Here is a 230,686-nt window from a genome sequence, read left to right on the forward strand (position 1 = left end):
GGGGCGTCAACCTCCTGGTCCTCGACGAGCCGACCAACCACCTCGACCTGCCCGCCATCGAGCAGCTGGAGTCGGCCCTCGACGCCTACGAGGGCACGCTCCTGCTGGTCACGCACGACCGCCGCATGCTGGACGCCGTCCATGTGACGCGCCGCCTGGAGGTCGCGGACGGCAAGGTGACCGAGCGCTGACGGACCGTCGAACGGGCCCTGCATGCCTCTTTTCAGGGGCGCGGGGAACTGCGCGACCAGCCACAACGGCCCCGCAGCTCCCCACGGCCCCCGGCGAAGCCGTCAGCGACGACCGTTCTTCGGGTCGGCCAGGCCCGCGCGGCGCAACGCGTCGGCCATCGCGCTGTTGGCGGGCGGCGGCGCCTGACGCGAACCACCGCCACCGCCACGGCCGCCGCCACCGCCACGGCCGCCCTGCCGCTGCTGCGGCGGACGCCCGCCGCGCTGCCGGCGCTCGCCGGAGTCGCCGCCCTGGCCCTGCGGGGCCGCCTCGTCGTCCAGCCGCAGCGTCAGCGAGATCCGCTTGCGCGGGATGTCGACGTCGAGGACCTTCACCTTGACGATGTCCCCGGGCTTCACCACGTCCCGCGGGTCCTTGACGAACGTCTTCGACATCGCCGAGACGTGCACCAGACCGTCCTGGTGCACACCGACGTCGACGAACGCCCCGAAAGCGGCGACGTTCGTCACGACGCCCTCCAGGACCATCCCGGCCGACAGGTCGGAGATCTTCTCCACACCCTCCTGGAAGGCGGCCGTCTTGAAGCCAGGACGCGGGTCGCGGCCCGGCTTCTCCAGCTCCTTGAGGATGTCGGTGACGGTCGGCAGACCGAACGTCTCGTCCACGAAGTCCTGCGGCTTCAGCGAGCGCAGCGCACCGGTGTTGCCGATGAGCGCGGCGACCTCCTGGCCGCTGGTCTTCACCATGCGCCGTACGACCGGGTAGGCCTCCGGGTGCACGCTGGACGCGTCCAGCGGGTCGTCACCGCCGCGGATCCGCAGGAAGCCCGCACACTGCTCGTACGCCTTGGGGCCGAGCCGCGCCACCTTCTTCAGCCCGCCCCGGGACGTGAACGGCCCGTTGGCGTCCCGGTGCGCCACGATGTTCTCCGCGAGCCCGGAGGTGATGCCCGAGACCCGGGCGAGCAGCGGGGCCGAGGCCGTGTTGACGTCCACACCCACGCCGTTCACACAGTCCTCCACCACCGCGTCCAGCGAACGCGACAGCTTCAGCTCGGACAGGTCGTGCTGGTACTGGCCGACGCCGATCGACTTGGGGTCGATCTTCACCAGCTCGGCCAGCGGGTCCTGCAGCCGGCGCGCGATCGACACGGCGCCGCGCAGCGACACGTCCATGTCGGGCAGCTCCTGCGAGGCGAAGGCGGACGCCGAGTACACGGACGCGCCGGCCTCGGACACCATCACCTTCGTGAGCTTCAGCTCCGGGTGCTTGGTGATCAGTTCCCCGGCGAGCTTGTCGGTCTCGCGGGACGCCGTGCCGTTGCCGATGGCGACCAGCTCGACCGCGTGCTCCTTCGCGAGCCGGGCCAGCTTGGCGACGGCCTCGTCCCACCGGTTGGCCGGGACGTGCGGGTGGATGACGTCCGTGGCGACGACCTTGCCGGTGGCGTCCACCACGGCGACCTTCACACCCGTACGGAAACCGGGGTCCAGGCCGAGCGTCGCGCGCGTGCCCGCCGGGGCCGCGAGCAGCAGGTCGCGCAGATTCGCCGCGAAGACCCGCACGGCCTCGTCCTCGGCGGCCGTGCGCAGCCGCAGCCGCAGGTCGATGCCGAGGTGCACGAGGACGCGGGTGCGCCACGCCCAGCGGACCGTGTCCTTCAGCCACTTGTCCCCGGGGCGGCCCCGGTCGGCGATCCCGAACCGGTTCGCGATGATCCCCTCGTAGGACGACGGGCCGTCCGTGGCCTCCTCGGGCTCCAGTGCCAGTTCGAGGACGTCCTCCTTCTCGCCGCGCAGCATGGCCAGAACGCGGTGCGAGGGGAGCTCGGTGAACGGCTCGGCGAAGTCGAAGTAGTCGGCGAACTTCGCCCCCGCCTCCTCCTTGCCGTCCCGCACCTTGGCGGCCAGCCGCCCGCGCACCCACATGCGCTCGCGCAGCTCGCCGATCAGGTCGGCGTCCTCCGAGAACCGCTCGGTGAGGATCGCCCGGGCGCCGTCGAGGGCGGCCTGCGGATCGGCCACGCCCTTGTCGGCGTCGACGAACGCGGCGGCCGCGGCGAGGGGCTCGACACTCGGATCACCGAGCAGCCCCTCCGCCAGCGGCTCGAGCCCCGCCTCGCGGGCGATCTGCGCCTTGGTGCGCCGCTTGGGCTTGTACGGGAGGTAGATGTCCTCCAGGCGCGCCTTCGTCTCGGCGCCCCGGATCCGTGCCTCCAGCTCCTCGGTGAGCTTGCCCTGCTCGCGCACCGACTCCAGGATCGCCGCCCGCCGCTCCTCCAGCTCCCGCAGATAGCGCAGCCGCTCCTCGAGGGTGCGCAGCTGCGCGTCGTCGAGCATCTCGGTCGCTTCCTTGCGGTAGCGAGCGATGAAAGGCACCGTAGAACCGCCGTCGAGCAGCTCCACGGCGGCCCTGACCTGCCGCTCCCGTACGCCGAGTTCCTCGGCGATCCTGCCTTCGATGGACCCTACGCTGATGGACCCGTTGGACCCGGGTGTCGTCACGATCCCGTACCGCCTTCTCCACTGAGGTTGCGCGGCAATTGTGGCAGGTGACACCGACACTCGGGGTCCAGGGCGGTACCCCCGGCAGGTCGCCGGCGGCCGCCGGTCAGGCCCTGCGGCCGCGGGTGGCGGACGAGGCCCCGCCGAAGAGCCGGGCCAGGGCCCGGAAGGGCAGGGTCACGACGGTGGCGATGGCGCCGCCGATCTGGCGCAGCACGTCTGCGATAGCACGGAACACGGTGATTCCCCTTTCCTCTCCCGACCGCACTGGTCGGGAGAGGCCGGGTACCTCATCGGCGCCTCACCATGCGTCACAGCAGGACACCCATGCAGGGGCAGGGGTGCGGGCAGCCCTCAGCCCTTGCCGATCAGATCCGCCGGAAAGGCCCCGGCCACGAACGCGGCCTGCGCGAAACCGGCGCCCAGCTCGGTCAGCCGGGCCACGCCCTCCGGGCCCAGGTGCTCGTACGGCGCCCGGTCGAGCCGGTCCGTCTCCCGCTCGATCTCCTCGCGCAGGGCGACACCCCGCTCGGAGAGCTCTCCGGCCTCGTCCAGCAGCCCGCGCTCACGCAGCCGGTCCGTCGCCGCGTCCCAGTCCTCCTGGCTCCAGCCCCGGGTGGTGAACACCCACTTCGGCGCCATGCCCTTGCCCGTCGCCGTGTGGGTCACCATCGCCTCGAGGCCGTCCAGCCCTGCGGACATCAGGGCGGCCAGGTGCCCGTCGCCCCGGTGTTCGCGCAGCAGGGTCGCCGCGTGCCAGTACGCGAGGTGCGGCTCCTCGGGGACGGGCAGGTCGGCATGGGCGGCGTACAGCGGCCGCGCGCCGCGCGAACAGGCCTCGGTGGCGCGCAGCGCGAGCCGCGCGGCCTCGGCCATCTCCGCCGACGCCAGGACCTCTTCGCCCAGCAGACGGCGCAGGGTCGCGTCGACCGCACGGAAGCGTGCCGCCAGCACCTGGCCGGGTGTGGCGCTCTCCCACACCGCCGGCACATGGCGGGCCACGAGCTCGTACTTGTAGTTGTAGAAGGCCGCCGTCACCGCACCGGGCCCGACCGGTCCGAGGGCGGCGGCCCGTACGGCGAAGTTCACGGCGTGGGGACGGGTGATCCCGGCAGCACCCACTTCCCGTCCCAGATCCGGCGAGAAGTAGTGCGTCGCGTGCAGGGAGTTGAGCACGTTCTGGCAGCGGCGGCCGGCGAGCGGCTCAAGGGCGGCAGTCGTCATGCCCGGCAGGTTACCAACCGCTTGGTATGCCCTCCATGGCCGTACTTCCCATGGCAGGAAAGGTGGGGAACTCGTCATTGCGGCCACACTCCGGGCCCGCGAAGAATCAAGGCCATGGCCCAGCGCACCGTTCTCGCCGTCCTCTTCGACGGCGTGCAGAGTCTCGACGTCACGGGGCCCGTGGAGGTCTTCGCAGGCGCGGAGCTGCTCTCCCCGGGGACGTACCGGATCCGCACGGCCTCCCCGGACGGCGCGCCCGTGCGGACCACCAGCGGTCTGACCCTCGTGCCCGACGAGTCCCTGGACGGCGTGTCCGACCCGCACACCCTTCTCGTCCCCGGCGGTCCGGGCTCCCTGGACCCCGACCCGCGCCTGGTCGACTGGGTGCGCGAGCACGGGCCGCGTGCCGTGCGTCTGGTCTCCGTGTGCACCGGCGCGGCCGTGCTCGCCGCGGCCGGGCTCCTGGACGGCCGCCGCGCCACGACCCACTGGGCGCACTGCGACCGGCTGGCCCGCGAGCACCCGGCCGTCGAGATCGACCCCGACCCCGTCTACGTACGCGACGGGCACATCGCCACCTCGGCCGGAGTCACCGCGGGCATCGATCTCGCCCTGGCCCTGGTCGAGGAGGACCTGGGCCGGGACGCCGCCCTGGCCATCGCCCGCCACCTGGTGGTCTTCCTGCGCCGCCCGGGGAACCAGGCCCAGTTCAGCGCCCTGCTCGAAGCCCAGATCGCTCACCGCGAGCCCCTCCGGGACGTCCAGCGGTTCATCACCGAACGCCCGGACGCCGACCTCACCGTCGAGGCACTCGCCGCCCGCGCCCGCCTCTCGCCCCGCCACTTCGCCCGCGCCTTCCGGGACGAGACCGGTATGACGCCCGGGCGCTACGTGGACCGGGTCCGCCTCGAACACGCCCGCCGTCTCCTGGAGGACACCACCGACGGCATCGAGGAGATCTCCCGCACCAGCGGCTACGGCACCCCCGAGGCCATGCGCCGGGCCTTCGTCAAAGCCCTCGGGACGCCCCCGGCCGAGTACCGCCGCCGCTTCCGCCCCGCGACCACGCCCTGAGTCCCGTCACATCGACTCGATCGCCTGGAACCGCCGAAAGGAACCCCGTATGCAGATCGCCATCGTCCTCTACGACCGCTTCACCGCCCTCGACGCCGTCGGCCCCTACGAGACCCTCGGCCGCCTCCCGGACGCGGAGACCGTGTTCGTCGCCGAGCGGACCGGCCCCGTACGGAACGAGACGGGGAACCTCGCGCTCACCGCCGACCGGGCCCTGGCCGACGTGCCGAACCCCGACATCGTCGTCGTCCCCGGCGGCCCGGGCCAGGAGTCGCTGATGGCGCACGAGCCGCTCCTGGACTGGCTGCGCGCGGCCGATGCCGGCAGCACCTGGACGACGTCCGTGTGCACCGGCTCCCTGCTGCTGGCCGCCGCCGGACTCCTCCGGGGCCGCCGCGCGACCTCCCACTGGCTGACCCTGGAGGAACTGAAGCGCTTCGGCGCCGAGCCCACGGGGGAGCGGGTCGTCACCGACGGCAAGTACGTCACCGCGGCCGGAGTCTCCTCCGGCATCGACATGGGACTGACCCTCCTCGGCCGGATCGCGGGCGACGACCACGCCCGGATGGTCCAGCTGGCCACCGAGTACGACCCGCAGCCGCCCTACGACGCCGGATCGCCCGACAAGGCCCCCGCGCACGTCGTCGAACTGCTCCGGTCGCACGCCGACGTCATGCTGACGTAGACACGCTCCAGTCGAACCGCGGCTGCCTGCGCTCCAGGAACGCGGCGACGCCCTCCGCGGTGTCGCCGCTCGCGCGCGCCTGCCCGGCCCAGTGCGCGTCGCGGTCCGTACCGCCGTTCGCGAACTCCTTCGCCGCCGCCTGCGTCAGCTGCGAACGGGACACCAGGATCCGGGTGAACTCGGCGACCCGCTTGCCGAGTTCACCCGCGGGCAGCACCTCGTCGGCCAGACCGGTGCGCAGCGCCCGCTCCGTGTCGATCAGCTCACCGGAGAACAGCAGGTACTTGGCGGTGGCCGGACCCACCAGGGACACCAGCCGCCTGGTCGAGGACGCCGGGTACACGATGCCGAGCTTCGCGGGCGTCACGCCGAACAGCGCGCCCTCCTCGGCGAACCGCAGATCACAGGCCGCCGCCAGCTGAGCCCCGCCGCCCACGCAGTGCCCGCGCACCGCGGCCAGCGTCGGCTTCGGAAACGCGGCGAGCGCCTCCTCGGCCCGCACGGCAAGACCCTGTGCCTCCTCCGGCGAGCCCCGGAGCGTCGAGATGTCGGCCCCGGCGCAGAACGTCCCGCCCTCGCCGGTGAGCACCAGCGCGCGCACGGCCGGATCGCCGGCCAGCCCCTCCAGCAGCGGCGGCAGCGAGCGCCACATCGCGGCCGTCATGGCGTTGCGCTTCTCCGGATGGCGGATGACGACCGTCGCGACCGAGTCGGTCACGCTGTACAACAACTGCGGCTCCATGCGCCGGATGCTATCCGGAAGGCAAACCCGTACAACCCGAATAGTTCGCCGAGATGGCACAACAGGGACAGGACCAGTCCCACAACTGACCGTGTCATACGCCAACGGTCAGAAGTGCTCGATACTTGCTGACTTCTGTTCAGCCCTGGGGTGCGGAGCGCATCGTTACCAACACTCGAGATGTGGCGACAATCGAGCGCGAGGGTGGCGACCGGACGATGGACGACGAGGGGCGTGGGTCCGGCCCATGTCCACAGGGCGGCGCGGTGCCTCTCGGGCCCGCGGATCCGCTGCCGTACGAGGGGGTCTGGCGGTTCACCGCGCCGGCGATCGACGCCTCGGTCCCGCAGGCGCGGCACGCCGTACGGGACCTGCTGCTGCGTCAGGGTGTGCCGGTCTCGGACGACCTGGCCCAGGGGCTGCTGCTGATCGTCTCGGAGCTGGTGACGAACGCCGTGAAGCACGCGGCGGTGCTGTCGCCGACGGTCGCCGTCGAGGTGGCCGTCGGGGCGGAGTGGCTGCGCGTGTCCGTCGAGGACAACCACCCGTACCGGCCCACCGCCCTGGAGGCCGACCACGGCCGGACCGGCGGCCGCGGGCTGCTCCTGGTGCGCGAGATCACCCGGGAGGCGGGCGGCAGGTGTGAGGTCGAATACACCGCGAGCGGCGGCAAGGTCATCTGGGCCGCCCTGCCGCTCAAGCCCGCGCGCTTCTCCTAGGTTCTGCCGCCAGGGCCGTCGTCACCAGCCGTGTCCCCTGCCGTCACGGCCTTCGTCACCAGCCGGCCGACGTGCCCGTCAGCTCCCTGATCGCCGGCCGGGCCGCGTCCAGGACGGTCATGAACCAGGACGAGAAGGTGTCCTTGGCATGCCGCTCGGTCAGCTCGGGCGGGGTCACGAACGCCGTCGACGCCACCTCCTCCGGATCCGGCCGCAGCACGGCCTGCACCATGCCGACGAAGAGGTGGTTGTACTCCTGCTCCACCAGCCCGGACTCCGGGTCCGGGTGGTTGTAGCGGACCGTGCCCGCCTCGGCCAGCAGGGACGGGGAGGCGCCGAGTTCCTCGAAGGTCCGCCGCGCCGCCGCCGCGAAGGGCGCCTCGCCGGGGTAGGGGTGGCCGCAGCAGGTGTTGGACCACACACCGGGGGAGTGGTACTTGCCCAGCGCGCGCTGCTGGAGCAGCAGCCGGCCGTACTCGTCGAAGAGGAACACGGAGAACGCGCGGTGCAGCTGTCCGGGTGGCTGGTGGGCGGCGAGCTTCTCCGCGGTGCCGATCGTCACGCCGTCCTCGTCGACCAGTTCCAGCAAAATCGCGTCTGCGGTGCCGTTCGACGGGTTGTGCGTCGCGGTGGCAGGTGTGATCGGCATACCCATCCTTCACATCGGTCTTCGCGCCCCAAGTCTGCCGTACGAATCCGGCACTCCCGGCACTTCGCGGCCTGCCCGCATGTCCCGCGCGGCAGCGCGGAGCGCGGACGGCGCCGCTCGACGCCGGAAGAGGGACCCAGGAGCTGATCGTGCCCGGCGCGATGGGCCGAAAATCGTCCCCGCCGGTGCGGGGAGGGGTGGGGCGTGGGCGTGCGCCGTAGCGCTGCGTCCCCCGGCGCACTCAGATCGGAATGCGCCCCACCAGCCCCGGACACCTCATCAGCCACGCGTCAGTGACAGAGGTGCGCCTCGTGCTCCGCGTGCCCGCTCGGCTCCAGCTGGAAGGTGCAGTGCTCCACGTCGAAGTGGTCGCCGAGGCAGCCCTGCAACTCGTGGAGCATCTTCTCGTGGCCGATCGCGTTCAGGGCCTCCGGGCTGACGACCACGTGCGCCGAGAGCACCGGCATGCCCGAGGTGATCGTCCAGGCGTGCAGGTCGTGAACGTCCTCCACCCCGTCGGTCGCCAGGATGTGGGCCCGTACCTGCGCCATGTCGACGCCCTTCGGTGCCGCCTCCAGCAGCACGTCGAGCGTCTCGCGCAGCAGCTTCCAGGTGCGCGGCGCGATCATCAGGGCGATGACGAGCGAGGCGATCGGGTCGGCGGCCTGCCAGCCGGTGAGCATGATCACAACGGCTGAGACGATCACCGTGACCGAGCCCAGCGCGTCCGCCGCCACCTCCAGGAACGCGCCGCGCACGTTCAGGCTCTCCTTCTGGCCGCGCATCAGCAGCGCCAGCGACACCAGATTCCCGACCAGGCCGATCGCACCGAACACGAGGGCGAGCCGGCCCTCGGTGTCCGCCGGCGTGATGAAGCGCTGCACCGACTCGTACACGACGTAGCCGCCGGCTCCGAACAGCAGCAGACAGTTGGCCAGGGCGGCGAGGATCTCGGCGCGGGCGTAGCCGAAGGTGGCCCGGTCGCTCGGCGGGCGGTTCGCGAAGTGGATCGCGAGCAGCGCCATGCCCAGGCCCAGCGCGTCCGTCGCCATGTGCGCCGAGTCCGCGACGAGCGCGAGCGAGTCGGCGAGGGTGCCACCGACGATCTGGACGACCACGATGCCGAGCGTGATCGCCAGCGCGCCCCGCAGCCTGCCGCGGTACGCCGAGGTCGCCGTACCGCCGACCGCCGCGCCGTGCGCGTGCCCGTGATCGTGCCCAGCCCCCATGAAAGCCGCCTCCTGTGTTCGTTCGATCGTGCCCGGGCACCCCAGTGAACTACGGGGAGGGGGTATGTGCAACGCGGCACTGAACACCGTTGTCATGTGCCCTGACCTGCGGAAACGATGTGCAGGTCAGGGCACCCTCAGCGTGTCAGGAGCCGTGGTGCAGCTGCCAGCCGCGCCACGCCGACTCGGTCATCTCGCGCACCCCGCGCCGCGCGGTCCAGCCGAGCTCCTCGGCCGCCCGGGCCGCCGAGGCCACGGCCCGCGGGGCGTCCCCGGGGCGACGCTCCTCGACCACCGGTGGCCGCCGGTCGCCGGTGACCTCGCCGATGACCGTGATGAGTTCGCGCACGGAGACCCCCTCGCCGCGGCCGATGTTGACCGTCAGATCGCCCGTGACGCCCCCGTCCGCGAGCCGCCGGGCCGCCGCGAGATGCGCCTCGGCCAGGTCGGCGACGTGAATGTAGTCACGGACGCACGTGCCGTCCGGGGTCGGATAGTCGTCGCCGAAGATCCTGGGCGCCTCGTCGCGCGTCAGCCGGTCGAAGACCATCGGGACGATGTTGAAGACACCCGTGTCGGCCAGCTCCGGCGCCGCCGCGCCCGCCACGTTGAAGTAGCGCAGACATACGGTGGAGATCCCGTGTGCCCGGCCCGCGGCCCGCACCAGCCACTCACCGGTGAGCTTGGTCTCGCCGTACGGGTTCACCGGTGCGCAGGGCGCGTCCTCCGTGATGAGGTCCACACCCGGGTCGCCGTACACGGCCGCCGACGAGGAGAACACGAAGCGCTCGATGCCGGCCCCCGCGACCGCGTCCAGCAGGGTCGCCAGGCCCCCGACGTTCTCGCGGTAGTACCGCGTCGGCTGGGCTACGGACTCGCCGACCTGCTTGCGCGCCGCGAGATGCACCACACCCGTCACACCGTGCTCGGCGAACACCCGTTTCAGCAGCTCACCGTCGAGCGACGACCCCTCCACGAGCGGGACGTCGCCAGGGAGCCGTGCGGGCACCCCGGCCGAGAGGTCGTCCAGCGCGAGGACGCGCTCCCCGGCCTCGGTCATGGCCCGCGCCACGTGTGCTCCGATGTAGCCGGCCCCGCCTGTGATCAGCCAAGTCATGGTCGCCCACCCTATGCCGCCCTCACCGGGCCCCACGCAATGTCCCCGATGTCCGGTCTGGGGGGCGCGGTTTGTGGGGCGGGCCCCGGATCCACGATGATGATCGCGGCAAAGGCTTGTGCGAACCACGTTGATCGATCTGCCGAACGGGCGGTGAACGTGGCCTTCCCGGTATCCGATAGCCTCTGCCGACATGCCGCCCGGGAGCCACCGGAGCGGGCGCCCCCACCCAGCACAGCACTGACGCGGACGCGTCGGTACCAGGGAGTGAATTCGGTTGTCGACCGCCATCCTCACCGGTCAGCCGGTCCCCGGATCGTCGATCGAGGCCGACCTGCGGTCCCTCGGTTTCGACGTGCGGAGCGCGGCCGACACCGCCGAGGCCGAGACCCTGCTCGCCGCGGTGCCGGGCGAGGAGCGGGTCGCCCTGGTCGACGCCCGGTTCGTGGGGCATGTGCACGCGCTGCGGCTCGGCCTCACCGACCCCCGTTTCCCGCTCGCCGCGATCCCCGGCGCCGTCACCGCCCAGCCCGCCGGCCGCCAGGCCCTCACCCGGGCGATGGCCCGCGAGAACTCCGCGGGCGGCGGCACCACGCTGGTCGACAGCCTCGCCGACCGCATCCTCACCGCCCTGGACACCGACGGCACCGAGGTGCACCGCCCCGAGCTGGGCAGCCTCGTCGCCGCCGTCCCCGCCGACGCGCAGGCCCGCAACGAGTCACGGCAGGCCCTGACGGCCGTCGACGACGAGGCCGTGCGCCTGAAGTCGGCCGTGAAGTCCCGCGACGGCTTCTTCACCACCTACTGCATCAGCCCGTACTCCCGCTACATCGCCCGCTGGTGCGCCCGCCGCGGCCTGACCCCGAACCAGGTCACCACCGCCTCGCTCATCACCGCCCTCATAGCGGCGGCCTGCGCGGCCACCGGCACCCGCGGCGGCTTCGTGGCGGCCGGCGTCCTGCTGATCGCGTCCTTCGTGCTGGACTGCGTCGACGGCCAGATCGCCCGCTACTCCCTGCAGTACTCCACGCTCGGCGCCTGGCTCGACGCCACCTTCGACCGGGCCAAGGAGTACGCCTACTACGCCGGCCTCGCCCTCGGCGCCGCCCGCGGCGGAGGCCATGACGATGTATGGGCCCTCGCGCTCGGCGCCATGGTCCTGCAGACCTGCCGGCACGTCGTGGACTTCTCCTTCAACGAGGCCAACCACGACGCCACCGCCAACACCAGCCCCACCGCCGCCCTCTCCGGCAAACTCGACAGCGTCGGCTGGACGGTCTGGGTGCGCCGCATGATCGTCCTGCCCATCGGTGAGCGCTGGGCGATGATCGCGGTCCTCACGGCGGCCACGACTCCTCGTATCACCTTCTACGCGCTGCTCATCGGCTGCGCCTTCGCAGCGACCTACACCACGGCGGGCCGGGTGCTGCGCTCCCTGACCCGCAAGGCCCGGCGGACCGACCGGGCGGCCGGGGCGCTGGCCGACCTCGCGGACAGCGGACCGCTCGCCCAGGGCTTCGCCGAGGCGATCAAGAAGCCCGCCCGCGCGCTGCCGGGCTTCACGGCCCCCGTCGTCGCCCTCCTCGGCGGCCTCGCCATCGTCCTCACGGCAGCCCTGACCGGCTTCGGCGGACCGTGGCCGATCGTCGCGGCCGTCGCCTACGTCCTGACCTCGGGCCTCGCCGTCGCCCGCCCCCTCAAGGGCGCTCTCGACTGGCTGGTCCCGCCGCTCTTCCGCGCCGCGGAATACGGCACGGTCCTCGTCCTCGCGGCCAAGGCGGACGTGAACGGAGCCCTTCCTGCGGCTTTCGGGCTGGTGGCCGCGGTCGCCTACCATCACTACGACACGGTGTACCGCATCCGCGGCGACGCCGGAGCGCCCCCGGCCTGGCTGGTGCGTTCCATCGGGGGGCACGAAGGACGGACGCTGCTCGTCACCGTCCTCGCCGCGCTGCTCACCGCCTCGCAGTTCACGGTCGCGCTCACGGCTCTGGCCGTGGCCGTGGCCCTGGTGGTGCTCGTCGAGAGCATCCGCTTCTGGGTGGCTGCCCACAAGGGTGGCGCGCCCGCCGTACACGATGAAGGAGAACCCGCATGATCGGCCTCGTGCTGGCGGCCGGCGCCGGACGGCGTCTGCGCCCCTACACCGACAGCCTTCCCAAGGCTCTGGTGCCGGTGGGTCCCGCGGGCATAGAGGGCGAACCGACGGTTCTCGATCTGACCCTCGCCAACTTCGCCGAGGTCGGCCTCACCGAGGTCGGCATCATCGTCGGCTACCGCAAGGAGGCCGTGTACGCGCGCAAGGAGGCGCTGGAGCAGAAGTACGGCGTCAAGCTCACCCTCATCGACAACGACAAGGCCGAGGAGTGGAACAACGCCTACTCCCTGTGGTGCGGGCGTGACGCCCTCAAGGACGGGGTGATCCTCGCCAACGGCGACACCGTCCACCCGGTCTCCGTCGAGAAGACGCTGCTCGCCGCCCGCGGCGAAGGCAAGAAGATCATCCTCGCCCTGGACACGGTCAAGGACCTGGCCGACGAGGAGATGAAGGTCGTCGTCGACCCCGAGAAGGGCATGACGAAGATCACCAAGCTGATGGACCCCGCCGAGGCCACCGGCGAGTACATCGGCGTCACCCTCATCGAGGGCGACGCGGCCCCCGAGCTGGCCGACGCGCTCAAGACCGTGTGGGAGACCGACCCGCAGCAGTTCTACGAGCACGGCTACCAGGAACTCGTGAACCGCGGCTTCCGTATCGACGTGGCGCCGATCGGCGACGTCAAGTGGGTGGAGATCGACAACCACGACGATCTCGCCCGCGGACGGGAGATCGCGTGCCAGTACTGACCCGGCTCATCCCCTCCCCGCTCGTCGTGGACATCCGCCCGGGTGCCCTCGACGACCTGGCCTGCGTCCTCGCCGACGAGCGCATCTCGCACTCCGGCCGCCTCGCCGTCGCCGTCAGCGGCGGCTCCGGCGCCCGGCTGCGCGAGCGGATCTCACCCGGCATGCCCGGCGCCACCTGGTACGAGGTCGGCGGCGGCACCCTCGACGACGCGGTCCGGCTGGCGAGCGACATAAAGGCCGGCCACTACGACGCGGTCGTGGGGCTCGGCGGCGGCAAGATCATCGACTGTGCCAAGTTCGCCGCGGCGCGCGTCGGCCTGCCGCTGGTCGCCGTCCCGACGAACCTCGCGCACGACGGCCTGTGCTCGCCGGTCGCCACCCTCGACAACGACGCGGGCCGCGGCTCGTACGGCGTACCGAACCCGATCGCGGTCGTCATCGACCTGGACGTCATCCGTGAGGCCCCGGTCCGTTTCGTCCGCGCCGGCATCGGCGACGCCGTCTCCAACATCTCGGCGATCGCCGACTGGGAGCTGGCCAACCGTGTCAAGGGCGAGCGCATCGACGGCCTCGCCGCTGCCATGGCCCGCCAGGCCGGCGAGGCCGTGCTCCGGCACCCCGGCGGCATCGGCGACAACGACTTCCTCCAGGTGCTCGCCGAGGCGCTGGTCCTCAGCGGCATCGCCATGTCGGTGTCGGGCGACTCACGGCCGTCCTCCGGGGCGTGCCACGAGATCAACCACGCCTTCGACCTGCTCTACCCGAAGCGGGCCGCCGCCCACGGCGAGCAGTGCGGACTGGGCGCGGCCTTCGCGATGTGGCTGCGCGGGGCCCACGAGGAATCGGCGTACATGGCCGAGGTGCTGCGCCGGCACGGGCTGCCCGTGCTGCCGGACGAGATCGGCTTCACGACGGACGAGTTCGTCAAGGCCGTCGAGTTCGCCCCGGAGACCCGGCCCGGCCGCTACACCATCCTCGAACACCTCGACCTGAACACCGAACAGATCAAGGACATCTACGCCGACTATGTCAAGGCCATCGGTAGCTGAACTACGCCCCGTCGTTCACCCCGCGGGGGTGAAGGACCGGCGCAGCGGTGAGCACTGGATGGGACGCCTCTACATGCGTGAGGTGTCCCTGCGAGTCGACCGTTACCTGGTCAACACCAGGGTCACGCCCAACCAGCTCACCTACCTGATGACCGTCTTCGGTGTGCTCGCGGCCCCGGCCCTGCTGGTGCCGGGGATCGCGGGCGCGGTGCTCGGCGTCGTCATGGTCCAGATGTATCTCCTGCTGGACTGTGTCGACGGAGAGATCGCGCGCTGGAAGAAGCAGTACTCGCTCAACGGCGTCTACCTCGACCGGGTGGGCGCCTACCTCACCGACGCCGCGGTGCTCGTCGGCTTCGGCCTGCGCGCCGCCGACCTGTGGGGCAGCGGCCGGATCGACTGGCTGTGGGCCTTCCTCGGCACCCTGGCCGCCCTCGGCGCCATCCTGATCAAGGCCGAGACGGACCTCGTCGGCGTCGCCCGGCACCAGGCCGGAAAGCCGCCGGTCCAGGAGACCGCCTCCGAGATGCGCTCCTCCGGCATGGCGCTGGCCCGCAAGGCCGCCGGCGCCCTGAAGTTCCACCGGCTGATCCTCGGCATCGAGGCGTCCCTGCTGATCCTGGTGCTGGCGATCGTCGACCAGGCCCGCGGCGACCTCTTCTTCTCCCGGCTCGGCGTGGCGGTGCTGGCCGGCATCGCGCTGGTGCAGACGCTGCTGCACCTCGTGTCCATCCTCGCTTCGAGCAGGCTGAAGTGAGCGGCATGAAGGTCGGCGCGGTCATCATCACCATGGGCAACCGCCCCGACGAACTGCGCGCCCTCCTCGACTCGGTCGCCAAGCAGGACGGCGACCCGGTCGAGGTGGTCGTCGTCGGCAACGGCTCGCCCGTCCCGGACGTCCCCGAGGGCGTCCGCACCATCGAGCTGCCCGAGAACCTCGGCATCCCCGGCGGCCGCAACGTCGGCATCGAGGCCTTCGGCCCGGCCGGCCGGGACGTCGACATCCTGCTGTTCCTGGACGACGACGGGCTGCTCGCGGGCCACGACACCGCCGCGCTGTGCCGGAAGGCCTTCGAGGCCGACCCGAAGCTCGGCATCGTGAGTTTCCGCATAGCCGACCCGGAGACCGGCGTCACCCAGCGCCGCCACGTGCCCCGGCTGCGCGCCGCCGACCCGATGCGCTCCTCGCGCGTCACCACGTTCCTCGGCGGAGCCAACGCCGTCCGCACCCGGGTCCTCGCCGACGTCGGCGGACTCCCGGACGAGTTCTTCTACGCCCACGAGGAAACCGACCTGGCATGGCGGGCCCTCGACGCGGGCTGGATGATCGACTACCGGTCCGACATGGTGCTCTACCACCCGACGACCGCTCCCTCGCGGCACGCGGTCTACCACCGCATGGTCGCCCGCAACCGTGTCTGGCTGGCCCGCAGAAACCTCCCCGCGCCGCTCGTCCCCGTCTATCTCGGCGTGTGGCTGCTGCTCACCCTCGTACGCCGCCCCTCCCGCCTCGCCCTGCGGGCCTGGTTCGGCGGATTTCGCGAAGGCTGGACGACCCCGTGCGGACCCCGCCGGCCCATGAAGTGGCGTACGGTGTGGCGGCTGACCCGACTGGGCCGGCCCCCCGTCATCTGACAAGCTCGTATCCGGGAGTATCCGGGAGGGGCCGTACCCTGGCCCCCGGCTCATGCAGGCCCGTACAGGCCGCGCATCTCGAAGACGAAAGTTTCCACTAGTGAGTGAGACAACGCACGATGCCCCGGTCGCGGTGAGCGCGTCCGCGGCGCCCGACGAGGGACTCACGGCGAGGGAGCTCGCCGAAAAGCACGGGCTGAGCGTCAGCGGCGCCCGGCCGTCCCTCATCGAGTACGTCCGTCAGCTCTGGGACCGGCGGCACTTCATCCTCGCCTTCTCCCGCGCGAAGCTGACCGCCCAGTACAGCCAGGCCAAGCTCGGCCAGCTGTGGCAGGTGGCCACACCGCTGCTGAACGCGGCCGTGTACTTCTTCATCTTCGGCCTGCTCCTGGAAGCCGACCGGGGCATGTCCCGCGAGGTCTACATCCCGTTCCTGGTGACGGGCGTGTTCGTGTTCACCTTCACGCAGAGCTCGGTGATGGCGGGCGTGCGCGCGATCTCCGGCAACCTCGGCCTGGTCCGCGCCCTGCACTTCCCGCGCGCCTCGCTGCCGATCTCGTTCGCGTTGCAGCAGCTCCAGCAGCTGCTGTTCTCGATGATCGTGCTGTTCGCCATCACGATCGGCTTCGGCCACTACCCCGACCTGTCCTGGCTGCTGATCGTGCCGGTGCTCCTCCTGCAGTTCTGCTTCAACACCGGCCTCGCGCTGATCATGGCCCGGGCGGGTGCCAAGACCCCGGACCTCGCGCAGCTGATGCCGTTCGTGATGCGGACGTGGATGTACGCGTCCGGGGTGATGTTCTCCATCCCGATCTTCCTCGAGTCCAAGCCGGCCTGGATCTCGAACGTCCTGCAGTGGAACCCGGCCGCGATCTACATGGACCTGATGCGCTTCTCCCTGATCGACGACTACAGCTCCAAGTACCTGCCCGACCACGTGTGGGCGGCCGCGGGCGGCTGGGCCGTGCTCTTCGCCCTCGGCGGCTTCGTGTACTTCTGGAAGGCGGAGGAGAGGTACGGCCGTGGCTGAACAGAAGCAGGACGCGCGGATCCCCACCGTCGTCGCGGACGACCTGCACATCGTCTACCGCGTCAACGGCGCCAAGTCCGGAAAGGGCAGCGCCACCGCCGCCCTCAGCCGCATCCTGAAGCGGGGCTCCGACGACGCGGCCCGGGGCGTGCGCAAGGTGCACGCCGTACGCGGCGTCTCCTTCGTGGCGTACCGCGGCGAGGCCATCGGCCTGATCGGCTCCAACGGCTCCGGCAAGTCGACCCTGCTGCGTGCCATCGCCGGTCTGCTGCCCGCCGAGCAGGGCAAGGTCTACACCGACGGCCAGCCCTCGCTGCTCGGAGTCAACGCTGCCCTGATGAACGACCTCACCGGCGAGCGGAACGTCATATTGGGCGGGCTCGCCATGGGCATGTCCCGCGAGGAGATCAAGGACCGCTACCAGCAGATCGTGGACTTCTCCGGCATCAACGAGAAGGGCGACTTCATCACCCTGCCCATGCGCACCTACTCCTCCGGCATGGCGGCCCGGCTCCGCTTCTCCATCGCCGCGGCCAAGGACCACGACGTCCTGATGATCGACGAGGCCCTGGCCACCGGCGACCGCAAGTTCCAGAAGCGCTCCGAGGACCGCATCCGGGAGCTGCGCAAGGAAGCCGGCACCGTGTTTCTGGTCAGCCACAACAACAAGTCGATCCGCGACACCTGCGACCGTGTCCTGTGGCTGGAGCGCGGTGAGCTGCGGATGGACGGCCCGACCGACGAGGTGCTCAAGGAGTACGAGAAGTTCACCGGTAAGTAGCCCGGATCGGCCAGGGCCCCGCCGCAACTGTTCCGGCGGGGCCCCGCGTCTGCAAAGGAAACGTCAACTCCGGTCCATCTCAGGAAGCTTGGGGCCAATCGGTGCGTTCTCGTGATGTGCGGGACACCCTGGCGAACCCCGACACGTTGTACAACGTAAGCTGTACGGGTCCCGAAACACGGCAATCAGGGCGATAATGCGCGACACCGCCCGTAGGGCAGCCGTGCGGGCGGCTGGGCGGCGTGTCCGAAATAGTGTGTATTGGGTCGGCAGTGTAGAACGGGAGATGTGACGGCAATGGCTACGGATACTCCCCAGCTCCACGCAGCACGTGCCGTCCCCGCGCCGGGCAGCCGGCGGTGACGGGAACCGGCACGGCGCGCGCCCTCGACCCGGAGCGCGGCACCCTCGACAAGGCCGCGGGCGAGAACTTCCCGGTGGCCCCGTTCTTCCTGCCCCGGGCCTGGCGCACCGACCTCATGGCCGTCTACGGCTTCGCCCGCCTGGTCGACGACATCGGCGACGGCGACCTGGCCCCCGGTGGTGCCGACGCCCGGCTGCTCGGCGTGTCCCCGCAGGACGCCGAGGACCGGCTGGTCCTGCTGGACGCCTTCGAGGCCGACCTGCGCAGGGTCTTCGACTCGACCCCGCGCCACCCCCTGCTGCGCCGTCTCCAGCCGACCGTCCGCCGTTGCTCGCTGACCCCGGAGCCGTTCCTCGGCCTGATCGCCGCCAACCGCCAGGACCAGCTGGTCGCCCGGTACGAGACGTACGACGATCTCCTCGCCTACTGCGAGCTCTCCGCCAACCCCGTCGGCCGTCTCGTCCTCTCCGTCACCGGCACCTCGACGCCCGAGCGGATCCGCCGCTCCGACATGATCTGCACGGCCCTGCAGATCGTCGAGCACCTCCAGGACGTGGCCGAGGACCTCGGCCGCGACCGCGTCTACCTGCCCGCCGCCGACATGAAGCGATTTCACGTCCAGGAGGCGGATCTCGCCACGAAATCTGCCGGAGCGTCAGTCCGTGCGCTGATTGCGTATGAAGCGCAAAGGGCCCGGGATCTCCTGAATGAAGGCGCCCCCCTGGTGGGTAGCGTCCACGGCAGGTTGAAGCTGCTGCTCGCGGGGTTCGTGGCGGGGGGAAGGGCGGCCGTGCACGCGATCGCCGCCGCCGAATACGACGTACTTCCCGGCCCGCCCAAGCCCGGCAAGGTCCGGTTGCTGCGTGAGGTGGGCGTGACTCTGCGAGGAGAGGGGTGATCCGGACCGTGGAGTCGGAACCACACGCGTCCCCACCGGTACTCGCCGCCTACAGCTACTGCGAGGCCGTCACCGGGCGGCAGGCCCGTAACTTCGCCTACGGCATCCGGCTGCTGCCGACGCCTCAGCGCCGTGCGATGTCGGCGCTGTACGCGTTCTCGCGGCGGGTCGACGACATCGGCGACGGCGCGCTCGCCCACGATGTCAAGGTCGCCAGGATGGAGGAGACCCGGGCGCTGCTCACCCGGATCCGTGAGGGCGAGGTCGACGAGGACGACATCGACCCCGTCGCCGTCGCGCTCACGCACGCCGCCGGGGCCTTCCCGATCCCGCTGGGCGGCCTGGACGAGCTCATCGACGGCGTCCTGATGGACGTCCGCGGCGAGACGTACGAGACCTGGGACGACCTGAAGGTCTACTGCCGCTGTGTCGCGGGCGCCATCGGGCGCCTCTCGCTCGGTGTGTTCGGCACGGAGCCGGGGGCGCGCGGCGTCGACCGCGCGCCCGAGTATGCCGACACGCTCGGGCTCGCGCTTCAGCTCACCAACATCCTCAGAGACGTGCGCGAGGACGCCGTGGGCGGGCGTACCTACCTGCCGGCCGACGACCTCGCCAAGTTCGGCTGCTCGGCCGGCTTCAGCGGGCCGCGGCCACCGGAGGGCTCCGACTTCGCGGGCCTCGTGCACTTCGAAGTGCGACGGGCCCGCGCTCTGTTCGCCGAGGGGTATCGGCTGCTCCCCATGCTCGACCGGCGCAGCGGCGCCTGTGTCGCCGCCATGGCCGGCATCTACCGCCGTCTCCTCGACCGCATCGAGCGCGACCCGGAGGCCGTGCTGCGCGGCCGCGTCTCCCTCCCCGGCCGGGAGAAGGCGTACGTCGCCGTACGCGGCCTGTCCGGCCTGGACGCCCGGCATGTGACGCGACGGGCCGTCAGGAGGCGTGCGTGACGAGGGAACAGGACCAGGAAGAGGCCACCGGCGACGAGGCGCCCGCCCGCCGTGCGGCGTCGACGGGCACGCCCGCGCGTGACCCGCACGCTTGGCGGGAGGCCCGCGAGGGGCTGGACGCCTTCGGCGTCATCGCGGTGCGCGAGCCGCGCGCCTGCCGGGAAGCCCGGCCAGGGTCTTCCGCACTCCACCGTCGGGGACGCGTCACGGTCGCCGGCACCGGGCCGGGCGGTCCCGCCGGTGTGGCCGCGGCCCGACGCGGCCTCAACGTCCCTCTCCGCCACACCGTCGGAGACAAGCGGTGGGCAACCCTCCGTCGCGTCGTCGCGTCCCAGACGGAGACGGCCGGTCCCGCACCGTTCTCGGCGCACGGCCGCCGCTCAGGGGAGGGTGCGCGATGACCCACGGCACGCGGTCCCAGGGACCGGTCGCGGACGGACGGCACACCGTCGTGGTGGGCGGCGGGCTCGCCGGTATCACCACCGCGCTCGCGCTCGCCGACGCCGGAGTGCGCGTCACCCTGCTGGAGGGCAGGCCGAGACTCGGCGGACTGGCCTTCTCCTTCCAGCGCGGCGATCTGACCGTCGACAACGGACAGCACGTGTACCTGCGCTGCTGCACCGCCTACCGCTGGTTCCTCGACCGCATCGAGGGCGCGGCGCTGGCTCCGCTGCAGGACCGCCTCGACGTACCCGTCCTGGACGTCGCGCGGCCCGAGGGGCGCCGGCTCGGCAGGCTGCGGCGCGACGCGCTGCCCGTGCCCCTGCATCTGGGGCGCAGCCTCGCCACCTACCCGCACCTGTCGCTCGCCGACCGCGCCAAGGTGGGCCGGGCCGCGCTCGCACTCAAGGGACTCGACCTCGCCGATCCGGCGCTGGACGCACAGGACTTCGGCAGCTGGCTGGCCGCGCACGGCCAGTCGGCGCGTGCCGTCGAGGCCCTGTGGGACCTGGTCGGGGTCGCCACCCTCAACGCGGTCGCGGGCGACTCCTCCCTGGGGCTCGCCGCGATGGTGTTCAAGACCGGTCTGCTGTCCGAACCGGGCGCGGCCGACATCGGCTGGGCGCACGTCCCGCTCGGCGAGCTGCACGACCGGCTGGCCCGCAAGGCCCTGGACTCCGCGGGCGTCCGCACCGAGGTCCGTACACGAGTCACCTCCGTCGCCGAGAACGCGAACGGCGGGTGGAGCGTTCAGGTTCCCGGCGAGACGCTGGAGGCGGACGCGGTGGTGTTCGCCGTACCGCAGCGCGAGGCCTACGACCTGCTGCCCGAGGGGGCCCTGGACGCCCCCGAGCGGCTCCTGGAGATCGGCACCGCGCCGATCCTCAACGTCCATGTGGTGTACGACCGGAAGGTGCTCGCCCGGCCGTTCTTCACCGCCCTCGGCTCCCCGGTGCAGTGGGTCTTCGACCGGACCGAGGCGTCCGGGCTGCGCGAGGGGCAGTACCTCGCCCTGTCCCAGTCGGCGGCCCAGGACGAGATCGACGAGCCCGTGGCCGTGCTGCGCGAGCGGTACCTGCCCGAGCTGGAGCGGCTGCTGCCCCTGACCCGCGGCGCCGAGGTGAAGGACTTCTTCGTCACCCGGGAGCGCACCGCGACCTTCGCTCCCACCCCCGGCGTCGGGCGCCTCAGGCCCGGTGCCCGCACCAAGGCATCCGGCCTCTACCTGGCCGGAGCGTGGACCGCCACCGGGTGGCCCGCGACCATGGAGAGTGCGGTCCGCAGTGGAGTCGGTGCGGCGGACGCCGTGCTGGGCGCCCTGGGCCGGCCCCGCCCACGCCACCTCTTCGAGTTCGAGGAGGCGGCGTGATGCTCGACCACCAGCACCACACGGCAGGCGGCCCCCGCACCTCTGGTACCGCAACAAGAGGAGAGACTGTGCCCACTGTGCCCCCGGCCTCGAAGGCCGCTCGAGAGACCGCGGTGGACGTGGCCGCGCTCCTGGAGCGCGGTCGGACCCTGGCCATGCCGGTACTGCGGGCGGCCATCGACCGCCTGGCACCTCCCATGGACACTGTTGCCGCCTACCACTTCGGATGGATCGACGCCCAGGGCAGGCCCACGGCGGGGGACGGCGGCAAGGCCGTACGCCCCGCCCTCGCGGTGCTGTCCGCCGAGGTCATGTCCGCCGCCCCCGAGACCGGCATCCCCGGCGCCGTCGCCGTGGAACTCGTCCACAACTTCTCCCTCCTCCACGACGACCTGATGGACGGCGACGAGCAGCGCCGTCACCGCGACACGGTCTGGAAGGTGCACGGCCCCGCCCAGGCCATCCTGGTCGGCGACGCCCTGTTCGCCCTCGCCAACGAGGTGCTCCTCGAGCTCGGCACCGTCGAGGCCGGCCGCGCCACCCGCCGTCTGACCACCGCCAGCCGCGCCCTGATCGACGGTCAGGCCCAGGACATCTCCTACGAGCACCGCGACCGCGTCACCGTCGAGGAGTGCCTGGAGATGGAGGGCAACAAGACCGGTGCCCTGCTCGCCTGCGCCAGCTCCATCGGCGCGGTGCTCGGCGGCGCCGACGACCGCACCGCCGACACGCTGGAGAAGTACGGCTACCACCTGGGCCTCGCCTTCCAGGCCGTCGACGACCTCCTCGGCATCTGGGGCGACCCGGTCTCCACCGGCAAGCAGACCTGGAGCGACCTGCGCCAGCGCAAGAAGTCGCTGCCGGTCGTGGCCGCCCTCGCGGCGGGCGGCTCCGCCTCCGAGCGGCTCGGCGAGATCCTCGCCGCCGACGCCAAGGCGAGCGACTTCGAGAATTTCTCCGAGGAGGAGTTCGCGGCCCGCGCCGCCCTCATCGAGGAGGCGGGCGGCCGCGAGTGGACCGCCGACGAGGCACGCCGTCAGCACACCATCGCCATCGAAGCCCTCGACGCCGTCGACATGCCCGACCGGGTGCGGGACCAGTTCGCGGCGCTCGCCGACTTCGTCGTCGTACGAAAGAGATGATCACTATCGGTCGAATAGCCCTCGCGTAGTCGCCGGCCGGTGCCGCGAGACAGCACGGAGCACCGGCCGACGGCGGACCCACAGCAGCTGCACACCTTGCACCACTGCACGAAGGGGAAGCCATGACAGCGACGACCGACGGAAGCACCGGGGCCCTGCCACCCCGCGCCGCCGCGGCCAGCGAACACGACACCGACATCCCCGCGGCGGCCGGGGTACCAGAAGCCGCCGCACGCGCCGCCCGGCGCGCCACCGACTTCCTGCTCTCCCGCCAGGACGCCGAGGGCTGGTGGAAGGGCGACCTCGAGACCAACGTCACGATGGACGCCGAGGATCTGCTGCTCCGTCAGTTCCTGGGCATCCGCGACGAGAAGACCACCCAGGCCGCGGCCCTCTTCATCCGCGGCGAGCAGCGTGACGACGGCGCCTGGGCCACCTTCTACGGCGGCCCCGGCGAGCTCTCCGCCAGCGTCGAGGCCTACGTCGCCCTCCGTCTGGCGGGCGACGCGCCCGACGCGCCCCACATGGCCAAGGCCTCTGCCTGGATCCGAGAGCGGGGCGGCATCGCCGCCGCCCGGGTCTTCACCCGGATCTGGCTCGCGCTGTTCGGCTGGTGGAAGTGGGAGGACCTGCCCGAACTCCCGCCGGAACTCATCTGGTTCCCGAAGTGGCTGCCGCTCAACATCTACGACTTCGGCTGCTGGGCCCGGCAGACGATCGTGCCGCTGACGATCGTCTCCGCGAAGCGGCCGGTACGCCCCGCGCCCTTCCCGCTCGACGAGCTGCACACCGACCCGGCCGCTCCCAACCCCGCCAAGCCCCTTGCCCCGGTGGCCAGTTGGGACGGCGCCTTCCAGCGGATGGACAAGGGCCTGCACGCCCTGCGGAAGGTCGCCCCGCGCCGGCTGCGCAGAGCCGCCATGAACAGCGCCGCCCGCTGGATCGTCGAGCGGCAGGAGAACGACGGCTGCTGGGGTGGCATCCAGCCGCCCGCCGTGTACTCGATCATCGCCCTGCACCTGCTCGGCTACGACCTCCAGCACCCCGTGATGCGGGAGGGGCTGGCGTCCCTGGACCGGTTCGCCGTGTGGCGCGAGGACGGGGCCCGGATGATCGAGGCCTGCCAGTCGCCGGTCTGGGACACCTGCCTCGCCGCGATCGCGCTCGTCGACGCCGGACTGCCCGCCGACCACCCCCAGTTGGTGAAGGCCGCGGACTGGATGCTGGGCGAGGAGATCGTCAGACCCGGCGACTGGTCCGTCAAGCGGCCCGGACTGCCGCCCGGCGGCTGGGCGTTCGAGTTCCACAACGACAACTACCCCGACATCGACGACACCGCCGAGGTGATCCTCGCGCTGCGCCGGATCACCCACCACGACCCGGGGCGGATCGACAAGGCCATCGGGCGCGGAATGCGCTGGACCCTCGGCATGCAGTCGAAGAACGGCGCGTGGGCCGCCTTCGACGTCGACAACACCAGCCCGTTCCCGAACCGCCTGCCGTTCTGCGACTTCGGCGAGGTCATCGACCCGCCCTCCGCCGATGTCACCGCGCACGTCGTCGAGATGCTCGCGGTGGAAGGACTCGCCCACCACCCGCGCACCCGGCGCGGCATCGAGTGGCTGCTGGCCGAACAGGAGCCGGACGGCTCGTGGTTCGGGCGCTGGGGCGTCAACTACGTCTACGGCACCGGATCCGTCGTACCCGCCCTGGTGGCCGCGGGCATCCCCGCCGCGCACCCGGCGATCCGGCGGGCCGTGGCCTGGCTGGAGACGGTCCAGAACGACGACGGCGGCTGGGGCGAGGACCTGCGCTCCTACCACGACGCCAAGGAGTGGAGCGGCAAGGGCGCCTCGACCGCCTCCCAGACGGCGTGGGCCCTGATGGCCCTGCTCGCTGCGGGGGAGCGGGACTCCAAGGCCGTCGAACGCGGCGTCGAGTGGCTCGCCGCCACCCAGCGGCCGGACGGCTCCTGGGACGAGCCGTACTTCACGGGGACGGGCTTCCCGTGGGACTTCTCGATCAACTACCACCTCTACCGGCAGGTGTTCCCGCTCACCGCGCTCGGCCGGTACGTCCACGGGGAGCCCTTCGCCGACCGGCACAAGGGGAGCTGATGAGCACCCAGCCCGCCTCGGTCCCGCTGCTGATCGCCTGCGCGCTCGGCATCGAGCAGTTCGCCCTGCGCGCGGGCGACCGAGGTGGCGCCGGCGGGCCGGTCACCGTGCTGCGCACGGGCATGGGGCCGGCGGCGGCCGAGCGGTCCGTCACCCGGATGCTCGCCGATCCGGCCCTGCGCGACGCCGCCGTCCTGGCCACCGGCTTCTGCGCGGGCCTCGCGCCCGGCATGCACCCCGGTGACCTGGTCGTCGCCGAGGAGACCCGTGATCCGCGTGGCACGACCGCCTGCGTGGGGACCGAGCTGCTGGTCAAGGAGCTGGCCCGGGCCGTACCCGGGCGGACCGTGCACACCGGGCCGCTCACCGGCTCCGACCACGTCGTACGCGGTCCCGAACGGTCCGATCTCCTCGCCACCGGCGCGATCGCGGTCGACATGGAGTCCGCCGTCACGCTCCTGAGCGCCGTGCGCGCGGGCGAGCGCCCGGTTGCGGCCGTCCGGGTGGTCGTGGACGCTCCAGAACATGAACTCGTCCGGATCGGCACGGTGCGCGGTGGAATATCAGCTTTCCGTGTCCTTCGTTCCGTCCTTCCCGCTTTCTTCGAATGGCACCGTTCCTTGCTGCTCCCCAGGAGGTGAGCCAGATGGCCATGCCGCTTCGACAGTCCATCAAGGTCGCTACATATTTGGCTGAACAGAAGCTCCGCCGACGGGACAAGTTCCCGCTGATCGTCGAGCTGGAGCCGCTGTTCGCCTGCAACCTCAAGTGCGAGGGGTGCGGAAAGATCCAGCACCCGGCCGGGGTGCTCAAGCAGCGGATGCCGGTCGCGCAGGCGGTCGGAGCGGTGCTGGAGTCCGGTGCCCCCATGGTGTCCATCGCCGGTGGCGAGCCCCTGATGCACCCCCAGATCGACGAGATCGTGCGTCAGCTGGTGGCCAGGCGGAAGTACGTCTTCCTGTGCACCAACGCGCTGCTCATGCGCAAGAAGATGGACAACTTCAAGCCCTCCCCCTATTTCGCCTTCGCGGTGCACATCGACGGGCTGCGCGAGCGGCACGACGAGTCGGTGGCGAAGGAGGGCGTCTTCGACGAGGCCGTGGAGGCCATCAAGGAGGCCAAGCGGCGCGGCTTCCGGGTGACCACCAACTCGACCTTCTTCAACACCGACACCCCGCAGACCATCATCGAGGTGCTGAACTTCCTCAACGACGACCTCAAGGTCGACGAGATGATGATCTCGCCCGCCTATGCCTACGAGAAGGCCCCCGACCAGGAGCACTTCCTCGGTGTGGAGCAGACCCGCGAGCTGTTCAAGAAGGCCTTCGCGGGCGGCAACCGGCGGCGCTGGCGGCTCAACCACTCCCCGCTCTTCCTGGACTTCCTGGAGGGCAAGGTCGACTTCCCGTGCACGGCGTGGGCCATCCCGAACTACTCGCTGTTCGGCTGGCAGCGCCCCTGCTATCTGATGAGCGACGGGTACGTGCCGACGTACCGGGAGCTGGTCGAGGACACCGACTGGGACAAGTACGGACGCGGCAAGGACCCGCGCTGTGCCAACTGCATGGCGCACTGCGGCTACGAGCCCACCGCCGTGCTCGCCACCATGGGATCGCTGAAGGAGTCCCTGCGCGCCCTGCGCGAGACGGTCTCCGGGAACCGGGAGTAGATGCCATGACCGCCATTTCGCTGGGTGTCCCCGAGGTGCCGGCCCGGCCGATCGCCGAGCGGCGCGTGTCGCGCCGGATCCAGGTCGGTCCGGTGGCGGTCGGGGGCGGGGCCCCGGTGTCGGTGCAGTCGATGACGACGACCCGTACGTCGGACATCGGCGCCACCCTGCAGCAGATCGCCGAACTCACCGCGTCCGGCTGCCAGATCGTCCGGGTCGCCTGCCCGACCCAGGACGACGCGGACGCGCTCGCGACCATCGCCCGCAAGTCGCAGATCCCGGTCATCGCGGACATCCACTTCCAGCCGAAGTACGTGTTCGCGGCCATCGAGGCGGGTTGCGCGGCCGTCCGCGTCAACCCCGGCAACATCAAGCAGTTCGACGATCGGATCAAGGAGATCGCGCAGGCCGCCAGGGACCACGGCACCCCGATCCGGATCGGCGTCAACGCCGGGTCGCTGGACCGGCGCCTGCTCCAGAAGTACGGCAAGGCGACCCCGGAGGCGCTGGTGGAGAGCGCGCTGTGGGAGGCCTCGCTGTTCGAGGAGCACGGCTTCCGGGACATCAAGATCTCCGTCAAGCACAACGACCCGGTCGTGATGATCGAGGCGTACCAGCAGCTCGCCGAGCAGTGCGACTACCCGCTGCACCTGGGGGTGACGGAGGCGGGCCCGGCCTTCCAGGGCACGATCAAGTCCGCGGTGGCGTTCGGCGCACTGCTGTCGCGGGGCATCGGCGACACGATCCGGGTGTCGCTGTCGGCCCCGCCGGCCGAGGAGGTCAAGGTCGGCATCCAGATCCTGCAGTCCCTCGGGCTCAAGGAGCGCCGGCTGGAGATCGTGTCGTGCCCGTCCTGCGGGCGCGCCCAGGTCGACGTCTACAAGCTGGCCGAGGAGGTCACGGCCGGGCTCGACGGCATGGAGGTGCCGCTGCGGGTCGCCGTCATGGGGTGTGTGGTCAATGGCCCCGGCGAGGCGCGGGAGGCCGATCTGGGGGTGGCCTCCGGCAACGGCAAGGGGCAGATCTTCGTGAAGGGCGAGGTCATCAAGACCGTCCCCGAGTCGAAGATCGTCGAGACGCTGATCGAAGAGGCGATGAAGATCGCCGAGCAGATGGAGCAGGACGGCGCGGGGCCGGGGGAGCCCGCCGTCACCGTGAGCTGAACAGCACGGAACCGAAGGGGGCCCGACGTGACGATTCTGGAGAGCATCCGGGGACCGCGCGATCTGAAGGCGCTGTCCGAGGGGGAACTCGGTGAACTGTCCGAGGAGATCAGGGAGTTCCTGGTGCACGCGGTCGCCAGGACCGGCGGCCATCTGGGACCCAACCTGGGCGTGGTGGAGCTCACCGTGGCCCTGCACCGGGTCTTCGAGTCACCGGTCGACCGCATCCTGTGGGACACCGGCCACCAGAGCTATGTCCACAAGCTTCTGACGGGACGGCAGGACTTCTCCAAACTGCGCGGCAAGGGCGGCCTGTCCGGCTACCCCTCACGCGCGGAGTCCGAGCACGACGTCATCGAGAACAGCCACGCCTCCACGGCCCTCGGCTGGGCCGACGGGCTCGCCAAGGCCCGCCAGGTACAGGGGGAGAAGGGCCATGTCGTCGCGGTCATCGGCGACGGCGCCCTGACCGGCGGCATGGCCTGGGAGGCCCTGAACAACATCGCGGCCGCCAAGAACCGGCCGCTGATCATCGTCGTCAACGACAACGAACGCTCCTACGCCCCCACCATCGGCGGCCTCGCCAACCACCTCGCGACCCTCCGCACGACCGACAGCTACGAACGGGTCCTGGCCTGGGGCAAGGACGTGCTCCAGGGCACGCCCCTGGTCGGCCACACCCTCTACGAGGCCCTGCACGGAGCGAAGAAGGGCTTCAAGGACGCCTTCGCCCCGCAGGGCCTGTTCGAGGACCTCGGCCTGAAGTACGTCGGCCCGATCGACGGGCACGACATCGGGGCCGTGGAGTCCGCCCTGCGGCGCGCGAAACGCTTCCACGGGCCGGTCCTCGTCCACTGCCTCACCGAGAAGGGCCGCGGCTACGAACCCGCCCTCGCCCACGAGGAGGACCACTTCCACACCGTCGGCGTCATGGACCCGCTGACCTGCGCGCCGCTCTCACCGGCGGGCGGCCCCTCCTGGACCTCCGTCTTCGGCGACGAGATCGTCAGGATCGGCGAGGAGCGGGACGACGTCGTCGCGATCACCGCCGCCATGCTGCATCCGGTCGGCCTCGGCGGCTTCGCCGAGCGGTTCCCGGACCGGGTGTGGGACGTCGGCATCGCCGAGCAGCACGCGGCCGTGTCCGCGGCGGGCCTGGCGACGGGCGGCCTGCACCCGGTCGTCGCCGTCTACGCCACCTTCCTCAACCGTGCCTTCGACCAGCTTCTGATGGACGTGGCCCTGCACCGCTGCGGGGTGACCTTCGTCCTGGACCGGGCCGGGGTCACCGGCGTCGACGGGGCCTCCCACAACGGCATGTGGGACATGTCCGTCCTCCAGGTCGTCCCCGGCCTGAGGATCGCTGCGCCGCGCGACGCCGACCAGCTGCGCGCCCAGCTGCGCGAGGCGGTCGCCGTCGACGACGCCCCGACCCTGCTGCGCTTCCCGAAGGAGTCCGTCGGTCCGTCGGTCCCGGCTCTCGACCGGGTGGGCGGACTGGACGTGCTGCACCGTCCTGCGGAGCCGCGGGTTCTCCTGGTGGCCGTGGGCGTGATGGCGCCCGTCTGCCTCCAGGCCGCCGAACTGCTCGAAGCCCGCGGCATCGGCTGCACCGTCGTCGACCCCCGCTGGGTCAAGCCCGTCGACCCGGCGCTCCCGGGCCTCGCCGCCGAACACCGCCTGGTCGCCGTCGTCGAGGACAACAGCCGGGCGGCCGGGGTCGGCTCGGCCGTGGCGCTGGCCCTCGGCGACGCCGACGTCGACGTACCGGTACGGCGCTTCGGCATCCCGGAGCAGTTCCTCGCGCACGCCAAGCGCGGCGAGGTGCTCGCCGACATCGGCCTGACCCCCGTCGAGATCGCCGGACGGATCAGCGCGAGCCTGGCCGTCAAGCAAGAGCTGTCCAAGGAGCCACTGGAATGACAACCGCCGAGTCCGCGTCGGAGTCGTCGCAGGCCGGGGAGTTCGACCTCGGCAAGCTGCTGGCCGAGCGCGCGGCCGAGCGCTACGAGCTGCACAGCAGGTACCTCAACCACCAGCTCCCGCGCATGCTGCACACCATCGGCTTCGACAAGGTCTACGAGCGCGCCGAGGGCGCCTACTTCTACGACGCGGACGGCAACGACTACCTCGACATGCTCGCCGGGTTCGGGGTGATGGGCATCGGCCGCCACCACCCCGTCGTACGCAAGGCCCTGCACGACGTCCTGGACGCCCGGCTCGCCGACCTCACCCGGTTCGACTGCCAGCCGCTGCCCGGCCTGCTGGCCGAGAAGCTGCTCGCGCACAGCCCGCACCTGGACCGGGTGTTCTTCGGCAACAGCGGCACGGAGGCGGTCGAGGGAGCGCTGAAGTTCGCCCGGTTCGTCACCGGCAGACCCAGGATCCTGTACTGCGCACACGCCTTCCACGGCCTGACCACCGGCTCCCTCTCCGTGAACGGCGAGTCCGGCTTCCGCGACGGCTTCGCCCCGCTGCTGCCCGACACGGCCGTACCGCTCGGCGACCTCGACGCGCTGGCACGGGAGCTGAAGAAGGGCGACGTCGCCGCCCTGATCGTCGAGCCGATCCAGGGCAAGGGCGTGCTGGCGGCCCCGCCCGGTTATCTGCTCGCCGCCCAGGAGCTGCTGCACCGGCACAAGGCGCTGCTCATCGCCGACGAGGTGCAGACCGGCCTCGGCCGGACCGGCGACTTCTACGGCTACCAGCACGAGGACGGCGTGGAACCCGACCTGGTGTGCGTGGCCAAGGCGCTCTCCGGCGGCTACGTACCGGTCGGCGCCACGCTCGGCAAGGACTGGATCTTCAAGAAGGTCTACTCGTCCATGGACCGGGTCCTGGTCCACTCGGCGAGCTTCGGGTCCAACGCGCAGGCCATGGCGGCGGGCCTTGCGGTGCTGTCGGTGATGGAGAACGAGCAGGTCGTGGCCAACGTCCGTGCCACCGGAGAACAGCTCAGGTCCCGGCTGGCGGCACTGACGGACCGGTACGAGATGCTCGCCGACGTCCGCGGCCGGGGCCTGATGATCGGCATCGAGTTCGGCCGCCCGAAGTCGCTGAAGCTGCGCAGCCGCTGGGCCATGCTCCAGGCCGCGCGCAAGGGACTGTTCGCGCAGATGGTCGTCGTACCGCTGCTCCAGCGGCACCGGATCCTCACCCAGGTCTCCGGCGACCACATGGAGGTGATCAAGCTGATCCCGCCGCTGATCATCGGCGAGCGGGAGGTGGACCGCTTCGTCGACGCCTTCACCGCCGTGATGGACGACGCGCACAACGGCGGTCTGGTGTGGGACTTCGGGAAGACCCTGGTCAAGCAGGCGGTGGCCAACCGCTAGGCGCGGGTTTGCGGGTTTTGCCTCTGAGGCAAGAAAGTTGCCGCTGAGGCAAGCCTCCGGCTGAATGGAGGCATGAGTTCCTCCGAGACCGAGCGGTCCGGGTCCTCCGGGTCCTCCGGGTCCGACTCGCCGGCCGAACAGTCCGGCGCGCTGCCCGCCGTCGCCCCGCAACTGCGCGCGCTGCGGCGCCAGGCCTCCCTGACCCTGGAGGCCGCGGCCCGCGCCGCCGGGCTGTCGCCCGCCCACCTCTCCCGTCTGGAGACCGGGCAGCGCCAGCCCTCGCTGCCGATGCTGCTCGCGCTCGCCCGCGTCTACGGTACGACCGTCTCCGAACTGCTCGGTGAGACGGTCGCCGGCCGGGACGCCGTCGTTCGCGCGGCCGACATGGAACCGACCACGGCGGGCGGCTGGACGTACTGGCAGGCCGGCGCCTCCGGGCGCGGGATGCAGGCCCTGCGCGTCCATGTGCCGTACGGCTCCCAGGGCGACATCGTGCGCGTCCACCCGGGCGAGGAGTGGCTCCATGTGCTGCGGGGCCGGCTGCGGCTGCGCCTCGGGGACGCCACCCACCGGCTGGCGCCCGGCGACAGCGCCCACTTCGACTCGCTCACCCCGCACCGGATCGCCGCCGAGGACCAGGACGGCGTCGAGCTGCTCTTCGTCCACACCCTGATGCAGAGCCCGACGGCCACCCTGTGCCTGGGCCCCACCCCTGGAGACACGCCGTGAAGGACATGGAGGAGAAGTTCCCCCGCGCCCTGTGGGTGCGCCTGCTCGTCTACCTCGTCGTGGGACACCTCTTCGCGGCCTTCGTGTACCTGCTGTTCGAGCTGGGGGCCAAGTAGCCCGCCGGGGCCGTGCCGTCCGTCAGTCGAGCAGTCGCTCACGCAGGCTCTCGCGGGTCTCCGGAGCTATCTCGAGGCCCTTCTCCAGATAGGCTTCGACGCCGCCCCAGGTCTCCTCGATGGTGTCGAAGGCCGCCGTCAGATACTCGGCGCGCGCGTCGAACAGGGGGCTGAGCAGCTCCATGACCTCGGGGGAGTAGGCCGAGTCGGCGGAGCCGCTGCGCCGCACCTTGTAGCGGCGGTGCTTGGCGTTCGACTTCAGGTAGTCCTCGACGATCGCCTCGCGCTCTACGCCCACCGCGAGCAGCGTCACCGCGACCGACAGGCCCGCGCGGTCCTTGCCCGCCGCGCAGTGCATCAGCGCGGGGACGCTGTCCTCGGCGAGCGCGTGCAGCACCTTCGAGTGCTCGGCGGTGCGGTGCTTGATGATCGTGCGGTAGGAGGCGATCATCCGGCCCGCGCCCTTGCCGTCCGAGAGGATCGCCCGCAGCTGCTCCAGGTCGCCGTCGCGGACCAGCTTCCAGAACTCGGCGCCGTCGGCGGGGTCGCTCAGCGGCAGGTTCACATTGCGCACGCCCGGCAGCTCGACATCCGGCCCCTCGAGCTTCTGGTCGGCCTCGTTGCGGAAGTCGAAGATCGTGTGCAGGCCCAGGCCGGTCAGGAAGGCGGCGTCCTCACCGGTCGCGTGCGCGAGGTGGCCGCTGCGGAACAGCACTCCCTGCCGCACCCGCCGTCCGTCCACGGTCGGCAGTCCGCCCACATCGCGAAAGTTGCGCACTGCGGCCAGCTCGGGTTCGGTCGAGGGGACCTGCTGTGTCACGGGGGCTCCTCCCAATCGGCGCCGCCGGCGCGGCTCGTCGACGGGCACCACCCGACGATACGACATGCCTGCCTGGGGCAATGAGTTGTCCACAGGCGTTGCCGGGAGCCCCCGAAGCCCTTGATGATGTTCGTGCCTGGTCGCACCTGGTCGGGCTTGTTCGAATCTGTGAGGCTTTGATGCTGGAGATCTCCGAAGACGGTCGTACATGGGTGCTCTCGGGGCCGGCCAGCAGTTACGCCGTCCATGTCACCGACCGGGACGAACTGCTGCACCTGCACTGGGGTGCCCGGATCGGCCTCGCCGACGCCGAGGCCCTGGCCGTCCGGCCGCTGCCCGACTACTGGGCCTTCGAGTCCCCGCTCGACGGGCGCGAGGAGTACCCGGTCGAGGGCGGCCCCCGCTTCGCCAGGCCCGCCCTGTCCGTGCGCACCGCCGAGCGGCGCGGCACCGAGTGGACCTACGAGGGCCATGACACCGAGGACGGCGAGCTGCGGCTCCGCTTCCGCGACGGAGACCTGGCCGTCACGCTGCACTACCGGATGCGCTCCTCGGCCGATGTCGTCGAGCGCTGGGTGACCCTGGAGAACCACGGACCGGCCGTCGAGGTGCTGCGCGCCGACTCCGCCACCTGGACCCTGCCCGACCGCGACACCTGGCGGCTGTCCCAGCTGCACGGCCGCTGGGGCGCAGAGTCCCGGCTGGCGCGCTCCGCCCTCACCTACGGCGAGAAGGTCATCGGCAGCCGCCGCGGCCACACCTCCCACCAGCATCTGCCGTGGGTCGCGCTCGACACCGACGCGACCGAGGAGCGCGGGGAGGTCTACGGCTGCGCCCTGGGCTGGTCCGGGTCCTGGCGGATCGCGGTCGCCCAACTCCCGGACGCGCGCGTGCAGATCACCGGCGGGGCCGGGTACGACGACTCGGGCCTGCTGATGCTCGGCACGGGCGAGTCGTACACGACCCCCGTCTTCGCCGGGCTCTGGAGCGACGGCGGCTTCGGCGGGGCGAGCCGCGCCTGGCACGCCTACCAGCGGACCCACATCGTCCCGGACGCGGACCGGGACCGGCCGGTGCTGTTCAACTCCTGGGAGGCCACCGAGTTCGACATCTCGGAGGAGCAGCAGCGGGCGCTCGCCGAGCGGGCCGCCGGGATGGGCGTGGAGCTGTTCGTGGTCGACGACGGCTGGTTCGGGTCCCGGACCAGCGACCGGGCCGGGCTCGGTGACTGGACGCCCAATCCCGACCGCTTCCCGGGCGGGCTGAAGCCGCTCGCCGACCATGTGCGCGGTCTCGGCATGCGGTTCGGGATCTGGGTCGAGCCGGAGATGGTCAACGCGGACAGCGACCTGTACCGCGCGCACCCCGACTGGGTGCAGTACCAACCAGGACGAAAGCGGACGGAATTCCGCAATCAGCTCGTGCTGAACCTCGCCCGCGAGGACGTCCAGGAGTACCTGTGGGAGCAGCTCGACGGGCTGCTCTCCAGCGCGCCGATCGACTACGTCAAGTGGGACTTCAACCGCTGCTTCACCGACGCCGGCTGGCCGGACGACCCCTACCCGCAGCGGCTCTGGGTCGACCACGTCCGCGCTCTGTACGCCCTGCTGGACCGGCTGCGGGCGGCCCACCCCGGGGTGGCCTTCGAGTCCTGCTCGGGCGGCGGCGGCCGGATCGACCTCGGGGTGCTGGGCCGCACGGACCAGGTGTGGACCTCCGACAACACCGACCCGCTCGACCGGCTCGCCATCCAGCACGGCTTCAGCCAGATCCATCCGGCCCGGGTCATGGCCGCCTGGGTCACCGACAGCCCGAACGCCATGCTCAACCAGCGGGCCAGCTCCCTGCGGTTCCGGTTCGTCAGTGCCATGGCCGGGGTGCTCGGGGTGGGCGGCGACCTCACGCGGTGGACGGCGGAGGAGCTCGCCGAGGCGCGGGAGTGGGTGGGGCTCTACAAGGAGATCCGGCCCGTGGTGCAGCGCGGCGACCTGTACCGGCTGCGGCCCCCGGAGGGCGGCCTGAGCGCGGTGCAGTACGTCCTCGGTGACGAGACCGTCGTCCTCGCCTGGCTCCAGGCGCAGCGCTACGGCGAGCCCGTTCCGGCGCTCCGGCTGCGGGACCTCGACCCGACAGCAGCGTACGAATGCCTCGAAACGGGCGAAGTTCACCGAGGGGCCGTACTGGCACATCACGGGCTGCGAGTCGGTCTGCGCGGGGACCTGGATGCCGCGGTCGTCCGCCTTAAGCGCAAGTAGCCGTTCTGTCCGAATAGGGCGAATAAGGCACTTAAGGTGTTTCGGCATAACGTGCCCCGATCGTAAAGGAGATGAGGTCGGGGTGCGTGACCATCGTCATATTCGTGACGATGTGTTGTCGTCATGTTCACGTAATTCTTGCGTTATTCAGGGGCATTGAGGAAAAACAGAGATCGGAAATCCACGCTCGGTGACGGGAAATGTGCCGACGCGTCAAGAAAAACGCCCTCACAGGCAACCGCAAGCTTGTCCCATTGCGTCTCGGTCGCTTACGTTCCACACCAATCCGGACGGACGCCTAATCCTGCCGCCGCCCGGAGCCCGCACACACTGACCCGTGTATGGCAGGAGCGGGGGACCCACAGGTACGACGCCTGTTCCGGTTCCCGGAACGGCTTGGGGTTCAGCCGCACTTCGGCGCGGCCGGGCATCTCCAGCCCGCACCCGACAGCTCACCTCGCAGGCGCCGGAGAGGAATTCGCCATGCCCGCGAAGGGTAAGCATCGCCGCCCGAAGTCCCAGCGGTTCACCCGCTCCATCGCCGTCGCCGGAACCGGCGGGGCCGCCCTCGCCCTTCCGCTCATGGGGGCCGCCGGCGCCCACGCCGCGACCCCGCAGTCGGCTCCGGAAAAGGCCGTCCAGTCCGCTCCGGCCGCCGAGAAGAAGGCCGCCGAAAAGGCCACGGGCGCCCACACGTACACCGTGAAGGCCGGCGACTATCTCGCGAAGATCGCCGACGACCAGAACGTCAGCGGCGGCTGGAAGAAGCTCTACGCCGACAACCGTGACGCGGTCGGTGCCGATCCGTCGCTGATCCACCCGGGCCTGAAGCTCTCGGTCGGCAAGAAGGCGGCGGGCGAGCCCAAGACGCAGTCGTCCGCGCCCAAGGCGGCCGAGAAGCCGAAGGCGTCGGCTGAGAAGTCGTCCGCCTCCGAGTCCTCCTCGAAGGCCGGCACCGCCGCGAAGCCGGCCGCCGCAAAGCCGGCCGCCGAGGCCTCCGGCTTCAGCCTCCCGGTGGACGGCGCCGCCGTCGGCACCCCGTACCACATGTCCGGCAGCATGTGGTCCAGCGGCTACCACACCGGTGTCGACTTCGTCGTCCCGACCGGCACCTCGCTCAAGGCCGTCGGCGCGGGCACGGTCGTCTCCGCCGGCTGGGGCGGCGCGTACGGCAACCAGGTCGTCATTCAGCTCGAGGACGGCAAGTACGCGCAGTACGCCCACCTCTCCTCGCTCTCCGTCTCGGCCGGCCAGACCGTGACCGCCGGGCAGCAGATCGGTCTGTCCGGTGCGACCGGCAACGTGACCGGACCGCACCTGCACTTCGAGATCCGCACCACGCCGGACTACGGCTCGGACGTGGACCCGGTCGCCTACCTGCGCTCGCACGGCGTCTCCGTGGGCTGACCGATCGCACGACCACCTGCCTGACACGCGGCCGAAGGCCGGACCCCGATCCCCGGGTCCGGCCTTCGGTGTGTGCGCGGCCGCCGATCGGCTCAAGGGATCGACAGGATGCGGCAGTTGGGACACAGTGATCCCGTCGTGAGTGCAAGCGCTTTCTGAAGGAGCTGTGTCCCGTGCCGACCACCCGGAGAACGTTCGGAGCCATGACGGCCGGAGCCGCCCTGGCCGCCCTCGCCCCGGCGGCGACCGCGAGCGCCGCGCCCCGTCACCGCCGCCTGATCGCCCACGACGACTTCTGCCACGGTCTCGCCCAGTGGGTGACCGAACTCCAGGGCGGCGGCACGGTCACCGCCTCGCGCGGTGTCCTGGACATCGACGTGCCGAGCGGAGCGACCGTCTGGTTCCGACGGCGCCTCGAAGGGCCGTACGTCCTCGAGTACACGGCCACGCCCGTCTCCGAGGGCGGGGTCAACGACCGGGTCTCGGACCTCAACAACTTCTGGAACGCGACCGACGTCCGCTCCCCGGACGACCTCTTCGCGACGCCGCGTGGCGGGGCGCTGGAGGAGTACGACCACCTGACGACGTACTACGCCGGGTACGGCGCCAACTACAACACCACGACCCGGTTGCGGCGTTACGTCGGCCAGGCCGGTGTGCGTCCCCTGATCTACGACTACACCGAGCCGCTGCTGGTCCCGGGCGAGCCGAACCGGGTCCGGATCGTCTCCGACGGGTCGACGGTGCGCTGGTGGAACAACGGGCGGCTCGTCTTCGACTACACCGACCCACAGCCGTACACCAGCGGGCACTTCGCCTTCCGGACCGTGTGGAGCCACTTCCGGATCACGGGCTTCCGGGTCTGGCGACTGACCCCGCAACATCCCTGAGGGGCGGCCTATTCCGGAGTTGGCGAACACTTTAGGAGTGGCTTATCTCACCGCCCGTCAACCCCTTCCTACGGTCGCGTAGGTCACATTCGAGGGTGAATCATGAGCGGCTGTGGCAGACGATTCGAAGAGTGACAGCAGAGCAGTGATCGGGTCGTACGTGGCGGTGGGGGACAGCTTCACCGAGGGCGTCGGTGATCCCGGCCCCGACGGGGCGTTCGTCGGCTGGGCCGACCGCTTCGCCGTGCTGCTCGCCGACCGCAGGCCCGAAGGCGACTTCCGGTACACCAATCTCGCCGTACGCGGGAAGCTCCTCGACCAGATCGTGGCGAACCAGCTTCCGAGGGCCGTCGACATGGCCCCGGACCTCGTCTCCTTCTGTGCCGGGGGCAACGACATCATCCGGCCCGGCACCGACCCGGACGAGGTGGCCGAGCGGTTCGAACGGGCCATCGCCCAGCTGACCGCGGTGGCCGGCACGGTGATGGTGACGACCGGGTTCGACACCCGTGGCGTACCCGTGCTCAAGCATCTGCGCGGCAAGATCGCCACGTACAACGGGCATGTCCGGGCCATCGCCGACCGGTACGGCTGCCCGGTGCTCGACCTGTGGTCCCTGCGCAGTGTCCAGGACCGTCGGGCCTGGGACGCCGACCGGCTGCACCTGTCGCCCGACGGGCACACACGCGTGGCGCTCCGCGCGGGGCAGGTGCTCGGCCTCGAGGTGCCGGCCGATCCCGAGCAGGAGTGGCCTCCGCAGCCGCCCCGCGGCACCCTCGACGTCCGGCGGGACAATGTCCACTGGGCGCGGGAGTTCCTGGTGCCGTGGATCGGGCGCCGGTTGCGCGGGGAGTCTTCGGGGGACCATGTGACGGCCAAGGGGGCGCTGTCGCCGGAGGACATCAGGATGCGGATCGGGTCGGTGGCGTGAGGGTGCGTGTGGCGCCTTTCGCCGGGTGGTGGGTCGGGGCCGTGTCGGGGGGTGTCCGTCCTCGGAACGGCGCGATGGGGTTGGACGCCGACTGACTGGCGTTGACGCGCCAACCAGCTGCGGGCGGACACCCCCCGACACGTCCCCTTGCGTAGTCCCCCCCCGCCGCTGCGGGCATGCGTGCCGCTGGGGGCGGCACGGGTGGGCGCGGCGGCACCCCGCTACGCCGGGCTGCGGACCCACCCGGCCCCAGCTCCGACGCTGGGCTGCTTATGGCAAGGCCGCTGATTCCAGACCCAGTTCGCGAGACAGGGCCTCCTCCACCCACTCCTGTGCCCGCGCCCGCGGCACCGCGCCCTCGTAGGACGTCAGCTGGACGGCGAGCCCGTCGAGCAGGGCGGTGAGGCGCAGGGCCGTGCCGTGCGGGTCGGGGCAGTGGAACTCGCCGGCGGCCACGCCCTCCGCGATGACCTCGGCGATGGCCGCCTTCCACTGCCGGTCGAGGTCCTGGGCGACCTCCCGCAGCGCGGGCTCGCGCAGTGCCGCCGCCCAGCCCTCGATCCACAGGCGCCAGCCCTTGGCCTGGCCCGTCGGGGCGTACCACCGTACGGCCGACCGCAGCCGGCGCAGCGCCGACGTACGGCGGCCCAGCAGCTTGCGCAGATGCGCGAGGTCGCCCTCCGCCGCATGCCGGAACGCGGCGGCCACGAGCTGTTCCTTCGTCGAGAAGTGATAGAGGACCAGCGCGTTGCTCACACCGAGCACCGAGGCGATGTCGGCGATTCGGACCGCCGTCACGCCCCGGGCCTCGATCTGCTCGACGGTGGCCCGCAGCAGATCACCGCGCCGTTCCGCCACGCTCAACCGGACTCTCGTCACGCCGTCACCCTACACACGCGCGTGCACCCTCTTGACGTGTGGATTCGGCCGGTCCGGGAGGGGTCGCGCGGCTCGTTCGCCGTCCGTCACCGGTACCAGCCGAAGCACTCCGCGATCACCGGCAGCCGGTCCGCCGCGATCGCGTGCGCGGCTGCTCGCGGCGTCGTGCCGTCGGCCTGTGCGCGGGCCAGCATCCGCTCCACCAGGGCTCGCATCGAGGCGCGGGTGTGGGCGAACGCTTCCTCCGCGTCGGCGCCGATGTCCCCGAAGAGCGTCCACCACCACCAGGCGTTCGTCCCGGAGTTGACCACCACGTCCGGCAGCACGGTCACCCCGCGCGCGGCCAGCAGCAGTTCCGCCTCCGGTCGTACGGGCATGTTGGCCGCCTCGACGACCCAGCGGGCGGTGATCCGCTCCTGGTTCCCGGAGTCGATCGCGTACGAGACGGCCGCGGGTACCAGGACATCCGTGTCGGCCGACAGCCACGCGTCGCCGGGCAGGTCGCGGTCGCCGGGCCGCAGCACGGAGCGGTCCACGGTGCCGTGGGCGTCCCGCGCGGCGAGCAGCGCCTCGACGTCCAGGCCCGCCGGGTTGGCGATCGTGCCCTTGAGGTCGGCGACGGCCACGACCGTGAGTCCCGCGCGCGTGAGGAAGCGGGCGGTCGCCCCGCCCATGGTGCCCAGTCCCTGGAGGGCGACCCGCGTCCCCGTGTACGGCACGCCGGCCCGGTCCAGGGCCGTGAGGGCCGCCTCGGCCACACCGCAGCCGCCGGCCAGCTCGTCGAGACCGATGCCGTCCACCTCGACCGCGAACGCGTCCCCGAGCCGCCGCCGCGCCTCGGCCTCGTCGTCCAGCAGCGGATACACGGCCTGTATGGAGGAGACCAGCCCCGCCTCGGCGGCGGCCCGGTCCACCAGGTCCTGGGTGAGTCCGAGGTCCTCGCCCGTCGTCCAGCAGCTCTCGATGTACGGCCGCATCGCGCGCAGGTAGCGCACGAGCAGGGGGTACGCCTCCGGGTCCCGGGGGTCGCAGTCGATGCCGCCCTTCGCGCCACCGAGCGGGACGTAGCGGCTCTCGGGGTCGTAGTGCAGGGCCTCCTTCATGGTCATCCCGCGGGCCAGGCCGGTGACCTCCTCCAGGGTGCAGCCCGCGCGCATCCGCAGACCGCCGCTGGCGACACCGCGCACCAGCCGGTCGACGACCAGAAAGCCCTGGTGACCGGTGAGGTGGTCGGTCCAGGTGAGGGACAGCAGGGGGCTGGCCATGCGGGCTCCTTCGCCGGGTTACTGAATCACCGGTCAGTATCACCCTCGGAGGGACCCCTGTGTCCCGGTGTTGTCGGAGGGGCCGACCATAATGGAAAGCCTGACCGACTCCACTTGGAGGTACCGTGGCCGGTTTCCGTTCCCTGAGCACCGGGCTCCGTGCGCTGCGGCCCGGGGCGTTCGGCGCGGATCCGCGCGGTGAGCGCATGGCGCGCATCCGCAGATCACCCCATTTCAAGGACGGGGTCTTCCAGAACCCCGGCGGCCCCGCGCGGACCCGGCCCTCGGGCTCCACCCTGGACTTCGCGAAGGTCTTCTTCGACAAGGAGACCCGGCCCCGCCGCAGCCCGAAGGGCACGGTGCCGGTGCACTCCACCACCCTCGCCGACATCGCCCGGCCCCCGGCCACAGGGCTGCGGCTGACCTGGATGGGGCACTCCAGCGTGCTCGCGGAGATCGACGGCCACCGGGTCCTGTTCGACCCGGTGTGGGGCGAGCGCTGCTCCCCGTTCCCCTTCGCCGGGCCCAAGCGGCTGCACCCGGTGCCCCTGCCGCTGGCCGCGCTCGGCCCGGTCGACGTGGTGGTCATCTCGCACGACCACTACGACCACCTGGACATGCCCACCATCAAGGCCCTGGCCGGCACGGACACGCTGTTCGCCGTGCCGCTCGGTGTCGGCGCGCACCTGGAGCAGTGGGGCGTGTCCGCCGACCGGCTGCGTGAACTGGACTGGCACGAGACCACGAAGATCGGCGGCCTCGCCCTGACCGCCACCCCGGCCCGGCATTTCTGCGGCCGGGGCCTGCGCAACACGCAGCACACCCTGTGGGCCTCCTGGGTCGTCGCCGGGGAGGAGCACCGGATCTACCACAGCGGCGACACCGGCTACTTCGAGGGCTTCAAGGAGATCGGCGCCGAGCACGGGCCGTTCGACACCACGATGATCCAGATCGGCGCGTACTCCGACTTCTGGCCCGACATCCACATGACCCCCGAGGAGGGCATGCGCGCCCACCTCGACCTCCAGGGCGGGCCGGAGCACGGCCCGATGCTGCCGATCCACTGGGCCACCTTCAACCTGGCGACACATCCGTGGGCGGACCCCGGCGAGGGGACGGTCGCGGCCGCCCGCGCGGTCGGCGCCCGGGTCGCCCTGCCCCGCCCCGGCGAGCCCTTCGAGCCCACGGCCGGAACGGTTCCGTCCGAGCCGTGGTGGCGTGGGGTGGCGCTCGCCCCGGCGGGTGGTTTTCCGGCCGGGGAGGCCCTCGCCGACGCCACGATCAAGACCGCGTCGGACACGGCAGCCGTGGCCCAGACCGATACGGTGAGTGACGGCCGGGGTGGGACGGCCAAGGGCACCGAGGACCCCGAAACGCTCCCGGCGGGCTGACGGGGAGCGGACGGCAGGCAGCCGGCGAGGGCCGGGGAGCGAGAGGCTCCCCGGCCCTCGCCGTTTCCGTGTGACCGCTTCTGACCAGGTCGGATCGAACTGTGTCCCTTCATGGCCGGGCGCGTGACGGGGTTTTCGGTCTGTCGTGCGAGACCTCATACCAGAGCGGGACGCTCAGCGTATGAGTTTGTCAACTGCCCACCGCACATGATGCGCTGGCGACTACTGTCAGTGGCCGTCGGGAAACAGGGCGGATCAGGGAGCGGGGACCGGCACGTGCAGGCGCAAGGCGGACGAGGGAGTCGACGCGACGGGGATCCCCGCCGCCCACGCACCACCGACGCCGGCACGGCTACGGCCGTGGCCTCCGGCCCGGGCCAGGACCCGGATCCCGGTCGCGCTGGAGCCGGGCGGAAGCGGGGAGCGTCCGGGCAGGCGGCCCGGAGGGCGCACAAGCGGCCACGCGAGCCCGATCGCACGCCCGCGAGCCCCCCTGGCACCCCGGACCGACGGACCAGTACGAGGACACCGATGTCTCACCTCCGCGCCCCGGCCACACGCGCAGACCGCCGTGAGGGCGGGCGGCACGGGCGGCCGGCCGCCCGCACCGCACCCGCGCTGCCCGAGACCCACATACGGCCCCAACTGCTGCGTCTCGCCGTGCTGCCGCCCGTCGCCGTCGCCCTCAGCGGCTGTGCCGCCGTCCTGTTCACCGTCCGGTCCACCGGAGCGCGGCCGGGCCTCACGCTGTGGGCCGTGCTCGCCGGGGCGGTCTCGGTGACCCTCGTCGGCATCGTCGTCGCCGCGGTGGCCGCCAACCGGGCCGCCCGGTCCGTGCACGACCGCATCGGCGTCCTGCGCCGCACCACCGCACGGCGCGAGGCCGATCTGCGCGCCCTGGTCGAGACGCTGCGCCGCGGCGACGGCCCGCCGCAGCACGGTCCCGACGAACAGCGCGACGGTCCCGCCGAGGACGCCGACGACTTCGACCTCCTCGCCGCCGACCTGACCCGTGCGCACGACGGCGCCCTCACCGCCGTCGTCGAGGCCGCGCAGCTCTCCAGCCAGGCGGGCAGCGAGCAGAAGCTCGAGGTGTTCGTCAACCTCGCCCGGCGCCTGCAGTCACTGGTGCACCGCGAGATCTCCATCCTCGACGAGCTGGAGAACGAGATGGAGGACCCCGAGCTGCTCAAGGGGCTCTTCCACGTCGACCACCTCGCGACCCGCATCCGCCGGCACGCCGAGAACCTCGCCGTGCTCGGTGGGGCGGTCTCCCGCCGCCAGTGGAGCAATCCGGTCTCCATGACCGAGGTGCTGCGCTCGGCCATCGCCGAGGTCGAGCAGTACTCGCGGGTCAAACTCGTGCCGCCGATCGACGGCACCCTGCGCGGCCACGCCGTCGCCGACGTCATCCACCTGCTGGCCGAACTCGTCGAGAACGCCACGGTGTTCTCCGCCCCCCAGACCCAGGTGCTGCTGCGCGCCAACCTCGTCACCTCCGGGCTCGCCGTCGAGGTCGAGGACCGCGGACTCGGCATGCCCGTCGAGGAGCAGAGGCGGATGAACGCCCTGCTCGCCGACCCCGACCAGGTGAACGTCGCCCGGCTCCTCGCGGACGGCCGCATCGGCCTGTTCGTGGTCTCACAGCTCGCCCGGCGGCACGGCATCAACGTCCGCCTCCAGACCAACATCTACGGCGGAGTGCAGGCGGTGCTCGTCGTGCCGCAGGCGCTGCTGGGGGCGGAGGCGGGTGCGCCGGAGGGCGCTGGGCAGCCCGAGGGCGGGCAGTCCGAGGCCGGGGCGGGAGCGGAGTCCCGGAGGTCGTCCTCGGCCGAGGCGGCGGTGCCCGGCGGGGCCGGCCCCGGCGGCTCGCCCGATTCCGGATCCGCGCCCGCGTCAGGGTCCTCGACGGCATACGGATTCTCCTCCGTGTCGGGTGCCGCGTCCGAGGCACGGCCGCCGGTCCCGCCCTCCGCACCCGCCGCGTTCCGAGCGCACCAGCGGGAAACCGAACCGGACTCGGGCGGAACCCCGAAGAACGGCCACCCCGCGCCCCTGCCCGTGCGCGGCACCCGTCGGGAGCGGCCCACCCCGGCCGAGGCGCGTCCCGGGATCAGCCCGGACGACCGGCGCGTCCTCGCCGGGAACGTGACCGAGCCGCTCACCCCCCGCAACGGCGCGGTGCGCGGCACCATGGGCAAGCCCCAACTGCCCCGCCGCCGCGCCCAGGAGCACATCGCACCCCAGCTGCGCGACGGTCCCACGCCGCGCCAGGACTCCGAGTACCTCGTCGGCCACGACCCCGGCCTGATGGCGGCCTTCCAGCGCGGCATCAGCCTCGCCGAGGCGCAACAGCACATGGAGTCCGGGGACATGGGCCGGGGCGACAGGGAGCAGCCGACGTACATCGCGCCGGCACACCTGGAGCCGGTGCACACCGACCACAGCACCACCACCCGGCAGGACGGGAGCGCACCCGCCGGATGACCACCCCCGTTTCCACCCCCACCTCCAGCGCTCCCGCAGACCTTCGTACCCCAAGGAGTCGATCCACCATGGCGAGTGATGCGCCGACCGCGCAGGTATCCGATCTCGACTGGCTGATGAGCGGCCTCGTGCAGCGCGTACCGCACACGAACGCCGCGGTGCTCCTGTCCTGCGACGGGCTCGTGAAGTCCGTGCACGGCCTCGACCCGGACAGCGCCGACCACATGGCCGCCCTCGCCTCCGGCCTGTACTCCCTCGGCCGCAGCGCCGGCGTCCGCTTCGGCGACGGCGGTGAGGTACGGCAGGTCGTCGTCGAACTCGACTCGACCCTGCTGTTCGTCACCACCGCCGGATCCGGTACCTGCCTGGCCGTGCTCGCCGGCCGCGAGGCCGACGCGGCCGTGCTCGGCTACGAGATGGCGATGCTCGTCAAGAGCGTCCGCCCCTACCTGGTCACCGCTCCCCGGCAGCAGTCCGTCGAATCCCCGGCGATGAGGCCTTGACCGTGACGGCGGCCGGTGACGGGCCCTGGCTCGACGACGCGGCCGGGCGGCTGGTGCGCCCGTTCACCGTCAGCAACGGCCGCACCCGTCCCACCGTCGCGCTCGACCTCATGTCGCAGCTGATGGCCACCGGGGCGACCCCCCTCGGCTATCTCGGCCTCGAGCACACACAGGCGCTCGACCTGTGCCGCGCGCCCGTCGCGGTCGCCGAGGTCGCCGCCCATCTGAAACTGCCGGTGGCCGTCACCAAGGTGCTGCTGGCGGACCTCGTGGACTGCGGGGCGCTGACCACCAAGCCCCCCGCGTTCTACCACAACCCGACGGACCGGGCTCTTCTGGAGGCAGTGCTCGATGGACTACGACGACAGCTCTGACTACGCCGACGGACGCGGCAGCGCCGATCCGTTCCCCACCGCGCTCAAGATCCTGGTCGCGGGCGGGTTCGGCGTGGGCAAGACGACCTTCGTCGGCGCGGTCAGCGAGATCGCGCCGCTCAGCACGGAGGAGCTTCTCACCACCGTCGGTGCCGCCACCGACAACCTCGACGGCATCGAGAACAAGGTCGAGACGACCGTGGCCATGGACTTCGGCCGCATCACCCTCGACCCCGAACACGTGCTGTACCTGTTCGGCACACCCGGCCAGGAGCGGTTCTGGTTCATGTGGGACGAGTTGTGCGAGGGCGCTCTCGGGGCGGTCATCCTCGCCGACACCCGCCGTCTGGAGGAGTGTTTCGCGGCGGTCGACTTCTTCGAACAGCGTGGCCTCGGCTTCATCGTCGCCGTCAACGAGTTCGACGGTTCCCACCGCTACGACCCCGAGGAGGTGCGCGCGGCCCTCGACCTGACCGAGGACGTCCCCGTCGTGTGCTGCGACGCCCGGATCTCCAGCTCCGGGGTCCGGACCCTGCTGACCCTCGTGCGCCACCTCATCGCCCACACCCCGGCCCCCACGACGGGGTACGGCGCCCATATGTGACCCCTCAACACCTGCCACGGAGCCCCTATATGACGCATGCCCACACTTCGCGAGTACGCCCATGAGCTACGACCCGCCGCGCCCGGCCGGTCGTCTGCTGCTCACCCCCGAGGACAGGGAAGCCCCCGCCCGCACCCACCGACTGCGCCGGTTGGGGCTGGGGGAGCGCCCCGAGCCCGCACTCGACGCCTTCGCGCGCCGCCTCGCCGAGTTCACCGGGGCGCCGTACGCCATGGTCAACTTCCCTGACGAGCAGCGGCAGTTCTACGCGGGGCTGTACGTCCCGGCTGTCGCGCCGGTGGTGCGCGGCGACGGCACCAGCCCTCAGGTGGGCCGGGCCCTGCCCCGCGACCATGGCTTCTGCCCCCATGTGGTGGCACGACGCAAGGCCCTGGTCCTGGAGGACGTCCGCGACTATCCGCGGTTCGCGGGCAATCCGGTGGTCGACGAGTTCGGCATCCGCTCCTATCTGGGGGCACCGCTCCTCGACGGCACGGGGCTGGTGCTGGGCACGGTCAGTGTCGCCGACGTCGAGCCGCGGCCCTGGGGGAAGCCGGGCCTGACGGCCATCAAGGAACACGCCGCGCAGCTCGTCCTGCGGCTGGAGGGCCTGGACGGCTCGCTGCCTTACTGAACGCCCGGGTTTCCGCGGTGTCTCCTGAGGGCGTGAAGGAAAGCTGAGGCGGCGCTTAAGAAAGTCTCGATGGACCGGTGCGGCCGCCGTACGGCAGATTGCAGTGCGATCCCACTCCTCTCCCGGCCCAGGGGCTTCTTCGGCATGCCCGGAGCCGGGACTCACCCACAGGAGCCCTAGCGGTGAAGGCGCTGGTCAAAGAGAAGGCGGAGCCCGGGCTGTGGCTCACGGACGTCCCGGAGCCCGTCGTAGGGCCCGGCGACGTACTGATCAAGGTGCTGCGCACCGGTATCTGCGGCACCGACCTGCACATCAGAGCCTGGGACGGCTGGGCGCGGCAGACCATCAGCACCCCGCTCGTGCTCGGGCACGAGTTCGTCGGCGAGGTCGTCGAGACCGGGCGGGACGTCACCGACATCGGCATCGGTGACCGGGTGAGCGGCGAGGGCCATCTGGTGTGCGGCAAGTGCCGCAACTGCCTGGCGGGCCGCCGTCATCTGTGCCGGGCCACCGTGGGGCTGGGGGTGGGCCGGGACGGGGCGTTCGCCGAGTACGTGGCTCTGCCCGCCGCCAACGTCTGGGTGCACCGGGTGCCCGTCGACCTCGACGTGGCCGCGATCTTCGACCCGTTCGGCAACGCCGTGCACACCGCGCTGTCGTTCCCGCTCGTCGGCGAGGACGTCCTGATCACCGGCGCGGGTCCCATCGGTCTGATGGCCGCGGCCGTGGCCCGGCATGCCGGCGCCCGCAACGTCGTGATCACCGATGTCAGCCCGGAGCGGCTGGAACTGGCCCGCAAGGTCGGGGTGAGCCTCGCGCTCGATGTCTCCGGCACCGGCATCGCCGACGGGCAGCGCGCGCTCGGTCTGCGCGAGGGCTTCGACATCGGCCTGGAGATGTCCGGCCGCCCCGAGGCCATGCGCGACATGATCGCCAACATGACGCACGGCGGCCGGATCGCGATGCTCGGCCTGCCCGCCGAGGAGTTCCCCGTCGACTGGGCCCGGATCGTCACCTCGATGATCACCGTCAAGGGCATCTACGGCCGCGAGATGTTCGAGACCTGGTACGCGATGTCCGTGCTGCTCGAAGGCGGCCTCGACCTCTCACCCGTGATCACCGGCCGGTACGGCTTCCGCGACTACGAGGCGGCGTTCGCCGACGCGGCGAGCGGCCGCGGCGGCAAGGTCATCCTCGACTGGACCGCGTAACTTCCCTGTCCCGCAAGCACCTCAGGAGCCCCCTCATGTTCGACTCCGTGCGCGACGACCTGCGCGCCACCCTCGACGAGATCCGCGCCGCCGGCCTGCACAAGCCCGAGCGCGTGATCGGCACCCCGCAGTCCGCCACCGTGAACGTCACCGCGGGCGGCCGCCCCGGCGAGGTCCTCAACTTCTGCGCCAACAACTACCTCGGCCTCGCCGACCACCCCGAGGTCGTCGCGGCCGCCCACGAGGCCCTGGACCGCTGGGGCTACGGCATGGCCTCCGTCCGCTTCATCTGCGGCACGCAGGAGGTGCACAAGGAACTCGAGGCGCGGCTGTCGGCGTTCCTCGGCCAGGAGGACACGATCCTGTACTCCTCCTGCTTCGACGCCAACGGCGGCGTGTTCGAGACGCTGCTCGGCCCGGAGGACGCGGTCATCTCCGACGCGCTGAACCACGCGTCGATCATCGACGGCATCCGCCTGTCCAAGGCCCGCCGCCTGCGCTACGCCAACCGGGATCTGGCCGAGCTTGAGGCCCGGCTGAAGGAGGCGTCCGACGCGCGCCGCCGGCTGATCGTCACCGACGGCGTCTTCTCCATGGACGGCTACGTGGCGCCGCTGCGCGAGATCTGCGACCTGGCCGACCGCTACGACGCGATGGTCATGGTCGACGACTCGCACGCCGTCGGCTTCGTCGGCCCCGGCGGGCGTGGCACGCCCGAACTGCACGGCGTCATGGACCGCGTCGACATCATCACCGGCACCCTCGGCAAGGCCCTCGGCGGCGCCTCCGGCGGTTACGTGGCGGCCCGCGCCGAGATCGTCGCCCTGCTGCGCCAGCGCTCCCGGCCGTACCTGTTCTCCAACACGCTGGCCCCGGTGATCGCGGCGGCCTCCCTGAAGGTCATCGACCTGCTGGAGTCGGCGGACGACCTGCGGGTCAGGCTCGCCGAGAACACGGCCCTCTTCCGCGGCCGGATGACCGAGGAGGGCTTCGACGTCCTCCCCGGCGACCACGCCATCGCGCCGGTGATGATCGGTGACGCGGCGGTCGCCGGCCGTATGGCGGAGCTGCTGCTGGAGCGTGGTGTGTACGTGATCGGCTTCTCCTACCCGGTCGTGCCGCAGGGGCAGGCCAGGATCCGGGTGCAACTGTCGGCCGCGCACTCGACGGAGGATGTCAACCGCGCGGTGGATGCGTTCGTGGCGGCGCGGGCCGAGCTGGACGCCGAGCAGGCCTGAGCGGCGCATTTGAGACAATCGATCGCATGATCGAAGCGCGGCGGCTCCACATCCTCCGTGCGGTGGCGGACCACCGTACGGTGACGGCGGCTGCCGCCGCGCTGTACCTCACCCCGTCGGCCGTGTCCCAGCAGCTCGCCGCGCTGGAGCAGGAGACCGGACACCGGCTCGTCGAACGCGGCGCCAAGGGCGTACGGCTCACCCCCGCCGGTGAGATCCTGCTCAACCACACCAACGCGGTCCTCGCCCAGCTGGAGCGCGCCGAGGCCGAGCTGGCCGCGTACAGCTCGGGAGCGGCGGGCACCGTCACGGTCGCCTCCTTCGCGACCGGCATCGCCCTGGTCGTGGCGCCCGCGGTGGCCCGGCTCGCCGAGTCCGCGCCCGGGATCCACCTCCGCGTCCAGGACGCCGAGGGCGACGCCAGCCTGCCGATGGTGCTGGACCGGCAGGTCGATGTCGCCGTCGCCGTCGAGTACCGCGGTGCCCCGCCCGCCGACGACCCGCGACTGGCCCACGTACCGCTGTACGCCGAGCCCTTCGACGCCGTCGTGCCGGTCACCCACCGTCTCTCCGGCGCGCCGGAGGTCCCGCTCGCCGGACTGGCCAAGGACCCCTGGATCGGCCCGTACCCCGGCAACCCCTGCCACGACGTGGTGGTCCTGGCCTGCGAGAACGCCGGCTTCCAGCCCCGCATGGAGCACTCCTCGGACGACTTCCGCGCGGTCGTCGCCCTCGCCTCCGCCGACGCCGGTGTCGCCCTCGTACCGCGCTCGGCGCTGCGCGGCATGGACCTCACGGGCGTGGTCGTCCGCCCCGTCGACGGCACCGCCCCCACCCGGCGCGTCTTCGCCGCCGTCCGCCGGGGAGCCGAGGAGCATCCCCTGATCCGCCCGGTGCTGGACGCGCTCGGCGCGGCGGCCCAGGCGCAGCCGCTGCCGGTGTGAGGACTGCGAAACCCGGGTGTCTCATATCCGGGATAGCGTCCCGGATATGAGAACCGATGACGATGGTGCCGACCCCGTCGACACCCGGCTGGGGGTCCGTCTGGCGGAGCTGCGGACCGAACACGGCTGGTCCCTCGGCGAGTTGGCCGACCGCAGCGGAGTGAGCCGGTCCACCCTGTCCCGGGCCGAGCGGGCGGAGATCAGCCCCACGGCCTCGCTGCTGAACCGTCTGTGCGCCGTCTACGGGCGGACCATGTCCCAGCTGCTCAGCGAGGTCGAGGCCGAGCCGGCGCCCGTGGTGCGCGCGGCCGACCAGTCCCTGTGGCAGGACCGGGCCTCCGGATTCGTACGGCGGTCCGTGTCCCCTCCGCACTCCGCCCTGCGCGGCGAACTCGTCGAGGCCCGCCTCTCGCCCGGCGCCGACATCGCCTACGACCGTCCGCCCGTCGCCGGTCTGGAGCAGCACCTCTGGGTCCTGGAAGGCGCCCTCGACGTGACCGCGCAGGACACCGAACACCACCTCGGCACCGGCGACTGCCTGCGCATGCGCGTGTGGGGGCCGACCCGGTTCCGGTGTGCCGCTCCCGAGGGCGTGCGGTATCTGCTGGCGGTGGTGCGGCCGTGATCGTCAACCGTCTCGACGAAGCTCGACTCCGCCGGTTGGTGGGGGAGTTGGCGGTTCTGCTGGCCGGCACCGTCAACGCCGGTGCCTCGGTCGGCTTCCTCGCCCCGCTCGACCGCCCGGAGGCCCTCGCCTGGTGGGAGGAGCGGGCCGCCGACGTGGCCGCGGGCCGGCTCGTCGTGTGGGCGGCGTACGGCGGGGACCGGGTGCTGGGCACCGTGAGCCTGGCCTTCCCCGGCAAGGCCAACAGCCGTCACCGCGCCGAACTCGTCAAGCTCATGGTGGACCCGGACGCCCGAGGCCGCGGCCTCGGCCGCAGGCTCCTGGCGACGGCGGAGGACGCCGCCGCGGCGGCCGGGGTCACCCTCCTGCACCTGGACACCGAGACCGGCAGCCCCGCCGAGCAGCTGTACCGGTCCGCCGGCTGGACCGCGATCGGCGCGATCCCCGACTACGCGGCGAGCCCCGACGGAGTGCTCCGGCCGACGACGATCTACTACAAGCACGTACCCGCGGGCGCTCTCACCAGGTGACTGTCAGTGGGAGCGGCTACCGTGCCTGCCATGCCGGATGCCGAAGACGTACGACGTATCGCCCTCTCCTTCCCGGACACGACGGAGAAGATCGCCTGGAGCATGCCCACGTTCCGGGTCGCGGGAAAGATGTTCGCGACGCTGCCTGAGGACGAGACGTCCATCGCCGTGCGCTGTCCCAAAGTGGAGCGGGACGAACTGGTACTCGCCGAGCCGAAGAAATTCTGGATCGCCGACCACGAGGCGTCGTTCGCCTGGGTGCGGGCCCGGCTCGAAGCACTGGAGGACGAGGGCGAACTGCGGATCATCCTCGCCGACTCCTGGCGCCAGGCGGCCCCGAACCGGCTCCTGGAGGCGCATCCCCGGCTGGGACTCCCGACGGAAGAGTGACGTCCCCCGGGGGCCGGCCCCCGGAAACGGATGCGCGATCACCGGCACGAGTGCGGTATTGTTTCCCTGCGCGTTGGGCCGGGGGAACCCCCAGGTCAGACGGGCAACGGGACGTGGCGCAGCTTGGTAGCGCACTTGACTGGGGGTCAAGGGGTCGCAGGTTCAAATCCTGTCGTCCCGACAGAATCGACCAGCGGGTCTGCCGGAAGGCAGGCCCGCTGATTGCGTTGTGAGGTCAGCCGCCGCCGTCGAGGTCGTCGCGTCGGCGCACCACCTCCAGCTCGTGATCGCGCAGCCGCATCTCGTACAGCTTCCCGCGGGCGTTCTCGAAGGGCCGGTGGAGGATCATCATCAGCCGGTCGTCGAAGGTGTGGAACAGCATGCCGTGGCCGCTGTCCTCGCGGACCAGTGGCCGGTGCTGCTCCCACGGGCCCCGGACGTCCCCGGATCTCGACACGGCGTAGGTCTGTACGTAGCCGCCGCTGATGGTGCCGTCCTGCCCGGCCGCGTTCTTCTCGTAGGTCGACCACAGCATGAGCAGGGACCCGTCAGGGGTGCGGTACAGCTGAGGGCCGTCGGTGATGTAGGGCGGGAGCTGGTGGGGTACGCCGGCGGGGATCTGCTCGGCGGTCCAGGGCGCGTCCGAGGCCTTGAAGAGATAGACCGGGTCGCCGGTCGTCCGGGACAGGTCCGGAGCCAGCCGGACCGCCTCCATCGTTCCGTCGATGGTCTGGAGCCACTCGTGCGCGTACACCATCCAGGGCTGCCCGGACGGGTCGACGTACAGCGTGCCGTCGAGGGTCATGAGGTGCTCGGGCGGGACGGGGCGTGAAGGGTCGAGCACGGTGAACGGGCCGAGCAGTGAGTCGGAGACCGCCGTGATCGTGCCGCGCATATGGGTCGGGGTCCGGAACGGGACGCCCCACTGGTTGGGCGCTGGGACCGGGAGGGGCCTGTCCTCGTTGTGCAGCGTGGTGAACAGGTAGTACCTGCCGTCCCACGCGTGCACCTCAGGCGCCCACGCGCCGTCCGTCGCCCAGATTCCCTCCTGCCCGGCGGTCCGGAACACCACTGCGGGGCGTGTCCAGTCGCGCAGGTCGTGGCTGCGGTAGACCATCGTGCCGGTGCCGTCCTCGCCCGACACGGACGGGACGTTGGACGTGTAGAGGTGGTAGGTGCGGGTCTCGGCGTCGGCGACGACGAACGGATCGTGCAGCGGCATGTCGGGAAGCCGCATAGCTCACCCCTTCGTGAGGGCCCGCACCTGTCAGATCACACAGCCCGCATGGGCCAGCGCCTGCTTCAGCAGCACTCCGTGTCCGCCCGGCATCTCGCTCTGCACCGCCTCGGAGACGGCCTCCTGCGGGCTGAACCACACCAGGTCGAGTGCGTCCTGCCGGGGCCGGCAGTCGCCCGTCACCGGCACGATGTAGGCCAGCGACACCGCGTGCTGGCGGGGGTCGTGGTACGCCGTGATGCCCTGCGTCGGGAAGTACTCCGCGACCGTGAAGGGCTGGAGCGACGCCGGGACGCGGGGGAGCGCGACCGGGCCGAGGTCCTTCTCCAGGTGGCGCAGAAGGGCGTCGCGGACGCGTTCGTGGTGCAGCACGCGGCCGGAGACCAGCGTCCGGCTGACCGTTCCGTCGGGCCCGATGCGCAGCAGCACACCGACACTGGTGACTTCGCCGCTGTCGTCGACGCGTACCGGGACGGCCTCGACGTACAGGATCGGCATGCGGGCGCGTGTCATCTCCAGTTCGTCGGAGGACAGCCAGCCGGGCGTGGTTTCGGTCATGTCAGACATTGCTTGATCATACTTTCAGCCGTTCGGACTTCCTGGATAGCCGCTCCAGGGGAACTGTGACCGGACCCACGCCGTCCTAATCCCCTCCCGGCCTGTCGTCCGGCAGCCGGTAGACCCGCCGGGCGTTGTCCCGTCCGGCCCACCGCGCGATGCGCAGCGCGTCCGGCAGGGACAGCTCGTCGGCGTCCACCCGCTCCTGGAGCAGCCCCGCGAGTCCATGCCGGAAGGCGAGCGCCCCGAGGTGGAAGAACTCGGCCACACCGTACGCGTCGGAGCTGTACAGCAGTTTGCGGAACGGTGTGATCTCCAGGGCCTCCGCGAGGACCGCACCGGCCCGGGCGGGGCCGACGTAGTGCAGGGTGAGACCGACGTCGAGGTACACCTGCTCGAAGACCGCCGCGAGGTAGGCGGCCTGGCGCTGGTAGGGCCAGCAGTGCAGCAGCAGTACGGGGATCGTCCCGGCGGTCAGATGCAGCCAGTCCGTGAGGTGGGCGGGGTCGGCCCGGTGCAGCCGGATGTCGTTGTCGCCGAACCCGGTGTGCAACTGGAGCGGCAGGCCGAGGTCGACGGCGGTCCACAGCAGGTGCCGTACGAGGACCGGGTCGGCCAGCCGGCCGCCGCGGGCGGACCAGCGCCGGGCCGCCTCGGTGACCTCCGCGTCCGAGGGGCGGGCCGGGTCCAGGTCGAAGCCGGTGCGGTAGGCCGCCACCGACTTCACGGCCACCACGCCGGGCCGCCGCACGGCGTCGAGCGCGGCCGCGCGGAAGACGTCCGCGTACGCGTCCGGTTCGACCCCGGCGGCCCGCACCGACTCGGCGACCCCCTCCAGCCGTACGACCTCGTACGCGGACCCGCCCGCTGCCTCGGCGAGTTCGGGCGGGGCGGTGAGCCGGTCGGCGGCGAAGCCGGTGTCGACGCAGAGGACGTCCGTGCGCGCTGCGCGCAGGAAGCGCCGCTGCACCTCGTGCCATCCCAGTTCGGAGCGGCGGGCGAGGTACTCCTCGACCGGGGCGTGCCGGGGCAGGTCCAGCAGGGGAGCGCAGTGGCGGCGCACGGCCACGCCCACGGGGCTGTCGAACGGCGAGACGCCCGGCCAGGCGTCGCCCTCCGTGATGAGCGACTCGAAGGCCGCGCGGTCGAGGTCGGCGGTGACGGTGCCGTGGCAGTGGTGGTCGACCAGGTTCAGGGCGTCGAGCGTCTCGCGGACCGCGCTCACGTCAGTACTTCCAGCGGTACGCAGCCGCCACCTGGTCGTCGTCCAGCCCGGCCACGGACGCCAGTTCGCCCCGCCGCACGGCGATCACCGCGTCGGCCAGGACCGGTCCGAGTGCCGCCCGCAGCGGTTCGTCCGCGCGGAACTCCTCGACGGCCTCCTGCAGCGAGACCGGCAGCCGCCGGACGCCCCGGGCCGCCGCCTCCGCCTCCGCCAGCCGTGCCGGGTCCCCGGTGGTCTCCCCGGGCAGGGCGGCGGACGACGTCAGGCCGTCCAGCCCGGCGGCGATCAGGGAGCCGATCGCGAGGTAGGGGTTGGCTGCCAGGTCGACCGGTTTGATCTCCAGGTTGGCCGCCTGGTCACGCAGGCCGGCGGTGCCGGTGATGACACGCAGCGCGGTCTCCCGCGTCTCGCGGCCCCAGGCGGTGAACACACCGGCCCACTGGGAGGGCCTGAGCCGCAGATAGCTCGCCGGGCTCGGGGCGGTCACGGCCGTGAGGCCGGGCAGATGGGCGAGGAGGCCGGCCGTGAACGACTCCGCCTCGGCCGTCATGCCGTACCAGCCCTCGCCCCCGGAGTGCAGATTGACGCCGTCACGCCAGGCGGAGAGGTGGACGTGGCCGCCGTTGCCGACGCCCTGTCCCACGACGGCCGGGGCGAAGGAGACCCGGAGGCCGTGCCGCTGGGCCACCGCGCGGACGGTCTGCCGTACCAGCACGCTGCGGTCGGCCGCCGCCACCGGATCGACGGCACCCACCGAGATCTCGAACTGCCCGGCCGCGTACTCGGGATGGACCTGTTCGACGTCGATGCCCTGCGCCGCGCAGGCCGCCAGCAGGTCGGCGGTGTAGTCGCCGAGCTCGACCTGCCGGGCGGCCCCGTACGCCGGTCCCGTCGCCGCGGGCGTGAACGTGTCGCCGGGAGCGTCGCCCCGGGCCACGGTCCACTCGATCTCGATGGCCGCCCGGAAGGCGAGACCGTGGTGCTCGGCCGCCTCGGTGACGATCCGGCGCAGCAAGGTGCGCGTGCAGCCGGGATGCCGCTCCCCGTCCTGCGTGATCCGGTCGACCGGCGCCCACGCCCAGCCGGGCTGCCCGGCCAGCACCACCAGTTGGTCGAGGTCGGGGTAGAGACGCAGGTCGCCGTCGGGGGAGCCGAGCACGTCGGTGGTGACGATGGAGTCGTTCGCCAGGAACGTGTCGAACACCGGGGACATGCCGACGCCCCAGGCCGCGGCGGAGGCGAGCCGGGCCGTCGGGACGGTCTTCACCCGGCCGATGCCCGCGGTGTCGACATAGGCCAGCACGACGCCGTGCACGCCCCGGCCGGAGAGCTCGCCGCTCAGCGCGGTGGCCCGCTCGACGTCGCCGGGGCGGCCGCCGGGCACCGGATCGGCCAGGGTGGTCATACGTCCTCCTCAGGGCTTCACGGCCACCGCGCCGATCTGCGGTACCAACACGGCCGAGCCGGCTTCGGCATGCCACTGCCCGCACGACACCAGGCCCGGTTCGAGCAGCTCGAGACCCTCGAAGAAGGCGGCGATGTCCGTGCCGCTGCGGGCGGTGATCGGGGGAGTGGCGTTCTCGTTCCAGAACTTCATGGCCGGGATCTGGCCCGCGCCGCCGAACTCGTCGTCGAAGGTGGGGTGGGTGAGGACCAGGAAGCTGCCGGAGGGGACCGCGGCCATCACACGGCGCACGATGTCCCGGGCCTTCTCGGTGTCCAGCACGAAGTTCAGGATGCCCAGCATCATGACGGCGACGGGCCGGTCGAAGTCGAGGGTGTGCCCGGCCCGTTCGAGGATGGCGTCCGGGTCGTGCACATCGGCGTCGATGTAGGCGGTGACGCCGTCCCGGGTGCCGGTCAGCAGGGTGCGGGCGTGCACCAGCACGATCGGGTCGTTGTCGACGTAGACGATCCGTGAGTCGGGCGCGATCCGCTGGGCGATCTCGTGGGTGTTGTCCGCCGTCGGCAGCCCCGTGCCGATGTCGAGGAACTGCCGCACTCCGCGCTCGCCGGCGAGGAACGACACGGCCCGGCCCAGGAACTCCCGGTCCGCCCGGGCGATGTCCCGGATGATCGGGAACATGCCGGCGACGTGCTCGCCGACCTGCTGGTCGACCTCGTAGTTGTCCTTGCCGCCGATCCAGTAGTTCCACACGCGCGCATTGTGCGCCACACCGGTGTTCAGCCGCGCCGAGCCGCTCGGCGGGGTGTGGCTCTCACTCACGTCTCTTCCTCTCCTCGCACGAGCGGCCGGAAGTCCGGCCATCGCCGCCATTGTGCCGTTCCGGTGATCACGTTGTCCCGGGAATCGGCGGAGGCGGGAAGGCGGGAAGGCGGTCGGCGTGGGGGAAGGCGGCGCGTCGTGTTACTCGACCTCGCTGGGGTCCGGAGAGGGCGTCTTGCCGGCCAGCACGTCCTTCAGATTCTGGGTGCCGATCTTCACCGCCTGTTCGACGGAGTCCTGCTCGTCCCCGTCGAGCCCGCCCGCCGTGACGGTGATGGCGTCGTTGCCGACGCGTACGGCGGCGACGTCCACGGTCAGCGTGGCCTCGGTGCCCCCGGTCGTGCCCTGCACCGTCACGCGCAGGCCTTCACGCGCGTCGCCCACCTTGGGCAGCGAGGTCTCGATGACCTGGACGGTGCGCTTCTCGCCGCCGTCGGTCACGGTGAACTGGTCGCACTTGTCCGGCAGGGTCGCCATCCAGTTCATGGCGCCCTGCGGGTCGGTCCGGTCATAGGAGGCGACCTGGTACAGCAGGCGTGAGTTGCCCTCCTCGAAGCCGCGCAGCGCGGATGATCCCGACGGCCTGCCCAGCAGATCGTCGTCGAAGAGGGAGTCGAGGAGCCGCTGGCAGTCGGCGGCCTGGGCCTTGGCGGTGAGGAAGTCGGAGACGTCGACCGTGCCGATGAACAGGCTGTCGTGCCAGTTCTCGGCCTCCGTGTCCTTGACCTGGCTCCAGTCTTCCTCGATGTCCGCCTCGGTGATCAGCGCGGCCCGTGCGCCGTCCGTGGTGAGGGTGGCGGTGGGAGAGGGAGTCTGCTGCTTCCCGGCGACCTGTGTCGCGGTGATGCCCGACGCGCGCGATCCGTCTCGGTCGCCGTCGTCCGAGCAGGCGGCGGTGGTCAGCAAGGTGCCTGCCGCCAGGGCGGAGGAGAGAACGCGGGCGAGCGGGGACGGACGACGGGTCATCGGGAGTGCCTCCTGAGAACGTGACGCGTGTCCTCAGCGCACCACCGGCACCGGCGGGCCACCACCGGCACCGGACTGTTCGGGTGAGCGCCGCCCGGAGCGCGGACGCCTCACGCTCCGGCCTGCGCGTGCCCGTTCTGCCAGGCCCAGGCCGCGATCTCGACGCGGTTCCGGGCGGCCAGTTTGAGCTGGACGCTGGACAGATGCGTCTTGACCGTGGAGAGGGAGACGTACAGTTCGGCCGCGATCTCGGCGTTGGTGCGGCCGAGGGCGACCAGGCGGACCACGTCCAGTTCGCGCTCGGTCAGCGGTTCCTCGAGCTGGGCCGTGGGGGCCGGGGACACCGGCCGCGGCGCGCTGCCGGCGGCCGGCGCGGCGGTGAGGTGCTTGAGCAGACGGACCGTGACCGACGGGGAGACCAGCGAGTCGCCCGCGGCGGCGGCACGGACGGCCTCCGCGAGCAGGGTCGGCCCGGAGTCCTTGAGCAGGAAGCCGCAGGCGCCGCCGCGCAGCGCGCCGTACACGTACTCGTCGAGATCGAAGGTGGTGACCACGACCACCCGCAGCGGGTCGACGACATCCGGTCCGGCCAGCAGCCGGGTCGCCTCCAAGCCGTCCAGCTTCGGCATCCGGATGTCCAGCAGACACACGTCCGGCCGCTCACGGCGGGCCAGCGCGCCGGGTCGCGGTGCAGGACGGACTTCTGGACCGGGCTCGCGAAGCCCGCGACCGCACCTGGCTTCCGGGCTCCTGCGCGCTGTTCAATGAAGCTGTACACCCGCCGAGCGCGAGAGGAGCCGCCCGTGTCCCCCGCCGTCGTGCCGCCCGTCGGCGCGCGCATCCGGCAGGCCCGACTGGAGCGCGGCACGAGCCTGCGCGCGCTGGCCCGGGAGGTCGGTGTGTCGGCGAGTCTCGTGTCGCAGATCGAGACCGGCAAGAGCCAGCCCTCGGTCAGCACGCTGTACGCGATCACGACGGCCCTCGGGATCTCGGTGGAGTCCCTCTTCGACGCACGGGCCTCGTCGCCCGTGGCGGGTGCGGGCACGCCCGGTTCCCTGCCGCACGCCCTCGCGGCCTTCGCCGCCGACCCGGGGCGGCGTATCGGCCCGCTGGTCGGCGCGGGTGAGCGCGAGACGCTGGAGCTGGACTCGGGGGTCGTGTGGGAGCGCCTCGGCCGCGTGCCGGGCGCGGAGGTCGACTTCCTGCTGGTGACCTACCGGCCCGGCGGCTCCTCCGCGGGCTCCGGCGGACTGATGCGGCACGGGGGCACCGAGTACGGCTATCTGACCTCCGGCGAGCTGATCCTCACCCTCGGTTTCGACGAGTACACGGTGCGCCCGGGCGACGCCGTCTGCTTCGAGTCGACGACTCCCCACCGATACCGCAACGATGGAGAGGTACCCGCTGTGGGCGTCTGGTTCGTGTCCGGCGATGTTCAGTGACACTTGACACCCCTGGCACCCGGGCGTTCACTCCGAAGTGGGGGTGGTCGCCATGGCGATCCGCACATATGGACCCAACGCCGTCGACTGGGAAGAACGCATCGACCTGGACCGGCTGCGCGGGCAGCGGCTGGCCCGGCTGCACGAGTCCCTGAACCGGTCCGAGCTGGGCGCGGTGCTCAGCTTCGACTTCGCCAACATCCGCTACATGACGGCCACACACATCGGCACCTGGGCGATGGACAAGCTGATCCGCTTCGCCCTGCTGGTGCGGGACGGCGAACCGGTCGTCTGGGACTTCGGCTCCGCCGCCCGCCACCACCAGCTGTACAACCCGTGGCTCGACTACAGCGACGGCAAGGGCGGTCCGCCCACCGGCGCCCGCGCCGGCATCTCCACCCTGCGCGGCGCCTTCCACCCGGACGCCGGGATCGCCGAGGACGTGGCCGCCAAGATCGCCGCCGAGCTGCGCGACCACGGGCTGGCGAACGAACCGCTCGGCGTCGACGTCGCCGAGATGCCCGTCCTGGCCGCCCTGCGCGCCGAGGGCATCGACGTCGTCGACGGACAGCAGGTCTTCCTTGAGGCCCGCCGGATCAAGACCGGCGACGAGATCGCCCTGCTCACCCAGGCCTGCGCCATGGTCGACGCGGCCTACGAGGAGCTCTACGGCCATCTGCGCCCGGGGGTCCGCGAGAACGAGTGCGTCGGGGTCGTCAGCAAGGTCCTGTACGACCTCGGCAGCGAGTACGTCGAAGGTGTCAACGCCATCTCGGGCGAGCGCTGTTCACCGCACCCGCACGTCTACAGCGACCGGCTGATCCGCCCCGGCGACCCGGCCTTCTTCGACATCCTGCACAGCCACCTCGGCTACCGCACCTGCTACTACCGCACCTTCGCCGTGGGCAGCGCCTCCCGCGCTCAACGGGACGCGTACGTCCGCTGCCGGGAGTACATGGACCAGGCGATCGCCCTGGTCCGGCCCGGGGCCACCACCGCCGACATCGTCCAGGTCTGGCCGCGCGCCGAGGAGTTCGGCTTCGCCGACGAGACCGCCGCCTTCGCCCTGCAGTACGGCCACGGTGTCGGACTGTCGATCTGGGAGAAGCCGATCTTCAGCCGCCTGGTCTCCCTCGACCACCCCGAAGTCCTCGAGGAGGGCATGGTGTTCGCCCTGGAGACCTACTGGCCGGCCGCCGACGGCTGGTCCGCCGCCCGGATCGAGGAGGAACTGGTCGTCACCGCCGACGGCTGCGAGGTCATCACCAAGTTCCCCGCCGAGGAACTGCTGGTGGCCGGGCGCAAGTACTGGACGGTGGGCGGCGAGCTGAACACCCGCCGCGAGGCGCAGTCCCACCTCAACACCTCCCGCGGCGACGGGGCGGGCTGATGGAACCGGCCCGGCTTCTCGCCGCCTACGAGCGGATGGCCGTCATCCGCCGTACGGAGAAGGCCGCCCACGACCTGTTCCTCCAGGGGCTGGTGAAGGGCACCACCCACCTCGCCGCCGGGCAGGAGGCGATCGCCGTGGGGGCGAGTGCCGCCCTGCGCCCCGACGACTATGTGTTCGCCACCTATAGAGGCCACCACCATGCCCTCGCCCGTGGCGCCACGCCCGAGGAGTGTCTGGCCGAGCTGATGAGCCGGGCGACCGGGCTGTGCCGGGCCAAGGGCGGCTCCATGCACCTGACCAAGGCGGCCACCGGCATGCTCGGCTCGTACGCCATCGTCGGATCCCACCTCCCCATGGCGGTCGGCGCGGCCTGGTCGGCCCGGCTGCGGGGGACCGAGCAGCTGGCGGTCGCCTTCTTCGGCGACGGCGCCACCAACATCGGCGCCTTCCACGAGTCGCTCAACCTGGCCGCCGTGTGGAGACTGCCCGTGCTGTTCGTGTGCGAGAACAACCTGTACATGGAGTACACGCCCATCGCGGATGTCACGGCGGTGCCCCGGCCCGCCGCCGACCGGGCGCCCGCGTACGGCATCCCGGGCGTGGTGGTCGACGGCAACGACGTGGTGGCCGTGGCGGAGGCGGTGGGGCGGCTCGCGGGGCGGGCCCGGGCAGGAGACGGGCCCGCCGTGCTGGAGGCGGAGACCTACCGCCACTTCGGGCACAGCCGCACCGACCCGGCTACCTACCGCCCGGCCGAGGAGGTCGAACGGTGGCTCAAGCACGACCCGTTGGACCTCGCGCGGGGACGGCTCGCCGAGCTGGGCATCGGGACGCAGGCCGTCGCGGAGGCCGACGAGCGGGCCCGGGCCGTCGTGGAGCGGGCCGTCGAGGCGGCGAAGGCCGCGCCGCCGCCCGACCCGCGGGAGGCACTGACCGACGTGTGGGCCGACGGAGGTGCCGCATGGCGGACGTGATCACCTACCGGGACGCCGTCGCCGAGGGCATCGCACGCGAGATGCGCCGGGACGCGTCGGTGGTGTGCCTCGGGGAGGACATCGGCGCGGCCGGCGGGGTGTTCAAGACGACCGTGGGGCTGCACAAGGAGTTCGGGCCCGGGCGGGTGTGGGACACGCCCATATCCGAACAGGCCATCGTGGGCGCGGCGATGGGCGCCGCCCTGACCGGGATGCGGCCCGTCGCGGAGATCATGTTCTCCGACTTCCTGGCCTGCTGCTGGGACTACCTCGCCAACGAGATCCCCAAGGTGCGCTACATGACCGGCGGCCAGGTGACCGTGCCCCTGGTCGTGCGCACCGCCAACGGCGGCGGACTCGGCTTCGGCGCCCAGCACTCCCAGGCCACCGAGAACTGGGCGCTGACCGTCCCGGGCCTGAAGATCGCGGCACCGGCGACGCCCGCCGATGTCATCGGCATGCTGGCGGCGGCGATCCGCAGCGACGACCCGGTGGTCTTCTTCGAGCACAAGGCCCTCCTGGCCACCAAGGGCGCCCCGCCACCGCCCGGTCACGTCGTCGAGCTGGGACGGGCCGCCGTCGTGCGCGAGGGCACGGACGTCACGCTCGTCGCGCTGGCCTCCATGGTGCCCTTGGCCCTGCGGGCCGCCGACGTGCTGTCGGGGGAGGGGATCGAGGCGGAGGTGATCGACCTGCGCTCGCTGGTCCCGCTGGACACCACGACCGTCCTCGGCTCTCTCGGCAGAACCTCGCGGCTCGTCACCGTCGAGGAGAACCCGTACCAGGGCGGCTGGGGCGCCACCGTTGTCTCGGTCGTCGCCGACGAGGGCTTCGGCCTGCTGGACGCGCCCGTGCGGCGGGTGACGGGGGAGTGCGTCCCGCTGCCGTTCGCCGACGCGCTGGAGGAGCAGGTCATCCCCACCGCAGAGAAGGTCGTGGCGGCGGTCCGGAGCCTCGCCGCGTACTGAACACCCCATGGAAGGAACCGCGATGACTGATCGGACACTCCTTCGCGCCGGGCATGTCCTATCGATGGACCCCGCGGTCGGGGACCTGCCGAGGGGTGACGTCCTCGTCGAAGACGGGAAGATCGCGGCCGTACGGCCCGAGATCAGCGCCGACGCCGAGGTCCTCGACATGACCGGCCGCATCGTCATCCCCGGCTTCGTCGACACCCACCGCCACACCTGGGAGGCCCCGATCCGGGGCGTCGCACCCGACGCCACCCTCGACGACTACTTCGTCGACGTCCTCGACAGCTTCGCACCCCTCTACACCCCCGAGGACGTCTACGCCGGCAACCTCGCGGGCGCGCTGGAATGCCTCAACGCCGGCATCACCACCCTCGTCGACTGGTCGCACATCAACAACACTCCCGAGCACCCTGGCGCCGCGATCCAGGGCCTGAAGGAATCCGGCATCCGGGCGCAGTACGCCTACGGCAGCGCCAACACCTCCCTCGCCGAGTACTGGTCCGAGAGCAAGATCGCGATCCCGGCGGACGACGTACGGCGGATCCGGTCGACGTACTTCGCCTCCGACGACGGCCTGCTGACCATGGGCCTTGCCACCCGCGGACCCGGCTTCTGCGTCGACGGCGTCGTCGCCGCCGAGTGGGCGCTGGCGCGCGAGCTGGGCATCCCGATCACCGTGCACGTGGCGATGGGGCGCCTCGCCGGCCGCTTCGGCATGGTCAAGCAGCTCCACGGCCTGGGGCTCCTCGGCCCGGACACCACCTACGTCCACTGCTGCTACTTCAGCGAGGAGGAGTGGCGGATGGTCGCCGACAGCGGCGGCACGGTGTCGGTCGCGCCGCAGGTGGAGCTCCAGATGGGGCACGGCTGGCCGCCCGTGATGCTGGCGATCGAGCACGGTCTGCGACCCTCGCTCAGCATCGACGTCGTCACCACCGTGCCCGGCGACATGTTCACCCAGATCCGCGCCGCCTTCGGCGCCGAACGCGCCCGCGTCAACGCCGACTGCTGGCAGGCCAACATGCCGGCGCCCAGCACCATGCTGACAGCGCGCCGGATGCTGGAGATCGCCACTCTCAACGGCGCCCATGTCGCAGGGCTCGAGGACCGCACCGGCTCCCTGACCCCCGGCAAGCGCGCCGACATCGTCGCGATCGACGCCACCGCGCCGAACGTCGCCCCCGTGCACGACGCGACAGCCGCGGTGACCCTGTGCGCGGACGTGTCCAACGTGGACACCGTCCTGGTCGACGGCGTGATCCACAAGCGCGACGGGAGGCTGCTCGCCGACACCGGGCGGGCCCGCCGGCTCGTCGAGGAGTCCCGCGACCGGCTCCTCGCGGCGAAGGAGGCGAAGAGGGAGAGGGCCACCGCATGACGAACCACCTGGTGCGCCGCGCCGCCGGCCGGCCCGATCCGCCGTACGACGGCCACGGCCACCGGCGGCGGACGCTGGTCGGCGAGGACGACGGCAGCGTGCACACCGGCTTCGGCCTCTGTGAACTGCGGCCGGACGGCCGGGTGCCCGCCCATGTGCACTCGTACGAGGAGACCTTCCACGTCCTCGACGGGGCCGTGATCCTCGACGTGCCCGAGGGCTCGTACCTCCTGGAGCAGGGCGACTACGGCCTCCTGCCGACCGGCGTTCCGCACGCCTGGCGTGAGGCAGGGGACACGGGCGGGCGCTGGGCGGACATGCTGGCCCCCGTGCCGCGGGCGCGCTACGGGCACGACACCCAGGCGGTGCCGGAGCTGCCCGCCCGTGACCCGGTCCGGATCGACGTCCGCGACCCGCGCACCAGGACCTTCGGGCATTTCGAGCCCGACCAGATGGATCCCGGCAAGCAGTCCCAGGACCTGCTGGCCGCCACGGCGAGCATGCGGACCGCGCTGCTGGTCTACAGCGGCATCACCGTGAAGATGATGGTCGACGGCGACCTGGGCGCGGTCGCCTCGACGATGTTCATGGTGCGGTACGCGTCCGACGGCGTCATCGGCACGCACGACCACCCCTTCGAGGAGACGTATCTGATCCTCGAGGGCGTGGCGGAGGCCACCCTCGACGGCGAGCGGTACCGGCTGGAACCCGGCGACCTCGCGTGGGCGGGCGCCGGTTGTGTGCATGGGTTCGTCAACGCCGGGCAGGGGCCCCTGAGGTGGCTGGAGACGCAGGCGCCGCAGCCGCCGTCGCGACACTCCTACCGGTTCACGCGGGACTGGGACTACCTGCGCCAGGCGCTTGAGGAGGAGTCATGAGCAGTGTCCTTGTCGTCGGAGGCACGTCGGGGATCGGCCTGGAGTTCGCCCGGGCCCGGGCCGAGTGCGGGGACGACGTGGTCCTGACCGGCCGCGACGCCCACCGAGCCGACACGCTCGCCAAGGAGTTCGGTGCCCGGGGTCTGGCCCTCGACCTGTCGCGACCGCTGGAGGTCGCGGCGGCGCTGGCCGACATGGGGCGCGTCGACCATCTGGTGATCGCGGGTGTTTCCCGGGACGACAACAAGGTGACCGAGTACGACATCGACGCCGCGCTGCGGCTGGTCACCCTCAAGCTCGTCGGCTACACCGAGGTCGTGCACACGCTGCGCACCCGGTTGCACGACGACAGCGCCATCGTGCTGTTCGGCGGCCAGGCCAAGGAACGCCCCTATCCGGGTGCGACGACGGTGGCGACCGTCAACGCGGGCGTGCGCGGCCTGATGAACTCCCTCGCCGTCGAACTCGCTCCCGTCCGGGTCAACGCCGTGCATCCCGGTGTCGTCGGCGACAGTCCGTACTGGCAGGCCAAGCCGGAGAAGGTACTCACCACACTGCGTACCGAGACGCCCACGGGCCGCCTCACCTCGATGGCGGACGTGGTGGACGCGGTCGACTTCCTGCTGCGCAACCGCTCGGTCAACGCGGTCGAACTGACCGTGGACGGAGGGTGGTTGCTGGGCTGAGCAGGCGGCCTCCCGCCACGGCGGAGGCCGCCGCGGATCGCGCGGCCCCGCCTCGTGCGGGGGCACGGGCGGTGGCCGGCGCGATGCGCTACCGGCGGCTCTCCGCTACGCCTTCAGCGGATCGTGGCCGACTGTCATCAGCCGGTGCCGGCGGCGTGTGTCCTCGGCCGTCACCTCGGGCAACGGCTCGTTCTCCAGGTCCACCTGCGAGGTGACCCTGTCCACGACGTTCCGCATCACCCGCAGATCGTCCTCGGTCAGGTCGGTGCGCCGCTTCTGGAGGATCGCCAGGACGTGCTGTCCGGTCTCGCTCCCCGCCTGGTCGGGCAGCGGCTCCGCGTTCTCGTCGGCGTCCCGCATCCGCAACCAGGCCGCGAGCTCCTGCGACGTCATGTTCACCACGCGGTGGAAGTCCTCCCACAGCGCGTCGAGTTCGAGGGCGTCGGTCATCGGGTGCCCCTTCCGTACGTACGTGTGCGCGCCGGTCAGCCCTCGCGGGGGAAGTTCTCGGCGTCGAACATCCACCGCTGCTTCTCCAGCTCCGCGGTGATGCTGATCAGCAGGTCCTGGGTGACCAGGTCCGCCTTCTCGGTCGCGTCGATGCGCTCGCGCAGCCGGCCGACGGCGTCCTGGAGGGACTCCACCAACACCTGCACGGCGTCCGAGTCACGCACCCAGCCCTCCTTGGGGGCGGGCAGCGTGAACGTCTTGGCGATGGTCTCCGGCCGGCCGTCCGGCGGCACACCGAGCGCCGCGGACCGCTCCGCGACCGTGTCGGCGAAGTTCCGCGCGGCCGTCACCACCTCGTCGAGCTGGAGGTGGATGGACCGGAACCGCGGGCCGACGATGTTCCAGTGGGCCTGCTTCCCGATCAGCGAGAGTCCGAGCAGATCGACCAGGGTGTCCTGGAGTGCCTCGCAGGAGACCCGGCGGGCCTCGTCGGGCAGGGTGCTCCTCACGGCCGTCATAGGGTGCTTCTCCTTCTCGCGTCGTTCTTCGTCGTCCGGAGCAGTGCGTCGCGCTCCTCCTCGCAGGTCCCGCCCCACACGCCCGAGGCCTGGCCGCTGCTCAGCGCGAAGCTCAGGCACTGGTCGGTCACCGGGCAGCGCGCGCAGATCCGCTTCGCGGCCGCGACGTCCCGCAGGGCCGGGCCCGCCGTGCCCACGGGAAAGAACAACTCGGGGTCCTCGTCCACGCAGGCGGCGCTCCGCAACCACTCCATGAACGCGCGGGTGCCCCGGGCGCACTGGTGCAAACGCGACCCGTGACGCTCGCGACCAGGCCCCGGAGCGACGTGCCGACCTGCGGCGATGCCCGCCCCGGACCCGTGTGCCCCCGGAATCCTCACAGGCGGCAGGGCGAGGGACTATAGTCCGAAACTAGCAGTGCTAATTAATGTGCGGTGTGAGGAGCCTCTCGTGCGTCCCGTCCACTTCGCGGCCGCCCGCCGCACCCCCATCGGCAAGCTCAGGGGAGCCCTCTCCGCGGTGCGGCCCGACGACCTCGCCGCGACCGTGGTCCGCGCCCTGGTCGGCGACGTGCCCGCGCTGGACCCGGCCCGCGTCGACGACGTCTACTGGGGCGCCGCCAACCAGGCAGGCGAGGACAACCGCAACGTCGCCCGCATGGCCGCCCTGCTCGCCGGCCTTCCCGAGTCCGTCCCCGGGGCCACGGTCAACCGGCTCTGCGCGTCGGGCCTGGAGGCCGTGACCACGGCCGCCCGCACCATCGCCGCCGGCGAGGCCGACATCGTGATCGCGGGCGGCTCCGAGTCGATGAGCCGCGCCCCCTTCGTCCTGCCCCGCCCCGACGAGGCCCTGCCCCACCGCATCGAGACCGTCGACACCCGCCTCGGCTGGCGCCTGGTCAACCCCGCGATGCGGGACCTGCACGGCCTGCTGTCCATGGGCGAGACGGCGGAGGAGGTCGCCGCGCGGTACGGCATCGCGCGCGAACGCCAGGACGACTTCGCCCTGCGCAGCCACCAACGCGCCGCCCTCGCCCGCAAGAATGGCCACTTCGACGACGAACTCCTGCCCGTGGAACGCCCCGACGGCGTGGTCGTCGACACCGACGAGTGCGTCCGCGAGGACACCTCCTACGAGAAGCTGTCCCGGCTGAAGCCGGTCTTCCGGGACGGCGGCACGGTCACCGCGGGCAACGCCTCCCCGATGAACGACGGCGCCGCCGGCCTCCTCCTGGTCAGCGAGGAGGCCTTGAACGAGCTGGGCCTTCAGTCCCTGGGCCGCTACGTCGCCGGTGCCTCCGCCGGTGTCCACCCCGACGTGATGGGCATCGGCCCGGTCCCCGCCACCCGCAAGGCACTCGCCCGCGCCGGCTGGAGCGTCGGCGACCTGGAGGAGGCCGAGTTCAACGAGGCCTTCGCGGCCCAGGCCCTGGCCTGCGTCGACCAGCTCGGCATCGACCCCGACCTGGTCAACCCGAGCGGCGGCGCCATCGCCCTCGGCCACCCCCTGGGCTGCTCGGGCGCCCGCATCCTGACGACGCTGCTCCACCGCATGCGGCGTACGGGGGCGGGGCGGGGGCTGGCGACGATGTGCGTCGGGGTCGGGCAGGGGAGTGCGCTTCTGGTCGAACGGGCGTAGCCCGACGCCCCCGGGCCACCAGGCGAGACGGCACTGCGACGCCCCGTTCGTTGCACATAGCATCAGTGTTCGCATGGACACGATGACGCTCTGGAACATCACCGGCTGGGAGTTCGCCGCACTCGCCTTCGCGGCCTTCCTCGTCGGTTTCTCGAAGACCGCCGTGAGCGGGGCCAACACGGTCAGCCTCGCCATCTTCGCCGCGGTGCTGCCCGCCCGCGCCTCCACCGGCGTCCTGCTGCCGGTCCTGATCGCCGGAGACCTGCTGGCCGTCGCCACCTACCGGCGGCACGCCCACTGGCCCACCCTGTGGCGGCTGTTCCCGGCGGTCGCCGCGGGCGTCGTCGTCGGCACGGTGTTCCTGATGTGGGCCGACGACGCGATCGTACGGACCTCGATCGGCGCGATCCTGCTGCTGATGGCGGCCGTGACCGTGTGGCGTCGGCGTACGGCGGACGCGGAGGAGCAACCGGACTCGGTCACCAGCCGGGCGGGCCGGGCCAAGGCCCGCTCCTACGGCGTCCTCGGCGGCTTCACCACCATGGTCGCCAACGCGGGCGGCCCGGTGATGTCGATGTACCTGCTCTCCGCGGGCTTCCGCAAGCTCGGCTTCCTCGGCACGTCGGCCTTCTTCTTCCTGATCGTCAACGTCTCCAAGCTGCCCTTCAGCGCCGGCCTCGGCCTGATCGACGGCCGCTCCCTGCTCCTCGACCTGGCGCTCGTGGTGTTCGTCGTGCCCGGTGCGCTCTTCGGCAAGTGGGCGGTGCACAAGATCAACCAGCGGCTCTTCGAGCAGCTGGTCATCGCGGCGACGATCGTGGGCGGACTGCAACTCCTGCTCCGCTGACCGGCACCTACCGCTGCGCGGAGCCCCGCAGCAGCGCCGGGAGGTCCGCGAAGGAGTCGATCACGTGGTCGGGCGTGCCGTCGGCGGCCCGGAGCGCCTCCGGCTGGAACTTGCCGGTCCGCACGAGGACCCCGGTGACACCGGCCCGCTGCGCCGCGAGCACGTCGGACTCGACGTCGTCGCCCACCATCACGGCCTCGCCCGCCCCCGCGCCCACCCGGGCGAGCGCCGCCTCGAAGAACGCCCGCGCCGGCTTGCCGGTGATCTCGGCCTCCACCCGGGCGGCCTGCTCGAGACCGGCCAGGAACGCACCGGAGTCCAGCCGCAGCCCCTCGTCCGTACGCCAGTACAGGTTGCGGTGCATCGCCACCAGCCGGGCCCCGCGCTGCAGATGCCCGAAGGCCCGGTCGAGCGCCGCCCAGCCGAACTCGGGACCGGCCCCGCCGACCAGCACGACATCCGGCGCGGTCCCGGTGCCCGCCGCGTCCACGAGGGTCACACCGTCGAGGTCCTCCTCGATGTCGCCGCTGTTCAGCAGGGCGCACCGGGCGCCGGGACAGTGCTCGGCGAGATAGGTGGCGGTGGCCGCGGGGGCGGTCAGGATGTCCTCGGCGGACACCGGGAACCCCGCGTCCGCCAGTGTCCCGGCGATCGAAGCCCGCGTACGGGAGGTCGTGTTGGTGACCAGCAGGACGGCGAGCCCGGCTTCCCGGACCTCCCGCAGCGCCTCCACGGCCCCGGGCAAGGGCCGCCACGAGACGGTGAGCACCCCGTCGATGTCGATCAGTACGGCCCGCACGGACTCCATGTCCGGACGATAGCCCGGTCAGTCGCGGGGGTGCCTGCGCAGCAGATACGTGTCCATGATCCAGCCCTTGCGCTCGCGGGCCTCGGCACGCAACCGCTCGATGCGGGGCGCCGCCTCGGCGATCGGGCCGGAGACGAGGATCTCGTCCGGAGTGCCGATATAGGCGCCCCAGTAGATGTCGGCGTCCTCCTGCGCGTACTGCCGGAAGGTCTGCTGGGCGTCGAGCATCACCACCACGTCGTCCACGCCCTCCGGGAAGCCCTCCGCGAGCCGTCGCCCGGTGGTGATCTGCACGGGCCGGGCGATGCGGTTGAGACCCGTCCGGTGCCGGGCGACGAGCGCCGAGACGCTGCTGATGCCGGGGACGACGTCGTACTCGAACGCCACCGCGCCCCGCCCCAGCACCTCCTCCAGGATCCCCAGCGTGCTGTCGTACAGCGAAGGGTCTCCCCACACCAGGAACGCGCCGGTCTCCTCCTCGCCGAGGTCCTCCGCGATCAGCCGCTCGTAGATGTCGGCGCGGGCGCTGCGCCAGTCCCCGACGGCGGGGGAGTAGGCCGCGCCGTCGGCGGCCCGGTCCCGCTCCGGGTCGCGCGCCTCGACGACGCGGTACGTCCCCTGCGGCAGGTGCGTGTCGAGCATGTCCCGGCGCAGCCGGGTGAGGTCCGCCTTCACCTCGCCCTTGTCCAGGATGAAGAACACGTCCGTGCTCCGCAGCGCCCTGACCGCCTGCAGGGTCAGCTGCTCGGGGTCGCCCGCGCCGATACCGATGACATGAATCTTTCGCACACCCCGAGTCTGCCGCACGCCACCGACAGCCCCCGCACCGCGTCCGGCTGGTCAGCGCGTCTGGTCAGCGCCCCGTGCCCGCCCCCCGAAGCCGAGGCGCCCGAGCCCCCGCGTCCACGGCCCGGCCGTCCCGTTCCACGTCCTGGGCCAGTTCCCTGGCCCAGGCGGCGATGCCCTCGAGGTCGATGCCGTGCGGCAGCGGCTGCCCGGAGCCGGCGGCCCACGCCTCGATCGCGCCCGCTCCGCGTCGCAGCAGCCGTGCCCCGCCCGTGAGGTTGCCGCGGGCGGCGTGGGTGAGGCCCACGGCGAGCTGGGCGAGACCGCGCCACAGCTCCCGCTCCGCGTCGGGGCCCGACTTCCAGGCGTCCTCGAAGACCTCGTGCGCGTGGAACGGCTTCCCCTCGTCCAGCAGCCGCTGCGCCTCGGCGACGGTCTCCTGCGGCGTGCGGACCACGCCCTCGGGCTGCCGGGGCACACCGTCCGTGCCGTACGGCAGGGGCCGCCCGAGACCGTCCCGCGGCCGGGCGTTGCGTGCCCGCCCCTCGCTGTCGCGGTCCCGGGCGTCGCCCGACCGGTCCGCGGAGGTGCTTCCCGTCTGTCCCGTGCTTCCTGTGCTGCCCATACGCCGATTGTCCCGCCCGGGCCGTTTTCGGCGCGGCCAGGGGTGTGGGGTAAAGTGCTGTTCGCGCGATCACGCGGTTCACCGCGAGTGGGCGCGCATCGGGACGTGGCGCAGCTTGGTAGCGCACTTGACTGGGGGTCAAGGGGTCGCAGGTTCAAATCCTGTCGTCCCGACAGAGTGCCTGGGAATTCTCCCCGGGCAGGGCCTTGCTCCACTTCGGTGGGGCGGGGCCCTTCGTCATTTCGGGGCCGTGTCCCGCGCTTCCCGCTCACCCTCACCGGCGGGAAGAGCGGGGCGGCGGTCACTGGCCGCGATCTTCGTGACCATCTCGGCGAGCTGTCCGCACGCCAGCGCGATCTCCCGCTCGGTCTGGGCGCGTTCGTTGACCGCCGCTCCGAGCAGGAGCGCGGTCAGCGAGACGGAGCCGTTGAACGCCTGCAGGGTGATCATGTTGGTGAAGAGGTCGCGACCGGCGAACGGGCCCGTGTTCTGCGCGGCCGCGATGATCGCGAAGGTCGACACGGCGAGGGCACAGGGCGCGGCCCCGGCCAGCCCGAAGCGGAAGGCCGCCCAGACCAGCAGCGGGAAGCCGAGGAACAGAAGCGGCGTGGCGCTGGTCTCCACGAAGCCGACGCAGATCGTGCCCGCCACGAGCAGGATCCCCTCCACCCATCGCGACAGCGGGGCGCCCTGGGGACGGCGCGCCGAGCGGAGAAGCAGCAGGACCGGTGTGACCGCCAGGACGCCCACCGCGTCGCCGGTCCACCAGACCGACCACGTCGCCCAGAACTCGCCCGCGTCCAGCACCCCGGTGAGGACGAGCGTCCCGGTGCCCACCGTGGCGCTGACCAGCATGCCGGTGAACGCGCCGAGAAAGATCAGCGCGAGGGCGTCACGCAGGCGGTTCATCCCGCTGCGGAACCCGGCGCGGCGGAGCAGGGCGTACGAGCAGACAGGCGCGAGCGTGTTGCCCGCCGCGATCGCGAGTACGGCCAGGAACGACGGCCCCAGCGCGATGTTGACCAGGAACGCCCCGAGTGCGATCCCCGGCCAGACCCGCGGCCCGCGCAGCAGCAGGGCGGCCAGCGCGATGCCGCTCGGCGGCCACAGGGGAGTGACCTGGCCACGCACCTGCTGCTGGAGCAGTCCGAGCTCGGCCGAGCCGTAGTAGAGCGCGGCGACGGCGCAGATCTCCAGGGCGAGCGAGCCACCGCGCCGGACCCGGGCACGCCGCGCGACCGCCATCGGGGACCTCCGCTTCGACATCCCCTCGACCATCATCCGTCGGATCCCCAGGACCTTCCACGGCACCGTTGAACTGGGTGTCCGGCCCCGCTACGGGGCGCGGGGGCCTCAGGCGGGCGGGGTGCGCAGCGCGAGGACGGCCATGTCGTCGTGACCGTCGCTCGGGTGGTGATCGGCCAGCGCGCGCACGAACTCCCGCAGGGGGCGATGCGCATGGGCGGTGGCGAGCACGGCGAGCTCGTCCAGGCTCTCGTCGATGGAATGGGCGGGATGTTCGATCAGCCCGTCGGTGAAGAAGACCACGGTGGTGTCCGGAGGGAGGAACCGGGAGTGGTCGGGGCGGGGTTCCTCGAGGTCGACCCCGAGCGGCAGTCCGGGATCGGCGATCAGGTACTCCGCCTGCCCGTCGGGGGTGATCAGCAGGGGCGGGACATGGCCCGCCGAGCTCCAGTGAACGCGCCAGCCCGGTCCCTCCGGTTCGATGCGGGCCAGGGCGGTGGTGGTGACGGGGTTGGTCGTGATGGCCTGGAGTATGCGGTCGAGCCGGGCCAGGAGCGCGCCGGGCGTACTGCCCCGGTCGAACAGCAGGGCCCGCAGCATGTTGCGGGTGGAGGCCATGGCGGCCGCGGCCTTCAGATCGTGGCCGACCACGTCCCCGATGACGACCGCCACGGTGCCGCCGGACAGGGGGACCGCGTCGTACCAGTCCCCTCCGAGCTTGCTGGGCTCGGCGGCCGGCCGGTAGACGGCGGCGGCGGTGAAGGGCCGCAGGTCGGGCAGCGCGGGCAGGAGAAGCCGCTGGAACTGCTCGGCTCCGACCCGCACCTGTTCGAACAGACGGACGTTCTCGATCGCGATCCCGGCGGCGCTGGCCAGGGCCGTGACGACGTTCTCGTCATGGATGTCGAAGGGCTGTCCGTCACGCCGCTCGGCGAGGTACAGATCGCCGTAGATCTCGCCGCGGACGCTGATGGCGACTCCGAGCAGCGTCCGCAGATGCGGATGGCCGGGCGGGAAGCCGACGGCGGACGGATGGGCCGGGATGTCGTCGAGCCGCAGAGGCTCGGGGTGGCTGATCAAGTGGCCCAGGACGCCCAGACCGCGAGGCAGGTCGGTGCCGGCCAGGTCGTCGAGTTCCCGCTCGGACAGCCCGGCGGTGATGAACTCCTCCAGGCGCTCTCCGGAGGCGTTGAGCACGCCCAGCGCGCCGTAGCGGGCGCCGACCAGGTCCATGGCGGTGGTCACGATGCGGTGCAGCACCGCGGTCAGCTCCACCTCCCGGCTGATGGCCACCACCGCGCCCAGCAGGCCCTGCATCCGGTCCATGGCGTCCAGCAGGGCGCGCAACTGCTCGTCGATCCGGCCCAGCTCGGTACGCAGGCGCACGTGCAGGTCGGGCAGCTGCGGCTGCCTGGGATGCTGCCCTCGCCTCTCTCCTGCCATCACGAGCGCCTCGCGGCCTGATGTCGGGTCTCTCCAGCTTAGTGCGGCTTTCCCGCCCGGCTCGGCGCCGTCGCCCGCGACCGTGGGACCGTGGAGGGGAACGGACATCCGGACCTCCCCGAGGAGCACCGGCCATGACCACACGCCCGGCCCACACCGCCGCCCCGTCGATCAGGACCACCCCCGAAGGCCTCATGTGGGAGCCCAGCGAGCGCTGGGTGCGCGGCCGCAAGGGCGACGTCACCGTCGTCGACAGCCGGCACCCCGTGCTCGTCTGGGAGCCGCACCTGCCCGTGCCGCAGTACGTCTTCCCGCACGCGGACGTCCGCACCGACCTCCTCCGCCCGGCGAAGAACCCGCCCACCGGCAAGCACACCGGCTCCCGGATCTTCTACGACCTCGACGCGGAGGGCGAGGTGCGCGACAACGCGGCCTGGACGTTCCCCGCCGACGACCTCGCCGGCCACATCGCCTTCGAGTGGTTCCTGCGCACCGACACGGGCCTCGACCACTGGTACGAGGAGGACGAGGAGATCTTCATCCACCCTCGTGACCCGCACAAACGCGTGGACGCGCTGCCGAGCAGCCGCCATGTCCGGGTCGAGATCGACGGGCAGGTCGTCGCCGACACCCGCGACCCCGTCCTGCTCTTCGAGACCTCCCTGCCGACCCGGTACTACCTCCCCCGCGAGGACGTCCGCCTCGACCTGTTCGACGCCACCGACCACAGCACCGGCTGCCCCTACAAGGGCACCGCCGAGTACTGGTCCTGGCGCGGCGAGGGCGACGTGCCGCCCGACATCGTCTGGAGCTACGCGGCCCCGCTGCCCGCGGTGGCCGCGGTCCAGGGGCGCGTCGCCTTCTTCAACGAGGTCGTGGACATCACGCTGGACGGCGAGCGCCTGGAGCGCCCTGACACACCGTTCAGCCGGATGCTGCGCAGGGGGAGCCGCTCGTAGGACCGTCTCAAGGCCTCACCAGCAACTGGAAGTCGAACGTGTAGCGCGACGCCCGGTAGATGTGCGTCCCGTACTCGACCGGGCGCCCGGTGTCGTCGTACGCCGTCCGCTGCATGGTGAGCAGCGCCGCGCCCTCCTGCTCGTCCAGGCGGGCGGCCTCCTCCGCGGTGGCCGCGCGGGCGCCGACCGTCTGGCGGGCGCTGTGCAGGGTGATGCCCGCCGAGCGCATCATCCGGTACAGGCCCGTCGACTCCAGGCGGGCGCTGTCGAGGTCCAGCAGGGCGGACGGCAGGTAGTTGCACAGCAGGGCGACCGGCTGGCCGTGTGTGCGGCGCAGCCGTTCCAGGGCCGTGACCTCGCTGCCCTCCGCGACGCCGAGCGCGGCCGCTACGTCGCAGGAGGCCGGGACGACCTCGTTGCGCATGACCTCGGTGGTGGGCCCCTGCTTGGCCGCCTCCAGGTCGTCGTAGAGGCTGCTCAGCTCCAGCGGGCGCTTGACCTGGCTGTGCACCACCTGTGTGCCCACCCCGCGCCGCCGGACCAGCAGCCCCTTGTCGACGAGGGACTGGATGGCCTGGCGGACGGTGGGGCGGGACAGGCCGAGGCGCACGGAGAGGTCGACCTCGTTGCCCAGGAGGTTGCCCGGGGTGAGGACCCCGTGCTCGATCGCGGCCTCCAACTGCTGCGCGAGCTGGTGGTACAGCGGCACGGGACTGCCCCGGTCCAGGGCGAAGTCCAGTGAGCTGAGCGCAGGGGCGGCCGTGGTGCGGGCCCGGTCACCGGTCTTCGCCATGGATGAACCCCCCTCCGGGTGTCAGGAGTTGCTCGGGAAACCGAGGTTGATACCGCCGTCGGACGGGTCCGGCCAGCGGGTGGTGATGACCTTGCCCTGGGTGTAGAAGGCGATGCCGTCGTTGCCGTAGATGTGCAGGTCGCCGAAGAGCGAGTCCTTCCAGCCGCCGAAGGAGTGGTAGCCGACCGGGACCGGGATCGGCACGTTGACGCCGACCATGCCCGCCTTGACCTCGAGCTGGAAGCGGCGGGCGGCGCCGCCGTCCCGGGTGAAGATCGCGGTGCCGTTGCCCCAGCGGGAGTCGTTGATCAGCTTGATGGCCTCTTCGTACGTCTCCGCGCGCACCACGGCCAGCACCGGGCCGAAGATCTCGTCCCGGTACGCGTCCGCCGTCAGCGGCACCCGGTCCAGCAGCGAGACGCCGAGGAAGAAGCCGTCCTCGTGGCCGTCGACCGAGAAGCCCGTGCCGTCCACGACGACCTCGGCACCCTGCCCCGCGGCCGAGGAGACGTACGACGCCACCTTGTCGCGGTGCTCGCGGGTGATCAGCGGGCCCATCTCCGACGCCGGGTCGTTGCCCGGGCCGATCTTCAGGCTCTTCGCCCGCTCGGCGATCCGGCCGACCAGCTCGTCACCGATCTCGCCGACCGCGACCACGACCGACACGGCCATGCAGCGCTCGCCCGCCGAACCGTACGCCGCGTTGATCGCCTGGTCGGCGGCGAGGTCCAGGTCCGCGTCGGGCAGGACGAGCATGTGGTTCTTGGCGCCGCCCAGGGCCTGCACCCGCTTGCCGTGCTCGACGGCCTTCAGCTGGATGTACTTGGCGATCGGGGTCGATCCGACGAAGGAGACCGCCTCGATGTCCGGGTGCTCCAGGATGCGGTCCACCGCGACCTTGTCGCCCTGCACGATGTTCAGGACGCCGTCGGGCAGCCCGGCCTCGGAGGCGAGTTCGGCGAGCCTGAAGGAGGCCGACGGGTCCTTCTCGGAGGGCTTCAGCACGAAGGTGTTGCCGCAGGCGATGGCCAGCGGGAACATCCACATCGGCACCATCGCCGGGAAGTTGAACGGCGTGATGCCCGCGACCACACCCAGCGGCTGGCGGATCGAGGCCACGTCGACCCGGGTGGAGACCTGGGTGGACAGCTCGCCCTTGAGCTGGACGGAGATCCCGCACGCGAGCTCGACGATCTCCATGCCGCGCGCGACCTCGCCGAGCGCGTCGGAGTGCACCTTGCCGTGCTCGGCGGTGATCAGCTCGGCGATCTCGTCGCGGTGGGCGTCCAGCAGCTCGCGGTACTTGAACAGGATCGCCGTGCGCTTGGCGAGCGAGGACTCTCCCCAGGACTCGAAGGCGGCCTTGGCGGAGGCGACGGCGGCGTCCACCTCGTCGACGGTCGCGAAGGCGACCTGCTTCTCCTGGGCGCCGGTGGCCGGGTTGTAGACGGGGCCGAAGCGGCCTGAGGTGCCCTCGACGGGCTTGCCGTCGATCCAGTGGGTGATGGTGTTCATCGTGTGCGGGGCCTTTCGTGGAGCCTGATGTCAGCGGGGAGTTCAGAGGTGGCGGCGGCGTCCGGCGACCTGGCGGTCGTAGCGCTCGCGGGCCTCTACGGCGGCCTCGCGGGAGGCGGTCTCGGCCACCGGCACGTCCCACCAGGCCTCGGCCGGGGGAGCGGTCGGAGCCGGGTCGGTCTCGACGTAGACGCACGTCGGCCGGTCGGAGGCGCGGGCCGCGGCCAGTGCCTCGCGCAGCTCGCGCACGGTCTTGGCGCGCAGCACGTCCATGCCGAGGCTGGCGGCGTTGGCCGCCAGGTCGACGGGGAGCGGGGCGCCGGTGAAGGTGCCGTCGGCGGCCCGGAAGCGGTAGGCGGTGCCGAAGCGCTCGCCGCCGGTCTCCTGCGAGAGACCGCCGATGGAGGCGTAGCCGTGGTTCTGGATGAGGACGATGTTGACGGGCAGGCCCTCCTGGACGGCCGTGACGATCTCCGTCGGCATCATCAGGTAGGTGCCGTCGCCGACCAGCGCCCAGACCGGGGTGCCCGGGGCGGCCTGCTGGACGCCGATGCCGGCCGGGATCTCGTAGCCCATGCAGGAGTAGCCGTACTCCAGGTGGTACTGGCGCGGGCTGCGGGAGCGCCACAGCTTGTGCAGGTCGCCGGGGAGCGAGCCGGCGGCGTTGATCACCACGTCGTCGTCGCCGACGGCCGCGTCCAGCGCGCCGAGCACCTGTGTCTGGGTCGGCACGGCGTTCTCGTCGTCGGCGCGGTAGACGGCCTCGACGACCTCGTCCCAGCGGTCCTTGCCGGAGCGGTACTCCGCCTCGTACTCCTGGCCCACCCGGTGGCCTGAGAGCGCCTCCAGCAGCTTCTCCAGGCCGGACCTCGCGTCGCAGACCAGCGTCCGGGCGGCCAGCTTGTGCGCGTCGAAGCCGGTGATGTTGAGGTTGAGGAACCGCACCTCCGGGTGCTGGAAGAGCGTGCCGGAGGCCGTGGTGAAGTCGGTGTAGCGGGTGCCCACGCCGATCACGAGGTCGGCGGTGCGGGCGAGGTCGTCGCTGACCGCCGTGCCGGTGTGGCCGATGCCGCCGAGGTCGGCGGGGTGGTCGTGGCGCAGCGAGCCCTTGCCGGCCTGGGTCGAGGCGACCGGGATGCCCGTGGCCTCCACGAACGCCTTGAGCGCCTCCTCGGCCTCGCTGTGGTGGACGCCGCCGCCCGCGACGATCAGCGGTCGCCCGGCCGAGCGGATCGCCTCGACGGCCGCCGCCAGCTCCACCGGGTCCGGCGCGGGACGCCGTACGTACCAGACGCGCTCGGCGAAGAACTCCTCCGGCCAGTCGTACGCCTCCGCCTGCACGTCCTGGGGCAGGGCGAGGGTGACGGCGCCGGTCTCGGCCGGGTCGGCCAGCACGCGCATGGCCTGGAGCGCCGACGGGATCAGCGCCTCCGGGCGGGTGATCCGGTCGAAGTACCGCGACACCGGGCGCAGCGTGTCGTTGACCGACACATCCGCCTCGACCGGGTGTTCCAGCTGCTGGAGCAGCGGGTCGGGGGCGTGCGAGGCGAAGTAGTCGCCGGGCAGCAGCAGCACCGGCAGCCGGTTGATCGTCGCCAGGGCCGCACCGGTGACCAGGTTCGTGGCGCCCGGGCCGATCGAGGTCGTCACCGCCTGCGCGGACAGGCGGTTCAGCTGCCGGGCGTAGCCGACCGCGGCGTGCACCATGGACTGCTCGTTGCGGCCCTGGTGGAACGGCATGACGTCCTCGCCGGCCTCCAGGAGGGCCTGGCCGACGCCCGCCACGTTGCCGTGGCCGAAGATGCCCCAGGTCCCGGCGATCAGCCGGCGCCGCACGCCGTCCCGCTCGGTGTACTGGGCGGACAGGAACCGCACCAGGGCCTGGGCGGTCGTCAGTCGGCGGGTGCGGGCGTTCATGCGGAGGTCTCCGGGGCGGTGTAGAGGGGGAGCCGGGGGTCGACCGGCTGGTTGGGCCAGGTGTCGCGGACCCAGGCGTGGTCGGGGTGGTCGCAGATCAGCCAGGCGCGATCGGCCTCCGGGCCCGCCATGACGTTGAGGTAGTACATGTGGTGGCCGGGCGTGGCCATCGAGGGCCCGTGCCAGCCGTCCGGGATGAGGACGACGTCGCCGTCGCGGACCTCGGCCAGCACGTCCGTGCCCTGGCCCTGCCCGGACGGCGAGACCCGCTGGTAGCCGAGGCCCGGCGTGCCGTCGTGACCGGCGAACTCGAAGTAGTAGATCTCCTCCAGCACGGACTCCTCGCCCGGCCGGTGCTCGTCGTGCTTGTGCGGCGGGAACGACGACCAGTTGCCGCCCGGCGTGATCACCTCGACCGCGATGAGCTTGTCGCACTCGAACACGCCCGCCGCGCCGAAGTTGTTGACCTGCCGGGAGCAGTTCCCGGTGCCCCGCAGCTCCACGGGCACGTCGGAGGCCGGCCCGTAGCGGGCGGGCAGCCGGCGGGAGCAGCGCGCGCCGGTCAGCGCGAACCGGCCGCCGGCGGCGGAGGTCACGGTCGCCCGGGCGTCGCGCGGCACGTAGGCGAAGTCGCTGACGCCGCTGAAGACGTCCGGGCGGCCCCGGAGTTCGAAGGTGTCCTGGCTGAAGTCGTCCGCCGCGGCGACCGTGCAGCCGCCGCTCAGCGGGACGACGATCCACTCGCTCTCGCCCGTCTCGAACGAGTGCGTGCCGCCCGGCGGCAGCTCGAGGATCCGCAGGCTGGAGTGGCCCCAGCCGGCCTTCTCGGGCGTGATGTCGACGATGTAGGGGCCGCCGAGGGCCTTACCCGCGGGAAGGTGATACGTCATCGTGTGCGTGCCTTTCGGATCACAGCAGGTGCCACTTGAATCACAGCAGGTGCCTCTTGCATCACAGCAGGCCGACGGCCGTGTCCACCGCCTGTTCCACGCTGCCCTCGGCCGGGTAGAGCAGCGAACGCCCGACGACCAGGCCCTGGACGGTGGGCAGGCGCAGGGACTTGCGCCAGCGTTCGTAGGCGCCCTCCTGGTCCTCGCCCACCTCGCCGCCGAGCAGGACGACGGGCAGCGTGGAGGTCTCCAGCACCTCGGCCATGTCGTCCGGGTCGTCGGTGACGGGCAGCTTCAGCCAGGTGTAGGCGGAGGTGCCGCCCAGGCCCGAGGCGATGGCGACGGACCGGGTGACGGCGTCGGCGGACAGGTCGTTGCGGACCCGTCCGTCGACCCGCCGGGAGATGAACGGCTCCACGAACAGGGGGAGCCGGTGTGCCGCCATGGCGTCGACGGCACGGGCCGTGGACTCCAGGGTGGTCAGCGAGCCCGGGTCGTCGTAGTCGATGCGCACCAGGAGCTTGCCCGCGTCGAAGCGCAGCCGGGCGATGTCCTCGGCGCGGTGACCGGTGAAACGGTCGTCCATCTCGAAGGAGGCCCCGGCGAGTCCGCCCCGGTTCATCGACCCCATGACGACCTTGTTCTCCAGCACCCCGAGCAGGAGCAGGTCCTCCAGGATGTCGGCGGTGGCGAGTACCCCGTCCACGCCGGGCCGGGACAGCGCGACACAGAGCCGTTCCAGCAGATCGGCGCGGTTGGCCATGGCCAGGCGCCGGTCGCCGACCCCGAGGGCTCCACGCGCCGGGTGGTCGGCGGCCACGATCATCAGCCGGCCGCTGTCGCCGATCAGCGGGCGGCGCACCCGGCGGGCGGCCGCTTCCGCGACCGCCTCGGGGTTGCGGGCTCTGACCGTGGTGAGGTCGGGGATGCCGATGTTCAATTGCGGGCTCCGTTTCAGAGGCTCGTGCTCGCCGACGACGCCTCGGCGAGGAGGTCCGCGACCTCGGACTCGGTCGGCATCGCGGAGGAGCAGGCGAGGCGGGAGGCGACGAGGGCGCCGGCGGCGTTGGCGTGGCGCATGATCTTCTCCAGGTCCCAGCCGGCGAGCAGACCGTGGCAGAGCGAGCCGCCGAAGGCGTCGCCCGCACCCAGGCCGTTGACCACCTCGACCGGCACCGGCGGCACCTCGGCCCGGGTGCCGTCGCGGTGCACGGCGAGCACGCCCTTGGGGCCCTGCTTGACGACGGCCAGCTCCACGCCCGCCTCCAGCAACGCGTCGGCGCAGGCCTGCGGTTCGCGCACGCCGGTGGCGATCTCGCACTCGTCGAGGTTGCCGACCGCGACGGTGGCGTGGCGCAGCGCCTCGCGGTAGTACGGGCGGGCCTCGTCCGGGTCGCGCCAGAACATCGGCCGCCAGTCGAGGTCGAAGACGGTGATGCCGGACTTGTCGCGGGCCTTGAGGGCGGCGAGCGTGGCGGAGCGGCTCGGCTCCTCGCTCAGGCCGGTGCCGGTGATCCAGAAGATGCGGGCCCCGCGGATCGCGAAGAAGTCCAGCTCGTCGGTGTGGATCTCCAGATCCGGGGCCTTGGGGCGGCGGTAGAAGTACAGCGGGAAGTCGTCCGGCGGGAAGATCTCGCAGAACGTGATCGGGGTGGGGTACGCCTCGACCGGGGTGACCCAGCGGTCGTCGACGCCGAAGGACTTCAGTTCCTCGTGCAGATAGGTGCCGAAGGGGTCGTCGCCGGTGCGGGTGATCACCGCCGTACGGCGTCCCAGGCGGGCCGCCGCGACCGACACATTGGCCGCCGAACCTCCCAGGAATTTCCCGAACGTCTCCACACGGTCCAGGGAGACGCCGGTCTGCAGGGGATAGAGGTCGACTCCGATGCGGCCCATCGTGATCAAGTCGAAATACTGTGCCGGCCCGGCCATGCGCGACCTCCTCGGGAAGCTGGGGATGCGGGTCCCGGGGCGCCCTGACACGGTGGGGGCGTGGACCCATGGGACCTGCCGCCCCTCAGGTGTAGGTCGCGGAGGGCGGCGCTGTCAATAGTTTGTACTTACATTCGGACCTGCTTGTGAAATGATGTCTTAACAAAGTATTGACAGCGGGCGCGGCAGGGACTTGGATCCCGTGGCATCGCCACAGTCTGTTTGCGGCATCATGATCCGGACTCCGTAAGGCTCCGGGACCACGGATCCCTTCGTGATCCCCTCCCCTTTCCCCCGCAGTAGCACAGTGAGGTGCCAGGAAAGATGGACCGCTCTTCTCACCCCCGCTCCCGCAGGATCGCGCCCGTCGTCGCCGTGGCCGCGGCAGCGGCCCTGACTCTCGCCGGCTGCTCCAGCAGTTCCGGGGGCAAGGGTGCCGAGGAAGGCGCAGCGAACGCCTCCGCCGGCAAGGCGACCACGCCGCGCATGACCGTCGCCCTGGTCACCCACCAGGCGCCGGGCGACACCTTCTGGGACACCGTCCGCAAGGGTGCCGAGGCCGCGGCTGCCAAGGACAACATCAAGCTCGTCTACTCCGCCGACCCGAACGCGGGCAACCAGGCCAACCTGGTCCAGAACGCGATCGACCAGAAGGTCGACGGCATCGCCGTCACCCTCGCCAAGCCCGACGCGCTCAAGGGCGTCATAGGCAAGGCCGAGAAGTCCGGCATACCCGTCGTCGGCCTCAACTCCGGCCTGAGCGACTGGAAGAAGCTCAACATGCTGGAGTTCTTCGGCCAGGACGAGTCCGTCGCCGGCGAGGCCTTCGGCAAGAAGCTCAACGAGGTCGGCGCCAAGCACGCCCTCTGTGTCGTCCAGGAGCAGGGCAACGTTGGCCTGACCCAGCGCTGCGACGGCGTGGAGAAGACCTTCGACGGCAAGCTCGACACCCAGAACGTCAACGGCACCGACATGCCGGGCGTGAAGTCGACGATCACCGCCAAGCTCAAGCAGGACCCCTCCATCGACTACGTCGTCACCCTCGGCGCCCCCTTCGCGCTGACCGCGGTGCAGTCGGTCGGCGACGCCGGCAGCAAGGCGAAGGTCGCCACCTTCGACCTCAACAAGGACCTCATCAAGGCCATCAAGGGCGACGACATCCAGTTCGCCGTCGACCAGCAGCCCTACCTCCAGGGCTACTTGGCGGTGGACGGCCTGTGGCTCTACAAGAACAACGGCAACTACAGCGGTGGCGGTGAGCAGCCCGTGCTGACCGGCCCGGCCTTCGTCGACAAGTCGAACGTCGACAAGATCGGGGAGTTCGCCGCGAAGGGCAACCGGTGATGAGCATGACCCAGCAGGCCACGCCGGCGGTGGACACACCGCCGGCCCCCGGCCAGAAGCAGTCCGACGGCCGGACGCGGCAGCGCCCGCTGGCGCTGCGGCTGCTCGCCCGGCCCGAGGTCGGCGTCTTCCTCGGCGCCGTCGCCGTGCTCGTGTTCTTCCTGTTCGCGGCGCCGCCGGTGCGCGACGGCAGCTCGATGGCCAACATCCTGTACCAGTCGTCGACCATCGGGATCATGGCGCTGCCCGTGGCCCTGCTGATGATCGGCGGCGAGTTCGACCTCTCGGCCGGTGTCGCCGTGATCACCTCGGCGCTGACCGCGTCGATGCTCAGCTACCAGCTGACCCTGAACGTCTGGGTGGGCGTGATCGTCGCCCTGCTCGTGTCGCTCGCGATCGGCGCGTTCAACGGCTGGCTGCTGGTCAAGACCGGCCTGCCGAGCTTCCTGGTCACCCTGGGCACCTTCCTGATCCTGCAGGGCGTGAACCTCGCCGTCACCAAGCTGGTCACCGAGAACGTGGCGACCGACGACATCAGCGACATGGACGGCTTCACCCAGGCGCAGAAGCTCTTCGCCTCGACCTTCAACGTCGGCGGGGTCAACGTCAAGATCACCGTGGTGTGGTGGCTGGTCTTCGCCGCCCTGGCCACCTGGGTGCTGCTGCGCACCAAGTACGGCAACTGGATCTTCGCGGTCGGCGGCAACAAGCATTCCGCCCGGGCCGTCGGAGTCCCGGTGACCTTCACCAAGATCTCCCTGTTCATGCTGGTCGGCTTCGGCGCCTGGTTCGTCGGCATGCACCAGCTGTTCTCCTTCAACACCGTGCAGTCCGGCGAGGGCGTGGGCCAGGAGCTCATCTACATCGCCGCAGCCGTCATCGGCGGCTGCCTGCTCACCGGTGGCTACGGCTCCGCGATCGGCCCGGTCTTCGGCGCCTTCATGTTCGGCATGGTGCAGCAGGGCATCGTCTACGCCGGCTGGAACCCCGACTGGTTCAAGGCCTTCCTCGGCGTGATGCTCCTCGGCGCCGTCCTCATCAATCTGTGGGTCCAGCGCACGGCGACCCGGAGGTGACCGCAATGACCAGCGAAGCAACCGCCACCGACGAGGCCGCCACCAAGGACGCCGCTCTCGTCGAACTCAAGGGCGCCGGCAAGTCCTACGGCAACATCCGCGCCCTGCACGGCGTCGACCTCACCGTCCACCCCGGTAAGGTGACCTGCGTCCTCGGCGACAACGGCGCCGGCAAGTCCACCCTCATCAAGATCATCTCCGGGCTGCACCAGCACACCGAGGGCGAGTTCCTCGTCGACGGCGCACCGGTGCGCTTCTCCACCCCGCGCGAGGCCCTCGACAAGGGCATCGCCACGGTGTACCAGGACCTCGCCGTCGTCCCGCTGATGCCGGTGTGGCGCAACTTCTTCCTCGGCTCCGAGATCACCAAGGGCCCCTGGCCGGTCCGCCGTCTCGACATCGAGAAGATGAAGAAGACCGCGGACGAGGAACTGCGCAACATGGGCATCGTCCTGGACGACATGGAGCAGCCCATCGGCACGCTCTCCGGCGGCCAGCGCCAGTGCGTGGCCATCGCCCGCGCCGTCTACTTCGGCGCCCGCGTCCTGATCCTCGACGAGCCGACCGCCGCCCTCGGCGTCAAGCAGTCCGGTGTCGTGCTGAAGTACATCGCCGCCGCCCGCGAGAAGGGCCTGGGCGTCATCTTCATCACCCACAACCCGCACCACGCCTACATGGTCGGCGACCACTTCAGCGTGCTGCGCCTGGGCACCATGGAACTGTCCGCCTCCCGCAGCGAGGTCAGCCTCGAGGAGCTGACCAACCACATGGCCGGCGGTACCGAACTGGCCTCCCTCAAGCACGAGTTGGCGCAGGTACGCGGCGTCGACGTCGAAGAGCTCCCCGAGGCGGGAGACCTCACCGCCCCCGTAGCCTCGTCTTCGGAAGGAAAGTCCTGACATGGCCCTCGCGCTCGACCGCATCCGGGTCGGCTCCGCCCCCGACTCCTGGGGCGTCTGGTTCCCCGACGACCCCCAGCAGGTGCCCTGGGTCCGCTTCCTCGACGAGGTCGCCGAAGCCGGCTACTCGTGGATCGAACTCGGCCCGTACGGCTACCTGCCGACCGACCCGGCCCGGCTCACCGACGAGGTGACCAAGCGGAACCTCAAGGTCTCCGCCGGCACCATCTTCTGCGGTCTGCACCGCGGCCCCTCCGAGTGGGAGTCCACCTGGGAGCAGGTCAGCAACGTGGCCGCGCTCACCCAGGCGATGAACGCCGAGCACCTCGTCGTCATCCCGTCCTTCTGGCGCGACGACAAGACCGCCGAGATCCTGGAGGCCCCAGAGCTCACCACCGAGCAGTGGCGCAACCTCACCACGGGCATGGAGCGCCTCGGCCGTGAGGTGAAGGACAAGTACGGCCTGGACATCGTCGTCCACCCGCACGCCGACACCCACATCGACACCGAGGAGCACGTCGAGCAGTTCCTCGACTCGACCGACTCCGACGTGGTCAACCTCTGCCTGGACACCGGGCACTACGCCTACTGCGGCGGCGACAGCGTCAAGCTGATCGAGACGTACGGCGAGCGCATCGGCTATCTGCACCTCAAGCAGGTCGACCCGGACATCCTCGCCGACGTCGTCAAGAACGAGATCCCGTTCGGCCCCGCCGTGCAGCGCGGTGTGATGTGCGAACCGCCCGCCGGTGTCCCTGAGCTGGGCCCGGTCCTGACGGCCGCGCAGAAGCTCGGCGTGGACCTCTTCGCCATCGTCGAGCAGGACATGTACCCCTGCGAGCCGGACAAGCCGCTGCCGATCGCGGTGCGCACCCGTAAGTTCCTGAGGTCCTGCGGCGCCTGACGACCCGAAAGGACGGCCATGACTGAGCGCGCCACCACCCTTGGAGTCGCGGTCATCGGTACCGGAAGGATGGGCGCCGACCATGTGCGCCGCATCCACGAAGTCACCAGCGGAGCACGGGTCACAGCCGTCGTGGACGTCGACGCGGAGCGCGCGAAAGCCGTCGCCGCCCGCGTCGACGGCTGCACCGCCTACACGGACCCCGCCGCCGCGATGACGGCGGCCGACGTCGACGCCGTCCTGATCGCCTCACCGGGCCCGGCCCACGAGGCCACCCTGCTCGCCGCCTTCGAGCACGACCTGCCCGTCCTGTGCGAGAAGCCGCTCACCCCCGACGCGGCCTCCGCCCTGCGCGTCCTCGAAGCCGAAACGCGCCTCGGCCACCGCCGGGTCCAGGTCGGCTTCATGCGCCGCTACGACCCCGAGTACGCGAAGCTGAAGGCCCTGCTGGCAACCGGCCAGCTGGGCCGCCCGCTGATGGTGCACAACCGGCACCGCAACGCGGCCAGCCCGCCCTTCTTCACCAGCACCATGCTCGTCACCGACTCCGTCGCCCACGAGGCCGACGCGACCCGCTGGCTGCTCGGCCACGAGATCACGGCCGTCACGGTGCTGCGCCCGACCCCGTCCGTCAACGCCCCCGACGGGCTGCGCGATCCGCAGTTCGTCGTCTTCGAGACCGACGGCGGCGCCCTCTCCGACGTGGAGATCTTCGTCAACTGCGGCTTCGGCTACCAGGTCCAGGCCGAGGTGGTCTGCGAACGCGGCACCGCCCGCATCGGCGACGGCCACGCCCTGGTCACCAACATGGCCGGCCGCTGGGGCGGCACCATCGCCCAGGACTTCACCGAACGCTTCGAGACGGCCTACGACCACGAGATCCAGGCCTGGGTCGACGCCACCCGGCGCGGCGAGGTCACCGGCCCGGGCGTCTGGGACGGCTACGCCGCGGCGGCCGTGTGCGAGGCGGGCGTACGGGCGCTGGAGGACGGCGGCCGGGTCGAGGTCGAACTCGTCGAGAAGCCCGCGCTGTACGCGTGAGCGCAAGTGCCGAAGCCGTGCCGCTGTGAGGCGGCACGGCTTCAGTGTTGTCAGACGCCGGTACGCGGCCTGGGCTCGAACCCGGCCGCGCGGTAGCAGTCGTCGATGAGCTCCATCGTGGTCACCGCGTCGTCCGCGTCCAGCGGCAGCGGAGCACCGTCCCGCACCCGGGCGGCGAACGCCTCCAGCTGGTACGTGTACGACGAGCGCGTCCCGAGCCGTTCCGTGCGCTCGCCCTCCCGCGTGCGGACCACGATCCGGTCGTCCCTCTGGGGCAGCACGAAGTTCGGGGCCGTCGCCTCGCCCCGGGAGCCGACGATCCGGATGCTCATGTCCAGCCCGTCGTACGCCATGTGGCAGCGGGCGGAGCCCGTCGCGCCGCCGGGGAACTCCAGATCGGCGTCCAGCCACTCGTCGACGCCGGGCGCGCCCGACCGCTCCCCGCCCCGGGCCCCGGCCAGGCGCGGTGCGCCGCCCGCCCAGGGGGCCAGCATCCGCAGCGCGTGCAGGCCGTAGCAGCCCAGGTCCATCAGGGCGCCGCCGGCCAGCGGCAGCGACCAGCGCGGGTCGGTGTCCGGCGGTGCGGCGATGGCGACCATGGCCTCGACGTGCCGCAGTTCGCCGAGTTCACCCGAGGCCAGCAGCTCGTGCAGGCGGCGGGTCACGGGATGGAAGAGGTAGTGGAAGGCCTCCATGAAGACCGTCCCGGCCTTCTGGGCGGCCTGCCGTACCTCCGCCGCCTCCTGCGTGTTGCTCGCCGACGGCTTCTCCGACAGGACGTGCTTGCCCGCCGCGAGGGCGGCCAGGTTCCACGGGCCGTGCAGGCCGTTGGCGAGCGGGTTGTAGACGACGTCGATCTCGGGATCGGCCACGAGTTCGGCGTACGACCCCGCCACCCGCTCCACGCCGTGCCCGGCGGCGAACGCCTCGGCGCGGGCACGGTCGCGGGCGGCCACCGCGACGAGGCGGTGGCCGGTCGCCCGGGCCGGGTCGATCAGGGAGTGTTCGGTGATCCGCGCGGCTCCCAGCAGTCCTATGCGCAGGGGTTCCCGGCCTGGTTCGCTCATGCCTGCCATTCCTCCTCGTTCGTGACGGGACGGTGCTCGTGCGTCGACAGTGTGCACAAAGATCCTGTTCGCCCCGTGGGCGGCAGCGGCGTAGCGTGATCAGTGCCTTCGAGGGGAGCGGTGATGGGTACAGCACGCGACCTGATGATCGTGGCGATGGACGCGGCCACCGGCCGGCCGGTGACGCAGGGCGACCTGTCGCTCGGGCTGGCCGGTGCCGAGGTGATCGACTTGCTCGGTGCCGAAGCGGTGACGCTGGACGGGGACCGCATCGTGCCCCGCCCGGCGCCGCCCCTCGACGACCCTCTGCTGGAGCGGGCCGCGACGGCGCTCGTGCGCGAGGCGCCGCACGAGCCGATCGAGGACTGGCTGTGGCGCAGGGGCCGTGGACTGGCCGCGGAGTACATGACCGTCCTCCAGGCGGAGGGGCTCGTCGCACGGCCCCGGGCCTCCTGGCTCCCCTTCCGCAGCACCACCTGGCCGACACCGGTCGAGTCCCCTGCCCGGCAGCGCGCCCGGCACCGCCGGGCGACCGACGAGCCGGTGCTCGCCACACTCGCGGCCGCCGTCGGGGTGCGCGACGAGGTGCCCGAGGACCTCCCGGTGCCCGACGACGCGTCCCAGAGCGTGCTCGCCGCGGTGGTCGACGCCGTGACGGAGCTGGACGCCGTCCGCCGTCGGCGGACCATCGAGGACGAGGCGTTCGCCAACGTCTGGCGCGGTGCGTGAGCCGCGGCGACCTCCATGTCAGACCGCCCGTACCTCCTCGATGGTCACGGGACGGTGCACGTGCAGCGACAGGGTGCACGCGTCGGCGATCCAGCCCGCCTCCAGAGCGTCCTCGATCGTGCAGGGGGAGGGGCGGGTGCCCGCGACGACCTCGGTGAACGCGGTCAGTTCGGCGCGATAGGCCTCGGTGAAGCGGTCCATGAAGAAGTCGTGCGGGGTGCCCGCCGGGAAGGTCACGCCCGGCTCGACCGAGCGCAGCGGCAGCTTGTCCTCCAGGCCGACGGCGATGGAGTCCGTGAAGCCGTGGATCTCCATGCGGACGTCGTAACCGCGGGCGTTGTGGCGGGAGTTGGATACCACCGCGATCGTGCCGTCGTCGAGGGTGAGGATCGCGCCGGTGGTGTCGGCGTCGCCGGCCTCCTTGATGAAGTCGGCGCCGCGGTTGCCGCCGACGGCGTACACCTCCGTCACCTCACGGCCCGTCACCCAGCGGATGATGTCGAAGTCGTGCACCGAGCAGTCGCGGAAGATGCCGCCGGAGGCGGCGATGTACGCGGCCGGCGGCGGTGCCGGGTCCAGTGTGGTCGAGCGGACCGTGTGCAGCTTGCCGAGCTCACCGCTCTGCACGGCGGCGCGGGCGTTGACGAACCCGGCGTCGAAGCGGCGGTTGTAGCCGATCTGGATCGGCACGTCCCTGCCCCGGACGGCCTTGAGCACCTCGACGCCCTCGCTCATGGTCTTGGCGACGGGCTTCTCGCAGAAGACGGGGACACCGGCCTCGACCCCGGCCAGGATCAGGGCCGGGTGGGCGTCGGTCGCCGCCGCGACGACGATGCCGTCCACGCCGGCGGCCAGCAGGGCCTCGGGCGAGTCCACGACCTCGGCGCCGAACCGCTCGGCCGCGGCCTTGGCGGCACCCGCGAACGGGTCGGTGACGACGAGCGACTCGACGGCGTCGAGCCCGGACAGGGTCTCGGCGTGAAAGGCGCCGATACGGCCGAGGCCGAGGATTCCGATACGCATGGGGTGTTGCTCCTTGTTGCAGGGTTGGTGCGCCCCCTCAGGGGCGCGGGGAACTGCGCGACCAGCCACCGCGGCGCCGCACACGACCAATCACAGAACGCGGCACATCCTCAGTCGAGCCCACCGAGCACGTTCTGATCCCAATCGATGATCGACCCGGTGACCACCCCGGACCGGTCCGACAGCAGCAGGACCACGAAGTCGGCGATCTCGTCCGGCTGGCCCAGCTTGCCCATCGGCAGCTTCTCCGCGGCCTGCTCACGCCAGTCGTCCCCGGCTCCGTGGAACGCCCGCTGCGTCGCGTCCTCGCCCTCTGTCGCGGTCCAGCCGATGTTCAGCCCGTTGATCCGGACCCGGTCCCACCGGTGCGCGTGCGCGGCGTTGCGGGTCAGCCCGATCAGCCCCGCCTTGGCGGCGACGTACGGCGCCAGGAACGGCTGTCCGCCGTGGGCCGACGACGTGATGATGTTGACGACCGTGCCGGGCGCCTCCCGCGCCACCATGTCCGCGACCGCCGCCTGCATGGCGAAGAACGGTCCCTTGAGATTGATCCCGATGTGCTGGTCGAACAGCTCGGGCGTGGTGTCCAGCAGCGTCCCGCGTGAGGTCAGCCCGGCGGAGTTCACGAGGCAGTCGACACGGCCGTACGCCTGGACGACCTGGGCCACGGAGGCCTTCGCCTGCTCGGCGTCCGACAGGTCGGCCCGTATGTACAGGGCCTTGCCGCCCGCGGCGATCAGCTCCTCCACCAGGGCCTCGCCGGGCTCGGGGCGCCGCCCGGTGACGGCCACGACCGCCCCCTCGCGGACCGCGGCCCGCGCGACGGCGGCACCGACGCCCTGGCTGCCACCGTTGACCAGGACGATCCGGTCGTCCAGAAGTCCCATGAAGTCCCTCAGCTCTCTGAAGCTCTCTGATTCTCTTTCGCCGGCTCTCCAGAGCCGGGGCACTAGCTCTCGCGCCGTTCGGTGCCGGCCCGCAACTCCGCGCGGAGCGCCTCCGGCGTCCACCTCTCGCGCAGCGCCCGCCGCAGCAGATCCGCCTGCGAGGGCGGGGCCAGGCCGTCGACCGGCGGGTCGCTGTCGAGGTTGGTGGGGAAGGGGTAGCCCTCGGCGCTCGCCGCGATCACCCGGTCCAGCCACGCCTGGTCGGCACCCTCGGCCCGGCGCTTGAGCAGCGCCGGGTAGACCGCGTTCGCCACGGCCTCCCGGTCCACCGTCTCCATCGCGCGCCCGAACGCGGACGACACCTGCAGCAGGTTGGCCATGCGCCGGATGTCCGCCGAGCGGTTGGTGCCGGCGGCGTGGAAGAGGGCCGGGTTGAAGAAGACCGCGTCGCCCTTCGCGAGCGGCAGCTGCACCTGGTGCGCCTCGAAGTACGCCCGGAATCGCGGAAGCCGCCAGGCGAGATAGCCCGGTTCGTACTTCTGCGAGTGCGGCAGGTACATCGTCGGCCCGGACTCCACCGGCATGTCGCAGTGCGCGACCGCGCCCTGGAGGGTCAGCACGGGGGAGAGGCGATGCACGTGCGCGGGGTAGGCGGCGGCGACCTCGTTCGGAAGGAAACCCAGGTGGTAGTCGCGGTGCGCGCTCTGCGCGGCGCCGCCCGGGTTGACCACGTTGAGCTGGGAGGTGACCTGGTAGCCGGGGCCCAGCCAGGCCGTGGCGACCAGCGCGAGCACCTCGTTGGCGTAGTAGTCGGCGAAGCACTCCGCGTCGTACAGGGCCGCCTTCTCCAGCGCGTTCCACACCCGGTCGTTGGCACCAGGCTTCGCGAAATGGTCACCGGCCGTCGCACCCGAGGCGCGCTGCTCGGCGATCAGGGCGTCGAACACGGCGGTGGCCCGGTCCACGACCTCCGGGTCGGGAAAGGCGCCGCGGAAGACGACGATGCCGGGGCCGTCGGCGAGCGCCCGCACCAGCTCGGCCTGGACCACCCGGTCGCCCTCGAGCAGACCGGTGTCGTAGACCGGCACGTTCCGCTCCACGGCGGAGGCGTGCGGATAGTCGGCGGGGTCCGTCGCCTGCTCGACCAGGGCGCGGAACGCGTCGAGATCGCAGTCCTGCTCGGACAGCCAGGCACGGTGGTGCACGGAAGTGAAGGACATCGTCGTCCCTTCGGGGGTCACGGAGCGACGCAGCCCTGTCATTCTTGTCAGTACAAACACCTCGAACAACCAGCAGGCAGCCATCAAAAACCCCTCAAGGAGCCGGCGCATGGGCCACCCCTTCCCGATCCGGGAGATCGCGCGTCAGGCGGGACTGAGCGAGGCGACCGTCGACCGGGTGCTCAACGGCCGGGGCGGGGTGCGGGAGAGCACCGAGCAGGAGGTGCGTCGCGCGATAGCCGATCTGGACCGGCAGCGCACGCAGGTCCGGCTCGTCGGCCGGACGTTCATGGTCGACATCGTGATGCAGGCACCCGAGCGCTTCACCACGGCGATCCGCGCCGCCCTGGAGGCCGAGCTGCCGTCCCTGCACCCGGCGGTGCTGCGCTCCCGCTTCCACTTCCGCGAGACCGGCCCGGTCGGGGAACTGGTGCGGACCCTGGACCGGATCGCCCGGCGCGGCTCGCAGGGCGTGATCCTCAAGGCTCCGGACGTTCCCGAGGTCACCGCCGCGGTCGGCCGGCTCGAAGCCGCCGGCATCCCGGTCGTGACCCTGGTGACCGACCTGCCCGCCAGCGCCCGCCGTGCCTATGTCGGCATCGACGACCGGGCGGCGGGGGCGACGGCCGCGTATCTGATGGGACAGTGGCTCGGCGACCGGCCGGGCAACATCCTCACGAGCCTCAGCAGCGGCTTCTTCCGCAACGAGGAGGAGCGCGAGATGGGCTTCCGCGGTGGGATGCGCGCCCGGCACCCCGAGCGCACGCTGGTCGAGATCGCCGAGGGGCAGGGCCTGGACGCCACCCAGTACGACCTCGTCCGCGCCGCGCTGGCACGCGACCCGGACATCCGCGCGGTGTATTCGATCGGCGGCGGCAACATCGCCACGCTCAGGGCGTTCGAGGACCTCGGCCGCGAGTGCGCCGTGTTCGTCGCGCACGACCTCGACCACGACAACACCCGGCTGCTGCGCGAGCACCGCCTGTCCGCCGTGCTCCACCACGACCTGCGCCAGGACGTACGCGAGGCCTGCCACACCGTCATGCGGGCGCACGACGCGCTGCCGCCGGCGGGACCGACCCTGCCGTCGGCGATCCAGGTGGTGACGCCGTACAACATGCCGCCGCAGGCCGCGGGTGTGTGAGGTGGGGTGAGGCCGGTACGTGGCCGGGCGTGGATGCCGAACGTGTCGCGGCGCGGCCCTTACCGTCGTGCCCATGTGGACATCGCGCCCGGACGGCGGGCCCGACCGGTTGCTGACGCTCGCCGACGGTGTGTTCGCCATCGCCATCACGCTGCTCGTCCTGGACCTCTACGTACCGCGGGGACTGGACACGGCCCAGTACGACCAGGCCCTGCGCCGGCTGCTCCCGGACCTCGGGGCCTACGCGCTCAGCGTCACGGTGCTCGGCAGCTTCTGGCACGACCATCGCAGGATCTTCCGTGAGGTGCGGGAGGTCGACGGACAGGTGATCACCCTGTCCATCGCCGGACTGGGTGTCGCGGCCCTGGTGCCCTTCCCGACCAGGCTGCTCGCGGAGTACGGCGACCAGCCCGTCTCGGTCGCCGTCTACGCGGGGGCGGTCGCCGCGCTGGGCGCCGGTCACCTGGCGCTGGCCGCCCTCCTGGCCAAACGCCCCTGGCTCCGTGGCGGCACCCCCTCCGAGGCCGGTACCACGCTCTACCTCGTCGACAGCGCCACGATGGTGGTGGTGTTCGCCGTGACCGCCCCGCTGGCCCTGGTGATGGGGCCCCACGCCATGTGGCTGTGGCTGGTCCTCGTCCCGGTGAGGTTCGTCCTCGGCCGCCGCCTCCAGAAGCAGGCCTGAACGTCATGCCCCCGCGGACACGTCCGCCCAGGCACCGCTGGCCACCGACCGCGCCATCGCGTCCAGCGTGGCCGCACTGTGCACGGCGTCCGTGAGCGTCGCCCCGTGCGGAGTGCCCTCCGCGACCGACCGGAGGAAGCGGTACGCCTCGATGACCTTCAGGTCGTCGTAGCCCATCGAGTTCGCAGCACCGGGCTGGAACGCGGCGAACTCGCCGTGGCCCGGGCCGGCGTACACCGTGGTGACGGACTGGTCCTGGTAGGTCGTGCCGCGGCTGATGCCCAGTTCGTTCATGCGGCGGAAGTCCCAGAACACCGCGCCCTTCGTGCCGTGCACCTCGAAGCCGTAGTTGTTCTGCTCGCCGACCGAGACCCGGCAGGCCTCCAGGACCCCGCGGGCCCCGGAGGCGAAGCGCAGCAGGCAGCTGACGTAGTCCTCGTTCTCGACGGGGCCGAGTTCCCCGCCGGAGGCGCGGCTGTGGCCCGCCGTGGCGCCGGTCGGGCGGGCCCGCTCGGGCAGGAAGATCGCGCTGTCGGCGGTGAGGGACGTGATGTCGCCGAGCAGATGCCGGGCCAGGTCGGTGCCGTGGGAGGCCAGGTCGCCCAGGACCCCGCTGCCGCCCCGATCCCGCTCGTACCGCCAGGTCAGCGCCCCCTCGGGATGGGCCGCGTAGTCGCTGAACAGCCGGATCCGGACATGCGTGACCGTGCCGATCTCCCCGGAGGCGATCAGCTCGCGGGCCGCTTCGACGGCGGGCGCGTTGCGGTAGTTGAAGCCGACGGCGCCCTGCACGCCCGCCTTGGCCACCGCGTCCGCCACGGCGCCGGCGTCCTCGGCGGTCAGACCCACCGGCTTCTCGATCCAGATGTGCTTGCCCGCCTCGGCCATGGCGACGCCGATCTCGCGGTGCAGGAAGTTCGGCGCGGTGATGCTGACCGCCTCCACCCGCGGGTCGGCGGCCACCTCGCGCCAGTCCCGCGTCGTCGAGGCGAACCCGAACTGCGCGGCGGCCTCCTCCGCCCGGCCCGGCACCTCCTCGGCGACCGTCACCAGCTCCGGGACGAGGGGCAGTCGCGGATAGTGGTGCCGCACGCGTGCGTACGCCTGGGTGTGCACCCGCCCCATCCAGCCGAATCCGATGACGGCGACGCCGAGCGTGTCCACCATGAGAGCCCCTCTTTGGACCGTTCCAGAACCTGTCCAGCCCACCCTGAGCGCGGTTTCCCATGGATGTCAAGCCTTTGACAAGCAGCGGACCCACATGGAACGGTCCATCCCATGAGACCGCCGACGATCCGTGACGTGGCCGAACGGGCCGGTGTCTCCAAGTCGCTGGTCTCCCTGGTGCTGCGCGGCTCCGACCAGGTGCGCCCCGAGAAGCGGGAAGCGGTGCTCCGGGCCGCCCGGGAGCTCGGCTACCGGCCCAACGCCGCCGCCCGCAGCCTCAGCGAACAGCGCACCCGCACGGTCGGTGTCCTCCTCAACGACCTGCGCAACCCCTGGTTCGTCGATCTCCTCGACGGCCTGAACTCCCTGCTGCACGCCCACGGTCTGCACATGCTGCTGGCCGACGCGCGCCTGAACCGCCGCACCGGCCAGGACCCGGCCGACCCGCTGCTGGACCTGCGCGTCGACGGGCTGGTCGTGGTCGGCACCCTGCCCGACCCGGCGGCCCTCGGCGCGGTGGCCGCGCGCATGCCGGTCGTCCTGGCGGGCGCCCGTGAGCCGGTGCCGCCCGGGGTGGACCAGGTCGCGGGCGACGACGAGAAGGGCGCCCGGCTGGTCACCGAGCACCTCATCGGCCTCGGCCACCGCCGCATCGCACACCTCGCCGGCTACGGCGCAGTCGGCGAACTGCGCCGCCGCAGCTTCGAGGCGACGATGCGGGAGCACGGCCTGGCGGACCGGGCCGTCGTCGAGACCGGCGACATGACCGAGGAGGGCGGCTACCGCGCGGCCGTCCGCCTCCTCAACCGCCCCGACCGGCCCACGGCCGTCTTCGCCGTCAACGACATCACCTGCGTCGGCGCCCTCTCGGCGGCGGAGGAACTCGGCCTGCGCGTCCCGCACGACGTGTCCCTCGTCGGCTACGACAACACGAGCATCTCCCGGCTGCGCCATCTGTGGCTCACCACCGTCGACAACGCCGGCCACGAGGTCGGCCGCCGCGCCGCCCGCTTCCTCCTCGACCGTTTCGAACGACCCGGGGGAGAGGGGCGCGTGCACCTGGCGACGCCGACGCTGGAAGTCCGCGGGACGACGTTTCGTTTTCAACGAGGCTGATTCCGGCGGGATTTCCCAAGTCGCCGCCCCTGGTACGCGGGACTAGAATTTATCCCGACACCCCCAAATCCGAGAGTGCCAAGGCGGCTTGGCGTTTTCTTCTCTTTCCCTCCACGTTCGCTGGAGGAGGCATCCCATGAATGCGCACCACGCCGAACAGCAGAGGAACATGCCGGGCCCGGAGGCCGACAAGCCGCTGAGAATGGTTCCGGATGTGGGTGAACACACGGACGCCGACGGTGTTCTGCGGGCCTACGCGGATCCCGGGGCGACCCTGACCCGCGCGCCGACGGCTCGCAAGGCCATCGACCGTTTCATGAAGGCGCGCTCCCAGGACCTCAGGACCGAGCGCATCGACCTGCGCGAGGTGAATTCCGCCGAAGGCGCGGCCACCCTGCGCGTCCGCTACCAGCAGTTCCACCACGACCTGCCGATCGTGGGCGCCACCGTTCAGGCCGTGGCCGATGTGCAGCAGGCCGCCGTCATCCAGGTCGATCACACGGCGGAGGTCGATGTCACGGATGCCCCCGACCCCGGCACGGCCCAGCCGCTCGACGCCGTGCGGAAGAACGCCCTCGCGCCGTTCCAGGTCGATTTCGCATCCGCCGGAATCGTCAGGGACGAGCTGGTGTACCTGCGGGACACGGACAGGCCCCCGTTGCCGGAAACCGACTATCCCACCGCGTCGATCGCCCTGCTGAAAAAGGGGCAGAAGCCCGACGGCGCCCTCCATCTCGTCCACGATCTGCTCGTCGAGACCACCGGCCCCTTCGAGCATTTCCGGGTCGTCATGGACGCCGTCTCCGGCAAACTGCTCTGGCTCGCCCTCGCGGGGAAATACGTAACGGCCGGCCTCAGGGTCTTCATGCCCGACCCCGTGACCGCGTCCGACGACGCCACCGTGCACGGCGGTTCCAGCGCGGCCACCCTCGACACCTCCTGCCGGGACGTCCAGGCGGAGGTCGCTCCGGCCGCCGGGGGCAGGTTCCGGCTCGACGGGGACTGGTTCCGGTGCACCGACTGGGACACCCCGGCCTTCCCCCAGCCGGAGGAGACGTCGCCGGACTTCACCTACCGGCCCTACCCCGCCGACCGCGCCTTCCTGAGCGCCAACGCCTACTACTGGCTCGACTCCTTCGCGCGCTATCTGCGCACCCTGGGCAATACGACGCTCAACACCAACATGGCCAAGGTCGAGGTCGACGCCCAGGCCTATGACGGCCAGGACCAGAGCGAATGGCACGGCACGCTGACACCCCCGCGGATCCGCTTCGGCGAGGGCGGCGCACCCGACGCGGGCGACCTCGGCGTCATCGGCCACGAGTACACCCACGGCGTGTTCGACTGGCTCGACGCCCAGCACGGCGGCTCCGGCTCGTACGAGCACAGCGTCTGCGACGCGCTGCCCGCGATCTACCGCGACCGGTTCAACCCCGACGGGCACCGGCGCACCGAGACGTTCCCCTTCGACAACAACGCGACCGACCGGTGGAGCACCGAGCGACGGCTCGATGTCCCCCAGCGCTTCGACGCTCCGGCGTTCAACGGCTTCGGCGTCAACCTGCGCAACTCGATGCTCGGCACGGCACTGTGGCGGTGCTATCTGGGCATGGGAGGCGACTCGCCCGATCCCGCCGTACGGATCGCGGCGGCCGACGCGATCAACAGGACGATGCTGGAGATGCTGCTCATCGTGCCGGACGACACCTCCTCGGCGCGCGGCCATGCCGTGAGCATGGCCAGGGGCTGCATCACCGCCGACTCCTCGCTCACCGGCGGCCTCTACAGCAAGGTGTTGGACGAGGCCTTCGTGAACCAGGGGCTGTGGGCGCCGCGGCCGGTGGACGTCTACATCGGCGACAACCCCGCCGACCTCGGCACCGTGCCGAGCGGTGTCCCGTTCTGGGAGTCGCCGGACATCTGGGTCCGCAACAACGACATCAGTACGGGCGACAATCCCGAGCTCGGCCACGAGCCGCCCGTCAACGACCGGCCCAACTTCCTCTATGTGCGGGTGCACAACCGAGGGACCCAGGAGGCCGCGAGCGGAGCGTTCCAGGTGGAGGCGTTCCGGTGCGATCCGGGCACGGGGATGCTCTGGCCGACGCACTTCCGGTCGCTGGGCACGGTGGTGATCGACCAGCCGATCCCCGCGGGCGGGGCGGTGCGGGTGGGACCCCTCGTGTGGACCCCGCAGATCGCCGACCACGAATGCCTGGTCGCCGTCGTGCACGGCGCCCCCGACCCCGCCATCACCGCCACCCTCAACGGGCCCGTGCCGCACGGGCACCTGGTGCGGTTCGACAACAACGTGGCGCAGCGCAACGTGGCGCCGCAGCTCGTCACACCGGGCGGCAAGACGCACATGTCGATCACGCTGCGCGGCGGCCTCGCCAAGACCGCCGGTTCCTGGCACTTGGACGCGACCGCCCTGCCGGACGACAGCCGGGTCTCGATCCGCACGCTGACCCGCGTCACGCGGGACGCGGAGCTGACCGGCTGCACCGTGACCGAGGCGGGCGCGGTGCGCTCGACGCTGGAGATGCCCGGAGGCGGGACGGCCGTCGTCGACGGGTTCACGCTGGAGCCCGACGACCGGGTGGCGGCCGACATCACGATCGACTTCTCCCAGCACGCGGAGCACCTCCGGCTCTATCCCTTCGTGGCCACCCAGTACCAGGACGGGCAGATCGCGGGGCGGATGACCATCCAGATCACGGCCGTGAAGGAACTGGAGGACTTCTTCTTCGGCAACCCGCGCAGCGGCGAACTGCACGTCTCCACCTGCCCGCACTGGTCCAGGCTCGGCGCCGGCGGCAAGGTGCCCTTCCTGCGCGCCGAGGACGCGCTCGCCCGCGGCTACAGCGGCTGTGCCTACTGCCAGCCCGCCCTCCACACCGGCTGAGGAGGCAGGAGATGGACCGCGACGTGCTCGAGGGCCTGCCGCTCGCGCCACCGCTCAAGGGCCACCCGCCCAGCCCCGCCGAACCCTTCGTGTCGGCGGAACGCGGTGTGACGGGCAAGCGTGCGGACGAGTCGATCGCCCCGCTCGTCGCGTCGGTGTCGGCGGACGAGCTGCGCGACACCGTGGAGGCACTGGCGAACTTCCCGACGCGGCACACCTTCTCACCGTTCATCGGACCGGCCGCCGACGAGGTCGTGGACCGGCTGTCGGCGGCGGGATACCCGGAGGTGACCAGACGCACCTGGACCAACGCCGGTCACAGCGCCGACAACGTGATCTGCACCAAGCCCGGCACGGCGGCCGACGGGCCCGTCATCATCCTGTGCGCCCACTACGACTGCCGCATGCAGGACCCGGACGACGCCGCGGCCCGCGCACCGGGCGCGGACGACAACGCCAGCGGGGTGGCCGCGACCCTCGAGATCGCCCGCCTGCTCGCCCCGGTCGCCCTGGACGGCACGGTTCAATTCGCGGCCTTCTCCGGCGAGGAACAGGGACTGTGGGGCGCCACGGCGTACTCGGCGGCGCTCCAGGCCGCGGGGGCCGCGCCCTGCCGGGTCGTGAACCTGGACATGGTGGGCAGACCTCCGCAGGACGGCACCGTGACGGTGGAGCGCGACCTGGGGAACGCCGTGCCGGGCAACGACGCCGCCTCGCACGCCTTCGGCGCGGTCATGGCGCAGGCGGCGGCGGACCACACGGCGCTGCCGGTGCGCCTCGGCCCCATCTTCGCCAGTGACTACATGCCGTTCGAAGCGCGGGGAGACGTGGCGATCGGTGCGTACGAAGGGGAGGGGAACCCGCACTACCACCGGACCTCCGACGCTCCGGACACGCTCGACTACGGCTATCTCGCCGACATCACGAGGTTCACCCTGGCGACCGTACTCACCGAAGCCCTCCCTGACTGAGCACCTGCGAGCAATCTGGCCGACGAAATTGTTGACAATCTTGTTTGGCTAGATTTAGGTTCGACAGGCACTCACTCAGGGAGGGCAACGCATGCCGACTCAAGCCCGTCCGAGCACCGGAGAGCAGGCCAAGCAGCACGCGCTCGCGCAGCTGCGGCAGGCGATCCTGCACGGCGAGATGGCACCGGCGCAGCGGCTGGTGGAGAACGAACTCGCCGAGCAGTTCGGTGTGACGAGGGCCAGCATCCGGGCGGCACTGATCGATCTGGAGGCCCAGGGACTGGTCGAGCGGATCCGCAACCGCGGTTCGCGGGTGCGGGTGGTGACCGTGGAGGAAGCGGTCGCCATCACCGAGTGCCGCATGGCCCTGGAAGGGCTGTGCGCGGCGAAGGCGGCCGTGGCGGCGAGCGACGAGCAACTGGCCGAACTGACCGCCCTCGGCACGGCGATGACCAAGGCCGTGGCCGACGGCGAACCGGTCACCTACTCGGACCTCAACCACGAACTGCACGCCCGCGTCCGGGAGTTCTCCGGCCAGCGGACGGCCGTGGAACTGCTGGAGCGGCTCAACGCCCAACTGGTGCGCCACCGCTTCCAGTTGGCACTGCGGCCGGGGCGCCCCCAGCAATCCCTGAACGAGCACCTGGCCATGATCGAGACGATCAGGGCCAGGGACCCGCAGGCGGCCGAGGCGGCCGTCCGCGCCCACCTCGGCAGTGTGATCGAGGCGCTGCGCGACTGAGAGACGCGAGGCGGGCGCGCACCTGTCCAGCAAGGAGACGCAGCATGACCCACGGCAACGCGCCCGCCACCTCTCCACCACGGTCCACCCTCGCCGTCACCGCGCACGCGGGCGACTTCGTGTGGCGGGCGGGCGGCGCCATCGCCCTGGCCGCCTCCCGGGGCGAGAAGGTCACCATCGCGTGCTTGACGTTCGGCGAGCGCGGGGAGTCCGCCAAGGCCTGGCGCGAAGGGAAGAAGCTCGAGGAGATCAAGGCGATACGCCGCGAGGAGGCCGAGCGGGCCGCCGCCGCCCTCGGCGCCGAGGTCCGCTTCTTCGACGCCGGCGACTACCCGCTCCTCGTCACCCCCGAGCTGACCGACCGGCTCGTCGCGGTCTACCGGGACGTCCAGCCCGACATCGTGCTCACCCACCCGGCGGACGACCCGTACAACGGCGACCACCCGGCCGCCCACCGCATGGCCCTGGAGGCCCGGATCCTCGCCCAGGCCATCGGCTACCCGGGCGAGGGCGACATCATCGGCGCCCCGCCGGTCTTCTGCTTCGAACCGCACCAGCCCGAGATGAGCGGCTTCCGGCCCGAGGTGCTGCTCGACATCACCGACGTCTGGGAGACCAAGCGCGAGGCCATGGAGTGCCTCGCCGCCCAGCGGCACCTGTGGGACTACTACACCGACCTCGCCGTCCGCCGCGGCGTCCAGCTCAAGCGCAACGCGGGCCCCAACCTCGGCCTGCCGCACCAGACCCTGGCCGAGGCCTACATGCGCCCCTACCCGCAGATCGCGAAGGAGCTGGCATGAGCGGCGTCATCGTCACCGACCCGCCCAAGGCCCACCCCGAGGACGTCGAGGCTCTCGCCGGGTACGGCGTCGCCACCGTGCACGAGGCCATGGGCCGCACCGGACTGCTCGGCCCGGGCCTGCGCCCCGTCCAGCAGGACACCCGGGTCGCGGGCACCGCCGTCACGGTGCTCAGCTGGCCCGGCGACAACCTCATGCTCCACGCCGCCGTGGAGCAGTGCGGCCCGGGCGACGTCCTGGTGGTGACCACCACCTCGCCCTCCACCGACGGCATGTTCGGCGAACTGTTCGCCACAGCTCTGCTCCAGCGGGGCGTGCGCGGCCTGGTCATCAACGCCGGCGTCCGCGACACCGCCGAACTGCGCGCCCTGGGCTTCCCCGCCTGGGCCGCCGCCGTCTGTGCCCAGGGCACCGTCAAGGCCACCGGCGGCTCGGTCAACGTGCCGGTCGTGATCGGCGGCCAGGTGATCCGGCCCGGCGACGTGATCCTCGCCGACGACGACGGCGTCGTGGTCGTCCCCCGCGAGCGGGCCCGGCGCGCGGCCGAGGCCTCCGAGGCCCGCGAGCGCAAGGAGGCCGCCACCCGCGCCGCCTTCCTCGACGGCCAACTGGGCCTGGACCGCTACGGGTTGCGCGAGCAGCTCGCGCGGCTCGGCGTGACGTACACGTCCTACGAGGACCATCTGCGGTCCGGGGAGCGGCCGTGACCGTGCGCTGCATGCTGATGCGCGGCGGCACCTCCAGGGGCGCCTACTTCCTCGCCGAGGACCTGCCTGCCGACCCGGACGCCCGCGACGCGCTCCTGCCGCGCGTCATGGGCGGCCCCGACGAACGGCAGATCGACGGCCTGGGCGGCGGGCACCCGCTCACCAGCAAGGCCGCCGTGGTGTCGCCCTCCACCGACCCGCGCGCCGACGTCGACTACCTGTTCCTCCAAGTGGCCGTCGACCGACCGGAGGTGAGTGACCGCCAGAACTGCGGAAACATCCTGGCCGCTGTCGGCCCGTTCGCCGTCGAACGCGGACTGGTCCCGGCGGGGGAGGAGCGGACCGTCGTCCGGATCCGCATGGTCAACTCGGGCGACCTCGCGACGGCGTCCTTCGCCACCCCGGGCGGCCGGGTGGACTACACGGGGGACACCGAGATCGCCGGCGTCCCCGGCACCGCCGCCCCCGTGACCCTCGAATTCCCGCCCGGCGAAGGCGCGTTGCTCCCCACCGGCAACGCCCGGGACGACATCGACGGCGTCCGCGTCACCTGCGTGGACAACGGCATGCCGACCGTGCTGATGGCGGCCGCCTCCCTCGGCCTCACCGGCTACGAGACACCCGCCGACCTGGAAGAGAACACCGTCCTCACCGACCGGCTGCACGCGATCCGGCTGAAGGCGGGCCGGCTCATGGGGCTCGGCGACGTGGCGGACACGACCGTGCCCAAACTGACCCTGCTGGCCCCGCCCCGCGACGGCGGCGCGGTCACCACCCGCACCTTCATCCCTCTACGCTGCCACCCCTCGATCGGCGTGCTCGGCGCGGCCGGTGTCGCCGCCGGACTGCGCGTCGAGGGCGGCGTCGGCGCGGACCTCGCCCACCTGCCCGCCGGAAGCGACCGGGTGCGCCTCGAACACCCCACCGGCTTCCTGGACATCGAGTGCGCCGTCGGCACCGACACCGCGGGCAGGCCCGTGGCCCGCCGTACGGCCGTGGTGCGCACAGCCCGCAAGATCTTCGACGGCACCGTGTTCCCCGCCCCCGCTCACCCCCTCAAGGACTCCCGATGACCCCGCCCCTGGGCGACATCGCCCACATCGGCCACACCCAGCTCTTCACCCCCGACCTGGACGCCAGCGTCGCCTTCTTCACCGACTACCTGGGCCTCACGGTCAGCGGCCAGGAGGGCGGCACGGTCCATCTGCGGACGTACGACGACTACGAGCACCACAGCCTGGTCCTCACCGCCCGCGACCGGCCGGGCCTCGGCCGGCTCGCCCTGCGCACGTCCAGCGAGGAGGCGCTGCACCGCCGCGTGCGGGCGGTCGAGGAGGCCGGCGGCACCGGCCACTGGACCGAGGACGAACCAGGCCTCGGCAAGCTCTACGTCACCACCGACCCGGACGGCCACGAACACGCCCTGTACTGGGAGAGCGAGTACTACCGGGCTCCCGGCGAGCTGAAACCCGCGCTGAAGAACCAGCCGCAGGCCAAGCCCAACCGCGGAGTCGGCGTACGGCGACTCGACCACGTCAACTTCCTCGCCGCCGACGTCCTCGCGAACGCCGAGTTCCAGCAACACGTCCTCGGCGCCCGGCCGACCGAGCAGATCCGGCTCGACTCCGGCCGCATCGCGGCCCGTTGGCTGACCTTCACCGACAAGTCCTACGACGTCGTCTACACCGAGGACCGGACCGGCACGACGGGGCGCCTGCACCACATCGCCTTCGCCACCGACACCCGCGAGGACATCCTGCGCGCCGCCGATCTCGCCATCGACACCGGCGTGTTCATCGAGACGGGCCCGCACAAGCACGCCATCCAGCAGACGTTCTTCCTGTACGTCTACGAGCCCGGCGGCAACCGCGTCGAACTGTGCAACCCGCTCACCCGCCTCGTGCTGGCCCCCGACTGGCCGCTGATCACCTGGACCGAGGCGGAGCGCGCCAAGGGCCAGGCCTGGGGGCTGAAGACCATCGAGTCCTTCCACACGCACGGGACACCGCCGATCGCCTGAGGGAACACCTTCCACACGAGAGGTAGACCAACGATGCCCTCTTCCCCCTCCCTGACCATGCGCGGCAGCAGACTCGCCCTCCTGGTCGTGGCCCTGTGCTGGCTGGCCGTCCTCTTCGACGGCCTCGACATGTTCATCTACGGCTCGGTACTGCCCCACATGCTGGCGGAGCGGGCCCTCGGCATCACGCCGGACCAGGCCGGAGACCTCGGCAGTTACGCCACCTTCGGCATGCTGGTCGGCGCCCTCACCGCGGGCACGGTCGCCGACCGGATCGGCCGCAAGAAGCTGATGGTCGGCTGCGTCGCCCTCTTCTCACTGGCCTCCGGCCTGTGCGCGACGGCGAACGGCATCGCGGTGTTCGGCCTCGGCCGCACTCTCGCCGGCGTCGGCCTCGGCGGCCTGCTGCCCACCGCGATCAGCATGGTCTCCGACTACGCCCCACGAGGCCGCGGCGCCCTCACCATCGGCCTGCTGATGACGGCCCACCACGCCGGCGGCATCCTCTCCGCCTACGTGGCCCTGTGGGTCGTCGAGCCGCTCGGCTGGCGTGCCGCCTTCTGGGTATGCGTCGCCCCGCTGCTCTTCGTGCCGGTGCTCGCGAAGTCCCTGCCCGAGTCGCTCGGCTTCCTGCTCGCCAAGGGCCGCACCGAGGAGGCGCACGCACTGGCGAGCCGCTACGCCGTCGAACTCCCCCCGGCGAAGGCGGGAGACGGCGCACCCGCCCCCTCCCGCTGGGACTCCCTGGCCCACCTGTTCCGCGGCGGCGAGTGGATCCAGACCCTGCTCTACTGGGTCGCGTCCTTCGGCGGCCTGCTCCTGGTCTACGGCGTCGCCACCTGGCTGCCCACCCTGATGCGCGGCCAGGGCTACGAACTCGGCTCCGCCCTCACCTTCGTCGTCCTGTTCAACTTCGGCGGCATCGTCGGCATGCTGGTGGCGGGCCGCGCCTCCGACTGGTTCGGTGCCCCGCGCATCTCGGCGATCTGGTTCGCGCTGACCGCCGTCGGCGTCTTCCTGCTCAGCATCCGGATGCCGCTCGCGCTGACCTTCACGGTCGTCTTCCTCACCGGCGTCTTCCTCAACAGCGCCCAGACCATGATCTACGCGACCGTCTCCATCCGCTCGGCCCCTCAGAGCCGCGCCACCGCCGTCGGCTGGACCTCCGGCATGGGCCGCTTCGGCGCCGTCTTCGGGCCGTGGCTCGGCGGCCAGCTGCTCGCCGCGAACAAGGGCGACTGGGGCTTCACCGCCTTCGCGCTGGCGGGCCTGTCCTCCATGGTCTTCATCGGCCTGGCCGCGATACGCGGTGCGCGCCGGCCGGCCGGGGACAGCACGGGCCGGGCGCTGATCGGCGCGCACTGACAGGGGATGCGAACCACGGGGCATTGACGGACATCAGGCGATAAGGGGCACATCGACCGGTGTCCGTCTCAACCCGTATGCCCTGGTAGGGAGTTGCCGTCGACTTAGCGTATTGTTCGCGGCATATGCCCGGGAGTTGAGCTCCCCAGGGCGCGCGATCGCGCAGGCGAAGGGGGACCACGACGTGGACGAGACGCGGCACCGACCCGTCCGGCGTGCCGGACTGATCGGGGGTGCCGTCCCGGCAATCCTGGCCGTCGCGGCCTGCGCCGGACACGCGACCAAAGCGGAGATCCCCTGGTGGGCCGTCCTCGCCGTCGCCGTCTCCGCCGCGGGCCTCGCCGGCCGGACCGGCGCCCAGATCGACCGCGGCCGCGGCCCCCGGGACGAGCTCCTGGACCCCGGTGAGGCGCGAGGGCCGCGGGGCTGAGGCTCCTCCCCGGGTGCGGTAGGGTTGACCTGCGTGATCACGCGGTTCACCCGCGCGAGGCGCATCGGGACGTGGCGCAGCTTGGTAGCGCACTTGACTGGGGGTCAAGGGGTCGCAGGTTCAAATCCTGTCGTCCCGACTCATAAGAGTCGCAGATGAGGGCCGGTTTCGGAGGCATCCGAAACCGGCCCTTGATCATTCTTGGGGACCAGCGCTCATGAGGTCGGCCGCTCAGCCGATGCTCACCGTCACTCCGTTGTTCGTCAGGTCCTTGACAGCCTTCTTCGACTTGCTCTTGGCGTCTTCCACACCATGCGGCTGGTAGTAGTGCTTGGCGTGGATGGAGAAGGAGAACTCGTGTCCCTCGTGGACCTGGGTTGCGAATTCGATGAGCCTCTCGGTGCAGCCGTCGCCGAACTCTTTCGAGCAGGTTCCGCGTTTGGTGGAGCACGGACTCGCGGTGAGGTTCACTATGTCGACCTTGTGTTTCGTCGTGCCGACGCTCCTCTGCCGTCCCAAGTACAGAGCGTTGTTGGTGTCGGGGTTACCCGCCGCTACGGACTGGTTGTAGTTCCAGACCAGAACTTCGAGGTAGTCGAGTAATTGATCCTCGGCATGGTCGCCCGGCGACTCCGAGAAGCCCTTGCTGCTGAATGATCCGAGCTGCACGCCATTCATCGAGGCCTCCAGGGTGACGCTGTACCTGGGACTCTCCTCGACATCCTCGCCCGGGAGGTAGTGAGCGGCGGGCACCCGCTGCACGGTCCCGGTCGGAGTGAGTCTCTGACCGTGCCCGCACCCCGGCCCGTGCTGATGAGGCCCGCCGGTCTCCGTCATCCGCTGGACGGTGTCGCCGGCGACGGAGGGGGCCGTGCTCTCGCCGGCGGCCCACGCGGCGCCGTCGATTCCGGCGGAACGTTCGGAACCCTGGCGGGGATCGGTGGTGGAGAGGCCGGCGCCGTTGCTGTGGCCGGTTTCAGGGATGCCGCGGGTGTTCTTGTCGACGTGGCTGAGTTCGTGGCCGATGGTCTCTTCGTTGCCGGCGGCCTCGGCGGACAGGAAAATGTGGTTGTTGATGGTCATGGCCTGGGCGCCCATGGCGGCGGTGGCGCGTTGGGCGATCGCGTCGCGGTGGACGCGGGTGGAGGCGATCTTGTCGTTCTGGAAGAACGGCACGGCCTTGGCCGTGACGGAGGAAGGCAGGGACTCGCTGGGGGAGTTCCAGGCGGCGGCCACCAGGGCCGCCTGCCCCTCGGAGCTGGTGTCCGGCACCGCCTCGTGGGCGTGCCCGTCCTCCTCAGCGGCGCGCGCGACCGTACTGCTCACGGAACGCTGGACCTGCGTACCTTGCGTCTGATGACCGCAGCCGGGGCCATGCTGGTGCTGTGCCCACGCGTGCCCGGCACCGCGCAGCATCTGAACCACGCCCCCGTTGCCGGCGGAGCCCTGCAGATCGAGCATCCGCTGCACAGCCGGATGCGCGGGGTGAGGTGCCGGTCTGACGCGCTCGAGCGCCCCCCTCTTCCGGGCCTCGGCCTTGTTGCTGTCGTCCCGGGTCAAGCCCATCTGCGTTCCTCCGGCGAACAAGGGGTGAGTCAACTGATTCACCCTGCCGTAGGGAGCCCGTACGGCTCCAGGGACGCAAGGGCAGACTCGCGGACCAAGCGGGCAGTCAATGCCCTGCCCGTTGGCCCTGACGTGTGCGGTGCCCCGGCGTATTGGCGTCCACCGGCCCCACTCGCCGGTCACCGGGCTGACGCTTACTGCGGGACCGCACGTGGCCGGAGCGCACCTGTGCGTTCCGGCGACGCCGCCCGTCGAGTCGACCGACCCTCGGCGACCTCTGAGCCGCGACGGCCCCGGGCCCACCATGCGGCAGGCCCGGGGCCGGGTGATCCAGATGCGGCTCAGGGGTTCAGTACTGCTCGGTCTCCACGAAGCCCGCGTCCGCGTCATGGTTCGCGCCAAGGGCGTCGGCGGCGGCGGCCGGGTCGAATCCGGGCGGGCTGTCCTTCAGGCCGAGGCCCATGCCGGCCAGCTTCGCCTTGACCTCGTCGATCGACTTCGCACCGAAGTTGCGAATGTCGAGCAGGTCCGCCTCGGAACGAGCCATGAGCTCACCCACGGAGTGGACGCCTTCACGCTTGAGGCAGTTGTACGACCGGACGGTGAGCTCGAGCTCCTCGATCGGCAGCGCCAGATCAGCGGCGAGGGCGGCGTCCGTCGGGGACGGACCCATGTCGATGCCCTCGGCGTCGATGTTGAGCTCACGGGCCAGACCGAACAGCTCGACCAGGGTCTTGCCGGCCGACGCCATCGCGTCACGCGGACGCATGGCCTGCTTGGTCTCGACGTCGACGATCAGCTTGTCGAAGTCGGTCCGCTGCTCGACACGCGTGGCCTCGACCTTGTACGTGACCTTGAGCACCGGCGAGTAGATCGAGTCGACCGGGATCCGGCCGATCTCCTGGCCGACCTGCTTGTTCTGCACGGCGGAGACATAGCCACGGCCACGCTCGACCGTCAGCTCCATCTCCAGCTTGCCCTTGCCGTTCAGGGTCGCCAGAACCAGGTCGGGGTTGTGCACCTCGACACCGGCCGGGGGCGCGATGTCGGCGGCGGTGACCAGACCCGGGCCCTGCTTGCGCAGGTACATCACGACCGGCTCGTCGTGCTCCGAGGAGACGACCAGCTGCTTGATGTTGAGGATCAGGTCGGTGACATCCTCCTTGACGCCCGGCACGGTGGTGAACTCGTGCAGGACACCGTCGATACGGATGGACGTGACCGCCGCACCCGGGATCGAGGACAGCAGGGTCCGGCGGAGGGAGTTGCCGAGGGTGTAACCGAAGCCCGGCTCCAGCGGCTCGATCACGAACCGGGAACGGAACTCGTCGACGACCTCTTCGGCCAGGGACGGACGCTGAGCAATCAGCACGGGTGTTGCCTCCAGTGGTTTCGCGCCCGCTATGTGACGCCGTAGACACCAAGAAGGGTACGGCCGAAACGGTCTCCGCAGACGCCGAACCGCCCGTCGCCCTCTGGTGGGCCGCGGCCCCCGTTCCGGGCCTACCCTGGTGGTGGCCTCCCGTACGGACGTTACGACAAGCGAGTGTATGTCCTCCTCGGTGCCGTCCCCTTCGTCGCGATCCGGCCATGGCTCCGCTGAGGACCCCGGCCGTCCTCAGCCGTCCAGCAGCGTGGCCACCAGGCGTGTCATGCGGGGTCGTGGGTCAGGTGTGCCCGGCCAGCTCGTCATCAGGAGGTGGTGGGCGGTGCCGACGATGGCGAGGGCCACAGTGCTCGAGTCGAGGGTCTCCGGCACCCGGCCGAGTCGCTGCTCGGCCGCCAGATAGGTGGCGACGGCCTCCTCGATCGCGGTGAGGCCGGACGCCCCGCCCTCCAGGGCCTCGCGGATTCGCCGCGTGGTGGCGGGTCGGCTCATGGCCAGGCCCGAGAGAGCCGGGCCGGCGGAGTCGAACAGGGCGAGGGTGACGGTGTCGAGGTTCCGCGCCACCGTGTCCTGCCCTGTGAGCTGCGACAGTGCCTGTGCCTTCGCCGCCGTCCGCGCGAACCGGTCGAGGCAGAGCTCGGCCACGAACTCGTCGAGCCCCGCGAAGTGCGTATGCAGCAGCCCTTTGGCGCAGCCCGCCTCGGTGGTGATGGCCCGGCTGGTGAGCGCTCCGGGCCCGTCCCTCTCCACGACGCGCTCGGCCGCCGCGAACAGCCGCTCGCGAACGTCCGGCGTCGCCACTCCGCGTGGTGACATGAGCCTCGCTTCCGTTCTGATTCCGCCGCCCGCCAGGGGCGCAACTCCGCGGATGGTACCGGGGATTGCCAGTTTGGGCATGTGCCCATACTGTTTGGGCGCATGCCCATTGTTCATCGATCACCCCAGGAGGCTCTCGTGCCGGACGTCGTCAACACCGAGCAGGCACTGGCGTGGAACGGCCCGGAAGGGTCCCACTGGGCCCGTCACCAGGACCGCTGGAACGCCGTGAACGAGGGCTTCGACGAGCCGCTGCTCGATGCTGCCGGGATCAGCGGGGACCACCGGGTCCTCGACGTTGGTTGCGGCTCTGGGCAGACCACGCGCCTCGCCGCGCTCAGAGTGCCCCGGGGGCATGTGCTCGGCCTCGATCTGTCCGGCCCGATGCTGACCGAGGCGCGGGGCCGCGCGGAGCGGGAGGGCATCACGAACGCGTCCTTCGTGCAAGGCGACTCCCAGGTGTACCCCTTCGAGGAGGGCTCGTTCGACGCGGCGGTCAGCCGCTACGGGGTGATGTTCTTCGCCGATCCGGTAGCGGCCTTCGGCAACGTCGGCCGGGCGCTCCGGCCCGGCGGGCGCCTGGCGTTCGTCTGCCCGGCCGACGCCACGCTCAACGGCTGGGTCGCGGCGATGGCATCGCTGCGCGACCTCCTGCCCGTCGGCGACTTCGGACGGCCGGGGCTGCCCGGCATGTTCTCCCTGGCCGCCCCGGATCGTATCCGCGACGTACTCGCCGCGGCCGGATTCACCGGCATCGGCATCGACCGGAGTCGGGCGTACGGGACATGGGGGCGCGGAGCCGAGGACGCGGCGGCCTTCCTGCTGGGCACCGGCCCCGGCCGCCACCTGATGGAGCAGGCCGACGCGGCCGCGCGATCCCACGCCCGCCGCGTCCTGACGGACCATCTGCGTGCCCAGGAGGTGGCGGACGGCACGGTCCGGCTGCTCAGCACCTCGTGGCTGGTCACGGCGGACCGCCCGACTGACTCATCGGACGGGCCCTGGACGAACTGTTCGCGGTCTCGTTGATCACGGCGCATCCGGTCAAGGGCAAGGCGGCCGATCTGCACATGTCCATATTCGATGCGATATGTCCTTGATGTTGCTTTAAAGGTGGTCTTTAGTGTTCGTCGAGAGGGATGCGCTGCGAGGTCCGAGTCCCGTGCCACCGTCCGGAAGCGAGGTGTGGAGCGCGTGCACGCGAGGGGACGTCCCCGAGGGACGCGATGGCTGCGGGCGTTCGCCGTACTGCCGTTGCTGGCGTCGGTGCTCGCGGCCTGTGGCAGTGACGAGGGCTCCGGTACGCCCACCCTCAACTGGTACAACTTCCCCGACGACTCCGGTGCGCTCCAGAAGGCGGCCGACCGGTGCGGCCAGGCCTCGGGCGGCCGCTACCGGATCAGCTACAACAAGCTCCCGCGCGCCGCGGACGGCCAGCGCCAGCAGATGGTCCGCAGGCTCGCCGCCGAGGACGACTCGCTCGACATCCTGGGTTTGGACGTCACCTGGGCGGCGGAGTTCGCCGAGGCGCGCTGGATCCGGGAATGGACGGGAGCGGCGAAGCGGCAGGCCGTCGAGGGCACCCTGCGCGTACCGCTGCGGACCTCGATCTGGAAGGGCAAGCTGTACGCCGTCCCGTACAACACCAACACCCAGCTCCTGTGGTACCGCAAGGACCTGGTGCCCACCCCGCCCAGAACCTGGGCCGAGATGCTGGACATGGCCGGCGCCCTCGCCCGGCAGGGCAAACCGCACTTCGTCGAGATCCAGGGCGCCCAGTACGAGGGCCTGACCGCCTGGTTCAACACGCTGATCAACAGCGCGGGCGGCTCCATCCTCAACGCGAGCGCGACCGCGCCTTCCCTCGGTCCTCCCGCCGTGCGGGCCGCCGGGATCATGCGTGATCTGGCGAAGTCCCCGGCCGCGGACCCCTCCCTGCCCAACCAGATGGAGGACCAGAACCGCCTCGCCATGGAGTCGGGGGTGGCGGCGTTCGAGCTCAACTACCCGTTCGTCTATCCGTCGATGAAGGCGAACAACCCCGAGCTGTTCAAGAACTTCCGCTGGGCGCCGTATCCCCGGGTCGACGCGAACCGCCCGGCACGGCCCACCATCGGCGGCATCGACCTGGCGGTGAGCGCCTACTCGCGCTACCCCGACCTGGCCTTCGAGGCGGCGCTGTGCCTGCGCAACCGGGAGAACCAGCTCACCGCCGCGCTCGAGGGCGGTCTGCCGCCCACGCTGCGCGCCCTGTACGACGAGCCCGCGTTCATGAAGGAGTACCCCTTCTCCAAGGACGTGCTGACCGCCCTGGAGTCCGCGAGCGTGCGCCCGATCACTCCGGTCTACCAGAACGTGTCGATCGCGGTCTCCCACACGCTGTCTCCGCCGTCCGGGATCAAACCGGAGAGCTCCGTCAACACCATCAGGGAGCAGATCGACGATGCCCTGCGATCCGAGGGTGTGATCCCGTGAACCCTCTCTTCCCGCACCATTCCGTCGTCCGGCGCCGTAGTGCGCGGGCCTCGTCCTCGGGCGGCCCGAGATGAGCACGCGGGCGCAGGCGGCCGGAGCCCCGCCGCCCACCGAGGCGGGGCCGGACCGGGCGGCACTCTCCGCGGGCGCCCGGCAGGAGCGGCGGCTCGGCTGGCTGCTCTGCGCGCCCGCCGTCGTCGTCATGATCGCCGTGACCGCCTACCCCATCGGGTACGCCGTCTATCTGTCCCTCCAGCGGTACGACCTGCGCTTTCCCGGACAGGCGGACTTCGTGGGCCTGAGCAACTACGGGGCGGTGCTGTCCTCCCCGTTCTGGTGGGACGCCTTCTGGGTCACGCTGTTCATCACCGCCGTGTCCGTGGCGATCGAGCTGGTCCTCGGAATGGGGCTCGCCCTGGTGATGCACCGCACGATCTTCTGGCGCGGCGTCGTCCGCACGTCGGTCCTCATTCCGTACGGAATCGTCACCGTGGTCGCGGCCTTCTCCTGGCAGTACGCCTGGACCCCGGATCTCGGATACCTCGCAGAGCTGCTGCCCAGCGGGGAGGCTCCGCTGACCGAGCAGTGGCCCGCCCTCTGGCTGATCATCCTCGCCGAGGTGTGGAAGACGACGCCGTTCATGGCCCTGCTGCTGCTCGCGGGCCTCGCGCTGGTACCAGAGGAGACCCTGAAGGCGGCCATGGTGGACGGTGCCACCGCCTGGCAGCGCTTCACCAAGATCATGCTGCCGCTGATGAAGCCGGCCGTCCTGGTGGCACTGCTCTTCCGCACCCTGGACGCGTTCCGGATCTTCGACAACATCTACATCCTGACCGCGGGCGCCCAGGGGACCGGCTCGCTGTCGATCCTCGGGTACGACAACCTGTTCACCGCGCTGAACCTGGGCATCGGGTCGGCGATCTCGGTCCTGATCTTCATCTGCGTCGGGATCATCGCCTTCACGTTCGTCAAACTGTTCGGCACCGCCGCACCCGGCGCGGAGGTGAAGCGCTGATGGCCGCGGTGGGAAAGACGCATGGCGCCCGATGGGGTGTCCTGAACGTGGTGGTGGTGCTGTACGCCCTGTTCCCTGTGTGGTGGATCGCCGCGCTGTCGTTCAAGGACCCCGGCACCCTCACGGACGGCGACTACATCCCCAGGGACTGGACCTGGGAGAACTACCGGGGCATCTTCGAGACCTCCGAGTTCACCCGTGCGCTGATCAACTCGATCGGTATCGCCCTGATCGCCACGGTGATCGCGGTGGCGCTGGGCACCATGGCCGCCTACGCGGTGGCCCGGCTGCGGTTCCCCGGCAAGCGGGTACTCATCGGCATGTCACTGCTGATCGCCATGTTCCCGCCGATCTCCCTGGTGTCACCGCTGTTCAACATCGAGCGGATCATCGGGATCTTCGACACCTGGATCGGGCTGATCATCCCGTACATGACCTTCTCCCTGCCGCTCGCGATCTACACCCTGTCGGCGTTCTTCCGGGAGATCCCCTGGGACCTGGAGAAGGCCGCCAAGGTCGACGGGGCGACGCCCGCGCAGGCCTTCCGGCTGGTCATCGCGCCGCTGGCCGCGCCGGGCGTGTTCACCACGGCCATTCTCGTCTTCATCTTCTGCTGGAACGACTTCCTGTTCGCGATCTCGCTGACGTCCACCGAGGCCGCGCGCACCGTGCCGGCCGCGATCGCGTTCTTCACCGGGAGCTCCCAGTTCCAGCAGCCCACAGGGTCGATCGCCGCCGCCGCTGTGGTGATCACCATCCCGATCATCGTTTTCGTCCTGCTCTTCCAGCGGCGGATCGTCGCCGGACTGACCTCCGGGGCAGTCAAGGGCTGAACGGGGAAGGCAAGGAGGCACCACCCATGGCCGAGATCATCCTCGAGGGAGTCACCAAGCGCTTTCCCGACGGGTCCCTCGCCGTGAAGGACGTGGACCTCGACATCGCCGACGGCGAGTTCGTGATCCTGGTCGGTCCGTCCGGCTGCGGCAAGTCCACCACCCTGAACATGATCGCCGGACTCGAGGACATCACCGAGGGCACCCTGCGCATCGGAGACCGAGTCGTCAACGACCTCGCTCCCAAGGAACGCGACGTCGCCATGGTGTTCCAGAGCTACGCCCTGTATCCGCACATGAACGTCCGGGAGAACATGGGCTTCCCGCTGCGCCTGGCCAAGGTGGACAAGGACACCATCGACGCCAAGGTGACGAACGCCGCCCGGATCCTCGACCTGACCGAGCACCTGGACCGCAAGCCCGCCAACCTCTCGGGCGGTCAGCGCCAGCGGGTCGCCATGGGGCGGGCGATCGTCCGCGATCCCAAGGCGTTCCTGATGGACGAGCCGCTGTCCAACCTGGACGCCAAGCTCCGGGTACAGATGCGCACCCAGATCTCCCGGCTGCAGCGGAGCCTCGGCACGACCACCGTGTACGTCACCCACGACCAGACCGAGGCGATGACGCTGGGCGACCGTGTCGTGGTCATGAGACAGGGCCTGGTCCAGCAGATCGGCACCCCTGCCGAGCTGTACGACCTGCCGCGCAACATCTTCGTCGCGGGCTTCATCGGCTCCCCGGCGATGAACTTCGTGAACGCCGCCCTGGAGGAAGGTGCCCTGCGCTCGCCCCTGGGCGACCTGACCCTCGACGACCGTACGAGGCAGGCGCTGGAACGCCAGAACGCGCCCCGCGAGGTCATCGTCGGGCTGCGACCGGAGGCATTCGAGGACGTGGCCCTGTCGCACGACCGGGACCGGACGGGCCCGGTCTTCACCGCCACCGTGGAGGTACTGGAGTCGCTGGGCTCCGATGCGTATGTCTACTTCGCCGCGGAGGGCGGGCCCGCGACGACCGCCGAACTGGAGGAGCTCGCCAAGGAGTCCGGCCTGCGCGACACCGGCGCCGACACCAGTCACCTCGTGGCCCGCCTGGACGCCGCCACGCGTGCCCGCGAGGGCGAACCGGTAGAGCTGCTGGTCGACATGGCCAAGGCACACGTGTTCGACCCGGCGACCGGAGCCAACCTCACGCATCCAGTGCGGGCGGACTGACCGGGCACCGCCCACGCACCACCGTGACGTAGGCCACCCATGTGCATGCGCATCGGGTGTGTTTGCCGTAGTCATGGGTGGAAAGGCGCTCTGTGATCACCGGATGCGACAATCCGGTGGATAGTGACCAAGAAGCAAGAAAGAGGAGGTTCGATGTCCTCGAAGCGACGTCGCAAGAAGAAGGCCCGCCGCAAGAACGGCGCGAACCACGGCAGCCGTCCGCAGTCCTGACGAAGTCCCGCGGACGCGCCGACGCATTCGGGTGGGTGGCACATGCCACCCACCCGAATGCGTTCGCAGGCACGGTACGACCAGGTTCCGTCAGGGTCTTCAGCATCGTCCGGGCGAAGTGCTGCCACTGGGCCTCGGCCCGGGCGAGTTCCTCGGGGTCCCGCTCCACGGCCCGGCGGCGGTTCCAGAAGGTCCGTCGACCGTGCGCCCCCGCCCCGGCCGTGAACCAGGACATGGCGTGGTCGAGGACGTCACCCACCCCCATGGGCGACGTCCTCGACCGCTCCCCCGGTGCCGGACTGTGGCTCAGGTGCCCGCGCGGCGCGTAAGTGCTGTCACCAGCACATCACCGCCGTCTCGCCGGAACCCCAGGCGGAGTACAGGCGTACGCGGACGTGGTAGCGGCGGCCCTTGACGAGCCGGGCGCTGATCGTGGCGTTCTGCGCGGTCCCTCCGTCGTCCTGCCCGGCGAGGTAACGGGGCTCCCCGTCCCGCTCCTCGAAGACCACGACGACGGCGTCGCTGTCGCCGAAGGTGCCCAGCGTGTAAGTGCGGGTCTCCGGCGGGTCGATGACGAAGTCGGCCTGTTCGCCCGGGCCGAGACCGAGCGGGGCCGAGTGGAACGGCACCAGTTCGCACGGTCCCGGAGGATCCGCCGGCGGATACCAGCGGAGCACGAACTCCTTGTCGGCGGCGGACAGGGTGCCGGGCGGGTTCAGACCCGCGCGGTACTGCTCCGGCTCCAGGACCAGCCCCGACGAGAACGGGTACTCCATGATCGACTGCGGGTCCCAGACGGAGCCGTTGACCTCGTCCGGGTCGAGCTTGCGCAGAATGTTGTAGTGCGTCCTCTCCCGGCTCCAGTGGTGGGGCGGGCCCGCCAGTTCGGCGTACACCGCCTCGTCGTCCCAGTGGATGCCGGCGAACGGGCTCTGGTGCTCGTGCAGCATGCCGAGCGCGTGCCCGATCTCGTGCAGGGCCGTCCCGCGCTCCCCGGGCGCGGTCAGGTCCCAGCCGAAGTTCATGGTGCGCTCGTGCCGGCCGGCCAGGAGCGCGTCGCGGCCCACGGCCGACCAGGAGCCGTCGCCGAGCTGGAACCCGATGCGCAGTTCGGCCTCCGAGCGGTCGTCGACCTCGGCGAAGGAGATCCCGGCGCCGAGGCCCTGCCACTCCCGGAAGCACGCGCGCACCACGTCCCGCTGCTCCTCGGCGCCGGCCCACGACACGCGTCGCGTCATCCCCCTCCCCGGCACGGGGATGACGGACGCGTCGGTGTCGCCGTCGAAGAACCAGTAGTGCAGAACAGTGCCGTTGACCCACATCCGCCGACCGCTCGCGAGCGCGCTCAGCCGCTCGGCCGCCAGCCCCGGTGCGAAGGCGGGCGCCGGCGCCTGAGCCAGCGAGCAGTAGCGTGCGGTCATGGCCACAGCCTGCCCCGCGGGCCGTCCCGGGCGCCTGAGTCGGGGGCTACTCAAGTCGCCCTGTATCAGAAGTGAGTAGCCGCGCTCATGTCTGTGTGACGACTTACGAGCGGGACGCGACGACGCCCCTGGAGCTGCCCTGGCCGTTCACCGGGCGGGAGGACGAACTCGAGCTGGTCCGCAGGGCCCTGACCGGCGGACGCCGCGGCATCGTGGTGACGGGCCCGGCGGGCTGCGGCAAGACCCGCCTAGTCACCGAGGCGGTCCGCGGCACCGACTGCGCCCGGGCGGCCGGTACGCCCGAGAGCCGCGCCCTTCCCTTCGCCGCGTTCGCCCATCTGCTGCCCGAGACGGTCACCCTGCACCGCGCGGTCCGGCTCCTGGCCGGCGTACGGACATTGGTCGTGGACGACGCGCACCTGCTCGACGACGCCTCCGCCGCCCTGGTCCACCAGCTCGCCGTGCACGGCCGCACCCGTCTGCTGGTCGTCGCCACGGACGGCTCCCCGGTGCCCGGCGCGATCTCCCGGCTGTGGACCGGGGAACTCCTGCCGCGCCTCACCCTGGAACCGCCGGCCGAGGAGGAGAGCGCACAGCTCCTCACGGCCGGCGCCGGCCCTCTCGACCCGCTCACCGCAGGCCGGCTGCGCCGCCTGAGCCAGGGCGATCTACGGCTGCTGCGCGACCTGCTGGGCGCGGTGCGCGGGCGGCTCACCCACGTCCCGGGCACCGACGAACGCGCGTGGCGCGGCCCGGTGCCGCTGACCACGGCCGTGCGGGAGCGCACCGCCTGCGTCCTCGACCGCACCTGCCCCCGCGAACGCGAGACCCTGGACCGCCTCGCCTTCGCCGAACCCCTGCCGCTGCGGCTGGACGACGCGGACATCGGGGCCCTGGAAGTCCTGGAGTCCGACGGCCTGATCCGCGTCGACGACGCGGGCACCGTCCGCCTCGCGCACCCCCTGCACGGCCCGGTGCTCAGGGCCGCGGCCGGCCGGCTGCGGGCGCGCCGGCTGGCCCGGACACCGGACGTGTACGCCGCCGCCCTCGACGCCGAGTCGGCCGCACTGGCGCACGGGATCGAGCAAGCAGACGTACGGGCCGTGCCCACGCCGGTGGGGGAGTGGCTGGTCGCCGAGGGCGGCACGCTGCCGTGCGAATACGCCGCCGTACGCGCCCGGTTCGCCCGGCTGCGCGGGGAGTTGCGGGAAGCGGCGGCCTGGGCGCGAGAGGGGCTGCGCGGCACGCCCTCGGACGCGTCCTGCCAGGACGAACTCGACCGTGCCTCCGCCCAGTCGGGAGAGCCCACCCTGGACGGCCGGGGTGACCTCGACACGGTCCTCGCGGACCTCGCCGACCCCTACGACGCCGTCCGCCTCGGCGCCCCCGAGAAGGTCATCGACCGGCTCACCGGCGTCTTCGCCCGGCACGCCGACGCGCTCACCCGCGCCGACGGCCCGGCCCTGGACGAGGTCGCCGGGGAACTGGAGCGCCGCGGCTTCACGCTGTTCGCCGCCGAGGCGCACGCCCAGGCCGTGGGGGCACACCGCGATCCGCGGGCCGCCCGGCACTCCCGCACCCGGGCCGTGGCCCTGGCCCGGCGCTGCCAGGGCGCCCGCACACCGGCGCTGTCCGGGCTGGTCCTCGGCGAACTCACCGCCCGGCAGCGGCAGATCGTCACCCTCGCGGCGGCGGGCCTGAGCAACCGGCAGATCGCCGAACGCCTCACCCTGTCGATCCGCACCGTCGGCAACCACCTGTACAGCGCCTACGCCCGGCTCGGCGCGAACGACCGCGGCGCCCTGCCTTGGCTCACCGAAGTGCCGGAGGCCCAACCGGCCTGAGTCACCCGGGAGACCGGCGGCCTGACCCGCACAGGGGACGGGTCAGGCCGCCTTTCAGCCCGCCCGCGAGCCCCGCCCTCAGGCCGCCCCGAACGCCGAGAACGCCCACCCCGTGGCCTGGTGCAGCGCGTCACCCGGCAGGGCGGACCGGGCGTCGCGCAGCGCCTCCGCCAGGGACAGCCCGGCGTCGAGGCCCTTGTGCAGCGCCAGCATCAGCGGCACCACCGCGGCGTCGTTGACGGGCGCGCTGCACGCCACCACCCCGGCCGTGCCCAGCGGCAGCAACGCGGTGACCAGGCCGAGCAGTTCGTCGGCGCCGACGGAGGCGAGGCGGGCGGTGTCGCAGCAGGACAGGATGATCCGGTACGGGCTGCGGTCCAGCCGCTCGAAGTCGTGCACGACGATCGGCCCGTCGGCCATCCGCAGGGAGGAGAACAGCGGGCTGTCCGCGCGGAACGTGCCGTGCGCGGCGATATGGGCCAGGGCGGCCCCGTCCAGCTCCTCCAGCACCCGCGGCACGCGCGCCTCGCCGTCCTCCAGGACCGTCGCGCAGCCGTACCGCCCGGCCAGTTCGGGCACCTCGGCGCCGCCCGTCGCCAGGCCCGGGCCGCGTACCAGCACATGGCAGCCGTCCGGCGGCGGCGCGGTCTCCCGGGCACGCAGCCAACTGCCCGCCGACGGCGACACGCTGAGCACCCGCTCCCGCAGCGACGGCAGCAGCGCCCACGGCACCCGGTGCAGCCGCCCCGGCGGCACGACCACCACCGGGCCGCCGCCCAGCTGCGCCGCCGCCGGGCCGAGCAGCAGCTCCTCCAGCCGGCGCCCGGCCGCCTCCACCACCGGAAGGCGCGCCTCGGCCCCGGGATGGGCCAGCCGCCGCAGCCCGGCCTGTACGTGCTCGGCCTCCGTCTCCGCCTCGGCCAGCAGCCCGGCCTCGAACCTGCGCACCCGCCCCTGCCCGCACAGCAGCACCTGCACCCGCCCGTCGAGCACGGCGAGCTCCACCAGCCGTACCTCGTCGCCCAGCCGCTCCAGCAGCCTGCCGACGTCGAAGCGGTCCCCGTCCCCGGGCGCCTCGCCCCGCATGTGCAGGGTCCGGGACCGGATCTCCCGCTCCAGGCGCCGCTGTTCACGCTCCAGCGCCACAACCGGCCGCCCCTCCATCCGGGCGGCCTCCGCACGGGAGGCGATCTCGCGGAACGCGGTCATGCCGCTGAGCAGTTCCGGGTCGGCGGGCGGCCGGGTCGGCGCCGTGGACAGCACGGTGGCCCGCCAGCGCTCGCTCCACACCAGCAGCCGCCGCGGCCCGCCCGAGACCAGACTGGCCCGCTGGGCGAGCGCGGCCAGTTCAGCGCCCTGCTCGGTGGCCCGCGCCCTCAGCTCCGAGGCGCCCAGCGTCATCCGGTGGTCGTCCAGCACGTCCAGACCCCGCCGGCAGGCCTCCAGCACCCCCCGGGCCGACCCGGCGGACCGCGCCCGCAGCGCCTGCGCCGCCCAGCCCGTCATCCGCGCCAGCGGCGGACCGCCGCGCCTGCTGCGGGCGGCGACGGCCAGATGCCGCTCCGCGTCCGCGGTCCAGCCCAGGCCCAGCGCGATCCGGCCCGCCAGCAGCGACGCCTCCGGCGCGGCCGGCGCCCCGAAGGAGGCCAGCTTCTCCGCCACCGCGGCGGCGTCGGCGACCAGCCGGCCCGACCCGCGCCCCGCCGCGTGCCGCGCCTCGATCAGCACCAGCCGGGCGTGCGTCTCCCACCAGGTGCGCCGCTGCCCGGCGAACAGCCGTACCGCGAGAGCGGCACGGGCGATCGCGGTGTGCGGATCCCCGGCCAGCCGGGCGGCCCGCGCGGCGGCCAGCAGCAGCTCCGCCTTGCGCGTGGACTGCCCGCCGATCCCGTCGAGCTTCCTGATCGCCGCGTCCGCCTCGGCCAGTGCCTCGGGCGCCAGTCCGGCCGCCATCAGCACCTCGCAGCGCCGGATGTTCAGCATGAACGTCGGCGTGCCGAGCCGGGCGTACCGCTCCTCCGCCTCGTCGAGCAGCCGCAGCGCCACCGGCACGTCACCGGACCGGAACGCGGCGAGCCCCCGGCTCTCCACCGCGTCCGCCTTGTCGTGCTCCTGGCCGGTGGTGTCCCACAGCGCCTCGGCCGCGGTGAAGTCCGCCTCGGCGCGCTCCACCGACCCCAGCGCCAGATGCACGGTCGCCCGCAGGGTCAGCGCCCGCGCCGTCCAGATCACGTCCTGAGCCTGCCGCAGCACGGGAACCGCCCGGCGTACGTCCTCCAGCGCCTCGCGATGCCGGCCGAGCACCCACCACACGTACGCCCGCCGGTACAGCACCCGCGCCCGCGTGTGCCCGGCGCCCCGCGCGACCCCCCGCTCGAACGCCGCCAGGCCCTCCCGGGTCCGCCCCGCGTGCACCAGCGCCACGCCCAGCGTCGCCAGCACGTCCGCCTCCCGGTCGGCCGAGTCCGCGCGCGCCGCGAAGTCCCGGGCGCGCCGCAGATGGTTCAGCGCGAGCCGCAGATCGCCGAAGTCCCGCTGCCAGATACCGATCACCTGATGGGCGACGGAGGCGTGCAGCGGGTCGGGGTCGGCGTCGAGCAGCGCCCGAGCCCTCGCGAGAGCCTCGCCCGGATCGGCGAACACCATCGGCAGCAGTGCCGCCACCGAGTCGCTTCCCGCTGTCACTCCTCGGATGGTAGTGGCCCCCGACCACACCACACAGGCTCGGCGCTGTATCAAATGACCGCCCGGCGGCTCATGTCGAGGAGGATCGGCGCGTACGGACGACCGCTCCGCCGCACCGACCGACGCCGTCGCCCAGTGGGAGGACCCGCCATGGCACCTCAGCGATTCCACGAGCAGTTCGATCAGATCCAGCGCTCGATGCCGGACGTCCCCCTCGCGATGGGCCCGGACGACTCGGCCGAGTTCATGTACGAGAAGGGCGTCGTCCTCGTCCGCGACGGCGAAGAGGCCGGCATCGTCGAGGACACCGTACGGGCGCACTTCACGGCGGCACCCGATCTCGACCAGGACCAGGTCCGCCGCGCCGGCCCGCGGGCCAACCGCAGCGGCATCACCCGGATCCGGGTCGGCGACCCCGGTGAGGGCGGCCGGGAAGCCGACCGCGCCGTCGCCCAGGCGCTGCGGTCCGTGCGCGAACGGGAGGACCGGGCCGGGCACCGGATGGCCGCCCGCAACCATGTCGTCCACATCGCGGTCAACGCCTGCCCCGGCGACGAACCGGTCCCCGTCCCGCTCAGCGAGCCGCTCAACCCGGCACCCGCCGACACGGCGTACGACCCGGACACCGCCGTCGGCGTCCTCGTCGTCGACACCGGGCTGATGAAGGACTACCGCTCCTGCGGCCTGCTCTCCCACACCGGCGGCGACGCCCAGGTCCAGGAGTGCGACGACCAGGGCATCCTCCAGCAGTACGTCGGCCACGGCACGTTCATCGCCGGGCTCGTCGCCGCCGTCGCGCCCAACACCGACATCACCGTGCGCGGCAGCCTCAACGACGCGGGCGCCATCCTGGAGTCCGAGTTCGGCGAGAAGCTCTTCGAGGCCGTCGACGCCGGCGGCTGGCCCGACGTCCTCAGCCTCTCCGCCGGCACCTCCAACGGCCGCACCGACGGCCTGCTCGGCGTGGAGAACTTCATGCGGGAACTGCGCGAGCAGCGCACCCTGCTGGTCGCCGCCGCGGGCAACAACGGCAGCGCGACGCCCTTCTGGCCCGCTGCCTACGCCGACCTGCCCGGCTGGGAGGACTCCGTACTGTCGGTCGGCGCCCTGCGCAGCGACGGCGAGTTCGGCGCCTGCTTCACCAACCACGGCCCCTGGGTCCGGGTCTACGCCCCCGGCGAGCGCCTCACCAGCCCCCTCACCGGCTTCGAGGCACCCGTCCCGTACGTGTACCAGCACTCCACGTACGACTCCTGCCGCTACGGCTTCCGCTACGGCTGCACCTGCCGGCACCCCCGTCACACCGGCGTGCTGAGCGACGAGAACGCCTCCGCGAAGCCGGACCAGGTGATGTTCGAGGGGTACGCGCAGTGGAGCGGCACCTCCTTCGCCACCCCCGTGACCGCGGGCATGGTCGCCGCCCATATGACGGCGCACAAGGAGACCGACCCGCGCGCGGCCCGGCAGCAACTGCTCGCCGCCAACACCGAGCTCGCCGAAGTGCGCGGGGCGCACGTTCCCGCGCTGCGTCCGCCCACCTGGCGCCCGGTCCCGGTCGTGCGCCTGGTCCCCGGCTCGTGAGGGCCGAAGCCGCCCCCTCCACGGCGTACCATGACCTGCCGTACTCGAGGGGTGGGGCTGCCGTGGACCGTACTGATGCCGGCGCGCTCGTCCAGGCCGCCGCCGACGGCGACGCGGCGGCCTGGAAGGCGCTCGTGGAGGGGCTGAGCCCTCTGGTGTGGTCCGTGGTGCGGGCCCACCGGCTCTCCGACGCGGACGCCCATGAGGTGTACCAGACCGCGTGGTTCCGCTTCGCCCAGCACCTCGGGCGGATCCGCGAACCCGGCAAGGCGGGCGCATGGCTGGCGAGCACGGCGCGCAACGAGTGCCTGAAGGTCATCCGGAGTTCGCAGCGGCTGACCCTGACGGACGATCCGCGGCTCCTGGACCGGGTCAGCGAGGAGGGCACGCCGGAACAGTCGCTGCTCGACTCCGAGGAGGCCGCCGCCCAGAGCGAACGCGTACGGCGGCTGTGGCAGGAGTTCGAGGAACTGGGCGAGCGGTGCCGGCAGTTGCTGCGCGTGCTGATGGCCACGCCGCCGCCCAGCTATCAGGACGTCTCCGCCGCGCTCGGCATCGCGGTGGGCAGCATCGGGCCGCTGCGTCAGCGCTGTCTGCGGCGTCTGCGGGCCCGGCTCGAGGCACGGGGGGCGATATGAGCGACGTGAACGGCGTGAACGACATGAACGATGACGACGCGTTCGACGAGGACGGCTGGGAGGACGACGAGTTCGACGCCGGGCTGCTGGAGGAGGAGCTGCGGCAGGCCGCCGCCGTCCTGGACCCGGTGCCGGCGGAGCTCCAGCAGATAGCCGTCGACGCGTACGCGCTGCACGACCTCGACGCCCGGGTCGCCGAGCTGACCTTCGACTCGCTGGTCGACGCCCTCCCGGTCCGGGGCGTCACCGACGCGCCCCGGATGCTGACCTTCCGGGCGGGCGAGGTGACCGTCGACATCGAGGTGACCACGCACGGACTGCTGGGACAGGTGCTGCCACCGCAGCCGGCCCGGATCGAGGTCCTGGGCGGCCCGCGGCCCGGCTCCCCGCTCACGGCCGACGACCTGGGCCGCTTCACCGGCGACGTACCGCTCTCCGGCCCGTTCGCGCTGCGGCTGCGGACCGGCGGGGACGTGGTGGTGACGGAGTGGCTGCGGGCCTAGGCCCCGGCCTCCCGGCTGCGGGCGCGCCCGGTCACCAGGTGCACGGCAGCGTCCGCGGCCCCCGGATCATCGTCCTGCGCCGCCACTCGACCTGGTCGGCGGGGACCGCGAGCCGCAGGCCCGGCAGCCGGTCCAGCAGGGTCCCGAGCAGCAGTTCGGTCTGGAGGCGGGCCAGGACGGCGCCGGTGCAGTAGTGCGGTCCGTTGCCGAGGGCCAGATGCGGGTTCGGGGCGCGGCCGGGGTCGATCCGGTCCGGCTCGGGGAAGACGTCCGGGTCGCGGTTGGCCGCGAGGTAGGAGACGTAGACCGGGTCGCCCGCGCGGATGCGGTGTCCGTGCAGGTCGACGTCCTCCAGGGCGATCCGCGCCAGGCCCACGGAGCTGCGGTGGGGGATGAAGCGCAGCAGCTCGTCCAGCAGTGCGTCACGGGCTTCGGGCCGCTCGTGCCACCACTGCCGCAACTCGGGCCGGGTGAGCAGCAGACAGAGCATCTGCCCGCAGTTGTGGGTGACGGCCTCGCCGCCGATCTGGAGCGGACCGGCGAGGCCGATCGCCTCCGTCCCGCTGATGTCGCCACGCGCCACGGCGGCGCCCAGCAGGGAGTACACGTCCTCGCCGGTGCTGTCCGCGCGGGAGCGGATCGTCTCCGTGATCCATCCGTACAGACTGTTCTTGGCCCGGTCGGCGGCCTCGGCCCCGCCCGAGGTGGAGATGATCTGCCGGGTCCAGGTGTGCACCCGTTCCCGGTCGGCGTCGGGTACGCCCATCACCTCGCTGACCAGGGCGATCGGGAACGGTTCGAGAACCCGCTCGATCAGCTCGGCCGGCGGCCCCTCCCGTACGACCCCGTCCACCAAGTCGTCGAGCATCTCCTGCGCGCGCGGCCGCAGCCGCTTCATCGCGCTGACGGTGAAGGCCCCGGCGACCGCCTTGCGCAGCCGGTTGTGGTCGGGCTGGTCGGCGAAGGCCAGCGAACCGGGCCGCGGCTTGAAGTGCGGTGCCATCCGCGTCACTTGACGTCCGGTCACCTCAGCGCGGCTGAACCGCGGGTCGTTGGTGATCAGCTTCACGTCGTCGTGGCGGGTGGCCAGCCAAGCCCATCCCTCGCCGAACGGCAGCCGGATCCGGGTCAGCGGCCCCTCGCGCATCAGCTCCGCGAGGACCGGGTCGAACTCCGTTCCGTCCAGGTCGAGGGCGGGCCAGTCCCGCACCGGGGGCGGCGCCTGGCCGGGCAGCGTGGTGGTCTCCTCCGTCATGCACCCACCCTCGCCGTGCCCCCGACGCTTGTCTCGCCGGAGTGCTCCAGCCGGTGACGTCCGGCGCTCAGCGGGACACGGCGTCGACGAGACGGGCCAGCGCGCCGGCCAGCCGCTCCAGTCCGGCCCCGGCGGGACCGCCCGGCTCGGTCATGTAGGTGTCGCGGCGGATCTCCACCATGAGCGCGCTGACCTCGGGCCGCTTCCCGTAGAACTCCAGGGGGACATAGGTCCCGCTGAACGGGCTGTCGAGCCCTGCATCCCCGAACGCCTCCCGGGCGGCGTCCAGCAGGCGGGGCGAGGTGTGGAACGGGTCGGTGCCGAGGCAGACCGCCGGCCGGGGACCGTCCCCGTGCAATTCGTACGGCAGCCTCCGGCTCGGGTAGGAGTGCACGTCGATGATCACGGCCCGCCCGGTGGCCGCCAGCCGGTCCGCGACGGCCCGTGTCATCGCCCGTGCGTACGGCCGGAAGTACCGCTCGACGAGCGGCTCGGGATCGATCCCCTCGGGCCGCAGCACATCGCCGTGCGTGGTCCGCGTGTACACCGCGCCCATACCGACGGCCCGCATCTCCTCCCGCTCGTCCGGAAACCGCTCCGGGTCGACGACCAGCCGCGACAGCCGATTGACGAACCGCCAGGGCGTCACCCCCGCGAGCCCGGCCGCCCTCTCGGCGATCTCCGCCGTGTGCGCGTCGGTGATGTGCCCGAGCTCCCGCTCCAGCTCCTCGTCCCCGAGCACGATCCCCGCGCGCACGTCATCGGGTATCTCCCGTGCGGAGTGCGGGACATGCAGGATCACGGGGGAGCGGCCGGCCCCGGCCAGCAGCTCGAAGGAGTGCGGGGCGTCGGTCATGGGGCGGCTCCGGGGGCGTGGTCGGTGGTGCGCGGAAGGGGCATGGCCTGACCCATCCAGAAACTCCGCCCCGGCCGGGCAGGGTGCCGGTCGGGGCGGAGTCAGTGGATCTGTGTGGGCCTGGGCGTCAGGAAAGGGACGCCAGGGTCTCGTTCCACGTGGTGGACGGGCGCATGGCCTGTGCGGCCTTCGCCGGGTCGGGCTGGTAGTAGCCGCCGATCTCGACCGGCTTGCCCTGGGCGGCGATCAGCTCGTCGACGATCTTCTGCTCGTTGGCCGAGAGCGTCTCGGCGAGCGGGGCGAAGGCCTTCGCCAGGTCCGCGTCGTCGGTCTGCTTGGCCAGCTCCTGCGCCCAGTACAGGGACAGGAAGAAGTGGCTGCCGCGGTTGTCGATGCCGCCGACGCGCCGGGTCGGGGACTTGTCCTCGTTGAGGAACGTCGCCGTGGCGCGGTCGAGCGTGTCGGCCAGGACCTGGGCGCGGGCGTTGCCCGTGACCTTCGCCAGCTGCTCGAAGGACGGCACGAGGGCGAAGAACTCACCCAGGCTGTCCCAGCGCAGGTAGTTCTCCCTGACCAGCTGCTGGACGTGCTTCGGGGCGGAGCCACCGGCGCCCGTCTCGAAGAGGCCGCCGCCCGCCATCAGCGGGACGACCGACAGCATCTTGGCGCTGGTGCCCAGCTCCAGGATCGGGAACAGGTCGGTCAGGTAGTCACGCAGGACGTTGCCCGTCACCGAGATCGTGTTCTCGCCGCGGCGGATGCGCTCCACCGACAGCTTCGTCGCCTCGACGGGGGACAGGATCCGGATGTCCAGGCCCTCGGTGTCGTGCTCCGCGAGGTAGGCGTTGACCTTGGCGATCAGGTTGGCGTCGTGCGCACGGGTCTCGTCCAGCCAGAACACCGCCGGGTCACCGGTGGCGCGGGCGCGCGTGACGGCCAGCTTCACCCAGTCCTTGATCGGCGCGTCCTTGGTCTGGCAGGCGCGGAAGATGTCACCGGCCGAGACGGTCTGCTCGATCAGCGCCGTGCCGTTCTGGTCGACCAGCCGGACCGTGCCCGTGACCGGGACCTCGAAGGTCTTGTCGTGGCTGCCGTACTCCTCGGCCTTCTGCGCCATCAGGCCGACGTTCGGCACCGAGCCCATGGTGGACGGGTCGTAGGCGCCGTTGGCCCGGCAGTCCTCGATCACGGCCTGGTAGACGCCCGCGTAGGAGGAGTCCGGCAGGACCGCGAGGGTGTCGGCCTCCTCGCCGTCCGGGCCCCACATGTGGCCGGAGGTGCGGATCATGGCAGGCATGGAGGCGTCGACGATGACGTCCGACGGGACGTGCAGGTTCGAGATGCCCTTGTCGGAGTCGACCATCGCCAGCTCCGGGCCCTCGGCGAGCTCGGCGTCGAAGGAGGCCTTGATCTCGGCACCCTCGGGCAGGCCCTCCAGGCCCTTGTAGATGCCGCCCAGACCGTCGTTCGGGGTCAGACCGGCCGCGGCGAGTTTGTCGCCGTACTGCGCGAAGGTCTTCGGGAAGAAGGCGCGCACCACGTGGCCGAAGACGATGGGGTCGGAGACCTTCATCATCGTCGCCTTCAGGTGCACCGAGAACAGCACGCCCTGGGCCTTGGCCTCGGCGACCTGCGCGGTCAGGAACTCGCGCAGCGCGGCGACCCGCATCACGGAGGCGTCGACGACCTCACCGGCGAGGACCGGTACGGACTCGCGCAGCACGGTGGTGGAGCCGTCGTCGCCGACGAGCTCGATGCGCAGCGCGCCGTCCTCGGCGATCACCACGGACTTCTCGGTGGAGCGGAAGTCGTTCTGGCCCATCGTCGCCACATTGGTCTTGGACTCGGAGGTCCAGGCGCCCATGCGGTGCGGGTGGGACTTGGCGTAGTTCTTCACCGAGGCGGGGGCGCGCCGGTCGGAGTTGCCCTCACGCAGGACCGGGTTCACGGCGGAACCCTTGATCTTGTCGTAGCGGGCGCCGATCTCGCGCTCCTCGTCGGTCTTCGGGTCGTCCGGGTAGTCCGGCAGCGCGTAGCCCTGGCCCTGCAGCTCGGCGATCGCGGCCTTGAGCTGCGGGATGGACGCCGAGATGTTCGGAAGCTTGATGATGTTGGCGGCGGGCGTCTTGGCCAGCTCGCCGAGCTCCGCGAGGGCGTCCGGGATGCGCTGGTCCTCGGTCAGGTACTCCGGGAACACGGCGATGATGCGCCCGGCCAGCGAGATGTCGCGGGTCTCCACAGCGACACCCGCCTGCGAGGCGTACGCCCGGACCACCGGCAGGAAGGAATACGTCGCCAGTGCGGGGGCCTCGTCAGTGTGCGTATAGATGATGGTCGAGTCAGTCACCGGGTGCTCCGCTCCACGTCTGCAACATTGCTCGACATCAAGATATCTCGTGAGCGACCTCGTCTCGACAGGGGTCCGCCGCCAGTTTCGGGCAACCGATCGGCCCGCTCCTTTGTCAGGGAGAGAGATCACTCACTCCCTGACACGGCCGGACCTGACCATCCGGCCGTCCGAGCGAAAGCGGACCATGAGATATCGCACCAGAGTGACGGCCCCGGCGGCCGCCCTGATCGGCACGGCGGCGGCTCTGACCACGGGGGTCCCGGCCCAGGCGGCCACCTCGAAAGAGTCCGGGCGGACGGACGCCTCCCCGGGCCCCGAGACCCTCGGCGACCCCGTCTTCCCCGCCCTCGGCAACGACGGCTACCGCGTCTCGGCCTACCACCTCGACTTCGCGTACGACGCCACGACCCGGCTCGTCGAGGCCACCGCGACCCTGACGATCCGCACCACCCAGCCCCTGAGCCGCCTCTCCCTCGACGCGCTCGGCCTGGACATACGCTCCGTCCGCGTCGGCGGCCGCACCGCCGGCTTCGAGCAGGTGGCCGAAAAGCTGCGGATCACCCCCGCGCGTCCGCTCCCGGCGAAGGCCCGGGTCACCGTGTGCGTGGCCTACACCGCCGACCCGCGCCGTGCTCTGCCGCACACCGGCTGGGTCGCCACACCGGACGGGTTCGCGGTGTGCTGCCAGCCGGACTCCGCGCACACCGTCTTCCCCTGCAACGACCACCCCTCGGACAAGGCCGATTTCACCTTCCGCCTGACCGTGCCCGGGGGACTGCGGGGCGTCGCGAGCGGCCGGCTCGTGCGCACCGAGCAGCTGACCGGCGACCGGACGGCGTACACGTACCGTTCCCGCTCGCCGATCGCCACCGAGGTGGTGCAGATCACCGTCGGCGACTATGTGATCAAGGACCGCCAGGGCCCGCACGGCCTGCCGCTGCGCGACGTCGTCCCCACCGCCCGCGCCGCCGCCCTGGAACCCGCCCTGGCGCTCACCCCGGCCCTGGTGGAATGGGTCGAGCAGCGGCTCGGGGCCTACCCCTTCGAGACGTACGGTCTGCTCCCGTGCAACTCGGACGACCCCCAGGCCTTCGACTTCACCGGCCTGGAGACGCAGACCCTCACGCTCTACAAGCCGAACTACCTCCTCCAGGAGGAGAGCAAGATCGGCTCGCACATGATGCACGAGCTGGTCCACTCCTACTTCGGCAACAGCGTCAGCCCCGCCACCTGGGCCGACCTGTGGCTGAACGAGGGACACGCCGACTTCTACGGGCTGCTGTACCGCTACGAGCGCGGCTGGGCCGACTCCCTGGGCCTGACCACCATGGAAGCCCGGATGAAGGACACGTACGCCCGCGGCGACCAGTGGCGCCAGACCTCGGGGCCGGTCGCGGCCCCGAACGCGGTCAACCTGTTCGACAGCCAGCGCTACCTCGGCGGCGTGCTCGTCCTGTACGCGCTGCGGCAGCAGATCGGCGAGGCGGCCTTCAGCGCCGTCGAGCGCGCGTTCCTGGAGCGCCACCGCGACGCCACGGCGTCCACGGAGGACTACATCGCGGTCGCCTCCGAGGTCTCCGGGCAGGACCTCACGGGCTTCCTGCGGGACTGGCTGTACGGGACGAAGACGCCCCGGATGCCGGGCCACCCGGACTGGACCGTGACGCCCGTGAAGCCGTCCCTCGCGGCTCCGCGGAACCGGAGGGACAGCGGGCACCACGACAACTCGGCGACCCTGTAGAGGCCGAGCCCTAGTCGAGCCGGGCGGACGTCATGTCGCCCGGCTCGAACGCGCCGGTCCGCTGCTGCGGGATGACGGTCGCGCCCTGCTGGAGCGCCACCGTGCGGGCCGGGGCGGGGATGCGGATGCCCTCCGCGCGGTAGCGCTTGTGCAGGCGCTTGATGAACTCGTGCTTGATCCGGTACTGGTCGCTGAACTCGCCGACGCCCAGGATGACGGTGAAACCGATGCGGGAGTCGCCGAAGGTGTGGAACCGGATGATGGGCTCGTGGTCCGGCACGGCGCCCTCGACCTCGGTCATCGTCTCGGCGATGACCTCGTTGGTCACGCGCTCCACCTGCTCCAGGTCGCTGTCGTAGGCCACCCCGACCTGCACCAGGATGGTCAGCTGCTCCTCGGGGCGCATGAAGTTGGTCATGTTCGCCTGCGCGAGCTGACCGTTGGGGAGCACGATGAGGTTGTTGGACAGGTTGCGGATCGTCGTCTGCCGCCAGTTGATGTCCTCGACGTAGCCCTCCTCGCCGCTGCTGAGCTGGATGTAGTCACCGGGCTGGACGGTCTTGGAGGCGAGGATGTGGATGCCCGCGAAGAGGTTGGCGAGCGTGTCCTGAAGCGCCAGCGCGACCGCCAGACCGCCGACGCCCAGGGCCGTGAGCATCGGGGCTATGGAGATGCCCAGCGTCTGGAGCACCACCAGGAAGCCGATCGCGAGGACCAGGATCCGGGTGATGTTGACGAAGATCGTGGCCGATCCGGCGACACCGGAACGGGACTGGGTGACCGTGCGCACCAGGCCGGTCACCACCCGGGCCGCCGACACCGTCGCGACGAAGATGAGCAGCACGGTCAGCACCTGGTTGGTGTGGTGCTGCACCGTCCGGGTCAGCGGCAGCACCGCCGCCGCGCCCGCCACGCCGCCCACGACCGCGGCCCACGGCACCACGGCCCGCAGCGCGTGCACGATGACGTCGTCCCCGCTCCAGCGGGTGCGGTCGGCGTGCCCGCCCAGCCAGCGCAGCAGGATGCGCAGCGCGAAGGCCGCCAGCAGGCCCGACGCCAGGGCGATGCCGGCGAAGACCAGGTCGTCCACCGTGAGAGCCCGGTTCACCGGTCACCTCCGGGGCGGAGAACCGCGGCGAACGCCTTCGTCGACGGCCGGATGTGAAGTCTCGTCACGTAGTCACCTGCTCGTTTTCGGGGGAAGTCCGATCGCGCCCGACCACCCTGACCCGGGGTCGGCACAATCGTTCATCCTGCCGCATCCCGTACGGGGCTTCGTACCGCAGACGGGGGTGAGCGGGGGGTGAGTTACTGCACATGACGTGCCGTCGCGCGCGCCGGATCCGCCTGGCTCGCGTCCGCCTCGCTCACAGGTCCTTGAACGATCCGTGCCGGCCCGCGCCGGAGGCGAAGCGGGCGGCGCCCTCCATGCTCTCGGCCAGCACACCGCTTCCGTGCCGGAACTCGGTGCCCAGCGCGGCCGGCTCGTCCAGGCCCTCCTGGTCGAGGACCGAGGCGCGGTCGGCGCGCAGACACGCCTGCGGGAACGCGGCGATCGCGGCGGCCAGTTCCTCGGCCTCGGCGCGGGCGCGGCCGGGCGGGACGACACGGTTGACGAGTCCGATGTCGTGGGCCTCGGCGGCCGCGACGGGCCGTCCCGTGAGGATCAGGTCGAGGGCGCGGCCGGTGCCGATCAGCCGGGGGAGCCGTACGGTGCCGCCGTCGATCAGCGGCACGCCCCAGCGGCGGCAGAACACGCCGAACACGGCGTCCTCCTCGGCGACCCGCAGGTCACACCAGAGGGCCAGTTCCAGACCCCCGGCCACGGCGTGCCCGGCGACCGCGGCGATCACCGGCTTGGACAGCCGCATCCGGGTCGGCCCCATCGGGCCGTCGCCGTCCGGCTCGGCCCGGTTGCCGCGGTCGCTGCCCAGCGCCTTGAGGTCGGCGCCCGCGCAGAAGGTGCCCCCCTCGCCCCACAGCACCGCCACCCTGGCCTCCTCTTCCGCATCGAACTCCCGGAAGGCGGTGGCGAGTTCAGCGGCCGTCGGGCCGTCCACGGCGTTGCGCGCCTCCGGGCGGGAGAGGACGACCGTGGTCACGTGTCCCTGACGCTCGATCCGCACCGGCATGGTGAAGTCCCTTCTGCGTGACGGAGTCGGCACGCTACCCGGGTCAGATCACCTTCAGCCGCACCAGCGCCCCCAGCGTCACCGCGCCCGGCAGCAGCGGCAGCCAGACGGTGATGACCCGGAAGGCCAGGACCACGGCCGTGGCCACCGCGGCCGGGCCGCCCGCCGCCACCAGCGCCACGACCAGCGCCGCCTCCACCGAGCCGATCCCGCCCGGGGTGGGCACCAGCGCGACGGCGACCGTGGCCGCCAGGTAGGCCACCGCCATGTGCGCGGGCGGCACGTCCAGCCCGAGCGACTGCCCCACCAGCACCAGCACGGAGGCCTGCAACGCCGGGAAGGCGAAGGACCCGCCCCACAGGGCCAGGGCCCGGGCCGGGCGGGTGTGCACCGAGCGCGCCTCGCCGAGTGCCGTACGCAGGAAGGAGACCAGGGCCGAGCGCACCCGCCGGACGAGCGCGACCACGGCCGCCGCGACCACGAGCACCACGCCGGCACCGGCCAGCAGCGGGCCGAACGCCGTCTCCGGAACCAGGGTGCTCAGCCGCAGCGCGTCGGGGAACACGAGGAACAGGGCGCCCAGCAGGGCCACCCGGCCGATGCTCTCCGCCAGCAGGTACAGCGCGAGGGCGGCCGAGGAGCGGGCGAGCGGCAGCCCGCACACCGTCATGAACCGCAGATTGACCGCGCTCGCGCCGAGCCCGGTCGGCAGCAGGTGGTTGGCCGCGCCCGCCGCGAACTGGGTCGCGAGGAGCCGCCGTTTGGGCAGCGGTTCGACGACCGCGCCCTGCCGGGTGCAGGCGGCGGCGACCCAGGTCAGACAGGTCGCGCCGACCGCGGCCAGCAGCCATGGCCACTCGGCGGTGCCCAGGTGCGCGAAGCCCTCGGCCAGCACCGACCGGTGCCGCACCGCGACCACGGTGACGAGCAGGAGCGGAAGCAGACACAGGATCTGACGCAGGCGGCGGACCGGGACGCGACGGGGGAGTCGTCCCGGGCGGATGTCGGGGAGTTGTACCGCTGTCACATCCGCAGAGGCTTCCCATGCCGTGCCAACGGCGGGTTGCGGAAGCGGGGACTGCGGATTGCGTGCGGGGAGCGGCTGGGAGGAGATCGTCATCGGGGCCTTCGCGCTGGGGACGGGAAGAGGGGGATCGGGCTGATTGTGCGGGATGTCGGGGGCGATACGCGAGCGCCTTGACCTCAAGAATGCTTGAGGTTCTACGTTCTGTGCCATGAGCATGGAGACCACAGCGTGGACACAGCTGCACAGCGTCATGAACGCCGAGCGGGAACGCCGCCCCTTCGCCCTGGCGACCCTGCGCCGCATCGGCGCGTTCGCCCGCCCGCACCGGCGCCGCATCGCCCTCTTCGTCCTGCTCGGCGTGGGGACCGCCCTGCTCGCCGTGGCGACCCCCGTCCTGGCCGGGAGCGTCGTGGACGTGATCGTCTCGTCCGGCGACGAGGGCACCGTCGTACGCCTGGCCCTGCTCATCGCGCTGATCGCGGTGGCGGAGGCGGCGCTCGGCATCCTCGGCCGGAGGCTGTCGGCGACGCTCGGCGAGCACCTCATCCTCGATCTGCGGACCGCCGTCTTCGACCATGTGCAGCGGATGCCGGTGGCGTTCTTCACACGCACCCGTACGGGCGCCCTCGTCTCCCGGCTCAACAACGACGTCATCGGCGCCCAGCGCGCCTTCAGCAACACCCTGTCGGGCGTGGTCAGCAACCTCGTCACGCTCGTGCTCACCCTCGCCGTGATGCTGACCCTGTCCTGGCAGATCACCCTGCTGGCCCTGGTGCTGCTGCCGGTGTTCGTGATCCCGGCCCGGCGCATGGGCAGCCGAATGGCCCGGATGCAGCGGGAGGCGGCGACGCTGAACGCGGCGATGGGCACCCGCATGACCGAGCGCTTCTCCGCACCCGGCGCCACCCTGGTCAAGCTCTTCGGCCGGCCCGAGGAGGAGTCGGAGGAGTTCGCCGAACGCGCCCGCCGGGTCGCGGACATCGGGATCCGCACGGCCACGGCCCAGGCCGCCTTCATCACCGCCCTCACCCTGGTCTCCGCCCTCGCCCTGGCCCTGGTCTACGGCCTCGGCGGCTGGTTCGCCCTGCGCGGCGCCCTGGAGCCGGGCGCGGTCGTCTCGCTGGCGCTGCTCCTGACCCGGCTGTACGCGCCGCTGACCGCGCTGGCCGGGGCCCGCGTCGAGGTGATGAGCGCACTGGTCAGCTTCGAGCGGGTCTTCGAAGTGCTCGACCTCCGGCCGCTCATCGAGGAGAAGCCGGACGCGCGCGGGGTGCCCGACGGGCCCGTGGCGGTCGAGTTCGAGAAGGTCCGCTTCGGCTACCCCGCCGCGGACAAGGTCTCCCTGGCCTCCCTAGAGGAGGTCGCGACCTTGGACCGACGGGGCGGCGACGAGGTTCTGCACGGCATCTCCTTCCGCGCCGAACCGGGGCAGACCGTGGCGCTCGTCGGGTCCTCCGGCGCCGGCAAGTCGACCGTCGCGCAGCTGCTGCCCCGCCTGTACGACGCCGACGAGGGCGCCGTACGCGTCGGCGGCGTCGACGTCCGCGACCTGAGCGCCCGGGCCCTGCGGGAGACCCTCGGCATGGTCACCCAGGACGGGCACCTCTTCCACGACACCGTCCGCGCCAACCTCCTGCTGGCCCGCCCCACGGCGGCGGAGGAGGAGGTGTGGGACGCCCTGCGCCGGGCCCGCCTCGACGACCTCGTACGGTCCCTGCCCGACGGCCTCGACACCGTGGTCGGCGAACGCGGCTACCGGCTCTCCGGCGGCGAACGCCAGCGCATGACCATCGCCCGGCTGCTGCTGGCCCGGCAGCGCGTCGTCATCCTCGACGAGGCCACCGCCCACCTCGACAACACCTCCGAGGCCGCCGTGCAGGAGGCACTCACCGAAGCCCTCGAAGGCAGGACGGCGGTCGTGATCGCCCACCGGCTGTCCACGGTCCGCTCGGCGGACCAGATCCTGGTCGTCGAGGCCGGCCGGATCGTGGAACGGGGCACGCACGAGGAACTGCTGGCGGCGGGCGGACGGTACGCGGAGCTGTACCGCACCCAGTTCAGCGAGACGGAGCGCACGGTCGTCGAAAGCGTGTGAACGGCTCCGGGCGCGCGTCCGTACCTCTTCCGAGTACTCACGCCTGCCCACCAGGGCAGAACAGCGCGCATCCGGAGAGGCGACGTGTCCCAGCATCGACCGCACGCACCATCCAACCGCCGGACCCCGTCCCGCGCCCACCGGCTGCGCGCCGCCGCGGCGGTGGCCGCCCTGGTCGTGCTCCCCCTGGTCACCGCCTGCGGCGGCGGTGACGACAAGAAGCCGGCCGGCAGCGGCAAGGCGGCGACGCCCAGCGGGGCGGCCGCTCCCGCCGCCGGTGTCGTCGCCCCGGCCAAGGTCGAGGTCATCGCCGGGCTGGCCGGCTGCAAGGTGAAGATCCGCACCGAGGCGGACGAGCTGCGCGAGGGCGTGTGCCACACCAAGAAGGGCGACTTCCTCATCACCACCTTCCCCGAGGAGAAGCTCAAGGACACCTGGCTGGAGTCGGCCCGTGTGTACGGGGGCAGGTACCTCGTCGGCATGCGCTGGGTGGTCAGCGCCAAGCCGGGCATGTACGAGTCCCTCCGCGCGAAACTCGGCGGCACCGTCCAGGAGTTGCAGGGCATCGGCCCCTCCGCGAACCCCTCCTGACGTCACTCCGGTACCAGACGGCGGACGAGGCCGGCGACCTGTGCGTCCTGCCGGGCGAGGAAGGTCTCGAAGGCGCGGCCGGTGGCGAACACGTCGGTCCAGCCGTGCCGGCGGAGTTCGGCCCGCCACCGGCGGGAGCCGTGCAGCTCCGTCAGCGCGTCGACCCAGCGCCGCCGCTCGGTGTCGCTGATGCCGGGCGGGGCCACGATGCCCCGCCAGTTGTCGAAGACCAGGTCGATCCCGGAGGACCTCAGGGTCGGGACACCGGGCAGGACACCGACCGGCCGCTCACCGGTGACGGCGAGGACCCGCAGCCGGCCGCCGCGTATCTGGTCAAGGAACTCGCCGAACCCGCTGGTGGCGACGTCGACCCTGCCGTCGAGCAGCGCGGGCAGCAGATCGCCGCCGCCGTCGTACGGGACGTAACCGACCTTCCGCGGGTCGATGCCGACGGCCTGTGCCAGCTCCATCGGCAGCAGATGATCGGGGCCGCCTGCGGAGGAGCCGCCGCCCACCCTGAGGCGCCCGGGGTCCTCGCGCCAGGCGTCCACCAGGGCACCGATCGTGCGGTACGGCGAGTCCTCGCGGACGACGACCGCGCCGGCCTCCTCGATCAGTCGGGCGATCGGGGTGGTGTCGGCGACGGACACCTTCGAGCCCGCCGCGTGTGACGCGCCCACCACTCCGAGACCCATCTGCAGCGCGAGCTCGCCGTTGCCCCTCTCGTCGACGACGCGCTGCAGCCCCACCGTGCCACCGGCACCCGGCAGGTTGAACACCTGTACGTCCGACGCGATCCCGGTCTCCTCCAGCACCCGGGCCGCGGTGCGGGCCGTGGTGTCGTAGCCGCCACCGGGTGTGTTGGGCACCATGAGCCGCAGGTTCGCGGCGTCGCCGCCCGGCCACGCCCCGCACCCGCAGACCACCAGCAGCGCCAGGACGGCGAAGGTGCCGAGAAAGGCGCGCGCCGGGCCTCTCATGGCACCTCCCTTTCGATTTCCACTGGTGGGCGTCATGATTGTCCGACTCGGCACCTGAGCCGCCCCGCTTGTGTCGGCATAGAAGATTGAGTTCGTTGTGGTCGCCACCTTTCGTCGCCATTCGCTCGCGGGCGAGATGCTGGTGCTCCAGCTCGCCATCGTCGTGGTGGTGCTGCTGGCGGTCGCCGCGGTCTCCCTCGCCCAGTCGCAGGCCACCTTCACCCGGGTCGAGGGACGCCGGGTGAGCGCGCTGGCCGAACAGCTGGCCGCCAACCCCCTGGTGCGCAGCCAGCTGGTGCGTCCCGCACCGGGGGAGACGCTCGCCCCGCTGGTGCACTCGACGCAGGCGCAGTCCGGGGTGACCTCGGTGACGGTGGCCGACGCCGCCGGCCGGATCGTCAGTTCCACCAACCCCACGGTCGTCGGCGAGCGGCTGCCGCTCGGGCCGGGCACCACCCGGGAGCGGGGCTGGTCGGGACAGCTGACACTGGACGGCAACCGCCAGCTGGCCGCCCAGGTACCCGTCCTCGGGGCGACCGAGGAGAACCTCGGCCGGATCCTCGGCACGGTGATGGTCGGCGAGGCCGATCCGACGGTGTGGCAGCGGCTCAGCGGCGCCTCCTCCTACCTGCTCGCCTATCTGGGCATCGCCAGCGGGCTCGGTGTGGCCGGCTCCTGGCTGCTCGCGCGGCGCGTGAAACGGCAGACCCTCGGGCTGGAACCACGGGAGATCGCCGGGCTCGCCGAGCACCGGGAGGCGATGCTCTACGGGATCGCCGAGGGCGTGATCGCCCTGGACCCGCAGCACCGGCTCACCCTCGTCAACGACATGGGCCGCCGCCTGCTCGATCTGCCCGAGGAGTGCGTGGGCCAGAGCCTGGACGGTCTGGGCATCGACGGACGGCTGCGCGACGTGCTGGCCGGAACCACCGCCGACAAGCGGGACGAGGTCGTCGTACGCCGTGGCCGGGTCCTGGTGATGAACCGGATGACCGTCACCAAGGACGGCCGGCTCCTCGGCTCCGTCACCACCCTGCGCGACCGCACCGAACTGGCCCGGCTGGAACGGGAGATCGGATCCTTCCGCAGCTCCTCGGAGCTGCTGCGCGCACAGGCGCACGAGTTCGCCAACCAGCTGCACACCATCTCCGGGCTGATCCAGATCGGCGAGCAGGACGAAGTCGTGCGCTACATCCGCGCGTTGAACCAGCGCCGCCAGTCCCTGGACGTCACCCTCAGCCGCCGCGTCCGGGACACGGCGGTGGCCGCGCTGCTGACGGCGAAGGCGTCCCTCGCGGCCGAACGGAAGGTCAGTCTGCGGATCTCCGACGACACCGCACTGGAACGGCTGGCCCCGGAGGACGCGGCCGACGTGGCGACCGTGGTGGGCAACCTGGTCGACAACGCCGTAGACGCCGCCGCGCCCGACGGGCAGCGGTGGGTCGAGGTGGCGCTGCGGCAGGACGCCTCCAGCGTGGAGATCGTGGTACGCGACTCCGGTCCCGGCGTGGCTCCCGAACTGGCCCGCGAGGTGTTCTCCCACGGCTTCACCACCAAGGCCGCGCGCGAGGGCGAGCGCGGCATCGGACTGGCCCTGACCAAGCTGGTCTGCGAACGGCACGGGGGAGAGATCTCGGTGTCCAACACCCCCGACGGCGCGGTGTTCACCGCACGCATGACCGTCGGCCGGCTCACCGGCACGGTGGCGGAAGGAGCGACCCCATGACCCCAGGAACGCGCGGCGGGGCGGGCACGATCGACGTCCTCGTCGTCGACGACGACTTCATGGTGGCCCGGGTCCACCGCACGTTCGTCGAACGCGTCCAGCCGTTCCGCGTCGTCGGCGTGGCCCACACGGGCGAGCAGGCGATCGAGGCCGTGGCGGAGCTGCGCCCCGACCTCGTTCTCCTCGACCTGTACCTTCCCGACCTGTTCGGCCTCGACGTCATCCCCCGGCTGCGGACCGCCGGCCACGACTGCGACGTCATGGTCATCAGCGCCGCGCAGGAGGCCGGCACGGTCCGCGGCGCCGTCCGCCGAGGCGTCGTCGACTACCTCCTCAAACCCTTCGACTTCGAGGACCTGCGCCCCCGCCTGGAGCGCTACGCAGCCCAGCGGGGCCGCCTGCTGACGACGGTCGTACGGGGCCAGGCCGACGTGGACCGCGTCCTGGCCGGCGCGATCGTCCCGGCCCCCGCCCCCACCCTGCCCAAGGGCATGAGCGTGGAGACCGCCGAACTGGTCGAACAGGCCCTGCGCGCGACGGACAACACCCTGTCCGCGACCGAGTGCGCGGCCCTGACCGGCATCTCCCGCGTGAGCGCCCGCCGCTATCTGGAGTACTTCCACAGCACGGGCAGCGCGGAGGTGGCCTTGCGGTACGGCGCCGCGGGACGGCCGGAACGCGGCTACTCCTGGCGGGCGTGACCGGCACACCAGGAGCCGGACTCGGACCGCGTACGGCGCCGGTACGCGATCGCCGCCGCGCGGACCGGAGTCCGTGCGGCGGCGATGTGCGGCCGGCCCCGGGACCGTACCGGGGCCGGCACGTCAGGGGCGGTTGGTGAGGTAGCCGCCCATGGAGGTGAAGTACTCGGCGGCGGGCAACTCCCGGCCGTCCTCGGTGCGTACGCGGGTGATGGCGAGGCCCTGGTTGCGGCCGGTGCGGGCGTCGGCGCCGGCGACGATCACCACGCCGTCGCCCTCGCGGTAGAAGACGCGGCCGGGAGTGCCGCCGTAGCGGCCCTCGGAGACGAAGGCGGCCAGGACGTCGAGCCGCTTGCCGCGGTGGAAGGTGTAGGCGCTGGGGTACGGCTCGGACTGGGCGCGGACCAGGCGCTCCAGGTCCTCGGCCGGCCAGGTCCAGTCGATGCGGCTGTCCTCGTCGGCGCGCTTGTGGAAGAAGGACGCCTGGGAGCGGTCCTGCTTGGTGAACTCGGTCTGCCCGGAGGCGATGAGGCCGAGCGCGCCGATGGTGACCGGGGCGATGAGGTCGACGGTCTTGTGGAAGAGGTCGGTGGCGGTGTCCGTGGGACCGACCGGGACCGCCTCCTGCCGGACGATGTCGCCGGCGTCGAGCTCGTCGTTCATCATGTGCGCCGTGACGCCCACCTCGGGCTCGCCGTTGATGAGGGCCCAGATCAGCGGGGAGAAGCCGGCGTACTTCGGCAGCAGCGAGTCGTGCACGTTCAGCGTGCCGTGGCGCGGCAGGCCGAAGATGCGCGGGGGGATCCACGTCCGCCAGTTGTTGGCGACGATGATGTCCGCGTCCGCCTCCTTGAGGCGCTCGAACAGCTCGTCGTCGTCCGGGCGGTTGCGGATCAGCACGGGTACGCCGTGCTCCTCGGCGAGGTCGGCGACCGAGTCGCTCCAGATCTTCTCGTACGCGTGCTCGCTCTTGGGGTGCGTCACGACCAGCACGACGTCGTGCTCGGACTCCAGGAGGGCTTGCAGGGTGCGATGCCCCCAGGTCTGGTAACCGAACATGACGACCCGCATGGGGTTCCTCCTCAGAGCAAGGGTATGGCCGACGCAAGTAAAGCAAGCCTTACCTTAGTCTGCAACGGGTGCCCATGGTGCCGCAGTTGAGGGAACCCTGTCCGGCGGCAGTCCGTTTTGTCCTGTCGACACCTTCGCGGGTTTAGCTTAGGCTCACCTAAGTTCCGTGGCGTGCCGCTTCGTTGGCATGCCCGCCTCTCGTTCCCTCCACACCTGACACGCGGCTGCCCCGCACGATGGGAGTGACATGTCGCAGGTTCTTCCTGGTGACGCACAACCGGTCCACGACCTCATTGGCATCGGCTTCGGACCGTCCAATGTGGCCATGGCTATCGCGCTCCGCGAGCACAACGCGCGCGTCGGCAGGCAGGAGGCGGTCACCGCTCACTTCTTCGAGCAGCAGCCCCGCTTCGGCTGGCACCGCGGCATGCTCATCGACGACGCCACCATGCAGGTCTCCTTCCTCAAGGACCTGGTGACGCTGCGGAACCCGTCGAGCGAGTACAGCTTCCTCTGCTACCTGCAGAGCAAGGGCCGGCTGATCGACTTCATCAACCACAAGAACCTGTTCCCGCTGCGCGTGGAGTTCCACGACTACTTCGAGTGGGCCGCGTCCCAGGTCGACGACATGGTCTCCTACGGCCACGAGGTCGTCGGTGTCGCGCCCGTGACCCGTGACGGCGTCGTGGAGTACCTCGACGTGACCGTCCGGTCGGGGGAGGGCCTCGAGGTCCACCGGGCCCGCAACCTCGTCATCGGCACCGGGCTGCGCCCCCTCATGCCCGAGGGCGTGGAGCGCGGCGACCGCGTCTGGCACAACTCCGAACTGCTGGCGAAGGTCGACGAGTTGGAGGGCACGTCACCCTCCCGGTTCGTCGTCGTGGGCGCCGGACAGAGCGCCGCCGAGAACGTCGCCTACCTGCACCGGCGCTTCCCCGAGGCCGAGGTCTGCGCGGTCTTCTCCCGCTACGGCTACAGCCCCGCCGACGACAGCGCCTTCGCCAACCGGATCTTCGACCCCCAGGCGGTCGACGAGTACTTCGCGGCACCCGAGGGCGTCAAGCGACGGCTGATGGACTACCACGGCAACACCAACTACTCCGTGGTGGACATCGACCTCATCGACGACCTCTACCGGCAGTCGTACCGGGAGAAGGTCCTGGGCGCCGAGCGCCTGCGCTTCCTCAACGTCTCCAGGCTCACCGGCGTCAAGGAGACGCCGGCCGGCGCCCGGGCCACCGTGACGTCCCTCGTCACCGGCGAGGAGAGCGACCTGGACGCGGACGTCGTGGTCTTCGCCACCGGCTACAGCCAGGCCGACCCCACCGGCCTGCTCGGCGAGGTCGCCGACCGCTGCGCCCGCGACGACGAGGGCCGCGTGCGCGTCGAGCGCGACTACCGCATCGCGACCGACCCCGACCTGCGCTGCGGCATCTACCTGCAGGGCGGCACCGAGCACACGCACGGCATCACGTCGTCCCTGCTCTCCAACACGGCCATCAGGGTGGGCGAGATCCTGGACTCGCTCCTCGGCCGTGGCCCCGCACCTGCCGCCGAGGACGTCCGGACGCTCGCCGACGACACCGGTAGCCCCGCCCGTTAGCGGGCAGGTCTTTTCACCCCCTGCCGTCGCGCGCCGCCCGTGGTTTCGCCCCGGGCGGCGCCCGACGGTCCGGATCAAGTCGCCGACCGCGCAAGGGATAACGTACGTCGACATGGGCACGACTGCTGCAGTGGAGCGCCCCGCGCCCAGGGGCTCTTCGAAGGCCCGTCGGCGGCGGGTCGTGGGTCTGGGCACCCTCGTGGCGCTCCTGGTGATCGCCACGGTGCTGTCGTTGGCCGTCGGCGCACGCGCGTTGAGTCCCACAGACGTGTGGCACGGGCTGTTCGCGGCCCCGGAGTCCGACCAGCGGCTCACCGAGATCCGGCTCATCGTGCAGACCGTGCGGGTGCCCCGGACGGTTCTCGGGGTCGTGGCGGGCATCGCCCTGGGCGTCGGCGGGGCGTTGATCCAGGGATACACACGCAACCCGATCGCCGACACGGGCCTGCTGGGCGTGAACTCCGGAGCCTCGTTCGCGGTCGTGGTGGCGATCTCCGTGTTCGGGTTCGGCAACCCGTTCCAGTACGTCTGGTTCGCCTTCCTCGGGGCGGGGATCGCCGGTGTCGTCGTGTTCGGGCTGGCGAGCATCGGCCGGGGCGCCGGCAACCCGCTGACGCTCGCCCTGGCCGGACAAGGGGTCACGGTGTTCCTGGCGGCGATGACCACGGCGGTCGCGCTCTCGGACCAGCAGGCCCTGAACGCCCTGCGGTTCTGGAACTCGGGCTCCCTGAACGGGGTGGGATACGACGTCATCTGGCCGGTCACCGCCTTCATCGCCGCCGGCCTCGTACTGGCTCTCACCACGCTGCCTTCCCTGAACCTGCTGAACCTGGGTGACGACGTGGCGCGGGGACTGGGCGTGAACATCGCGCTGAGCCGGACCGTCGGCATCGCCGCCATCACCCTGCTGGCGGGCGCCGCGACGGCGGCCTGCGGGCCCATCGCGTTCCTCGGGCTCATGGTGGCCCACGTGGCCCGGTACCTGACCGGGCCGGACTACCGCTGGCTGGTGCCGTACGCCGGTCTGCTCGGGGCCGTCGTCCTGCTGGTCTGCGACATCGTGGGCCGACTGGTGGTGCGGCCGGGCGAGTTGGACGCGGGCGTCCTCGTGGCGCTCCTCGGCGCCCCGTTCTTCGCGGTACTGGTGTGGCGCGGAAAGTTCAGGAAAGCATGAACGTGACAGATGTGAAGCCGTCGGTGATGCCGGGCGTGCGGCTCGGCCGTGTGTCGTTCGTCTGGCGGCCCTGGATCCTCTGCGTGACGCTGCTGCTGGCGACGGCGACCTTCCTGGTGTTCTGTCTGTCCGTCGGCGTCGGGGACTTCCCCATCAGCCTGTCGCGGGTGATCGCGACGATCCTCGGGCGGGGCGAGCGGGTCGACCAGTTCGTGATCATGGACCTGCGGATGCCGCGCGCCCTGGCCGGGCTCGTCGTGGGCATCGCGCTGGGGGTCTCCGGGGCGATCACGCAGTCCATCGCCCGCAATCCCCTGGCCAGCCCGGACGTTCTGGGCATCACCACGGGCGCCAGCGCGGTCGCGGTGTTCCTGGTCACCGTGTCGGGCGGTACCGCCGCCGCGATCGTCAACTCCGTGGGCCTGTCCGCCGCGGCGCTCGCGGGCGGGCTCGGTACGGGCCTGCTGGTGTACTTCCTGGCCTGGCGGCGCGGTATCGACGGCTTCCGGCTCATCCTCATCGGCATCTCCGTGAGCGCCGTGATGGAGGCGATCACGACCTGGCTGCTCGTCACGGCCGACATCAGGGACGTGGCCAAGGCCCAGGCGTGGCTCGTCGGTTCGCTGGAGGACCGCGCGTGGGACGAGGTCTGGGTGGCGCTCTGGTGCTCGCTCGTCCTCCTCGTCGTGGTGTCCTTCGTCGCGTTCCAGTTCAAGCCGATGCACTTCGGCGACGAGGTCGCCGCCGGCCTGGGCGTCCGGTACACGGCGGTACGGGCGGTCCTGCTGCTGTGCGCCGTCCTGCTGGCCGGTGTGGCGGTGAGCGCGGCGGGCCCGGTCCCCTTCGTCGCGCTGGTGGCGCCGCAGGTGGCGATGCGTCTGGCGAGGTGCCCGACACCGCCGATGGTGGCCTCGGGCCTCGTGGGCGCGTTGCTGCTGATCGGCTCGGACCTGGTCGCGCGCACGGCACTGCCGGTCTCGCTCCCGGTCGGTGTGGTCACCGCCGCGATCGGCGGCCCCTTCCTCGTCTATCTGCTGGTGCGGGCGAACCGTAGATAGGTGTACAAGAGTCAGGCATACCTAAGTAAGGGGGGCTTGTGGTCGCACAGTCCATCAACCGGACGAAGGCCGGGATCGATGATTCCTCGCGGCTGGCAGCCAAGGGCGTCACGGTCGGGTACGGCGGCCGGGTCGTCATCGACGAACTCGACGTGGCGATACCGCCCGGGGTGGTCACCACGATCATCGGCCCCAACGGCTGCGGCAAGTCGACCCTGTTGAAGACGCTGTCGCGGCTGCTCAAGCCGACCGGGGGAACCGTCGTCCTGGACGGCGAGGACATCGGCCGGCTCAGGACCCGGGACGTGGCGAAGAAGCTCGGCCTGCTGCCGCAGGCGCCGGTCGCGCCGGAGGGGCTGACGGTGGCCGACCTGGTCGCCAGGGGCCGCCATCCGCACCAGAGCTGGCTGCGGCAATGGTCCTCGGACGACGCCGAGGTGGTGGAACGCGCGCTCGCCATGACGGGCGTGTCCGATCTGGCGGACCGCCCGGTCGACGCGCTGTCCGGCGGGCAGCGCCAGCGCGTCTGGATCTCGATGACGCTGGCTCAGGGCACCGATCTGCTGCTGCTGGACGAGCCGACGACCTATCTGGATCTGGCGCACGCGATCGACGTCCTGGACCTGGTGGACGACCTGCACGAGTCGGGCTGCACCGTCGTCATGGTGCTGCACGATCTCAACCTGGCCACGCGCTACAGCGACAACCTGGTGGTGATGAGGGAGGGTTCGATCCTGGCGCAGGGTCACCCGCGCGATGTGATCACCGCCGAGCTGCTGCACGAGGCGTTCGGGCTGCGCGCCCAGGTCATCGACGATCCGGTGGGGGACCGGCCGCTCATCGTCCCGATCGGTCGCACGCATGTCCAGTTGGACACATCCTGATAAAGGCGGAGAAGTAAGGCTAGGCTAGCCTCACTCGCTCGCGGTAAGGTTTGCCTGCCCTTAGGCGAGGGTGCAGTGAACTAGCGCGAAAGCAAGGGGTTTTGGATGCTCCTCCATCGAACGACGCTCAGAAGGCCCTTGCGGCGCATGGCGGCGATACTGACCGCCGCCACCCTCGGCGTCGGTCTCCTCGCGGGATGCGGTTCCGACTCGGCGGACAAGACGGACCAGCAGAACGACGGCACGCAGGCCGCGGCGGCCGGTGCCTTCCCGGTGACCGTGGAGCACGCCTTCGGATCCACGACAGTCGACCAGGCGCCCAAGCGGGTCGTCTCCGTCGGCTACACCGACGACCAGACCGTCCTGGCCTTCGGCATCAAGCCCGTCGGCATGGTCGACCAGTACCCGAACCCCCCGGGCAAGAGCCCTGACATCAACACCCAGTGGCCCTGGGTGAAGGACAAGTGGGGCGCCACCAAGCCCGAGGTCGTCATGAAGAACGGCGACACCGGCCCCAACTACGAGAAGATCGCCGCCCTGCGCCCGGACCTGATCGTCGCGGTCTACTCCGAGATCGACAAGGCCGCCTACGACAAGCTGTCCAGGATCGCCCCGACGGTGGCGCGCACCAAGGCCGAGAAGGAGCCCTTCAGCGCCCCCTGGCAGGACAACGCGCTCCACATCGCCAAGGCCCTCGGCAAGGCCGAGGAGGGCGAGAAGATGGTCCAGGACATCCAGGGCAAGCTCGACTCGGCCAAGAAGGCGCACCCCGAGCTCGGGAAGGAAACCACCGTCGTGCTGTCCTGGTACAAGGACTCGGTGGCGCCGTTCACCTCCACCGACGTGCGCGGACGACTCGTCACGGGCATCGGCTACAAGTACCAGACCGAGATCGACAAGATCGCGGGCGGCAGCTTCTACACCACGCTCTCGCCGGAGCGCGTCGACCTGGTCGACGTCGACCACATCTTCGTCATCAACGACAAGGCCGACACCGAGGCGCTGAAGAAGTTCAAGCTCTTCGCCAACCTGGACGCCGTGAAGAAGGGCAACGTGTCGTACCTGCTGGACAGTGAAGGGCCCGCGGTCGGCGCGGCCATCTCCCAGGGCACCCTGCTGTCCATGCCCTACGCGATCGACGAGCTCGTCAAGTCGGTCGATCAGTAAGTGAGCACCACCGCAACGCGCCTCGCCCCGGCGACCCTGCGCACGACGACCGGACGCGAAGCCACCCGATGGGTCACGGCGCACTGCCGTGAGATGCCCTGGCTGACGGCCGCCACCGTGCTCACCACGGTCGCGGGGGCGGCGCTCCAGGTGCTCCCGGTGCTCCTGCTCGGCCGGGTGGTCGACGGGGTCGTCGGGGGCGAGGAACGATCGATCCTGGTCACGATCGGGGTGCTGATCGGTGCCGCCGCGCTGCTCGGCGCGGCGGCCACCGCGGTCTCGACCTACCTGATCGGGCGGCTGGGCGCGGATCTGCTCGCCCGGCTGCGCGAAGGCGCCGTCCGGGCGGTGCTCGGAATGCCGAGCGCCCGGATCGAGCAGGTCGGCCGGGGAGACGTGCTCTCCCGCGTCGGTGACGACGTGGCCGTGCTGTCCAAGGGCATCCGCACGGCCGTGCCCACCGTGTTCTCGGCGGGCGTGCTGGTCGTCATCGCCACCCTCGGCATGTTCGGTCTCGACTGGCGGCTCGGCCTGGCGGGCGCCGGCGCGCTGCCCGCGTACGCCCTGGCCCTGCGCTGGTATCTGCCCCGGTCCGCGCCGCTCTACCGGAAGCAGCGGGTGGCCCAGGCCGACCGGGCGCAGGCGTTCATCAGCGGTCTGAACGGCATCGACACGGTCCGGGCGTACCGCCTCGAGGGCGCCTTCCGGGAGAAGGTCACCAGCGAGTCGTGGCGGGTGCGCGACCTCGGCATCGAGGTGTTCCGGTTCTTCGGCCGGTTCGTCGGCCGCGAGAACCGCGCCGAGTTCATCGGTCTCGTCCTGATCCTCGTCGTGGGGTACGCCCTGCTGGAGGCCGACGCCGCCAGCCTGGGCGAGGTGTCGGCGGCTCCGCTGCTGTTCCACCGGCTGTTCACGCCGCTGGGCGCCATCATGTTCACCTTCGACGAGGCGCAGAAGTCGGGCGCGAGCCTGACCCGTCTGGTCGGGGTGCTGGGGGAGGCCGCCGAGGAGCGCCTGGTGGGCGACGAGTCCGTCCCGGCGGCGCAGGCCGGTTCGTACCCGGTGGCGGTGCGGGGGCTGACGTTCCGTTACCCCGGCTCCGAGGATCCGGTGCTGCGGGATGTCGACCTGGACATCCCCGCCGGTGGTTCGCTCGCCCTGGTGGGGGCGACGGGCGCGGGCAAGACGACCCTGGCCGCGCTGATCGCCGGCATAGGGACCCCGGAAGCCGGGTCGGTGCGGGTCGGGCCCACCGATCTCGCCGACCTGGACGAGGCCGGGGCGCGGGCCCTGGTGAGCATCCTGACGCAGGAGACGCATGTGTTCTCCGGTCCGCTCGCCGAGGATCTGCGGCTGGCCGCGCCGGAGGCGACCGACGCCGAACTGACGGCCGCCCTGCGCACGGTCGGCGCCGACGGCTGGGTCGACGCGCTGCCCGAGGGGCTGAACACCCTGGTCGGCGAGGGCGGTGAGCGCCTGGACGTCACCAAGGTCGCCCAGATCGCCCTGGCCCGGCTGGTGCTGGGCCGGGCGCCGGTGGTGGTGCTCGACGAGTCGACCGCGGAGGCCGGCAGCGAGGGCGCCGCCGAGCTGGAGCGGGCCGTACTGGCCGCCTGCGCGGGCCGTACGACGCTGTTCGTGGCGCACCGGCTGACCCAGGCGATGGCCGCCGACCGGATCGCCGTGCTGGACGCGGGACGCGTCGTGGAGCAGGGCACACACGAGGAACTGGTGGCTCTGGGCGGCCGGTACTCACGACTGTGGCGGGCCTGGCGAGAGGGTAGTTAGGCAACCCTTATTTAGGTTAGCCTAACTCCACATTCTGGAAGGGACGCTGAGTCTTCGATGATGGAACCGCGCGCTCGTCTCGCACTGCTTTCTCCCACCCGACTGGCAGAGGTCCGCCGGCGCACCGGTGACTACCCGGACCGGACCATCGCCGAAGCCTGCGCCATCGGTCTGTCGTACTGGGCGACGGGGCAGAGCCCCGACGGTATCGACCTCGCGCCCGGCACGCTCTTCGCCGACGTCCTCGGATGGGTCGACAACGGCGGTACGGCGCCCGGTGGCTGGGACGTGAGCCCGGACGGCCGGAGCATCACCGTCCCGGACGGCGTCACGCCGGCCGACGCGCAGCTCGCGCTGGACGACCTGGCCGACTTCCCGGACCGGCCCCTCGGCACCATCGGCCCGTCCAGTGTGGCCGCCCGGCTGCGGACCCTCGCCGAGTGGAACGACAACGAGGCCGACCGGGTCCGGCCGACCATCGTCGAGATGTTCCGGGAGCAGGCGCTGGCCAGACCGGACGCCGTCGCTGTCGTCGACGAGCACCGGTCGCTGACCTACCGTCAGGCAGCCGAGCTCTCCAGCCAGCTGGCCCACCACCTCATCGCACGCGGACTGGGCCACGAACAGGTCGTCGGTATCTCCCTGGCCCGCTCCGCCGACATGGTGATCGGGCTGCTCGCCGCGCTCCAGGCCGGATGCGCGTTCGTGCCGCTCGACCCGCAGTGGCCCGCCGCGCGCCGGGCCGTTGTCATCGAGGACGCCCGGGTCGTCCTGCAGCTCAACGCCTCGGGCGAGCACGACCCGGCCGAACCGGAGGCCGTGGCCGTCGACCTCGGCGCCTGGGGGTACGCCTCCTACCCCGCCGAGGGCACCGGCGTCACCGTCCTCGGCGACGCCCTGGCCTATGTCATCTTCACGTCCGGTTCCACCGGGCGGCCCAAGGGCGCGATGATCCGGCACGAGGCGATCAGCGAGCGCCTGCTGTGGCAGGTGAACGAGATCCTGGGCTTCGGCCACGACGACGCGTCACTGTTCAAGGCGCCGCTGTCCTTCGACATATCCATCAACGAGATCTTCCTGCCCCTGGTCTCCGGCGGCAGGCTGGTGGTCCTGCGGACCGGCGGCGAACGCGACCCGCACCATCTGCTGAGCGTCATCGCCGAGCAGCGCGTCACCTTCACCTACCTGGTGTCGTCCATGCTGGACGTGCTGCTGGAGATGGCGGGCGACACCGGCCGCCTGGACAGCCTGCGGCACGTGTGGTGCGGCGGCGAGGTGCTCACCCCCGAGCTGTACGAGCGGTTCCGCACCAAGCTCGACATCCCCATGTACCACGGCTACGGCCCCGCCGAGACGACGATCGGCGTCTCGCACGTCATCTACCGGGGCGCCGCGGAACGCCTGTCGACGTCGATCGGCAAGGCCAACCCCAACACCCAGCTGTACGTCCTGGACGAGGAACTGCGCCCGGTCCCGGTCGGGGTCGGCGGCGAACTGTACGTGGGCGGCTTCCTCCTGGGCCGCGGATACGTGGGCGCCCCCGGCCTGACCGCGTCCCGGTTCGTGGCCAACCCCTTCGCGGACGACGGCTCCCGGCTGTACCGCACCGGTGACCTAGCGCGGTTCGCCCCGGACGGATCACTCGACTTCCTCGGCCGGGCCGACAACCAGATCAAGATCCGCGGCATGCGGCTGGAGATAGAAGACGTCGAGGCCGGTCTCGCCGAACACCCCCGGGTCCGGCACACCTGCGTCGTCGCCAAGAAGAACTCGGCGGGCGGCACCTACCTGGTCGGCTACGTCATCCCGGCCGCCGGCGGCGAGGACCTGCGGGCGGACGAGGTCAAGGCGTGGGCCGGCGAGCACATGGTCGAGTACATGGTGCCGACCCACCTCGTCGTGATGGAGGAGTTCCCGCTCACCGCCAACGGCAAGCTCGACCGCAACGCCCTGCCCGAGCCCACGATCGACACCGGCTCGCTCGTGAGGCCCACCACCGACGACGAACGCGCGGTGTGCGCCGCGGTCGCGCAGGTGCTGCGGCTCGACGAGGTCGGTGTCGACCAGGACTTCTTCCAGCTCGGCGGAGACAGCATCCTGGCGATCTCCCTGCTGAGCGCGCTGCGCGACGAGGGCCTCCACGTCACGGCACGGCAGATCTTCACCCACAGCACCGTGGGCGCCCTGGCGGCGGTCGCGAGCCGTGAGGACGTCTCCACCACGGACCACGGCGACGTCGCCACCGGAACCGTCGTGGGATCGCCCATCGTGCAGTGGCTCGGCGAGACCACGGACGCCGTCGACGGCTTCGTCCAGTCCGTCGTGCTCAACACCCCGGCGGACCTGACCGCCGACGCCCTCGACGCGACCCTCTCGGCCCTCGTCCGGCACCACGACATGCTGCGCGCCAGGCTGGTGCGCGGCGACGACTGGAGCTTCGACATCCCGGAGGCGGACGGGGCCTTCGTGACCTGGCAGGAGAGTGATCTGCCGGTCGAGGGGTGCGTCGCGCTCGCCACCGAGGGGCTGGACCCGGACGGCGGCGCGATGCTGCGCGCCGTCTGGCGCCGTGAGGCACGGCAACTGGTCCTGGTCGCCCACCATGTGGTGATCGACGGCGTGTCCTGGCGGGTCCTCATGGAGGACCTGGCCACCGCCTGGCGGCAGTTCACCTCGGGAACGCCAATCGAACTGCCCCCGGTGGGCACGTCGTTCCGGCGCTGGACCCAGCTGCTGGAACGCGCCGCGTTCGACGCGGACTCCTCTTACTACTGGCGCCCCCTGCCAGGGGAGGACCAACCGATCGGCAGGCGCGCCCTGTCCGAGGCCGACACCGTCGCGCACGAGCGGCTGCGGACCGTCTCGGTCGGACCCGAGATCACGGCCGCCCTGCTCGGCGACATCCCGGCGAAGTTCCACGCGGGCGTCAACGACGTCCTGCTGACCGCGCTCTCCGTCGCCCTCGCCCGCTGGCGCCGCGACCTCGGCCAGGACCAGACGTTCGCCCACATCGAACTCGAAGGCCACGGCCGCGAAGGACAGTTCGTGGCGGGCTCCGCCGGCTTCGAGCCGGAACTGGCCCGGACCGTCGGCTGGTTCACCACCCTCTTCCCGGTGACCGTCGACCCCGGCACGGCGGCCGACCTCACCACCCCCGCGTATCTGACCGCCGCCCTCAAGGCGGTCAAGGAAGACCTCGCCCGGGTACCGGACAACGGCGTTTCCTACGGCGCCCTGCGCTACCTCACCGGCAGCGAGTTCGACGCCCCCGCACCGCAGGTCCTCTTCAACTACCTGGGCCGCTTCGCCGCGGGCGCCCCCGGCGACTGGCAGCTCGCGGGCACCACCGGCCAGCTGGGCGAGAAGCGCGACCCGGAGATGCGCCTGCCGCGCGCCCTGGAGTTCAACGCGATCGCCGAACCCGCAGCCTCCACCGGCGACTACGAGTTGGTCACCACCATCTCCTGGCCCGACGGCATGTTCACCGACGCGGACATCACGGCCATCGGCGACTACTTCCGGGTGGCCCTGGCCTCCCTCGCCGCACTCGACGAGGGCGGCCACTCGCCCAGTGACTTCGCCCTGGTGCCGCTCACCCAGACCGACGTCGACGCCCTGGACGGCCCGGCGCTGCGGGACGTCCTGCCGCTGACCCCGCTGCAGGAGGGCCTGTACTTCCACTCGGTCTTCGACGACGACTCGGCGGGCGCCTACGTCGAGCAGCAACTCCTGACCCTGGACGGCGAGGTGGACGCCGACCGGCTCGCGGCGGCCGCCACCCGCCTGCTCACGCTCTTCCCGAACCTGGCCGCCCGGTTCACCGCCCTGGCCGACGGCCGCGTCGTCTCCGTGCTGGAGAGCGGCGTCGAGGCCCCCTTCACCACCCTGGACCGCCCCGGCATCACCGACGAGGAGATACGCGACCTCGCCGAGCGGGACCGCCGCGCCGGCTTCGACCTGGCCACCGGCCCGCTGATGCGGTACACGCTCGTCCGAGCCGCCTCCCGGAACGTCCTGGTGCAGACCGTGCACCACATCATCGCCGACGGCTGGTCGGTGCCACCGATGCTCCGCGCGCTGCTGGCCGAGTACCACGCCCCGGGGACCGTCTACCCGATCGGCGGCTTCGCCGACTACGTGCACTGGCTCGCCGGACGCGACGACGACGAGAGCGACCGCGTCTGGCGCGCCGAACTCGCCGACCTGACCGGCCCCTCGCTGGTAGCCGATGGCCACACCCCGTCCGACCGCTTCGCCGACACCGCCGTGGAACCGGAGGGCGACCTCGACGCCGCCGTCCGCGAGGCCGGCGTGCCGCTGAGCGTGGCCGTGCACAGCGCCTGGGCCGTGACGCTCGGCGGCATCCTGCGCGGCAGCGACGTGGTGTTCGGCTCCACCGTCTCCGGCCGCGACGCCGATGTCCCCGGCATCGGGGACATGGTGGGCCTGTTCATCAACACCATCCCCGTACGGGCCCGTTGGGCCGATGGAACCACTTCCTCCGACCTGCTCGCCTCGGTGCGGGAGCACCAGAGCGCGGTCCTGCCGCACCATCACGTCTCCCTGGCGAGGATCGGCCGCCAGGCCGGCGCCGGCTCCCTCTTCGACACCCTCGTGGTCTTCGACGTGGCGACCGATGTCGCCGCCCTGCGACGGTCCGACGACACGCTGGCCGTCTCCGACCTCGTCAACGAGGGCGCCCCGCACTACCCGCTCACGCTGGTGGTCGAGCGCGCCCTCGACGGACGACCGCGCTTCAACCTGATCTACGACGGTGAACTGCTGCGGGAGACCACAGCGCAGTCGATCCTGCACACGTTCACCCACACCCTCACCGGCCTGCTGACCCGGCCGGACGCCCTGGTCGACGACCTGGCACCCGAGAGCGGGCGACGTCCCGCACCGATCACCCCGACGACGCTGGGCGGCCTGTTCGACGCCGCCGCGCGCCGCGACCCCGCCGCCACCGCCGTCACCCAGTGCGGCCTCGACGGCGGCACCCGGTGCCTGACCTACGGCGAACTGGCCGACACCAAGAACGAACTGGCCTCCGCCCTGCGCGCGGCCGGGGTCGGGCCGGGCAAACGGGTCGCCGTGGCCGTCCCGCGCTCCCTGGAGCAGGTCGTGGCCCTGGTCGCGATCGTCAGCGCGGGCGGCGCCTACGTCCCGCTGGACCTCGCCTACCCGGACGACCGGCTGGAGTACATCCTCGCCGACGCCGCACCCCAGGTCGTCCTGGTGGACCGCGAGCAGCGCGACCGCTTCACGGAGCTGCTGGCCAGGGCGGATGTGCCGGCCCGGGTGCTCGTGCAGGGTGACGAGCTGCCGGTGGGGGACCCCACCGAGCCCGAGGTGAGCTGGCACAACCCCGCGTACGTCATCTACACCTCCGGATCGACCGGCAGGCCCAAGGGCGTCGCCGTCCCGCACTCCAGCGTGGTCACGCTGCTCGCCAACACCCAGCCCGACATGGACTTCGGCCCGCGGGACGTGTGGGTCCAGTTCCACTCCTTCTCCTTCGACTTCGCGGTCTGGGAGCTGTGGGGCGCGCTGGCCTACGGCGGTGAGCTGCTGGTGCCCGAGTACGGGCTGACGCGCTCCCCGGTCGACTTCCACCGGCTGGTCCGCGAGCGCGGAGTGACCGTGCTCAACCAGACCCCGTCGGCGTTCTACCAGTTCATCGAGGCCGACCGGCTCGCCGGCGAGCCGCTGCCCGCACTGCGCCGGATCATCTTCGGCGGCGAGGCGCTGGACCTCGGGCGGCTGCGCGGCTGGGTCGAGCGGCACGGCACGGGCGTGCCCGAGCTGGTCAACATGTACGGCATCACCGAGACGACCGTCCACGTCACCCACCGGGTGCTCACCGACGAGGACTTCGGCCCCGGCGACGACGTCAGCCCCATCGGCGGCCCGATACCCGGCCTGGTCACCTACCTGCTCGACGACCGGCTCCGCCCGGTGCCGCCCGGCAAGGTCGGTGCCATCTACGTCGCCGGTGACCAGGTGTCGCTCGGCTACCTCGGCAGGCCCGGACTCACCGCCGGCCGCTTCGTGGCGAACCCGTTCGCGGACGACGGCTCCCGCATGTACCACACGGGCGACCTCGCTGTCCGCACCCTCGACGGCGAGCTGCGGTTCACCGGCCGCGCCGACGACCAGGTACAGCTCAAGGGCTTCCGCATCGAGCTGGGCGAGGTGGAGTCCGCCGTACGGGAACTCGACGGTGTGGTGGATGTCGCCGTCACGGTGGCGGGCAGCGGCGATCACTTGGTCGCGCATGTGGTGGGCCAGGTGCCGGTTGATTTCATCGAGCTGTTGTCCACGAAGCTGCCGGTGCACATGGTCCCGGGCCGGGTTATGCCGGTCGACGCCCTGCCGCTGACGGTGAACGGCAAGCTGGACCGGAAGATCTTGACCGAGCGTGCGGCTATGCCCTCTGGGGGCGCGGGGAACTGCGCGACCAGCCCCCAAGCACCCGCAGACAAGAACTCAGCAGTCACCACCCTCATCGAGATCTTCATCCAGACGCTGCCCGGCTCGGACATAGACGCCGACACCGACTTCTTCCACGCCGGAGGCGACAGCATCGTCGCCATCACGGTCGTGAACAGGGCCCGGACACTCGGCCTGCCGATCTCGCCCCGGGACGTCTTCCTGCTCAAGACCCCCCGCGCACTGGCCGGCAATCTGGCGACGAGCACACCGCGGGTAGCCGTCCCCGCCCGCCGCGAGGACGGCCCCCTCACCCCGACCCCGATCATCCTGCGCCAGCGCGAACTGGGCGGCTCCCTCACCCGCTTCGCCCAGGCCAGAACCCTCCAGGCCCCAGAAGGCACCGCCTTCACGGACGCCCGGCGCGCCGCGAACGCGGTCGTCGCAGCACACCCGACCCTGCGCCTGCACCTGCGCACCACGCACGGCGTGTGGGCCCTGCGCACCGAACCGGCCCACGAGGTCACCGTCGTACGCCCGGACACCACCGACGCGACGGCAGTGGCGAACGAGGCCGCGGCACAGCTCGACCCCGAGTCCGGGCACGTCATCGCCTTCGCCTGGCTGGAAGCCACCCGCACCCTCGTGGTCACCGTGCACCACCTCGCCGTCGACTCGGTGTCCTGGCTGATCCTGCTGGACGACCTGGCCACAGCCCTCCGTGGGGAGTCCCTGGCCCCGCCGACCACGTCGTACGCCGAGTACGCCGACGCACTCACACTCCACTCCACCCACGCACTCGACGACCTCAGCCACTGGACCACCACGCTCCAGGCGCCCGAACTGCTGCCCACGGTCGGCGGACTGCGCGAGACCACGGTCGTGCTCGCCCCCGACGTGAGCGACCGCCTGACGCGTACCGCCCCCGCCGCACTCGGCGTCGGTCTCACCGAGCTGCTGTGCGGCGCGCTGCGCACCGCGCTGACCCGCGTCCAGCCGTCGCCCACCGATCTCGCGATCGAACTGGAGCGGCACGGCCGGGTCCCGGCCCTCGAACAGCACGACTACACCCGTACGGTCGGCTGGTTCACGTCCATCGCACCCGTACGGCTCACCGCGCACACCGACCCGGTCGCCGCGGCCCGCGAGATCGCCGAACGCCAGCCGGGCGAGGACGCGCACGTCGCCTACGGGCAGCTCAGGTACCTCAACCCGCAGACGGCCCCGCTGCTCACCGCCCGCCCGCAGGTGCTGTTCAACTACCTCGGCCGGGGCAGCGAGTCCCAGGCGCTGCACCTCACCGGCGGCGACCAGGGCAGCCCGTACGCCGTCGAGGTCAACGCCTGGACCGACGAGGCGACCGGCACTCTGCTCGCCGAGTTCACCCTCGCCGAGGGCATACCGGACGAGATCACCGAGCACTGGCGCGGCGCACTGGAGCACATCGCGGACGCCGCCACGACGGCCGAGCGCACCGCACCGGTCACCCCGCTCCAGCGCGGCCTGTTCTTCCAGGCCCAGATGGCGGGCACGGCCGGACACTACGTCGCGCAGAGCTGGTTCACCTTCGACCGGCGCCTGGACACCGACGCGCTGGCCGAGGCGATGGCGTACGTGATCGCACGGCACCCGGTCGTGGGCGCCGGCTTCGGCACGGACGACGACGGGAATCCCGTCCAGGTCCTCAAGGCCGGCCGGCGGGTCGACGTCCGTACGGTCGCCCTGTCGACGGACGCGGAGGTCGACGTCCTGCGCGCCCGGGACCGCGACACGGGATTCGACCCGGGTGAGCCGCCGCTGATCCGGCTGACCGTGGTGCGGCTGTCCGACGACCGCGACGGGCTGCTGCTCAGCTACCACCTGCTGCTGTGGGACGGCTGGTCTCGCGAGATCGTCCTGCGGGACCTGTTCGACGCTTACCGTGCCGTCCTCGCGGGCGAGCCGCTCGACCCGATGCCGGCCACGCCGAGCTTCGAGGAGTACGCCCGGGCGCTCGACGCCAGGGACCCCGCCGTATCGGAACGCTTCTGGGCGGAGCACCTGGCCGGTCTCCCCGGCCCGACCCTGCTCGCCGGACCGGCGCCGGCCCTCTCGGACGACCTGCCGCGCGCCCTCGTGCACACGCTGTCCGCCGAGCGGTCGGAGCTGCTGCGGGAGGCGGCCAGGGTGCACGGCGTCACGCTGAACTCGGTGCTGACCGGAGCGTTCGGCCTGCTGCTCGGCGGGCACACCGGCCGCGGCGACGCCGTGTTCGGCGTGACCGTCTCCGGCCGCGACGGCGAGGGCCTGGACGGCATCGTCGGCGTGCTGCTCAACACCGTGCCCACATGGACGCGGGCCCGGCCGGGCGAGTCGGTCCGGGAGTACCTGTCGGCCGTACAGACCGCACGGGTCGAGGCGATGGAGCACGAGCACCTGGGGCTCGGCGAGATCCAGCGGGCCAGCGGGCACGACACCCTGTTCGACAACCTGTTCGTGCTGCAGAACTTCCTGGACCTGGACGCGTTCGCCGAGATGAACGCCCGGCACGGCATCACGTCGGTGAAGGCCGACGACTCCACGCACTACCCGTTCACCTGGGTCGTCACCCCCGGCGACCGGCTCACGGTCAAGCTGGAGTACCGCGACGGCGACGGCGGCAACGCCCGCCGCCTGCTCGACGACTACCTGAGCGTGCTCGAAGACCTGGCCCGGTCGACCGGGCCGGTGGGCGCGCTGCGGGGGCTGGGGCCCGAGCCCGCTCCGGGCGAGCGTACGGACGTCGGCACGGACACCGTCGTCGACCGGTTCGACCGGGCCGCGGACCGCGACCCGCAGCGGGTGGCGCTCGTCGCCCACGGTGCGACGATGACGTTCGCCGAGCTCCGGGACCGCAGCCGCGCGGTCGCGGGTGTGCTCGCGGGACGCGGCATCGGGCCCGAGACGACCGTGGGTCTCGCGATCCCGCGCTCCCTGGACTGGATCGCGGCGCTGTTCGCCGTCCTGCGGGTCGGCGCCGCGTACGTGCCGCTGGAGCTGGACCACCCGGACGAGCGGATCGCCGCGATCGTCGACGACGCCCGCCCGGACGTGATCCTCACCGTGAGTGCCGTCTCGCCCCGGCTGACCGGCGAACTCATTGAACTGGACCGGCCCCTTCCAGAGGCCGAGCCGTATGTGACGTTCACGCCGGACGACCCGGACCGGCTGCGGCACCCCGCGTACACGATCTACACCTCCGGGTCGACCGGAAAGCCCAAGGGCGTGGTGACCGAGTACGCCGGGCTCACCAACATGCTGATCAACCATCAGCGGCGGATCTTCGAGCCGGTGCTGGCGGAGCACGGCCACCGGACCTTCCGGATCGCGCACACCGTGTCGTTCGCGTTCGACATGTCGTGGGAGGAGCTGCTGTGGCTCGCCGACGGCCATGAAGTGCACATCTGCGACGAGGAGTTGCGCCGTGACGCGCCCGCACTGGTGGAGTACTGCCTGGAGCACGGGATCGACGTCATCAACGTGACCCCGACCTACGCGCAGCAGCTGGTGGCCGAGGGCCTGCTGGACAACCCGGAACGCCGGCCGGCGCTGGTGCTGCTGGGCGGCGAGGCCGTCACCCCGACGCTGTGGCAGCGGCTCGCGGAGACCGAGGGCACGGTCGGCTACAACCTGTACGGACCCACCGAGTACACCATCAACACCCTGGGCGTCGGCACCTTCGAGTGCGAGGACCCGGTGGTGGGCGTCGCGATCGACAACACGGACGTGTACGTCCTGGATCCGTGGCTGCGGCCGCTGCCGGACGGGGTGCCCGGTGAGCTGTACGTGTCGGGCATCGGCATCGCGCGCGGCTATCTCGGGCAGCCCGCCCAGAGTGCGCACCGCTTCGTCGCCTGCCCGTTCGGCCAGCCCGGGGAGCGCATGTACCGCACCGGGGACCTGGTGGTCCGCCGCCCTGACGGCAACCTGATGTACCTGGGCCGCACCGACCAGCAGGTCAAGATCCGGGGCCACCGCGTCGAACTCGGCGAGGTCGAGGCCGTGTTCGCCGCCCACCCGGCGGTCCGGTTCGTCGCCGCCGTCGCCCAGCCCGACCCACAGGTCGACGGCGCCTACCGGCTGGCCGCCTACCTCGTGCTGGACGGCGGGGATCTGGCGGCGGTCGCCGCCGACGTGGGCGCCGGACTGCCGGACTTCCTGCGGCCGACGCACTACGCCCAGGTCGACAGCATCCCGCTGACGGTGAACGGGAAGGCTGACACCAAGGCGCTGCCCGAGGCCAAGCCGCTCGGCGCGCTGACCACGGTGGGGGAGCGGGGCCCGCGGACCGAGACCGAGACCGTGGTGTGCGAGTACTTCGCCGAGGCACTGGACCTGGACGACGACGAGGTGAGCGCGGTGAGCGACTTCGTGTCCCTCGGGGGACACTCCATGCTGGCGGTACGGCTGATCGGCCTGCTCCGCCGCGAGTACGGTCCAGTGATCACCATCCGAGACCTGTTCACCCTGCGAACCCCCGAAGCGATTGCCCGCCACCTCGATGACAACTGACACGCAGCGGCCCCGCCCCGGGGCCGCCATCCTCCGCACCGCCCTGCGCCGCAACCTCGGCGCCATGGCCTGGGGCACCGTCCTCATGGGCCTGTACCAGGCCGGCGAGACGGCCTTCCCCATCGCGCTCGGCCTGATCGTCGAGCACACGATGCGGGACGGCCGGAGCCTCGGCGCGCTCGCCCTGTCGATCGCCGCGCTGGCCGTGATCATCACGACCGTGTCGCTGTCGTGGCGGTTCGGCATGCGGATCCTGCAGAAGGCCAACACGACCGAGGCACACCGCTGGCGGGTGAAGGTCGCGGCCTGCGGCCTGCAACCGGTGGCCAGGGACGTCGACCTCAAGTCCGGCGAGGTCCTGACCATCGCCACCGAGGACGCCGACCAGACCGCCGACATCATCGAGGTGGTGCCGCTGCTGATCAGCTCGCTGGTCGCGGTACTGGTCGCGGCGATCGCGCTGGGCCTGGCCGACATCCGGCTCGGCCTGCTGGTGATCGTGGGCACCGTCGCGATCCTGTCGATCCTGAGCGTGATGTCCCGGCGGATCGGCAGCAGCACCCAGGAACAGCAGGCCCGGGTGGCGCGGGCCGGAGCGAAGGTCGCCGACCTGATCACCGGCTTGCGCCCGCTGCACGGATTCGGCGGCAACCACGCGGCGTTCGGGTCCTACCGAAAGGTCAGCACCGAGGCGAGGCACCAGGCGGTCACCGTAGCCAAGGTGAACGGCGTGTACGCGGGAACCGCGCTGGCCCTCAACGCGGTCCTCGCCGGAGCCGTGACCCTGACGGCGGGCTGGCTGGCGTTCGACGGCCGGATCACCATCGGGGAACTCGTCATGGCCGTGGGCCTGGCGCAGTTCATCATGGAACCGCTGAAGCTGTTCTCGGAGATGCCCAAGTACGTGATGATCGCGCGCGCGTCGGCCGAGCGGATGGCGCTGGTGCTGTCGGCGCCGCCGGTCACGACCCCGGGGTCGGGGCGGCCGGCGCCGGGCGCGGACCTGGAGATCGACTGCGTCCGCCACGGGTCCCTGAACAAGGTGAAGTTCCAGGTGGCGGCCGGCGAGTTCGTCGCCATCGCCGCCTACCAGCCGCGCGCCGCGGCCGACCTGGCGGCCGTCCTGGCCGTGAACGTCCCGCCCGACACCTACGAGGGAGCCGTCCGGATCGGCGGCCAGGAACTGGCGCACCTGTCGGTCGAGGCGGTCCGCGAGCACCTCCTCGTGAACCCGTACGACGGGGAGATCTTCGCGGGCACCCTGCGCACCAACATCGACCCCTCGGGCACCAGCCGTTCGGTCCCCGAGGCCGTCGAGGCGTCCATGCTGACCGACGTCGTCGCCCTGCACCGCGAAGGCCTCGACTACGGCGTCCGCGACCGGGGCGCGAACCTCTCCGGAGGTCAGCGTCAACGCCTGTCCCTGGCCCGCGCGCTGGCGGCCGACAGCGACGTCCTCGTCCTCCACGACCCGACGACGGCGGTCGACGCGGTCACCGAACAACTCGTCGCCCGCAACGTGGCGAAGCTACGCCGAGGCCGCACGACGGTGGTGATCACCAGCAGCCCGGCATTCCTGGACGCCGCCGACCGGGTGCTGGTCCTGGACGAGGGCGTGGTCACGGCGGAGGACACGCACCGGAACCTCCTGGCCAACGACGAGGCGTACTGCCTGGCGGTGGCGCGGTAACGCGCCCCGTCAGGGGCGCGGGGAACTGCGCGACCAGCCCTCACCGGCCCGCAGACACCTACTCACCGAGGGCCCAGCCCACATCCCTGAGCAGCGCATGACGCCACCCCGCCCGGTCGTGCCCGGATGCCGACCGCGAAACCCGCACGGTCGCCCCGGCCTGCTCGGCCAAGGCCTCCACCGACGTGCAGTGCGGCAGCATCCGCGACTCATGCTCCCCGACATCGAACGCCACCCGCAGCCCCGACAGATCAACATCCGCCCGCAGCCGCTCAGCGATCACACCCCCGACCGAACCCCCCAACGGATCAGCCGCCCGCAGGGCACCCGGTGTCCACCAGAACGACCCCGACTGACAGGCGACCCGCGACACCAGCTCCGGAAACTCCAGCGCCGCGTACACCGCGCTCAGTCCACCAAGACTCTGCCCGGCGACCACCAGCCGACCGAGATCGGCGGGCACACCGGACTCCACCACCAACGGCAGCAGTTCATCCCGCACGGCCTCCCACAACCCGGCCCGGCACGTGAACTCCTCGGCCCGGTCCTTGGCCGGCAGGAAGACCAGCGTCACCGGCGGCACCTCACCCGCGGCCACGGCCGAGTCGAACGCGGTCATGGCCGGATGCAGATACAGCCAGTCGTCCCCGTCGAGCAGCAGCACCACCGGCCCACCGCCCCCCACCGGATGGACCCGCACGGTCCGCCGCCCCCCGAGCCGTTCACTGGCCCAGCGGATCCGCGTACGCGGCAGGGGCAGCACCGCGTCGGCGCCGACGACCGGCCAGTGCGGCTGCTCCGGCGCGTCCGGCGTCGCCGCGATGGACCGGTCACCGCCCGCACCGGCCGGGTTGAGCGGGTCGGCGTACGCCGCGTCGCCCACCAGGAACTGATAGGTCACCCGCAGCCGTTCGGGCATGCGCACCTCGGCGTACCAGCAGTCCGAGTCGGCCCAGCGCCGCAGGGGAACCGGCTCCGACCAGCTCTCGAAGCCGACCCTCGCCTCCGACCCGCGCCACAGGAACAGCGTCACCCAACCGCCGTCCCCTGCGGGCTTCGAGGCGGGCGCGCCCGCGGCCGCCCAGAACTCGTCGGTGCCGGGTGCGCCGGGCAGCCCGAACCCGGCGAAGGCGTCGGCGTCCTCCATGTCGGCCGCGACCAGGCGCATGAATGTCTCCTTGTGAGAGGGAAGGGACAAAGGCTAAGCTCCAATCAATTAGGCGAGCCTAACCTAATCTTGGCCCTCCAAGGAGGCATCGAGCATGAGCACCAACCCCTTCGACGACAGCGAAGGCCGTTTCCTGGTCCTGGTGAACGACGAGGGCCAGCACTCACTCTGGCCGTCGTTCGCCGAGGTGCCCGGGGGATGGACGATCGCCTTCGCCGAGAACACCCGGGAAGCGTGCCTGGAGTACGTCGAGACCCACTGGACGGACCTGCGCCCCCGGTCCCTCGCCGCGACGATGGACGTCTGACCTCACCGATGCTGTGCACCAGGCTGACCAACGCCCGTTTCCTCACCATGGATCCGGATCATCCGGTCGCCCATGACGTGGGCATCTGGCAGGGCCGGATCGCGGGCCTCGACGAGGCCGTGACCTCCCTGCCCGCCCGCGAGGTGATCGACCTGCAGGGCGCCACCGTGCTGCCCGGGTTCGTCGACGCCCATGTGCACCTCGCCTGGACCGGGTTCAAGCAGAACACCGCGAGCATCGCCGGCCGCACCCGGATCGACGACGTACTCGCGGTCGTCGCGGAAGCCGTCACCCGCACCCGCGCGCCCGGCGACTGGGTGAGCATCGCCGGCTACGACCAGCGCGCCCTGGGCCGCCATCTGACCGCCGCCGACCTCGACAAGGTCAGCGACGGACGCAAGATCTTCCTGCTGCACGACTCCGGCCACGGCTGCGTCGTCAACACCGCTGTCCTGGACCTGCTGCCTGCCGACATCCCGCACGAGAACGGCTTCCTCGCCGAACAGGCCATGGGCGCCGCCCGCGCCCTACGCCTGCCGCACTCCCAGGAGGACCTGGCCCAGGCGATCGGCCGGGCGGCCCGGACCTGCCTGGCGGAGGGCGTCACCGCCTGCGCCGAAGCGGGCATCGGCGGCACGCTCTTCGGCCACAGCCCCGTCGAACTCGGCGCCTACCAACTCGCCCGGGACAAGGGGCTGCTGCCGCTGCGCGTGCAGCTCATGGTCTCCGGGGACCGGCTGCGCCCGGTCTCGGCACACGAGACCGACGGCATCCCGCGGGCCCTCGACCTCGGCCTGCGCACCGGGTTCGGCGACGACCGGCTCTCCGTGGGCGCGCTGAAGATCTACACCGACGGCGGCATGATGGCCCGTACGGCCGCGCTGAGCAGCCCCTACGAAGGGCTCGGCCACACCGGGCAGTTGCAGGACGACCCGGAGGCGCTCGCGGACCTCATCGTGGACGGCCACCTCGCCGGCTGGCAGCTCGCCGTGCACGCGATCGGAGACCGCGCGGCCGACGTGGCCCTGGACGCCCTCGACCGTGCCCAGCGCCTCCGGCCCCGGCCCGGGGCACGCCACCGCATCGAACACGCCGGGCTGATCCGGCCCGACCAGCTCCCGCGCTTCGCGCGACTCGGCGTCAGCGCGGTCGTACAGCCCAACTTCCTGCGGTACTTCGGCGACGACTACGCGTCGATCATGGGCGTGGAACGCGCACCGTGGCTGTATCGGGGCAGGTCGTTCCTGGACCACGGCATTCCACTGGTGGGCAGCTCCGACCGTCCCGTCGCCGACGGATCGCCCCTGCGGGCCGTCCAGTTCATGGTCGAGCGCGCCTCGGCCTCGGGTCAGGTCATCGGCCCCGACGAGGGCATCACCGTCGACGAGGCCCTGCGCGCGTACACCGTCGCCGGCGCCCACGCCTGCCACTGGGAGGACAGCCTGGGGAGTCTCTCCCCCGGCAAACGCGCCGACCTGGTCGTGCTCGGCGACGATCCCCGGCGCGTCGGCACCTCCCGCATCGGAGACATCGAGGTGGTCGAGACGTACGTCGACGGCCGCCCGAGCCGTCCGCGCGTCTGATCCCGGGTCCGGTACCGAGGAAGGAATCCCTTGACCACGGCTACGCCGCGCCCTGCCGCGCTGCCGCACACTCCTCTCGCGCCGTCGCCCTCGGTGCGCACCGCCCGCCCGGACGATGCCACCGCGCTCGCCGCCCTGTCCCTGCCCTTCGTAGGCTCGGGTGCGCTGCGGGAACGCCCCGTCTCCCTCTACGCCGCCCATGCCGCGGACTTCCTGGTACTGGAGGCACCGGACGGCACCCTGGAAGGTTGCGTGGGCATGCGGGCGTATCCCGACGGGGGAGATGGCGTCGGACCCGCAGGCGTCGTCTACAACTTCTGCGTGGCGGAGCACCAGCAGGGGAGCGGAGCGGGAGCAGGGCTGCTGCGCGCGGTCCTGGCCATGGCGCGCGCCCAATCACTCGACGCCTTGTTCACGGCGACCACCGGCGGTGGCGGACTGTTCCTCCGCTACGGCTTCACGCCCACGACCGCGCGCCTGGCGCCGCGGTCCTGGGCGGAGTCCCTGGACCCGCGGCGCAACGCGCGGATCCTGGTCAGGACGTGGTGACCACGCCGGAAACCGAGCCGGAGACGGAGTCAGACACTGCGTCAGAATCCGTGTCGGGAACCACGGTCGTGCCCGGGCTGGTCTCCGCGAGGACGCCGCGCAGCACCGCGTGCGGCACCCGGCCGTCCAGGACGTGTGCCTTGCGCACGCCGCCGCGGACGGCCCGCAGACAGCCCTCCATCTTCGGCAGCATCCCGCTCGCCAGCCCGGGCAGCAGCCCGTCCAGCGCACCGGCCGTCAGCCGTCCGATCACCTCGGTGCTGCGCGGCCAGTCCGCGTACAGCCCCTCGACATCGGTGAGCATCACCAGCCGCTCGGCGTCGAGGGCGACGGCGAGGGCCGACGCCGCGAGATCGGCGTTGACGTTGTAGACCTGCCCGTCCGCACCGCGTGCCACGGGAGAGACGACCGGGATGTGCCCCTGCTCCAGCAGCGCGCGCACCATCGCCGGGTTCACGTCCACGATGTCGCCGACGAGACCGATGTCCACCGCCTTGCCGTCGACCCGGGCCGGTCGCCGTACGGCGGTCATCGTGTGCGCGTCCTCGCCGGTCAGACCCACCGCGAAGGGCCCATGGGCGTTGATGTGGCCGACCAGCTCCCGCTGGACCCGGCCCGTCAGCACCATGCGCACCACGTCCATGGTCTCCGGGGTGGTGACCCTGAGGCCCGCCTCGAAACGGGTCTCCAGGCCCAGACGGTCCAGCATCGCGCTGATCTGCGGCCCGCCGCCGTGCACGACGACCGGGCGCAGACCCGCGTGCCACAGCTCCACCAGGTCCTGGGCGAAGGTCCGTTGCAGACTCGCGTCCACCATGGCGTTGCCGCCGAACTTGACGACGACCGCGCTGCCCAGGAGTTCTCCCGGCGGCTGGGGAAGGCGGGGAGAGCGGGTCGCGACCGGGTCGGCTTGGGTCACGCTCACGGAGTCACTCCAATTCAAGGGTGTGTCGAGGAAGGCACCGATGCTCCGCGCCGCAGGCGTCACGCGTTCCTCCGCTCCCGGTGCAGGAGCAGGGCGCGCAGCAGACCGTCCGTCGTGCAGACCACTCCGGTGCGCGCGGCCCACCGGAGCGCCAAGGTGTGCTCCTCGGCGGAGAAGTCGGCGACCGCGTCGGCGACGACGAACGGCTGGATGTCGTTCATGAAGGCGTCCGCGGCGGTCAGCAGGACGCCGAGGTGCGCGTGCACCCCGCAGATGATCAGCTGGTCGCGGTTCTGGGAGCGCAGCAGCCTGCCGAGATGGCTGCGCAGGAAGGCGTTGTGGCGCACGTTCGCCAGGAGGTGCTCCCCGGGGCGGGGCGTGAGCGGCGCGACGATCGCCGCGGCATCCGGCTCGTCCCCTATCCCCGGCCCCCACATGTCACCGACCAACCCTCGCTGCGCGGGCGGCTGCCCGGCCGGCTCCGCACTGAACACGACCGGCATGTCCAGGGTGTCGGCGAGTTCCCGGAGCGCGGCGATGTTGTCGACGAGCTCCACCACGGGGGCGCGCCCGGCGGGGAAGGCCCGGACGAAGTGGTTCTGCATGTCGTGGACCAGGAGCGCGGCACGTGCCGGGTCGATCCGCCAGGAGACGTGGGACCGGGGGATCGCGGTGCGATCCGGCATGGGGTAGGAGCCGATGGCCGGCAGACCCATAGGTGACTCTCTCCCCCCGAGCGCCCAACGCGGTCCAGATCCCCTGGAGTTGATTAGCTTAGCCTAACCTAAATTCGGCGCCCGGAGGGGAGTTCGCGCGCTGGCCCGAGCGTGACCGAACCCGACGGGTCTAGATCAAGCAAAGTTCATGGTCATGACACTCGCGGGGTGCGAAGATCCTCTTCACATCAGTGACCGATCGATGGAGCCGGGATGAGGCGTGCCCGCTTCTGGGTGAAGTCGGCCGCCTGCGCCACGTCCTTCGCGGCCTTGGCGACTGTGATGGAGTCCTGTATGAAGGACCACGGCATCGACCTGACGCTGCCGAAGGCGGGCGCCAACCCGCCGCCCAGCGACAACGACGCCAACACCGAACGCCGTTACGGCATTTCCGACCGGGCCGAGGTCGAAAAGTACGGCTACGAGCACGCCCGGCGCTGCGGCAGCACACCGAGCAGACCGTGCGTGATCTGTCCGGTGCCGAGGCCGAGGTCCCGACCGGCCACACCATGCCCGCCCGGGCAGAGTGTCATCGTCGCGCAGCTCGCCGGGGACAGCCTGACGCGGTCGATGAACGAGGACAAGGCCATCAAGGCCACCGCCGCGTGGTCTTCCTGCACGTCGCAGCGGCCGGCGACTCCGAGCGCGGAGCAGAGCAGTCCGCAGGCGCGCCCGTCACCGGTGGCTTCGGTCCACTCCGAAGGCCGCACGCGTGTCCCGGAGTACGGAGACCTGCTCGTGCGCGCCACGCCGGAAAGCGGCGGTGTGCGTACCGAGATCGAGGTGGCCAACACCTACGAGCGGGATACGACGTACTCGGTCCAGATCAGCATCACCGACCGGTAACAGAAGACGAAGGGTTGCTTGCGGCAATGGCTGACGAAATGGTGCTCCAGGCTCAGAAATGGGTCAACGCCACCTACAAGAACGTGTCCGGCTACAACCTTGTCACGGAAGACGGCAAGACCGGCTGGAACACCATGTATTCCCTGACTCGCGCGCTGCAATACGAACTCGGCATCACAGCACTGTCCAATGCGTTCGGGCCGACGACGCTGTCCAAGCTGCAGGCCAAGGGCTCCATCAAGGTCGGCGAGTCCAACGAGAACATCGTCAAGATCATCCAGTGCGGGATGTACTGCAAGGGCTACAGCGCGGGCGCCATCGACGGGCAGATGTCCCAGGCGACTCAGACCGGCATCAACACGATGATGCAGCACATGGGTCTTTCGGCGGTCTATCTCGACGGCACTGTACGCCCCAAGGTGTTCAAGGCTTTGCTGACCATGGACGCCTATATATTTCTGTCCGGCGGACTGGAACAGATTCGCTTCATGCAGCAGTGGCTCAACGGCCGCTACTTCGAGAAGTCCACCTTCTTCATCGGCCCGTGCGACGGATTCTTTTCCCGGGACGCCCAGCAGGCGCTGATGAAGGGGATCCAGTACGAGTCGGGCATCCCCGAGGACCAGGCCACCGGTGTCTTCGGCCCCGGCACCGTCGCCGGCTTGCAGGCCCACACCCTCTCGGAGGGCGACAGCGGCACGTGGGTGCAGCTCTTCACCGGTGCGTGCGTGGCGAACGGCCCCTCCAACACGAGTGGTGACATCGCCACCTTCGGCAACACATTCGACGCGGACCTCACGGACTGGGTCAAGAAGTTCCAGAGCTTTTCCGCGATCAGCCAGACCGGCAAGGCCGACTTCGACACCTGGGCACAGCTGCTCGTCTCCTACGGGAATCCCGATCGCCCGGTCAACGCCTGCGACACCCGGTTCACCATCACCGCCCAACGGGCAGCAGCCCTCTACGACGCGGGATATCGCGCCGTGGGCCGCTACCTGGACGAGCCGGCCGGAAGCACCCTGAACAAGGAGATCCAGCCGGGCGAACTGGACGCCATCTTCTCTGCCGGGCTGAACGTCATCCCCATCTGGCAGTACGACGCAAGCAGTCTCGCGGACTTCAAGTACAGCAATGGCTACCTGCACGGCAGCCTGGCGCACGGTCGGGCCGAGGGGTACGGCTTCAACAGGAGTACGGTCATCTACTTCGCGGTCGACTACGACGCCACCGCGGCGGACATGGACCGGATCATCGACTACTTCTCCGGCGTGAACGACGCGCTCAAGAGCAACGGCAGCAAGTACATAGCCGGTGTCTACGGCTCACGAAACGTGTGCGCCAGCGTCTCCGGGGGCGCTTACGTGCCGTACGCGTACGTCTCCGGTATGTCCTACGGCTTCTCCGGCAATCTCGGCTTCCCGCTGCCCCAGAACTGGACGTTCAACCAGATCAAGGAGTTCGACTTCACCAGCGGTTCGGACACCTTCGGACTGGACCGGGTGGCGCACCGCCCCGGATCCGACTTCGGGCAGAAGTCGGTCAACGACACGGGCACCTCAGCGGTCGAAGAGTTCATCGCCTATGTCCAGAAGGTGTACGACGCCGCAGTCTCCTACGGTACGGGCGATCCGAACGAACTCTCGTTGCAGTTCATGCGCTGGGACAAGTACACCGACTCCCGGTGGAGAGCGCTCTTCGGTGAGGTCGACGACGCGTTCATCAGCTACGCCTCCGGCCGGGGGATCGGCCGGTCGAGAGACTATGCGTACGCAGACCCGTCGATGGGTGTCGTCGTCAATCCGGACCACCTGGTGGCGAGCGCCAGTGGGTACTTCCTCAAGGGAAATGCCGGAGTGGGCAAGGCGAACCGCGCCGAACTGGCGAGCTGGGGCGGAGACCTGCTCACGTTCTACGGCGAATGGAGTCGCTCGGACAACGCGTCACCACTGGACTTCTGCCGCAAGACACTGTGCCGGCCCGATATCGCATCGACGTTCGCGCTGGGCGACCTCATCGAGGACATCGATGGATTCCTGGTCGCTGAGCGCCTGAAGAACAATGGCAGCACGAATATCGTCGACGAACTGAAGAGAATCCTCATCGGAACAGGCCATCTGACACGTTTCAGCGACTTCAAGCTCTACCGGTTCGGCGGTGTCACGGGCAACATCGGAACGACGGCGAAGGCGTTCCTGGAGGACCAGATCGATGACACACTGCTGTCTTCCACCCGTGCGCTCCTCATCCAGCGGAACTGCCCACTGGGCAAGGAGCCATGGAACGAGTCCGACTCCGTCATGAGCGAGTTCTATGCAGGTTTCACCGAGACGCTGCAGAATCTCATCGATCAGCAGGTGGCCCGCCGAGCGAAGTTCCTTGCCGCACAGAAGGCGGAAAAGGGGTAGTTTCACATGATCTTGATGGGCGCGTTGCTTGTGGTAAGCGCGGTCACCGCGGCAGTGGGCGTCGTGGTGATCCTCATACTGCTGAGCCATCCGCCGCTGCCTCTGCCGAAAATCTACGGGCTCATCGCTCTGATCCTGTTTTCCCTGGCGGTGGCGCTGTACTGCTACGGCTGGTTCTCGGTCATCTTGGGAGGACCCTTTCCCGAACTGTGCAAGAGCGAGAACGACGCCGGAGCCGAACTGGCAGCCATCAAGCAACAGTACTGGCCCCTTCGCAGTGCCTGCCTGTACTCCGACGGATCCACCGTGGAGTACGTCTCGATGTCGATCAACGTGGTCGTGTGCCTGTTGGCGGGTTCCGCCCTCGTCTCGGCCGGCACCTCCGTCTTCCTGCGCAAGCGTGTCGGACAATCTCCTGGAGCTACTTCATGAACGCCAAGTTCTCGCGCCGCACCGTGCTCAAACAATTCACCGGTGTCGTGGCCGGAGCAGCACTGCTCACCACCGGGGAAGGCCTTCTCACCCCCCTCACCGCCCAAGCCGCCGACAACTCGTGGAACAAGTCCAGATCGGCGAACGGCTGGGATGTCCTCCCCGGGCCCTCCTCGGGCACGGCCACCTACGACATCCCGGGAACGAATCTCCAAGTCACCCTGCGAGAAGGAGATGTGGGGACCGTCCTGTCCTATGTGGCACAACGCTTCCACTACGACGTCGCCGAACTCGAAGCGGGCCGCGGGCAGATCATCGGATACAGCGATGCTCTGCCTGTGAAGGCGGACTTCGAATCCAACCATCTGTCAGGCACCGCGTTGGCGCTGTACCCGGAAAGTTATCCGCTCGGCGTCAAGGGAAATCTCTTCCCCTACCAGGTCACGGCGATCCGGGACATCCTCGCCGAATTGCAGGGCGTCATCAAGTGGGGCGGCGACATGGAGCCGGCCAAGGAGTCGACCTTCTTCGTCGACGTCTCACCGAGCTCGACGAAGCTCGCTCAGGTCGCTCAGACCCTCAGGCAATGGAGACTCACCCCCGGCAAGGGAGCCGGGACCCAGAACATCGAAGACCCCAAGCGCATCACAGCCGCGAAGAAACTGGCCGGCAAGCAGGCGGCCTGATCACAGGCAGGGAGCCGGGCGATCATGTAAGGGCCCCTGCGGGCGCGGGCGCCGGTGGCCAAACTCCTGTGGAAGCAGACAGGGAGCCAATGTGGTTGAGACGTCAGACATCTCGATCAACAGCCCGGGGGCCTCGCTCGTTGCACTCCGTGGACCGTCACCCGGTCGATGGCCAACTCGAAGAAGCTCAGTGATCGAAGCCCACCGGAAGCTGGAACAGCTCGTGGCCGGGCTGAACGACCAGCCGATCGCAGAGGCGTCCGCGATCATCGAGACGACGGCGGGCCGCAGCGCAACCGAGCACCGCCCGCAACTCGCCGAGCACACGGCCGGGCTGGAGGCGTCCTGGGCGCGCCACCCGACGTGAACTGGAGCCGCCCGGTCACGGTTCCGCAATGCGGACCTTGCCGCCACCGTCTTCGCACGCTGGCGCGAGGCATGGATCCACATGGTCGATCCGGCACTCGGCGTGCAGCCGGACGACTGGCCCGAGGACCTGGCCGCTCATGCCATCGAATTCCTCCTCGTCCGCCTTCCGGCAGGCGCTCTGGTGACCACGCGGTCGGCCCGGGCGGCCGGGTGTCAGACTGCGAGGCGGCGGATCGCGACTACGGCTGCGTCGTCGTCGAGGTGTCCGTGGACGTGGGCAAGCAGGTCGTCCTGGAGATGGCGCAGCAGTTCGTCGGGGTCGTCCTTGGTCCACTTCGGCACCCGTGCGGTGAAGGGGTAGAAGAGTCCGTCGGCGTTGCGGGCTTCGATGACGCCGTCGGTGTAGAGGAGCAGCAAGTCGCCGACCTCGAAGGCGAACGTCTGGACGTCGTAGGAGGTGACGCCGAACGGTCCGCCAAACCCGATCGGGAGGTGGCTCGCCTTGGGCATGAGCGGGGTGAGGCGATTCCCCTGCAGGAGGAGCGCCGGTGGGTGGCCGCAGCTGATGAGGTGGGCGACGGGATCGTGGTCGGGGATGTCGAGCAGGATGGCGGTGGCGAAGTCCTCGGTGGTGTCCTGCTCCGTCTGTGATCGCCACTGGCTGCTGTCCCAGCGGAATGCGGCGTCCAGGTGGATGGCGAGGCGAGGGAGGGTGGCCTGGCGATGTGCGGCCGCGCGGAAGGCACCGAGCAGCAGGGCGGCGTTGTTGATCGCGGCCAGGCCGTTGCCGCGTACATCGCCGATGAGGAGCCGGGTGCTGTGGTGAGCGGTCCGTGCGGCCGCGTACAGGTCTCCGCCCAGGTCGGCTTCTTCCTCGGCGGGCAGGTACAGGCCGGCGATCCGCAGCGGGCCGGTGCGTGTGGGCAGGGGCTGCAACAGGACACTCTGCGCTGCCTCGGCTACCGACCGCACTCGGTGCAACTGTTGCTCACGCCGGTCGCGCACCACGCAGACGGTGACGCAGACGACGGAGACGACGACCAGGGCAATGACCTGGGCCTGGATGTTGGCGGTGGCCAGGACTCCTCTGAGTACGCCGATCAGTACCTGGGCCGCCACCGCGAGAGCTCCCATCAGCGCCGTCACACCGGCGCCGGCGAACGCCACGGTGATCGCGGGGGCCGCCACCAGCAAGGGCCCGAGGTGGATGTGCGGCGGAGAGAGCACATCGACCACACAGACCGTGACGATCAGTCCCAGTGGGATCACGGCCAGCGCGGGTGAGTGACCCGGCCGCCAGGGACGCCGGAAGTCCAGCCATGGTCGAAGGGCCATGCACCAAGCTTTCCACCTACCTCCGCGTACCGGGATGCGCCGCTCCGGGGGTCGGGGCGGGGCGGTGATTCGGGCAGCGGCTCCGGCCGCGCCTTGCGTTCGCCCGGAGCCGAGATCGCGCACTTCCACTCCGGCCGACAGGCCGACCTGCACCTCACCGCCAGGATGATCCGCCATCTCGAGAGCGACCTGCGGCACTCGACCGATCATCTGAGCGCGCTCGCGCCCAAGCATGCCGGTGACGGCTGAGCGGGCCTTCCAGGTCAGGGGAGCACGATGGCGATCGATCAACGCGAGGAAGAGGCCATCCAGGCAGTCACCGAACGCCTCACCGCCTACGGCGCGACCCGGTCCCCGGACGAGATCGAGGCGGCTGTCGCCGCAGCTCACGCATCCTTCGAGGACCGGCCCGTGCGTGACTTTGTTCCCGCCCTTGTCGAACGCAAGGCTCGCGCCGCACTCGGCAGCCTCTCGACCGACCACTAACGCCTGCGACACAACCAACGCTGTAAAGGCAGTCGGGGTACGGATTTGGTGGGCGTGACTCGGAAGGAATCTCGAGCGCGGAACCTGCGCAGCGCAGCTGACGGCGATCAACCCGGAGTGGAAGCGTCCCTTTTGCAGGTGTTAGATGGGAAGCGTCACGAACGTGGAGACGTGCCGTAGTGGCGGGCAGCCACCAGGCCGCGATTGCCCGGTTGTCGGGAGGATCCGGTGCGTGACGAGCTGGCGCCGGTGCTGCGTGGCGCGCTCTTGGCCAAGTCCATGCCTGAGTTCGCGTGGGGAGTTCTGTCATGTCTGCTGCCAGCCCGGTCGTCCTTGAGCCTGCGGCACAGGATGTTGCCGAGGGGTTCTCGACGCCGCCGTTCTTGTACGAGATGGCGCCGGCCGATGCCCGGAAGGTCCTCGCAGACGCGCAGTCTGCCCCAATCAGCAAACTCCCGGTCGACGAAGAGTGGATCACCGTTCCCGCGCAAGTGGGGGACGTCCGGGTACGTCTCATCAAGCCGCAGGGCACTACTGGCCTGCTGCCGGTCATCGTGTACATGCATGGTGGAGGCTGGATCCTCGGCAATGCCGAAACCCACGACCGGCTCGTGCGTGAACTCGCCGTGGGCGCCGGCGCGGCGCTTGCGTTCGTGGAGTACCCGAACTCGCCGGAAGCCCACTATCCGACCGCGATCGAGCAGGGCTACGCCACCGCGCAGTGGATCACCCGAGACGGGGCGTCCAGGGGCCTTGACGCCAGCCGCATGGCGGTGGCCGGGGAATCGGTGGGCGGCAACATGGCGGCCGCGCTGGCGCTGATGGCCAAGGAACGCGGCGACGTCACCTTCGTGCAGCAGTCGATGTACTACCCGGTCACCGACGCGGCGATGGACACCGCGTCGTACGAGCAGTTCGCCACCGGCTACTACCTCACCCGCAAGGCGATGGAGTGGTTCTGGGACGCCTATACCACCGACCCGGCGCAGCGCGCCGAGATCACGGCATCGCCGAATCAGGCCAGCACCGAGCAGGTCGCTGGGCTGCCGCCGGCCTTCGTGTGCGTTGACGAGGCGGACGTGCTGCGCGACGAGGGAGAAGCGTATGCCGCCAAGCTCCGCTCAGCAGGCGTACCAGTGACAACCGTGCGCTACGACGGCACCATCCACGACTTCATGCTGCTCAACGAGCTCAGCGAGACCCGGGCCACGCGAGCCGCCATCGGCCAGGCCACCGCTTTCCTGCGCACCGGGCTCGGAACCGGCTGAGGCACCCGCAGACGGGCACCACTCCAAGCGGGCGTGGTGGTGACCTCGACCGTCAGGCAGCCGGGGACTCCAGACGCCAGATCGCCCACGCGGAGAGCCCGCGCGCGATACCGCCGAGCCGGCGTACCCCGGACGGTGTGCTGAGGACGACGTCGGCCCTGGGTGCAACACAGCGGCGAGCGGCTGGCTCCGTTCACTTCCAACGACAGCGTTTGTCGACCTGTTTCAGCAGCCGTCGGCGGTCGGCGTTGCCATGAGTGTTCACGAGAAATGACGGCTTTGCCAAGCTCGTTGGGTCGGCTCCTCCGTCGGGGCATCCAGAAGCTCCGGCCGGAGCCAGGCCAGCCCCCTGTTCATTCCGGCGTCAGCAGCGAGCAACGGCCAAGCTGACGACGTAGCGCTCCTCGACCGTCCCGTTGGGGAAGATGCCAGTCAGGAGATCCCGCTCCGCATCCAAGAACGCCTTGGTGGCTTTCTCTCCGAGGACCAGGAAGTCGGAGTAGCTGGCGAGGTTCGCAATGTGTCTATCGAGCGGGACGCTCCGGGCCCAGGACACCTGGCGGGTAGTGAAGCCGAGTTCGGGTGGCAGCCCGCGGAATCGGGCCAACGGGTCGGGTTCGCTGTCGTCGGCATCGAAGAGGCGGCGAAGGCGGGCGTCCTGGTCGGCTATCCAGGCGACCGTGCTGTCTGAGTCGTTCCACCAGAGGGCGAGCGCACCACCGGGGCGCAGTACTCGCAGTGCTTCCGGGACGGATTTGCGCCGGTCGGTCCAGTGCCAGGCTTGGGCATAGGTGAGGACGTCCACGGACTCGGAGGCAAGCGGCAGGTTGTTGCCGTCCCCGAGCACGAGAGGGACCTCGGGCAGTCGGAGGCAAAACTGAGAAGCCATTCCGGCACCGGGTTCCACTGCGATGACCTGTGCACCACGATCATGCAGGAGAGCGGTCGCCAGTCCGGTGCCGGCACCGATGTCCGCGACGCGAGCGCCATTCAAGGGGCGGTTGGCGAGTTCTTCGAGTGCGTCGAGCAGAGCAGGCGGATAGGACGGGCGGTTTGCGGCGTAGCTGGCGGCGGCCTTGTCGAAGGAACGGGCCTGAGAAGTAATCGTCATGCAATCATCCTCGTTGGCCGAAGACGCCTGACGCAGTGCTTTTCGTGCTTCTCCCGCCCGGAGGTCAGGCCGCTCGCCTGACCTCCCGGGCTTTCGCCGCCGGCTACTTCGTCTTGCGGTTCGCGGAGAAGGCAGGCTCCGTCCCCAGCGCTTCGAGCGTCTCCTCCATCTCGCGGACCCTACGGCGCAGTTGCACCAGTTCCTCGCGCTCGGCGACGGTCAGCGCGCCCGCCGGCCCTTGGCCTCGCTCCGCCGCCAGCTCCTCCGCAATCGCCGCCGCGAACGCGTCCACGTCGCCCTCGGTGGTGTCGAAGGAGGTCATCCAGCGGACCTCGCCGGCCTGCTCGTCCCAGGTGTAGAAGCGGAATCGCTTCTGGAGACGCTCGGTGACGGCCGGCGGCAGGACGGCGAAGATCTGGTTGGCCTGCACCGGGCGGGCGATCTCCAGACCTGGCAGGTCGCGCACCGCCTCGTACAGCCGCTGGGTCATCGCGTTGGAGCGGGCCGCCGAGCGAAGCCAGAGGTCGCCGCCCAGCAGCGCCTCGAACTGCACCGACATGAAACGCATCTTGGAGCCCAGCTGCATGCTCGTCTTGCGCAGGTGAGCCATGCCGCGCACCGCGTCCTCGTTGAGCACGATCACCGCCTCGCCGAAGAGCAGCCCGTTCTTGGTGCCGCCGAGCGAGAGGACGTCCACGCCGGCGTCGGTGGTCATCTCACGCAGCGGCACGCCGAGGGTGGCGGCGGCGTTGGCGAGCCGGGCGCCGTCCAGGTAGACGAGCATGCCGAGGCCGTGCGCGTGGTCGCAGATCGCACGGATCTCATCCGGCGTGTAGCAGGTGCCGAGCTCGGTGGACTGGGCGATCGAGACGACCTTGGGCCGGGCCCGGTGCTCGTCCTCGAAGCCCCATGCCTGACGGTCGATCAGCTCAGGGGTGAGCTTGCCGTCCCATGCGGGCACCGTCAGGAGTTTGATCCCGGCGACCTTCTCGGGCGCTCCGCCCTCGTCGACGTTGATGTGGGCCGACTCGGCGCAGACCACGGCGTCCCAGCGGTCGAGCATGGTCTGCAGTGCGACCACGTTCGCGCCGGTGCCGTTGAAGACCGGGTATGTGTGCGCGGTGGGGCCGAAGTGGCCGCGCACCACTTCCTGGAGGCGCTCGGTGTAGACGTCGGCGCCGTAGCTGACCTGGTGGCCGCCGTTGGCCAGGGCGATCGCCGCAAGGATCTCGGGGTGCGCACCCGCGTAGTTGTCGCTGGCGAAGCCGCGCTCGTCCGGGTCGTGTCGTCGCTGTACGGTCATGGGCTCGCCTACTTGTTTCGGTCGGACGGGTGTGACACATGTGGTCCGGACGGGCGCCGGCCGGTCCGCTCAGGCCGGCGCGGGCTCCGTCCGCGCGCGGGCCTTCTCCAGGCCGCGCACCAACGGCGGCGCGGCGAGCCCGAGCAGGGCGAAGAGCGCCGCGAGGACCAGCCAGCCGGTCCCCGCCGCACCGACGACCAGGGAGGTCATCAGCCACGGCCCGGCGAACTGCTGGAGCCCGCGTCCCAGGGAGAACACCGCCTGGTACTCCCCCTGCCGGCCCGCCGGGGCGAGCCCGAAGGACAGGCCCCAGCTCGCCGACGCCTGGTACAGCTCGCCGAGGACGAGCACCAGCGCACCGCCCAGCAGAGCCGCGCTGTCCAGGAGCACGCCGTGCCCCCCGCTCATCGCGAAGACCAGGCAGGACGCCCCCAGCGCCCACCCCGCCCAGCGCAGCATACGTGCCGCTCCCGCCGGGGTACGGGCGCCCCTGCTGACCGCGACCTGGAACAGCAGCACCAGGACGGTGTCCAGGATCAGCAGCCCGGACACCAGCAGCGCGGGCGCGTCGGTGCTGGTGACGATCCACAGCGGCAGACCGACCGTCAGCAGCGGGTGGTACAGCTCCAGAGCGCCGCACACCAGCGCGACCGCCACATAGCGCACGTCCCGCAGCGCGGCGCTGCGCAGCACCCCGCCCGGCGCCTCGGCGGCGGCCCGGGGCCCGGCGCCCGCGGGCAGCCGCATCCTGAGCAGCACGGCGACGGAGACAAACTGGAGGGCGGCGTTGGCCAGGACCGTGGCGTACAGGGCGGTCGAGGTGCCGGCCGCGATGGCGGCTCCGGCCAGCGCGGCGCCGCCGAGGAAGCCCAGGTTGAACAGGCTGCGCATCTGCGCGCTCACCCTGACCCGTTCCGCCTCGCCCACCAGCGCGTCGGTGAGCGACGCCTGGAGCGCACCCGCCGAGGTCTCCAGGACCGCGATGGCGCAGGCGACCGCGAGGAACGCGGCGAAGCCGTCCACCAGGCAGTACGCGGTGAAGCCGGCGGCCGCGAGCAGGAAGTTGACGGTGAGCACCCGGCCCGCGCCGAGCCGGTCCGCGAGCCGGCCGATGGGCACGGTGCAGACCAGACCGCAGAGCCCGGCGACCGACAGGGCGAGGCCCACGCGCTGGGCGGGGATGCCGAGGGTCCGGGTGAAGAACACGGCGCTGGAGGTGAGGAACACCCCGAGCCCCAGGGACTGGATGAGCGTGAGGACGCCGAGTCTGCGCGCGTTCCCGGCGGCCGGAAGGGTCTCCCGGAACCACGCGCGCAGCACGGCGCCGTACCGGCGTGCCTCAGCCACGCGGCTCAGCTCCCTCGGCCCGCTCGGTCCGCAGCCCGTACACCTCCATCGCGGTGTGCACGGCGGCGCGCACCGCGGCGGCGCTCCGCCCCCGGAACCGGAAGATCCCGCAGCCCTCGTCGTAACTGCCGGGCCCGGTCATGATCTGGCCGATCGCGGGCAGTTCCTCGTGGTAGACCTCGGGGACGGCCGACCTGGGCGAGGTGCGTGCGACGACCCGTCCGGGCAGCTCGCGCGGAGCGGGGTAGATGAGCCAGCCGCCGGCCCGGGGCCCGACCGGTTCGGACGGCTGCCACAGCGGGGGCAGGCCGAGGGCCGCCCGGAACGCCTCGGCGAACAGGTCGATGCCGTAGAGGTCGACGTGCAGGAACGGCACCTGCGCGCCGCCCGGCCGCAGCCCGACCTCCAGGAACACCAGCTCGCCCCCCGGACGCCGGATCGCCTCCAGGTGGAACGCGCCGTCGCGCAGCCCGAGCGCCCGCAGACAGCGGTCGGCGAACGTGGTGAGCTCGTCGCGCTCGGGGCCCGGGTCGAGCAGGACCGAGCCGAGCGGGCGGCCGTGTGCGTAGTCCAGGCAGGTGTGGACGTACTGGGAAGCGGTGACGAAGTGGAGGCGGCCGGAGCGGCGGACGCCGTCGACGTGGAGGATGTCCCCCTCGACGTACTCCTCGCACTCGTACGCCTCGGGGTCGACGCCCCCCAGCGCGTCGCGCAGTTCGTCGGCGCTGCGGACGACCGTGACTCCCTGGGAGCCCGCCGCGGCGCGCGGCTTGAGGACCAGGGGCAGAGAGCCGAGGGCGTCGACGACCGCCTCCGCCGAGGGCGCGTCGTCGAGGCGCAGGAACCGGGGAACCCGCAGTCCGGCCGCACCTACCGCGCTCTTCATGGCGGGCTTGTCCTTGAACCGCTCGACGAGGTCGAGACCGTAGCCGCCGGGGACGCCGAGTGCGGCCGAGAGCCGGGCGGCCGTCAGGATGTCGTACTCGGACTGGCCGAAGACGGCCTCGGGCGTGCCGTGCCGGTCCGCGATCTCCCGTACGAGGGGCAGCAGGTCGTCGTGGGCGAGGCTGTCGCGCACATGGACCTCGGTCGCCCCGTCCTGGTCGAGCGCGGGCAGCCCGCCGGGCGTGGTGAGGTACACCGTCCGGCAGGGGTGGCCGTCGAGGAAACGGTGGTACTCGCCGAACTCGTCGCCGGAGCGGTTGAGGACGACGTACAGCGGGGTGGTCCGGTCGGTCACGCGTCCGCTCCCGGTCGCAGGGTGTCGGGCAGGCAGGCGTCCAGGTCGACGGCGCTCACCCGGCCGAAGCCGGGCGCGGGCCGGTCCCGGTGGGCCGGGGTCCTGGCGAGGAAGGCCGCCGCGCGAGGCTCTCCGGCGCCGCCGAGGCGCTGCCAGAGGAGCTCGGCGAGGTCCGGCATCACCGGGAACGCCAGCAGGGACAGACCCTTGAGCCACCAGTAGGCGCCGTCCTCGGCCGCGTGGGCGACCGCGTCGTCGGCGCACCAGCGGTCGAGCGCCGCGACCGCGCGCCGGGTCGAGACACGGGCGGCGTCGAGCGCCGCGGACTGCTCGGCGAGCAGGGATTCCAGGAGGTCGGCGGCGGCCGGGGCGGGCGCCTGCGGGGGCCCTTCGGGCAGCCGGCTCCAGGCGGCGTCGATCCGTTTGCCGAGGCCGTCGGCGAGCGTGGCGTTCGCGGTCCGCAGGAAGTCCGCCGTCTCGAAGCTCGCCGCCCCGGACTCCAGATCGGCCCCGGCGAGGTGGTACCGGACGGTGTCCACGCCGATGGCGGGCGACGCGGCGATGTCCGCCGCCCAGATGGCATGCCGGGCGCTGGTGGAGAACTTCCGCCCGGCCAGCCGGTAGAAGTTGTTGATCAGGCACCGGTCGTACGGCTTCATGTCGCCGTGCAGCAGGCTGGTGCCGACGATCGAGACCAGGGTGGGGATCACGTTGTCGACCCCCAGGGTGGTGATGGTGGTGACCCCGGAGTCCGGGTCGAAGGCGTTCACGCCCGTGCCGGAGAGCCGGCCGTGGACGGCGCCGGCGAGGCGGGCGAACATGAAGATCCCGGCGTACGGGAAGAGGGCGCGGGGCACGTCCGGCTCGGCCGCGGGGAGCGGAAGTCCCCACGTCTGCGGGGCGCTCAGCCGCACGGTCAGGCCGTCGCGCTCCAGGAAGCGTGCCACGGTCGCCCGGTAGCGGTCGGCGACGCCCAGGTCCACGAGCGTGGTGTCCAGGAGGTCGCGGTCCGGCAGCCGCAGGAAGAGGCTGGAGATCTCCCTCCAGGTCAGCGGCCCCTCGTCGAGCAGGGGGCGCGGCTCGACGACCGACTCGGGCAGGAAGTGCGCACTGCACTCCTCGCAGAAGTAACTGGCGATGCCCGCACCGCACTCGGGGCAGCGGCCCTGGAGCCAGCCGCCCACCACCCAGCGGTCCGACGCCCCGCAGTGGGGCACGCGCTCGGTGCGCGTCAGCACCGCGCCCCGGGCCGTCAGCCGCTCGATCGAGGCGGCGACCTCCTGCTCGAACTGCTCTCGCCAGGGCTGCTGGTCGGGGACGATGAACGCGTCGACCCCGATGCGCATCGTGGCCAAGTCGTCCTGGATGCGCTGTCCGTAGCGGGCGGCGACCTCGCCGGGCGTGGAGTCCTCGGCGTGCGCCTTGAGCGCCACGTACGACTCGTACACGTCGCTGCCGGTGATCACCAACGGCAGGTCGCCCCGGACCCGCAGATGCCGCGCGATCATGTCCGACCACAGGAAGGGGCCGCCGACGTGGCCGAGGTGCAGGGGGCCGTTGGGCGTGGCCTCGGGCGGCACCAGGAGGTAGTGCCGGGGGGTGTGCGTGTCCCCGGTCAGCAGGCTCATGTTCGCGGTCTCCCGTCGAGCAGGTTCAGTGCGTCCTCGGCCATGGCCGGGGCGAGTCGGTAGCCGGAGCCGGAGCCGCCGATGGCCATGACCACGTCGTCGCCGCCGACCGTGTCCACGACCGGCAGATGGCCGGGGGTGAAGCAGTCGCTGAAGACCCGCCCGCCGAGCAGGTGCGGCAGGAATGCCGGTACGTGCCGGGCGAGCAGGGCCCGGGCGAGTTCCCGGTCGCGGGCGTCGATGGCGAGCGGTTCGTCGGGGCCGCGGTCCCAGTCGGGCGAGGTGATGCTGAAGATCCAGTGGCCGCCGGGGCGGTGGGGGAGCAGGAAGGCGTCGGCGTCCTCCAGGACGAGTGCCGGGGCGCCCGGCGGGGGCGGCGTCATGATGTGGAACGCCACCACCTTCTTGACCCGGGCCCCGTGCTCGCGGGCCGCAGCCGCCACCGGGCCGTCGAGGACCCAGGGGCCCGGCGCGAGGACCGCCCTGGCGGCGGTGATCCGGCTGCCGTCGGCGGCGACCAGTTCGACGCGCCCGCCCGTACGGCGTACTTCGGTGACCCGGAAGCCCTCGAGGAGGGTGTTGTCCGGTCGGCGGAGGACCTCGTCGAGGAGCCGGTCGGTGAGGCGTTGGGGCTGACCGACCGTCATGGAAGCGGTGGCCAGGAGGACTTGGTCGTCGTCGTGGGCGAGGCCGGGGAACGTCCGGTCGAGCAGGGCCCGCTGCTCCCCGGTGACCGGGCGGGTGCGGCCGCCGTCGGCCATGGTCGCGTCGAGCGCGGCCGTGTTCTCGCGCGCCACCAGCCAGCGGACGTCGACCGGCGCGCGTCCGGCGTCGCCGAGTCCGGCGGCGAGCTCGTCGAAGAGCGCGGTGCTGCGGGCGGCCAGGGCGCGCTGGGCCGGGTTGTGCCCCGTGGGCGTGTCGAACCCGGCCGAGAGACGGGTCGCGCCCGTCCCTCGTCCGGCGTGCGTGATCACGGCGACGCGGCGGCCCGGGTCCCGGCGCACGGCGTAGTACGCGGCGAGGGCGCCGACCGCGCCGGCGCCGACGACGGCGAGGTCGTAGTGGGGCGCCTCACCGGTCCCGGTGGTGCGCTCACTCATCGGGCGCCGACCACCAGAAGGAGTAGATCACCAGTTCCTCGCCCTGGTCGGCGAAGATCTCGTGGACGGTCTGCGAGGCGAAGCCCACCAGGGAGCCGGGCCCGACGAGCGACCGTTCGCCGTCCACATCCAGGGTGCCGGATCCGGCGTGGACCACCCAGATCTCCTGGACCGCGTGCTGGTCGGGCGAGCTGGTCCCGCCCGGCGGCACGGTGAAGCGGGCCGCCTCGAACGGCACGTGGGGGAAGACCGAACGGGCGAAGTCTGCCTCGGCGACGGTCACTCCGTCGGGTTCCACCTCGGTCGGAGCGAAGGGGACCAGGGCGCCGACCGCCTCGGCCTGGAACTGCGAGACCTGACGAGCGGTCATACCGAATACCTCGATTCACCAAGGATGCTGTTGAGGATGACCGCGCTGCGCCAGGCGAGCAGGCTGAGATTGGGATCGGCGACGCCCCAGGAGTGCCGGGCGCCGTTCTGGAGGTAGATCCGGTTCTCCGCAGGCCCGTCCCATGCGACCGAGAAGTCGTCGCCGACGACGAGCATCCCGTTGTCCCGCCGCAGCCGAGCGTCCAGCGGAGCCATGAAGTCCGGCAGCGCGTAGGCGTATCCGGTGCTCAGGATCACGATATCGGCGGCGAGCGCAGCGGGTGCGTCGTCCGGGCCCGAGGACTCGACGACGAGCTTCCATTCGTCGGGGCCACCCTCGATCGCGGTGACCGCGCAGTCCGCCAGGAAGCGCAGCCTGCCGGGGTTGTTCTCGATGAACTCGTCGCGGTAGCTCAACCGGTAGATGTCCTGGAGGACTTGGAGGTCGATGCCGTCGCTGGTGAACTTCTGCCGCTCCAGGAGCCGGGCCTTGTGGTCGGAGGGCAGCGCGTGGAAGCGGCGTACGTAGTCGGGCGTGTAGAGGTCGTTGGCGAACGGCGAGTCGTCCATCGGCAGGAACGACGAGCGCCGGCTGACCCAGGTGATGCTCCTGGGGGCCGCGCCGGCCGCCAGGTGGCGCACGATCTCCGCGCCGCTCTGGCCGCCGCCGACCACGACGACCCGCTGTCCGGTCACCTCGGGGGCCCGCAGCAGGAACTCCCCGGAGTGGAAGACGGTGGGGCCGAGCAAGGGACGGAACGGCTCGGGGACGGACGGGGTGAGACCGGTGCCGAGCACGAGATGACGTACCGTCACTTCGTTTGCGCCGGTGCGGAGATGGAAGGCCCCGTCGTGGAAGTCCACGCTGTGCACGTCCGCCCCGAAGGTCAGGCTCGGCAGTCGCCCGGCGACCCACTGGAGGTACTGGTTGAACTCGGCGCGCAGGACGGCCGGGAAGTCCGCGGCCAGGAACCGGTAGAGCCGGCCCTCACTCGCGAGGAACGACAGGAACGAGAAGGGGCTGGTCGGATCGACCAGCGTCACCAGGTCCTTGAGCAGCGAGACCTGGAGGGTGGCCTCGGGCAGCAGCAGTCCGGGGTGCCAGGAGAAACTCTCACGGCGTTCCAGGTGGGCGCCGCGCAGCCCTTCGACCGGATGCGCGAGCGCGGCGAGGCTCATGTTCGCGGGGCCGATGCCGACGGCCGCGTAGTCGAGTATGTGTGCGTTCATGGTGGGAACCGCCGGGTCAGGCCGGGACGACGAGGTCGCCGAGCGCCTGCCAGCGGTCCAGGGCGCCCTGCGGCGAGTCGGCGGTGAACAGGGCGTGGCCGAGGCGCGAGCGGCAGTCCTCGACGCCCGGGATGGTCTCGCCCGGCGCGAAGTACACGGCGGTCTCGGTGACTTCCGGCAGTGCCTCCAGCTCCGGCCACCCGGTGAGCTCCCGGTACGAGGAGCGGCCCGCGGCGGAGAAGAAGCGGATGCCGGCGCTCTCGGCCTGCGGCCGCGCGAAGGCGCCGGCCGCCTCCAGGCCGACGCCGAGCGCGGTGGCGACGGCCACCCTGGGCAGGCTGACGCCGGTCACGAGCCGCAGCAGCTCCACGATCCGGTCGCCCGGCAGCCGGGCGCCGATCTCGATGAGCACCGGACCGTCGGCGCTCAGGCGCAGTTCGCAGTGGAAGGGGCCGCTGGTGATGCCGACGGCGCGGACGACGTCGCCGACGTACGCCTCGACGTTCTTCAGGGTGGCGTCGTCGACGAGCGCCGGGGTGAGGTGGCCCAGCTCCACGAAGTCGGGCTCGGGGCCGAGCAGCGTGCGGCTGAGCGCGACGACGGTGACCTCGCCGCTCTCCAGGACATAGCCGTCGGCGCTGAACTCGGGGCCCTGGACGTACTCTTCCACGAGCACCCGGTGTTCGTGCAGCTTGCCCATGTCGGGCTTCGGGTCGGTCACGAGCCGCTGGAACGCGGCGGTGAGCTGGTCGAGGTCGTCGGCGCGGCTGACGTGGATGCTGCCGGAGCAGGCGACCGGCTTCAGCACGCAGGGGAAGCCGACCCGCTCGGCCGCGGCGCGCAGTTCGGCGTCGGTGGTCGCCTGGGCGAAGCGCGGGGTGCGCAGCCCGGCCTCCGCCACGGCGGCTCGCATGACGCTCTTGTCCCGGACCCGGTCGACGGTCGCCACGGGCAGGCCGGGCAGCTCCAGTGCCGCGGCGACGCGGGCGGTCGCCGTCACATAGATGTCGGAGCCCGGCAGCACCGCCTCGAACGGCTCGGCCCGGTGCAGTTCGAGCACGGCCGCTTCGAGGGCGGCCTGGTCGTTGGTCTCCACCGTCAGTACCGAGTCGGCCGCCGCGCGCACAGCGTCGGAGAGCCGGCGGTCGCCGGAGTCGGCGGTGGCGACGACGACCCGCAGTCCCATCTCGGCCGCGACGCCGATCAGGGTGGCGCCTCCGGAGGAGGCGGGTTCGACCACGAGGACGCGGGCAGGACGAAGTGCATCTGTGTGCGGCAAAGCGAAATCCCCCGGGCAGAGCTGTATGGACCGGACTCGCGATCGCGATCCTGGTCGTGATCTTTCTATCCGGGCGCCTTGGTCCCGGTCAATGCATCACCGCAAGATTAGCTGTGAGAACGAACCTGCGCCGCATATTTTCCGGAACGGAAGCCCCTTCGGCGTTCTTACGCCGCCCGCGTCGCGCAGGATGCCGATCAGCCGCCGCATCTCGGCTGGACAGCCCCGACGCTCCGACTCCATGTTCTGGCTCCGGACAGACCGGTTCCACCGGCGCCGGCCTGCCGCGGGTCTCCCGCACGCGGGCGCTACCCGGGCTCGCCCTCCGGGCGAACACGGAAGTTCGACGACGGGACCCACGGAAACCGCCAATTCCCATGGCCGAAGAAGGCATTGGCACTCCTCGGCCACAGGATTCCCTTGAGCCGATTTCCGCGCAGCGCTCACTCTGATCACTGGCTTCCGCTCACCAGCCGGAAGCGTTGTCAGCGTTCAGGGGAGGACGCCACCCATGCGAAGACTCCACGCCCTCTGGGCAGTGGCAGGAGCGGCAGGACTACTCACGGGCGCGATCACGCCCGCCACGGCCGGTTCCGGACCGCGGGTCACCGCACCGGACGCCCCGCCCGTGCGGAGCAGCGCCGAGACAGCGGCCACGAAGACGCAGACCGTCACCCTCATCACCGGCGACACCGTGTCGCTCAGCGTCGGCCCGGACGGCAAGCACGCCGTCGACGTGCAGCGCGGCAAGGGGCGTGCGGCCGCCACCTTCGTGTCGAGCGAGAAGGACGGCGAGGTCAGTGTCCTGCCGGCGGACGCGATCCCGCTGGTGAACGCGGGCCGTCTCGACCCGGCCCTGTTCAACGTCACCCAGCTCGTGCAGCAGGGGTACGCGGACGCGAAGACCGGCACCACCCCGGTGATCGCGACGTACACGAAGGGCAGCGCGACCCCCGACGGCGCGCGCCGGACGCTCGCGCTGCCCACGATCGACGGCGCCGCGCTGAGCGCGAAGAAGTCGCCCGCCTTCTGGGCCGACATCGCCCCCGCACTCGGCACCGAACCCACGGCGAAGGCCGCGAAGCGGCTCGGCGAGGGCATCGACAAGATCTGGCTCGACGGCAAGGTGGAGGCATCCCTCGATGTCAGCGTGCCGCAGATCGGCGCGCCCGAGGTGTGGAAGTCGGGCTACGACGGCAAGGGCGTCAAGGTCGCCGTCCTGGACACGGGCGTGGACGCCGGTCACCCGGATCTCGCCGGGAAGATCGGCGAGACGAAGAGCTTCGTGCCGGACCAGGCGGTGCGGGACGGTCACGGCCACGGCACCCATGTGGCGTCCACGATCGTCGGCTCGGGCGCTGCCTCGGAGGGCAAGCGCAAGGGCGTGGCGCCGGGCTCGGAGCTGCTGGTCGGCAAGGTGCTGGACAACACCGGTCACGGCCAGGACTCCTGGATCATCGCGGGCATGGAGTGGGCGGCGCGCTCCGGCGCGAAGATCGTGTCGATGTCGTTGGGCGGCACGGCTTCGGGTCCCTCGGACGTGCTGAGTGAGACGGTCGACGAACTGTCAGCGTCCACCGGCACCCTCTTCGTGATCGCGGCGGGCAACTCCGGCCCGTCCGAGCAGACCGTGGGCACCCCGGGCATCGCCGACTCGGCGTTGACGGTGGGCGCCGTCGACAAGTCCGACAAGCTGACCTCGTTCTCCAGCCGCGGCCCACGCCTCGGCGACTCCGCGGTCAAGCCGGAGATCACCGCACCGGGCGCGGCCATCACCGCGGCCCGCGCGGCCGGCACCGCCATGGGCACGCCGGTCGACGAGTACTACACGACGTCGAGCGGTACGTCGATGGCGACCCCACATGTCGCCGGCGCCGCCGCGCTGGTCGCCCAGGCCCACCCCGGCTGGACGGGCCAGCAGATCAAGCAGGCGCTGGCGACCACCGCGAAGACGAACACCGTCAACTCCGTGTTCGAACAGGGCGACGGCCGGGTCGAGGCCGTACGGGCCGTCAACCAGGGTGTCTTCGCGACGCCGACCCTGAGCTTCGGCAGGTACGAGGAGAGCGACACCGAGGCGGACAGCAAGGACATCACGTACACCAACACCACTGACAAGGCAGTGGAGTTGAAGGTCTCCTCCTCTCTCCCCGAGGCCGCGCTGAACGCGGACACCGTGACCGTCCCGGCGAAGGGCACCGCCACCATCGGGGTCACGGTCGATCCGGCCGCGGAGGCGACCGGCCGGTACACGGGCCATATCACCGCGAGCGCCGACGGCGTCCAGATCACCACCGCCCTCGGTTTCGAGAAGCTGGCGAAGACCTACGACCTGAAGGTGTCGCTGGTGGGCCGCGACGGCAAGCCGTCCACCTCGGCGTCGATCTTCATGCTTCAGGAGCTGAACGGCGCGTATCCGGAGACGCACGGGTTCCTCGGCAGCGGCTACACGTTCAAGGTGCCGGCCGGTACGTACAGCATGGCGTCCTGGATCTCGCAGCGGGACGCGGCCGGCCTGGAGGTCGCCACCTCGGTCGTCGGCGATCCGGAGATCAAGGTCGGCAAGAACACCGAGGTCGTCCTCGACGCCCGCACGGCGGTCGAGATCAAGCCGAAGACCAAGGAGGACTCCGAGTTCCAGGGCTTCAGCACCAACTGGCACCGGGAGGGCCCGGGCACCGCCTGGGGCCTGACCTACAGCCAGGGCTGGTGGACCGACCACATCTACGTGGCGCCCACCAAGAAGGTCACCGAGGGCATGTTCGAGTTCTCCTCGAAGTTCCGTCTGTACGCCAAGGAGCTGACGGCGAGCGTCACCAGCCCCGAGAAGTACGCGCTGCCCCTCGACTACGCACAGACGTCCAGCGGCTTCCCGGTGAAGATCAGCGGTGACCGCACGGTCCGGGCGGTGGACGCGGGCAGCGGCACCGCGGCCGACTTCGACGGGCTCGACGTCAAGGGCAAGGTGGCGGTCGTCCGGGTGGGCGCCGGCGCCACGGCGGACGAGGCACTGGCCAACGCCACCGCGGCCGGGGCCGGTTACGTCCTCGCCTACCACGAGACGCCCGGGTACTGGATCTCCTGGGTGAAGAGCGCGACCATCCCACTGATGACCGCCACCGGCGAGGACGGCGCGAAGCTCGGGGCCCTGCTCAAGAGCGGGAAGAAGGTCAACCTGAGGCTGAAGGGCACCGCGGTCAGCCCGTACGTGTACAACGTGATGTTCCCGCAGACGGACGCCGTCTCGGCCAGCCAGACATACAACCTGAACAGCTCCAACACGGTGAAGCAGACGGTTCGCTACCACGCGGGCCGGGCCGACCAGGTAGGCAAGGACGCCGTGTACCGGTTCCGCCCCTGGCAGGCCGCCGACATCGCGACCACCAACAACGTACGACTCGGCACGGAGCGCACCGAGTACTACAACGTCTCCGACAGCCGGATCTGGCACGCCGTCTATCCCGACACGAACGCATCCAAGCCTCAGTGGAACTCCCTGCGTACCTTCGACAAGGCGGGCAAGCTGCCCGCCGAGGACTGGCTGCGCCAGGTCGTCCGCCCGGCGACCAGTCAGCAGTACGGCCTCTCCCAGCGCACCGGCGACAAACTCACCTTCGCGATCCCGGAGCTGAGCGACTCTGCGCCGGAGCACTACGGGTCGGTGGACAACGTCCAGGACACCGCGAAGGGCACGCTGTACAAGGACGGACAGCTGGTCGGCGACACCGCACTCGGCGGAATCGGCACCTTCGACGTCCCGGCGGCGAAAGCCTCGTACCGCCTCGTGCTCGACGCCCGGCGCACGGCAGGCTGGGCCGCGTACTCCACTGGCACCCACACCGAATGGTCCTTCACCTCGGCGCACACGGACCAGCGGACGGCGCTGCCACTGATCTCGGTCGACTACGGCGTGGACGGGCTCGACCTCCTCAACCGCGCCGACCGCAAGCACAAGTCGGCGCTCGGACTCGCCGTGCGCGGTCAGTCGGGCAGCGTCACGGCCGCTGACCTGAAGGCATGGGTCTCCTACGACGACGGCACGTCCTGGAAGGAGGCGAAGGTGAAACGCGGCGAGCTGGAACTCAAGCACCCGAAGGGCGCCGAGTTCGTGTCGCTGCGCGTGCGGGCCGCCGACCGGAACGGCAACGCGGTCGACCAGACCGTACTGCGGGCGTTCGGTCTGAAGTAGACGGAACGAAGGAGGTGACCTGAAGTGGTCGGCCTGAAGCGGGCGGTGTCCCAGGCCTGTCAACAGCCTTAACAAAGGTCGCCTACCGTGTCGAGCCATGGTGGACACGGCATACGACACGGCAGGGCAGACCCCCGCCGCGAGCCCCTGGGCCGCGGTGGGGGTCTCCGCGTTCGACGAGCTGCTGTACCGGGCGGTCCTCAACCAGCCCGACGCCGGCGCGGCGGGCTGGGCGTTGCTGACCGGTGCCTCCCCGGCCCGGGTCCGCGAGGCCTGCAACCGGCTGCTCACGCTCGGGCTGCTTCAACCACCGGACTCCATGGGTGGGTTACGGGCGGTCGACCCCCGGGTGGCGATCCGCGCGCTGATCCGGCGGCGCGAGACGGAGTCCGAGCTGCTCGCCGCCACCGCCGAGGAGATGGCGACCGCGTACGAGGCGGGCCTGCTGCGCGAAGAGCCGTCCCGGCTCGTCGAGGTGGCCTCCGGCGAGGGCGCCATCGCGGCCCGCCTGGAGGAGATGTACGCGCGTGCGGAGCACGAGGTGTGCCTCTTCGACACCCCGCCGTATCTCGCCCCGGCCGCTCCGCAGGTGGATCTCCAGGCCGATCTGCTCAGCCGCGGGATCGTCTCTCGCGGGATCTACGCGGCGACCGGCCTGGAGGATCCGAAGGTGCTGTCCCGCGCCCTCAGGATGGTCGAACTCGGCGAGCAAGCCCGGGTGTTGCCATCGGTGCCGCTCAAGCTGCTGGTGGTCGACGGATGCCGGGCGCTGTTGCCGCTGACCGCCTCCGTAGCGGGCGGCTACTGTGCCGTCGTGGTGTGGCACTCGGCGGTGACCGAGGCCCTGCAGAAGCTTTTCGAGCTGGCCTGGCAACAGGCGACGCCTCTGGGCCAGGCGGCCGCCGAGGGCGAACTCTCCGAGAGCGAGAGGACGTTGACCCGGCTGCTGGCGGCCGGAATGAAGGACGAGGCGGTGGCTCGCCATCTGGGGGTGAGTCTGCGGACCCTGCGGCGGCGGGTGAGCGAGCTGCAGGAGCGGCTGGGTGCGGCGAGCAGGTTCCAGCTGGGGATGCGGGCTTCCCAACGCGGCTGGGTGTAGGGGCGCAACGGCCCCTGGCGTCGGGGCCTCATCCCCCGGGACGTGAACGTCGGCACCACCGTCTGCCGGGCCCACCGGCACCCGCCGGAGCGGCGATCGGGTCGGGCAACGGTCATCCGGCAGACGCACAGCCAGTGCGTCGCCGGCCGGTTCCTCGGCCGACAGTGCGAAGTGACCGGCGGCCGAGTCCCAGTCGCTGTGAAACTCGCCGTGGCTCAACCCGCCCTTCGTGCCCTCGTCGCCGACGACGATGCTCGGCTACCTCGCCGCGCAGACCGAGAAGCTGATCCTCTCCACCTCCACCACCCTCATCACCACCAACGACCCGGTGAAGATCGCCGAGGACTTCGCGATGCTCCAGCACCTCGCGGACGGCCGGGTGGACCTGATGATGGGGCGCGGCAACACCGGGCCGGTCTACCCGTGGTTCGGCAAGGACATCCGCGAGGGCATCAACCTCGCCGTCGAGAACTACGCCCTGCTGCACCGGTTGTGGCGCGAGGACGTCGTCGACTGGGAGGGCAGGTTCCGCACGCCATTGCAGGGGTTCACCTCCACGCCCCGGCCCCTGGACGACGTACCGCCGTTCGTCGGGCACGGCTCCATCCGCTCGCCGGAGATCGCTGAGCAGGCCGCCTACTACGGCGACGGGTTTTTCCACAACAACATCTTCTGGCCCAAGGAGCACACCAAGCGGATGATCGACCTGTACCGGGCCCGGTACGCGCACTACGGCCACGGCAGCCCCGAGCAGGCCATCGTCGGTCTCGGAGGCCACACCTACATGCGCCCCAACTCCCAGGACGCCGTCCGTGAGTTCCGCCCGTTCTTCGACAACTCGCCGGTGATGGGCGGCGGGATCTCCATGGAGGAGTACATGGAACAGACCCCGCTGACCGTCGGTACGCCCGAGCAGGTGATCGAGAAGACGCTCACCTTCCGCGAGCACTTCGGCGACTACCAGCGCCAGCTGTTCAACGTGGACGGCGGTGGACTCCCGCTGAAGACCGTGCTGGAGCAGATCGACATGCTCGGAGAGGAGGTCGTACCGGTACTGCGCAAGGAGTTCGGCACGAACCGGCCGGCCGACGTACCCGACGCCCCCACTCACGCATCCCTGCTCGCCGCCCGCGACGCCGAGCGCGCGCAGGCCGCCGATGCGGGGGCCTGAGGCCGCACGAGACGACATGAGGCGTTCTTCGACGGGCTCGATATCATCGCGCCCGTCGGCAGGCCCATGCCGCTAGGAGCCACCGGTGGCAGCTTCCGCTCTCGCCCGGGCCCTGGGGGCCTGTGCGGTGCCCAAGTCCGAGAAACGCACTGCGTCCGCTCTGCGCCTGCCCGCGCGCGATCGCCGTACCCACCGCTGTGTACGGGGCGTCCGAGGGATGTGGTCAGGCTTTCGGCCTGGTCGGTCGGGGCTCCCATGAGTTGCCGAAGCAGGTCCAAGGGGAGTCCGAGGTTGCGGGCGTCGCGGAGTACATCCGCACTGCGGAACTCATTGCGTTCGTACACACCGAGGTAGCGCCGCAGTACGAGGGAAGGGGTCGGACGGCTGCGGCAGTCTCCGGCGCAGATCCCGCAGACCGCGGTTGCCCCGCGATGTCGATGATGGCGTCGTAGCGTCGCGGGCCGGCAGGGAAGTCCTCGCACGTGTAGTCGATCACGTGGTCGGCGCCCAGCGCTCGTACGGCGTCGAGCTCGGGGGTGCTCGCGACGGCCATGACCCGGGCGCCGGGGGCGTGGGCGAGTTGGACGGCGAAGGTGCCTACGCCACCGGCGGCTCCAGTGATCAGGACCTGCCGGCCCTCCTGGGCCTTGGCCTTGTCGCGAACCGCCTGGAGTGCGGTGAGCGCGGTCACGGGTACCGTCGCCGCCTCCTCGAAGGTGAGTCCGGACGGCGAGCCGGCCCACGCCTGGGAACTCTCACCCCCGGAGGTTTCCCGCCACCTCGCTGCCCTGCGCCGCGTGGGCCTGCTCACGGCCTGGCGGCACGGTCGCTACGTCCGTCACACCCTCAATCTGCCCGATCTGACGGCGCTGGGCGCCGATCTGCTGGCAGCCGTACTGCGCTGCGTAGCTTCGGTCCGCCAGAACGCGAGGGGTCGCCGCCAGATGCTCTGCCCGGCCCGTACGTCAAAAGCGACAATCAGCCGCCACTCTTACGCCGAAACGACCGCTGGCTCGCGGCCGGACCGTGCGTGCCGCGGATCTTCGACGCATCCGCGTGCGCGGCACCTTGCACCTGCTCGCTGCGCTTACGCTCCAGAGCCTCACGGAACTTGCGCTTGAGGTCCTCGTTGCCCTCCTCCTCGGGTGTGAGAGGAGAGCTCTCGGACTCGACCGGCTCCGGACCTTCGTGCGATGAAGACTCGCCAGTCATGATGACCTCCTGGGATCGGACAGTAAGAAGGCACAGCCTGCCACGCCGACACCCCGAACCCGAACCAATATCGTGATCGCCGACAGCGGTGTGCGGTCACCCACCGCGCGATTTCGCGCTGAACGTCCGCTACGAGAACCACGTCAAGGCGGAAAGCGGTGCACACCCTGCGTGGGGCTCATCGCCAACCGTGCGCCCTGGCTGGGCGTCCGGTACGCCCGTTGACCGAGCGGCCGGACCGAGCGATCCACGGGCGGCTGGATCCGCTCAGAGCCCGGCGACCTTGGCGTTCGCCGACAGCTCGTAGACCAGCGTGACCGTGCGCCTGCCGCCGGGCGGAAGGGGGACGTCCCAGCGGACGATGCCTTCGGCGTCGACCACGTCGGGCAGCGGGGAACATGCCTCCTTGCGCAGCCGTACCTCCACCGCCGAGATCTCGGAGACCGGGATCCGCTCCCGCAGGACGACCATCCGTCGGTCCTGTTCCCCGGGGGCGGAGAACCGGGACACGTGCAGGTGAACCGTGCGGGTGACCACGGTCCGCTGGGTGATCCCGGTGGTGTCGCGGGACTCCTCGGCCTGCCGCACCACCCGGTAGTCGTCACAGCTGCCGAAGGCGAGTTCGACGGGGGCGCCGGGTGCGGTGAAGTCCAGCGTGCCGCGGCCGCTGAATCCGCTGTCGCGGACCAGGTCCACGGGCCCGGCGAGCAGTGCGTGACCGGACGCGTTGTCGCACCCCACCACCTGCGTGACCAACGGGGACAGTTCGGGTGAACAGGCGTACTCACTGCTCACGGCTGTGCTGAAGACGGACAGCGGCACCCGGTGGGCGCGGCCGTCCGACGGCACGGAGACGGGCGCGGACGCGTGCAGCACGCGCGCCTCGCCGCCGTCGTCCACGCCGGGGAGGCCGAGCACCGCGGCCGGGCCGAGCTCTGCGATCTCCTGCTCGCGCATCTCCACGTCGACAGTGCGCCGCTCGGCCGCGGAGCGCTCCTTGAGCGTCAGCCGGTCCTCCCCCAGCCGTGGTGGCTCGGTGGCCATCGCCGACCTGGCCGTCGAGAACGTCAGCCGTACGTCCGACCAGTCCTCGCCGGTGCGCTGCCAGACCATCACGTCGGTCTCCAGCGTCAGCGCGTCCCCGTCGAGCACGGCCCGGTAGGCGGGCCGCCACAACGCACACGGGGTGAGGTGGGTCAGCCGTAGCCCGACCGGCCCGGCGGCTTCGGACCGCACGGCCAGCTCGATGTGGCCGACCAGCTCGGCAGGCTCCTCCATGGAGGAGCCCAGGGCTCGCTCGGCTTCCCTGAGCTCGACGGCGAGGACGGCCAACCGGGCCTCCACGGTGTGCAGTTGCTGACCGTACGAGTCGCGCTCGCCATCCACCCGGTCCAGCTCGCGGGCCCAGCGGGACCTGTCCGTCTCCCCGAAGCCGGCGCCCTCGCCGATCTCCCGAAGCAGGTCGGCGGCGAGACGGCCGAGCAGGTCGGTACGGGCGCGCAGCCGGTCGCGCCGCTGCTCCAGGGCGAACCGCTCCTCTTCGAGTGCGTGCACGCGCAGGCGCAGGGGTGAGTCGTCGGTGGACGGCCGCGGCCCGCGCGGCGTCCAACTGCGGACGATCCGCACGTCGAGCACGGTCGCGCGGTGATCGCCGGTCAGCTCGGCGTGGAGGGTACGGTCGACGGCCAGCCCACTGACCGGCCCGAGACGCAGCCGCTGGACTCCGGCTGTCAGGTCCAGCACGGTGGCGCGTTCGATGTGGGCGCGGTCCTCCAGGCAGGTGACGGCGGTGACGGGGAGGGGCATCGGCTTCAGCGCCGTGGACATGGTGTGTCAGCTCCTGCGGTTGCCGCCGACCAGGGCCTTGCCGGCCGGGATGCGGATCTCGTAGCCGCCGTGGAGGGTGGCGCTCCCACCGGCGGACAGGCTCACCCGCCAGACGCGGGTGCCCGGGGCATGGTGATCGCGCCCCGCGTCCTCCTCGGGTGCCGTCCAGTCGGCCCGTTCCTCGATCCGGACGTCCGGATCGGAGGTGACCGGTACCTGCTCGCGGACCTCGACGGTGACGGGCTTCGCGAGCCGGTTGGCCAGTTCCACCTGGACGCGGTGGTCGAGCACGGTGGTGTTGTTGCGCAGGCCGGAGGTCGACTCGTGCAGGTTCGTGCGGCGGATGACCTGGACGCCCTCGGCCGGCCCGAGCCCCACCCGTCGGACACCTCCGGGGGCGAGGGTGGGCAGTGCGGCGGTCACAAGGTAGTCGTCGTCGACGGTGACCTCCACCGGACCGGCCAGCAGCGCCTGGTCGGTGGTGTTGGACAGCAGCAATGTCGCGTACACGGTCTGCTCCACGGACGGCACACAGAGGTAGTCGGTGCGCAGCTCCACGGGGATCTCGGTCACGGTGACGGTGTGCCAAGTGCCGTCCGAGGGGATGTCGGCGCGGGCGACGGCATCGAAGCGGTGGTCGAAGGAACCCGCCGACTCGCGGGGCCGCACGGCGTGTTGGGGCAGGGGCAGCCCGGCCACTGATTCGGCGCGGCGACGGTACTCGGCCGCCACCGGGTCGAAGGGAGCCTCCGGGAACAACCGTCCGCGCCGGTCACCCTGCTCGTCGGGTCCGGTCAGGACGAGAGCGGCGTAGTCGAGTTCGGCGCCGCTCGGCTGTGGCGGACCGGCGGCCACCGGTCCCGGTCGTGGAGGCGATGGCGGCGCACCGGCCGCCGCTGGGACAGACGCAGGACCGGCCATCGGTGGCGCGGGCGGTGGCGGCACGGCCGCGCCCGGAGCAGCGGGCGCCATGACGGCGGGCGCCGGGGGGAACCCACCGCCCGCACGCGGCCTACTGCCGGTCCGCGACCGGGCCGGCTGGGCCAGGTCGTGTATCCCGCCGTCGAAGGCCTGGGGGACCTGGGGGAAAGCGCCGCCGGAGCCCCCGGGCTCGGCAGGCGGCCCGCCGTAGCCCTGCGGTACCGGCGGCGGCGCGACGGGACCGGACGACAGCCCACTCACGGCAGCAACGGCGACGGGCGTACCCGCGCGGGCCGAAACGGGGCGGGGGCCCGCGGCGTCGTACCCGGTGAAGAGGTCGGCGAGCCCCGCCGGGGGCTCACGCCAGCCAGAGGGAGCCGGCGCGGCTTGACGGCGCCCGATCCGTATCGAATGGAGCTTCGGCAGGTCGGTACGGCGCCACAGGTCGGCGGTGGCCAGAGCGATGCGCACGCCGTTCCAGTCCTCACCGGTGCGTTGCGCGACCGAGGCACGCAGCACCAGGCGGCCGTCGAGTTCGCCCTGCCGGTGGGTGAGACGGTAGGCCGGAACCCAGACGGCGCCCGGCACCATGTACTCGAGCTCCACCTCCGCCTCACCGGTGCCGTCCAGGCTCAGCACCGCGTTGACCGACGTCCGCACGTGCGTTGAGGGTGTGTCGGTGGAGGCGCGGGTCAACCTGTCCTCTACTACCGTCAGTTCGTGCTCGACCAGACGCAGCGCCTCCTCCAGCTCGACGAGACGGGCGTGCAGTCCCGTCAGCCGTTCGTCGACGAAGTCAGCGAGTTCGAGCCACGCGTCGGCCGGGGTGACGCGGTGCGCATCCTCGCGCCTGCGGGCCGGTGGGACCGGGTGCAGAGCCGTGACCTCCTTGATCAGGCTCAGCTGCCGGTCCCGGCGCCCCCTCGCCTCCGCGTACTCGTCACGCAGCCGCTCCGCCTCGCGCTGCAACTCGTCGGCCGTGCCCGTGTCGAGCGGCTCGGCGTCGATCTCCACCCGGGCCTCGGTGCTCCGCACCCCGGAGGCGCCGATGACGCGGGCCCGCACCGAGCCCGGATCCATCGCGCGAGGCAGTCCTGTCACCCGTACCCGGCCGCTCGGCGGCACGGTGCCCCGGGCCACGCGGCTGCAGAGCGCACCCTGCGCGTACACCACGACCGCGTCGAGGGTCGATGCCCAACGTGGTGTCGTCTCGGCCTTCATGTGATCCGTCCCCCGTGTCCGTGCGAACCGAAGCCTACGCCGGAGCCTTTGGGCACGGCAGACGATGTCGCAGGGGACATCCTGACCGACTCCCGCGCCTTCGCGCCGCTGTCACCGGAGTACGGGGATGCGAGTACGGGGATCACGTGACAGCGCCCGGAGGGCAGCCGGTACGGGACCTGCCGTCCCATGGCACAGGAGGCGCACGCCGTCCACGCGGGCGAGCGGGGGCCGTCCGTCGTGGACAGTGTTGGCGGCATAGGCGAGCCGCGGTCACCGCGGCTTCCAGCGCGGCGAATGGATCTCGCCCGCTCGCGGACAGTCGGCGCCATGGCGCGTCGATGAATGCCGTGCCTCGCCCTTGTTGCAAGCCGTGGCGATGCGCGGCTGTGTTGCGCGCCGCCGGGATCAGACGACGGATCTTGTTCGACCTGATGGTGGTGTGGTCGAGCCCTGCTGTGGCGATCGTCACGAGAGTCTTTCGGGGGCCCTTCCGTACGCTGATCGTGGCCGTTCGCGAGGGACATCTCCGGGACGTGAGGACGACCCCGAGCGCCCCTCCCGAGGCCTGATGCGCCGTCAAAGTCGGCATCGGTCAGCGTGAGTCCTGAGAAACCCAGGGACAGCTGCCCGGATCCGCGACTCGTTGTAGGGTGCGAAAATAGCCCTTGAACTGCAAAAACGCAGGCAGGGAGCCTACCTGTTGGAGTGCTCCGATGTTGCGAACCATGTTCAAGTCCAAGATCTAGCGTTCGGTTATCTATGCAGGTCAGAGGCATTGTGGAGCCGCTCGGGTCAGTAGACGGTCAGTGTGGGCCACGAAGGCGTCCCGGCTTGCTGACCGGGTGATCGCCATGACGGGGTGACCTGGGCAGAGGTGCCTGGCTCCCGCTCGGAGGGCTCGCCAGTAGCTCGAATGCTCGCCCGCGGCATGGGGTCCCTTTTCAAGAACTGCGGTTGCGCAGGCAGAATCGGTGTTCGCATCCCCACCATCCGTTTCAGGGGCGCTCTCGGGAAGCAGCGCAGGGGACCCGGTTACGGCACTCAGGACGAGGCGCTCGAGCGCCTCACGCAAATCTGTGCGGAGAAGAAGCGGACGGCGTCGCCCGATGCAGGAGCCCGCCGCGATCCGTGTCAGTAGACGGTCGCTGAATACGCACATCACTGAGGGCCCCGGCAGGGCAGATGACGGAGTGAATGCGCATTCGCCCCCCGGGTGAATACGTGGCCGTACGCGCGCGCAGGCCGATCACCGCGTCACGGCCAAATGCCGGGTGCAGCGGCGTCGACAGCGTGGGCATGTCGCGCGACCCGACAGGGGCGAGCCTCCGTCGGCCTCTCAACACCCGCGGCGCTTGCCGAATCACCCTCAGCGGCAATCCCGCCTATGCCGAGGGGCTTGGCCAGGCCAGGACTCGCCCTGCCACGGGGAAGCCGCCGACCGCCCAGGGGCCGGCCGATCGCTTCACCGGTGACGTATGACTCGCCTGAGACGAGGGCCGCACCCTTCTGCTTGCCCCCCCCAAGCCGCCGGGCTGCCCGGGAAACGCGACCGGCCCCGGCCGCTCAGCAGCGTGCACACCGCACGCAGCGGAACTCAGAGGGGCCGTCACCCACAGTCGGCGGCGTGCGGTTCGGGGTGCGAGCCGCGTGTACCTGGCTCTGGTGAGGGAACCTCTTGGCTTGCTCAAGGGGAGATTGAAGTCGCCAGGGCGGGGGGCATCGTCCGGGCAGCCGGTGCGCCTGGCCCGGTGGAGGGGGGAAGTGGTCGTGACTGCTTTGGTCGTGGTGGCCGTTGCCGTGCTGGCGATGGCTGTGCTGTGTGCCTGGCTTGTGCGTCGGGCTTGGCGGCGGGCCTGGGACGATCTGGGCTGGCAGGCGTCCGGGTACGGCCGGGGGAGTGGGCAGGGGTACGGGGCGTGGCCGACGAGCAGCGGTACGGGTGCGGCCTCAGCGCCAGGAGGCGCTGGCACCGCGTCCAGCGATTCGTCCTGGTACGCCGCGGGTGACGCCTGCGACAGCTCGCCGTCCGGTTCTTCCTGCGGCGGTTCCTCCTCCTGCTCCGGCAGCAGTTCGTCGTCCTGCGGCAGCTCGTCGTCCTGCGGCAGCTCGTCATCCTGCGGCAGTTCTTGTTGACGGCTGGGGTGTGCAGACGCTGGTTGGGGGTGTGCAATCGCGGTGGGGCGACCGACATCGCCACCGACGGCGGATACGCCGGAAGCGGACGGCAATGAAGTCGCCTCGCGGGAACCGATGGCCCCGGCGCCGGTGCGCCGGGGCCTGCGCCTGCGTCGTGGCCCAGCGGACCATGCGGCTCAGGCGGTGTGGATCTCCAAGGCGGCACGCACGGCGGATTCCACGGCTCCCTCGATCCACGCCGGCTTGACGGACGTGTGGTCCCCGGAGAAGTGCAACGGCCCTTCGCGCAGGGGGATGGCGGGCAGCAACTCCGTGTGCTGCCCAGGCAGGAGCACGGACGCCTCCCCGTAGGCATAAGGGTCGCGCAGCCAGCTCTGCGTGCGGCCCGCGCCAGTGTAGAAAACCTCGATGCGCTGGCCGTAGACCTGCTGGAGGCCGCACAGAGCGTGTGGGTACCGTGCCTCGTCGTCCAGGGAGTCCCAGCGCAGCGCCTCGTCCGCCCAGCTGTAGGAGGCCAGGACCACACCCCCCGCGCTGCCCGGAACCGGATGGGAGGGGTGGAACATGAACCGGTTGGCGTTGTCCGACACCGAGCCGCCACCCACGACGTCGACCGCCTCCGGCTGGTCGCGCGCGATCGCGCGGTTGGCGGCGTAGTGGGTGCGCTGACCCGCTGTGATGTGCCCGGCGGGCACGGAGGGATGGGTGCCGAGCAGGCTGCCGTCTGCGACGGCGCGGCCGGTGCGGTAGGCGTCGTACAGGCCCGGGTCGACGGTGTTCAGCTCGCGCTTCCAGTCGGCCTCGTCGAACTCCCACCAGCGGCGGCTGAACTCCAGCAGCACCTTGGTCGCGCTGTCGTAGTGCAGTTCGCAGACCGCGCGGCGCTTGCCGTACGACATGGGCGGGTCGATCTGTACGTGACGCAGTCCGGAGAACGGCACCGTGACCACGGCGACGTCCGCGGTGAACTGCTCGCGTACGACGGGACCGTCGCGGCCCTCGGACACGGTGTCCACCCATACGTGCGGGCCCTTGCCCCGGACGTGCTCGGCGTCCGGCGAAGGGCGGTCGGGGTGGTGGTACTCGATGCGCGTGACACGGCGGTCGAACCGCACGTCCTTGCGCACGCGTTCGAGGAGGGCATCCGGCAGTACGGCCGTGCCGCCCTCCAACTCGTAGAAGGGCGTGTCGGGGCTGATGAGGGAGGAGCCGATGAAGCTGTGGATGAAGGCCAGAGGGAGGCGTGAAGTGAGGTTCTCCAGGGTGCCGATCAGATCGATGGTCCGCTCGTCGAGGCCGGCGTGCTCGGTCAGGAAGCGGAACATCGACCAGTCACCGAACCGCTGCACCACGCGGGCCCAGCCCCGCAGCCGCTCCGGGAGCGGCTTGTCGACCCGCTTGCCGTCGCGGTTGACGTAACTGAACTCGTCGCGCACCGGGTCCAGCACGGAGCGCAGGATGGCGGCGGCGGGGGTGTCCCAGTGGGCCTTGGGGACGCCGAAGGACCGGTTCACGCGCTGGGGCGCGCGGGCGTAATCGGCGCGCCGCATGCGGATACCGTTGACGTGGATCCAGGTGCGGTTGGCGGGACGTCCCTCGTTGTCGACGTCGACGTAGTGGAAACGCCGCTTCTTCAGGCCGAACTGGTCGATCAGCTCCATCACCAGGGGATGGCTGCCGGGAATGCGCATCGCGCCCGCCTCGGCGTACTGGCGGGGATCGGCGAAGGGCTGCTTGGCGTGTTCGTGGCCGCCGTTGCGGAAGGTCTTGACGCGTCCGCCCGCGCGGTTGCCGTTGGCCTCCAGCACCGTCACCCGGTGACCTGCCCTCTTCAACAGCCAGGCAGCCACCAGCCCGGCCGGACCGGCGCCGATGACCAGGACGTTCTTCGGGCGTGTCCGCCGCTGAGCCGGCAGGCCCTTTTCAAGGACGCGCTGGTAGCGCGGGACGAGGGGGCGGTTGTCGGAGTCCAGTACGAGCAGCGCCCGAGCGACGGCCAGGCACCGGTCGAAGTCGGTGCCACGGCCGGCGCTGGGGGCGGCCGTGGCGGGCCGGGCCGCGGAGACACCGCCGGTCAGGGCCGTCGCAACCGTGGCCGTGCCGGCCACCGCCGCGAAGCTCCGCCGGGAGAAGCCGCCGTCTGAGTGCACCACCGCGTGATCTTCAGTCATGGCGGCCTTTGTACTGGCGGCCGTGACCAGGCGTCCGCCCTTCGCTCCGGCGTTGACTCGAAGGAGCGAAGACGGCGAAAAACCCTGACGTCACAGCAGGTCCGCCGACGTGGACGGCTCGGGAAACCCGAAGGGATGAATGCTGAGCGAACTCCGTCTGCCGCCGTGATCGATCCCCGACACTGCCACATGCGTATTCACATCCGTGCTCTCGGCGGGCCTGCGCGGCGCAGCGCGTACGCGGCGCTGCGCAGGCCCCATGAGAGTGCGGGGCGGCGGAGGGGGAAGGGTGGCGCAGCGGCGCACTCCGTTCGGTGACAGAGCCCGTTACTGGTTCGACAGCACGCTGGCCCGCGGTGCCCCCGCTCTCGTCGGCTGGATGGCGCTGTTGTGTCTGGCCATCGTCGTCCCGGCCAGCGCGGTGCTGGTGTGGACCGACCCCGACGCGCCGGCGCCCCTGGCGGACCGGCTGACGGAGGTATGGCGCCTCACCGGGGAGACACTGCGGCTGGGCGGTGCGACGGGGGCGCCGCTGCGAGTGACGATGTCGGTGCTGCTCGCACTGGTCGCTCTGCTGTACGTCTCGACGCTCGTCGGCCTGATCACGACGGCGCTCACGGAGCGGCTCACCGAGTTGCGAAGGGGCCGTTCCACTGTGCTCGAACAAGGGCACGCGGTGGTCCTGGGGTGGTCGGAGCAGGTCTTCACAGTGGTGAGCGAGCTGGTGGCCGCCAACGCCAACCAGCGGCGGGCGGCGGTGGCCGTGCTGGCCGACCGGGACAAGACCGCCATGGAGGAGGCCCTGAGCACGAAGGTGGGTCCCGTCGGCCGTACGCGGCTGATCTGCCGCAGCGGCCCCACCACCGACCCGGCCGTGCTCACCCTGACCAGCCCGGCCACGGCCGGTGTCGTGCTGGTCCTGCCCCACGACGAGCCAGACGCCGACGCCGAGGTGGTCAAGACGCTGCTGGCGCTCAGGGCAGCCCTGGCCGGGGAGGGTTCCCGTCCGCCCGTCGTCGCCGCGGTCCGGGACGACCGCTACCGCCTGGCCGCCTGCCTCGCCGCCGGACCGGGCGGCGTGGTCTTGGAGAGCGACACCGTCACCGCCCGGCTGATCGTCCAGGCCGCGCGGCGCCCCGGGCTCTCCCTCGTGCACCAGGAACTCCTCGACTTCGCCGGCGACGAGTTCTACCTGATCAGCGAGGCGGCCCTGGCCGGCCGCCCGTTTGCCGACGCGCTGCTGTCCTACCCGACGTCCAGCGTCGTCGGGATGGTGCGAGGAGACACCCCCCTGCTCAACCCGCCACCGCAGACGCCCATCGCTCCGGACGACCTGCTCATCGTCATCTCCCGTGACGACGACACGGCCTGGCTGGACGACTGCGCGGAGTTGGTCGAGAAGGCGGCGATGGCATCCGGCCCTTCGACGCCCGCGCGACCTGAGCGGGTTCTCCTGCTGGGCTGGAATCGCCGAGCGCCGCTCATAGTCGACCAGTTGCGCCGCCGCGCCCAGCCCGGATCAGCCGTCGACGTGGTGGCGGACGGTCGTGAAGTGACAGCCCGGCAGGTGAGCGAGGCCGACACGCAGAGCGGCACCGACCTGATCCTGACACTGCACCACGGGGACATCACCCGTCCCGAGACCCTGCGGCGTCTGGAAGTTCACTCCTACGACAGCGTGATCGTGCTCGGCCAGGACCCCGCTCCCGGGCAGCCGCAGGACGACCCCGACAATCGCACGCTCGTCACCCTGCTGCTTCTGCGTCAACTGGAGGAAGCCACCGGGCGCGAACTGCCGGTTGTCACCGAACTGATCGACGACCGCAACCGGGCGCTGGCCCCCATCAGCCCCGGAGCCGACGTGATCATCAGTGGCAAGCTCATCGGCCTGCTCATGGCGCAGATCTCCCAGAACCGGCACTTGGCAGCGGTGTTCGAGGAACTGTTCTCCGCCGACGGCACCGGGGTTCGCCTGCGGCCGGCCACCGACTACGTGCTGCCAGGGTGTGAGACGTCCTTCGCCACAGTCGTGGCCGCGGCACGTCATCGCGGCGAATGCGCCATCGGCTACCGAAGTCACGACGACTCTTCGACGAGTCCGGGCTACGGCGTGCGGATCAACCCGCCCAAAGCCGAGCGGCGCCGCTGGATGGTCGAGGACGAAGTGGTCGTCGTCGGCAAGGACTGACGGAAGGCTTCGGCAGGACGCGGGGGCGCTGTCCGGCGTCGGAATGTCGGAGGGCGTGTGTGCTGCCCCGCGCTACGGACACGCCGGGTCTGTTCACGCGGCGAGGGCGCAGTGCGCGCCACTCGTCAGCGGCGGACCGAGGTGGGTCACCCCGGACTGCGATGACCCGACGTACAACCAACCTGTGATCGACAGCGAGAGGGATCTGACCCCACCGTTACGGTCGACAACCGGACCTCGCTGCTGGACCTGCTGCGCGAGCGCCTGAACCTGACCGGCTCGAAGAAGGCTGCAACGCTGGTGCCTGCGGCGCCTGCACCGTCCTGGTCGACGGCCGCCGGTGAACTCCTGCCTGACCCTGGCGGCGGTCCGCCTGGAGGGCGCCGAGGTCACCACCATCGAGGGCCTGGCCAAGGGAGAGCAAGTGCACCCTCTGCAGCAGGCGTTCATCGACCAGGACGCCTTCCAGCGCGGCTACTGCATCTCCGGCCAAACTGGGTGCTCTGCATGAGCGGTTCGTGCACCGGTTCAACCGGGAGGAGCCGCGTCAGTCGGCGCTGGCTTATATGCGGGGGCTGGTTGCGCCGCTGGAGCGGAAGAACGGCTGGACGCTGGCGGAGGAGGCCGGTCACGCGGGTCCCGATCGCATCCACCGGCTGCTGAACCGGATCGAGTGGGATGCCGACGAGGTCCTGGACGACGTACGCGACTACGTGGTGGAACACCTCGGCGACCGCGAGGCCGTCCTGATCGTCGACGACACCGGGTTCTTGAAGAAGGGCATTCGTTCGGCCGGCGTGCAAAGGCAGTACTCCGGCACCGCCGGGCGCACCGAGAACTGCCAGATCGGTGTGTTCCTCGCTTACGCCACCGGCCGTGGACGCACGCTGCTCGACCGGCGGTTGTATCTGCCCACCTCCTGGACGGATGACCGGGAGCGCTGCCGCCGGGCCGGCATCGACGACAGTGTCGCCTTCGAGACAAAGGTGGCCATGGCCAAGGCGATGGTCCGCCGGGCCATCGCCGACAAGGTCCCGTTCAGCTGGGTGACGGCGGACGCCGCCTACGGCTACAGCAAGGGCTGGCGGTTCGAGCTGGAGCAGGCAGACGTGTTCCACGTCATGGCCACACCCGCCTCACCGACCGCCGCCCCACCCCGGTCGACCACGTCCTGCACTGGTCAAGGTGGCGCCGACGACGCCAATATCAAGCGCGCCGGAGTCACTACAAAACAAACGACGCGGACACAGCCCTGAAAACTGTCCAGCACTCAGAACAGGAGGGAAGTCGACTGATCGGGCCACATCTTGGTCAATGCTGGGTTGTCGAGGCACCACGATGATGAGGCCCTCGAAAGCAGAGGCATCCCGTCTACGGCTTGGGTGCAGGTTGCTCCCCCGAGCCCCGGACGATCAGCCGGGTGGGGACGGTGATGGTGCGAGCCCGGGAGCGGTCGCCGTCGAGGCGGGCCAGGGCGGTGGCCGCGGCGGTGCGGCCGAGTTCTTCGGGGTCCTGGGCGACGACGGTAAGGGCCGGTTCGAGTGCCTCGGCGAGTGATACGTCGTCGAAGGCGACGACCGCTACGTCCTTGCGCTTGCTGCGGGCGAGTTCGGCGACTATGCCCAGCGCCATGATGTTGTTTCCGGCGAACAGGGCGGTGGGGGGATCGGCCAGTGCGAGGAGTTGGGCGGTCGCGGCCTCGGCGCCTGGCTGGTCGTGGCTGTTGGCGACGAGCGCGCGGTCGTAGGGGATGTCGGCTTCTTGCAGGGCCGCGCGGTATCCGGCGAGGCGTTCGCGGCGGGTGTAGAGCTTGGTGGGGAGGTCGCCGACGAATCCGATGCGGCGGTGCCCGTGGGCGATGAGGTGGGCGACGCCTTCTTGGGCTCCGGCACGGTTGGAGCTGACGATGCTGTCCGTGGGCAGGCCGACCCCCGGGCGGTCGAGGAAGGCGATGGGCAGCCCCGCCGTGCGGTGGGACTTGAGGTGGGAGTGGTCGGCGCCGACGGACGGCACGACGATGAGGATGCTGACGCGCCGGGCGAGAAACTTGTCCGTCAGGGCGCGTTCGCGGTCGGGCTCGTCCGCGGACGAGCCCATGAGGAGGGTCAGTCCGCGTTCGCGGACCGTGTCCTCGATGGCGCGGGCCACGGCTCCGAAGAACGGGTTGGCGAGGTCGGGGATGACCAGTCCGATGGTGGTGTCCGGACCGCCGACGCGGATGTTGCGGGCCATGAGGTTCGGCTGGAAGCCCAACTTGGCCACCGCGGCGAGTACCTGTTCCCGCGTCTGCGCCGAGACGGGTCCGTCCTCGTTGAGGACACGGGAGACTGTCTTGGCGCTGACGCCGACTTCTCGTGCGACATCGGCAAGGGTGGGGCGGCGTCTCGCTGCCATGGGAGGAAACCGTCTCCTGAGTGCTCTCGGGTTCCGGCCGCGGCCTCGGCCGGAACATGCGAGAGCGGGGTTGAGCTGTCAGGTGGCCTGGACTCCGGCGGCTTTCGCCGCCGCGGAATCCGCTACGACAGTATCTCCGGCCGCGTCGACGGTGAGTGCGCCGGTCATGATGGCGACGACCTCAGCCATGGAGTAGTCGGAGGGCTTGATCACGGCGGCACGCCGGCCCAGCCGGTGGACGTGGATCCGGTCGGCGATCTCGAAGACATGGGGCATGTTGTGGCTGATCAGGACGACCGGCATGCCCTTGTCGCGGACGCGGCGGATGAGGTCGAGGACCTGTCCGGACTCCTTGACGCCGAGGGCGGCGGTGGGTTCATCCATGACGACGACGCTGCGGGCCCAGGCGACGGCGCGGGCGACCGCGACGGCCTGCCGCTGTCCGCCGGAGAGGGTCTCGACCGCCTGGGTCAGCGAGCGCAGTCCGATCTTCAGGTCGGCCATGTGCTCGGCGGCCTCTTGGCGCATGCGCTTCTTGTCGAGCATGCGGAAGGCGCTGCCGAGGATGCCCGGGCGGCGCAGCTCGCGGCCCAGGAACATGTTCGAGGCGATGTCCATGGAAGCTGCCACGGCGAGGTCCTGATAGACCGTCTCGATGCCGTGGGCGCGTGCGCTCTGCGGCCCGGAGAACTGGATCGGCTTGCCATTGAGGCGGATCTCGCCCTCGTCCGGTACCACCGCGCCGGTGAGGGCCTTGATGAGGCTGGTCTTGCCGGCGCCGTTGTCACCGATGACGGCGAGGACCTCGCCGGGCAGCAGGTCGAAGTCGGCGCCGTCGATGGCGGTGACGTGACCGTAGCGCTTGACCAGACCGCGGGCCTGCAGGACAGGAGTGGGGGAGGAGGTGGCGCTCATCAACGGGCCTTCTTCCGGGAGATCTGGTCGACGGTCACCGCGAGGATCACCAGGACTCCGGTGATGAGGGTCTGGTAGATGGAGGCGACGCCCATCAGCTGCAGGCCGTTGCGGAAGACTCCGACGATGAGGACGCCGATGAACGTGCCCAGGACCGATCCGCGTCCGCCGAAGAGGCTGGTGCCGCCGAGGACCACGGCGGTGATGCTGTCCAGGTTGTCGGTCTGCCCGGCCTGCGGGTCGCCGACGCCGGTGCGGGAGACGAGCAGCAGGGCGGCGATGCCGTAGAGGATGCCGGCCACGGTGTAGACGCCGATGGTCAGCCGGGAGGTCCGGATGCCGTTCAGCCGGGCCGCTTCCGGGCTGTTGCCCAGGGCGTAGACGTGCCGGCCCCAGCCGGTGCTGCTCAACGCGTAGGCGAGGAGGAGGAACAGGGCGATGGTGACCAGCGAGCCGTAGGTGATGTCGGTCTTGCCGAGCGGGAAGGTCTGCCCGAGAGCCGTCAGCGGGCCGGGCAGGTTGGTGACCGTCTGCTCCTCGGAGTAGATGTGCGTCAGCGCGAACGCCACGTTGAGCATGCCCAGGGTGACGATGAACGGCGGCAGCGGGATCTTCTGCACCAACGCGCCGTTGAGCATGCCGAAGCCGCCGCAGACGACAAGGCCCAGCGCGATCGCGGCGAGCGGGGGCAGGGAGCCCTCGGCGGCCATCTTGGCGATCACGATGCTGCCGAACGCCATCACCGCTCCGCACGACAGGTCGATGCCCGCCGTGAGGATGATCAGGGTCTGGCCGATGGCGAGGGTGCCGACGACCATGACCTGCTGCACGATCAGCGAGAAGTTCCCGCCGGTGAGGAACTGGTCGCTCGAGACGGAGAAGAAGGCACAGGCCAGGAGGAGGGCGACCAGCGGGCCGGTGGTCGGTTGCGTGAGCAGTCTGCGGACCGGGGTCGGTGCTTTGAGTTCCGCGTACGGTGTGGACGTGGAGGGTGGCGTGGACGTGGCAGTCATGCGAGGTCCTTGTCGGAAGACACAAGTCCTTGTCAGGACTGGTCAGTCGTTGTCGGACGGCAGGAGGACGAGGGGGCGGCCGTCCTCGGTCGGGGAGGAGGGGCCGGCCGCCCCGCTGAGGGGTGTCGAACGGCGGCAGCTGGGGGCGGCGGCTCAGCCCCAGCAGTTCTCCAGGCCGTAGGCGGTGTCCTTGGACGTGACGCCGTCCTGCGCCTTGTCGGTGATCAAGGTGACGCCGGTGTCGGTGTAACCGGACGCCTTCTTGCCGTCCTTGGCGTAGGTCACGACGGCCTTGACGCCCTCGGCGGCCATCTTGAGGGGGTACTGCTGCGAGGTCGCGGCGATCTTGCCGTCCTTGACCGCCTGGGTGCCCGTGCAGCCGCCGTCGACGGAGACGATCAGCACGTCCTTTTCCCGGCCCTTGGCCTTCAGCGCGGTGTACGCGCCCAGCGCGGCCGGTTCGTTGATCGTGTAGACGACGTTGATGCCGGGTTCCTTCTGGAGGCAGTTCTCCATCGCGGTCTGGCCCTTGGACTGGTCGCCGCCGGTGTCCTGAGCACAGGCGACGTCCTTGTCGGTGGCGCCGAAGCCCTTGAGGAATCCGCTGTGCCGCTGGACGCCGACGGAGACGCCCGGCGCGAGGTCGAGGGCGGCTATCTTCGCGGTCTTGCCCTTCATCGCGGCCTTGGCGTACTCGCCGATCAGCTCGCCGGCCTTGACGTTGTCCGTGGCGAAGAGAGCGTCGACGGCGCTCTGCGGCTCGGTCGGGGTGTCGAGTGCGATGACCAGGACGCCCTTGGCGCGGGCCTTCTCGAGCGCGGGCACGATCGCCTTCGAGTCACTGGGGGTGATCAGAATGCCCTTGACGCCGGAGGCGACCATGTTCTCGATGGCGGTGACCTGACCGGCGTTGTCTCCGTCGAACTTGCCGGCCGCGGTCATGAGCTTGACGCCTTCGGCCTTCGCGGTCTTTTCCGCGCCTTCCTTCATCTTGACGAAGAACGGGTTGGTGTCGGTCTTGGTGATGAGGCCGACCTTGACCTCGCCCGAGCTGGTGCTCGCGCTGCCCGATCCGGATCCGGATCCACAGGCGGTCAGGGCGAGCGCTGCGACACCCGTGCACGCAGCGGCTCTGAGCAAGGAGGAGGGCAGACGAGAGATGCGTGACATGAACGACTCCAGCGGGATGTCGGGCGGGTGGCCGGCAGCGGGGCATGCCGTCCCGCGATGTCAACGATGACCTATGTCATCGTTGACACTGCCTGGCGAGGATGATGGACTCGGTTCCCCGGCAACGTCAATGCCTTGCACTCGTCACAAATCGGCAACGCCCCTCGGCGGTCGCCCGCCCGAGGCCGTTCGCCGGCATGCCCGGGTCATGCCCGTTTCCGCTCCGCGCGTTCCAAGAAGGCGCGTTCCAAGAGGAGAGCAGCCCATGAGCCCGCGCCAGATCACCGTCCTGGGAGAGTGCGTCGCTGACGCGTTCACCGAACCCGCGCGTGCCCGGAACGAACTCGCCCTGCGCGTGCTGCCGGGCGGCGGACCCGCCAACACGGCGGTGGCCTTGGCCAGACTCGGCACTCCGGCCCGCTTCCTCGCACGGCTGTCCGGTGACGTGTTCGGCCGCCTCTTCCGGGCCCACCTCGCGGCATCGGGCGTGGACCTCTCGCACGCCGTCGAGGCCGCCGAGCCCAGCACGCTCGCCGTGGCCGAGCTGGACGCCCATGGGCAGGCCACGTTCTCCTTCCACGCCCAGGCCACCGCCGACTGGCAGTGGACCAGCGCGGAACTGGCCGCGGTGGACCTGACTGACACCGCTTGCGTCCACACCGGGTCACTGGCCCTGGTCAAGGAACCCGGGGCAGGCGTGGTGGAGGACTTCCTGGCGGCGGCCGCTCCCCGGGCCACCATCAGCATCGACCCCAACGTCCGCCCCCTCCTGGTACGTCCCGAGGTCTACCGTGCCCGGCTGGCGCGCTGGTGCGGCCTCGCCGATGTGCTGCGGCTGAGCGAGGACGACCTGGAACTCCTCCTGCCCGGAACGCCGCCCGAGCAGGCGTGCGACACCTGGCATGCGGCGGGAGCGCGGCTCGTCGTGATCACACGCGGCGCAGACGGCGCGCTGGCCTCACTCGACGGGGAACGGGTGCAGGTGCCGGCGGTGGCGACACCGGTCGTCGACCGGGTCGGCGCGGGGGACTCCTTCACCGCCGGACTGCTGCACCACCTCGGCACCCGCGGACTCCTCGGCGGCAGGCTGACGGACCTGCGTCTCGGCGATGTCGAGGCAGCCTGCCTGTTCGCCACACAGGTCGCGGCCCTGACCTGCTCCGTCGCCGGCCCGAACCCGCCGTGGCACGACCAGATGGCGCCGTTCCCGACGGACAAGGCCGTCGTCCGGCACCTTGACTCCACCCACTGAAAGGACAGGAAACCATGACGAAAACCCTGCTCGCCGAGTTCACCGCCCGAGAGGGAGCAGAGGACGAGGTCGCTCGCCTGATCCGGGACTACGCCCTGAAAGTGCGCGAAGAAGAAGGAAACCTGGCCTTCGACGTCTACACCAAGGCGACCGACCCGCGCGCCTACTGGATCTTCGAGGTCTACCGGGACGAGGACGCCTTCAAGGCACACCTGAACGCCCCGTACGGCGCCCCGTTCAACGCCGCCCTCATCCCACTGATCGAGGAGGACGCCTCTGTACTGACGTTCCTCGAGGAGATTGACCGCACATAAATCCACTCGCCCGCCCATGTGATCACCGCTAGCGTGCGCAAGGTGATGACGGCCGACGATGTGTTGTCCATCCTTGCAGTGCTGCGGAACGCGGACGTCGACATCTGGATCGGCGGCGGCTGGGGCATCGACGCCCTGGTCGGCGAGCAAACCCGCCTGCACCGCGACCTGGACCTGATGCACCGAGAGGACCAGGAAGCTGACGTCGTGGCGGCTCTCGCGGACGCTGGCTTCGTCGAGACCCTCGACTGGCGCCCCGTACGGTTCGTCGTCACCGGTCCTCATGACCGGGAGATCGATCTTCACCCGCTGGTCTTTGCCGCGGACGGATCCGCCGTGCAGGCGTCACCCGACGCGGAGCACCCGTTCGCCTATCCCGCCTCGTGTTTCGTCACTGGCACGATCCTCGGGGCCACCGTCCCGTGCCTGTCGCCCGAGCAGCAGGTCTATTTCCACCAGGGATATGAACCTGCTGATCACGACCGTCACGACATGGCCCGGCTCCGGCAGACCTTCGGGATCACCACCCACTTCTGAGCCCGCGCGCCGGAAGCGGCTCCTGGCCGACCGGCGCGCGGACCCCGGCGCGTCACCGCCAGATGGACTTCAGCTGCCACGCCTGCATGTGGTCGAGGGTGGCGGTGCCGCCTTCGGCGAAGACCTCGACGCCGGTGCTGGAGGGGTCGGGGAAAATCTGGTCGGTGATCACGGCCTCGCCGTTGCCGCCGAAGACCTCGACGGAGGACCAGTCGACGAGGATCCGCAGTTTGACCTTGCCGTTCTTGGGCTTCAGGGGTGCTGTCTGGACGCCGGGGAAGGTGCTGTTGAAGTCCCCGGCTCCGGAGCGGGTGCGGTCGACGTACAGCTCCTGCGTCGTGGTGTCGTAGCCGATGACGGTCTCCTCGCCGCCCGCGCCGGTGCGCACCTTCAGGCCGAAGCGTTCGGCGTCCTTGAGGGAGAAGGTCGCCTCGATGTCGAGTGCCTTGCCCTTGGCCGTGGGGCCGATCAGGGGCTTGGAGGTGCTCTTGACGGTGACGCCTGACGCCGTCGCCGGGTGCTGTTGCCGGAGGGACTCCAGGCTGTCCACCGGCTTGCTCGTCAGCCGGGCCTGGCCGTTGATCGTGCGCAGTGACATTTCCCGGGGAACGCTCTGCGCGCCGCGCCAGGGGGAGGTGGGGACGGACTGGCCGTAGTCCCAGTTGTTCATCCAGCCGATCATGTAGCGCTTGCCGCCCGGCGCGTTCTCCCAGGACACCGCCGCGTAGTAGTCCTTGCCGTAGTCGGCCCAGTCGGCGCGCTGTACGACGGACTTGGCGGGCTTGTCAGCGGCCGTGAACTGGTCGGCCATGACGTGGCCCCAGCCGGCGGTGTTCATGTCGACGACCTGGATCTGCGCCTTCTTGCCGGCGTACGGGCGCATGTCGAAGGAGGCCCAGTCCAGGGTCTCGCTGTCGGCGCCGGTCGCGCTGCGGACGACCTTGCCGTCGACGATCAGGTTGACGGACGTCTCCTGGGAGACGCGCTGGGCCTGGCTGTCGGAGAGCATGATGTGGTCGACGTTGACGTGGCCCCAGCCGCCGGTGTTGTCGTCGACGATCCTGATCCGCGCCTGCTTGCCGGCGAGGTCGCTGACGTCCCAGGAGGCCCAGTTGAGTGCCTCGGCGTCCTTTCCGGTGGCGCTGCGGACGACCCGGCCGTCCACGAGGAGCTCGACGGCGGTCGGGTTGTCGGAGCCGGCCGGGTGATTGCCGCCGCCGATGAGGAAGTTGATGTGCTTCTTGTCGATGGTGAACTCGGCTGACGTGAGGGTGCCCGTGGTGGAGTCGCCGTTCCGGAAGGTGTTGACCAGCCCGTCTCCCACGAAGCCGGATACCTGTCCCTGGTCGGGGAGGGTGCCGGTAGCCGGTGCGGTGCCGAAAGCGTCCCCGGTCGCCGTCCAGTCGCCGTACGTTCCGCCTTCGAAGTCGGCGAGGACCGTGCCCTCGGGCGGAGTGCTGTCCATGACGGTCCCGGCCTCGTGCGGATGCCGCCCGCCACCGATCTTGAAGTTCAGGTAGGGGCTGTCGACGGTGAAGGAGGGGGAGCTGAGGATGCCGGTGGCGCCGTCACCGCCGTGGAAGCTGTTGGCGAGGCCCTTGCCGTCGAAGCCCTCGACGGCCCCCTGCCCGTCCACCGCCCCGGCCGCCGGTCCCTGGCCGAACGCGGTGCCCGTGCTCGTCCACGTACCGAAGCCGGTGCCCTCGAAGTCCTGCACGACATTCCCGGTGGGCGGGGTGTACGTGCCCTTGTCGTCCGCGGTGAACTTCTTGCCGTCGAAGTCGCCGATGAAGTACTGGGCGGCCGAACCGCCCGCGATACCACCGGGGTTGATGTTGACGACCAGGACCCACTTGATGTTCTTCCTGTCCCCGTCCACGGCGAGGGGGAACAGGTCGGGGCACTCCCACACGCCGCCCGTCGCACCGGCCGGTCCGAACTCGCTTTGCAACTCCCAGTCCTTGAGGTTCTTCGACGAGTAGAACCGCACCTTGTGCTCGGCGGACAGCGACACCGTCATCAGCCAGCTCTTGGTCGGCGCGTACCACTGGACCTTGGGATCGCGGAAGTTGCTGGAGCCGATGTCGATCACGGGATTGCCCCGGTACTTGGTCCAGGTGCGGCCGCGGTCGGTGCTGTAGGCGAGCGACTGGGCCTGCTTGCCGCCGTTCTTGTAGGCGCTGGTGTAGATGGCCACCATGGGCGGGTTCTTCTTCGTGCCGAAGCCGGTGGTGTTGTTCCAGTCGACGACCGCGCTGCCGGAGAACACCATCTCCTCGTCGTCGTGCGACAGGGCGAGCGGCAACTCCTTCCAGTGCACGAGGTCCTTGCTCACCGCGTGCCCCCAGGACATGTCGCCCCAGGTGTTGCCGTTGGGGTTGTACTGGTAGAAGAGGTGGTACTCGCCCTGGTAATAGACGAGCCCGTTGGGGTCGTTCATCCAGTTCTTCTGCGGAGTGAAGTGGAACTGGGGTCTGTAGGTCTCGGCGTAGGCCGGGGTGTCGGCGGCGACGGCCTGGGGGGCCAGCGGGGCTGCGGACAGGGCGCAGACGGTCGCGACCGCCGCCGTCATCCGTATGCGGGCATGCCGGGATACGCGTGCAGAGCTCATGGTGTCTCCTAGTCCCGCGGCCGTCCACGCAGCGGTGACTGCGGCTTCTGCGCGACGGACCGAAAAGTGCACCCCAGGCCGATGCAGGCTTCCGTGCCGTCGGCCGAGGGTGTCATCGTTGACTTGTGTCATCGATGACAGCGAGTGCCCGATTATGAAGCCCAATCCGGCCTCCGCGTCAACGGTCCGGGCGCGATTGCTCCGGCATGACCGGCAGTTCATCGGCTGTCGTCGGTGGTCGCGAACCGCGCCGACCCGTTGGCAGCGGCCGTCTCGGGTTCCGTGACCGCCCAGGTCAGAGGGGCGGGGTGGGGGCCGCCCGGCAGGCTTCGGCCTCATCGTCGACGCCGAGACGGGCCGGTGAACGAGTCGTTTCCGGCCTGTTGACCGGTCGGGCCTTTCGGTGCTTCACTGCCGGAACCGCTACCGAAACCGGTTCCGGGACCGATTCCGGTACCGGTTCCACGAGGCTCTGTACGATCGCCCCTTCGGTGCGGGAGGGAAGTCTTCCGCCTCTGTAGGAAGGGAGGGGAGGTGACATGGGAGTCACTATCGCCGACGTGGCCAGGCGGGCCGGGGTCAGCAAGACGACGGTCTCGCGGGTGCTGAACGGCAAGGGCGAGATCAACGAGAACACCGTCTTGAAGGTCCGCAAGGCGATATCGGAACTCGGTTATGTGCCGAGCGCCGGGGCAGTGGGGCTCGCACGCGGCACGACACAGATGATCGGCATGCTGGTCCCTGACTTGGCCTGGGCCTGGGCCGGCATAGTGCAGGCGGTCGTCGAAACGCTGGAGGCCGAGGGCTTCGGGCTGCGGATCCTGACCTGGAACCGCGGTGAGGAGTCACTGCGCAGGCTGGGCCTGCAGGTCGCTGCCAAGTCGTTCGACGGGCTGCTGGTGATAGAGCCCGAGGGGGCCCTGGGATCCATCACGGAACTGCACGAGGCCGGACTGCCGGTGGTGCTGATCGACGACCGCTTCCAGCGGCCGGGATTCCCCTACGTGGCCACCACCAACCGGGAGGGCGGTGAGCAGGCGGCGCGCCACCTGCTGGACATCGGCCGCCGTCGCCCTCTGGTGGTGACCGGTCCTGATGAGTACGGGTGCACGCAGGAACGGCTGGGCGGCTTCGTCGACGCGTATGCGCAGGCCGGGATCGAACTCGACCCGCGCAGAATCATCTGCGGCGACTTCCTGTTCGACGACGGCCGGAGCGCGGTGGCGCAAGCTCTCGCGGACGGCGTGGAGTTCGACGCGGTCTTCGGGCACAACGACCCCTTGGCAGCCGGCGTGATCGCGGCCCTGCACGAGGCCGGCCTCAAGATTCCGCGGGATGTCGCCGTGGTGGGGTTCGACGACGTCGAGGTGGCGTCGTACACCTATCCGGCGCTGACCACCATCCGTCAGCCGATGCGGGAAATGGGTGAGGCGGCGGCTCGTCTGCTGCTCGACCACGTGCGCAGATCGCCGGAGGCCGCTCCCTCGCGCATCGTTCCCACCAGCCTCGTGGTCCGCGGCTCGACGTTAGAGCCGGGCTCGAACTGACGCGACGTCATCGCGATGAGCGAATGACGGCGCCTCGCGGGCCGGGCGGTGCGTTGCCGGTGACGCACCGCCCCTCCTCTCCTTGAAACATCGGCGAACCTCTTCGGGCCTCGCCTTCCTCACAACTCAGGGCGGCTGCGCCTGCGTTCACGCGGCACCGCCCACATGCACTTTGCGCCCGCGCGTTCCCGATCCGGGACACCGAAGGGGCGCCTGGCACACGCCGCTCGGCCGCTACCCACTCCGCGTCGGACGCTCCCACCGCGACCCGCGAGGGACCGCCGCCGCTGTCACCACAGACGCTGCCCACTCGTGGGCCGGCCCATCCGGGCGCCCGCCCCTTCCTACCCTTCGCCGCCCCCCCGCGCCTGTCTCGCTCAACGGCAAGGAGCCGCATCATGCGTATCACCACCCGTCACGCTGTCAGAACCGTCCAGACCCTGTGCGTCACCCTCACGGCAGCCCTCGTGGCCACCGGCTGCGGCCGGAGCGAGGATTCAGGTCCCGGCGACGATGCCCCCGCCGAGATCGGCGCGGGCAAGGCCAAGGGGACGGTGGTCATGTGGTCCCTGGGTGACCCCGACGAAGACCTGAAGGAGCTGGCCAAGAAGTTCGAGCAGGAAAACCCGGACGCAGACGTCAAGATCACCGCGGTCCCGTGGGACGGCGCCCACGACAAGCTGACCACCTCGATAGCCGGCGGCAACACACCGGACATGTCCATGGTGGGCAGCACTTGGATGGCCGAGATGGCCGCCTTGAACGGCTTCCAGGCCACCCCGACGTCGATCAAGTCCTCGGACTTCTACCCCGGCCAGTGGGACACCACCAAGTACAAGAACACCTCGTACGGCGTCCCGTTCATCGCCGACACGCAAGCGGTCTACTACCGGACCGATCTCACGGCGAAGGCCGGCATCAAGGGCGCCCTGGCCGGCGACTGGGACGGATACCTGAAGGACCTCAAGGCTATCCAGGCCACCGCCGGCAAGGAGAACCCCAAGCTGCGCCATGCCAGCGGGCTGGTGATGGGCTTCAACTCCTGGATCTTCTGGCTGCCGATGGTCTGGCAGCAGGGCAGTGACATCTACGACGCCAGGACCGGAAAGTTCACCTTCGACACGCCCGAGGTCGCCAAGGCGCTGGAGAACTACGCAAGCGTTCCGAAGCAGGGCCTCGCGCCGACCGACAGGGCGGACAACGTGCAGAGCTTCCAGGACGGGCTGACCGCCGTCTACCAGGAGGGCGCGTGGGCCGGCGGCACCTTCCACAAGGACTCCCCGCAGCTGGACGGCAAGTGGAAGACCATGCCGATGCCGTACACCGAGCAGCCCGCAGGGTTCGCCGGCGGCACCGACCTGGCGGTGTTCAAGGAGGCCAAGAACCCCGACGCGGCCTGGAAGTTCGCCCAGTTCCTCACCGAGCCCGCCAACCTCGCGACCTATTCCAAGGCCACCGGCAGCCTGCCTCCTTCGCCCCAGGCGTGGACCGAGGGGAAGCTGACCGAGGACGAGAACTTGAAGGCGTTCGCCGAACAGCTCGAGGTCAGCAAGGCGCCGCCCGCCATCACGACCTGGCAGCAGATCGCCGACACCATCGACTCCGAACTGGAGAAGCTGACCCTCGGCAAGGCCACCGTCGCCGAGGTGCAGAAAACGCTGCAGTCCAAGGCCACCAGCATCGGCACCGGCCGCTGAGCGCCGCCGCGTGAGTATCCCTCGTACGGACGGATGACATCCATGTCCACGAAAACGCTCCCTGAGCGGGGCGACACCCACGACCAGGGCACCGCAGGGTCGGAACGGAGTGCCGATCGCCGGCACTCCGGGCTCCGGAGCACGGCGCGCGGCAGGCAGGCCCGGGCCGCCTGGGTCCTCGCCGCCCCGTTCCTCGCGCTGTTCTTGGCCTTCATGCTGCTGCCGGTGGTGTGGTCGCTGCTGATGGGCCTGACCGACACCAAGAGCGCGGACCTGCGCACACCGCTGAGCGTGTCGTTCGTCGGCTTCGACAACTACGTACGCCTCTTTGAGGACCCGCAGTTCTTCACGGCTCTGCGCAACACGGCCGTGTTCGTCCTGGTGGCCCTGCCCCTGACCCTGGCCGCCGGGCTCGCGGCGGCGGTTGCCCTCGACCGGGGCATCCGCCGCTTCCGGGCCGTCTTCCGGGTCGGCTTCTACCTGCCGGTGATCACCAGCATCGTGGCCGTCGCCGTGGTGTGGAAGACGCTTCTGGAACCTCGCGCGGGACTGGCGAACCTCGTCCTGGGCTGGTTCGGGATCGATGGTCCGGCCTGGCTGGCGGACACCCGCTTCGCCCTGCCCGTCATGATCGTGATGGCGGTGTGGCGCAACCTCGGCACGGTCATGATCATCATGCTGGCGGGTCTGCAGTCCGTACCCCAGTCCCTGATGGAGGCGGCCGAACTCGACGGCGCCGGGCCCTGGCAGCGGTTCTGGCGGGTCACCTTCCCGCTCCTGCGGCCGGCCCTGCTGCTGACCGCCGTGACCACCGGCATCGGCTATCTGCAGTTTTTCGACGAGCCGTTCGTGATGACCGATGGCGGACCGCTGGACTCCACCCTGTCGGCGACGTTGTACGCCTACAAACAGTTCGGCAACGGCAACTACGAGATGGCGTCGGCCGCCGGCTACGTCATTTTCGTCCTCATCGTCGCGCTGACCGTGCTGCAGTTCCGCGTGCTGCGAGACAAGGACTGATGCCTCATGAGCACCCTCTCCACTCTCCGAACGCCACAACCGGGCACGGACCGCGCCCTGAGGCGCCGCCGCATCCGCCAGAACTGGGGCCAGCCCTGGCTGTACATACCGCTCGCCAGCGCCCTGCTGCTGATGATCGCGCCGTTCCTGTGGATGCTGTCCGGGTCGTTCAAGCCCGAGGCCGACATCCGCAAGGTCCCGCCCGTCTTGATCCCCACGGTGCCCACGACCGCCAACTACGGCGAGCTGTTCAGCACGCTCGACTTCACGAGCATGTTCGCCAACTCCGTGATCGTGGCCCTCGCCGTGACCGCGGGCAACCTGATCTTCTGCTCGATGCTCGGATACGCCCTGGCCAAGCTGGAGTTCCGCGGACAGCGCGCCGTCTTCCTGCTGGTCATGGGGACCCTCATGATCCCCGGCCTGGTCACCTTCGTACCACTGTACGTGCTGGTGGCCAACATGCAGCTGACCGGCTCCCTGCTCGGGCTGATCCTGCCGTTCCTGGCCACGCCCTTCGGGGTGTTCCTGATGCGGCAGTTCATCTCCACCCTGCCCGACGAACTGATCGACGCCGCCCGCGTCGACGGCTGCCGCGAACTGGCCATCTTCGCGAAGATCATCCTTCCGCTGACCAAGCCAGCCCTCGCCACCCTCGGGATCATCACCTTCCTGGGCTCCTGGAACAACTTCCTGTGGCCCCTGGTCGTGGCCCAGAACGAGAGCCAGTACACGCTTCCCGTCGGCCTCGCCCTGGCCAGCAGCGGACAGTCCTTCACCCGCTTCGGCATCCTGCTCGCCGGCGCCATGGTCGTCCTCCTGCCGGTGATGATCGTGTTCCTCCTCTTCCAGCGCCAGTTCGTGGCCGGCATCGCCACCACCGGCCTGAAGTGACACCCCGGATCCCGCCCCGCCGTCCCATGCCGTACCGGTCCCGCCCAGGGCGGCGGACGGACGGCACGCGAGCCCCGCCGGGCGGGCGGCAAGGTTCGCGCGACGAAGCACTCACCGTCGCCCATCAACTCTCTGATCTGTGACGACTCATCTCTTGGAGACCACCGTGGGACAGCCGGTCCACTCTGCCGCGTACCTGGATCCGGAAGCATCCGTGGAAGCGAGAACCGACGACTTGCTGTCCCGGATGACCCTGCCGGAGAAGGTCGGGCAGCTGCTGATGCTCGACGCACAACACGGGGACCTGGCGGACATCGTGTCGGCCAAGCTGGCCGGGGCAGTCCTGCATGTGTCTCCCGACCTCATGCCGCAGGCCATGGAACTGGCCCGGCGGACACGGCTCGGCATACCGCTGCTGACAGCCGACGACGGCATCCACGGCCACTCGTTCTGGCCGGGCGCGACCATCTTCCCGACCCAGCTGGCCATGGCCTGCACCTGGGACCCCTCCCTGCTCCACCGAGTCGCCCGAGCGGCCGCGACCGAAATCGCGGCGACCGGAATCCACGGGACGTTCTCCCCGGTGCTGTGCATCACCCGGGATCTGCGCTGGGGCCGGATCAACGAGACGTTCGGCGAGGACCCGTTCCTGATCGGTGAACTCGGGGCGGCCATGGTGCGCGGCTACCAGGGCGACGGCCTCAGCGACCCGACAGCCGTGCTGGCGTACGCCAAGCACTTCGCGGGCTACTCCGAAACCCTGGGCGGGCGCGACGCCAGCGAAGCCGATCTCAGCCCCCGCAAGCTGCGCTCGTGGTTCCTGCCCCCCTTCGAGCAGGCGGTACGGGCCGGCTGCCGCGGCTTCATGCTCGGCTACCAGTCCATCGACGGGGTGCCCATCACGGCGCATCAGTGGCTGATCAACGACGTACTCAAGGGCGAGTGGGGCTTCACCGGGACGCTGGTGACCGACTGGGACAACGTCGGCCGGATGGTCTACGACCAGCGGACCTGCGCCGACTACGCCGAGGCGGCGGCGGTCGCCGTCAACTCCGGGAACGACCTCATCATGGCCACACCGCAGTTCTTCGAGGGCGCCCAGGAGGCGGTCGCCCGCGGCCTGATCGAAGAGAAGCAGATCGATGACGCGGTACGGCGGGTTCTGCGGCTGAAGTTCGAGCTCGGGCTCTTCGAGAACCCCCGCGCCCCCGACCCCGAGCGACAGGCGCGGGTGATCGGCTGCCGCGCACACGCCGACCTCAACCTGGAGACCGCCCGACGCTCCCTGGTGTTGCTGCGCAACGAGGGGATCCTGCCCCTCGAGGGCGGGCTGACCTCGGACGGAACGGGGCGCGCCGTGAGCCGGGACAGGCCGCGGGCGATCGCGGTCCTCGGCCCCAACGCCGACAGCACGCAAGCCATGCTCGGCGACTGGGCGGGCGCCACCGGCCAGGTCCCGTGGATGCCCGAAGGACATCCACGCGAGTCGGTGGAGACGGTGCTCGATGGCCTACGCGCCGTCGCACCGGCCGACTGGACCATCACGTACGCCCGCGGAGCCGACATCGAAAACCCCGCATCCAACTCCGAGTGGTCCCTCGGGCCCGACGGCCAACCGCAGCCATCCGTCTTCACCCCCGCCCCGGTCGACCAGGCACAGCTTCGGGAGGCCACCGCCGCCGCGGAGGCCGCCGACTACGCCGTCGTGGTCGTGGGGGACACCATCGCCCTCACCGGCGAGGTGCGCTCCACGGCCACGCTCGACCTCCAGGGAGGCCAGATCGCGCTGCTGGACGCGGTCGCCGCCACCGGCACACCGATGATCGTCGTACTGGCCCAGTCCAAGCCGAGCACCCTCCCGGAGTCGGCACTGAACGCGGCAGCCCTCATCGAGGCGTTCAACCCGGGCATGCGCGGTGGCCGCGCCGCCGCCGAACTCCTTCTCGGACTCATCGAACCCAGCGGCCGGCTCCCGGTCTCCTTCGCACGCCACGTCGGACAGCAACCGGTCTTCTACAACCAGGTGCGAGGCCAGCACGGGAGCCGCTACGCGGATCTCACACAGGACCCCCTGTTCGCGTTCGGCGAGGGCCTCACCTACACCACGGTCACCTACTCCGACTTGGTCGTGCACGACCCGGAGGTCTCCGCCGACGGCACCGTCGACGCCACGGTGCGGCTCACCAACAGCGGCAGCCGCAGGGCCGTGGAAACGGTCCAGGCGTACGTCAGCGACCTGACCACCAGCGTCACCTGGGCCGAGCAGGAGCTGAAGGGTTTCACCCAGGTCGAAATACCTCCCGGCGAAAGCCTGGACGTCCGCATCAGCATCCCTGCCTCCCAGTGCTCTCTCGTCACAGCTGACAACCGCCGAGTGGTCGAACCAGGCGAGTTCGCACTCCGCGTCGGCCCCAGCTCACGGCGGGAGCAGCAGCTGAGCGTGGAATTCCGCATCCGGACCTGAAGGCCGCACACAGGCTTGAAGACCACCGCCCCGTCGGCCCGCCGCCCCGCCAACCAGAGGGCCGGCGGGGCGGTCCCCTGTCATACCGAAAGGCACGCGTGTGTCCACCCCACCCCGCGATCCACACTTCCCCGTCGCGCACCTGCGCCCGCCCCGCAACTGGATCAACGACCCCAACGGGCTGGTCTTCCACGACGGCCACTACCACGTGTGCTACCAGTACAACCCGCACGGAGCGACCCACGCCAACATGCACTGGGGCCACTTCCGCAGCCCCGACCTGCTGAGCTGGGAGCCGCTGCCGGTCGCCCTGTCCCCGACCCCCGGTGGCCTGGACGCCGACGGCTGCTTCTCCGGTAACGCCGTCTCCGACGGCGAACGGCTGGTCGCCTTCTACTCCGCGCACCGCGAGGACCGCTCGTTCCAGCACCAGCCGGTCACCCGCGCCGTCTCCCGAGACAGCGGCCGGACGTTCAGCCCGAGTGGTGAACTGGTCATCCCCGAGCTGCCCGAGGGCTGCACCATGTACCGCGACCCGTACGTCTGGCAGGACGGCGACCGCTGGCGGATGCTGGTCGGCGCCGCCCTCGCGGACGACCGTGCCGCCGCCCTCCTCTACGACTCGCCCGACCTGGAGAACTGGACCTACCGGGGTCCCTTCGCCACCCGCCATCCGGAGCCCGTCGGTGGCACCGACCTGCTCACCGGGGAGGGCTGGGAATGCCCGCAATACCTCCCGGCAGCCGACGGACGTGGCGCCCTCCTCTTCAGCACCTGGACCGAACCCACCGGTCCGCAGAGGGTCGCGGCCCTGATCGGCGAAGAGCATGACGGCCACTTCAAGGCGGGCTCAGCGGTGCCCGTCGACCACGGCCCCGACTGCTACGCCCCCGCCTTGCTGCGGGCACCGGGCGACCGGTGGCTGCTGTGGGGCTGGTCGTGGGAAGCCCGCGACGAAGCCTGGGCCGTCGCGGACGGATGGGCCGGGGTCCTCACCCTGCCCCGTGAGATCCACGTTCAGGACGACGGCACACTGCGCCAGCAGCCCGCCACCGAACTGCTCGCCCTGCGCGGCCGACACACCATCACCGCCACAGGCGCGACGCACGGCTCGCAGCCGGTGGACCTCGGCACCGTGGGCCACGCCTTCGACCTGACGGCCCGTCTGGAGCCGACCGGAAACGCCGGCCTGCGGCTGCTCACCACCCCGGACGGCTCCGAGTACCTCGACATCCGTCTCGACGTAGACGCGGGCGAACTCGTCGTCGACCGTGACCACGCCTCACTGGACAACCGGGGCCGCGGCGGTTCCCACCGGATGCCCTGCCCGCCAGACCGGCCCGTCGACCTGCGCGTCGTCGTCGACCACTCCATCGCCGAAATCTTCCTGATCACCACCGGCCAGGTCCTCACCCTGCGCTTCTACCCCACAGGGCAGAGCCCGTGGCGACTTCAGGCCCGCACCGCCCCGGGTACGCGCCTCGGCTTCGCGGTCGACGCGTGGGAACTGCACCCGCTCGTGATCAAGGAGCCGAGCACCGGCGCCGCAGAGCCGGCTCCGGCGTCGCCGTAGAACCGACTCCAACCGGTCGATCCCCCACCTCGGCACCGTGTCCCACCCGCTCTCCCACGTACTGAACAAGCAGGTCCGAAGGAGGATCTTCCATGAGGTCATACGGTCTCGGACGACGCCAGTTCCTGGCCACCGCCGTTGGTGTCGCCGCCGCCTGGACCCAGGTTTCCGGGAACGCCATCGCCGCCCCGCAGCTGAAGCAAGCCTCACGTGGCAATTCCGTCCGTGTGTGGCTGACGGACGTATCGGCCGACAAGTGGGTCGCCGGCCAGGACGATGTGCTGTTCAAGGCGAAGAGAGCGGCCAACCCGCTGACGATCAAGATCGACGACAGCGTCAAGTACCAGAAGGTGCAAGGCTTCGGCGCGGCCATGACCGACTCCTCCGCCTGGCTCATCGACAAGCTGTCCACCGCCGAGCGGACCAAGCTGATGAAGAAGCTGTTCGATCCCTCGAAGGGAATCGGCCTCAGCCTGCTCCGCTCTCCGATGGGCGCCACGGATTTCAACGCGTCCGGGAACTACTCCTACAACGACATGCCCGCGGGACAAACGGACCCCACGCTGTCCGACTTCTCCGTCCAGCATGACGTGCCGTACATCATTCCGGCCTTGCGGCAGGCCCTCTCACTCAACCCGTCCATCAAGATCATGGCCAACCCGTGGAGCCCGCCAGGCTGGATGAAGACCTCCGACTCCATGATCGGAGGCACCCTCAAGAGCGAGTACACCTCCGCGCTGGCCGACTACTTCGTCAAGTTCATCCACGCCTATGGCGAGGCCGGCGTGCCCATCTCCTACATTTCCCCGCAGAACGAACCCATGGGTACTCCCACCTGGCCCGGAATGTTCCTGTCCGCGTACCAGGAAGCTGATTTGATCCAGGAGATCGGCAAGGCGTTCGAAGCCAAGGGAATCTCCACGAAGATCCTGGCTTGGGACCACAACTGGGACGTGCCCTCGTATCCGGAGACGATCTTCAGCGACCCCGCAGCCTCCAAGTACACCGCGGGAACCGGATGGCACATCTACAGCGGCAACCCGAACTACCAGACAGTGGTCCACAACGACTACCCGAGCAAGGAAACCTTCATCACAGAAGCCACCGGAGGCGTTTGGCAGGACAGCGACCAGACGGCGTTCAGCGAAGCACTGGGAACGTGGATCATCAACGGAACGCGCAACTGGGCGAACGGGGTGATGCTGTGGAACATCGCACTCGACCCCGATCGGGGCCCGCTCAACAGCGACACGGCCGGCATACCCATGCTTCGGGGCTTGCTCACGATCGACCCGGCCGACGGGCGGGTGACCTACAACGTGGACTACCACGCCCTCGCTCACGCCAGCAGGTTCGTCAAGCCCGGAGCGCGCCGGATCTACTCGAACACCTTCGGCGAAGGAAGCATAGAGAACGTCGCATTCCAGAACCCGGACGGATCGAAGGTCCTGATCGCCCACAACTCGGGCAGCGCCGCGAAGACCTTCAGCGTCGCGGACGGGACACACTCGTTCGACTACACCCTGAACGCCGGCGACGCCGTCACCTTCACGTACTCCGGGCCTGCGCAGAGCGGCCGTACCCCCGCAGCGACCAAGGTCTCGGACCCGACACACGACTTCACGTTCACGTCGGCATCCGGCCCGGTCACCGTCACGTACGATCCGGCACTGCTGCCCTACCAGAACGCCATCCGTACCGGAAGCAAGCTGGTCACGTACTCCCTTCCGATCGGAGCTTCCGTCCAGACGACCGGAAGGGCACTGAGCCGTAGCAAATGGACCGCCACGGCTTCCGCGCAGCCGGATTGGGGTGTGGCCGCGAACGCGATCGACGGCGATATCAACACAAAGTGGAGTCTCGGGCACGGGACGACGAGCGGCGACTGGTTCCAGATCGACCTGGGGAGCCCCACGAGCTTCAATAAAATCGTCATCGACACCGGCGTGAACAACTCGTTCGACTACGTCACCAAGTATCAGATCTACGTTTCGAACGACGGTGCCGATTGGGGCAGCGCGATTTCGAGCGGCAGCGGGGGAATCGGCAAGATAGCCGTCACGTTGCCGACCCGAACGGCACAGTACATTCGCATCGTCAGTACCGCGGCATCCGGTTTCTGGTGGTCCATCGGCGACATCGAGGTGTACGGGTCCGCGCGTGGAACCGGCTCGATCACAGCTCCTACAGCAGTATCGAACGGCCTCCAGCTGAAGACCTGGACCAGCAAGGAAGGGTCACAGGTCACCGTCGTATTCAACGGGACCGCCGACAGCAAGAGTTTCAAGATATCCACCGACGGCTCGTACACCTATACGCTGCCGAGCGGTACCTCGGCGATGTTCACCACCAAGAAGCTGTCGAGCTTTCCATCGCCGACCTTCAGCGAATTGAAGCCGGAACGAGGAATGCCGCGCTCCAAGTTCACGATTCGCGGTTCTGGTTTCGGTGACGCCCAGGGACTGGGCACGGTGTACTTCGGATCAAGCTATGCCGAAATAGACACCTGGTCGGACACGAGCATCAGCGCCTACGTCCCGAAGGGCCTTCCGGCGGGAAAGGTCACGGTTTCCGTGACTGGAACCAGCGGAGCAGACGCAGGTGGATCATCGTTCGACGTCATAGATCTTGGTCCTGCGCTGTCGCGGACAGGCTGGACCGCAAAGGCTTCGGACGCAAGCCAGGTGGATGCGCCCGGAAACATGCTCGACGGCAATTCCGACACTCGCTACAGCTCCGGAACAGGGCAGTACGACGGCCTCTGGATCCAAGTGGACATGGGGAAAACGCAGACCTTCGACAAGGTTGTGTTGGATGTCGGCAGCAGTGTCAGCGACTATGCGCGAAGCGCAGACGTATACGTATCCACGGATGGAACCGACTGGACCAAGGTCACGTCCGTAGCGGACGGCCAACGAGTCCACCTGATTTCCTTCCCCACGCAGACAGCTCGCTACATCAAGGTCGTCAATACCGGCAACGTTGCGCGTAGCTGGTGGTCAGTCGCAGAATTCGACGTCTACAACTGACCTCGGGTCTTGAGGGCCGGAGTGGTACGCCTCACCAAGGGTGCCACTCCGGCCGTAGGCTGATGTTCGTGACGTGGGAGGCCAGCACCGGGGCTCGTGCGGGAGTCACCGGCCCCTTCGCCGTCAGTCCTCGCGCTCCACTTGTCTCGCCTCAGCCACACGGTGAAGGCGCCGAAGCTTCCCGTGATGGTGTCGGTAAGAGCGCCGCCGAGCACGACCAGCTTCACCTTGGCATCTCGCCGGCGACGAGCAGCCGCCCCTCCGCCCACGTCTATCCGTCATCTCCGCCTCCCCCGCCCGTTCCTGCGACGAAGCCTGGACAGCTCACGTCAAGCCGAGAAGAGCGCGAGTCGGCCATGGCCGGCGCTACGAGATCGAGCAGTAACGCCAGGGCCTTCTTCGGAGCAGGCTGTGGCCGAAGTGGAAACGGCGGCGAGTGGCCCACCCCGGAGCAGCAGATGGCGACCTGAGTGCTGAGGGCCTGTCCGGCGGATCATGGACGGACCCACGCCGCGTCTCTGAGCTGCCGGTCGCTCGCTCCGGGGGCCTCCTCGGAGGTGGCCGCGCCGGTCGTCTTCGAGTCCGACGAGTGCCGGTGTACAGTGAACAACGCCCCTGACCTGCACAAAGCAGGCAGGGAGCCGTCTTCCAGGAGTCCAAAGTGCTGCGTACTCTGTTCAAGTCCAAGATCCACCGCGCCACCGTCACCCAGGCCGACCTGCACTACGTGGGATCCGTGACCATCGACGCCGACCTGCTCGACGCCGCCGATCTGCTGCCCGGCGAGCTCGTGCACATCGTGGACATCACCAACGGCGCCCGGCTGGAGACGTACGTCATCGAGGGCGAGCGCGGATCCGGGGTGATCGGGATCAACGGGGCCGCCGCGCATCTCGTGCACCCCGGCGATCTCGTGATCATCATCAGCTACGCACAGGTGACGGACGCCGAGGCGCGGGCACTCACCCCCAGGGTCGTGCACGTGGACCGCGACAACCGGATCGTGGCCCTGGGCGCCGACCCGTCCGAGCCGGTGCCCGGCTCGGACCAGCAGCGCAGCCCGCAGGCCGTCGGGGCCTGACCGGACGCACACGGGACAGGAGCATGTCCGTATGAAGGACCTGGAGATCCGCGACGACCGGGCGGCGGGCCGCCTGGAGGCGCTGACCGGGGGCGAAGTCGTCGGCCGCATCGAGTACTTCGTCCTCGAGAGCCCCGAGCGCGCGCTCGTGCCCGTGCACACGATCGTCGAACCGGCCCACGAGGGCCAGGGCATCGCGGGGTCGCTGGCACGCGAGCTCCACGCCATCGCCGCACACGAGCAGAGCCCGGTCGTCTCACTGTGCCCGTACGTCACCAAGTGGGCCGAACGCCACCCCGACGAGGCCCGCCCGGCCGATCAGGACCTGCTGACGGCGGCAAAGGACTGGCTGTCCGCCCACCCCGGCCGCTTCTGACCCACCTGGCCCCCTCTCCGTCCCGCGCCGGAGTGACTGGGGAAGCAGGTGCCGGGTAGGCGGGGGAGTAGTCCAGAGCCGGAGTCGATCGACTGGCTGGAGGGCCTCATGACGAATCCGTTTCCCGACCCCGTGCATCCGGGGCCGACACCGGGCCCGGATCCCCAGCACCCGGAGCCGCGCCCCGACCCGGTGCCGGATCCGCAGCCACCGCCTGGCCCGGAGCCGACCCCGCCGCCCCCGTCCCCGACCCCGCCCCCGGGGCCGGACCCCGTGCCGGGTCCCGACCCGTCACCGATCCCCCCGGGCCCGGAACCCGTACCGAACCCCGAGCCGGGCCCGCCGCTGTCCTGAACGACACCGGAACGAGAACGAGAAGGGGCCGGTGGACAGCCAATGCGGCCGTCCACCGGCCCCTCATCGTTCCCTCAGCGGCGAGTGCCTACGCCGAGACCTCCGACCGGTCCCCGCCCCACAGCGTGTGGAACGACCCGTCCCGGTCCACCCTGCGGTACGTGTGCGCACCGAAGTAGTCCCGCTGCCCCTGCGTCAGCGCCGCCGGCAGCCGCTCCGCGCGCAGGGCGTCGTAGTAGGCGAGGGCCGCGGCGAAGCCGGGGGTCGGCACGCCCTCGCGGGTCGCGGCGATCAGCACCTCGCGCCAGTCGTCCTGGGCGTCCGCGATCTCCTGCGCGAACGTCGCGTCCGACAGCAGGCTCGGCAGGTCCGGCCGGGCGTCGTAGGCGGAGCGGATCCGGTCCAGGAAGGCCGCGCGGATGATGCAGCCGCCACGCCACAGCGCGGAGACCGCACCGAGGTCGATGTCCCAGCCGTACTCGTCGCGGGCCGCGTCGATCTCGTGGAAGCCCTGCGTGTACGACACGATCTTCGACGCGTACAGCGCCTGCTCCACCCGGTCGGCGAAGGCCCGCGCCTCCGACTCGCTCAGCGCCCGGGCCTTCGGGCCGGCCAGCCCGCGCGAGGCCTCCCGCAGCGCCGCGTGGCCGGAGAGGGAGCGGGCGAAGACGGCCTCCGCGATACCGGACACCGGAACGCCCAGGTCGAGGGCGATCTGGACCGTCCAGCGGCCGGTGCCCTTCTGCTCGGCCTGGTCCACCACGACGTCCACGAACGGCTTGCCCGTCTCCGCGTCGACGTGCGACAGCACCTCGGCCGTGATCTCGATCAGGTAGGAGTCGAGACGGCCCTGGTTCCAGGTGCGGAAGATCTCCGCGATCTGCGCGGGGGAGTAGCCGGCGACATCACGCAGCAGCTGGTACGCCTCGCCGATGAGCTGCATGTCCGCGTACTCGATGCCGTTGTGCACCATCTTCACGAAGTGCCCGGCACCGTCCGGACCGACGTGGGAGACACACGGCGAGCCGTCGGCCGCCTTCGCCGAGATCTTCTCCAGCATCGGGCCCAGCGAGTCGTACGACTCCTTCGGGCCGCCCGGCATGATGCTCGGCCCGTTGAGCGCGCCCTCCTCGCCGCCGGATACGCCCATGCCGACGAAGTGGATGCCCTGCTCGCGCAGCTCGCGCTCCCGGCGCCGGGTGTCCGCGAAGTGCGCGTTGCCGCCGTCGATGATCATGTCGCCGGGCTCCAGCAGCGGGGCGAACTCCTGGATCACCGCGTCCGTCGGGTCACCGGCCTTCACCATCACGACCAGACGCCGCGGCCGCTCCAGCGCCGCGACGAACTCCTTGGCGCTCTCGCACGCGACGAAGTCCCCCTCGCCGCCGAACTCCTCGACCAGGGCGCGTGTGCGCGCGGGCGTCCGGTTGTGCACCGCCACCGCGTAGCCGTTGCGGGCGAAGTTGCGGGCGAGGTTGCGGCCCATGACCGCGAGACCCGTGACGCCGATCTGCGCTGTACTGCTCATTCGGTTGGCTCCTAAAGACCTCGGTATCGGTGCTGCGGGTGGTGTCCACCAGCATGCCCCCGTCGACCATCCTGACGTGCCGCTACTCCGTCCGCACGCGCGGGTCGTACGACGTCGCGCAGCGTGATACGCACGAAAGCCCCGTCGCACTCAGTCGATGTACGCGTCCCCGCGCACGTCGCACCCGCGCACCGGGTGGCGTACGCGATGCACCGCCGTGGCGCACGTCGCGCAACAGGGGCCTCATACCGGCCATTTGGGCACCCGGGCGGCTGATAGCCGTCTTGTTCTGGCCGGTTCGCAGCGCTTACTTTTGCCCCTCCTGACGCATGTCTAGGGGGGCAATCGATGGCCGTACGCGGCCGGCACCGCCGGTATCAGCCGAACAGGATCAACCGCGCCTCACTCACCGTCACGGCGGGCGGCGCGGGCATGGCACTGCCGTTCATGGGCACCGGCGCCGCCCACGCGGCGGACGTCGACACCTGGAACAAGGTCGCCGCCTGCGAGTCCACCAACAACTGGAGCATCAACACCGGCAACGGGTTCTACGGCGGTCTGCAGTTCACCCAGTCCACCTGGGAGGCCTACGGCGGCCGGACCTACGCGGTACGCGCGGACCTGGCCACCAAGGACCAGCAGATCGCCGTCGCCGAGAAGGTGCTCGACGGGCAGGGCCCGGGCGCCTGGCCGGTCTGCTCGGAACGGGCCGGACTGACCCGGGGCGGAGGCGAGCCGGACATCCGGCCGGCCTCCGGAAGCACGAAGAAGGACGGGAAGAAGGAGGGGAAGGAGGACGCGCGGAAGAAGCCCAGGACCTCCATCGAGGACGTGCGGCCGCAGTCCACGCCGCAGTCCCGGGCGGGCAACGCCGAGATGTACACGGTGGTCCGCGGCGACACCCTCTCCGGTATCGCGTCCGACCAGGAGGTCCGGGGCGGCTGGCGGGGTCTGTACGCAGCCAACCGCTCGGCCATAGGAGCCGACCCCGACCTGATCGTGCCCGGTCAGCGGCTCGCGCTGCAGGGTGGGGGCGCCACGAAGACGCGCCCCGCGCACAAGCCGGCCCCTTCCGCGAAGCCGGCCCCGTCGGCCAAGCCGTCACCCAAGAAGCCGGACCGCGCGAAGGAACACGCCAAGGAGCGCGCCAAGGACGAGAGCAAGGACCGTGCCGGACGGTCGACCGCCCGGCAGGGCCTCGTCGCCCCCGTCAGCGGCTCCCTGGGAACGCCCTACCGCAAGGCGGGCTCGTCCTGGTCGAAGGGGTACCACACCGGCGTCGACTTCCCCGTGCCCATGGGCACGTCCATCAGGTCGGTCGCGGGGGGCAGCGTCGTCAGCGCGGGCTGGGGCGGCTCGTTCGGCTACCAGGTCGTGGTCCGGCACGGCGACGGCCGCTACAGCCAGTACGCCCATCTGTCGGCGATCTCCGTACGGGACGGGCAGACGGTGAGCGCCGGCCAGCGCATCGGCCGTTCCGGCTCCACCGGCAACAGCTCGGGCCCGCATCTGCACTTCGAGGTGCGGACGGGGCCCGGTTTCGGTACGGACGTCGACCCGGTGGCCTATCTCAGGGCCGGCGGCGTCACGATCTGACGCGCGTGCGGTGCCGGTCGACCGTGGGCAGCGGTACGTACGGGATGCCGTAGAAGGGCACGTAGGAGAGCGGGCGGCGTTCGCCGGGGCCTGAGGACACCGGCGGTTCCCCGCTCTCGTACGGGACGTCCGGGGCGGCCTCGGGCTCCTCGGCGGCCTGGGGACGGGGCGGCACGGACACCGGTTCGTCCTCGGGCCGGGCGCGACCGGTCCCACCACGGTCACCCGCCCCCGCGCTCGCCGTTCCGACGCCCCGCGTCCTGGGCAGTACACTCACGGCCATGGGCGGGGCGCCCACGGTCTCGGGCAGTGTGCCGACCTCGGTCGGCACACGCGGGGTCTCCGGCGAGGCGCTCACGACCCCGGCCAGGCCACCCACGCCGGCGGGCGACCCGCCTACCGTCTCGGGCAGCTCGCTCCTGCTTCCGGGCAGGCTGCTCACTGCCCGGGCCGGGCTGCCCGCGGTGGCGGGCGATGCGCCTACCGTCTCGTGCGGTTCGCTCCTGCTTCCGGGCAGGCCGCTCACTGCCCCGCCCGGATCGCCCGTGCCCGCGGACCCGGCACCCACCGGCTCGGGCCGCCGGCCCCGTCCGCTCCCGGCGGCGGGCTCGCGCACCGCCCCCGACGCCCCGAGGCCCGTGTCGACGGGGACCAGCCCCGTACCGGCGACCTCCAGCCCCGTCCCCGACCTCTCCGGCTGGTCCTGCGCGAGCCGCTCCGTCGTCAGCAGGATCAGACCACCCGCCGCCA

At 71.0% G+C, this 230,686-nt stretch carries 190 protein-coding genes, 3 tRNA genes, 6 pseudogenes and 1 riboswitch (2 of these 200 cut by a window edge); of the genes and pseudogenes, 125 read left to right on the plus strand and 74 right to left on the minus strand.

Annotated features, from left to right (window positions below):
• Window positions 1-191: the 3' portion of an ABC-F family ATP-binding cassette domain-containing protein gene (locus OHU35_RS36205; protein WP_189726026.1), read on the plus strand. The gene continues 1,450 nt to the left of window position 1, outside the view; the window shows 191 of its 1,641 coding nt (coding positions 1,451-1,641); its start codon lies off the left edge, out of view; the stop codon is at window positions 189-191.
• Window positions 192-293: 102 nt separating this feature from the next.
• On the opposite strand, the gene OHU35_RS36210 is transcribed toward OHU35_RS36205, so the two are convergent.
• From OHU35_RS36210 to OHU35_RS36220, 3 genes are all read right to left on the minus strand, one after another.
• Complete coding sequence (locus tag OHU35_RS36210; protein ID WP_405508304.1) at window positions 294-2,696, minus strand: Tex family protein; 2,403 nt, start codon at window positions 2,694-2,696, stop codon at window positions 294-296.
• A 106-nt stretch (window positions 2,697-2,802) separates the two neighbouring features.
• Window positions 2,803-2,934 carry an LPFR motif small protein gene (locus OHU35_RS36215; RefSeq protein WP_260605009.1) on the minus strand — a complete coding sequence of 44 codons (132 nt, stop codon included), beginning with the start codon at window positions 2,932-2,934 and terminating at the stop codon, window positions 2,803-2,805.
• 116 nt (window positions 2,935-3,050) lie between these two features.
• On the minus strand, window positions 3,051-3,920 hold the full coding sequence (locus OHU35_RS36220) for an SCO6745 family protein (protein WP_405508305.1): 870 nt from the start codon (window positions 3,918-3,920) through the stop codon (window positions 3,051-3,053).
• A gap of 114 nt (window positions 3,921-4,034) precedes the next feature.
• Between OHU35_RS36220 and OHU35_RS36225 the strand changes: the two genes are divergently transcribed.
• Both OHU35_RS36225 and OHU35_RS36230 read left to right on the plus strand, forming a co-directional pair.
• Window positions 4,035-4,994 (plus strand): GlxA family transcriptional regulator, encoded by a 960-nt coding sequence (locus OHU35_RS36225; protein ID WP_405508307.1) that lies wholly within the window; start codon window positions 4,035-4,037, stop codon window positions 4,992-4,994.
• A 49-nt stretch (window positions 4,995-5,043) separates the two neighbouring features.
• Entirely contained in the window at window positions 5,044-5,679 is a 636-nt protein-coding gene (locus OHU35_RS36230) for a DJ-1/PfpI family protein (protein ID WP_189726022.1), read from the plus strand.
• On the opposite strand, the gene OHU35_RS36235 is transcribed toward OHU35_RS36230, so the two are convergent.
• Complete coding sequence (locus tag OHU35_RS36235) at window positions 5,666-6,421, minus strand: enoyl-CoA hydratase/isomerase family protein (protein WP_189726021.1); 756 nt, start codon at window positions 6,419-6,421, stop codon at window positions 5,666-5,668. The two genes, OHU35_RS36230 and OHU35_RS36235, sit on opposite strands and share 14 nt — an antisense overlap.
• Before the next feature lie 218 nt (window positions 6,422-6,639).
• Here OHU35_RS36235 and OHU35_RS36240 point away from each other — a divergent pair, with 218 nt between their 5' ends.
• Complete coding sequence (locus OHU35_RS36240) at window positions 6,640-7,140, plus strand: ATP-binding protein (protein ID WP_405509390.1); 501 nt, start codon at window positions 6,640-6,642, stop codon at window positions 7,138-7,140.
• Window positions 7,141-7,195: 55 nt separating this feature from the next.
• Here OHU35_RS36240 and idi read toward each other — a convergent pair whose 3' ends face one another.
• From idi to galE, 3 genes are all read right to left on the minus strand, one after another.
• Entirely contained in the window at window positions 7,196-7,789 is a 594-nt protein-coding gene (idi, locus tag OHU35_RS36245) for an isopentenyl-diphosphate Delta-isomerase (RefSeq protein ID WP_189726020.1), read from the minus strand.
• Between the two features lie 290 nt (window positions 7,790-8,079).
• Window positions 8,080-9,018, minus strand: a complete 939-nt coding sequence (locus OHU35_RS36250) for a cation diffusion facilitator family transporter (RefSeq protein WP_405508309.1) — start codon at window positions 9,016-9,018, stop codon at window positions 8,080-8,082.
• Window positions 9,019-9,163: 145 nt separating this feature from the next.
• Window positions 9,164-10,135 (minus strand): UDP-glucose 4-epimerase GalE, encoded by a 972-nt coding sequence (gene galE, locus OHU35_RS36255; protein ID WP_405508310.1) that lies wholly within the window; start codon window positions 10,133-10,135, stop codon window positions 9,164-9,166.
• 277 nt (window positions 10,136-10,412) lie between these two features.
• Here galE and OHU35_RS36260 point away from each other — a divergent pair, with 277 nt between their 5' ends.
• From OHU35_RS36260 to OHU35_RS36355, 20 genes are all read left to right on the plus strand, one after another.
• Window positions 10,413-12,233 (plus strand): DUF5941 domain-containing protein, encoded by a 1,821-nt coding sequence (locus tag OHU35_RS36260; RefSeq protein ID WP_405508311.1) that lies wholly within the window; start codon window positions 10,413-10,415, stop codon window positions 12,231-12,233.
• Window positions 12,230-12,982, plus strand: a complete 753-nt coding sequence (locus tag OHU35_RS36265; RefSeq protein WP_189726016.1) for a sugar phosphate nucleotidyltransferase — start codon at window positions 12,230-12,232, stop codon at window positions 12,980-12,982. Before OHU35_RS36260 ends, OHU35_RS36265 begins: the two co-directional genes overlap by 4 nt.
• Entirely contained in the window at window positions 12,970-14,031 is a 1,062-nt protein-coding gene (locus tag OHU35_RS36270) for an iron-containing alcohol dehydrogenase family protein (protein ID WP_189726015.1), read from the plus strand. Before OHU35_RS36265 ends, OHU35_RS36270 begins: the two co-directional genes overlap by 13 nt.
• Window positions 14,009-14,788 (plus strand): CDP-alcohol phosphatidyltransferase family protein, encoded by a 780-nt coding sequence (locus tag OHU35_RS36275; protein ID WP_189726014.1) that lies wholly within the window; start codon window positions 14,009-14,011, stop codon window positions 14,786-14,788. The genes OHU35_RS36270 and OHU35_RS36275 overlap by 23 nt, the downstream gene beginning before the upstream one ends.
• A 5-nt stretch (window positions 14,789-14,793) precedes the next feature.
• Window positions 14,794-15,666, plus strand: coding sequence for a glycosyltransferase family 2 protein (locus tag OHU35_RS36280; protein WP_189726308.1), 873 nt, complete (start codon window positions 14,794-14,796; stop codon window positions 15,664-15,666).
• Between the two features lie 100 nt (window positions 15,667-15,766).
• On the plus strand, window positions 15,767-16,696 hold the full coding sequence (locus OHU35_RS36285) for an ABC transporter permease (protein ID WP_189726013.1): 930 nt from the start codon (window positions 15,767-15,769) through the stop codon (window positions 16,694-16,696).
• Window positions 16,689-17,477, plus strand: a complete 789-nt coding sequence (locus tag OHU35_RS36290; protein WP_184588096.1) for an ABC transporter ATP-binding protein — start codon at window positions 16,689-16,691, stop codon at window positions 17,475-17,477. The genes OHU35_RS36285 and OHU35_RS36290 overlap by 8 nt, the downstream gene beginning before the upstream one ends.
• A gap of 359 nt (window positions 17,478-17,836) precedes the next feature.
• The gene (hpnC, locus tag OHU35_RS36295) at window positions 17,837-18,739 is read left to right on the plus strand and encodes a squalene synthase HpnC (protein ID WP_189726012.1); all 903 of its coding nucleotides are present in this window, start codon (window positions 17,837-17,839) and stop codon (window positions 18,737-18,739) included.
• The gene (hpnD, locus tag OHU35_RS36300; protein WP_184588092.1) at window positions 18,736-19,686 is read left to right on the plus strand and encodes a presqualene diphosphate synthase HpnD; all 951 of its coding nucleotides are present in this window, start codon (window positions 18,736-18,738) and stop codon (window positions 19,684-19,686) included. The genes hpnC and hpnD overlap by 4 nt, the downstream gene beginning before the upstream one ends.
• The gene (locus tag OHU35_RS36305) at window positions 19,683-20,087 is read left to right on the plus strand and encodes a DUF6380 family protein (RefSeq protein WP_189726011.1); all 405 of its coding nucleotides are present in this window, start codon (window positions 19,683-19,685) and stop codon (window positions 20,085-20,087) included. Before hpnD ends, OHU35_RS36305 begins: the two co-directional genes overlap by 4 nt.
• Window positions 20,084-21,496, plus strand: a complete 1,413-nt coding sequence (hpnE, locus tag OHU35_RS36310) for a hydroxysqualene dehydroxylase HpnE (protein ID WP_189726010.1) — start codon at window positions 20,084-20,086, stop codon at window positions 21,494-21,496. Before OHU35_RS36305 ends, hpnE begins: the two co-directional genes overlap by 4 nt.
• Before the next feature lie 77 nt (window positions 21,497-21,573).
• The gene (locus OHU35_RS36315) at window positions 21,574-22,638 is read left to right on the plus strand and encodes a polyprenyl synthetase family protein (protein ID WP_189726307.1); all 1,065 of its coding nucleotides are present in this window, start codon (window positions 21,574-21,576) and stop codon (window positions 22,636-22,638) included.
• 122 nt (window positions 22,639-22,760) lie between these two features.
• Entirely contained in the window at window positions 22,761-24,755 is a 1,995-nt protein-coding gene (gene shc, locus OHU35_RS36320; RefSeq protein WP_405508313.1) for a squalene--hopene cyclase, read from the plus strand.
• Window positions 24,755-25,396 carry a 1-hydroxy-2-methyl-2-butenyl 4-diphosphate reductase gene (locus tag OHU35_RS36325; RefSeq protein ID WP_189726008.1) on the plus strand — a complete coding sequence of 214 codons (642 nt, stop codon included), beginning with the start codon at window positions 24,755-24,757 and terminating at the stop codon, window positions 25,394-25,396. Before shc ends, OHU35_RS36325 begins: the two co-directional genes overlap by 1 nt.
• Before the next feature lie 5 nt (window positions 25,397-25,401).
• Window positions 25,402-26,424 carry an adenosyl-hopene transferase HpnH gene (hpnH, locus tag OHU35_RS36330; protein WP_189726007.1) on the plus strand — a complete coding sequence of 341 codons (1,023 nt, stop codon included), beginning with the start codon at window positions 25,402-25,404 and terminating at the stop codon, window positions 26,422-26,424.
• Window positions 26,425-26,429: 5 nt separating this feature from the next.
• Window positions 26,430-27,587, plus strand: a complete 1,158-nt coding sequence (ispG, locus tag OHU35_RS36335; protein WP_189726006.1) for a flavodoxin-dependent (E)-4-hydroxy-3-methylbut-2-enyl-diphosphate synthase — start codon at window positions 26,430-26,432, stop codon at window positions 27,585-27,587.
• A 27-nt stretch (window positions 27,588-27,614) separates the two neighbouring features.
• A complete protein-coding gene (gene dxs, locus OHU35_RS36340; protein ID WP_359889603.1) occupies window positions 27,615-29,510 on the plus strand; it encodes a 1-deoxy-D-xylulose-5-phosphate synthase in 1,896 nt (631 codons plus the stop codon).
• A complete protein-coding gene (locus OHU35_RS36345) occupies window positions 29,507-30,922 on the plus strand; it encodes an aspartate aminotransferase family protein (RefSeq protein WP_189726004.1) in 1,416 nt (471 codons plus the stop codon). Before dxs ends, OHU35_RS36345 begins: the two co-directional genes overlap by 4 nt.
• A gap of 72 nt (window positions 30,923-30,994) precedes the next feature.
• Window positions 30,995-31,651: a helix-turn-helix domain-containing protein gene (locus OHU35_RS36350; RefSeq protein WP_189726003.1), complete on the plus strand. Its 657-nt coding sequence runs from the start codon at window positions 30,995-30,997 to the stop codon at window positions 31,649-31,651.
• Window positions 31,648-31,767, plus strand: coding sequence for a DUF6126 family protein (locus tag OHU35_RS36355; RefSeq protein WP_189726002.1), 120 nt, complete (start codon window positions 31,648-31,650; stop codon window positions 31,765-31,767). The genes OHU35_RS36350 and OHU35_RS36355 overlap by 4 nt, the downstream gene beginning before the upstream one ends.
• 22 nt (window positions 31,768-31,789) lie before the next feature.
• On the opposite strand, the gene OHU35_RS36360 is transcribed toward OHU35_RS36355, so the two are convergent.
• On the minus strand, window positions 31,790-32,587 hold the full coding sequence (locus OHU35_RS36360; RefSeq protein WP_189726001.1) for a tyrosine-protein phosphatase: 798 nt from the start codon (window positions 32,585-32,587) through the stop codon (window positions 31,790-31,792).
• Between the two features lie 179 nt (window positions 32,588-32,766).
• Here OHU35_RS36360 and OHU35_RS36365 point away from each other — a divergent pair, with 179 nt between their 5' ends.
• From OHU35_RS36365 to OHU35_RS36380, 4 genes are all read left to right on the plus strand, one after another.
• Window positions 32,767-34,842: an alpha-galactosidase gene (locus OHU35_RS36365; RefSeq protein ID WP_405508317.1), complete on the plus strand. Its 2,076-nt coding sequence runs from the start codon at window positions 32,767-32,769 to the stop codon at window positions 34,840-34,842.
• 318 nt (window positions 34,843-35,160) lie between these two features.
• A riboswitch (cyclic di-AMP (ydaO/yuaA leader) is annotated at window positions 35,161-35,321 on the plus strand.
• A 4-nt stretch (window positions 35,322-35,325) separates the two neighbouring features.
• The gene (locus OHU35_RS36370; RefSeq protein ID WP_189725999.1) at window positions 35,326-36,249 is read left to right on the plus strand and encodes a LysM peptidoglycan-binding domain-containing M23 family metallopeptidase; all 924 of its coding nucleotides are present in this window, start codon (window positions 35,326-35,328) and stop codon (window positions 36,247-36,249) included.
• Window positions 36,250-36,422: 173 nt separating this feature from the next.
• Window positions 36,423-37,139, plus strand: a complete 717-nt coding sequence (locus OHU35_RS36375) for a DUF6250 domain-containing protein (protein WP_359889612.1) — start codon at window positions 36,423-36,425, stop codon at window positions 37,137-37,139.
• Window positions 37,140-37,284: 145 nt separating this feature from the next.
• Complete coding sequence (locus OHU35_RS36380; RefSeq protein WP_189726306.1) at window positions 37,285-38,070, plus strand: SGNH/GDSL hydrolase family protein; 786 nt, start codon at window positions 37,285-37,287, stop codon at window positions 38,068-38,070.
• A 270-nt stretch (window positions 38,071-38,340) separates the two neighbouring features.
• Here OHU35_RS36380 and OHU35_RS36385 read toward each other — a convergent pair whose 3' ends face one another.
• Together OHU35_RS36385 and OHU35_RS36390 are read right to left on the minus strand one after the other, a co-directional pair.
• The gene (locus tag OHU35_RS36385) at window positions 38,341-38,949 is read right to left on the minus strand and encodes a TetR/AcrR family transcriptional regulator (RefSeq protein WP_405508319.1); all 609 of its coding nucleotides are present in this window, start codon (window positions 38,947-38,949) and stop codon (window positions 38,341-38,343) included.
• 86 nt (window positions 38,950-39,035) lie between these two features.
• Window positions 39,036-40,214, minus strand: a complete 1,179-nt coding sequence (locus tag OHU35_RS36390; RefSeq protein WP_359889615.1) for a Glu/Leu/Phe/Val dehydrogenase dimerization domain-containing protein — start codon at window positions 40,212-40,214, stop codon at window positions 39,036-39,038.
• 125 nt (window positions 40,215-40,339) lie between these two features.
• Between OHU35_RS36390 and OHU35_RS36395 the strand changes: the two genes are divergently transcribed.
• From OHU35_RS36395 to OHU35_RS36455, 13 genes are all read left to right on the plus strand, one after another.
• Window positions 40,340-41,605 (plus strand): MBL fold metallo-hydrolase, encoded by a 1,266-nt coding sequence (locus OHU35_RS36395; protein WP_189725996.1) that lies wholly within the window; start codon window positions 40,340-40,342, stop codon window positions 41,603-41,605.
• 531 nt (window positions 41,606-42,136) lie between these two features.
• Complete coding sequence (locus OHU35_RS36400) at window positions 42,137-44,092, plus strand: sensor histidine kinase (protein ID WP_405508321.1); 1,956 nt, start codon at window positions 42,137-42,139, stop codon at window positions 44,090-44,092.
• Window positions 44,093-44,160: 68 nt separating this feature from the next.
• Window positions 44,161-44,595, plus strand: a complete 435-nt coding sequence (locus tag OHU35_RS36405; protein WP_189725994.1) for a roadblock/LC7 domain-containing protein — start codon at window positions 44,161-44,163, stop codon at window positions 44,593-44,595.
• A 2-nt stretch (window positions 44,596-44,597) separates the two neighbouring features.
• The gene (locus OHU35_RS36410) at window positions 44,598-44,969 is read left to right on the plus strand and encodes a DUF742 domain-containing protein (RefSeq protein ID WP_189726304.1); all 372 of its coding nucleotides are present in this window, start codon (window positions 44,598-44,600) and stop codon (window positions 44,967-44,969) included.
• Window positions 44,947-45,573 (plus strand): ATP/GTP-binding protein, encoded by a 627-nt coding sequence (locus OHU35_RS36415; protein ID WP_189725993.1) that lies wholly within the window; start codon window positions 44,947-44,949, stop codon window positions 45,571-45,573. Before OHU35_RS36410 ends, OHU35_RS36415 begins: the two co-directional genes overlap by 23 nt.
• 61 nt (window positions 45,574-45,634) lie before the next feature.
• Window positions 45,635-46,207: a GAF domain-containing protein gene (locus OHU35_RS36420; RefSeq protein WP_189725992.1), complete on the plus strand. Its 573-nt coding sequence runs from the start codon at window positions 45,635-45,637 to the stop codon at window positions 46,205-46,207.
• Between the two features lie 182 nt (window positions 46,208-46,389).
• The gene (gene tdh, locus OHU35_RS36425; protein ID WP_405508325.1) at window positions 46,390-47,418 is read left to right on the plus strand and encodes an L-threonine 3-dehydrogenase; all 1,029 of its coding nucleotides are present in this window, start codon (window positions 46,390-46,392) and stop codon (window positions 47,416-47,418) included.
• 35 nt (window positions 47,419-47,453) lie between these two features.
• On the plus strand, window positions 47,454-48,656 hold the full coding sequence (locus OHU35_RS36430; RefSeq protein ID WP_189725990.1) for a glycine C-acetyltransferase: 1,203 nt from the start codon (window positions 47,454-47,456) through the stop codon (window positions 48,654-48,656).
• Between the two features lie 26 nt (window positions 48,657-48,682).
• The gene (locus tag OHU35_RS36435; protein WP_189725989.1) at window positions 48,683-49,600 is read left to right on the plus strand and encodes a LysR family transcriptional regulator; all 918 of its coding nucleotides are present in this window, start codon (window positions 48,683-48,685) and stop codon (window positions 49,598-49,600) included.
• A gap of 46 nt (window positions 49,601-49,646) precedes the next feature.
• A complete protein-coding gene (locus tag OHU35_RS36440) occupies window positions 49,647-50,225 on the plus strand; it encodes an XRE family transcriptional regulator (protein WP_359889630.1) in 579 nt (192 codons plus the stop codon).
• Window positions 50,222-50,755 (plus strand): GNAT family N-acetyltransferase, encoded by a 534-nt coding sequence (locus tag OHU35_RS36445; protein ID WP_405508326.1) that lies wholly within the window; start codon window positions 50,222-50,224, stop codon window positions 50,753-50,755. Before OHU35_RS36440 ends, OHU35_RS36445 begins: the two co-directional genes overlap by 4 nt.
• A gap of 30 nt (window positions 50,756-50,785) precedes the next feature.
• The gene (locus OHU35_RS36450; RefSeq protein ID WP_189725986.1) at window positions 50,786-51,145 is read left to right on the plus strand and encodes an MmcQ/YjbR family DNA-binding protein; all 360 of its coding nucleotides are present in this window, start codon (window positions 50,786-50,788) and stop codon (window positions 51,143-51,145) included.
• Between the two features lie 107 nt (window positions 51,146-51,252).
• Window positions 51,253-51,326: transfer RNA gene (locus tag OHU35_RS36455), tRNA-Pro, on the plus strand.
• A gap of 54 nt (window positions 51,327-51,380) precedes the next feature.
• Here the strand turns inward: OHU35_RS36455 and OHU35_RS36460 are convergent.
• The 7 genes and pseudogenes from OHU35_RS36460 to OHU35_RS36490 form a co-directional block, all read right to left on the minus strand.
• On the minus strand, window positions 51,381-52,382 hold the full coding sequence (locus tag OHU35_RS36460) for a glycoside hydrolase family 43 protein (protein ID WP_189725985.1): 1,002 nt from the start codon (window positions 52,380-52,382) through the stop codon (window positions 51,381-51,383).
• 30 nt (window positions 52,383-52,412) lie between these two features.
• Window positions 52,413-52,940 (minus strand): NUDIX hydrolase family protein, encoded by a 528-nt coding sequence (locus OHU35_RS36465; protein WP_189726303.1) that lies wholly within the window; start codon window positions 52,938-52,940, stop codon window positions 52,413-52,415.
• Window positions 52,941-53,025: 85 nt separating this feature from the next.
• Complete coding sequence (locus tag OHU35_RS36470; protein WP_359889633.1) at window positions 53,026-54,165, minus strand: amidohydrolase family protein; 1,140 nt, start codon at window positions 54,163-54,165, stop codon at window positions 53,026-53,028.
• A gap of 1 nt (window position 54,166) precedes the next feature.
• Window positions 54,167-55,570, minus strand: a complete 1,404-nt coding sequence (locus tag OHU35_RS36475; protein WP_405508328.1) for a glutamine synthetase — start codon at window positions 55,568-55,570, stop codon at window positions 54,167-54,169.
• 9 nt (window positions 55,571-55,579) lie between these two features.
• On the minus strand, window positions 55,580-56,392 hold the full coding sequence (locus OHU35_RS36480; RefSeq protein ID WP_359889638.1) for an SAM-dependent methyltransferase: 813 nt from the start codon (window positions 56,390-56,392) through the stop codon (window positions 55,580-55,582).
• A gap of 141 nt (window positions 56,393-56,533) precedes the next feature.
• On the minus strand, window positions 56,534-57,358 hold the full coding sequence (locus tag OHU35_RS36485; protein WP_189725981.1) for a hypothetical protein: 825 nt from the start codon (window positions 57,356-57,358) through the stop codon (window positions 56,534-56,536).
• Between the two features lie 110 nt (window positions 57,359-57,468).
• A pseudogene (locus OHU35_RS36490) lies at window positions 57,469-58,032 on the minus strand (LuxR C-terminal-related transcriptional regulator); the annotation flags it as partial.
• Window positions 58,033-58,161: 129 nt separating this feature from the next.
• On the opposite strand from OHU35_RS36490, the gene OHU35_RS36495 reads away from it, so the two are divergent.
• From OHU35_RS36495 to OHU35_RS36525, 7 genes are read left to right on the plus strand one after another with little or no spacing between them, the layout of a single operon-like run.
• On the plus strand, window positions 58,162-58,800 hold the full coding sequence (locus OHU35_RS36495; RefSeq protein ID WP_405508330.1) for a helix-turn-helix domain-containing protein: 639 nt from the start codon (window positions 58,162-58,164) through the stop codon (window positions 58,798-58,800).
• A gap of 52 nt (window positions 58,801-58,852) precedes the next feature.
• Window positions 58,853-60,190, plus strand: coding sequence for a Xaa-Pro peptidase family protein (locus OHU35_RS36500; RefSeq protein ID WP_189725979.1), 1,338 nt, complete (start codon window positions 58,853-58,855; stop codon window positions 60,188-60,190).
• Entirely contained in the window at window positions 60,190-61,167 is a 978-nt protein-coding gene (locus tag OHU35_RS36505) for a thiamine pyrophosphate-dependent dehydrogenase E1 component subunit alpha (RefSeq protein ID WP_405508332.1), read from the plus strand. The genes OHU35_RS36500 and OHU35_RS36505 overlap by 1 nt, the downstream gene beginning before the upstream one ends.
• On the plus strand, window positions 61,155-62,135 hold the full coding sequence (locus OHU35_RS36510) for an alpha-ketoacid dehydrogenase subunit beta (RefSeq protein ID WP_189725977.1): 981 nt from the start codon (window positions 61,155-61,157) through the stop codon (window positions 62,133-62,135). Before OHU35_RS36505 ends, OHU35_RS36510 begins: the two co-directional genes overlap by 13 nt.
• 22 nt (window positions 62,136-62,157) lie before the next feature.
• Window positions 62,158-63,519 carry an amidohydrolase family protein gene (locus OHU35_RS36515; protein WP_405508334.1) on the plus strand — a complete coding sequence of 454 codons (1,362 nt, stop codon included), beginning with the start codon at window positions 62,158-62,160 and terminating at the stop codon, window positions 63,517-63,519.
• Window positions 63,516-64,397, plus strand: coding sequence for a cupin domain-containing protein (locus OHU35_RS36520; RefSeq protein ID WP_405508336.1), 882 nt, complete (start codon window positions 63,516-63,518; stop codon window positions 64,395-64,397). The genes OHU35_RS36515 and OHU35_RS36520 overlap by 4 nt, the downstream gene beginning before the upstream one ends.
• Window positions 64,394-65,083, plus strand: coding sequence for an SDR family oxidoreductase (locus tag OHU35_RS36525; protein WP_189725975.1), 690 nt, complete (start codon window positions 64,394-64,396; stop codon window positions 65,081-65,083). Before OHU35_RS36520 ends, OHU35_RS36525 begins: the two co-directional genes overlap by 4 nt.
• Window positions 65,084-65,188: 105 nt before the next feature.
• Here OHU35_RS36525 and OHU35_RS36530 read toward each other — a convergent pair whose 3' ends face one another.
• The 3 genes from OHU35_RS36530 to OHU35_RS36540 are packed head-to-tail and all read right to left on the minus strand — an operon-like array spanning window position 65,189 to window position 66,305.
• Window positions 65,189-65,533: a DUF3140 domain-containing protein gene (locus OHU35_RS36530; protein WP_189725974.1), complete on the minus strand. Its 345-nt coding sequence runs from the start codon at window positions 65,531-65,533 to the stop codon at window positions 65,189-65,191.
• 35 nt (window positions 65,534-65,568) lie between these two features.
• The gene (locus OHU35_RS36535; RefSeq protein ID WP_405508337.1) at window positions 65,569-66,051 is read right to left on the minus strand and encodes a Dps family protein; all 483 of its coding nucleotides are present in this window, start codon (window positions 66,049-66,051) and stop codon (window positions 65,569-65,571) included.
• Window positions 66,048-66,305 carry a WhiB family transcriptional regulator gene (locus OHU35_RS36540; protein ID WP_189725972.1) on the minus strand — a complete coding sequence of 86 codons (258 nt, stop codon included), beginning with the start codon at window positions 66,303-66,305 and terminating at the stop codon, window positions 66,048-66,050. The genes OHU35_RS36535 and OHU35_RS36540 overlap by 4 nt, the downstream gene beginning before the upstream one ends.
• 196 nt (window positions 66,306-66,501) lie before the next feature.
• Between OHU35_RS36540 and OHU35_RS36545 the strand changes: the two genes are divergently transcribed.
• Both OHU35_RS36545 and OHU35_RS36550 read left to right on the plus strand, forming a co-directional pair.
• Complete coding sequence (locus OHU35_RS36545) at window positions 66,502-67,689, plus strand: thiolase family protein (RefSeq protein ID WP_189725971.1); 1,188 nt, start codon at window positions 66,502-66,504, stop codon at window positions 67,687-67,689.
• A gap of 73 nt (window positions 67,690-67,762) precedes the next feature.
• Window positions 67,763-68,536, plus strand: a complete 774-nt coding sequence (locus OHU35_RS36550; protein WP_405508338.1) for a sulfite exporter TauE/SafE family protein — start codon at window positions 67,763-67,765, stop codon at window positions 68,534-68,536.
• 7 nt (window positions 68,537-68,543) lie between these two features.
• Here the strand turns inward: OHU35_RS36550 and OHU35_RS36555 are convergent, their stop codons facing one another.
• From OHU35_RS36555 to OHU35_RS36565, 3 genes are all read right to left on the minus strand, one after another.
• On the minus strand, window positions 68,544-69,344 hold the full coding sequence (locus OHU35_RS36555; RefSeq protein ID WP_405508340.1) for an HAD-IIA family hydrolase: 801 nt from the start codon (window positions 69,342-69,344) through the stop codon (window positions 68,544-68,546).
• A gap of 18 nt (window positions 69,345-69,362) precedes the next feature.
• The gene (gene cobF, locus OHU35_RS36560; protein WP_359889653.1) at window positions 69,363-70,133 is read right to left on the minus strand and encodes a precorrin-6A synthase (deacetylating); all 771 of its coding nucleotides are present in this window, start codon (window positions 70,131-70,133) and stop codon (window positions 69,363-69,365) included.
• A 64-nt stretch (window positions 70,134-70,197) separates the two neighbouring features.
• Window positions 70,198-70,755, minus strand: coding sequence for a DUF309 domain-containing protein (locus OHU35_RS36565; RefSeq protein WP_359889656.1), 558 nt, complete (start codon window positions 70,753-70,755; stop codon window positions 70,198-70,200).
• A 99-nt stretch (window positions 70,756-70,854) separates the two neighbouring features.
• Here OHU35_RS36565 and OHU35_RS36570 point away from each other — a divergent pair.
• Window positions 70,855-70,928: transfer RNA gene (locus OHU35_RS36570), tRNA-Pro, on the plus strand.
• Between the two features lie 64 nt (window positions 70,929-70,992).
• Here the strand turns inward: OHU35_RS36570 and OHU35_RS36575 are convergent.
• Both OHU35_RS36575 and OHU35_RS36580 read right to left on the minus strand, forming a co-directional pair.
• Window positions 70,993-72,021: an MASE1 domain-containing protein gene (locus OHU35_RS36575; RefSeq protein ID WP_405508343.1), complete on the minus strand. Its 1,029-nt coding sequence runs from the start codon at window positions 72,019-72,021 to the stop codon at window positions 70,993-70,995.
• A gap of 87 nt (window positions 72,022-72,108) precedes the next feature.
• Window positions 72,109-73,443 carry a PP2C family protein-serine/threonine phosphatase gene (locus OHU35_RS36580; protein WP_229873098.1) on the minus strand — a complete coding sequence of 445 codons (1,335 nt, stop codon included), beginning with the start codon at window positions 73,441-73,443 and terminating at the stop codon, window positions 72,109-72,111.
• A gap of 134 nt (window positions 73,444-73,577) precedes the next feature.
• Here OHU35_RS36580 and OHU35_RS36585 point away from each other — a divergent pair, with 134 nt between their 5' ends.
• The gene (locus OHU35_RS36585) at window positions 73,578-74,402 is read left to right on the plus strand and encodes a DUF427 domain-containing protein (protein WP_405508345.1); all 825 of its coding nucleotides are present in this window, start codon (window positions 73,578-73,580) and stop codon (window positions 74,400-74,402) included.
• Window positions 74,403-74,409: 7 nt separating this feature from the next.
• Here the strand turns inward: OHU35_RS36585 and OHU35_RS36590 are convergent, their stop codons facing one another.
• The 6 genes from OHU35_RS36590 to iolC form a co-directional block, all read right to left on the minus strand.
• Window positions 74,410-75,195: a GntR family transcriptional regulator gene (locus tag OHU35_RS36590; protein ID WP_189725965.1), complete on the minus strand. Its 786-nt coding sequence runs from the start codon at window positions 75,193-75,195 to the stop codon at window positions 74,410-74,412.
• 21 nt (window positions 75,196-75,216) lie between these two features.
• Complete coding sequence (locus tag OHU35_RS36595) at window positions 75,217-76,710, minus strand: CoA-acylating methylmalonate-semialdehyde dehydrogenase (RefSeq protein WP_189725964.1); 1,494 nt, start codon at window positions 76,708-76,710, stop codon at window positions 75,217-75,219.
• 42 nt (window positions 76,711-76,752) lie between these two features.
• Window positions 76,753-78,627: a 3D-(3,5/4)-trihydroxycyclohexane-1,2-dione acylhydrolase (decyclizing) gene (gene iolD / locus OHU35_RS36600; protein ID WP_189725963.1), complete on the minus strand. Its 1,875-nt coding sequence runs from the start codon at window positions 78,625-78,627 to the stop codon at window positions 76,753-76,755.
• On the minus strand, window positions 78,624-79,517 hold the full coding sequence (iolB, locus tag OHU35_RS36605) for a 5-deoxy-glucuronate isomerase (RefSeq protein WP_189725962.1): 894 nt from the start codon (window positions 79,515-79,517) through the stop codon (window positions 78,624-78,626). The genes iolD and iolB overlap by 4 nt, the downstream gene beginning before the upstream one ends.
• Window positions 79,518-79,578: 61 nt before the next feature.
• A complete protein-coding gene (locus OHU35_RS36610; protein ID WP_233878806.1) occupies window positions 79,579-80,457 on the minus strand; it encodes a deoxyribose-phosphate aldolase in 879 nt (292 codons plus the stop codon).
• Window positions 80,458-80,471: 14 nt separating this feature from the next.
• Complete coding sequence (iolC, locus tag OHU35_RS36615) at window positions 80,472-81,449, minus strand: 5-dehydro-2-deoxygluconokinase (RefSeq protein ID WP_359889672.1); 978 nt, start codon at window positions 81,447-81,449, stop codon at window positions 80,472-80,474.
• A gap of 324 nt (window positions 81,450-81,773) precedes the next feature.
• Between iolC and OHU35_RS36620 the strand changes: the two genes are divergently transcribed.
• The 5 genes from OHU35_RS36620 to OHU35_RS36640 are packed head-to-tail and all read left to right on the plus strand — an operon-like array spanning window position 81,774 to window position 86,713.
• Window positions 81,774-82,793, plus strand: coding sequence for a sugar ABC transporter substrate-binding protein (locus OHU35_RS36620; RefSeq protein WP_189725959.1), 1,020 nt, complete (start codon window positions 81,774-81,776; stop codon window positions 82,791-82,793).
• Window positions 82,793-83,869 (plus strand): ABC transporter permease, encoded by a 1,077-nt coding sequence (locus tag OHU35_RS36625; protein ID WP_405508349.1) that lies wholly within the window; start codon window positions 82,793-82,795, stop codon window positions 83,867-83,869. Before OHU35_RS36620 ends, OHU35_RS36625 begins: the two co-directional genes overlap by 1 nt.
• 5 nt (window positions 83,870-83,874) lie before the next feature.
• Window positions 83,875-84,768 (plus strand): ATP-binding cassette domain-containing protein, encoded by an 894-nt coding sequence (locus OHU35_RS36630; RefSeq protein WP_229873097.1) that lies wholly within the window; start codon window positions 83,875-83,877, stop codon window positions 84,766-84,768.
• 1 nt (window position 84,769) lies between these two features.
• Window positions 84,770-85,672: a sugar phosphate isomerase/epimerase gene (locus OHU35_RS36635; RefSeq protein WP_189725956.1), complete on the plus strand. Its 903-nt coding sequence runs from the start codon at window positions 84,770-84,772 to the stop codon at window positions 85,670-85,672.
• A gap of 18 nt (window positions 85,673-85,690) precedes the next feature.
• On the plus strand, window positions 85,691-86,713 hold the full coding sequence (locus tag OHU35_RS36640; protein ID WP_189725955.1) for a Gfo/Idh/MocA family protein: 1,023 nt from the start codon (window positions 85,691-85,693) through the stop codon (window positions 86,711-86,713).
• 50 nt (window positions 86,714-86,763) lie between these two features.
• On the opposite strand, the gene OHU35_RS36645 is transcribed toward OHU35_RS36640, so the two are convergent.
• Window positions 86,764-87,780 (minus strand): Gfo/Idh/MocA family protein, encoded by a 1,017-nt coding sequence (locus OHU35_RS36645; RefSeq protein ID WP_405508351.1) that lies wholly within the window; start codon window positions 87,778-87,780, stop codon window positions 86,764-86,766.
• Window positions 87,781-87,903: 123 nt separating this feature from the next.
• On the opposite strand from OHU35_RS36645, the gene OHU35_RS36650 reads away from it, so the two are divergent.
• Window positions 87,904-88,509 carry a GPP34 family phosphoprotein gene (locus tag OHU35_RS36650; protein ID WP_189725953.1) on the plus strand — a complete coding sequence of 202 codons (606 nt, stop codon included), beginning with the start codon at window positions 87,904-87,906 and terminating at the stop codon, window positions 88,507-88,509.
• Window positions 88,510-88,527: 18 nt separating this feature from the next.
• Here OHU35_RS36650 and OHU35_RS36655 read toward each other — a convergent pair whose 3' ends face one another.
• The 3 genes from OHU35_RS36655 to OHU35_RS36665 all read right to left on the minus strand — a co-directional run bounded on the left by OHU35_RS36655 (window position 88,528) and on the right by OHU35_RS36665 (window position 91,639).
• Window positions 88,528-89,532: a Gfo/Idh/MocA family oxidoreductase gene (locus OHU35_RS36655; RefSeq protein ID WP_405508353.1), complete on the minus strand. Its 1,005-nt coding sequence runs from the start codon at window positions 89,530-89,532 to the stop codon at window positions 88,528-88,530.
• A 110-nt stretch (window positions 89,533-89,642) separates the two neighbouring features.
• Window positions 89,643-90,419, minus strand: coding sequence for an SDR family oxidoreductase (locus OHU35_RS36660; protein ID WP_405508354.1), 777 nt, complete (start codon window positions 90,417-90,419; stop codon window positions 89,643-89,645).
• A gap of 62 nt (window positions 90,420-90,481) precedes the next feature.
• On the minus strand, window positions 90,482-91,639 hold the full coding sequence (locus OHU35_RS36665; RefSeq protein WP_189725950.1) for a phytanoyl-CoA dioxygenase family protein: 1,158 nt from the start codon (window positions 91,637-91,639) through the stop codon (window positions 90,482-90,484).
• Window positions 91,640-91,748: 109 nt separating this feature from the next.
• Here OHU35_RS36665 and OHU35_RS36670 point away from each other — a divergent pair, with 109 nt between their 5' ends.
• Both OHU35_RS36670 and OHU35_RS36675 read left to right on the plus strand, forming a co-directional pair.
• On the plus strand, window positions 91,749-92,783 hold the full coding sequence (locus OHU35_RS36670) for a LacI family DNA-binding transcriptional regulator (protein ID WP_405508355.1): 1,035 nt from the start codon (window positions 91,749-91,751) through the stop codon (window positions 92,781-92,783).
• Between the two features lie 73 nt (window positions 92,784-92,856).
• Complete coding sequence (locus tag OHU35_RS36675) at window positions 92,857-93,468, plus strand: TMEM175 family protein (protein WP_359889683.1); 612 nt, start codon at window positions 92,857-92,859, stop codon at window positions 93,466-93,468.
• Between the two features lie 3 nt (window positions 93,469-93,471).
• Here OHU35_RS36675 and OHU35_RS36680 read toward each other — a convergent pair whose 3' ends face one another.
• The gene (locus tag OHU35_RS36680) at window positions 93,472-94,635 is read right to left on the minus strand and encodes a Gfo/Idh/MocA family protein (protein WP_189725947.1); all 1,164 of its coding nucleotides are present in this window, start codon (window positions 94,633-94,635) and stop codon (window positions 93,472-93,474) included.
• Between the two features lie 111 nt (window positions 94,636-94,746).
• Here OHU35_RS36680 and OHU35_RS36685 point away from each other — a divergent pair, with 111 nt between their 5' ends.
• From OHU35_RS36685 to OHU35_RS36735, 11 genes are all read left to right on the plus strand, one after another.
• Entirely contained in the window at window positions 94,747-95,751 is a 1,005-nt protein-coding gene (locus tag OHU35_RS36685; RefSeq protein ID WP_189725946.1) for a LacI family DNA-binding transcriptional regulator, read from the plus strand.
• A gap of 136 nt (window positions 95,752-95,887) precedes the next feature.
• Window positions 95,888-98,656, plus strand: a complete 2,769-nt coding sequence (locus OHU35_RS36690; RefSeq protein ID WP_405508358.1) for a hypothetical protein — start codon at window positions 95,888-95,890, stop codon at window positions 98,654-98,656.
• An 11-nt stretch (window positions 98,657-98,667) separates the two neighbouring features.
• Window positions 98,668-99,627, plus strand: a complete 960-nt coding sequence (locus OHU35_RS36695; RefSeq protein WP_405508360.1) for a M28 family metallopeptidase — start codon at window positions 98,668-98,670, stop codon at window positions 99,625-99,627.
• Window positions 99,628-99,718: 91 nt separating this feature from the next.
• Window positions 99,719-100,369, plus strand: a complete 651-nt coding sequence (locus tag OHU35_RS36700; RefSeq protein ID WP_189725943.1) for a GntR family transcriptional regulator — start codon at window positions 99,719-99,721, stop codon at window positions 100,367-100,369.
• A 44-nt stretch (window positions 100,370-100,413) separates the two neighbouring features.
• Window positions 100,414-101,169, plus strand: coding sequence for a PIG-L deacetylase family protein (locus OHU35_RS36705; RefSeq protein ID WP_405508361.1), 756 nt, complete (start codon window positions 100,414-100,416; stop codon window positions 101,167-101,169).
• Entirely contained in the window at window positions 101,166-101,876 is a 711-nt protein-coding gene (locus OHU35_RS36710) for a 4-carboxy-4-hydroxy-2-oxoadipate aldolase/oxaloacetate decarboxylase (protein WP_189725941.1), read from the plus strand. Before OHU35_RS36705 ends, OHU35_RS36710 begins: the two co-directional genes overlap by 4 nt.
• An 11-nt stretch (window positions 101,877-101,887) precedes the next feature.
• Window positions 101,888-102,949 carry a 4-oxalomesaconate tautomerase gene (locus OHU35_RS36715; RefSeq protein WP_189726299.1) on the plus strand — a complete coding sequence of 354 codons (1,062 nt, stop codon included), beginning with the start codon at window positions 101,888-101,890 and terminating at the stop codon, window positions 102,947-102,949.
• Window positions 102,946-103,896 carry a VOC family protein gene (locus OHU35_RS36720; protein ID WP_405508364.1) on the plus strand — a complete coding sequence of 317 codons (951 nt, stop codon included), beginning with the start codon at window positions 102,946-102,948 and terminating at the stop codon, window positions 103,894-103,896. Before OHU35_RS36715 ends, OHU35_RS36720 begins: the two co-directional genes overlap by 4 nt.
• A 33-nt stretch (window positions 103,897-103,929) precedes the next feature.
• Window positions 103,930-105,261, plus strand: a complete 1,332-nt coding sequence (locus OHU35_RS36725) for an MFS transporter (RefSeq protein WP_405508366.1) — start codon at window positions 103,930-103,932, stop codon at window positions 105,259-105,261.
• A gap of 136 nt (window positions 105,262-105,397) precedes the next feature.
• The gene (locus OHU35_RS36730) at window positions 105,398-105,691 is read left to right on the plus strand and encodes a hypothetical protein (protein ID WP_189725939.1); all 294 of its coding nucleotides are present in this window, start codon (window positions 105,398-105,400) and stop codon (window positions 105,689-105,691) included.
• A 65-nt stretch (window positions 105,692-105,756) separates the two neighbouring features.
• Window positions 105,757-105,830: transfer RNA gene (locus OHU35_RS36735), tRNA-Pro, on the plus strand.
• A 92-nt stretch (window positions 105,831-105,922) separates the two neighbouring features.
• Here the strand turns inward: OHU35_RS36735 and OHU35_RS36740 are convergent.
• The 3 genes from OHU35_RS36740 to OHU35_RS36750 all read right to left on the minus strand — a co-directional run bounded on the left by OHU35_RS36740 (window position 105,923) and on the right by OHU35_RS36750 (window position 109,460).
• Complete coding sequence (locus OHU35_RS36740; RefSeq protein ID WP_268249351.1) at window positions 105,923-107,017, minus strand: DUF4157 domain-containing protein; 1,095 nt, start codon at window positions 107,015-107,017, stop codon at window positions 105,923-105,925.
• Between the two features lie 589 nt (window positions 107,018-107,606).
• Window positions 107,607-108,629, minus strand: a complete 1,023-nt coding sequence (locus tag OHU35_RS36745; RefSeq protein WP_359889704.1) for a DNA-directed RNA polymerase subunit alpha — start codon at window positions 108,627-108,629, stop codon at window positions 107,607-107,609.
• A gap of 246 nt (window positions 108,630-108,875) precedes the next feature.
• Entirely contained in the window at window positions 108,876-109,460 is a 585-nt protein-coding gene (locus OHU35_RS36750; RefSeq protein ID WP_189722627.1) for a TetR/AcrR family transcriptional regulator, read from the minus strand.
• A 138-nt stretch (window positions 109,461-109,598) separates the two neighbouring features.
• Between OHU35_RS36750 and OHU35_RS36755 the strand changes: the two genes are divergently transcribed.
• The 6 genes from OHU35_RS36755 to OHU35_RS36780 all read left to right on the plus strand — a co-directional run bounded on the left by OHU35_RS36755 (window position 109,599) and on the right by OHU35_RS36780 (window position 115,228).
• Entirely contained in the window at window positions 109,599-110,489 is an 891-nt protein-coding gene (locus OHU35_RS36755; RefSeq protein ID WP_405508369.1) for a class I SAM-dependent methyltransferase, read from the plus strand.
• 165 nt (window positions 110,490-110,654) lie between these two features.
• A complete protein-coding gene (locus OHU35_RS36760) occupies window positions 110,655-111,935 on the plus strand; it encodes an ABC transporter substrate-binding protein (protein WP_229872842.1) in 1,281 nt (426 codons plus the stop codon).
• Window positions 111,936-112,005: 70 nt separating this feature from the next.
• On the plus strand, window positions 112,006-112,950 hold the full coding sequence (locus OHU35_RS36765) for a carbohydrate ABC transporter permease (RefSeq protein ID WP_189722625.1): 945 nt from the start codon (window positions 112,006-112,008) through the stop codon (window positions 112,948-112,950).
• A complete protein-coding gene (locus OHU35_RS36770) occupies window positions 112,950-113,783 on the plus strand; it encodes a carbohydrate ABC transporter permease (protein WP_189722624.1) in 834 nt (277 codons plus the stop codon). The genes OHU35_RS36765 and OHU35_RS36770 overlap by 1 nt, the downstream gene beginning before the upstream one ends.
• Before the next feature lie 26 nt (window positions 113,784-113,809).
• Entirely contained in the window at window positions 113,810-114,997 is a 1,188-nt protein-coding gene (locus tag OHU35_RS36775; protein ID WP_189722623.1) for an ABC transporter ATP-binding protein, read from the plus strand.
• 153 nt (window positions 114,998-115,150) lie between these two features.
• On the plus strand, window positions 115,151-115,228 hold the full coding sequence (locus OHU35_RS36780) for a 50S ribosomal protein bL37 (RefSeq protein WP_370443954.1): 78 nt from the start codon (window positions 115,151-115,153) through the stop codon (window positions 115,226-115,228).
• Between the two features lie 335 nt (window positions 115,229-115,563).
• On the opposite strand, the gene OHU35_RS36785 is transcribed toward OHU35_RS36780, so the two are convergent.
• Window positions 115,564-116,649 (minus strand): M12 family metallopeptidase, encoded by a 1,086-nt coding sequence (locus tag OHU35_RS36785; protein ID WP_405508371.1) that lies wholly within the window; start codon window positions 116,647-116,649, stop codon window positions 115,564-115,566.
• Between the two features lie 95 nt (window positions 116,650-116,744).
• Here OHU35_RS36785 and OHU35_RS36790 point away from each other — a divergent pair, with 95 nt between their 5' ends.
• Window positions 116,745-118,493 (plus strand): LuxR C-terminal-related transcriptional regulator, encoded by a 1,749-nt coding sequence (locus tag OHU35_RS36790; protein WP_405508373.1) that lies wholly within the window; start codon window positions 116,745-116,747, stop codon window positions 118,491-118,493.
• Between the two features lie 78 nt (window positions 118,494-118,571).
• Here the strand turns inward: OHU35_RS36790 and OHU35_RS36795 are convergent, their stop codons facing one another.
• Window positions 118,572-121,139, minus strand: coding sequence for a CHAT domain-containing protein (locus tag OHU35_RS36795; RefSeq protein WP_405509394.1), 2,568 nt, complete (start codon window positions 121,137-121,139; stop codon window positions 118,572-118,574).
• 189 nt (window positions 121,140-121,328) lie between these two features.
• On the opposite strand from OHU35_RS36795, the gene OHU35_RS36800 reads away from it, so the two are divergent.
• From OHU35_RS36800 to OHU35_RS36810, 3 genes are all read left to right on the plus strand, one after another.
• Entirely contained in the window at window positions 121,329-122,759 is a 1,431-nt protein-coding gene (locus OHU35_RS36800; RefSeq protein ID WP_405508375.1) for a S8/S53 family peptidase, read from the plus strand.
• Window positions 122,760-122,821: 62 nt separating this feature from the next.
• Window positions 122,822-123,397: an RNA polymerase sigma factor gene (locus tag OHU35_RS36805; RefSeq protein ID WP_184587888.1), complete on the plus strand. Its 576-nt coding sequence runs from the start codon at window positions 122,822-122,824 to the stop codon at window positions 123,395-123,397.
• On the plus strand, window positions 123,394-123,900 hold the full coding sequence (locus tag OHU35_RS36810) for a hypothetical protein (RefSeq protein WP_372498820.1): 507 nt from the start codon (window positions 123,394-123,396) through the stop codon (window positions 123,898-123,900). The genes OHU35_RS36805 and OHU35_RS36810 overlap by 4 nt, the downstream gene beginning before the upstream one ends.
• Window positions 123,901-123,931: 31 nt before the next feature.
• On the opposite strand, the gene OHU35_RS36815 is transcribed toward OHU35_RS36810, so the two are convergent.
• From OHU35_RS36815 to OHU35_RS36825, 3 genes are all read right to left on the minus strand, one after another.
• A complete protein-coding gene (locus OHU35_RS36815) occupies window positions 123,932-125,155 on the minus strand; it encodes a cytochrome P450 (RefSeq protein WP_359889720.1) in 1,224 nt (407 codons plus the stop codon).
• Between the two features lie 67 nt (window positions 125,156-125,222).
• Window positions 125,223-126,011 (minus strand): N-formylglutamate amidohydrolase, encoded by a 789-nt coding sequence (locus OHU35_RS36820; protein ID WP_405508378.1) that lies wholly within the window; start codon window positions 126,009-126,011, stop codon window positions 125,223-125,225.
• 127 nt (window positions 126,012-126,138) lie between these two features.
• Entirely contained in the window at window positions 126,139-128,358 is a 2,220-nt protein-coding gene (locus tag OHU35_RS36825) for an NADP-dependent isocitrate dehydrogenase (protein WP_359889726.1), read from the minus strand.
• 187 nt (window positions 128,359-128,545) lie between these two features.
• Here OHU35_RS36825 and OHU35_RS36830 point away from each other — a divergent pair, with 187 nt between their 5' ends.
• A complete protein-coding gene (locus OHU35_RS36830; RefSeq protein ID WP_189722615.1) occupies window positions 128,546-130,102 on the plus strand; it encodes a M1 family metallopeptidase in 1,557 nt (518 codons plus the stop codon).
• 10 nt (window positions 130,103-130,112) lie between these two features.
• Here OHU35_RS36830 and OHU35_RS36835 read toward each other — a convergent pair whose 3' ends face one another.
• The 3 genes from OHU35_RS36835 to OHU35_RS36845 form a co-directional block, all read right to left on the minus strand.
• Window positions 130,113-131,210 carry a mechanosensitive ion channel family protein gene (locus tag OHU35_RS36835; protein ID WP_189722614.1) on the minus strand — a complete coding sequence of 366 codons (1,098 nt, stop codon included), beginning with the start codon at window positions 131,208-131,210 and terminating at the stop codon, window positions 130,113-130,115.
• Window positions 131,211-131,469: 259 nt separating this feature from the next.
• The gene (locus OHU35_RS36840; RefSeq protein ID WP_405508381.1) at window positions 131,470-132,234 is read right to left on the minus strand and encodes a crotonase/enoyl-CoA hydratase family protein; all 765 of its coding nucleotides are present in this window, start codon (window positions 132,232-132,234) and stop codon (window positions 131,470-131,472) included.
• A 43-nt stretch (window positions 132,235-132,277) separates the two neighbouring features.
• Window positions 132,278-133,261 carry a YbhN family protein gene (locus OHU35_RS36845; protein ID WP_405508383.1) on the minus strand — a complete coding sequence of 328 codons (984 nt, stop codon included), beginning with the start codon at window positions 133,259-133,261 and terminating at the stop codon, window positions 132,278-132,280.
• Window positions 133,262-133,475: 214 nt separating this feature from the next.
• On the opposite strand from OHU35_RS36845, the gene OHU35_RS36850 reads away from it, so the two are divergent.
• Both OHU35_RS36850 and OHU35_RS36855 read left to right on the plus strand, forming a co-directional pair.
• Window positions 133,476-135,356 (plus strand): ABC transporter ATP-binding protein, encoded by a 1,881-nt coding sequence (locus tag OHU35_RS36850; protein WP_189722686.1) that lies wholly within the window; start codon window positions 133,476-133,478, stop codon window positions 135,354-135,356.
• 84 nt (window positions 135,357-135,440) lie between these two features.
• Window positions 135,441-135,947 carry a hypothetical protein gene (locus tag OHU35_RS36855; RefSeq protein WP_359889732.1) on the plus strand — a complete coding sequence of 169 codons (507 nt, stop codon included), beginning with the start codon at window positions 135,441-135,443 and terminating at the stop codon, window positions 135,945-135,947.
• A 2-nt stretch (window positions 135,948-135,949) separates the two neighbouring features.
• Here OHU35_RS36855 and OHU35_RS36860 read toward each other — a convergent pair whose 3' ends face one another.
• Window positions 135,950-136,927: a tripartite tricarboxylate transporter substrate binding protein gene (locus tag OHU35_RS36860; RefSeq protein ID WP_189722611.1), complete on the minus strand. Its 978-nt coding sequence runs from the start codon at window positions 136,925-136,927 to the stop codon at window positions 135,950-135,952.
• A 97-nt stretch (window positions 136,928-137,024) separates the two neighbouring features.
• Here OHU35_RS36860 and OHU35_RS36865 point away from each other — a divergent pair, with 97 nt between their 5' ends.
• Both OHU35_RS36865 and OHU35_RS36870 read left to right on the plus strand, forming a co-directional pair.
• Window positions 137,025-138,653: an ATP-binding protein gene (locus OHU35_RS36865; RefSeq protein WP_359889738.1), complete on the plus strand. Its 1,629-nt coding sequence runs from the start codon at window positions 137,025-137,027 to the stop codon at window positions 138,651-138,653.
• Window positions 138,650-139,354 carry a response regulator gene (locus OHU35_RS36870; RefSeq protein WP_189722609.1) on the plus strand — a complete coding sequence of 235 codons (705 nt, stop codon included), beginning with the start codon at window positions 138,650-138,652 and terminating at the stop codon, window positions 139,352-139,354. The genes OHU35_RS36865 and OHU35_RS36870 overlap by 4 nt, the downstream gene beginning before the upstream one ends.
• A gap of 123 nt (window positions 139,355-139,477) precedes the next feature.
• On the opposite strand, the gene OHU35_RS36875 is transcribed toward OHU35_RS36870, so the two are convergent.
• A complete protein-coding gene (locus OHU35_RS36875) occupies window positions 139,478-140,425 on the minus strand; it encodes a methionyl-tRNA formyltransferase (RefSeq protein ID WP_189722608.1) in 948 nt (315 codons plus the stop codon).
• 247 nt (window positions 140,426-140,672) lie between these two features.
• Between OHU35_RS36875 and OHU35_RS36880 the strand changes: the two genes are divergently transcribed.
• From OHU35_RS36880 to OHU35_RS36915, 8 genes are all read left to right on the plus strand, one after another.
• On the plus strand, window positions 140,673-142,028 hold the full coding sequence (locus tag OHU35_RS36880; RefSeq protein WP_189722607.1) for a lysine N(6)-hydroxylase/L-ornithine N(5)-oxygenase family protein: 1,356 nt from the start codon (window positions 140,673-140,675) through the stop codon (window positions 142,026-142,028).
• 112 nt (window positions 142,029-142,140) lie between these two features.
• The gene (locus tag OHU35_RS36885; RefSeq protein WP_405508387.1) at window positions 142,141-143,202 is read left to right on the plus strand and encodes a FecCD family ABC transporter permease; all 1,062 of its coding nucleotides are present in this window, start codon (window positions 142,141-142,143) and stop codon (window positions 143,200-143,202) included.
• On the plus strand, window positions 143,199-144,260 hold the full coding sequence (locus OHU35_RS36890; protein WP_189722605.1) for an iron chelate uptake ABC transporter family permease subunit: 1,062 nt from the start codon (window positions 143,199-143,201) through the stop codon (window positions 144,258-144,260). The genes OHU35_RS36885 and OHU35_RS36890 overlap by 4 nt, the downstream gene beginning before the upstream one ends.
• A 38-nt stretch (window positions 144,261-144,298) precedes the next feature.
• Window positions 144,299-145,144, plus strand: coding sequence for an ABC transporter ATP-binding protein (locus OHU35_RS36895; protein ID WP_189722604.1), 846 nt, complete (start codon window positions 144,299-144,301; stop codon window positions 145,142-145,144).
• Window positions 145,145-145,249: 105 nt separating this feature from the next.
• Complete coding sequence (locus tag OHU35_RS36900; RefSeq protein WP_405508389.1) at window positions 145,250-146,311, plus strand: iron-siderophore ABC transporter substrate-binding protein; 1,062 nt, start codon at window positions 145,250-145,252, stop codon at window positions 146,309-146,311.
• Window positions 146,312-148,099, plus strand: coding sequence for an ABC transporter ATP-binding protein (locus OHU35_RS36905; RefSeq protein WP_405508390.1), 1,788 nt, complete (start codon window positions 146,312-146,314; stop codon window positions 148,097-148,099).
• A gap of 57 nt (window positions 148,100-148,156) precedes the next feature.
• Window positions 148,157-159,061 (plus strand): amino acid adenylation domain-containing protein, encoded by a 10,905-nt coding sequence (locus tag OHU35_RS36910; RefSeq protein WP_405508391.1) that lies wholly within the window; start codon window positions 148,157-148,159, stop codon window positions 159,059-159,061.
• Window positions 159,051-160,751, plus strand: a complete 1,701-nt coding sequence (locus tag OHU35_RS36915) for an ABC transporter ATP-binding protein (RefSeq protein WP_359889754.1) — start codon at window positions 159,051-159,053, stop codon at window positions 160,749-160,751. Before OHU35_RS36910 ends, OHU35_RS36915 begins: the two co-directional genes overlap by 11 nt.
• A gap of 58 nt (window positions 160,752-160,809) precedes the next feature.
• Here OHU35_RS36915 and OHU35_RS36920 read toward each other — a convergent pair whose 3' ends face one another.
• Window positions 160,810-161,919 (minus strand): alpha/beta hydrolase-fold protein, encoded by a 1,110-nt coding sequence (locus tag OHU35_RS36920; protein ID WP_405508393.1) that lies wholly within the window; start codon window positions 161,917-161,919, stop codon window positions 160,810-160,812.
• 94 nt (window positions 161,920-162,013) lie between these two features.
• Here OHU35_RS36920 and OHU35_RS36925 point away from each other — a divergent pair, with 94 nt between their 5' ends.
• Genes OHU35_RS36925 through OHU35_RS36935 form a run of 3 tightly spaced genes read left to right on the plus strand, consistent with a single transcriptional unit; the run spans window position 162,014 to window position 164,358 of the window.
• On the plus strand, window positions 162,014-162,226 hold the full coding sequence (locus OHU35_RS36925) for an MbtH family protein (protein ID WP_189722598.1): 213 nt from the start codon (window positions 162,014-162,016) through the stop codon (window positions 162,224-162,226).
• 8 nt (window positions 162,227-162,234) lie between these two features.
• Entirely contained in the window at window positions 162,235-163,809 is a 1,575-nt protein-coding gene (locus tag OHU35_RS36930; protein WP_405508395.1) for an amidohydrolase, read from the plus strand.
• Window positions 163,810-163,839: 30 nt separating this feature from the next.
• Window positions 163,840-164,358, plus strand: a complete 519-nt coding sequence (locus tag OHU35_RS36935) for a GNAT family N-acetyltransferase (RefSeq protein WP_405508396.1) — start codon at window positions 163,840-163,842, stop codon at window positions 164,356-164,358.
• Here the strand turns inward: OHU35_RS36935 and argB are convergent.
• Together argB and OHU35_RS36945 are read right to left on the minus strand one after the other, a co-directional pair.
• Window positions 164,345-165,214, minus strand: coding sequence for an acetylglutamate kinase (gene argB / locus OHU35_RS36940; RefSeq protein WP_405509396.1), 870 nt, complete (start codon window positions 165,212-165,214; stop codon window positions 164,345-164,347). The two genes, OHU35_RS36935 and argB, sit on opposite strands and share 14 nt — an antisense overlap.
• 128 nt (window positions 165,215-165,342) lie before the next feature.
• Window positions 165,343-165,999: an isochorismatase family protein gene (locus tag OHU35_RS36945; protein WP_359889765.1), complete on the minus strand. Its 657-nt coding sequence runs from the start codon at window positions 165,997-165,999 to the stop codon at window positions 165,343-165,345.
• Between the two features lie 213 nt (window positions 166,000-166,212).
• Here OHU35_RS36945 and OHU35_RS36950 point away from each other — a divergent pair, with 213 nt between their 5' ends.
• The 5 genes from OHU35_RS36950 to OHU35_RS36970 all read left to right on the plus strand — a co-directional run bounded on the left by OHU35_RS36950 (window position 166,213) and on the right by OHU35_RS36970 (window position 170,735).
• Entirely contained in the window at window positions 166,213-166,845 is a 633-nt protein-coding gene (locus tag OHU35_RS36950; RefSeq protein WP_189722594.1) for a hypothetical protein, read from the plus strand.
• Between the two features lie 26 nt (window positions 166,846-166,871).
• Window positions 166,872-169,250, plus strand: coding sequence for a glycoside hydrolase domain-containing protein (locus OHU35_RS36955; protein ID WP_405508398.1), 2,379 nt, complete (start codon window positions 166,872-166,874; stop codon window positions 169,248-169,250).
• Between the two features lie 6 nt (window positions 169,251-169,256).
• Window positions 169,257-169,682, plus strand: a complete 426-nt coding sequence (locus tag OHU35_RS36960; protein WP_189722592.1) for a hypothetical protein — start codon at window positions 169,257-169,259, stop codon at window positions 169,680-169,682.
• Window positions 169,679-170,368, plus strand: coding sequence for a hypothetical protein (locus tag OHU35_RS36965; RefSeq protein WP_405508400.1), 690 nt, complete (start codon window positions 169,679-169,681; stop codon window positions 170,366-170,368). The genes OHU35_RS36960 and OHU35_RS36965 overlap by 4 nt, the downstream gene beginning before the upstream one ends.
• A 190-nt stretch (window positions 170,369-170,558) precedes the next feature.
• Entirely contained in the window at window positions 170,559-170,735 is a 177-nt protein-coding gene (locus tag OHU35_RS36970; protein WP_189722591.1) for a hypothetical protein, read from the plus strand.
• A gap of 215 nt (window positions 170,736-170,950) precedes the next feature.
• Here OHU35_RS36970 and OHU35_RS36975 read toward each other — a convergent pair whose 3' ends face one another.
• Window positions 170,951-172,072: a PP2C family protein-serine/threonine phosphatase gene (locus OHU35_RS36975; protein ID WP_359889783.1), complete on the minus strand. Its 1,122-nt coding sequence runs from the start codon at window positions 172,070-172,072 to the stop codon at window positions 170,951-170,953.
• A 93-nt stretch (window positions 172,073-172,165) separates the two neighbouring features.
• Here OHU35_RS36975 and OHU35_RS36980 point away from each other — a divergent pair, with 93 nt between their 5' ends.
• The 3 genes from OHU35_RS36980 to OHU35_RS36990 all read left to right on the plus strand — a co-directional run bounded on the left by OHU35_RS36980 (window position 172,166) and on the right by OHU35_RS36990 (window position 173,826).
• A complete protein-coding gene (locus OHU35_RS36980) occupies window positions 172,166-172,321 on the plus strand; it encodes a luciferase family protein (RefSeq protein ID WP_308400953.1) in 156 nt (51 codons plus the stop codon).
• Between the two features lie 27 nt (window positions 172,322-172,348).
• A complete protein-coding gene (locus OHU35_RS36985) occupies window positions 172,349-172,558 on the plus strand; it encodes a three-helix bundle dimerization domain-containing protein (RefSeq protein ID WP_189722588.1) in 210 nt (69 codons plus the stop codon).
• A 308-nt stretch (window positions 172,559-172,866) separates the two neighbouring features.
• The gene (locus OHU35_RS36990; RefSeq protein ID WP_359889787.1) at window positions 172,867-173,826 is read left to right on the plus strand and encodes an alpha/beta hydrolase; all 960 of its coding nucleotides are present in this window, start codon (window positions 172,867-172,869) and stop codon (window positions 173,824-173,826) included.
• Window positions 173,827-174,190: 364 nt separating this feature from the next.
• On the opposite strand, the gene OHU35_RS36995 is transcribed toward OHU35_RS36990, so the two are convergent.
• From OHU35_RS36995 to OHU35_RS37035, 9 genes are all read right to left on the minus strand, one after another.
• Window positions 174,191-174,937 carry a class I SAM-dependent methyltransferase gene (locus OHU35_RS36995; protein WP_189722586.1) on the minus strand — a complete coding sequence of 249 codons (747 nt, stop codon included), beginning with the start codon at window positions 174,935-174,937 and terminating at the stop codon, window positions 174,191-174,193.
• Window positions 174,938-175,040: 103 nt separating this feature from the next.
• Complete coding sequence (locus OHU35_RS37000; protein WP_405508403.1) at window positions 175,041-176,240, minus strand: threonine aldolase family protein; 1,200 nt, start codon at window positions 176,238-176,240, stop codon at window positions 175,041-175,043.
• A 69-nt stretch (window positions 176,241-176,309) separates the two neighbouring features.
• Entirely contained in the window at window positions 176,310-177,587 is a 1,278-nt protein-coding gene (locus tag OHU35_RS37005; protein ID WP_405508404.1) for an MFS transporter, read from the minus strand.
• Window positions 177,580-178,827, minus strand: a complete 1,248-nt coding sequence (locus tag OHU35_RS37010) for an acetyl-CoA carboxylase biotin carboxylase subunit family protein (RefSeq protein WP_405508406.1) — start codon at window positions 178,825-178,827, stop codon at window positions 177,580-177,582. Before OHU35_RS37010 ends, OHU35_RS37005 begins: the two co-directional genes overlap by 8 nt.
• Entirely contained in the window at window positions 178,824-180,455 is a 1,632-nt protein-coding gene (locus OHU35_RS37015) for a class I tRNA ligase family protein (protein ID WP_359889802.1), read from the minus strand. The genes OHU35_RS37010 and OHU35_RS37015 overlap by 4 nt, the downstream gene beginning before the upstream one ends.
• On the minus strand, window positions 180,452-181,555 hold the full coding sequence (locus OHU35_RS37020; RefSeq protein ID WP_405508408.1) for an NAD(P)/FAD-dependent oxidoreductase: 1,104 nt from the start codon (window positions 181,553-181,555) through the stop codon (window positions 180,452-180,454). The genes OHU35_RS37015 and OHU35_RS37020 overlap by 4 nt, the downstream gene beginning before the upstream one ends.
• Window positions 181,548-181,925, minus strand: coding sequence for a cupin domain-containing protein (locus OHU35_RS37025; protein ID WP_189722580.1), 378 nt, complete (start codon window positions 181,923-181,925; stop codon window positions 181,548-181,550). The genes OHU35_RS37020 and OHU35_RS37025 overlap by 8 nt, the downstream gene beginning before the upstream one ends.
• Window positions 181,922-183,154, minus strand: coding sequence for a lysine N(6)-hydroxylase/L-ornithine N(5)-oxygenase family protein (locus OHU35_RS37030; RefSeq protein ID WP_405508410.1), 1,233 nt, complete (start codon window positions 183,152-183,154; stop codon window positions 181,922-181,924). Before OHU35_RS37030 ends, OHU35_RS37025 begins: the two co-directional genes overlap by 4 nt.
• A gap of 16 nt (window positions 183,155-183,170) precedes the next feature.
• Window positions 183,171-184,394: an ATP-grasp domain-containing protein gene (locus OHU35_RS37035; RefSeq protein ID WP_405508412.1), complete on the minus strand. Its 1,224-nt coding sequence runs from the start codon at window positions 184,392-184,394 to the stop codon at window positions 183,171-183,173.
• 550 nt (window positions 184,395-184,944) lie between these two features.
• Here OHU35_RS37035 and OHU35_RS37040 point away from each other — a divergent pair.
• The 4 genes and pseudogenes from OHU35_RS37040 to OHU35_RS37055 form a co-directional block, all read left to right on the plus strand.
• The gene (locus OHU35_RS37040; RefSeq protein ID WP_405508413.1) at window positions 184,945-188,622 is read left to right on the plus strand and encodes a S8 family serine peptidase; all 3,678 of its coding nucleotides are present in this window, start codon (window positions 184,945-184,947) and stop codon (window positions 188,620-188,622) included.
• A 97-nt stretch (window positions 188,623-188,719) separates the two neighbouring features.
• Complete coding sequence (locus OHU35_RS37045) at window positions 188,720-189,721, plus strand: LuxR C-terminal-related transcriptional regulator (RefSeq protein WP_189722547.1); 1,002 nt, start codon at window positions 188,720-188,722, stop codon at window positions 189,719-189,721.
• 217 nt (window positions 189,722-189,938) lie between these two features.
• Window positions 189,939-190,892 (plus strand): annotated as a pseudogene (locus OHU35_RS37050) (CE1758 family FMN-dependent luciferase-like monooxygenase); the annotation flags it as partial.
• Between the two features lie 236 nt (window positions 190,893-191,128).
• Window positions 191,129-191,296: pseudogene (locus OHU35_RS37055) on the plus strand (GNAT family N-acetyltransferase); the annotation flags it as partial.
• A 56-nt stretch (window positions 191,297-191,352) separates the two neighbouring features.
• On the opposite strand, the pseudogene OHU35_RS37060 reads toward OHU35_RS37055, so the two are convergent.
• The 5 genes and pseudogenes from OHU35_RS37060 to OHU35_RS37080 form a co-directional block, all read right to left on the minus strand.
• Window positions 191,353-191,445, minus strand: a pseudogene (locus OHU35_RS37060) (hypothetical protein); the annotation flags it as partial.
• A gap of 425 nt (window positions 191,446-191,870) precedes the next feature.
• Complete coding sequence (locus OHU35_RS37065; protein ID WP_189722545.1) at window positions 191,871-192,104, minus strand: DUF5302 domain-containing protein; 234 nt, start codon at window positions 192,102-192,104, stop codon at window positions 191,871-191,873.
• Between the two features lie 267 nt (window positions 192,105-192,371).
• The gene (locus OHU35_RS37070) at window positions 192,372-193,931 is read right to left on the minus strand and encodes a mucoidy inhibitor MuiA family protein (RefSeq protein WP_405508415.1); all 1,560 of its coding nucleotides are present in this window, start codon (window positions 193,929-193,931) and stop codon (window positions 192,372-192,374) included.
• Between the two features lie 6 nt (window positions 193,932-193,937).
• The gene (locus OHU35_RS37075; RefSeq protein ID WP_405508417.1) at window positions 193,938-196,073 is read right to left on the minus strand and encodes a DUF4139 domain-containing protein; all 2,136 of its coding nucleotides are present in this window, start codon (window positions 196,071-196,073) and stop codon (window positions 193,938-193,940) included.
• A gap of 2,315 nt (window positions 196,074-198,388) precedes the next feature.
• Complete coding sequence (locus OHU35_RS37080; RefSeq protein ID WP_189722542.1) at window positions 198,389-200,383, minus strand: FAD-dependent oxidoreductase; 1,995 nt, start codon at window positions 200,381-200,383, stop codon at window positions 198,389-198,391.
• A 289-nt stretch (window positions 200,384-200,672) separates the two neighbouring features.
• Between OHU35_RS37080 and OHU35_RS37085 the strand changes: the two genes are divergently transcribed.
• From OHU35_RS37085 to OHU35_RS37095, 3 genes and pseudogenes are all read left to right on the plus strand, one after another.
• Complete coding sequence (locus OHU35_RS37085; RefSeq protein WP_189722541.1) at window positions 200,673-202,571, plus strand: CASTOR/POLLUX-related putative ion channel; 1,899 nt, start codon at window positions 200,673-200,675, stop codon at window positions 202,569-202,571.
• A gap of 201 nt (window positions 202,572-202,772) precedes the next feature.
• A pseudogene (locus OHU35_RS37090) lies at window positions 202,773-203,064 on the plus strand ((2Fe-2S)-binding protein); the annotation flags it as partial.
• A gap of 1 nt (window position 203,065) precedes the next feature.
• Window positions 203,066-203,716 (plus strand): annotated as a pseudogene (locus OHU35_RS37095) (IS701 family transposase); the annotation flags it as partial.
• 226 nt (window positions 203,717-203,942) lie between these two features.
• Here the strand turns inward: OHU35_RS37095 and OHU35_RS37100 are convergent.
• The 4 genes from OHU35_RS37100 to OHU35_RS37115 all read right to left on the minus strand — a co-directional run bounded on the left by OHU35_RS37100 (window position 203,943) and on the right by OHU35_RS37115 (window position 208,063).
• A complete protein-coding gene (locus OHU35_RS37100; protein WP_189722540.1) occupies window positions 203,943-204,965 on the minus strand; it encodes a LacI family DNA-binding transcriptional regulator in 1,023 nt (340 codons plus the stop codon).
• Window positions 204,966-205,043: 78 nt separating this feature from the next.
• A complete protein-coding gene (locus tag OHU35_RS37105; RefSeq protein ID WP_189722539.1) occupies window positions 205,044-205,880 on the minus strand; it encodes an ATP-binding cassette domain-containing protein in 837 nt (278 codons plus the stop codon).
• The gene (locus OHU35_RS37110; RefSeq protein WP_189722538.1) at window positions 205,880-206,893 is read right to left on the minus strand and encodes an ABC transporter permease; all 1,014 of its coding nucleotides are present in this window, start codon (window positions 206,891-206,893) and stop codon (window positions 205,880-205,882) included. The genes OHU35_RS37105 and OHU35_RS37110 overlap by 1 nt, the downstream gene beginning before the upstream one ends.
• A 153-nt stretch (window positions 206,894-207,046) precedes the next feature.
• Window positions 207,047-208,063: a sugar ABC transporter substrate-binding protein gene (locus OHU35_RS37115; protein ID WP_189722537.1), complete on the minus strand. Its 1,017-nt coding sequence runs from the start codon at window positions 208,061-208,063 to the stop codon at window positions 207,047-207,049.
• A 265-nt stretch (window positions 208,064-208,328) separates the two neighbouring features.
• On the opposite strand from OHU35_RS37115, the gene OHU35_RS37120 reads away from it, so the two are divergent.
• The 3 genes from OHU35_RS37120 to OHU35_RS37130 are packed head-to-tail and all read left to right on the plus strand — an operon-like array spanning window position 208,329 to window position 210,166.
• Window positions 208,329-209,315 carry a carbohydrate kinase gene (locus OHU35_RS37120; RefSeq protein WP_405508420.1) on the plus strand — a complete coding sequence of 329 codons (987 nt, stop codon included), beginning with the start codon at window positions 208,329-208,331 and terminating at the stop codon, window positions 209,313-209,315.
• Window positions 209,316-209,329: 14 nt separating this feature from the next.
• The gene (locus OHU35_RS37125) at window positions 209,330-209,629 is read left to right on the plus strand and encodes a putative quinol monooxygenase (protein ID WP_189587843.1); all 300 of its coding nucleotides are present in this window, start codon (window positions 209,330-209,332) and stop codon (window positions 209,627-209,629) included.
• A 45-nt stretch (window positions 209,630-209,674) separates the two neighbouring features.
• Window positions 209,675-210,166 carry a nucleotidyltransferase domain-containing protein gene (locus OHU35_RS37130; RefSeq protein ID WP_031135433.1) on the plus strand — a complete coding sequence of 164 codons (492 nt, stop codon included), beginning with the start codon at window positions 209,675-209,677 and terminating at the stop codon, window positions 210,164-210,166.
• A 52-nt stretch (window positions 210,167-210,218) separates the two neighbouring features.
• Here the strand turns inward: OHU35_RS37130 and OHU35_RS37135 are convergent, their stop codons facing one another.
• The gene (locus OHU35_RS37135; RefSeq protein WP_405508422.1) at window positions 210,219-212,777 is read right to left on the minus strand and encodes a GH32 C-terminal domain-containing protein; all 2,559 of its coding nucleotides are present in this window, start codon (window positions 212,775-212,777) and stop codon (window positions 210,219-210,221) included.
• Between the two features lie 539 nt (window positions 212,778-213,316).
• Between OHU35_RS37135 and OHU35_RS37140 the strand changes: the two genes are divergently transcribed.
• From OHU35_RS37140 to OHU35_RS37180, 9 genes are all read left to right on the plus strand, one after another.
• Complete coding sequence (locus tag OHU35_RS37140) at window positions 213,317-214,324, plus strand: LacI family DNA-binding transcriptional regulator (RefSeq protein WP_189722534.1); 1,008 nt, start codon at window positions 213,317-213,319, stop codon at window positions 214,322-214,324.
• A gap of 398 nt (window positions 214,325-214,722) precedes the next feature.
• Entirely contained in the window at window positions 214,723-216,021 is a 1,299-nt protein-coding gene (locus OHU35_RS37145; RefSeq protein ID WP_405508424.1) for an extracellular solute-binding protein, read from the plus strand.
• Between the two features lie 33 nt (window positions 216,022-216,054).
• Window positions 216,055-217,041: a carbohydrate ABC transporter permease gene (locus OHU35_RS37150; protein ID WP_405508426.1), complete on the plus strand. Its 987-nt coding sequence runs from the start codon at window positions 216,055-216,057 to the stop codon at window positions 217,039-217,041.
• Window positions 217,042-217,047: 6 nt separating this feature from the next.
• Complete coding sequence (locus OHU35_RS37155) at window positions 217,048-217,935, plus strand: carbohydrate ABC transporter permease (protein WP_405508428.1); 888 nt, start codon at window positions 217,048-217,050, stop codon at window positions 217,933-217,935.
• 166 nt (window positions 217,936-218,101) lie between these two features.
• Window positions 218,102-220,399 carry a glycoside hydrolase family 3 N-terminal domain-containing protein gene (locus tag OHU35_RS37160; RefSeq protein ID WP_405509398.1) on the plus strand — a complete coding sequence of 766 codons (2,298 nt, stop codon included), beginning with the start codon at window positions 218,102-218,104 and terminating at the stop codon, window positions 220,397-220,399.
• 100 nt (window positions 220,400-220,499) lie between these two features.
• Window positions 220,500-221,972 carry a glycoside hydrolase family 32 protein gene (locus tag OHU35_RS37165; protein WP_405508430.1) on the plus strand — a complete coding sequence of 491 codons (1,473 nt, stop codon included), beginning with the start codon at window positions 220,500-220,502 and terminating at the stop codon, window positions 221,970-221,972.
• Window positions 221,973-222,064: 92 nt separating this feature from the next.
• Window positions 222,065-225,001 carry a discoidin domain-containing protein gene (locus OHU35_RS37170; protein ID WP_405508431.1) on the plus strand — a complete coding sequence of 979 codons (2,937 nt, stop codon included), beginning with the start codon at window positions 222,065-222,067 and terminating at the stop codon, window positions 224,999-225,001.
• Window positions 225,002-225,662: 661 nt separating this feature from the next.
• Complete coding sequence (gene panD / locus OHU35_RS37175) at window positions 225,663-226,082, plus strand: aspartate 1-decarboxylase (protein WP_142156860.1); 420 nt, start codon at window positions 225,663-225,665, stop codon at window positions 226,080-226,082.
• A 31-nt stretch (window positions 226,083-226,113) separates the two neighbouring features.
• On the plus strand, window positions 226,114-226,458 hold the full coding sequence (locus tag OHU35_RS37180) for a GNAT family N-acetyltransferase (RefSeq protein WP_189722528.1): 345 nt from the start codon (window positions 226,114-226,116) through the stop codon (window positions 226,456-226,458).
• Between the two features lie 442 nt (window positions 226,459-226,900).
• On the opposite strand, the gene gndA is transcribed toward OHU35_RS37180, so the two are convergent.
• Complete coding sequence (gene gndA / locus OHU35_RS37185) at window positions 226,901-228,340, minus strand: NADP-dependent phosphogluconate dehydrogenase (protein ID WP_189722527.1); 1,440 nt, start codon at window positions 228,338-228,340, stop codon at window positions 226,901-226,903.
• 348 nt (window positions 228,341-228,688) lie between these two features.
• On the opposite strand from gndA, the gene OHU35_RS37190 reads away from it, so the two are divergent.
• On the plus strand, window positions 228,689-229,936 hold the full coding sequence (locus tag OHU35_RS37190; RefSeq protein WP_405508434.1) for a transglycosylase family protein: 1,248 nt from the start codon (window positions 228,689-228,691) through the stop codon (window positions 229,934-229,936).
• Here the strand turns inward: OHU35_RS37190 and OHU35_RS37195 are convergent.
• Window positions 229,926-230,686, minus strand: partial view of a DMT family transporter gene (locus OHU35_RS37195; RefSeq protein WP_405508436.1) — the 3' end only. Its footprint extends 781 nt past the window's final position; the window shows 761 of its 1,542 coding nt (coding positions 782-1,542); its start codon lies beyond the right edge, outside the window; it ends in the stop codon at window positions 229,926-229,928. The two genes, OHU35_RS37190 and OHU35_RS37195, sit on opposite strands and share 11 nt — an antisense overlap.

Origin of the sequence: Streptomyces purpurascens (assembly GCF_045040895.1) — a bacterium.
Classification (GTDB): domain Bacteria; phylum Actinomycetota; class Actinomycetes; order Streptomycetales; family Streptomycetaceae; genus Streptomyces; species Streptomyces purpurascens.

Coding starts and splice junctions, on each gene's coding strand:
- OHU35_RS36350 (WP_189726003.1), top strand. CDS start 30,995: ATGAGTTCCTCCGAGACCGAGCGGTCCGGGTCCTCCGGGTCCTCCGGG.
- OHU35_RS36700 (WP_189725943.1), top strand. CDS start 99,719: ATGCCGACTCAAGCCCGTCCGAGCACCGGAGAGCAGGCCAAGCAGCAC.
- OHU35_RS36625 (WP_405508349.1), top strand. CDS start 82,793: ATGAGCATGACCCAGCAGGCCACGCCGGCGGTGGACACACCGCCGGCC.
- hpnE (WP_189726010.1), top strand. CDS start 20,084: ATGACCCACGGCACGCGGTCCCAGGGACCGGTCGCGGACGGACGGCAC.
- OHU35_RS36665 (WP_189725950.1), bottom strand. CDS start 91,639: ATGTCCTTCACTTCCGTGCACCACCGTGCCTGGCTGTCCGAGCAGGAC.
- OHU35_RS36430 (WP_189725990.1), top strand. CDS start 47,454: ATGTTCGACTCCGTGCGCGACGACCTGCGCGCCACCCTCGACGAGATC.
- shc (WP_405508313.1), top strand. CDS start 22,761: ATGACAGCGACGACCGACGGAAGCACCGGGGCCCTGCCACCCCGCGCC.
- OHU35_RS36520 (WP_405508336.1), top strand. CDS start 63,516: ATGACGAACCACCTGGTGCGCCGCGCCGCCGGCCGGCCCGATCCGCCG.
- OHU35_RS36440 (WP_359889630.1), top strand. CDS start 49,647: ATGAGAACCGATGACGATGGTGCCGACCCCGTCGACACCCGGCTGGGG.
- OHU35_RS36635 (WP_189725956.1), top strand. CDS start 84,770: ATGGCCCTCGCGCTCGACCGCATCCGGGTCGGCTCCGCCCCCGACTCC.
- OHU35_RS37105 (WP_189722539.1), bottom strand. CDS start 205,880: ATGAGCGCCACCTCCTCCCCCACTCCTGTCCTGCAGGCCCGCGGTCTG.
- OHU35_RS36535 (WP_405508337.1), bottom strand. CDS start 66,051: ATGACGGCCGTGAGGAGCACCCTGCCCGACGAGGCCCGCCGGGTCTCC.
- OHU35_RS36960 (WP_189722592.1), top strand. CDS start 169,257: ATGATCTTGATGGGCGCGTTGCTTGTGGTAAGCGCGGTCACCGCGGCA.
- OHU35_RS36965 (WP_405508400.1), top strand. CDS start 169,679: ATGAACGCCAAGTTCTCGCGCCGCACCGTGCTCAAACAATTCACCGGT.
- OHU35_RS36265 (WP_189726016.1), top strand. CDS start 12,230: ATGATCGGCCTCGTGCTGGCGGCCGGCGCCGGACGGCGTCTGCGCCCC.
- OHU35_RS36680 (WP_189725947.1), bottom strand. CDS start 94,635: ATGGTGGACACGCTCGGCGTCGCCGTCATCGGATTCGGCTGGATGGGG.
- OHU35_RS37070 (WP_405508415.1), bottom strand. CDS start 193,931: ATGTCCACGGCGCTGAAGCCGATGCCCCTCCCCGTCACCGCCGTCACC.
- OHU35_RS36655 (WP_405508353.1), bottom strand. CDS start 89,532: ATGCGTATCGGAATCCTCGGCCTCGGCCGTATCGGCGCCTTTCACGCC.
- OHU35_RS36710 (WP_189725941.1), top strand. CDS start 101,166: ATGAGCGGCGTCATCGTCACCGACCCGCCCAAGGCCCACCCCGAGGAC.
- OHU35_RS36595 (WP_189725964.1), bottom strand. CDS start 76,710: ATGAACACCATCACCCACTGGATCGACGGCAAGCCCGTCGAGGGCACC.
- OHU35_RS36725 (WP_405508366.1), top strand. CDS start 103,930: ATGCCCTCTTCCCCCTCCCTGACCATGCGCGGCAGCAGACTCGCCCTC.
- OHU35_RS37100 (WP_189722540.1), bottom strand. CDS start 204,965: ATGGCAGCGAGACGCCGCCCCACCCTTGCCGATGTCGCACGAGAAGTC.
- iolC (WP_359889672.1), bottom strand. CDS start 81,449: ATGGCCGGGCCGGCACAGTATTTCGACTTGATCACGATGGGCCGCATC.
- OHU35_RS36465 (WP_189726303.1), bottom strand. CDS start 52,940: ATGACCGAAACCACGCCCGGCTGGCTGTCCTCCGACGAACTGGAGATG.
- OHU35_RS36830 (WP_189722615.1), top strand. CDS start 128,546: ATGAGATATCGCACCAGAGTGACGGCCCCGGCGGCCGCCCTGATCGGC.
- gndA (WP_189722527.1), bottom strand. CDS start 228,340: ATGAGCAGTACAGCGCAGATCGGCGTCACGGGTCTCGCGGTCATGGGC.
- OHU35_RS36345 (WP_189726004.1), top strand. CDS start 29,507: ATGACAACCGCCGAGTCCGCGTCGGAGTCGTCGCAGGCCGGGGAGTTC.
- OHU35_RS37080 (WP_189722542.1), bottom strand. CDS start 200,383: ATGACTGAAGATCACGCGGTGGTGCACTCAGACGGCGGCTTCTCCCGG.
- hpnH (WP_189726007.1), top strand. CDS start 25,402: ATGGCCATGCCGCTTCGACAGTCCATCAAGGTCGCTACATATTTGGCT.
- OHU35_RS37040 (WP_405508413.1), top strand. CDS start 184,945: ATGCGAAGACTCCACGCCCTCTGGGCAGTGGCAGGAGCGGCAGGACTA.
- OHU35_RS36650 (WP_189725953.1), top strand. CDS start 87,904: ATGGGTACAGCACGCGACCTGATGATCGTGGCGATGGACGCGGCCACC.
- OHU35_RS37130 (WP_031135433.1), top strand. CDS start 209,675: ATGACGGCCGACGATGTGTTGTCCATCCTTGCAGTGCTGCGGAACGCG.
- OHU35_RS36460 (WP_189725985.1), bottom strand. CDS start 52,382: ATGCGGCTTCCCGACATGCCGCTGCACGATCCGTTCGTCGTCGCCGAC.
- OHU35_RS36815 (WP_359889720.1), bottom strand. CDS start 125,155: ATGACGGAGGAGACCACCACGCTGCCCGGCCAGGCGCCGCCCCCGGTG.
- OHU35_RS37075 (WP_405508417.1), bottom strand. CDS start 196,073: ATGAAGGCCGAGACGACACCACGTTGGGCATCGACCCTCGACGCGGTC.
- OHU35_RS37125 (WP_189587843.1), top strand. CDS start 209,330: ATGACGAAAACCCTGCTCGCCGAGTTCACCGCCCGAGAGGGAGCAGAG.
- OHU35_RS36575 (WP_405508343.1), bottom strand. CDS start 72,021: ATGTCGAAGCGGAGGTCCCCGATGGCGGTCGCGCGGCGTGCCCGGGTC.
- OHU35_RS37145 (WP_405508424.1), top strand. CDS start 214,723: ATGCGTATCACCACCCGTCACGCTGTCAGAACCGTCCAGACCCTGTGC.
- OHU35_RS36870 (WP_189722609.1), top strand. CDS start 138,650: ATGACCCCAGGAACGCGCGGCGGGGCGGGCACGATCGACGTCCTCGTC.
- OHU35_RS36640 (WP_189725955.1), top strand. CDS start 85,691: ATGACTGAGCGCGCCACCACCCTTGGAGTCGCGGTCATCGGTACCGGA.
- OHU35_RS37110 (WP_189722538.1), bottom strand. CDS start 206,893: ATGACTGCCACGTCCACGCCACCCTCCACGTCCACACCGTACGCGGAA.
- OHU35_RS36365 (WP_405508317.1), top strand. CDS start 32,767: ATGCTGGAGATCTCCGAAGACGGTCGTACATGGGTGCTCTCGGGGCCG.
- OHU35_RS36990 (WP_359889787.1), top strand. CDS start 172,867: ATGTCTGCTGCCAGCCCGGTCGTCCTTGAGCCTGCGGCACAGGATGTT.
- OHU35_RS36370 (WP_189725999.1), top strand. CDS start 35,326: ATGCCCGCGAAGGGTAAGCATCGCCGCCCGAAGTCCCAGCGGTTCACC.
- OHU35_RS36705 (WP_405508361.1), top strand. CDS start 100,414: ATGACCCACGGCAACGCGCCCGCCACCTCTCCACCACGGTCCACCCTC.
- OHU35_RS37135 (WP_405508422.1), bottom strand. CDS start 212,777: ATGAGCTCTGCACGCGTATCCCGGCATGCCCGCATACGGATGACGGCG.
- OHU35_RS36405 (WP_189725994.1), top strand. CDS start 44,161: ATGGCGAGTGATGCGCCGACCGCGCAGGTATCCGATCTCGACTGGCTG.
- galE (WP_405508310.1), bottom strand. CDS start 10,135: ATGACTTGGCTGATCACAGGCGGGGCCGGCTACATCGGAGCACACGTG.
- OHU35_RS36925 (WP_189722598.1), top strand. CDS start 162,014: ATGAGCACCAACCCCTTCGACGACAGCGAAGGCCGTTTCCTGGTCCTG.
- OHU35_RS36500 (WP_189725979.1), top strand. CDS start 58,853: ATGGCGATCCGCACATATGGACCCAACGCCGTCGACTGGGAAGAACGC.
- OHU35_RS36220 (WP_405508305.1), bottom strand. CDS start 3,920: ATGACGACTGCCGCCCTTGAGCCGCTCGCCGGCCGCCGCTGCCAGAAC.
- OHU35_RS36950 (WP_189722594.1), top strand. CDS start 166,213: ATGAGGCGTGCCCGCTTCTGGGTGAAGTCGGCCGCCTGCGCCACGTCC.
- OHU35_RS36900 (WP_405508389.1), top strand. CDS start 145,250: ATGCTCCTCCATCGAACGACGCTCAGAAGGCCCTTGCGGCGCATGGCG.
- OHU35_RS36685 (WP_189725946.1), top strand. CDS start 94,747: ATGAGACCGCCGACGATCCGTGACGTGGCCGAACGGGCCGGTGTCTCC.
- iolB (WP_189725962.1), bottom strand. CDS start 79,517: ATGACGTATCACCTTCCCGCGGGTAAGGCCCTCGGCGGCCCCTACATC.
- OHU35_RS36510 (WP_189725977.1), top strand. CDS start 61,155: ATGGCGGACGTGATCACCTACCGGGACGCCGTCGCCGAGGGCATCGCA.
- OHU35_RS36785 (WP_405508371.1), bottom strand. CDS start 116,649: ATGACCGCACGCTACTGCTCGCTGGCTCAGGCGCCGGCGCCCGCCTTC.
- OHU35_RS37170 (WP_405508431.1), top strand. CDS start 222,065: ATGAGGTCATACGGTCTCGGACGACGCCAGTTCCTGGCCACCGCCGTT.
- OHU35_RS36920 (WP_405508393.1), bottom strand. CDS start 161,919: ATGCGCCTGGTCGCGGCCGACATGGAGGACGCCGACGCCTTCGCCGGG.
- OHU35_RS36590 (WP_189725965.1), bottom strand. CDS start 75,195: ATGGCGAAGACCGGTGACCGGGCCCGCACCACGGCCGCCCCTGCGCTC.
- OHU35_RS36780 (WP_370443954.1), top strand. CDS start 115,151: ATGTCCTCGAAGCGACGTCGCAAGAAGAAGGCCCGCCGCAAGAACGGC.
- OHU35_RS36675 (WP_359889683.1), top strand. CDS start 92,857: ATGTGGACATCGCGCCCGGACGGCGGGCCCGACCGGTTGCTGACGCTC.
- OHU35_RS36475 (WP_405508328.1), bottom strand. CDS start 55,570: ATGACCACCCTGGCCGATCCGGTGCCCGGCGGCCGCCCCGGCGACGTC.
- OHU35_RS36450 (WP_189725986.1), top strand. CDS start 50,786: ATGCCGGATGCCGAAGACGTACGACGTATCGCCCTCTCCTTCCCGGAC.
- OHU35_RS36420 (WP_189725992.1), top strand. CDS start 45,635: ATGAGCTACGACCCGCCGCGCCCGGCCGGTCGTCTGCTGCTCACCCCC.
- OHU35_RS37155 (WP_405508428.1), top strand. CDS start 217,048: ATGAGCACCCTCTCCACTCTCCGAACGCCACAACCGGGCACGGACCGC.
- OHU35_RS37030 (WP_405508410.1), bottom strand. CDS start 183,154: ATGAACGCACACATACTCGACTACGCGGCCGTCGGCATCGGCCCCGCG.
- OHU35_RS36390 (WP_359889615.1), bottom strand. CDS start 40,214: ATGGCCAGCCCCCTGCTGTCCCTCACCTGGACCGACCACCTCACCGGT.
- OHU35_RS36660 (WP_405508354.1), bottom strand. CDS start 90,419: ATGGGACTTCTGGACGACCGGATCGTCCTGGTCAACGGTGGCAGCCAG.
- OHU35_RS37115 (WP_189722537.1), bottom strand. CDS start 208,063: ATGTCACGCATCTCTCGTCTGCCCTCCTCCTTGCTCAGAGCCGCTGCG.
- OHU35_RS36530 (WP_189725974.1), bottom strand. CDS start 65,533: ATGACCGACGCCCTCGAACTCGACGCGCTGTGGGAGGACTTCCACCGC.
- OHU35_RS37020 (WP_405508408.1), bottom strand. CDS start 181,555: ATGAGTGAGCGCACCACCGGGACCGGTGAGGCGCCCCACTACGACCTC.
- OHU35_RS36250 (WP_405508309.1), bottom strand. CDS start 9,018: ATGGGGGCTGGGCACGATCACGGGCACGCGCACGGCGCGGCGGTCGGC.
- OHU35_RS36850 (WP_189722686.1), top strand. CDS start 133,476: ATGGAGACCACAGCGTGGACACAGCTGCACAGCGTCATGAACGCCGAG.
- OHU35_RS36415 (WP_189725993.1), top strand. CDS start 44,947: ATGGACTACGACGACAGCTCTGACTACGCCGACGGACGCGGCAGCGCC.
- OHU35_RS36775 (WP_189722623.1), top strand. CDS start 113,810: ATGGCCGAGATCATCCTCGAGGGAGTCACCAAGCGCTTTCCCGACGGG.
- OHU35_RS36235 (WP_189726021.1), bottom strand. CDS start 6,421: ATGGAGCCGCAGTTGTTGTACAGCGTGACCGACTCGGTCGCGACGGTC.
- OHU35_RS36770 (WP_189722624.1), top strand. CDS start 112,950: ATGGCCGCGGTGGGAAAGACGCATGGCGCCCGATGGGGTGTCCTGAAC.
- OHU35_RS36695 (WP_405508360.1), top strand. CDS start 98,668: ATGGACCGCGACGTGCTCGAGGGCCTGCCGCTCGCGCCACCGCTCAAG.
- OHU35_RS36840 (WP_405508381.1), bottom strand. CDS start 132,234: ATGCCGGTGCGGATCGAGCGTCAGGGACACGTGACCACGGTCGTCCTC.
- iolD (WP_189725963.1), bottom strand. CDS start 78,627: ATGAACGCCCGCACCCGCCGACTGACGACCGCCCAGGCCCTGGTGCGG.
- OHU35_RS36400 (WP_405508321.1), top strand. CDS start 42,137: ATGTCTCACCTCCGCGCCCCGGCCACACGCGCAGACCGCCGTGAGGGC.
- OHU35_RS37120 (WP_405508420.1), top strand. CDS start 208,329: ATGAGCCCGCGCCAGATCACCGTCCTGGGAGAGTGCGTCGCTGACGCG.
- OHU35_RS36620 (WP_189725959.1), top strand. CDS start 81,774: ATGGACCGCTCTTCTCACCCCCGCTCCCGCAGGATCGCGCCCGTCGTC.
- OHU35_RS36945 (WP_359889765.1), bottom strand. CDS start 165,999: ATGGGTCTGCCGGCCATCGGCTCCTACCCCATGCCGGATCGCACCGCG.
- OHU35_RS36800 (WP_405508375.1), top strand. CDS start 121,329: ATGGCACCTCAGCGATTCCACGAGCAGTTCGATCAGATCCAGCGCTCG.
- OHU35_RS36225 (WP_405508307.1), top strand. CDS start 4,035: ATGGCCCAGCGCACCGTTCTCGCCGTCCTCTTCGACGGCGTGCAGAGT.
- OHU35_RS36985 (WP_189722588.1), top strand. CDS start 172,349: ATGGCGATCGATCAACGCGAGGAAGAGGCCATCCAGGCAGTCACCGAA.
- OHU35_RS36975 (WP_359889783.1), bottom strand. CDS start 172,072: ATGGCCCTTCGACCATGGCTGGACTTCCGGCGTCCCTGGCGGCCGGGT.
- OHU35_RS37150 (WP_405508426.1), top strand. CDS start 216,055: ATGACATCCATGTCCACGAAAACGCTCCCTGAGCGGGGCGACACCCAC.
- OHU35_RS36930 (WP_405508395.1), top strand. CDS start 162,235: ATGCTGTGCACCAGGCTGACCAACGCCCGTTTCCTCACCATGGATCCG.
- OHU35_RS36485 (WP_189725981.1), bottom strand. CDS start 57,358: ATGACCCGTCGTCCGTCCCCGCTCGCCCGCGTTCTCTCCTCCGCCCTG.
- OHU35_RS37015 (WP_359889802.1), bottom strand. CDS start 180,455: ATGAGCCTGCTGACCGGGGACACGCACACCCCCCGGCACTACCTCCTG.
- OHU35_RS36580 (WP_229873098.1), bottom strand. CDS start 73,443: ATGGCAGGAGAGAGGCGAGGGCAGCATCCCAGGCAGCCGCAGCTGCCC.
- idi (WP_189726020.1), bottom strand. CDS start 7,789: ATGCCGATCACACCTGCCACCGCGACGCACAACCCGTCGAACGGCACC.
- OHU35_RS36820 (WP_405508378.1), bottom strand. CDS start 126,011: ATGACCGACGCCCCGCACTCCTTCGAGCTGCTGGCCGGGGCCGGCCGC.
- OHU35_RS36505 (WP_405508332.1), top strand. CDS start 60,190: ATGGAACCGGCCCGGCTTCTCGCCGCCTACGAGCGGATGGCCGTCATC.
- OHU35_RS36275 (WP_189726014.1), top strand. CDS start 14,009: ATGTCAAGGCCATCGGTAGCTGAACTACGCCCCGTCGTTCACCCCGCG.
- OHU35_RS37190 (WP_405508434.1), top strand. CDS start 228,689: ATGGCCGTACGCGGCCGGCACCGCCGGTATCAGCCGAACAGGATCAAC.
- OHU35_RS37025 (WP_189722580.1), bottom strand. CDS start 181,925: ATGACCGCTCGTCAGGTCTCGCAGTTCCAGGCCGAGGCGGTCGGCGCC.
- OHU35_RS37140 (WP_189722534.1), top strand. CDS start 213,317: ATGGGAGTCACTATCGCCGACGTGGCCAGGCGGGCCGGGGTCAGCAAG.
- OHU35_RS36555 (WP_405508340.1), bottom strand. CDS start 69,344: ATGGAGTCCGTGCGGGCCGTACTGATCGACATCGACGGGGTGCTCACC.
- OHU35_RS36715 (WP_189726299.1), top strand. CDS start 101,888: ATGCTGATGCGCGGCGGCACCTCCAGGGGCGCCTACTTCCTCGCCGAG.
- ispG (WP_189726006.1), top strand. CDS start 26,430: ATGACCGCCATTTCGCTGGGTGTCCCCGAGGTGCCGGCCCGGCCGATC.
- OHU35_RS36810 (WP_372498820.1), top strand. CDS start 123,394: ATGAGCGACGTGAACGGCGTGAACGACATGAACGATGACGACGCGTTC.
- OHU35_RS36240 (WP_405509390.1), top strand. CDS start 6,640: ATGGACGACGAGGGGCGTGGGTCCGGCCCATGTCCACAGGGCGGCGCG.
- OHU35_RS36860 (WP_189722611.1), bottom strand. CDS start 136,927: ATGAGAGGCCCGGCGCGCGCCTTTCTCGGCACCTTCGCCGTCCTGGCG.
- OHU35_RS36670 (WP_405508355.1), top strand. CDS start 91,749: ATGGGCCACCCCTTCCCGATCCGGGAGATCGCGCGTCAGGCGGGACTG.
- OHU35_RS36525 (WP_189725975.1), top strand. CDS start 64,394: ATGAGCAGTGTCCTTGTCGTCGGAGGCACGTCGGGGATCGGCCTGGAG.
- OHU35_RS36515 (WP_405508334.1), top strand. CDS start 62,158: ATGACTGATCGGACACTCCTTCGCGCCGGGCATGTCCTATCGATGGAC.
- OHU35_RS37000 (WP_405508403.1), bottom strand. CDS start 176,240: ATGACCGTACAGCGACGACACGACCCGGACGAGCGCGGCTTCGCCAGC.
- OHU35_RS36565 (WP_359889656.1), bottom strand. CDS start 70,755: ATGGGCAGCACAGGAAGCACGGGACAGACGGGAAGCACCTCCGCGGAC.
- OHU35_RS36915 (WP_359889754.1), top strand. CDS start 159,051: ATGACAACTGACACGCAGCGGCCCCGCCCCGGGGCCGCCATCCTCCGC.
- OHU35_RS37180 (WP_189722528.1), top strand. CDS start 226,114: ATGAAGGACCTGGAGATCCGCGACGACCGGGCGGCGGGCCGCCTGGAG.
- OHU35_RS36435 (WP_189725989.1), top strand. CDS start 48,683: ATGATCGAAGCGCGGCGGCTCCACATCCTCCGTGCGGTGGCGGACCAC.
- OHU35_RS36280 (WP_189726308.1), top strand. CDS start 14,794: ATGAAGGTCGGCGCGGTCATCATCACCATGGGCAACCGCCCCGACGAA.
- OHU35_RS37045 (WP_189722547.1), top strand. CDS start 188,720: ATGGTGGACACGGCATACGACACGGCAGGGCAGACCCCCGCCGCGAGC.
- OHU35_RS36910 (WP_405508391.1), top strand. CDS start 148,157: ATGATGGAACCGCGCGCTCGTCTCGCACTGCTTTCTCCCACCCGACTG.
- OHU35_RS36720 (WP_405508364.1), top strand. CDS start 102,946: ATGACCCCGCCCCTGGGCGACATCGCCCACATCGGCCACACCCAGCTC.
- OHU35_RS36890 (WP_189722605.1), top strand. CDS start 143,199: ATGAACGTGACAGATGTGAAGCCGTCGGTGATGCCGGGCGTGCGGCTC.
- OHU35_RS36995 (WP_189722586.1), bottom strand. CDS start 174,937: ATGACGATTACTTCTCAGGCCCGTTCCTTCGACAAGGCCGCCGCCAGC.
- OHU35_RS36880 (WP_189722607.1), top strand. CDS start 140,673: ATGTCGCAGGTTCTTCCTGGTGACGCACAACCGGTCCACGACCTCATT.
- OHU35_RS36795 (WP_405509394.1), bottom strand. CDS start 121,139: ATGGTGTTCGCCGATCCGGGCGAGGCTCTCGCGAGGGCTCGGGCGCTG.
- OHU35_RS36585 (WP_405508345.1), top strand. CDS start 73,578: ATGACCACACGCCCGGCCCACACCGCCGCCCCGTCGATCAGGACCACC.
- OHU35_RS36540 (WP_189725972.1), bottom strand. CDS start 66,305: ATGGAGTGGTTGCGGAGCGCCGCCTGCGTGGACGAGGACCCCGAGTTG.
- OHU35_RS36550 (WP_405508338.1), top strand. CDS start 67,763: ATGGACACGATGACGCTCTGGAACATCACCGGCTGGGAGTTCGCCGCA.
- OHU35_RS37065 (WP_189722545.1), bottom strand. CDS start 192,104: ATGACTGGCGAGTCTTCATCGCACGAAGGTCCGGAGCCGGTCGAGTCC.
- OHU35_RS36875 (WP_189722608.1), bottom strand. CDS start 140,425: ATGCGGGTCGTCATGTTCGGTTACCAGACCTGGGGGCATCGCACCCTG.
- OHU35_RS36955 (WP_405508398.1), top strand. CDS start 166,872: ATGGCTGACGAAATGGTGCTCCAGGCTCAGAAATGGGTCAACGCCACC.
- OHU35_RS36230 (WP_189726022.1), top strand. CDS start 5,044: ATGCAGATCGCCATCGTCCTCTACGACCGCTTCACCGCCCTCGACGCC.
- OHU35_RS36750 (WP_189722627.1), bottom strand. CDS start 109,460: ATGTCACCACGCGGAGTGGCGACGCCGGACGTTCGCGAGCGGCTGTTC.
- OHU35_RS36630 (WP_229873097.1), top strand. CDS start 83,875: ATGACCAGCGAAGCAACCGCCACCGACGAGGCCGCCACCAAGGACGCC.
- OHU35_RS36325 (WP_189726008.1), top strand. CDS start 24,755: ATGAGCACCCAGCCCGCCTCGGTCCCGCTGCTGATCGCCTGCGCGCTC.
- OHU35_RS36765 (WP_189722625.1), top strand. CDS start 112,006: ATGAGCACGCGGGCGCAGGCGGCCGGAGCCCCGCCGCCCACCGAGGCG.
- OHU35_RS36885 (WP_405508387.1), top strand. CDS start 142,141: ATGGGCACGACTGCTGCAGTGGAGCGCCCCGCGCCCAGGGGCTCTTCG.
- OHU35_RS36690 (WP_405508358.1), top strand. CDS start 95,888: ATGAATGCGCACCACGCCGAACAGCAGAGGAACATGCCGGGCCCGGAG.
- OHU35_RS36645 (WP_405508351.1), bottom strand. CDS start 87,780: ATGAGCGAACCAGGCCGGGAACCCCTGCGCATAGGACTGCTGGGAGCC.